Source organism: Actinoplanes sp. NPDC051346 (genome assembly GCF_040682215.1).
Taxonomy (GTDB): Bacteria; Actinomycetota; Actinomycetes; order Mycobacteriales; family Micromonosporaceae; genus Actinoplanes.
This window is the reverse complement of record NZ_JBFBAJ010000003.1, coordinates 342,032-569,079: the sequence shown is the minus strand read 5'-3', so window position 1 is coordinate 569,079 and position 227,048 is coordinate 342,032. Positions and strand designations below refer to the sequence as shown.

General features: G+C 70.8%; 203 protein-coding genes, 3 pseudogenes and 1 riboswitch. Of the genes and pseudogenes, 88 read left to right on the top strand and 118 right to left on the bottom strand.

Going from position 1 to position 227,048, the window contains the following annotated elements:
- Positions 1–114: 114 nt before the first annotated feature.
- The 7 genes and pseudogenes from AB0M36_RS10905 to AB0M36_RS10875 all read right to left on the bottom strand — a co-directional run.
- A pseudogene (locus tag AB0M36_RS10905) lies at positions 115–516 on the bottom strand (DedA family protein); the annotation flags it as partial.
- Between the two features lie 1,468 nt (positions 517–1,984).
- A complete protein-coding gene (locus tag AB0M36_RS10900; protein ID WP_364155259.1) occupies positions 1,985–3,739 on the bottom strand; it encodes a biotin carboxylase N-terminal domain-containing protein in 1,755 nt (584 codons plus the stop codon).
- Between the two features lie 109 nt (positions 3,740–3,848).
- Positions 3,849–4,469 (bottom strand): Maf family protein, encoded by a 621-nt coding sequence (locus AB0M36_RS10895; RefSeq protein ID WP_364155258.1) that lies wholly within the window; start codon positions 4,467–4,469, stop codon positions 3,849–3,851.
- A 32-nt stretch (positions 4,470–4,501) separates the two neighbouring features.
- Entirely contained in the window at positions 4,502–5,620 is a 1,119-nt protein-coding gene (mycP, locus tag AB0M36_RS10890; RefSeq protein WP_364155257.1) for a type VII secretion-associated serine protease mycosin, read from the bottom strand.
- On the bottom strand, positions 5,617–7,029 hold the full coding sequence (locus AB0M36_RS10885) for a hypothetical protein (protein WP_364155255.1): 1,413 nt from the start codon (positions 7,027–7,029) through the stop codon (positions 5,617–5,619). The genes mycP and AB0M36_RS10885 overlap by 4 nt, the downstream gene beginning before the upstream one ends.
- A complete protein-coding gene (locus AB0M36_RS10880; protein WP_364155254.1) occupies positions 7,029–7,433 on the bottom strand; it encodes a hypothetical protein in 405 nt (134 codons plus the stop codon). The genes AB0M36_RS10885 and AB0M36_RS10880 overlap by 1 nt, the downstream gene beginning before the upstream one ends.
- 132 nt (positions 7,434–7,565) lie before the next feature.
- On the bottom strand, positions 7,566–7,763 hold the full coding sequence (locus AB0M36_RS10875) for an acyl-CoA carboxylase subunit epsilon (RefSeq protein ID WP_364155252.1): 198 nt from the start codon (positions 7,761–7,763) through the stop codon (positions 7,566–7,568).
- Positions 7,764–7,865: 102 nt separating this feature from the next.
- Between AB0M36_RS10875 and AB0M36_RS10870 the strand changes: the two are divergent.
- From AB0M36_RS10870 to AB0M36_RS10855, 4 genes and pseudogenes are all read left to right on the top strand, one after another.
- Positions 7,866–8,732, top strand: a pseudogene (locus AB0M36_RS10870) (serine/threonine-protein kinase); the annotation flags it as partial.
- Between the two features lie 3,000 nt (positions 8,733–11,732).
- Complete coding sequence (locus tag AB0M36_RS10865; RefSeq protein WP_364155250.1) at positions 11,733–11,945, top strand: hypothetical protein; 213 nt, start codon at positions 11,733–11,735, stop codon at positions 11,943–11,945.
- 549 nt (positions 11,946–12,494) lie between these two features.
- On the top strand, positions 12,495–13,235 hold the full coding sequence (locus tag AB0M36_RS10860; protein WP_364155248.1) for a M50 family metallopeptidase: 741 nt from the start codon (positions 12,495–12,497) through the stop codon (positions 13,233–13,235).
- A 157-nt stretch (positions 13,236–13,392) separates the two neighbouring features.
- Positions 13,393–14,043, top strand: coding sequence for a M50 family metallopeptidase (locus AB0M36_RS10855; RefSeq protein ID WP_364155246.1), 651 nt, complete (start codon positions 13,393–13,395; stop codon positions 14,041–14,043).
- A gap of 79 nt (positions 14,044–14,122) precedes the next feature.
- On the opposite strand, the gene AB0M36_RS10850 is transcribed toward AB0M36_RS10855, so the two are convergent.
- A complete protein-coding gene (locus AB0M36_RS10850) occupies positions 14,123–15,709 on the bottom strand; it encodes an acyl-CoA carboxylase subunit beta (protein WP_364155244.1) in 1,587 nt (528 codons plus the stop codon).
- Positions 15,710–15,885: 176 nt separating this feature from the next.
- On the opposite strand from AB0M36_RS10850, the gene AB0M36_RS10845 reads away from it, so the two are divergent.
- The 3 genes from AB0M36_RS10845 to AB0M36_RS10835 are packed head-to-tail and all read left to right on the top strand — an operon-like array spanning position 15,886 to position 19,674.
- Positions 15,886–18,141: a hypothetical protein gene (locus AB0M36_RS10845; RefSeq protein WP_364155242.1), complete on the top strand. Its 2,256-nt coding sequence runs from the start codon at positions 15,886–15,888 to the stop codon at positions 18,139–18,141.
- A gap of 29 nt (positions 18,142–18,170) precedes the next feature.
- Positions 18,171–19,040 carry a biotin--[acetyl-CoA-carboxylase] ligase gene (locus AB0M36_RS10840; RefSeq protein ID WP_364155240.1) on the top strand — a complete coding sequence of 290 codons (870 nt, stop codon included), beginning with the start codon at positions 18,171–18,173 and terminating at the stop codon, positions 19,038–19,040.
- A gap of 4 nt (positions 19,041–19,044) precedes the next feature.
- A complete protein-coding gene (locus AB0M36_RS10835; protein ID WP_364155238.1) occupies positions 19,045–19,674 on the top strand; it encodes a PH domain-containing protein in 630 nt (209 codons plus the stop codon).
- Here AB0M36_RS10835 and AB0M36_RS10830 read toward each other — a convergent pair.
- The 3 genes from AB0M36_RS10830 to AB0M36_RS10820 all read right to left on the bottom strand — a co-directional run bounded on the left by AB0M36_RS10830 (position 19,601) and on the right by AB0M36_RS10820 (position 21,630).
- Positions 19,601–20,164, bottom strand: a complete 564-nt coding sequence (locus AB0M36_RS10830) for a GtrA family protein (RefSeq protein ID WP_364155236.1) — start codon at positions 20,162–20,164, stop codon at positions 19,601–19,603. The two genes, AB0M36_RS10835 and AB0M36_RS10830, sit on opposite strands and share 74 nt — an antisense overlap.
- Before the next feature lie 61 nt (positions 20,165–20,225).
- Complete coding sequence (locus AB0M36_RS10825; RefSeq protein WP_364155234.1) at positions 20,226–20,792, bottom strand: GtrA family protein; 567 nt, start codon at positions 20,790–20,792, stop codon at positions 20,226–20,228.
- Positions 20,793–20,865: 73 nt separating this feature from the next.
- Positions 20,866–21,630 carry a sigma-70 family RNA polymerase sigma factor gene (locus AB0M36_RS10820; protein WP_364155232.1) on the bottom strand — a complete coding sequence of 255 codons (765 nt, stop codon included), beginning with the start codon at positions 21,628–21,630 and terminating at the stop codon, positions 20,866–20,868.
- Between the two features lie 319 nt (positions 21,631–21,949).
- Between AB0M36_RS10820 and AB0M36_RS10815 the strand changes: the two genes are divergently transcribed.
- From AB0M36_RS10815 to AB0M36_RS10800, 4 genes are all read left to right on the top strand, one after another.
- Positions 21,950–23,752 carry a phosphoenolpyruvate carboxykinase (GTP) gene (locus AB0M36_RS10815; RefSeq protein ID WP_364155230.1) on the top strand — a complete coding sequence of 601 codons (1,803 nt, stop codon included), beginning with the start codon at positions 21,950–21,952 and terminating at the stop codon, positions 23,750–23,752.
- A gap of 213 nt (positions 23,753–23,965) precedes the next feature.
- Positions 23,966–24,820 (top strand): hypothetical protein, encoded by an 855-nt coding sequence (locus tag AB0M36_RS10810; protein ID WP_364155228.1) that lies wholly within the window; start codon positions 23,966–23,968, stop codon positions 24,818–24,820.
- Entirely contained in the window at positions 24,817–25,935 is a 1,119-nt protein-coding gene (locus AB0M36_RS10805; RefSeq protein WP_364155227.1) for a geranylgeranyl reductase family protein, read from the top strand. The genes AB0M36_RS10810 and AB0M36_RS10805 overlap by 4 nt, the downstream gene beginning before the upstream one ends.
- A 31-nt stretch (positions 25,936–25,966) precedes the next feature.
- On the top strand, positions 25,967–26,737 hold the full coding sequence (locus tag AB0M36_RS10800) for an isoprenyl transferase (RefSeq protein ID WP_364155225.1): 771 nt from the start codon (positions 25,967–25,969) through the stop codon (positions 26,735–26,737).
- A gap of 67 nt (positions 26,738–26,804) precedes the next feature.
- On the opposite strand, the gene otsB is transcribed toward AB0M36_RS10800, so the two are convergent.
- Positions 26,805–27,659, bottom strand: coding sequence for a trehalose-phosphatase (otsB, locus tag AB0M36_RS10795; RefSeq protein ID WP_364155223.1), 855 nt, complete (start codon positions 27,657–27,659; stop codon positions 26,805–26,807).
- Between the two features lie 229 nt (positions 27,660–27,888).
- Between otsB and AB0M36_RS10790 the strand changes: the two genes are divergently transcribed.
- The 4 genes from AB0M36_RS10790 (at position 27,889) to AB0M36_RS10775 (ending at position 31,993) form a co-directional block, all read left to right on the top strand.
- Positions 27,889–29,304: a PhoH family protein gene (locus AB0M36_RS10790; RefSeq protein ID WP_364155222.1), complete on the top strand. Its 1,416-nt coding sequence runs from the start codon at positions 27,889–27,891 to the stop codon at positions 29,302–29,304.
- 383 nt (positions 29,305–29,687) lie between these two features.
- Positions 29,688–30,389 carry a lytic transglycosylase domain-containing protein gene (locus AB0M36_RS10785; protein ID WP_364155220.1) on the top strand — a complete coding sequence of 234 codons (702 nt, stop codon included), beginning with the start codon at positions 29,688–29,690 and terminating at the stop codon, positions 30,387–30,389.
- 74 nt (positions 30,390–30,463) lie between these two features.
- Complete coding sequence (locus tag AB0M36_RS10780) at positions 30,464–31,270, top strand: serine protease (protein WP_364155218.1); 807 nt, start codon at positions 30,464–30,466, stop codon at positions 31,268–31,270.
- Positions 31,271–31,330: 60 nt separating this feature from the next.
- The gene (locus tag AB0M36_RS10775; protein ID WP_364155217.1) at positions 31,331–31,993 is read left to right on the top strand and encodes a rhomboid family intramembrane serine protease; all 663 of its coding nucleotides are present in this window, start codon (positions 31,331–31,333) and stop codon (positions 31,991–31,993) included.
- Positions 31,994–32,011: 18 nt separating this feature from the next.
- On the opposite strand, the gene AB0M36_RS10770 is transcribed toward AB0M36_RS10775, so the two are convergent.
- Positions 32,012–32,989 (bottom strand): DMT family transporter, encoded by a 978-nt coding sequence (locus AB0M36_RS10770; RefSeq protein ID WP_364155215.1) that lies wholly within the window; start codon positions 32,987–32,989, stop codon positions 32,012–32,014.
- Positions 32,986–34,023: a class II fructose-bisphosphatase gene (glpX, locus tag AB0M36_RS10765; RefSeq protein WP_364155214.1), complete on the bottom strand. Its 1,038-nt coding sequence runs from the start codon at positions 34,021–34,023 to the stop codon at positions 32,986–32,988. The genes AB0M36_RS10770 and glpX overlap by 4 nt, the downstream gene beginning before the upstream one ends.
- Before the next feature lie 101 nt (positions 34,024–34,124).
- Here glpX and AB0M36_RS10760 point away from each other — a divergent pair, with 101 nt between their 5' ends.
- Together AB0M36_RS10760 and AB0M36_RS10755 are read left to right on the top strand one after the other, a co-directional pair.
- Positions 34,125–34,661, top strand: a complete 537-nt coding sequence (locus AB0M36_RS10760; RefSeq protein ID WP_364155212.1) for a DUF4245 domain-containing protein — start codon at positions 34,125–34,127, stop codon at positions 34,659–34,661.
- A 75-nt stretch (positions 34,662–34,736) separates the two neighbouring features.
- On the top strand, positions 34,737–35,570 hold the full coding sequence (locus tag AB0M36_RS10755; protein ID WP_364155210.1) for a hypothetical protein: 834 nt from the start codon (positions 34,737–34,739) through the stop codon (positions 35,568–35,570).
- A 3-nt stretch (positions 35,571–35,573) separates the two neighbouring features.
- On the opposite strand, the gene AB0M36_RS10750 is transcribed toward AB0M36_RS10755, so the two are convergent.
- Genes AB0M36_RS10750 through AB0M36_RS10735 form a run of 4 tightly spaced genes read right to left on the bottom strand, consistent with a single transcriptional unit; the run spans position 35,574 to position 38,073 of the window.
- Complete coding sequence (locus AB0M36_RS10750; RefSeq protein WP_364155209.1) at positions 35,574–35,777, bottom strand: exodeoxyribonuclease VII small subunit; 204 nt, start codon at positions 35,775–35,777, stop codon at positions 35,574–35,576.
- Entirely contained in the window at positions 35,774–37,000 is a 1,227-nt protein-coding gene (gene xseA, locus AB0M36_RS10745; protein WP_364155207.1) for an exodeoxyribonuclease VII large subunit, read from the bottom strand. The genes AB0M36_RS10750 and xseA overlap by 4 nt, the downstream gene beginning before the upstream one ends.
- A 17-nt stretch (positions 37,001–37,017) precedes the next feature.
- A complete protein-coding gene (locus AB0M36_RS10740) occupies positions 37,018–37,524 on the bottom strand; it encodes a hypothetical protein (protein ID WP_364155205.1) in 507 nt (168 codons plus the stop codon).
- Positions 37,525–37,551: 27 nt separating this feature from the next.
- Complete coding sequence (locus AB0M36_RS10735) at positions 37,552–38,073, bottom strand: hypothetical protein (RefSeq protein WP_364155204.1); 522 nt, start codon at positions 38,071–38,073, stop codon at positions 37,552–37,554.
- A gap of 137 nt (positions 38,074–38,210) precedes the next feature.
- Between AB0M36_RS10735 and AB0M36_RS10730 the strand changes: the two genes are divergently transcribed.
- Complete coding sequence (locus AB0M36_RS10730) at positions 38,211–39,197, top strand: 4-hydroxy-3-methylbut-2-enyl diphosphate reductase (RefSeq protein WP_364155203.1); 987 nt, start codon at positions 38,211–38,213, stop codon at positions 39,195–39,197.
- Positions 39,198–39,214: 17 nt separating this feature from the next.
- Here the strand turns inward: AB0M36_RS10730 and AB0M36_RS10725 are convergent, their stop codons facing one another.
- Positions 39,215–39,976 (bottom strand): hypothetical protein, encoded by a 762-nt coding sequence (locus AB0M36_RS10725; protein WP_364155201.1) that lies wholly within the window; start codon positions 39,974–39,976, stop codon positions 39,215–39,217.
- Between AB0M36_RS10725 and AB0M36_RS10720 the strand changes: the two genes are divergently transcribed.
- On the top strand, positions 39,975–41,201 hold the full coding sequence (locus tag AB0M36_RS10720; RefSeq protein ID WP_364155199.1) for a DNA recombination protein RmuC: 1,227 nt from the start codon (positions 39,975–39,977) through the stop codon (positions 41,199–41,201). The two genes, AB0M36_RS10725 and AB0M36_RS10720, sit on opposite strands and share 2 nt — an antisense overlap.
- Before the next feature lie 111 nt (positions 41,202–41,312).
- Here the strand turns inward: AB0M36_RS10720 and AB0M36_RS10715 are convergent, their stop codons facing one another.
- The 8 genes from AB0M36_RS10715 to AB0M36_RS10680 all read right to left on the bottom strand — a co-directional run bounded on the left by AB0M36_RS10715 (position 41,313) and on the right by AB0M36_RS10680 (position 52,408).
- Positions 41,313–42,056: a hypothetical protein gene (locus AB0M36_RS10715; RefSeq protein WP_364155197.1), complete on the bottom strand. Its 744-nt coding sequence runs from the start codon at positions 42,054–42,056 to the stop codon at positions 41,313–41,315.
- 244 nt (positions 42,057–42,300) lie between these two features.
- Complete coding sequence (locus AB0M36_RS10710; protein ID WP_364155196.1) at positions 42,301–42,840, bottom strand: hypothetical protein; 540 nt, start codon at positions 42,838–42,840, stop codon at positions 42,301–42,303.
- Positions 42,841–42,921: 81 nt separating this feature from the next.
- Positions 42,922–45,453, bottom strand: a complete 2,532-nt coding sequence (gene valS, locus AB0M36_RS10705) for a valine--tRNA ligase (RefSeq protein ID WP_364155194.1) — start codon at positions 45,451–45,453, stop codon at positions 42,922–42,924.
- 9 nt (positions 45,454–45,462) lie between these two features.
- Positions 45,463–48,393, bottom strand: coding sequence for a caspase family protein (locus tag AB0M36_RS10700; RefSeq protein ID WP_364155192.1), 2,931 nt, complete (start codon positions 48,391–48,393; stop codon positions 45,463–45,465).
- Positions 48,383–48,733, bottom strand: a complete 351-nt coding sequence (locus AB0M36_RS10695; RefSeq protein WP_364155190.1) for a hypothetical protein — start codon at positions 48,731–48,733, stop codon at positions 48,383–48,385. The genes AB0M36_RS10700 and AB0M36_RS10695 overlap by 11 nt, the downstream gene beginning before the upstream one ends.
- Before the next feature lie 10 nt (positions 48,734–48,743).
- Positions 48,744–50,369, bottom strand: a complete 1,626-nt coding sequence (locus AB0M36_RS10690) for a hypothetical protein (RefSeq protein ID WP_364155189.1) — start codon at positions 50,367–50,369, stop codon at positions 48,744–48,746.
- Positions 50,370–50,498: 129 nt separating this feature from the next.
- Positions 50,499–51,008, bottom strand: a complete 510-nt coding sequence (locus AB0M36_RS10685) for a methylated-DNA--[protein]-cysteine S-methyltransferase (RefSeq protein ID WP_364155427.1) — start codon at positions 51,006–51,008, stop codon at positions 50,499–50,501.
- Positions 50,999–52,408 (bottom strand): AlkA N-terminal domain-containing protein, encoded by a 1,410-nt coding sequence (locus tag AB0M36_RS10680; protein ID WP_364155188.1) that lies wholly within the window; start codon positions 52,406–52,408, stop codon positions 50,999–51,001. Before AB0M36_RS10680 ends, AB0M36_RS10685 begins: the two co-directional genes overlap by 10 nt.
- A 112-nt stretch (positions 52,409–52,520) precedes the next feature.
- Here AB0M36_RS10680 and ychF point away from each other — a divergent pair, with 112 nt between their 5' ends.
- Positions 52,521–53,606: a redox-regulated ATPase YchF gene (gene ychF, locus AB0M36_RS10675; protein ID WP_364155187.1), complete on the top strand. Its 1,086-nt coding sequence runs from the start codon at positions 52,521–52,523 to the stop codon at positions 53,604–53,606.
- A 228-nt stretch (positions 53,607–53,834) separates the two neighbouring features.
- Here the strand turns inward: ychF and AB0M36_RS10670 are convergent, their stop codons facing one another.
- Both AB0M36_RS10670 and AB0M36_RS10665 read right to left on the bottom strand, forming a co-directional pair.
- Entirely contained in the window at positions 53,835–54,191 is a 357-nt protein-coding gene (locus tag AB0M36_RS10670) for a nuclear transport factor 2 family protein (protein WP_364155425.1), read from the bottom strand.
- 331 nt (positions 54,192–54,522) lie between these two features.
- Positions 54,523–54,864, bottom strand: coding sequence for a hypothetical protein (locus AB0M36_RS10665; RefSeq protein WP_364155186.1), 342 nt, complete (start codon positions 54,862–54,864; stop codon positions 54,523–54,525).
- A gap of 502 nt (positions 54,865–55,366) precedes the next feature.
- On the opposite strand from AB0M36_RS10665, the gene AB0M36_RS10660 reads away from it, so the two are divergent.
- A complete protein-coding gene (locus tag AB0M36_RS10660) occupies positions 55,367–55,945 on the top strand; it encodes a CPCC family cysteine-rich protein (RefSeq protein ID WP_364155184.1) in 579 nt (192 codons plus the stop codon).
- 42 nt (positions 55,946–55,987) lie between these two features.
- Here AB0M36_RS10660 and AB0M36_RS10655 read toward each other — a convergent pair.
- From AB0M36_RS10655 to AB0M36_RS10630, 6 genes and pseudogenes are all read right to left on the bottom strand, one after another.
- Positions 55,988–56,406 (bottom strand): annotated as a pseudogene (locus AB0M36_RS10655) (SMI1/KNR4 family protein).
- A 14-nt stretch (positions 56,407–56,420) separates the two neighbouring features.
- Complete coding sequence (locus AB0M36_RS10650) at positions 56,421–57,104, bottom strand: polysaccharide deacetylase family protein (RefSeq protein WP_364155183.1); 684 nt, start codon at positions 57,102–57,104, stop codon at positions 56,421–56,423.
- Between the two features lie 133 nt (positions 57,105–57,237).
- The gene (locus tag AB0M36_RS10645) at positions 57,238–58,614 is read right to left on the bottom strand and encodes an MFS transporter (protein WP_364155182.1); all 1,377 of its coding nucleotides are present in this window, start codon (positions 58,612–58,614) and stop codon (positions 57,238–57,240) included.
- 33 nt (positions 58,615–58,647) lie between these two features.
- Positions 58,648–59,130 (bottom strand): hypothetical protein, encoded by a 483-nt coding sequence (locus AB0M36_RS10640; protein ID WP_364155181.1) that lies wholly within the window; start codon positions 59,128–59,130, stop codon positions 58,648–58,650.
- Positions 59,131–59,169: 39 nt separating this feature from the next.
- Positions 59,170–59,754, bottom strand: coding sequence for a phosphoesterase PA-phosphatase (locus AB0M36_RS10635; protein ID WP_364155180.1), 585 nt, complete (start codon positions 59,752–59,754; stop codon positions 59,170–59,172).
- Positions 59,751–60,866, bottom strand: a complete 1,116-nt coding sequence (locus AB0M36_RS10630; protein WP_364155178.1) for an aminotransferase class I/II-fold pyridoxal phosphate-dependent enzyme — start codon at positions 60,864–60,866, stop codon at positions 59,751–59,753. The genes AB0M36_RS10635 and AB0M36_RS10630 overlap by 4 nt, the downstream gene beginning before the upstream one ends.
- Positions 60,867–60,925: 59 nt before the next feature.
- Between AB0M36_RS10630 and AB0M36_RS10625 the strand changes: the two genes are divergently transcribed.
- The gene (locus AB0M36_RS10625; protein WP_364155177.1) at positions 60,926–61,408 is read left to right on the top strand and encodes an Lrp/AsnC family transcriptional regulator; all 483 of its coding nucleotides are present in this window, start codon (positions 60,926–60,928) and stop codon (positions 61,406–61,408) included.
- Here AB0M36_RS10625 and AB0M36_RS10620 read toward each other — a convergent pair.
- The 4 genes from AB0M36_RS10620 to AB0M36_RS10605 are packed head-to-tail and all read right to left on the bottom strand — an operon-like array spanning position 61,397 to position 63,084.
- The gene (locus AB0M36_RS10620) at positions 61,397–61,888 is read right to left on the bottom strand and encodes an SRPBCC family protein (RefSeq protein ID WP_364155176.1); all 492 of its coding nucleotides are present in this window, start codon (positions 61,886–61,888) and stop codon (positions 61,397–61,399) included. The genes AB0M36_RS10625 and AB0M36_RS10620 overlap by 12 nt on opposite strands.
- Positions 61,875–62,300, bottom strand: a complete 426-nt coding sequence (locus AB0M36_RS10615; RefSeq protein WP_364155175.1) for a metalloregulator ArsR/SmtB family transcription factor — start codon at positions 62,298–62,300, stop codon at positions 61,875–61,877. The genes AB0M36_RS10620 and AB0M36_RS10615 overlap by 14 nt, the downstream gene beginning before the upstream one ends.
- Positions 62,301–62,330: 30 nt before the next feature.
- Positions 62,331–62,789 (bottom strand): MarR family transcriptional regulator, encoded by a 459-nt coding sequence (locus AB0M36_RS10610; RefSeq protein ID WP_364155174.1) that lies wholly within the window; start codon positions 62,787–62,789, stop codon positions 62,331–62,333.
- A gap of 40 nt (positions 62,790–62,829) precedes the next feature.
- The gene (locus AB0M36_RS10605) at positions 62,830–63,084 is read right to left on the bottom strand and encodes a lamin tail domain-containing protein (RefSeq protein WP_364155172.1); all 255 of its coding nucleotides are present in this window, start codon (positions 63,082–63,084) and stop codon (positions 62,830–62,832) included.
- A gap of 160 nt (positions 63,085–63,244) precedes the next feature.
- Between AB0M36_RS10605 and AB0M36_RS10600 the strand changes: the two genes are divergently transcribed.
- The 4 genes from AB0M36_RS10600 to AB0M36_RS10585 all read left to right on the top strand — a co-directional run bounded on the left by AB0M36_RS10600 (position 63,245) and on the right by AB0M36_RS10585 (position 66,672).
- Positions 63,245–64,114, top strand: coding sequence for a G5 domain-containing protein (locus tag AB0M36_RS10600; RefSeq protein WP_364155169.1), 870 nt, complete (start codon positions 63,245–63,247; stop codon positions 64,112–64,114).
- A 31-nt stretch (positions 64,115–64,145) separates the two neighbouring features.
- Positions 64,146–64,973: a nucleotidyltransferase domain-containing protein gene (locus AB0M36_RS10595; protein ID WP_364155167.1), complete on the top strand. Its 828-nt coding sequence runs from the start codon at positions 64,146–64,148 to the stop codon at positions 64,971–64,973.
- Positions 64,970–65,707 (top strand): peptidase E, encoded by a 738-nt coding sequence (locus AB0M36_RS10590; protein WP_364155166.1) that lies wholly within the window; start codon positions 64,970–64,972, stop codon positions 65,705–65,707. The genes AB0M36_RS10595 and AB0M36_RS10590 overlap by 4 nt, the downstream gene beginning before the upstream one ends.
- Positions 65,708–65,832: 125 nt before the next feature.
- Positions 65,833–66,672, top strand: a complete 840-nt coding sequence (locus AB0M36_RS10585; protein WP_364155164.1) for a hypothetical protein — start codon at positions 65,833–65,835, stop codon at positions 66,670–66,672.
- 4 nt (positions 66,673–66,676) lie between these two features.
- Here AB0M36_RS10585 and AB0M36_RS10580 read toward each other — a convergent pair whose 3' ends face one another.
- From AB0M36_RS10580 to AB0M36_RS10565, 4 genes are all read right to left on the bottom strand, one after another.
- Positions 66,677–68,347, bottom strand: coding sequence for a ThuA domain-containing protein (locus AB0M36_RS10580; protein WP_364155163.1), 1,671 nt, complete (start codon positions 68,345–68,347; stop codon positions 66,677–66,679).
- A complete protein-coding gene (locus AB0M36_RS10575; RefSeq protein ID WP_364155162.1) occupies positions 68,344–71,148 on the bottom strand; it encodes a PQQ-dependent sugar dehydrogenase in 2,805 nt (934 codons plus the stop codon). Before AB0M36_RS10575 ends, AB0M36_RS10580 begins: the two co-directional genes overlap by 4 nt.
- Before the next feature lie 87 nt (positions 71,149–71,235).
- Positions 71,236–71,598, bottom strand: a complete 363-nt coding sequence (locus AB0M36_RS10570) for a PH domain-containing protein (RefSeq protein WP_364155161.1) — start codon at positions 71,596–71,598, stop codon at positions 71,236–71,238.
- Between the two features lie 24 nt (positions 71,599–71,622).
- Positions 71,623–71,934, bottom strand: coding sequence for a pterin dehydratase (locus tag AB0M36_RS10565; protein WP_364155159.1), 312 nt, complete (start codon positions 71,932–71,934; stop codon positions 71,623–71,625).
- A 180-nt stretch (positions 71,935–72,114) separates the two neighbouring features.
- Between AB0M36_RS10565 and AB0M36_RS10560 the strand changes: the two genes are divergently transcribed.
- Complete coding sequence (locus tag AB0M36_RS10560) at positions 72,115–72,555, top strand: (deoxy)nucleoside triphosphate pyrophosphohydrolase (protein ID WP_364155158.1); 441 nt, start codon at positions 72,115–72,117, stop codon at positions 72,553–72,555.
- Here the strand turns inward: AB0M36_RS10560 and AB0M36_RS10555 are convergent.
- Both AB0M36_RS10555 and AB0M36_RS10550 read right to left on the bottom strand, forming a co-directional pair.
- On the bottom strand, positions 72,526–74,067 hold the full coding sequence (locus AB0M36_RS10555) for a long-chain fatty acid--CoA ligase (protein WP_364155156.1): 1,542 nt from the start codon (positions 74,065–74,067) through the stop codon (positions 72,526–72,528). The two genes, AB0M36_RS10560 and AB0M36_RS10555, sit on opposite strands and share 30 nt — an antisense overlap.
- On the bottom strand, positions 74,064–75,236 hold the full coding sequence (locus AB0M36_RS10550; RefSeq protein WP_364155155.1) for an acyl-CoA dehydrogenase family protein: 1,173 nt from the start codon (positions 75,234–75,236) through the stop codon (positions 74,064–74,066). Before AB0M36_RS10550 ends, AB0M36_RS10555 begins: the two co-directional genes overlap by 4 nt.
- Before the next feature lie 54 nt (positions 75,237–75,290).
- Here AB0M36_RS10550 and AB0M36_RS10545 point away from each other — a divergent pair, with 54 nt between their 5' ends.
- From AB0M36_RS10545 to AB0M36_RS10535, 3 genes are read left to right on the top strand one after another with little or no spacing between them, the layout of a single operon-like run.
- Positions 75,291–75,920, top strand: coding sequence for a TetR/AcrR family transcriptional regulator (locus AB0M36_RS10545; protein WP_364155154.1), 630 nt, complete (start codon positions 75,291–75,293; stop codon positions 75,918–75,920).
- Entirely contained in the window at positions 75,917–77,308 is a 1,392-nt protein-coding gene (locus AB0M36_RS10540) for an aldehyde dehydrogenase family protein (RefSeq protein ID WP_364155153.1), read from the top strand. Before AB0M36_RS10545 ends, AB0M36_RS10540 begins: the two co-directional genes overlap by 4 nt.
- Entirely contained in the window at positions 77,305–78,390 is a 1,086-nt protein-coding gene (locus AB0M36_RS10535; protein WP_364155151.1) for an alcohol dehydrogenase catalytic domain-containing protein, read from the top strand. The genes AB0M36_RS10540 and AB0M36_RS10535 overlap by 4 nt, the downstream gene beginning before the upstream one ends.
- A 7-nt stretch (positions 78,391–78,397) precedes the next feature.
- On the opposite strand, the gene AB0M36_RS10530 is transcribed toward AB0M36_RS10535, so the two are convergent.
- On the bottom strand, positions 78,398–78,772 hold the full coding sequence (locus AB0M36_RS10530; protein WP_364155150.1) for an NlpC/P60 family protein: 375 nt from the start codon (positions 78,770–78,772) through the stop codon (positions 78,398–78,400).
- 463 nt (positions 78,773–79,235) lie between these two features.
- Positions 79,236–80,456, bottom strand: coding sequence for an aminotransferase class V-fold PLP-dependent enzyme (locus AB0M36_RS10525; RefSeq protein WP_364155148.1), 1,221 nt, complete (start codon positions 80,454–80,456; stop codon positions 79,236–79,238).
- 62 nt (positions 80,457–80,518) lie between these two features.
- Between AB0M36_RS10525 and egtA the strand changes: the two genes are divergently transcribed.
- From egtA to egtD, 4 genes are read left to right on the top strand one after another with little or no spacing between them, the layout of a single operon-like run.
- Positions 80,519–81,787 (top strand): ergothioneine biosynthesis glutamate--cysteine ligase EgtA, encoded by a 1,269-nt coding sequence (gene egtA / locus AB0M36_RS10520; protein ID WP_364155146.1) that lies wholly within the window; start codon positions 80,519–80,521, stop codon positions 81,785–81,787.
- Entirely contained in the window at positions 81,784–83,088 is a 1,305-nt protein-coding gene (gene egtB, locus AB0M36_RS10515; RefSeq protein ID WP_364155145.1) for an ergothioneine biosynthesis protein EgtB, read from the top strand. Before egtA ends, egtB begins: the two co-directional genes overlap by 4 nt.
- On the top strand, positions 83,088–83,837 hold the full coding sequence (egtC, locus tag AB0M36_RS10510) for an ergothioneine biosynthesis protein EgtC (RefSeq protein WP_364155144.1): 750 nt from the start codon (positions 83,088–83,090) through the stop codon (positions 83,835–83,837). The genes egtB and egtC overlap by 1 nt, the downstream gene beginning before the upstream one ends.
- Positions 83,838–83,839: 2 nt before the next feature.
- Positions 83,840–84,808 (top strand): L-histidine N(alpha)-methyltransferase, encoded by a 969-nt coding sequence (gene egtD, locus AB0M36_RS10505; protein WP_364155424.1) that lies wholly within the window; start codon positions 83,840–83,842, stop codon positions 84,806–84,808.
- Here the strand turns inward: egtD and AB0M36_RS10500 are convergent.
- From AB0M36_RS10500 to AB0M36_RS10450, 11 genes are all read right to left on the bottom strand, one after another.
- Positions 84,795–85,088, bottom strand: coding sequence for a hypothetical protein (locus AB0M36_RS10500; protein WP_364155142.1), 294 nt, complete (start codon positions 85,086–85,088; stop codon positions 84,795–84,797). The two genes, egtD and AB0M36_RS10500, sit on opposite strands and share 14 nt — an antisense overlap.
- A 70-nt stretch (positions 85,089–85,158) precedes the next feature.
- The gene (locus tag AB0M36_RS10495; protein ID WP_364155141.1) at positions 85,159–85,752 is read right to left on the bottom strand and encodes a TetR/AcrR family transcriptional regulator; all 594 of its coding nucleotides are present in this window, start codon (positions 85,750–85,752) and stop codon (positions 85,159–85,161) included.
- Positions 85,753–85,807: 55 nt separating this feature from the next.
- Positions 85,808–87,010, bottom strand: coding sequence for an acyl-CoA dehydrogenase family protein (locus AB0M36_RS10490; RefSeq protein WP_364155139.1), 1,203 nt, complete (start codon positions 87,008–87,010; stop codon positions 85,808–85,810).
- The gene (locus AB0M36_RS10485; protein ID WP_364155137.1) at positions 87,010–88,020 is read right to left on the bottom strand and encodes a phosphotransferase family protein; all 1,011 of its coding nucleotides are present in this window, start codon (positions 88,018–88,020) and stop codon (positions 87,010–87,012) included. The genes AB0M36_RS10490 and AB0M36_RS10485 overlap by 1 nt, the downstream gene beginning before the upstream one ends.
- Positions 88,017–88,787 (bottom strand): SDR family oxidoreductase, encoded by a 771-nt coding sequence (locus AB0M36_RS10480; protein WP_364155136.1) that lies wholly within the window; start codon positions 88,785–88,787, stop codon positions 88,017–88,019. The genes AB0M36_RS10485 and AB0M36_RS10480 overlap by 4 nt, the downstream gene beginning before the upstream one ends.
- The gene (locus tag AB0M36_RS10475) at positions 88,787–89,536 is read right to left on the bottom strand and encodes an SDR family oxidoreductase (protein ID WP_364155134.1); all 750 of its coding nucleotides are present in this window, start codon (positions 89,534–89,536) and stop codon (positions 88,787–88,789) included. The genes AB0M36_RS10480 and AB0M36_RS10475 overlap by 1 nt, the downstream gene beginning before the upstream one ends.
- A 122-nt stretch (positions 89,537–89,658) precedes the next feature.
- Positions 89,659–90,921 carry an ABC transporter substrate-binding protein gene (locus tag AB0M36_RS10470; protein WP_364155132.1) on the bottom strand — a complete coding sequence of 421 codons (1,263 nt, stop codon included), beginning with the start codon at positions 90,919–90,921 and terminating at the stop codon, positions 89,659–89,661.
- Positions 90,918–91,883: a branched-chain amino acid ABC transporter permease gene (locus AB0M36_RS10465; protein WP_364155130.1), complete on the bottom strand. Its 966-nt coding sequence runs from the start codon at positions 91,881–91,883 to the stop codon at positions 90,918–90,920. The genes AB0M36_RS10470 and AB0M36_RS10465 overlap by 4 nt, the downstream gene beginning before the upstream one ends.
- Positions 91,880–92,758, bottom strand: a complete 879-nt coding sequence (locus AB0M36_RS10460; protein WP_364155129.1) for a branched-chain amino acid ABC transporter permease — start codon at positions 92,756–92,758, stop codon at positions 91,880–91,882. The genes AB0M36_RS10465 and AB0M36_RS10460 overlap by 4 nt, the downstream gene beginning before the upstream one ends.
- Positions 92,759–92,766: 8 nt before the next feature.
- Positions 92,767–93,471, bottom strand: coding sequence for an ABC transporter ATP-binding protein (locus tag AB0M36_RS10455; RefSeq protein ID WP_364155128.1), 705 nt, complete (start codon positions 93,469–93,471; stop codon positions 92,767–92,769).
- Complete coding sequence (locus AB0M36_RS10450; protein WP_364155126.1) at positions 93,468–94,160, bottom strand: ABC transporter ATP-binding protein; 693 nt, start codon at positions 94,158–94,160, stop codon at positions 93,468–93,470. The genes AB0M36_RS10455 and AB0M36_RS10450 overlap by 4 nt, the downstream gene beginning before the upstream one ends.
- 277 nt (positions 94,161–94,437) lie before the next feature.
- Here AB0M36_RS10450 and AB0M36_RS10445 point away from each other — a divergent pair, with 277 nt between their 5' ends.
- The gene (locus AB0M36_RS10445; RefSeq protein ID WP_364155124.1) at positions 94,438–95,568 is read left to right on the top strand and encodes a DUF4328 domain-containing protein; all 1,131 of its coding nucleotides are present in this window, start codon (positions 94,438–94,440) and stop codon (positions 95,566–95,568) included.
- Positions 95,569–95,699: 131 nt separating this feature from the next.
- Here the strand turns inward: AB0M36_RS10445 and AB0M36_RS10440 are convergent, their stop codons facing one another.
- Positions 95,700–96,374, bottom strand: coding sequence for a hypothetical protein (locus AB0M36_RS10440; RefSeq protein ID WP_364155122.1), 675 nt, complete (start codon positions 96,372–96,374; stop codon positions 95,700–95,702).
- Between the two features lie 239 nt (positions 96,375–96,613).
- The gene (locus tag AB0M36_RS10435) at positions 96,614–97,150 is read right to left on the bottom strand and encodes a hypothetical protein (protein WP_364155120.1); all 537 of its coding nucleotides are present in this window, start codon (positions 97,148–97,150) and stop codon (positions 96,614–96,616) included.
- 704 nt (positions 97,151–97,854) lie between these two features.
- On the opposite strand from AB0M36_RS10435, the gene AB0M36_RS10430 reads away from it, so the two are divergent.
- Complete coding sequence (locus tag AB0M36_RS10430) at positions 97,855–98,532, top strand: DNA alkylation repair protein (protein ID WP_364155119.1); 678 nt, start codon at positions 97,855–97,857, stop codon at positions 98,530–98,532.
- 256 nt (positions 98,533–98,788) lie between these two features.
- Here the strand turns inward: AB0M36_RS10430 and AB0M36_RS10425 are convergent, their stop codons facing one another.
- Positions 98,789–99,403, bottom strand: coding sequence for an alpha-ketoglutarate-dependent dioxygenase AlkB (locus AB0M36_RS10425; protein WP_364155423.1), 615 nt, complete (start codon positions 99,401–99,403; stop codon positions 98,789–98,791).
- A gap of 532 nt (positions 99,404–99,935) precedes the next feature.
- Between AB0M36_RS10425 and AB0M36_RS10420 the strand changes: the two genes are divergently transcribed.
- The gene (locus tag AB0M36_RS10420) at positions 99,936–100,511 is read left to right on the top strand and encodes a hypothetical protein (protein WP_364155117.1); all 576 of its coding nucleotides are present in this window, start codon (positions 99,936–99,938) and stop codon (positions 100,509–100,511) included.
- Positions 100,512–100,597: 86 nt separating this feature from the next.
- A complete protein-coding gene (locus AB0M36_RS10415) occupies positions 100,598–101,191 on the top strand; it encodes a hypothetical protein (protein WP_364155116.1) in 594 nt (197 codons plus the stop codon).
- 98 nt (positions 101,192–101,289) lie between these two features.
- Here the strand turns inward: AB0M36_RS10415 and AB0M36_RS10410 are convergent, their stop codons facing one another.
- The 4 genes from AB0M36_RS10410 to AB0M36_RS10395 form a co-directional block, all read right to left on the bottom strand.
- On the bottom strand, positions 101,290–102,315 hold the full coding sequence (locus tag AB0M36_RS10410) for a succinate dehydrogenase/fumarate reductase iron-sulfur subunit (RefSeq protein WP_364155114.1): 1,026 nt from the start codon (positions 102,313–102,315) through the stop codon (positions 101,290–101,292).
- Positions 102,315–104,225, bottom strand: a complete 1,911-nt coding sequence (locus tag AB0M36_RS10405) for a fumarate reductase/succinate dehydrogenase flavoprotein subunit (protein WP_364155113.1) — start codon at positions 104,223–104,225, stop codon at positions 102,315–102,317. The genes AB0M36_RS10410 and AB0M36_RS10405 overlap by 1 nt, the downstream gene beginning before the upstream one ends.
- A gap of 16 nt (positions 104,226–104,241) precedes the next feature.
- Positions 104,242–105,048, bottom strand: coding sequence for a hypothetical protein (locus tag AB0M36_RS10400; RefSeq protein ID WP_364155112.1), 807 nt, complete (start codon positions 105,046–105,048; stop codon positions 104,242–104,244).
- Between the two features lie 151 nt (positions 105,049–105,199).
- On the bottom strand, positions 105,200–106,237 hold the full coding sequence (locus tag AB0M36_RS10395; RefSeq protein ID WP_364155111.1) for a hypothetical protein: 1,038 nt from the start codon (positions 106,235–106,237) through the stop codon (positions 105,200–105,202).
- Between the two features lie 694 nt (positions 106,238–106,931).
- Here AB0M36_RS10395 and AB0M36_RS10390 point away from each other — a divergent pair.
- The gene (locus tag AB0M36_RS10390) at positions 106,932–107,237 is read left to right on the top strand and encodes a MerR family transcriptional regulator (protein ID WP_364155109.1); all 306 of its coding nucleotides are present in this window, start codon (positions 106,932–106,934) and stop codon (positions 107,235–107,237) included.
- Positions 107,238–107,905: 668 nt separating this feature from the next.
- On the opposite strand, the gene AB0M36_RS10385 is transcribed toward AB0M36_RS10390, so the two are convergent.
- From AB0M36_RS10385 to AB0M36_RS10365, 5 genes are read right to left on the bottom strand one after another with little or no spacing between them, the layout of a single operon-like run.
- On the bottom strand, positions 107,906–109,348 hold the full coding sequence (locus AB0M36_RS10385; protein WP_364155107.1) for a metallopeptidase TldD-related protein: 1,443 nt from the start codon (positions 109,346–109,348) through the stop codon (positions 107,906–107,908).
- Positions 109,345–110,781, bottom strand: a complete 1,437-nt coding sequence (locus AB0M36_RS10380; protein ID WP_364155422.1) for a TldD/PmbA family protein — start codon at positions 110,779–110,781, stop codon at positions 109,345–109,347. Before AB0M36_RS10380 ends, AB0M36_RS10385 begins: the two co-directional genes overlap by 4 nt.
- A gap of 48 nt (positions 110,782–110,829) precedes the next feature.
- Entirely contained in the window at positions 110,830–111,384 is a 555-nt protein-coding gene (locus AB0M36_RS10375) for a Uma2 family endonuclease (protein WP_364155421.1), read from the bottom strand.
- Between the two features lie 39 nt (positions 111,385–111,423).
- Positions 111,424–111,942: a Uma2 family endonuclease gene (locus tag AB0M36_RS10370; protein ID WP_364155106.1), complete on the bottom strand. Its 519-nt coding sequence runs from the start codon at positions 111,940–111,942 to the stop codon at positions 111,424–111,426.
- Positions 111,939–113,675, bottom strand: a complete 1,737-nt coding sequence (locus tag AB0M36_RS10365; RefSeq protein ID WP_364155420.1) for a prolyl oligopeptidase family serine peptidase — start codon at positions 113,673–113,675, stop codon at positions 111,939–111,941. Before AB0M36_RS10365 ends, AB0M36_RS10370 begins: the two co-directional genes overlap by 4 nt.
- An 87-nt stretch (positions 113,676–113,762) precedes the next feature.
- On the opposite strand from AB0M36_RS10365, the gene mshB reads away from it, so the two are divergent.
- From mshB to AB0M36_RS10320, 9 genes are all read left to right on the top strand, one after another.
- A complete protein-coding gene (gene mshB / locus AB0M36_RS10360) occupies positions 113,763–114,641 on the top strand; it encodes an N-acetyl-1-D-myo-inositol-2-amino-2-deoxy-alpha-D-glucopyranoside deacetylase (RefSeq protein ID WP_364155105.1) in 879 nt (292 codons plus the stop codon).
- Positions 114,638–115,048, top strand: a complete 411-nt coding sequence (locus AB0M36_RS10355; RefSeq protein WP_364155103.1) for a hypothetical protein — start codon at positions 114,638–114,640, stop codon at positions 115,046–115,048. Before mshB ends, AB0M36_RS10355 begins: the two co-directional genes overlap by 4 nt.
- Before the next feature lie 74 nt (positions 115,049–115,122).
- Positions 115,123–116,868: a VanW family protein gene (locus tag AB0M36_RS10350; RefSeq protein ID WP_364155419.1), complete on the top strand. Its 1,746-nt coding sequence runs from the start codon at positions 115,123–115,125 to the stop codon at positions 116,866–116,868.
- A gap of 22 nt (positions 116,869–116,890) precedes the next feature.
- On the top strand, positions 116,891–117,355 hold the full coding sequence (locus AB0M36_RS10345; protein WP_364155101.1) for a hypothetical protein: 465 nt from the start codon (positions 116,891–116,893) through the stop codon (positions 117,353–117,355).
- Positions 117,356–117,427: 72 nt separating this feature from the next.
- The gene (locus AB0M36_RS10340) at positions 117,428–117,979 is read left to right on the top strand and encodes an RNA polymerase sigma factor (protein ID WP_364155099.1); all 552 of its coding nucleotides are present in this window, start codon (positions 117,428–117,430) and stop codon (positions 117,977–117,979) included.
- Positions 117,976–118,773: a zf-HC2 domain-containing protein gene (locus tag AB0M36_RS10335; RefSeq protein ID WP_364155097.1), complete on the top strand. Its 798-nt coding sequence runs from the start codon at positions 117,976–117,978 to the stop codon at positions 118,771–118,773. Before AB0M36_RS10340 ends, AB0M36_RS10335 begins: the two co-directional genes overlap by 4 nt.
- Before the next feature lie 113 nt (positions 118,774–118,886).
- Positions 118,887–119,687, top strand: a complete 801-nt coding sequence (locus AB0M36_RS10330) for an ABC transporter ATP-binding protein (protein WP_364155417.1) — start codon at positions 118,887–118,889, stop codon at positions 119,685–119,687.
- The gene (locus AB0M36_RS10325) at positions 119,684–121,024 is read left to right on the top strand and encodes a hypothetical protein (protein ID WP_364155095.1); all 1,341 of its coding nucleotides are present in this window, start codon (positions 119,684–119,686) and stop codon (positions 121,022–121,024) included. Before AB0M36_RS10330 ends, AB0M36_RS10325 begins: the two co-directional genes overlap by 4 nt.
- Positions 121,021–121,656 carry a hypothetical protein gene (locus tag AB0M36_RS10320; RefSeq protein ID WP_364155093.1) on the top strand — a complete coding sequence of 212 codons (636 nt, stop codon included), beginning with the start codon at positions 121,021–121,023 and terminating at the stop codon, positions 121,654–121,656. Before AB0M36_RS10325 ends, AB0M36_RS10320 begins: the two co-directional genes overlap by 4 nt.
- 1 nt (position 121,657) lies before the next feature.
- Here the strand turns inward: AB0M36_RS10320 and AB0M36_RS10315 are convergent, their stop codons facing one another.
- On the bottom strand, positions 121,658–122,614 hold the full coding sequence (locus AB0M36_RS10315) for a GNAT family N-acetyltransferase (RefSeq protein WP_364155092.1): 957 nt from the start codon (positions 122,612–122,614) through the stop codon (positions 121,658–121,660).
- Positions 122,615–122,715: 101 nt separating this feature from the next.
- Between AB0M36_RS10315 and fdxA the strand changes: the two genes are divergently transcribed.
- Positions 122,716–123,042 carry a ferredoxin gene (fdxA, locus tag AB0M36_RS10310; RefSeq protein ID WP_071804777.1) on the top strand — a complete coding sequence of 109 codons (327 nt, stop codon included), beginning with the start codon at positions 122,716–122,718 and terminating at the stop codon, positions 123,040–123,042.
- Positions 123,043–123,044: 2 nt separating this feature from the next.
- The gene (dapC, locus tag AB0M36_RS10305; protein ID WP_364155089.1) at positions 123,045–124,133 is read left to right on the top strand and encodes a succinyldiaminopimelate transaminase; all 1,089 of its coding nucleotides are present in this window, start codon (positions 123,045–123,047) and stop codon (positions 124,131–124,133) included.
- A gap of 84 nt (positions 124,134–124,217) precedes the next feature.
- Here dapC and AB0M36_RS10300 read toward each other — a convergent pair whose 3' ends face one another.
- On the bottom strand, positions 124,218–124,808 hold the full coding sequence (locus tag AB0M36_RS10300; RefSeq protein ID WP_364155088.1) for a hypothetical protein: 591 nt from the start codon (positions 124,806–124,808) through the stop codon (positions 124,218–124,220).
- Between the two features lie 181 nt (positions 124,809–124,989).
- Between AB0M36_RS10300 and AB0M36_RS10295 the strand changes: the two genes are divergently transcribed.
- Both AB0M36_RS10295 and AB0M36_RS10290 read left to right on the top strand, forming a co-directional pair.
- Positions 124,990–127,251 carry a catalase gene (locus AB0M36_RS10295; RefSeq protein ID WP_364155086.1) on the top strand — a complete coding sequence of 754 codons (2,262 nt, stop codon included), beginning with the start codon at positions 124,990–124,992 and terminating at the stop codon, positions 127,249–127,251.
- A gap of 177 nt (positions 127,252–127,428) precedes the next feature.
- Positions 127,429–128,235, top strand: coding sequence for a SigB/SigF/SigG family RNA polymerase sigma factor (locus AB0M36_RS10290; protein WP_364155084.1), 807 nt, complete (start codon positions 127,429–127,431; stop codon positions 128,233–128,235).
- A gap of 100 nt (positions 128,236–128,335) precedes the next feature.
- Here the strand turns inward: AB0M36_RS10290 and AB0M36_RS10285 are convergent, their stop codons facing one another.
- From AB0M36_RS10285 to AB0M36_RS10270, 4 genes are all read right to left on the bottom strand, one after another.
- A complete protein-coding gene (locus AB0M36_RS10285) occupies positions 128,336–129,265 on the bottom strand; it encodes a diacylglycerol kinase family protein (protein ID WP_364155082.1) in 930 nt (309 codons plus the stop codon).
- A gap of 64 nt (positions 129,266–129,329) precedes the next feature.
- Positions 129,330–130,235: a hypothetical protein gene (locus AB0M36_RS10280; RefSeq protein WP_364155080.1), complete on the bottom strand. Its 906-nt coding sequence runs from the start codon at positions 130,233–130,235 to the stop codon at positions 129,330–129,332.
- A complete protein-coding gene (locus AB0M36_RS10275) occupies positions 130,232–130,996 on the bottom strand; it encodes a LamG-like jellyroll fold domain-containing protein (protein ID WP_364155078.1) in 765 nt (254 codons plus the stop codon). Before AB0M36_RS10275 ends, AB0M36_RS10280 begins: the two co-directional genes overlap by 4 nt.
- Before the next feature lie 86 nt (positions 130,997–131,082).
- Positions 131,083–131,949, bottom strand: coding sequence for a hypothetical protein (locus AB0M36_RS10270; RefSeq protein ID WP_364155077.1), 867 nt, complete (start codon positions 131,947–131,949; stop codon positions 131,083–131,085).
- Between the two features lie 225 nt (positions 131,950–132,174).
- Here AB0M36_RS10270 and AB0M36_RS10265 point away from each other — a divergent pair, with 225 nt between their 5' ends.
- The 7 genes from AB0M36_RS10265 to AB0M36_RS10235 all read left to right on the top strand — a co-directional run bounded on the left by AB0M36_RS10265 (position 132,175) and on the right by AB0M36_RS10235 (position 139,745).
- Complete coding sequence (locus AB0M36_RS10265; protein ID WP_364155075.1) at positions 132,175–132,732, top strand: DUF4352 domain-containing protein; 558 nt, start codon at positions 132,175–132,177, stop codon at positions 132,730–132,732.
- Between the two features lie 9 nt (positions 132,733–132,741).
- On the top strand, positions 132,742–133,386 hold the full coding sequence (locus AB0M36_RS10260) for an SIMPL domain-containing protein (RefSeq protein WP_364155074.1): 645 nt from the start codon (positions 132,742–132,744) through the stop codon (positions 133,384–133,386).
- 99 nt (positions 133,387–133,485) lie between these two features.
- Positions 133,486–134,802: a hypothetical protein gene (locus AB0M36_RS10255; protein ID WP_364155073.1), complete on the top strand. Its 1,317-nt coding sequence runs from the start codon at positions 133,486–133,488 to the stop codon at positions 134,800–134,802.
- Positions 134,803–134,839: 37 nt separating this feature from the next.
- Complete coding sequence (locus AB0M36_RS10250) at positions 134,840–136,018, top strand: ATP-binding protein (protein WP_364155072.1); 1,179 nt, start codon at positions 134,840–134,842, stop codon at positions 136,016–136,018.
- Positions 136,015–136,452, top strand: coding sequence for a response regulator (locus AB0M36_RS10245; RefSeq protein ID WP_364155071.1), 438 nt, complete (start codon positions 136,015–136,017; stop codon positions 136,450–136,452). The genes AB0M36_RS10250 and AB0M36_RS10245 overlap by 4 nt, the downstream gene beginning before the upstream one ends.
- A 7-nt stretch (positions 136,453–136,459) precedes the next feature.
- Positions 136,460–138,388, top strand: coding sequence for a response regulator (locus AB0M36_RS10240; RefSeq protein WP_364155069.1), 1,929 nt, complete (start codon positions 136,460–136,462; stop codon positions 138,386–138,388).
- Positions 138,389–138,449: 61 nt separating this feature from the next.
- Complete coding sequence (locus AB0M36_RS10235) at positions 138,450–139,745, top strand: DUF4407 domain-containing protein (protein ID WP_364155067.1); 1,296 nt, start codon at positions 138,450–138,452, stop codon at positions 139,743–139,745.
- 171 nt (positions 139,746–139,916) lie between these two features.
- On the opposite strand, the gene AB0M36_RS10230 is transcribed toward AB0M36_RS10235, so the two are convergent.
- The 3 genes from AB0M36_RS10230 to AB0M36_RS10220 all read right to left on the bottom strand — a co-directional run bounded on the left by AB0M36_RS10230 (position 139,917) and on the right by AB0M36_RS10220 (position 141,579).
- Positions 139,917–140,171 carry a hypothetical protein gene (locus AB0M36_RS10230; RefSeq protein ID WP_364155066.1) on the bottom strand — a complete coding sequence of 85 codons (255 nt, stop codon included), beginning with the start codon at positions 140,169–140,171 and terminating at the stop codon, positions 139,917–139,919.
- A 181-nt stretch (positions 140,172–140,352) separates the two neighbouring features.
- Positions 140,353–140,733: a helix-turn-helix transcriptional regulator gene (locus AB0M36_RS10225; RefSeq protein WP_364155064.1), complete on the bottom strand. Its 381-nt coding sequence runs from the start codon at positions 140,731–140,733 to the stop codon at positions 140,353–140,355.
- A gap of 135 nt (positions 140,734–140,868) precedes the next feature.
- Positions 140,869–141,579 (bottom strand): hypothetical protein, encoded by a 711-nt coding sequence (locus AB0M36_RS10220; protein WP_364155062.1) that lies wholly within the window; start codon positions 141,577–141,579, stop codon positions 140,869–140,871.
- Between the two features lie 106 nt (positions 141,580–141,685).
- On the opposite strand from AB0M36_RS10220, the gene AB0M36_RS10215 reads away from it, so the two are divergent.
- The 5 genes from AB0M36_RS10215 to AB0M36_RS10195 all read left to right on the top strand — a co-directional run bounded on the left by AB0M36_RS10215 (position 141,686) and on the right by AB0M36_RS10195 (position 147,019).
- Positions 141,686–143,542, top strand: coding sequence for a S8 family serine peptidase (locus AB0M36_RS10215; RefSeq protein WP_364155061.1), 1,857 nt, complete (start codon positions 141,686–141,688; stop codon positions 143,540–143,542).
- 185 nt (positions 143,543–143,727) lie between these two features.
- Positions 143,728–144,297, top strand: coding sequence for a hypothetical protein (locus AB0M36_RS10210; RefSeq protein ID WP_364155059.1), 570 nt, complete (start codon positions 143,728–143,730; stop codon positions 144,295–144,297).
- A gap of 2 nt (positions 144,298–144,299) precedes the next feature.
- Positions 144,300–144,881, top strand: a complete 582-nt coding sequence (locus AB0M36_RS10205) for a S26 family signal peptidase (protein ID WP_364155058.1) — start codon at positions 144,300–144,302, stop codon at positions 144,879–144,881.
- 164 nt (positions 144,882–145,045) lie between these two features.
- A riboswitch (glycine riboswitch) is annotated at positions 145,046–145,147 on the top strand.
- Positions 145,148–145,171: 24 nt separating this feature from the next.
- Positions 145,172–146,482 carry an L-serine ammonia-lyase gene (locus AB0M36_RS10200; RefSeq protein ID WP_364155056.1) on the top strand — a complete coding sequence of 437 codons (1,311 nt, stop codon included), beginning with the start codon at positions 145,172–145,174 and terminating at the stop codon, positions 146,480–146,482.
- A gap of 174 nt (positions 146,483–146,656) precedes the next feature.
- On the top strand, positions 146,657–147,019 hold the full coding sequence (locus AB0M36_RS10195) for a hypothetical protein (RefSeq protein WP_364155054.1): 363 nt from the start codon (positions 146,657–146,659) through the stop codon (positions 147,017–147,019).
- Between the two features lie 42 nt (positions 147,020–147,061).
- Here the strand turns inward: AB0M36_RS10195 and AB0M36_RS10190 are convergent, their stop codons facing one another.
- The 20 genes from AB0M36_RS10190 to AB0M36_RS10095 all read right to left on the bottom strand — a co-directional run bounded on the left by AB0M36_RS10190 (position 147,062) and on the right by AB0M36_RS10095 (position 167,887).
- Positions 147,062–147,664: a hypothetical protein gene (locus AB0M36_RS10190; RefSeq protein WP_364155052.1), complete on the bottom strand. Its 603-nt coding sequence runs from the start codon at positions 147,662–147,664 to the stop codon at positions 147,062–147,064.
- An 816-nt stretch (positions 147,665–148,480) separates the two neighbouring features.
- Entirely contained in the window at positions 148,481–148,804 is a 324-nt protein-coding gene (locus tag AB0M36_RS10185; protein ID WP_364155051.1) for a hypothetical protein, read from the bottom strand.
- 20 nt (positions 148,805–148,824) lie between these two features.
- Positions 148,825–149,409 carry a hypothetical protein gene (locus AB0M36_RS10180; protein WP_364155050.1) on the bottom strand — a complete coding sequence of 195 codons (585 nt, stop codon included), beginning with the start codon at positions 149,407–149,409 and terminating at the stop codon, positions 148,825–148,827.
- 147 nt (positions 149,410–149,556) lie between these two features.
- Positions 149,557–150,270, bottom strand: coding sequence for a hypothetical protein (locus tag AB0M36_RS10175; RefSeq protein ID WP_364155049.1), 714 nt, complete (start codon positions 150,268–150,270; stop codon positions 149,557–149,559).
- 164 nt (positions 150,271–150,434) lie between these two features.
- A complete protein-coding gene (locus AB0M36_RS10170; RefSeq protein ID WP_364155047.1) occupies positions 150,435–150,596 on the bottom strand; it encodes a hypothetical protein in 162 nt (53 codons plus the stop codon).
- Positions 150,597–150,674: 78 nt separating this feature from the next.
- Complete coding sequence (locus AB0M36_RS10165; protein ID WP_364155046.1) at positions 150,675–151,169, bottom strand: hypothetical protein; 495 nt, start codon at positions 151,167–151,169, stop codon at positions 150,675–150,677.
- Positions 151,170–151,252: 83 nt separating this feature from the next.
- Positions 151,253–151,744 (bottom strand): hypothetical protein, encoded by a 492-nt coding sequence (locus AB0M36_RS10160; protein WP_364155045.1) that lies wholly within the window; start codon positions 151,742–151,744, stop codon positions 151,253–151,255.
- Positions 151,745–152,735: 991 nt separating this feature from the next.
- Positions 152,736–154,094: a hypothetical protein gene (locus AB0M36_RS10155; protein WP_364155044.1), complete on the bottom strand. Its 1,359-nt coding sequence runs from the start codon at positions 154,092–154,094 to the stop codon at positions 152,736–152,738.
- Positions 154,091–155,395, bottom strand: coding sequence for a polysaccharide pyruvyl transferase family protein (locus tag AB0M36_RS10150; protein WP_364155042.1), 1,305 nt, complete (start codon positions 155,393–155,395; stop codon positions 154,091–154,093). Before AB0M36_RS10150 ends, AB0M36_RS10155 begins: the two co-directional genes overlap by 4 nt.
- Positions 155,396–155,434: 39 nt before the next feature.
- On the bottom strand, positions 155,435–156,622 hold the full coding sequence (locus tag AB0M36_RS10145) for a glycosyltransferase family 4 protein (RefSeq protein ID WP_364155041.1): 1,188 nt from the start codon (positions 156,620–156,622) through the stop codon (positions 155,435–155,437).
- Entirely contained in the window at positions 156,623–157,879 is a 1,257-nt protein-coding gene (locus AB0M36_RS10140) for a hypothetical protein (protein ID WP_364155040.1), read from the bottom strand.
- On the bottom strand, positions 157,876–159,672 hold the full coding sequence (locus AB0M36_RS10135; RefSeq protein WP_364155038.1) for a hypothetical protein: 1,797 nt from the start codon (positions 159,670–159,672) through the stop codon (positions 157,876–157,878). The genes AB0M36_RS10140 and AB0M36_RS10135 overlap by 4 nt, the downstream gene beginning before the upstream one ends.
- Positions 159,669–160,061: a hypothetical protein gene (locus tag AB0M36_RS10130; protein WP_364155037.1), complete on the bottom strand. Its 393-nt coding sequence runs from the start codon at positions 160,059–160,061 to the stop codon at positions 159,669–159,671. The genes AB0M36_RS10135 and AB0M36_RS10130 overlap by 4 nt, the downstream gene beginning before the upstream one ends.
- Complete coding sequence (locus AB0M36_RS10125) at positions 160,058–161,317, bottom strand: glycosyltransferase (RefSeq protein ID WP_364155035.1); 1,260 nt, start codon at positions 161,315–161,317, stop codon at positions 160,058–160,060. Before AB0M36_RS10125 ends, AB0M36_RS10130 begins: the two co-directional genes overlap by 4 nt.
- On the bottom strand, positions 161,314–162,612 hold the full coding sequence (locus AB0M36_RS10120) for a hypothetical protein (RefSeq protein ID WP_364155033.1): 1,299 nt from the start codon (positions 162,610–162,612) through the stop codon (positions 161,314–161,316). The genes AB0M36_RS10125 and AB0M36_RS10120 overlap by 4 nt, the downstream gene beginning before the upstream one ends.
- On the bottom strand, positions 162,609–163,559 hold the full coding sequence (locus AB0M36_RS10115) for a glycosyltransferase (RefSeq protein ID WP_364155031.1): 951 nt from the start codon (positions 163,557–163,559) through the stop codon (positions 162,609–162,611). Before AB0M36_RS10115 ends, AB0M36_RS10120 begins: the two co-directional genes overlap by 4 nt.
- Before the next feature lie 39 nt (positions 163,560–163,598).
- Positions 163,599–164,576: a glycosyltransferase family 2 protein gene (locus tag AB0M36_RS10110; RefSeq protein WP_364155030.1), complete on the bottom strand. Its 978-nt coding sequence runs from the start codon at positions 164,574–164,576 to the stop codon at positions 163,599–163,601.
- Between the two features lie 366 nt (positions 164,577–164,942).
- The gene (locus tag AB0M36_RS10105; RefSeq protein ID WP_364155028.1) at positions 164,943–166,403 is read right to left on the bottom strand and encodes a family 16 glycosylhydrolase; all 1,461 of its coding nucleotides are present in this window, start codon (positions 166,401–166,403) and stop codon (positions 164,943–164,945) included.
- Positions 166,404–166,625: 222 nt separating this feature from the next.
- Positions 166,626–167,354 (bottom strand): L-type lectin-domain containing protein, encoded by a 729-nt coding sequence (locus tag AB0M36_RS10100; RefSeq protein WP_364155026.1) that lies wholly within the window; start codon positions 167,352–167,354, stop codon positions 166,626–166,628.
- Positions 167,355–167,467: 113 nt separating this feature from the next.
- On the bottom strand, positions 167,468–167,887 hold the full coding sequence (locus AB0M36_RS10095) for a hypothetical protein (protein WP_364155024.1): 420 nt from the start codon (positions 167,885–167,887) through the stop codon (positions 167,468–167,470).
- A 256-nt stretch (positions 167,888–168,143) separates the two neighbouring features.
- Here AB0M36_RS10095 and AB0M36_RS10090 point away from each other — a divergent pair, with 256 nt between their 5' ends.
- The 6 genes from AB0M36_RS10090 to AB0M36_RS10065 are packed head-to-tail and all read left to right on the top strand — an operon-like array spanning position 168,144 to position 175,291.
- Entirely contained in the window at positions 168,144–168,851 is a 708-nt protein-coding gene (locus AB0M36_RS10090) for a glycosyltransferase (RefSeq protein ID WP_364155022.1), read from the top strand.
- Complete coding sequence (locus tag AB0M36_RS10085; protein WP_364155020.1) at positions 168,848–170,344, top strand: glycosyltransferase family 4 protein; 1,497 nt, start codon at positions 168,848–168,850, stop codon at positions 170,342–170,344. The genes AB0M36_RS10090 and AB0M36_RS10085 overlap by 4 nt, the downstream gene beginning before the upstream one ends.
- A gap of 9 nt (positions 170,345–170,353) precedes the next feature.
- Complete coding sequence (locus tag AB0M36_RS10080; RefSeq protein WP_364155018.1) at positions 170,354–171,094, top strand: SGNH/GDSL hydrolase family protein; 741 nt, start codon at positions 170,354–170,356, stop codon at positions 171,092–171,094.
- Positions 171,095–171,108: 14 nt separating this feature from the next.
- Positions 171,109–172,776 carry a glycosyltransferase family 39 protein gene (locus tag AB0M36_RS10075; RefSeq protein ID WP_364155016.1) on the top strand — a complete coding sequence of 556 codons (1,668 nt, stop codon included), beginning with the start codon at positions 171,109–171,111 and terminating at the stop codon, positions 172,774–172,776.
- Entirely contained in the window at positions 172,773–174,158 is a 1,386-nt protein-coding gene (locus tag AB0M36_RS10070) for an oligosaccharide flippase family protein (RefSeq protein ID WP_364155015.1), read from the top strand. The genes AB0M36_RS10075 and AB0M36_RS10070 overlap by 4 nt, the downstream gene beginning before the upstream one ends.
- Positions 174,155–175,291: a glycosyltransferase family 1 protein gene (locus AB0M36_RS10065; protein ID WP_364155013.1), complete on the top strand. Its 1,137-nt coding sequence runs from the start codon at positions 174,155–174,157 to the stop codon at positions 175,289–175,291. The genes AB0M36_RS10070 and AB0M36_RS10065 overlap by 4 nt, the downstream gene beginning before the upstream one ends.
- On the opposite strand, the gene AB0M36_RS10060 is transcribed toward AB0M36_RS10065, so the two are convergent.
- The 3 genes from AB0M36_RS10060 to AB0M36_RS10050 all read right to left on the bottom strand — a co-directional run bounded on the left by AB0M36_RS10060 (position 175,267) and on the right by AB0M36_RS10050 (position 177,757).
- Positions 175,267–176,421, bottom strand: coding sequence for a hypothetical protein (locus AB0M36_RS10060; RefSeq protein ID WP_364155011.1), 1,155 nt, complete (start codon positions 176,419–176,421; stop codon positions 175,267–175,269). The two genes, AB0M36_RS10065 and AB0M36_RS10060, sit on opposite strands and share 25 nt — an antisense overlap.
- 156 nt (positions 176,422–176,577) lie before the next feature.
- Entirely contained in the window at positions 176,578–176,940 is a 363-nt protein-coding gene (locus AB0M36_RS10055) for an STAS domain-containing protein (RefSeq protein ID WP_364155009.1), read from the bottom strand.
- On the bottom strand, positions 176,933–177,757 hold the full coding sequence (locus tag AB0M36_RS10050; RefSeq protein ID WP_364155008.1) for an ATP-binding protein: 825 nt from the start codon (positions 177,755–177,757) through the stop codon (positions 176,933–176,935). The genes AB0M36_RS10055 and AB0M36_RS10050 overlap by 8 nt, the downstream gene beginning before the upstream one ends.
- 256 nt (positions 177,758–178,013) lie before the next feature.
- Here AB0M36_RS10050 and AB0M36_RS10045 point away from each other — a divergent pair, with 256 nt between their 5' ends.
- Entirely contained in the window at positions 178,014–178,436 is a 423-nt protein-coding gene (locus AB0M36_RS10045) for a response regulator (protein WP_364155416.1), read from the top strand.
- 172 nt (positions 178,437–178,608) lie between these two features.
- Positions 178,609–181,035 (top strand): ATP-binding protein, encoded by a 2,427-nt coding sequence (locus AB0M36_RS10040; RefSeq protein WP_364155006.1) that lies wholly within the window; start codon positions 178,609–178,611, stop codon positions 181,033–181,035.
- Positions 181,036–181,048: 13 nt separating this feature from the next.
- Here the strand turns inward: AB0M36_RS10040 and AB0M36_RS10035 are convergent, their stop codons facing one another.
- The 4 genes from AB0M36_RS10035 to AB0M36_RS10020 all read right to left on the bottom strand — a co-directional run bounded on the left by AB0M36_RS10035 (position 181,049) and on the right by AB0M36_RS10020 (position 185,740).
- Entirely contained in the window at positions 181,049–181,792 is a 744-nt protein-coding gene (locus AB0M36_RS10035) for an EAL domain-containing protein (RefSeq protein ID WP_364155005.1), read from the bottom strand.
- Positions 181,793–181,856: 64 nt separating this feature from the next.
- A complete protein-coding gene (locus AB0M36_RS10030; protein WP_364155004.1) occupies positions 181,857–183,146 on the bottom strand; it encodes an HDOD domain-containing protein in 1,290 nt (429 codons plus the stop codon).
- A gap of 108 nt (positions 183,147–183,254) precedes the next feature.
- Entirely contained in the window at positions 183,255–184,898 is a 1,644-nt protein-coding gene (locus tag AB0M36_RS10025; protein ID WP_364155003.1) for a DUF6345 domain-containing protein, read from the bottom strand.
- Positions 184,899–185,014: 116 nt separating this feature from the next.
- On the bottom strand, positions 185,015–185,740 hold the full coding sequence (locus AB0M36_RS10020; protein ID WP_364155001.1) for a G5 domain-containing protein: 726 nt from the start codon (positions 185,738–185,740) through the stop codon (positions 185,015–185,017).
- A 185-nt stretch (positions 185,741–185,925) separates the two neighbouring features.
- Between AB0M36_RS10020 and AB0M36_RS10015 the strand changes: the two genes are divergently transcribed.
- Both AB0M36_RS10015 and AB0M36_RS10010 read left to right on the top strand, forming a co-directional pair.
- Entirely contained in the window at positions 185,926–186,360 is a 435-nt protein-coding gene (locus tag AB0M36_RS10015; RefSeq protein ID WP_364155000.1) for a glycosyltransferase, read from the top strand.
- Positions 186,361–186,395: 35 nt separating this feature from the next.
- Positions 186,396–186,536, top strand: a complete 141-nt coding sequence (locus tag AB0M36_RS10010) for a hypothetical protein (RefSeq protein WP_364154998.1) — start codon at positions 186,396–186,398, stop codon at positions 186,534–186,536.
- On the opposite strand, the gene AB0M36_RS10005 is transcribed toward AB0M36_RS10010, so the two are convergent.
- On the bottom strand, positions 186,533–187,273 hold the full coding sequence (locus AB0M36_RS10005) for a methyltransferase domain-containing protein (RefSeq protein ID WP_364154996.1): 741 nt from the start codon (positions 187,271–187,273) through the stop codon (positions 186,533–186,535). The two genes, AB0M36_RS10010 and AB0M36_RS10005, sit on opposite strands and share 4 nt — an antisense overlap.
- A 153-nt stretch (positions 187,274–187,426) precedes the next feature.
- Here AB0M36_RS10005 and AB0M36_RS10000 point away from each other — a divergent pair, with 153 nt between their 5' ends.
- The 3 genes from AB0M36_RS10000 to AB0M36_RS09990 all read left to right on the top strand — a co-directional run bounded on the left by AB0M36_RS10000 (position 187,427) and on the right by AB0M36_RS09990 (position 192,581).
- On the top strand, positions 187,427–187,993 hold the full coding sequence (locus AB0M36_RS10000; protein ID WP_364154994.1) for an isochorismatase family protein: 567 nt from the start codon (positions 187,427–187,429) through the stop codon (positions 187,991–187,993).
- A gap of 164 nt (positions 187,994–188,157) precedes the next feature.
- Positions 188,158–188,361, top strand: a complete 204-nt coding sequence (locus AB0M36_RS09995; protein ID WP_364154992.1) for a hypothetical protein — start codon at positions 188,158–188,160, stop codon at positions 188,359–188,361.
- Between the two features lie 98 nt (positions 188,362–188,459).
- Positions 188,460–192,581, top strand: coding sequence for a HEAT repeat domain-containing protein (locus AB0M36_RS09990; protein ID WP_364154991.1), 4,122 nt, complete (start codon positions 188,460–188,462; stop codon positions 192,579–192,581).
- A 59-nt stretch (positions 192,582–192,640) separates the two neighbouring features.
- On the opposite strand, the gene AB0M36_RS09985 is transcribed toward AB0M36_RS09990, so the two are convergent.
- Complete coding sequence (locus AB0M36_RS09985; protein ID WP_364154989.1) at positions 192,641–193,705, bottom strand: beta-eliminating lyase-related protein; 1,065 nt, start codon at positions 193,703–193,705, stop codon at positions 192,641–192,643.
- Between the two features lie 73 nt (positions 193,706–193,778).
- On the opposite strand from AB0M36_RS09985, the gene AB0M36_RS09980 reads away from it, so the two are divergent.
- Complete coding sequence (locus AB0M36_RS09980) at positions 193,779–194,258, top strand: GNAT family N-acetyltransferase (protein ID WP_364154987.1); 480 nt, start codon at positions 193,779–193,781, stop codon at positions 194,256–194,258.
- A 50-nt stretch (positions 194,259–194,308) separates the two neighbouring features.
- On the opposite strand, the gene AB0M36_RS09975 is transcribed toward AB0M36_RS09980, so the two are convergent.
- Positions 194,309–194,965, bottom strand: coding sequence for a DUF4360 domain-containing protein (locus AB0M36_RS09975; protein WP_364154985.1), 657 nt, complete (start codon positions 194,963–194,965; stop codon positions 194,309–194,311).
- A 471-nt stretch (positions 194,966–195,436) separates the two neighbouring features.
- On the opposite strand from AB0M36_RS09975, the gene AB0M36_RS09970 reads away from it, so the two are divergent.
- The gene (locus tag AB0M36_RS09970) at positions 195,437–196,081 is read left to right on the top strand and encodes a DUF4360 domain-containing protein (protein WP_364154983.1); all 645 of its coding nucleotides are present in this window, start codon (positions 195,437–195,439) and stop codon (positions 196,079–196,081) included.
- A 61-nt stretch (positions 196,082–196,142) separates the two neighbouring features.
- Here the strand turns inward: AB0M36_RS09970 and AB0M36_RS09965 are convergent, their stop codons facing one another.
- From AB0M36_RS09965 to AB0M36_RS09955, 3 genes are all read right to left on the bottom strand, one after another.
- Positions 196,143–197,384: a pyridoxal phosphate-dependent aminotransferase family protein gene (locus tag AB0M36_RS09965; protein ID WP_364154981.1), complete on the bottom strand. Its 1,242-nt coding sequence runs from the start codon at positions 197,382–197,384 to the stop codon at positions 196,143–196,145.
- Between the two features lie 64 nt (positions 197,385–197,448).
- Entirely contained in the window at positions 197,449–200,424 is a 2,976-nt protein-coding gene (locus tag AB0M36_RS09960) for an EAL domain-containing protein (protein WP_364154979.1), read from the bottom strand.
- Positions 200,425–200,770: 346 nt separating this feature from the next.
- The gene (locus AB0M36_RS09955) at positions 200,771–203,341 is read right to left on the bottom strand and encodes a GGDEF domain-containing protein (RefSeq protein WP_364154977.1); all 2,571 of its coding nucleotides are present in this window, start codon (positions 203,339–203,341) and stop codon (positions 200,771–200,773) included.
- Between the two features lie 223 nt (positions 203,342–203,564).
- Here AB0M36_RS09955 and AB0M36_RS09950 point away from each other — a divergent pair, with 223 nt between their 5' ends.
- Complete coding sequence (locus tag AB0M36_RS09950) at positions 203,565–205,163, top strand: S8 family serine peptidase (protein ID WP_364154976.1); 1,599 nt, start codon at positions 203,565–203,567, stop codon at positions 205,161–205,163.
- Between the two features lie 65 nt (positions 205,164–205,228).
- On the opposite strand, the gene AB0M36_RS09945 is transcribed toward AB0M36_RS09950, so the two are convergent.
- Positions 205,229–206,266 (bottom strand): MerR family transcriptional regulator, encoded by a 1,038-nt coding sequence (locus tag AB0M36_RS09945; RefSeq protein WP_364155415.1) that lies wholly within the window; start codon positions 206,264–206,266, stop codon positions 205,229–205,231.
- 54 nt (positions 206,267–206,320) lie between these two features.
- A complete protein-coding gene (dapD, locus tag AB0M36_RS09940; protein WP_364154974.1) occupies positions 206,321–207,268 on the bottom strand; it encodes a 2,3,4,5-tetrahydropyridine-2,6-dicarboxylate N-succinyltransferase in 948 nt (315 codons plus the stop codon).
- Between the two features lie 54 nt (positions 207,269–207,322).
- On the opposite strand from dapD, the gene dapE reads away from it, so the two are divergent.
- The gene (gene dapE / locus AB0M36_RS09935) at positions 207,323–208,396 is read left to right on the top strand and encodes a succinyl-diaminopimelate desuccinylase (protein ID WP_364154972.1); all 1,074 of its coding nucleotides are present in this window, start codon (positions 207,323–207,325) and stop codon (positions 208,394–208,396) included.
- 3 nt (positions 208,397–208,399) lie between these two features.
- On the opposite strand, the gene AB0M36_RS09930 is transcribed toward dapE, so the two are convergent.
- Complete coding sequence (locus tag AB0M36_RS09930; protein ID WP_364154971.1) at positions 208,400–208,561, bottom strand: hypothetical protein; 162 nt, start codon at positions 208,559–208,561, stop codon at positions 208,400–208,402.
- 211 nt (positions 208,562–208,772) lie between these two features.
- Between AB0M36_RS09930 and AB0M36_RS09925 the strand changes: the two genes are divergently transcribed.
- Both AB0M36_RS09925 and AB0M36_RS09920 read left to right on the top strand, forming a co-directional pair.
- The gene (locus tag AB0M36_RS09925; RefSeq protein ID WP_364154969.1) at positions 208,773–209,549 is read left to right on the top strand and encodes a TIGR00730 family Rossman fold protein; all 777 of its coding nucleotides are present in this window, start codon (positions 208,773–208,775) and stop codon (positions 209,547–209,549) included.
- Between the two features lies 1 nt (position 209,550).
- Entirely contained in the window at positions 209,551–210,099 is a 549-nt protein-coding gene (locus tag AB0M36_RS09920; RefSeq protein WP_364154967.1) for a TIGR00730 family Rossman fold protein, read from the top strand.
- Here the strand turns inward: AB0M36_RS09920 and AB0M36_RS09915 are convergent, their stop codons facing one another.
- On the bottom strand, positions 210,100–212,022 hold the full coding sequence (locus AB0M36_RS09915) for a hypothetical protein (RefSeq protein WP_364154965.1): 1,923 nt from the start codon (positions 212,020–212,022) through the stop codon (positions 210,100–210,102).
- 116 nt (positions 212,023–212,138) lie between these two features.
- On the opposite strand from AB0M36_RS09915, the gene AB0M36_RS09910 reads away from it, so the two are divergent.
- The gene (locus tag AB0M36_RS09910) at positions 212,139–212,621 is read left to right on the top strand and encodes a hypothetical protein (protein ID WP_364154963.1); all 483 of its coding nucleotides are present in this window, start codon (positions 212,139–212,141) and stop codon (positions 212,619–212,621) included.
- A 67-nt stretch (positions 212,622–212,688) separates the two neighbouring features.
- Here the strand turns inward: AB0M36_RS09910 and AB0M36_RS09905 are convergent, their stop codons facing one another.
- Positions 212,689–214,446, bottom strand: coding sequence for a DUF1996 domain-containing protein (locus tag AB0M36_RS09905; RefSeq protein ID WP_364154961.1), 1,758 nt, complete (start codon positions 214,444–214,446; stop codon positions 212,689–212,691).
- A 164-nt stretch (positions 214,447–214,610) separates the two neighbouring features.
- Here AB0M36_RS09905 and AB0M36_RS09900 point away from each other — a divergent pair, with 164 nt between their 5' ends.
- On the top strand, positions 214,611–217,283 hold the full coding sequence (locus AB0M36_RS09900) for a hypothetical protein (protein ID WP_364154959.1): 2,673 nt from the start codon (positions 214,611–214,613) through the stop codon (positions 217,281–217,283).
- Positions 217,284–217,289: 6 nt separating this feature from the next.
- Here the strand turns inward: AB0M36_RS09900 and AB0M36_RS09895 are convergent, their stop codons facing one another.
- Positions 217,290–217,697, bottom strand: a complete 408-nt coding sequence (locus AB0M36_RS09895) for a VOC family protein (protein WP_364154957.1) — start codon at positions 217,695–217,697, stop codon at positions 217,290–217,292.
- Between the two features lie 434 nt (positions 217,698–218,131).
- Here AB0M36_RS09895 and AB0M36_RS09890 point away from each other — a divergent pair, with 434 nt between their 5' ends.
- From AB0M36_RS09890 to AB0M36_RS09880, 3 genes are all read left to right on the top strand, one after another.
- Positions 218,132–219,145, top strand: a complete 1,014-nt coding sequence (locus tag AB0M36_RS09890; RefSeq protein WP_364154955.1) for a LacI family DNA-binding transcriptional regulator — start codon at positions 218,132–218,134, stop codon at positions 219,143–219,145.
- A 38-nt stretch (positions 219,146–219,183) separates the two neighbouring features.
- Positions 219,184–223,383, top strand: coding sequence for an ATP-dependent DNA helicase (locus tag AB0M36_RS09885; RefSeq protein ID WP_364154953.1), 4,200 nt, complete (start codon positions 219,184–219,186; stop codon positions 223,381–223,383).
- Positions 223,384–223,468: 85 nt separating this feature from the next.
- A complete protein-coding gene (locus tag AB0M36_RS09880; protein ID WP_364154952.1) occupies positions 223,469–227,041 on the top strand; it encodes an ATP-dependent DNA helicase in 3,573 nt (1,190 codons plus the stop codon).
- Positions 227,042–227,048: the final 7 nt, after the last annotated feature.

The window sequence follows — 227,048 nt, the reverse complement described above, 5'->3', positions numbered from 1 at the left end:
AGTTCGCGGGCTGGTTGTTCTGCGGCTTGCTTGCTCTCCGGCTTGCTTGCTTCACGGCCTCTTGCGTTGTGGCTGGCTTGCCTGGCTGGCGTTATTGCTGGCGGCCGAGACTTCCTATCGCGGGTGGACGGGCTGGACCGGGGCGTCATGGACCGGCTCGTCCTCGCCGGCGGCATCCGCGGGAAGGTCGTCGGCGTCCTTGCGCCCGCCGGAGAGCGCCAGGACCCAGCCCGCCGTGCCGAAGATGACCGCGGCGGTCGCGGCGATGGAGAAGAGCCGCCACGCCGACTGGGTCACCGCGGTGCCACCGACATGGCCGACCAGCCCCCCGTAGGTCGCCCAGGCCAGCGCGGCGCCGCCGTCGTAGAGCACGAAGAGCTTGATGGGGTAGCCGGTCCGTCCGGCGTGGTAGCCCGCCGCCATCCGCCCGCCGGGGACGAAGCGGCAGAGCAGGAGCACCAGCGGGCCGGGTTTGCGCAGGCCACGAGTGAAACGCTGGGCGGCTCGGCGGGTGCGGGAGCCGCTCTTGCCCGGACCGCCGTCCCGGCCCAGTCCCCGGCCACCGCCCGGGTCGAGTCCGCCGCCCGTGCCGTGTCTGTTGGCTGGCCCGTGTCCGTTGGCCAGGTCGTGTTTGTTGGCCAGGTCGTGTTTGTTGGCCAGGTCGTGTTTGTTGGCCAGGCCGCCTGCGTTGGCCAGGCCGCCTGCGTTGGCCAGGCCGCCTGCGTTGGCCAGGCCGTGTGCGTTGGCCGGTCCGTGTGCGTTGGCCAGGTCGTGTTTGTTGGCTGGCCTGTGTGCGTTGGACAGGCCGTTTCTGCTGGCTGCGTCGTGGATGTCGCGCGGGTCGTCGTCGTCCGCGCTCTCAGCGCTGGGCGTGAACCGGCTGCGCAGCGCGGCGAGGCGGCCGCCGCCGCCACAGTTCTCGGCGGCATGCCCGGCGGTGCGGCCGAGGAAGAACGCGATGGAGTCGCCGGTGAACATGCCCAGCGCCCCGACGGCGATGACCAGAGCCAGGTTGAGGTTGCCGTATACGGTGAGCGCACCAGACGTGATCATGATCGCCTGGGTCGGCACCACCGGAATCAGCGCGTCCACGGTGAGGAAGCCGAAAAGAGCGAGATAGGCCCAGGCCGGTGTTGCCAAAATGGTCAACAGGTCGGTCATCGGCTCGGCCACCTCACGGTTCCAGGTTCCACGGCATTGTCCGTGGGCGCACCTGAGAATGGGCTGAGTTCAGCATGCGCCCCGATCAGGCCCGGCTAACGGTGATGCCCGACACGGTACGTCCTCCACGGTGCACACACTGCGCGCGACGCGGGAGGTTTCCACCCATCCCTGGCATACCCGCCGCCGAATCGCAATAAGGACACACTCCTGCCGCCGACGAACGGATTTCGCAGCCCGGCCAAAGTCGGCCCGATGAGGATCCGCTGGGGGTGTTCGCTTCGCTGGGGGTGTTCGCTTCGCTGGGGGTGTTCGCTTCGCTGGGGGTGCTCGCTTCGCTGGGGGTGCTCGCTTCGTTGAGTGCTTGCCCGGCTGGGTGCTTGCCCGGCTGGGTGCTTGCCCGGCTGGGTGCTTGCCCGGCTGGGTGCCCGCCCCTGTGCGATTGCCCCCTGAGTGCCCGTGTCGCCGAGTGTCACCTCTGCTCGGTCTGTTTCTCATCGGGCGCCCCTAGTGGGGCGGGTGTCTGCTCTGCTGGGCGCACTCTGGTGGGGCGCTTGCTTCTGCTGGGCGCTTGTTTCGAGTGCGGTGTCTGCTTCTGATGAGGCGCTCGCACGCGTACCTTGGTTAACAGTCCGGACGCCGGGTCTCCCGTTCCCGACGTCCTGGACGAGTTGGCGCCCGCCCGGCCATCGGCGTGGTGGCGCGGCGCCTGGGCCGTCGGTAGGTCCCGTACCGGCGGCCCGACTTCTGCCGCCGGTGTGCGACGGTCCAGGCTGTGCTCGAAGTCCAGGCTGTGCTCGAAGTCCAGGCTGTGCCGCCTGGGTCAGTCGTCGATGGTGCAGATCGTCGAGCCGGCGGTGACCGTGGTGCCGACCTCGGCGGTCAGGCCGTTGACCGTGCCCGCGCGGTGTGCCTGCAGGGGTTGCTCCATCTTCATCGCCTCGACGACCACGATGACGTCACCCTCGGCCACGGTGTCGCCGTCGGCGGCGGCGACCTTGACGATGGTGCCCTGCATGGGGGCGGTGAGTGCGGCGGCGCCGCCTGGGGTTGCGGCCGCTGCTCGGGCGCCCGAACGGCGGGAGGTGGGGCGGGCTGCGGGGGCTGTGCCCGTACCCATCGTGAGGTTGGCGGGGAGGCGCACCTCCAGGCGCTTGCCGCCGACCTCGACCACGACGGTTTCGCGTGCCGGCGCGTCCGGCGTCGGGGTGGCGGTGGGGGTGAAGGCCGGGACGCCGCCGGACCATTCGGTTTCGATCCAGCGGGTGTGCACGGAGAACGGTTCGTCGGTGAACGCCGTGTCGCGCACGACGAGGCGGTGGAACGGCAGGACGGTCGCGATCCCCTCGATGACCGTCTCGTCCAGCGCCCGGCGGGCCCGATCCAGGGCTTCGGCCCGGGTCGCCCCGGTCACGATGATCTTTGCCAGCATGGAATCGAAGTTGCCGCCGATGACGCTGCCCGCCTCGACGCCCGCGTCGACCCGTACGCCGGGGCCGGACGGCCAGGTCAGGCCGGTGACAGTGCCCGGAGCCGGCAGGAAGTTGCGGCCGGCGTCCTCGCCGTTGATCCGGAACTCGATGGAATGCCCGCGTGGCTCCGGATCCTCGGTCAGCGCCAGCGGCTCGCCGTCGGCGATGCGGAACTGCTCGCGGACAAGGTCGATGCCGGCGGTCTCCTCGCTGACCGGGTGCTCCACCTGGAGCCGCGTGTTGACCTCGAGGAACGAGATCGTGCCGTCCTGCCCGACGAGATACTCGACCGTCCCGGCGCCGTGATAGCCGGCCTCCCGGCAGATGGCCTTGGCGCTGCTGTGGATGCGCTCGCGCTGCTCTGCGGTGAGGAACGGCGCCGGCGCCTCCTCGACCAGCTTCTGGTGCCGGCGCTGCAGCGAGCAGTCACGGGTGCCGACCACGACCACGTTGCCGTGCGTGTCGGCCAGGACCTGCGCCTCCACGTGACGAGGCCGGTCGAGGTAGCGCTCGACGAAGCACTCGCCCCGGCCGAACGCCGCCACCGCCTCGCGGGTGGCCGACTCGAACAGGGAGGGAATTTCCTCCAGCGTGCGAGCGACCTTGAGACCGCGACCACCACCACCGAAGGCGGCCTTGATGGCGACGGGAAGGCCGTGCTCGCGCGCGAACGCGACGATCTCGTCCGCACCGGCGACCGGCTCGGCGGTGCCCGGCACGAGCGGCGCGCCGGCCCGCTGCGCGATGTGCCGCGCGGTGACCTTGTCGCCCAGGTCGCGGATCGCCGCCGGCGTCGGACCGATCCAGGTCAGACCTGCATCGAGTACGGCCTGAGCAAACTCGGCGTTCTCACTGAGGAAGCCGTAGCCGGGATGCACCGCGTCAGCACCGCTGCGGGCGGCCACGTCGAGGATCTTGTCAATGCGCAGATAGGTCTCGGCGGCCGTCTCGCCGTCGAGCGCCCACGCCTCGTCGGCGAGCCGCGCGGGAAGCGCGTCCCGGTCACTGTCCGCATAGACAGCGACACTGGTCAGGCCCGCGTCCTTGCAGGCCCGAATGACACGGACGGCGATCTCGCCGCGATTAGCGATCAATACCTTGCGCACGGCCTGAGCCTATCGTCAGGTGTCACCGGTGCGCTCGGACCTGTGGATGGAGCGCGCGGAGGCCGTACAGTATGGCTGGATTGTCCTGTTGCGCCCGCGTCCCTGGCCGTCAGGCGTCGGTCTTTTTCCACAACGCGGGAACGCTGACGCCGAAGGTCTGCAGAAGCCGGCGGAAAAGCGGCAGGGACAAGCCGACGACATTGCTGTGATCGCCCTCGATCCGCTCGACGAAGGCACCACCCAGCCCATCGATGGTGAACGCCCCGGCGACGTGCAAGGGCTCGCCGGTGGCAACGTACGCCTCGATCTCAGCGTCGCTGACATCGGCGAAGTGCACGACGGTCGCGCCCACCGCCTCCACCTGCTTGCCGCCAAGATCGGTCAGATGATGCCCGGTGTGCAGCACCCCGGACCGCCCCCGCATGGCACACCACCGCCGAACAGCCTCCGCGGCGTTGGCGGGCTTGCCCAGGATCTTGCCGTCAAAGGCGAGTACGGAGTCACAGCCGAGCACGAGAACGCCCGGGTCGGGAGAGAGCGTGGCGGCCACGGCCCGAGCCTTCATCCGCGCCAGAGCAAGGCACAGCTCATGCGCCTCGGCGGCCTCGACTACGGACTCGTCGACCCCGCTGACCTGCACCGACGGGTCGAATCCCGCGGCTCGGAGCAGAGCTAGGCGGGCAGGGCTGGCGGAGGCGAGAATGAGCCGGGGACCATGGTCAGTACGCACAGAGCCCTACGCTACAAGCAGTGACGGGAGGGTCAGCGCGCCCCACCGGACGAACGCCGCCGAACCCACAAAACAGCCCCAAGCCCGGCGACGAGCACGGCAATGACAGCCCCGGCGATGAGGGGGGTGTTGTTGCTGGCGGGCTTGGTTTCCGGGGCTGCCTTGGGTGTTGGGGTGGGTGTGGAGGGGGTGCCGGGCGCTGAGCTGCTTTGCGGGCCGGGGGTGGGGGTGTCGCCGGCTTTGAGGGCAGCCACGATGTTGACGATGCCGTGCCCGTACTCGTCATCTACGCCGGGAGCGCCTTTGTCGGTGGCGGTGTCCTCAAGTCGCTGGACTACTTCTTTAGCGGTCATGTCCGGATACTTGCTGCGCAGCAACGCCGCAGCACCGGAGACAATAGCCGCGGCGTCTGATGTGCCGGTCTGTTTGATGGTGTACTGATCGGCGTTCGAGGTCGTCGTGATGTCCTCCCCGGGAGCCGCCAGGTCAATTGCTGGTCCAGTAACCGAGACGTCGGATATTTTCCCACCACGATCGGTTGCTGTAACCGCTACTACGCTCTCGAAAATCGCCGGCGAGATCACCCCCGCGTCACGAGGTCGATTTCCTGCGGCGGCAACTATAACGACATCCGCGTCTGCGGCTGCTCTCACGGCCTTGATGGTTTTCGGCGACGTGCCACCGCCAGCCGAAATGTTTATCACTTTAGCTCCATGTTTTACTGCGAAGTCGATAGCTGGGCCGAGTTCGAGTTCGGCCTCTCGGTTATCCTTAAGGACCCGTATCGGCAGGACCTTAGCTCCCGGAGCGATTCCCAGAACGCCCCTGCTGCCCTTCCCGTGCGCGGCGATGAGGCCGGCCATGGCCGTGCCGTGTCCGTCCAGATCATTCCGGCCGTTGCCGCCTGGGTCGATGAAGTCGGTTCCCGATACTATGCTGCCAGCCAGATCTGAATGCCCGCTGACGCCAGTGTCGACAACTGCGACTGTAACGCCTCGTCCGGTGCTTATTGTGTGAGCCTCAGCCACGCGTAGGTATTGCAAATGCCACTGCATATCGCGGAATTCGTCCGCAAGCGCCGGTACGCCGAAGAGGGCTGAGCCGAGGGTTGCGAGAATTACAGATGAAGTCGAAAAAGCAGTTCGGATCATCTGGCATGACCAATGGCGGGTCCGGGGTCGATGGGGCCTGGATCTGGCGGTGGTAAGAGCACCGGCTCTACCCCCTCCTTTGTAGCCCACGGGTTATCTGGGTCCCAGTGATTCTCATTTATTGCGCTATCGCGGCCAGTGGGATTTCGGCCTAGATGGCCAGCAAGGCTCAACGTGCCCGGACCGGATGGCGCGCGACCGGCTGCGACGCCACCTCGTCCAGCGGGGCCTCCAGGTTGGCCAATAACCCCGCCAACGGGATTCACTCTGGAAACCGTGTTTCCTTCGCGCGGACCAACGGCTCTTGACGGCATTTGCCCAATGATTCCGCTGCCGGGACTGGCTCCCACGACCCCGGACGGCGGCGAAACTCTACCGCCAGGCCCGCTGCCAAGGTTTGATCTGGCGCTCGGCCCCTCAAGGGGCTTTTGCGGTAGCTGGCCGCCTGGAATTATCAAACCAGTGTTCGCAACCGGAGGTGCAAAATTGGAGATCAGCCCCGGCGTGGTTGTTTGAAGCGAGGAGCTCGAAACAGGCGGCGATGGGGTGACATTCAGTCCGCCAGGCGTCACCGTGCCCGGCCCTGCGCTTCCCAGCACGGGGCCACTCCCGACTGTCCCGCCAACCACCGCACTCGAGTGCGAGGGCGCAGCTCCTGATGACGGAGTTGGACCTGCATGGCTGGCTGAGGAGTTTCCAATCGACGTCAGTGGTGTTGCGCCGGTGCTGCCACCACTGCCAGGTGGCGGGATGATCGGAGGAACTGCGAAGGTGTCGGTTTCCGCTCTCCCGGCCTGATCGCCATTCACGGCTTCGCCGGCGCCGGCAGGATTGTACGGCTTTGGCTTTTGCAGGGCCGCCTGTCCGCTGATCACCGTGCTGCTCAAGTCATACATGATGGCTCGCGCCTGGGAATTCAGTCGTTCCTGCTGTGCACTAGACACCGGCGGAACCGAGAACTTTGGCGGCTCTGTCGGATTGGCCGCCTCCGCCTCCCGCTTCGCCTGCCAGGCGAGGTTCGCCTTCTCGTTCGCCTCGTACTGCTCGAGCAGCGGCTGCAGCTTGTTGCGGGCCAAGCTAAGAGTCAAGGTCACCGTCGAGAAGGCGGTGTAGTTGGCGGACGCAGCGTCATGGGTCGCTTGGAGATCAGCGATCAAGCTATCCAGCCGTCCGAGATAAGCGGCCGACGCCGCGCTCTTGGAGGGCGGCCAGACCGATGCGAGGTTGTCGCGATACATCCTGACCTGACCGAGATGGGTCAGGGTCAGTTCGGCCGTCTGCCGCCATCCCGACACCACGTCGAAGTGACTGTCGGTTTCCTGATCCGCGACCGCCGCCCACATGTACCGGACGTCCTTCGAGTTCCAGTCGGTGCCGCCGTAGCCGCCGCCTCCATCGGCTATGAGCATCAGTTCGTCTCCGTCTCTGAGGCCAGCGGCTGCGGGGCGGCGTCGGAGAAGGCCTTTTCGACGTCGGTCACCTTGGCGTGGGCGTACGCGTCAGCGTTGCGGTACTCGTCGCTGATGGACTGCGCGGCGGTGGCGAAGACGTGGGTGCCGTCGCGGAAGTTGAAGGTGTTGGCGAAGGTCTGGTTCTGGACCTCGTTGTGCGCCGTGAGGAAGGTCTGCAGCTCGGGGAAGAGCTGGCTGGCGGCGGGCAGCTCGGTCATCATCGCGGCCGTGACCCGTTGCAGGTTGGGGTCGTATCCGGCCTGGACCTCGTTCGCGAGGGTCTTGGCGAACTCCTCCATCGCTTGGATGTCGGTTTCGATCGAGGCGAAGCTGGTGATGGAGCTGTCCGGCAACTCGTGCATGTGCCTGTGCCCTCCCCCGAGAGTGCGAAATCTCCCGCGACACTAGTCCGCGCCGGGGCTGTCTTTCGACCCCCGGGCCGCGGCTGTGGACACTTCCACGATACCGAGCGCTGTCTATGTCTCGGTCTGGTCTCAGCGGGGGAGGCTGGACTCTCGCCATGAGCCGCGGCCCGCTCCCGGGTGGGCGCTGCGGGTCCAGGCGTTCGTCGATGCTCGGGGCTTCGCGGGATCCGTACCCGTGGATGATCCGATCAAGGCCCCTACCAGGGCGGCCAGCTCTTCTGTGGTCGGCACGCCACGCACCACGCTGACCAGCGGTTCCTCATTCATTGATCAAGCGTACGTTCTGTTACCGCGATGCGCGGTGACACGCGTCCCACACTCGGCTGATCGATTCGCTGCGGGTCGACAGGACCGGGTATTTTCTGCGTGATGTCTACTTCCCCCCCGCTCGTTGTCGCTGACCGCTACCGGCTCGTCGCGCCGCTCGGTCAGGGCGGGATGGGTCGTGTCTGGCGGGCGAACGATGTCGTCCTGCACCGTGATGTTGCCATCAAGGAGCTGGTTCCGCCTCCCGGCCTCACTCCTGACGAGCGTCAGGAGATGCGGGAGCGCTCGTTGCGGGAGGCGCGGGCGATCGCGCGGCTCAACAACATCAACGTGGTGCGTGTCTTCGACGTGCTGCGGACGGACGCCGATCCGTGGATCGTCATGGAGTACGTGCCCTCACGCTCCCTCCAGGACATTCTGGCCAGCGACGGGCCCTTCAACGCGGTCCGCGCCGGCGAGATCGGGCTCGGCGTCCTCGGGGCGCTGCGGGCCGCGCACCGGGCCGGTGTCGTGCACCGCGACGTCAAGCCCGGCAACGTGCTGATCGGCGAGGATGGCCGCGTCGTGCTCACCGACTTCGGCCTCGCCACGGTGCCCGGCGACCCGAACGTGACGCGGACCGGCCTGGTGCTGGGCTCACCCGCGTACATTTCTCCGGAGCGTGCTCGGGACGGCACAGCCGGTCCGGGTGCCGATCTGTGGTCGCTTGGCGCGACGCTCTACGCCGCGGTCGAGGGTGCGTCTCCCTTCGCGCGGCCCTCCGCGATCGCCACCCTGGCCGCTCTCGCGACCGAGAACCCACCGCCGGCCCGCAACGCCGGTCCGCTCAAGCCGGTCCTCAACGGCCTGCTGCGCAAGGATCCCGCCCACCGCATCGACGCGGACGAGGCCGAGCGCCTCCTGCTGCGCGCCACCGGCCGCCGATCGCGGCTGGGCTTCCCGATGAGCTCGACGATGCGTCGACCCGGCGCTGGTCGCGAGCGCCCACCGATCGTTCCCGGGGTCTCGGCCAGCGCGCCCGTCGTTCCCGGACCGCGGCCGCCGGTCACCTCAGGCCGGCCGCCGACGCCGCCGACCGCGTCCGGCCGCACCGGTTCCACCTCGATCCCCCCGGACCGGGGCACCCCGCCGCCTGTCACCCCCGGTCGGGCCACTCCGCCGATCACCTCGGGGCGGGCCGGGATGCCGCCGGTCACTCCGGGCCGCGCCACGCCGCCGGTCACCCACGGTCGTGCCACGCCCCCGACCACCTCGGGCCCGTCGGATCCGCCCCCCACCGGTCGCCCGACGATCTTCACTCCCGGCAAGGCCACGGTCGGCCGCGCGCCGCGTCCCGCGGACGCGCCGACCCGCATCGACCCCAAAACCCCGGCTCTGGACGCCACCCGGGTGGACAAGCCCGCAACCTTTTTAGGTACGGGCACAGCAAAGCCGCCGCCCCCAGGACAAGAAGCAGAACCCGAAACCACCCCCGCCCTGGACGCGACGATGCGCGGCGCGGGCTCCGCCCTGGGGTCCTTCACCGCCGAAGAGGTCGCCGCAGCCCGCCACGGCCATCCGGGCCGGCCCGCACAGTCAACGCCCGCCCCAACACCCCCGCCCCCACACTCAACCCTAAGCGGCGAGGAATCACCGACCCCACCCAGGCCGGAGACGCCGTCCTCCGCCGAGGCTGCCACCGGCTCCGAGGGGGCCGACTCTGTAGATGTTCCGAGCAGCGTCGCTTCAGCCAGCCTGGCCACGGCCGTTCCCGAGACCGCCGCGTCCTTCGCGGCGTCCCTTCCCGAGACTGCCGCGTCCGAAGCGCCGTCTTCCGCCGGCAGCGCACCGTCGGCCGGGTCCGGGACCGCCACGAACGCGAAATCGTCGCGCGAGCCGTTCGGCCCTCGCCGCACGAAGCCCGCCCCCAAGGCAGCGACCACCGACACGGGCACGACCGCCAACAAGATCACCCAGACCGACAGCGCGGCAGCGACCAACGGCCCAGCGGCCGACGGCGCGGCAGCGGTCGATGGCTCAGCGGTCGACGGCGCGGCAGCGGCCGATGGCTCAGCGACCGGCAGCGCCGCAGCCCTTGACGGCGTAGCTGGGCCTGCCGAGGTGGCGTCTCAAGAGGCGACTACCGACGAAGGTGCACAGGCAGACGACGCCGTGAGTGACAAGGCCTCGCTGCTGCAAGACGACGCTGACGAGTCCGAGGGCGGCGATCCCGAGCCCCAACCGGACCAGGCCAAGCCGGAGCCCCCATCGGCCAAGCCCGCGGTAGGAGCTCGGGCCGGAGCGGCCTCGACGACCAAGGCCGTCCGGAAAAAGGGCCGTGGCCGCCAGGCGGCGATGGCTGTTCCGAAGTCCGCCAGGCCCTCGGTCGGCCAGGCAGCCGAGGACGCAGAGCCGAGCGACGCCGAGAACGCAGAGCCCAGCGACGCCGAAAAAGCCCCGCCCGGCACGGCAGAGACCCCTGCTGCCACGGCAGAGACCCCTGCTGCCACGGCAGAGACCCCTGCTGCCACGGCAGAGACCCCTGCTGCCACGGCAGAGAGCCCCGCTGCCACGGCAGAGACTTCCCGTGGCACGGCACAGACCGCCGCAGAGGCGGCGGAGGGCGACACCCCCGGCGAAGCGGTAGAGGCTGAATCCGCCTCCGGCGGCACAGCAGATGCGAAGACGGCGGCAGCGTCCATTCCGGCCCAGGCAGGTAAGGCTCAAGCACGTAGGGCCCAGGCTGAAAAGGCGCAGGAAGAGGCCGCCGAGCCGCTGCGCAAGGGCAGCGGAGCGCAGTCGCGAACCGAGAACGCCCCAACCGACGTCGAAACCGACGTCGAAACCGACCCGGAGGCCGAACCTGAGCCCTCCGACGCCGAAGTGGCAGCCGGCACGAACGCCGCTTCGGATGCGACGATCCCCGGCAACGCGCCGAAGGGTGCAGAGAGCAGCGCCTTCGAGAAAACCGGGTCCGAAAGCGACACGCCCGAGGACAGCACAGCTGAGGACGGCGAGCTCGACGACAGGCAGTCGAAGAGCGGCAAGTCCGAGAGCGGCAAGTCCGAGAGCGGCAAGTCCGAGAGCGGCAAGCCCGACTCGGAGTCGCATGCCAGGGTCATCGCACCCTCCCGGAGTGAGTCGGTTGCGCCGGTCTCCGGGGCGCCGGGGCTGTCGAGTCGGCCGGCCTGGCAGCCGATGAATTTGCGGGAGCCGTCGGCCGGTCGGCGGGGGCTGACGGTTTTCGGGGTCACGCTGACGCGGCGGCAGACGGTGGTCGTGGTTGGTGTTCTAGGCGCCGTACTGTTGCTTTTGGCGGTGATTGTTCCGATTGCCTTCGTGAACGGCGGGGATGGCGGGCAGAAGCAAGCCGGGCCGGCGAAGAGTGCGGGCAAGCCGCAGTCTTCCGCGCCGGGTGGTGCGCCGCCGTCCGCGGGGGCTACGCCGTCGAGCGGTCCGCAGCCGTCTTCGCCGGCGGCCTTGGTCCTGCCGCGCGGTTGGCGGATGTATGGGGACGCCAAGACCGGTTTCCGCGTGCCGCTGCCTCCGAAGGCCGAGGTAAATGACTCGAACCCGGAGGAGATCCGCATTCAGCTCCCGAACCGGCTGCTGATCATCGCGCAGACCGACAGTCCGGCGCCGGATCCCAAGGCCGACTGGGAGCAGCAGGAGGCCGCTCGCGCGGGGACCACGTACCGCGATTACGACCGAATCAGGATGGATCCGGTGAATTACTTCCAGAAGGGTGTCGACTGGGAGTTTTACTACACCACCTCCAACGATTTCCGGCAGCGGGTCCTGAAGCGGAACTTCCTGACCGGTCCCAAGAAGGCCTACAGCATCAACTGGTACGTCTCCCCCGACGACTGGGATGCGTCCTGGAAGGATCTGGAAGTCATCTTCAAGGGGTTCGAGCCGCTGCCGTGATCTCTCTTGCATGAGGTGATCGATGAATGGGTACTCATCGGCCACCGAATCAGGAGGTGCACGATGTTTCGTCGACACGGCAGCAAGCCCGCACTCGCACTGTGGATGCTCGTCGCACTCGCCGACATCGCCATCCTCGTGGCGGCCGCGGGTGTGACGACCGTGCTCCTGGCCGCCGCCGGAGCGATGCTCGTAGCGTGCGCCGCCGCGGGCGCCTGGCAACTGCACCGCCGCACGGCACCGCAGCCATCATCAGCCCTACGCCGCCGCGCCTGAGCCGCCGGCCTGACCGCCATGACGATCGTCCGCGGCAGGCCACGACCAAGCACACGGCGGGCTTCGACTGGAGCCCCCCGACAGGCCACGGCTGAGCGGTTCGGCGGGAGCCGCCAACAAGCCGCGGCTGGAGCGCCAACAAGCCGCGGTTGGAGCGCCAACAAGCCGCGGTTGGAGCGCCAACAAGCCGCGGTTGGAGCGCCAACAAGCCGCGGTTGGAGCGCGGCTGGGCCGCGGTTGGAGCGCCGCCGGGCCGCGGTTGGAGCGCCGCCGGGCCATGGCTGGAGCGGCCGCTGGGCCATGGCTGGAGCCGCCAGCAGGCCACGCCCCAGTGGCCGGCGCCCTCGGCTGGAGCCGTTGACAGGCCACGATCAAATCTGCTGCCGGCCCTCGGCTGGAACTGCCGACTGGCCCCCACCAAAGCTGCCTGCCGCCGCGACAGAAGCTGCCGCGCAGGAGACGCCCTAGGAGCGCCGGGGGCCGCCAGAACGTGATACGGCGCGGCTGGGCTGGGCGGGAGGCTGCGGTGATCCGCTACGCTCCCGGGCTGTGTCGATCGACTCGGTGACAGATCTCTGGGAGACGCTGTTCAGCGCCCAGCCCGACCCGCCCGGAACGCTTGTTCTGGTGACGGCGGTGATAGCGCTCCTTGTGGTCGCTTTCCGCCCGCTGTGGCGGGTCGCCCGCAATGCCGTCACCATCGCGCATGAGGGTGGGCATGCGCTTGTTGCGCTGCTGACCGGGCGGAAGCTTCGGGGGATCCGCCTGGAGTTCGACACGTCCGGCCTGACGCTGTCCGCCGGGCGGCCGACCGGGCCCGGCATGATCTTCACACTGCTAGCCGGGTATATCGCGCCGTCGCTCATCGGGCTGGGCGGAGCCTGGTTGCTCGGTGGGAACCGGATCACTCTGCTGCTCTGGCTCGCGGTCGTGTTGCTGCTGCTCATGCTGATCAACATCAGGAACGTCTTCGGCGCGGTCTCCGTGGTGGTCACGGGTGCGATCGTCTTCGCCGTTTCCTGGTACGCGTCCGCGCAGGTGCAAGCGGCTTTCGCGTACGTGGGGGTGTGGTTCCTGCTGATCGGCGGGGTGCGTCCGGTGTTCGAGCTGCAGAGCCTCCGCGGCCGGGGCCGGATGAGGGACTCGGACGCCGATCAGCTCGCCGGCCTGACCCACATCCCGGCGCTCTTCTGGGTCGGCGTCTTCCTCGCCGTCGACGTGGCGGCGCTGGTCATCGGCGGTTTCATGCTCGCGGGACAGTGGCTTCCCGAGCTCGGCACCACCCCCTGAGCCGGGCTCGGCACCACCCCCTTGAGCCGGGCTCGGCACCACCCCTTGAGCCGGGCTCGGCACCACCCCCTAACCGCAACGTCGGGTAGTCCGACCGTGGCGCATTGAGTACGTGATAACGATGCGGGTCGGGCGCGTCGGCCGTTAGCTTCGGCGTATGGCTGCTGGGCCGGGCATGGCGTGGAGTACCGCGCTGGTGGCGTTCGTGGGTGCCGTGCCGCTGTGGCGCTACACGACCAATGCGATCACCGTTGCCCACGAGGGCGGCCATGCCGTGTTCGGGTGGCTGTTCGGTTCCGCCGTCAAGCACGTCAAGATCTTTCACGGCGGCGCCGGTGAGATGCTGCCGGGCGAGGAGAACTGGGTCTCGAAGTTCGTGTCTCTGGTGGCCGGCTATCTCGGGCCTTCCATTTTCGGCTTCGCCGGCGTGCAGCTGCTTGTCCACGACTTTGATCCGCGGTCGGTGCTGCTGCTCAGCCTGGCTTTCCTGGCCGGCGTACTGATCATGGTGCGTAATCTGTTCGGCGTTTTCGTCATCTTGAGCGTCGGCGCGATCCTCTGGGTGGTCGCGATGCGCTCGACGGAGACGGTTCAGCTCGCTTTCGCGTACGTGTGGGTCTGGTTCCTGCTCATGGGCGGCGCCCGGCAGGTGCCGGAGCTTTTCTGGGCGATGCACACCGACCCGTCGACCGATGCGGGTCTGCTGGAGAAGCACACCCTCATCGGCGACGTGGTCTGGCTGTTCGTGTTCTGGCTGCTGTCTCTCGGCGCCCTCGTCTACGGCGGCGCCCTACTCCTGCGCCACTAGGAGGCGTCTCGCGGGACGTGCCCCTAGAGCAGGCCTCGCGGGACGTGCCCCTAGAGCGGGCCCTCGCGGGACGTGCCTTCTAGAGCGGGATGTTGCCGTGCTTCTTCGGCGGGAGCGTCTCGCGCTTGGTGCGCAGCGTACGCAGGGCGCGGGTCACCTGGATGCGCGTCTGCGACGGTGCGATGACCGCGTCGACGTAACCGCGTTCGGCTGCGATGTACGGGTTGGCGAGCGTGTCCTCGTACTCCTCGATCAGCTCGGCGCGCCGGGCGGCCGGGTCCTCGGCGGCGGCCAGTTCGCCGCGGTAGAGGATGTTGACCGCGCCCTGGGCGCCCATGACCGCGATCTGGGCCGTGGGCCAGGCGAAGTTGAGGTCCGCGCCGAGGTGCTTCGAGCCCATGACGTCGTACGCGCCGCCGTACGCCTTGCGGGTGATGATTGTGACCTTGGGGACGGTCGCTTCGGCGTACGCGTAGATGAGCTTGGCTCCGCGCCGGATGATGCCGTCCCATTCCTGGCCGGTGCCCGGCAGGAAGCCGGGGACGTCGACGAACGTGACCACCGGGATGTTGAAGGCGTCGCAGGTGCGCACGAAGCGGGCGGCCTTCTCGGAGGCCGCGATGTCCAGCGTGCCGGCGAAGTGCATGGGCTGGTTGGCGACCACGCCGACCGGGCGTCCCTCGACCCGGCCGAAGCCGACCACGATGTTCTGCGCGTAGAGCGGCTGCACCTCGAGGAAGTCCTCGACGACGGCCTCCACGACCTTCTTGATGTCGTAGGGCTGGTTCGCCGAGTCGGGGATCAGCGTGTCCAGCGCGAGGTCGGTCTCGCCGGGGCTGAGGTCGGCGGGCAGCTCGAAGACGTGCGGCTCGTCCAGGTTGTTGCTGGGCAGGTAGGACAGCAGGGCGCGCACGTAGTCGATCGCGTCGTCCTCGTCGCTGGCCAGGTAGTGGGCGTTGCCGCTGCGGCTGTTGTGGGTACGCGCCCCGCCGAGCTCCTCCATGCCGACCTCTTCACCGGTGACGGTCTTGATCACGTCGGGGCCGGTGATGAACATGTGCGATGTCTGGTCGACCATGATGGTGAAGTCGGTGATCGCGGGGGAGTACACCGCGCCGCCCGCGCACGGGCCCATGATCAGGGAGATCTGCGGGATGACGCCGCTGGCCCGTACGTTGCGGAAGAAGATGTCGGCGTAGAGGCCGAGCGCGACCACGCCCTCCTGGATGCGGGCGCCGCCGGAGTCGTTGATGCCGATGATCGGGCAGCCGATCTTCATGGCGAGGTCGAGCACCTTGACGATCTTCTCGCCGAAGACCTCGCCGAGGGAGCCGCCGAAGATGGTGAAGTCCTGGGAGAAGACGCAGACCTGCCGGCCGTCGATGGTGCCGTGGCCGGTGACGACGCCGTCGCCGTAGGGGCGGTTCTTCTCCAGGCCGAAGGCCGTCGACCGGTGCCGGGCCAGCTCGTCCAGCTCCACGAAAGAGCCCTCGTCGAGCAGCAGCTCGATGCGCTCACGGGCGGTCTTCTTGCCGCGGGCGTGCTGCTTCTCGACGGCTCGCGCCGAACCGGCGTGCACCGCCTCGTCGGTCCGCCGCGCCAGGTCGGCGAGCTTGCCGGCCGTGGTGTGGATGTCGGACTGCTCCACGTCCTGCTGGGTCGTCACTGTCCCGTGCCTCCACTCGCCCGCACCCGCACGGTTGCTCGCCGTTCGGGGGCGCATTCTCCGCGGTCGCGGTTCGTCGCGCTCGCTCCCTCGTGCGCCGGCTGCCCGCGACGCGTAGCGGCGCCCGGCGCGGTCTTCCGCGTCTTCCGCGCGCGTGAGCGCGGTCGGAGCCTGCCGTGACGTCGTTGCGTGCCTGCCTGCGCGTGGCCGGTGCGCGGTCTGCGCCCGTGCCGTGGGAGATCGTATCCAGCGCGTCGAAGCGGTGGGTCCGGGCGGCGTCGAGCCGGGGTCGTTTCGTTCTTAATGCACCATTCGTTACAACCCGCGTGACGACATGGATGACCCCCGTCGGCGTGGCGTTGATCGTCGGTGGCATCGCGACGCTCATCGTGTTCCGCAAGGCGCTCTTCGGCGGCGGCCGGGAGAACGACGGCGTCCGCGGCGGTGGCAGCGCCGCTGCTTCCGGCAAGGGGACCAAAGCCAAGCACGCACCCGCTTCGGGCGGGGAGCGCGTCGTAGAACCGTCCGGCGCCCGGCGAGTTCGCGCCGTGCGACGGCGTCGTGGCCGTGCGGCGACCGTTGCCCGGTCCGTCGCCCGGTCCGATGCCCGGTCCGATGCCCGGTCCGATGCCGGGAGCCGGGACGACGTGTCGGAGAGCATGGCGGGCACCGGCCGGCGCCATGGCGATGCCGAGTCGGCGACCGGACGTCGCAGCGACCTGTCGGAGCGCGACGCTGTCGCGGGCCGCCATACCGGTGCGGTCGCCGGTAGCGCGGCCGAACGCGTCCCCGCCGGGGAGAAGCCGGCGATGCGCGGGCATGAGACGGTAGCTCCGAGGCGCGGCGTCACGATCGACGATGAGGATTCCTCGGGCTGGCGGTCCCACTCCGGATCCCAACGCCACGATGCCGCGGCGGCTCCGGGTCCGCGGGACTCGCGACGCTTCTGGCCGATCTCGCGGGCTGCCGACCTCACGGACGCGGCCCCGACGGACGGTGCGGCGGTGTCCGCGCATTCCGTCCTGGATGCGATGCGGTCCGACCTGACCGCTGCGTCGGCCGTGCCTGTGGTGCCGGGCAGTGTCGACGCACCTCTCGAGGGCCCGGGCGAGGCCGCGACGAACGACGAGCGCACGGGGACCAGCTCGAGCGCCGAAACCGGTCCGGCAACAGTGTCCGAGCGGCTCGGGTTGCGGCACTTCCGGCCGGCGGAAGAGGCGCCGGAGATCCCGCCGATCATCCCGGCCGCCGGACCGACGGACGTGCGCCTGGTGAGCCTCGGCCCGGCGAGCGCACCCGACATCGACATCGACCCCGGCCTTGACGGGGCGCACGACCTCGACCTCGACCTCGACCACGACCGCTACGCCAACGACGACGTCGAACTCGAACCCGTCACCGACGACGAGTGGCCGCCAGCCGTCGCCGATGTCCCGCTGGGCCGCGAGCGGGACTCCCCTCTCGCTCGGGAGGAAGCCGGCCTCGAGGACCCCGACCTGTCCGGCGACTTCGAAGCCGTGCACGACACCGACGCATCCGGCAGCTTCCCGGCCGCCATCGACCCCTTCGCCGGGGGCGGCTTCGACATCGACCCGTTCGACGGCGATGCCGGCCCCTTTGCCGAGGCGGCATCCCCGGACGATCCGTTCGCCCGCCGCTTCTTCGCCGAGGCGGCGCCGGGATCCGGCGACGACCGCCCGGGCGAACGCCGGCCGTGGTCCGGTCCCGCCGGGCGCCGCTTCGGTGACCGGGTCGAGGGGTGGATCCGTCCGCAGTACCGCGACGAGCCCGTCTCCGGCGACTATTGGACGCCCGTCCCGGACGCCGGTTACGGCTGGCCGGTGCCGGTGGAACGCATCCCGGAGGTCCCGCCGGCACCCGACACCGATCCGGAGCCCGAGGTCGAGTCGGAACCGACCGCCGTCGTTCCGCAGTGGCCGCCGGCCCGGCCCGACGACCGCATCGGCGTTCCGCGCGCGTGGGACCGCGACGACGCGAGTCGGTTCGAGGCGGGACCGTCCGAGTCCCCGATCGACGACTATGGCCGACCGGACCACGAGTGGGAAGCGGAAGCGGAACCAACAGACGATGACGGTGTCGCCGGGCGGCCGGCGAGCGCCGAGGGCCCCATCTGGACGGTCCCGGACCTGCCCGATGCCGCGCTCCCCGAGCTGACCTGGGCCCGTACCACCGCGGACGAGGACGAGTCCGGCCGCTTCCACCGATCGTCGATCAAGGTTCGGCGGCGGCGTGGGGGCGGTGGCGATCCGACCCAGAGCCTGCCGGCCGTCGCACTCGACGCCGGTGACGGCGACCGGGCTTTCCAGCAGCCCGCTCGCCCACGTCCTCGACCGCGTCCTCGACCCGGCGCCGGTCAGTCCGAGGCGCGCAGCACCGTCTATGTGAGCAAGCACGCCGCGGAACCCAGCTGAGCGCCCGGCGCAACGCATAGGGTGGGCCGGTGGCTTCCTCGCCGTACACGGATCTCGACCGCCCACCGCTGGCCGCGCGCTCTCTGCAGCGTGCCCTGATCGTCCCGGGCGCGATGTGGCGACAGGTGGACGTGGTCGCCGAGACCGGGTCCACGAACGCCGATGTCGCGCGGGCCGCCCGGGAGGGCGCCGGCGAGGGCCTGGTCGTCGTCGCCGAGCGGCAGGTCGCCGGGCGTGGGCGGCGCAGCCGCGAGTGGGTGTCTCCGCCCCGGGCGGGCCTCACGCTCAGCGTGTTGCTGCGTCCCGGCGTCGCCGACGCCGAGCGCGGATGGCAGGTCGTTCCCCAACGGTTGTGGGGATGGCTGCCGTTGCTGGCGGGGGTGGCGCTGGCGGAGGCCGTGCAGCGCGTGGCCGAGGTGGACGCCTCGCTGAAGTGGCCCAACGACCTGCTGGTCACCGCGCCGGAGGGGGAAGTGGGCAAGGCCGCCGGGATTCTCGCCGAGGTCGCCGGCGACGCCGTGGTGTTGGGGGTGGGGCTGAATGTCAGCACCCGGGTCGACGAGCTGCCGCCCACCACCGGTTTGCCCGCCACGTCGCTGCGGCTCGCTGGTTCCGGCTCCGCGGATCGCGATCCGCTGCTGCGGGCCCTGCTGCGCGGATTCGCCCAGTGGTACGGCGGGTGGCGCGAAGCCGGCGGCGACGCCGAGTTGTGCGGGCTGCTGGGGGCGTACCGGCGGGAGTGCGCGACGATCGGGCGTGACGTGCGGGTGCTGCTGCCGGACGGCGGTGCGCTCGTCGGGGTCGCGGCCACGGTGGACGGTGACGGGCAGCTCGTGATCCGTACGGCTGACGGTGTCGAGCATCGGGTCTCGGCGGGTGACGTTCTGCACGTACGCTGAGCCCGTGGCTTTTCCGGACGAGGTGCTGACCGACGAGGAGGAGGTCGTCCTCCATCTGCACCCACACGCGAAGGCGGCCGTGGCGCCGATCGTGGTTCTGCTGGTCGCCCTGGCCGCCGTGATCCTGGTGTGGGTGATGCTTCCGCCGAACACCGGTGGCCTCATCGGCGTCTGTGTCGTCGGCGCGGTGGCTCTCTTCGTCGGTGTGACCCGGGGTGTGTGGCCGCTGCTGGTCTGGCGCACGACGCACTATGTCTTCACCGACGAGCGGATTCTGCTCCAGGACGGCGTCGTCGCCCGGGAGCGACGGGATCTGCCGCTCAACCGGGTCAACGATCATGTGACGCACCAGTCGCTGTTCGAGCGGATGCTGGGCTGCGGCACGCTCACCGTCGATTCGATCGGCGAACAGTCCGCCGTCATGGCGTCGGTGCCCAAGGTGCGGCAGGTGCAGACGACGCTGTACGAGCTGATCGAGATCGACCGGGAGCTACGACCGGACGACGAAGAGGATGAGGAGCCTGGGCCGGAGCCTGCGCCTGCGCCTGAGCCGCCGGTGGCTAGACAGCGCGGCGTTGGGCGTCGATCTCCAAGGCGATCTCTTCGTCCAGCCGGCCCTCGGCCTCGGCGCTGAGTTCGGCGAGGCCCGCCGCGACGTCGAGCTCGGCGATCGCCGCCTCGTGGCCGTCGACCGGCGGCTTCAGGAAGACGAACGTCCGGTACGCCCAGAAGCGGAAGAGCGTCGCGACGCCGATGCCGATCGTGGTGACGCCCATGAACAGGATGGCGTCCTTGTCCTCGGTGAGGCCGAAGCCGTACTTGCCGATGGCCACCGCGCCTGACTGGATCACCATGCCGACGAGGTTGAACCCGAAGAACAGCGTGTATTCGCGGCGCAGGGCGGTGCGGGTGTGGTGCCGGTAGGTCCAGAACCGGTTGGCGAAGTACGCCAGGGTGGTGGTGACGACGGTGCCGACCACGCTTGCCTTGACCGCGCCGATGGGCAGAAGTGCCCAGGTGATGGCCATGTAGAGCAGGGTGTTCGCTGCACCGATCACGCCGAACGCCATGGCCTCGGGGGCGAGGTGGCGCAGACGTTGCGTCAGCGGACGGGCTGAGGACATTTGACAACCTTAAGGGGGGAAGGACGAGGACAACGGACCGAGAATGCGTCTAGGTCCTGCGTCACATCCGGGGGATGGCTCGGGGTTCCGTCGGCTCGGCGGAGTCGGGGACTGTCGTGCCGGCCTGCGGGGCGGGGTCCGCCGGGATGACACGCGGCGTGGGATCCGGGACCGCGCTCTCGCCGAAGACGAAGCGGCGGTAAGACCAGAAGCGGAAGAGCGTGCCCATGGCGGTGCCGACCAGCTGGCCGGAGATGTTGTCCGCGAGCGGAGTCTGGAACTCGGGCCAGATGGCGCCGAGGCCGTAGTGGCTGAGCGCCAGGCAGGTCAGACCGATCGCCAGTCCTACGCCGTTGAGCAGGAAGAACATGGTGTATTGCTTCGCCATGTTGGTGTGCTCGCGGTGCCGCCACGTCCAGAACCGGTTGCCGACGAAGGCCACGGTGGTGGCGACGACGGTGGAGCCGGTCTTGGCGAGCAGGGTCTCGGCGCCCGACTGCAACAGAACGTTGAAGATCAACAAGTCGACGGTGAAGGCGGTGGCACCGACGGTGCCGAACTTGCTCAACTCGCGCACGAGTGCTCCGAAGCGTGCCCGCAGAGCGGGCAGGAGAGCGGCAGCAGGCACGGAGCCGAGCGTACCGGCGGCCGTCGGGCGTTGCTGCGTCCCTGAGCGACTCCATACGTTTCGTGAGCGACTCTTAACCTGGCGGGTTCGCACGGTTTCGCTGCCTGTACGGCCGGTGACGGCGCTGATTGATCTCGACGACCTCGGCGAGCTGGGCGCGGCAGTCGGTGCACCACGACAGGTGGCTGTCCAGGCGTGCGGACTCGCGCGGCGCGAGCCGCCCCCGAACCCGGCCGCCGAGCCGTTCCCCGGCCCACCGGCACTCGGGCGGGTCGGCGACGGCGACGTGCTGCTGGAGATAGAGGCGGCGCAGCCCTTCCCGGGCGCGGTGGGCGAGCACGGCGACGGCGTTCGGCGTGAGCCCGAGCTGCGGGGCGACCTCCGCCGGGCTGGCCCCCTCCACCTCGGTGCGCCAGAGCACGTCGCGCCAGCGGTCGGGGAGGGCGCGGAAGGCCTGTGCGGCGTACGTGCGTTCGAGCTTGTCGAGTGCCGGGTCGAGGAAGGGCTCGCCCTCGTCGTAGCGGGTGAGGTCGTCGGTGAACTCGAGCCGGCGGTCGCGGCGGGCGCGGTGGTAACAGACGTGACGCAGCGTGGTGTTGAGGTAGGCGCGGAAGGCGACGAGCGGCCCGCGTCCGGCGCGCAGCGCGGCGAACACCTTGGCGAACGTCTCGGCGACCAGGTCGTCAGCGTCGGCGGGATCGGTGACGAGCGCGTGGGCGAGAGCTCGGGCCGCGGCGCGGTGGCGCTGGTAGAGGATGCCGTAGGCGGCGGTGTCGCCGGCCCGTACGGCGGCGAGCAACTCCGTGTCGGCGTCGGTCTCGCCGGCCGGAATCGACATTCCTGCCTCCTGAAGCCGGGAGTGAGAGGAAAGCCCGAGTCTGGCCAAGCTTAGGGGGTTTTGTCCATTTCACGAAATGGCGGCACGATCGGCCGGGTGCGCCAACCGTGTGTGCACAACGTGACGCTCTCTGCGCATAACTGCGCTGTCAGGCAAAGGATCAATCGTCATCGCGCACAAACGCCGAGGATTGTGCGGTTGTCCACAAGATTCGCCGATGAACTGAACGTTCACTCGGCATACGCTGACGTGACTCCCGTGATGGGGCCGGACCGCCGGCCTGCTTCGTCACAGGTCAGTGCCGACCGAAGGGACTCACATGTCTGTGCCCCCCACCTCCCACGCCCGCCTGCTGAGCTGGGTGGAAGAGGTAGCCGCTCTCACCACGCCCGACCGGGTGGTGTGGTGCGACGGCTCCGACGAGGAATGGACCCGCCTCACCGACTCGTTGGTGGAAGCCGGTTCCCTCGTTCGCCTCAACCCCGAGATCCGCCCCAACTCGTTCTGGGCGCGTACCGACCCCGGGGACGTCGCCCGGGTCGAGGAACGCACCTACATCTGCTCCGCCGACCCCGCCGACGCCGGGCCCACCAACAACTGGATGGCGCCGGCCGAGATGAAGTCGACGATGACGGAGCTGTACCGCGGCTGTATGCGCGGACGCACCATGTACGTCGTCCCGTTCTGCATGGGCCCGCTCGACGCGCCGAACCCGATGTTCGGTGTCGAGCTGACCGACAGCGCGTACGTCGTCGCCTCCATGAAGATCATGACCCGCATGGGCGCCAAGGTGCTCGAGGCGATGGGCACCGACGCCGACTTCGTGCCCGCGCTGCACTCCCTGGGCGCGCCGCTGGAGCCGGGACAGGAGGACGTCGCCTGGCCGTGCAACGAGACCAAGTACATCTCGCACTTCCCGGAGACGCGCGAGATCTGGTCCTTCGGTTCCGGGTACGGCGGCAACTCGCTGCTCGGCAAGAAGTGCTTCTCCCTGCGCATCGCCTCCGCGGCCGCCCGGGACGAGGGCTGGCTCGCCGAGCACATGCTGATCATGAAGCTGACCTCGCCCGAGGGCACGGTCCGCTACATCGCCGGCGCGTTCCCCTCGGCCTGCGGCAAGACCAACCTGGCCATGCTCGAGCCGACCCTGCCCGGCTGGAAGGTCGAAACGGTCGGCGACGACATCGCCTGGATGCGCTTCGGCGAGGACGGCCGCCTCTGGGCGACCAACCCCGAGTACGGCCTGTTCGGCGTCGCGCCCGGCACCGACCAGCACACCAACCCCAACGCCATGCGTACGCTCGCGCAGGGCAACTCGGTCTTCACCAACGTCGCGCTCACCGACGACGGTGACATCTGGTGGGAGGGCATGGGCGAGCCGCCCGCGCACCTCATCGACTGGAAGGGCAACGACTGGACGCCGGAGTCGGAGGCTGTTTCCAGCCACCCGAACAGCCGGTTCTGCACGCCCATCACCCAGTGCCCGATCCTCGCGCCCGAGTACGACGACCCGCGCGGCGTACCGATCGACGCGATCCTCTTCGGCGGCCGCCGCAAGACGACCGTGCCGCTGGTGACCGAGGCCCGCGACTGGGTGCACGGCGTGTACTTCGGCGCGACCCTGTCGTCGGAGACCACCGCCGCGGCGGTCGGTCAGGTCGGCGTCGTGCGTCGCGACCCGATGGCGATGCTGCCGTTCATCGGCTACCACGCCGGTGACTACTTCAACCACTGGATCGAGATGGGCAAGGCCGCGTCGGGCGACGCGAGCAAGCTGCCCAAGGTCTTCTACGTCAACTGGTTCCGCCGCGGCGACGACGGCCGGTTCCTGTGGCCTGGCTTCGGGGAGAACTCCCGGGTGCTCAAGTGGATCGTCGAGCGCCTCGACGGCAAGGCCGAGGCCATCGACACCCCGATCGGACAGGTGCCGACCGCCGACGCCCTGGACCTCACCGGTCTGGACATCGACAAGGCCGACATCGAGGCCGTCCTGACGGTCGACCGCGACGAGTGGCTGGCCGAGATTCCGCAGGTCGAGGAGTGGTTCGCCAAGTTCGGCGACAAGCTGCCGGCCGTGCTGTGGTCCGAGCTGGACGCGCTCAAGTCCCGCCTCAACGCATGACGACCCGCGCCCGCCTCGCGTTCGAGGCGGGCGCGTCCTGGGTACCGTCGCATTCGTGACCATCGACTGTAGGGTCAGCCCTGCTGATCATGACGGCCTGCGACGGGCCCAGCTTCCGCCTCGCGGCGCGGTCCGAACGGCCGAATACAACACCGGTATTCGACCGCCCGTCCCACTTGCGAGGCGAAACCTGGACTCCGTCTCGGCGTCGCCATGATCAGCAGGGCTGACCCTAGCCGGCCGGGCGTGATCCGCGCACTGCGAGGGCTGCTGGTCGCGACGGCGGCGGCCACCGTCGGGGTCGAGCTCCTCAATCTCTGGTACGCGCCTGAGCACGGTTTCGGGCTCGCCGTCCGCACAGGCTGGGCGCTGCTGCGTACCGTCGGATGGTTGGTCCTGATCTGGCACGTGGGCCGTGGCCGCGCCGCGGCCCGGCCGCTGGGTCTGATCCTGGCCGTCACCACCGTGTTCGCCGTCGGGCGGCTCGTCGTCCCCCGGACCGGCGCACCGCCGCTCGCCGGCGTGCTCGGATTCGCGATGCTCACCGCGCTTTGCGTCACCGTGGTGGTGCTGCTCTACCGGCACCCCGTCGTGGGCGACCACCTGACGCGGCATCCGAACAAGCTGACCGTCACCCGGGCGGGGCTCGAGTGGCGCGAGGCGGTGCCGAAGCGCCCGCCGGTGGCCGCGTGGGCCCTCACCGCCCGGATCGCGGCGTTCACCTACAGCCCGCTGATGCTGGTGCCGGCGCTGATCTCCGTGGGCGAACTGGGCAGCCGGCCGGAATGGCTCCTCGCCGTCGGCTTCTGGTTCGTGGCCGGGATCGGCACGAGCTACGCGGTGCTTCTCAGCACCTTCTTCCTGCTGCGCGGCAAGCCCTGGGCGCCGCGGTTGCTGGTGTGGGTCACGCTCGGCGTGCTCGCCGTCGACCTGCCGCTGTGCCGCCTGCTCCTCGGGCTCGACGGCCTGATCCGTGACGGCGTCCCCCTGATAGCGGCCGCCATGTTGGTGCTCTACTCCCTGTGGCGGGTCGCGCGGACGCCCGCTCCGACGGTGGCGCCCGCGTGAGGTATGACGTCGCGGTCGTGGGGGCCGGGCCGGCCGGTTCCGCCGCGGCCCTCGCCGCCCGCCGGGCCGGCGCCTCGGTCCTGCTGCTCGACCGGGCGGAGTTTCCCCGCGACAAACCCTGCGGCGACGGCATCGCCGCGGAGGCCCTGGACGTGCTCGCGAGCCTCGGCGTGACCGGCGCGACCGAGGGCTGCCCGCCCGTCGCCGACCTGCGCCTCGTGTCGCCGGGCGGCATCGAGGTGGCCCGCCCCCTCCCGCGCCCCGCCCACACCGTGCGACGCCGGGTCTTCGACGCGCGCCTGGTCGCGGCGGCCGTCGGCGCCGGGGCCGAACTGCGCCGCCACACGGTCCGCGCGATCCGCTACGGCCCGTCCGGCGTCATCCTCGACGATCGGATCGAGGCGGGCGTGGTCATCGGTGCGGACGGCGCGAGCTCCGTGGTGCGGCGCGCGCTCGGCCACCCGCCCAACCCCGGCGGGCATCTCGCCGTCGCCATCCGGGGGTACGCCCCCGCACGCGGCGAGGAGCAGCTGATCCGGACGACGAGCGCCCGCTGGCCCGCGTACGCGTGGTCGTTTCCGCTCGGCGACGGCACCGCCAACGTCGGGTACGGCGAGGTTCTGCGCGGGACGCCGCTGACCAGGGCGTACCTGCTGGACCGCCTGACCGCTCTCCTGCCCGGCACCGAACCCACCGGCGTGCGCGGCCACCACCTGCCGTTGTCCACCCATCGGCCGCCGCCGGCCCGCGGCCCGGTGCTGCTCGCCGGCGACGCGCTGTCGTTGATCAACCCGTTCACCGGCGAGGGAATCTTCTACGCCGTGCTGTCCGGCGCCCTGGCCGGCACGGCGGCGGCGGGCGGCGCCGAGCGGGCCGCGGCGCGCTACACCCGGGCGTTACGGGTGCGGCTCGGACGCCACCTGCGCCACTCCGGGCTCGCCGCGCTGCTCACCCGGCAGCCGCGGGTCGTCGACGCGGCCGTGCGGGCGGCCCGGCGAGATGGTGCGGTTTTCCACCGGATGGTGGACCTCGGGCTCGCTGACGGGGTTTTCGACCTTCGCACGATCGGACGCATCGCGGCGGAGTTGGCCCGAATCGTCGCCTTGCCCTCTTGAGTGGTGCTCCCGGCTCGATAGGCTGGACGCGATGAGTCTGCGCTCCCTGGTCTACTCCCTGTACGAACGGCGACTCGCCGGCAAGCTTGCCGGCAAGCCGGTGCCGCGGCATGTCGGGGTCATGTGCGACGGCAACCGGCGCTGGGCCCGGGAGATGGGCTTCGTCGACCCCAACGACGGCCACCGCGTCGGCGCGACCCGGGTCAAGGAGCTGCTCACCTGGTGCGACCAGGCCGGCATCAAGCACGTGACGCTCTACCTGCTGGCCACGGACAACCTCCAGCGTCCGGCCGCCGAGCTGGACCCGCTCGTCAAGATCATCGAGGACCTCGCGACCGAGCTGGCCGAGGACGGCAACCCGTGGCGGCTGCGCATCGTCGGCGCGCTCGACCTGCTGCCCGCGCCGACGGCGACCACCCTCAAAGCGGCGCAGGAGAAGACCCGCGAACGTTCCGAGGGCGTCGAGGTGAACCTCGCAGTGGGCTACGGCGGCCGCCGGGAGATCACCGACGCGGTGCGCTCACTGCTGCACGAGCACGCCGCGGCCGGGCGCACCCTCGAGGAGCTCGCCGAGATCCTCGACGTCGAGCACATCGCCGAGCACCTTTACACCCGCGGGCAACCCGACCCCGACCTGGTCATCCGCACCAGCGGCGAGCAGCGGCTGTCGGGGTTCCTGCTGTGGCAGTCGGCGCACTCGGAGTTCTACTTCCACGACGCCAACTGGCCCGACTTCCGCCGAACCGACTTCCTGCGGGCGTTGCGCTCCTATGCGACCCGCCAGCGCCGCTACGGAGCCTGAGGGTTCAGGGCGCTGCCGTCGCAAAACCTGAGGGCAGGGTCAGCGGCAGGGTCAGGGCGCGGCAGGGTCAGGGCGCGAAGGCGGGGAGGGCCTCGGCGAGGAAGCCGGCGACCGCCTCCGGTGACTCGAGCGTGAGGTCGGCGGCGCTGGAGACCTCGGCGCCGGTCTCCGGGTTGGCGACCGCCACGCACATGCCGAAGAACCGCGGGTCGACCGCCTCGCGGGCGCGCAGCGCGTCGAACGCCTTGATGTCCGACATGTCGTCGCCGAAATACCAGGCGCAGCCGGCGTTGAGCACGCCCTCGCTGATCACCATGCCCTTGTCCTGGTCGACCGGGGGCTTGAGCTCCACCACCATGCGACCGCCCTGGATGCGCAGGCCCAGCCGCTCGGCCTGCTCGTGGCCCCACCGCTCCACCTGCGAGGCGAGCTGGGGGGCGGTGCGATAGTGCAGGGCGACCGAGAGTCGCTTGTATTCCACCAGGATCGCGTCGGGCAGCTCGGCCTTGGCGCGCTCGGCCAGGTCGGCCATGGCGGGGACCCAGGGCAGCGCGGCCGGCTCGGTGACGACGTCGCCGTCGTGCCACACCTCGAGGCCGTAGAGCCCGTAGAGGTCCACGTGCTCGAGCGTGGAGAACCGGGAGCGCAGGAAGTTGACCGGCCGGGCCGACACGATCGCGACCCGGGCCACCCGGGCGGCGAGCTGCTCGAGGACGCCGAGCACGGAGGGGACCGGCTGCGAGGCGTCGGGGTCGTCGGTGACGGGCGAGAGCACCCCGTCGAAGTCGAAGAAGAACGTGGTCTCCCGGGCGCGCGCAGCGGTGACCCGCAAGGCCTCGGCGACGCTCAGGGGATGCGAGGGGCGCGCGTTGCTCAGGGGGGACTCGGGCACGCAGTCCAGCGTACCCGCCGTTCGGCTCATCGCACTCCGGCGGAACGGCCCCGAATTGGCGTATGTCGCGGGTACTACCGCAGGTGGCTCTTGGCCGCTAGCGTTTAGTCATGGCACAGGGTTTTCCTGAGCCAGCCGGCCGGCCCGGACCTGCGACGATATGCGCCACGGGGCCAGCATCCCGACCCCGTGCTAGTGACGGGCGCCGGACGTGGCGGACCGCGGGCGGACCGGGTTGCACGCCCGCTGGAGCAGGCCTGTGACATCTCGCCGAACTGACGCCGGGGTCGCCCACACCGACCCGGCCGCCAAAGTCTCCAGCAGTCGCGCTTCCTCGGGACGCCGGGCGTCCCGGGATCGGCACGCCAATGCGGAGCCCGCCCCCGCCGGCCGGGTCTTCGTGCTGGACACCTCGGTCCTGCTGTCCGATCCGGCGGCCTTCCGCCGGTTCACCGACCACGAGGTGGTCATCCCGCTCGTGGTCATCACCGAGCTGGAGGGCAAGCGGCACCATCCCGAGCTCGGCTGGTTCGCCCGCCAGGCGCTGCGCATGCTCGACGAGCTGCGGATCAAGCACGGCCGGCTGGACCATCCGGTTCTCTGCAACGACGAGGGCGGCACGGTGCGCGTGGAGCTCAACCACGCCGATCAGAGCGACCTGCCCCACGGCTTCCGCAACGACTCCAACGACACCCGGATCCTGTCCGTGGCGCTGGGGCTGTCCGCGGAGGGCCGGGAAGTCACGCTGGTCAGCAAGGACATGCCGCTGCGCGTCAAGGCGGCCTCGGTGGGCATCATGGCCGACGAGTACCTGCACGGCCAGGCCAGCGACCCGACGTGGACCGGCATGGCCGACCTCACCCTCGACGAGGAGGACGTCAACCGCCTGTACGCCGGGGACGAGCTCGAGTCGGAGGAGATGGCGCATCTGCCCTGCCACACCGGTCTGGTGATCCACTCGTCGCGGGGGTCGGCGCTCGGCCGGGTCACCCCGGACAAGACCGTGAAGCTGGTCCGGGGCGACCGGGAGGCTTTCGGCCTGCGGGGTCGGTCGGCGGAGCAGCGGGTGGCGCTCGATCTGCTCCTCGACGAGTCGATCGGCATCGTCTCCCTGGGTGGACGGGCCGGCACCGGCAAGTCGGCGCTGGCGCTCTGCGCCGGCCTCGAGGCGACGATGGAGCGCAGCCGCCACAAGAAGGTGGTCGTCTTCCGCCCGCTGTACGCGGTCGGCGGGCAGGAGTTGGGCTATCTGCCGGGCAGTGAGTCCGAGAAGATGTCGCCCTGGGCGCAGGCCGTGTTCGACACCCTGGGTGCCGTGGTCCACGCGAACGTCATGGAGGAGGTCATGGCGCGCGGGATGCTCGAGGTCCTGCCGCTGACCCACATCCGCGGCCGCAGCCTGCACGACGCCTTCGTCATCGTCGACGAGGCTCAGTCGTTGGAACGCAACGTGCTGCTGACCGTGCTCTCCCGGATCGGACAGGGTTCGCGCGTGGTCCTGACGCACGACGTCGCCCAGCGCGACAACCTCCGAGTGGGCCGCCACGACGGTGTGACCGCCGTGATCGAGGCGCTCAAGGGTCATCCGATCTTCGCGCATGTCACTCTGACGAGGTCGGAGCGGTCACCGATCGCAGAGGTCGTCACCGATCTGCTGGAGGAGATTCCCCTCTGACGCAGAGTTATCGTGAGGCGGAAGTCCATTCGGATTTCCGCCTCACGCCTTGTTTAGGGCTGATTACAAAGTGTGACGAACGTCCTATCTTCTGAGTGAATTGAAACGCGCGGTTTTGCCCGGAATGAATACTAAACGTCCTGTGATTCATTTCACAGGTGGGCGTCGTCATTTCACATCGCCTTCACGGTGCGCCATGGTGGCTGACGAGCATTCTTTGCGTGTCCGCATGACGAGAGATCGATATGTGGTCACCCGGGCCGGTGAGCAATAGCTGGTCCAAGCGGCCTTCCGGGGCCGTTGATGCTTGCGGTGCGCAGCGTCGCCGGTGGGGAAGCCGGCGGATCCGCCCCGCGTCATTGCCCCCTACGAAGGGAATCTTCGTGAATCGGCTCTGGAGCCGGGTCGGCATCCGTGCGGCCTCTGTAGGCCTGCTCGTCGCAGGCGTCATCGGCGGGGTCTATATCGGACAGGACCGGGAAGTCCAGGCGCAGAGCGCCCAGGCTCAGCTCGTTGTCCAGGCGAACAACGACGAGATGGCACTCCTCAAGGAGCGGCACAACGAACACGCCGCCGTCCGCGCCTACCAGCGCCGGGCGGAGGGCGAAGCCGCCTCTAAGGCCGCGATCGAGGCCAAGGCGGCCGCCGCCAAGGCGCGCAAGCTCGAGAAGAAGGCGATCGAGAAGGCCGCCGAGAAGAAGGCCGCGGAGAGCAAGAAATCCAGCGGCAATTCCGGCACGACGGTGCCCTTCGACGGCGAGATCCCCGCCTCCTGCGAGGAGTTCAAGGGCAATCGGGCCACCGGCTGCGCGGTGATGCTGGACAAGGGCTTCGAGATCGACCAGTTCCCGTGTCTGGAAAAGCTGTGGGAGAAGGAAAGCGGCTGGAATCACCGCGCCCAGAACCCCAGCTCCGGCGCCTATGGCATCCCGCAGTCCCTGCCCGGCAGCAAGATGGCCTCGGCGGGCGACGACTGGGAGACCAACCCGGCGACCCAGATCAGGTGGGGCCTGGGCTACATCAAGGGCCGCTACAACACGCCGTGCGGTGCCTGGTCGCACTCGCAGAACGTCGGCTGGTACTAAGACCTCACGCAAAAGGGGTGCGCGCTTCGGCGCGTACCCCTTTTGTGCGTCTCCGGCAGTGATCAAATATCCGTATGGTCCGGAAAGCCGCTTCGTTGGTCGTCCTTGGCGTGCTCGCCTCGCTGCTCACCGCGAGCCAGATAGCCGCCCAGGCGGGAGACGCCTCACCCGGGACCGGCGCTACGCCGCCGCTGCGTGAGGTCGTGGGCGGCGACCTGGCCCCCGCGGGGCGGTTCCCCTGGATGGTCCGGCTTTCCATGGGCTGCGGCGGTGCCCTGACGGCGCCGCGCGTCGTGCTCACCGCGGGCCACTGCGTCGACGGGACCGGCAAGGACGACAGCATCGGCGTCGTGGCCGGCGTGACCAACCTCAAGTCCGACGACGCGATCGAGGCCCGGTCGGTGTCGGTGATTCGCGCCGACGGGTTCCGCGGGGAAACGTACGGCGACGACTGGGCGCTCATCGAGCTGGACCGGGCCATCGACCTGCCCGTCCTGGAGCTCGCGCACGGAGGCTCCGACGAGAAGGGCCCGATGACCGTGTTGGGCTGGGGTCAGACCCGCGAGTCCGCCCTGCGCCAGGAGAAGAAGCTGCGCTTCGCGTCGGTGCCGGTGGTGGGCGACGGGGAGTGCGCCAAGGCGTACGACAAGGTCGGCGTCGAGCTGGTGAAGGAAGAGTCGATCTGTGCCGGGAAGCAGGGGACCGACACCTGCCAGGGCGACTCCGGGGGGCCGATGGTGCGTAAGGCCGGCGACAAGTGGATCCAGGTCGGCATCGTCAGCTGGGGACTCGGCTGCGCGCGCAAGGGCTATCCCGGCGTCTACACCCAGGTCTCGGCGTTCCGCGCCGACATTCGCGCGGCCACCCGCAAACTGAGCTGACCGTGCCGGATTCGTCACGCCTTGTTGGCGACACTGGCGGCCATCGGTAACCATCGGGGGATGGGGTACGCGCAAGCACAGGATGACGCTGCGGCGAAGGTCGGCACGGAGGCGTTCTTCGCCGCGATCGGGCGCGCCTTCGTGGCGATGTGTGCGGTCATCCCCGTGCTGTTCCTCATCGAGGCGATCGACCGCGGTCTCGGCGCGGGCTCCCTCGACCTGGCCGGCGGCATCATCCCGCGCCGCCTCGACGGCCTGGACGGCATCATCTTCAGCCCGTTCCTGCACGCCGGATGGGACCACCTCTACGGCAACAGCGTGCCGCTCATCCTGGTCGGCACGTTCGCGCTGGCCGGCGGCACCCGGCGCTTCCTCTGGTCGACCCTGGTCATCGTGCTGGTGAGCGGCTTCGGCGTCTGGCTCGTCGGCGACCCGAGCAGCGTCGTCGTCGGCGCCAGCGGCGTCGTCTTCGGCTACCTCGGGCTGCTCTTCGCCCGCGGCTTCGTCGAGCGCAGCTGGTGGAACCTGGGCGTGGCCGCCTTCATCGGGTTGCTCTACTGGTACCAGCTCTACAACATCCTTCCCACCGACCAGCCGGTGTCCTGGCAGGGGCATCTGCTCGGGCTGCTCGCCGGGGTGATCGCCGCGATCGCGTTCCGGCGCCGCAGGCCGCGGCCGGCGCCGAGCCTCTACGACCCCGACACGACGCTTACCGACATCTGAACGCCGGCGGGTGCGAGGTCAGCCGGAACCGCGTGACCGGCGGGCCGGGACGACGGCCACCGCGACCGCGACGAGCGTCAGAACGGCGCCGAGCACCGTGTTGATCCCCGGCCGGCCCGCGGGCCCGGGAACGACGCCGTCGATGAGTAGCGCGCCGGTGACCTGGCCCGCGATCATGCCGAGGCCCAGCAGCAGCACGCCGGTGTGCCGCACCACCGCGGAGCCCACCGCGATGAACACGATGCCGAGCGTGCCGCCCACGTAGAGCCACCAGGGGCCGGGCGGCAGGTGCGCCGGGACGCCGCGGAGCAGCGCCGACACGGCGAAGGCCAGGGCCAGCACGGCCGTACCCATGACGAAGTTGATCAGGCCCGCGACCAGGGCGCTGCCCGAGACCACCCGGACCCGTCCGTTGACCGCCTGCTGCCAGGCGATGCCGACGCCGGCGAGCAGGGGCAGCACGGCCAGCGCGAGGGCGCTCGGATGACCGATGCGGTCGGCCACCGAGATCAGCACCGCGACCACGGTCAGCGCCGCGCCGGCGAGCCGTGGCGCGGTCACCGGCTGCGGGCCGGCGGGTCCCGCGCCCGCGTGGTCCACCATCAGGCTGCTCGAGGACTGGCCGGCGACCAGCGCCACGATGAAGACCGCCACGCCCACCGTCGGCACCGTCAGGCCCTGGGTGGCGACGAGGAAGCCGCCGCACATGCCGCCCACGCACTGCCACGGGCGGATCCTGCGCTCCCGCAGGCCGTCACGCAGGCGGCGAAGGCCGGCCCGGCCCGCCGGCAGCAGCGGCACGCACACCGCCAACAGCAGCAGGCCGGAGCCGAAGGAGATCAGCGCGGCGCCGATCGCGTCGTCGAGGCGTACGGCGAGCTCGCCGTTGATCCTCGACTGCACGGCCAGCGCGACGCCAGAGAGCACCGCGAGCCCCACGCCGATCGCGCGCCGCCCGGCATGCACCGCGGGCGGCGCGGCGGCGGTCTGGGTCACTCGCGGCCCGGCGACGGCACCATAGGCAGGTGGCCGTCGAAGTCGACCGCCGAGTAGAGCTTGAGCTTCTCCAAGCGGTGGTACGAGTCGATGACCCGGATCGTGCCGCTCTTGGACCGCATGACGATCGACTGGGTGTGCGCCCCGCCGGAGCGGTACCGCACGCCCTTGAGCAGGTCTCCCGAGGTCACGCCGGTGGCCACGAAGAAGCAGTTGTCGCCGGTGACCAGGTCGTTGGTGGTCAGGACCCGGTCGAGGTCGTGGCCGGCCGCGATGGCCCTCTCCCGCTCGGCGTCGTCGTGCGGCCACAGCTTGGCCTGGATCTCGCCGCCGAGGCACTTGAGCGCGCACGCCGCGGTGATGCCCTCCGGGGTGCCGCCGATGCCCATCAGCACGTCGACGTCCGACTCGCTGCGCGCCGCGGAGATGGCGCCGGCGATGTCGCCGTCGGAGATGAACTTGATGTTGGCGCCGGCGGCGCGCACCTCCTCGACCAGCTTCTGGTGCCGGGGGCGGTCGAGGATGCAGACGGTGACGTCGGAGACCGAACCACGCTTGGCCTTGGCGATGCGGCGCAGGTTCTCGGCCGTGCCGGCGTTGATGTCGATCACGTCGGCGCAGTCCGGGCCGACGGCGATCTTCTCCATGTAGAAGACCGAGCTCGGGTCGAACATCGCGCCGCGCTCGGCCACAGCGAGCACGGCGACCGCGCCCGGCATGCCCTTGCTCATCAGGGTCGTGCCGTCGATCGGGTCCACCGCCACGTCGACCTCGGGGCCGGTGCCGTCGCCGACCTGCTCCCCGTTGAAGAGCATGGGCGCCTCGTCCTTCTCACCCTCGCCGATCACCACGACGCCGCGCATCTGGATCGAGTTGATGAGCGTGCGCATGGCGTCCACGGCCGCGCCGTCGCCGCCGTTCTTGTCGCCGCGCCCGACCCAGCGGCCGGCCGCCATCGCGGCGGCTTCGGTGACGCGTACAAGATCGAGGGCGATGTTGCGGTCCAGATCCTGCGGATTGGCGGAAACGGGCATGACAGGGCCTCCTCGCGACGGTGCGGGGTGTGGTCGTTACCCGATCCTCACATGGGACCTGCGCAAAGTCCCGCGCCAGCGACATGGTTAACAATGGTGGGGTGTCCAGCCCCGATACCCCCACCGTCGCCAAGCGTGCGGAGCGCCGGCCACGGGACATGGCGATGTCGCTCGCCGTCCTGCTCATCCCGATCGCGCTCCTGCTGGGCTTCTATCGGCTCGTGCTGGATGGCGACAAACCGATCAGCGTGGACGCCGCGCCCACCCTCCAGCAGGCCCGCGCGGCCCGCGCCTTTCCGGTCAGCGCGCCGAGCCTCGGTGCGGACTGGCACGTGCAGACCGCCACGTTCAAGCGCGAGTCGGGCGGCGCGACCCTGCGCCTCGGCTACGTCGATCCGCGAGGCGAGCCGCTCCAGCTCGTGGAGAGCAGTGTGGCGACCGCCACACTGATCCCCGCGGAGCTGGGCAAAACACCCACCGCGACGGGTACGCACCAGGCCGGCGCGCGCACCTGGCAGCGCTACGACGCCCGCCCGGGCGAGAACGCGTTGGTGCTCCTGGAGAAGGGGCGCACGATCATCGTGATCGGCAAGGCCGAGTCGACGAGTCTGGAGAAGCTCGCCTCGACTCTGCCCTGATCAGGGGCAGCGCGAAACGGCGGTCATCGTCTAGGCTCCCGCAGTCCATCCGAACTGCCTCCGGAGTTACCCCTTATGAACCGACGGTTCGCCGCCGTTCTCGTCCCTCTGCTCGCGCTGTCGCTCGCCGCCTGCACCGACGACGAGCCTGCCGACCCCAAGGCCGCCCTCGCGGCGTCCACCGCCGGGCTCAAGGCGGGCAACTACAGCTTCACGGCCTCGCTCCCGGGCGACACGTCGGCCAAGGGGACCGTGCACACCCCGTCGAAGTCGGCCTCCCTCGACCTCGACACCGTCGACGAGGGCACCAAGGGCAAGATCCAGTTCCGGATCACCGATCCCGACCGGTACGTGAAGATCGCCTTCGACATGGGCGAGGCCACGAAGCAGATGCAGAGCCTGTCGGAGCTCGGCGACGACCCGCAGAGCGCCAAGATCGTCGAGGGCCTCAAGTCGATGATCGAGCTGTTCAGCGGCAAGCAGTGGCTCAAGATGGACATGTCCAAGGTGACGTCCAAGGACTTCAAGATCGGTATCGAGGACCCGGACCTCACCGGAGCCGCCGGCCTGTTCGCCGCTGCCACCACCGCGGAGCGCAAGGGCTCGGCCATCACCGGCACCCTCGACGCCACCCAGGTCAAGGACGACGCCCACCTGCTCGGCACCTCGGTCTTCGCGGGTGCCGACCCCGCCCAGGCCAAGGCGATTCCGTACGAGGCCACGCTCGACGACGACGGCCGGCTGACCAAGCTCGTGCTCGACCTGCCGAAGACCACCGACGCCCCGGCCGGCAAGCTGACCATGGAGGTCAACGGCTACGGCGCCGCGACCAAGCAGGAGGCGCCTCCGGCCGCCGAGACCAAGGACATGCCGGAAGCTTCCTACGACATGATCAACGCCAAGGGCTGAGCCTCACTGGTCACCGCGGGACGCCCGGGCCGCCTCGATGCGGTCCCGGGCCCCGTCCAGCCAGCGCTGGCAGACGTCGGCCAGCTTCTCGCCGCGCTCCCAGAGCGCCAGCGACTCCTCCAGCGAGGCGCCACCCTGTTCCAGCTTCTCCACGACCGTCGCCAGTTCGCCCCGGGCCTGCTCGTAGCTGAGGGTCTCGTCGGTCATGGGGTGCTCTCCTGAACTTCCGTGCGCAGCTCGCCGTCTGCCAGCCGTACGCGTAGAACATCTCCGGTCTTGACCTCGCCCGCCGCTCGGACGACATGGCCGTCGGCGCGCTGCACGATCGCGTAGCCGCGCTCGAGCGTCGCGGCCGGCGACAGCGCCCGCAGCCGCGCGAGGGTGTGACGCAGGTCGTCGTCGGCCCGGCGGATCCGGTGCTCGAGGCTGCGGCCGGCCCGGTCACGCAGGCCGGTCACCTCGGTCGCGCGCTGCTCGACCAGCGTCTCGGGGCGTGCCAGCACGGGACGGGACCGCCAGGCATCGAGGCGGTGGGCCTCGCGGTCGATCAGGGTCAGCACCGCCCGGTCCAGCCGGCGCCGGGCCTGCCCGATCAGCAGACGCTCCTCGGCCAGGTCGGGCACGATCCGCTTGGCGGCGTCGGTCGGCGTGGAGGCGCGCAGGTCGGCGACGTAATCCAGCAGCGGTGCGTCGGTCTCGTGGCCGATGGCGCTGACCACCGGCGTCCGGCAGCCGAAGACCGCCCGGCACAGTGCCTCGTCGGAGAAGGGCAGCAGGTCCTCGACGCTGCCGCCGCCGCGGGCGATGACGATGACGTCGACGGTGTCGTCGTTCTCCAGCACCTTGAGCGCGTCGAGAATCTGCGGCACCGCGGTCGGGCCCTGCACCGGCACGTTGACGACCCGGAAATCGACGCCCGGCCACCGGCGGCGGGTGTTCATCAGCACGTCCCGCTCGGCGGCCGAGGCGCGTCCGGTGATGAGGCCGATCCGCCGCGGCAGGAACGGCAGCCGACGCTTGCGCTCGCGGGCGAACAACCCCTCGGCGGCGAGCAGCTTCTTGAGCCGGTCCAGGCGGGCGAGCAGCTCGCCGAGCCCGACCTGGCGGATTTCGTCGGCGCGCAGGCTGAGTGAGCCGCGGGCCGGATAGAACTCGGGCTTCGCGTGCAGGGTGACCCGGGCGCCCTCGGCCAACTCCGGTGCGCCGGCGTCCAGAACGTCGCGGTGGGCGGTCACCGTCAGGCTCAGATCGGCCGACGGGTCACGCAGGGTCAGGAAGACCACGGCGGCACCCGGACGGCGGCTGATCTGGGCGACCTGGCCGTCGACCCACACCCAGCCGAGCTTGGCCACCCAGGCGCCGAGCTTCTGGCTGACGACGCGGACCGGCCACGGCTCGTCGGCGGTCGACTTCGGCTCCGGCTGCGTCACCCGGACTACCCTACGGCTCAGCCGCAGCCGGTTCCCTCGTGCGGGCGACCGAGGCGTCGCGCCAGGCAGGGCAGCATCAGGGCGATCAGGCCCGCGTATCCCCAGAAGAGCAGGTCGGCGCCGAGATGGAGGCTGTCGACGTGCCACTCGCCGCCCGGGTCGCGGGCCAGGATGGCGAACGGGTAGCCGTGCCGCTGAGCGAAGCTGTCCAGGCAGCACGCCGCGGTGTCGGCGGGCACCGCGCTGCCCAGCAGGCCGGCGGCGAGGATGAGGCCGCCGACGATCGTGAGGGCGGGACTCGGCCGCATGGCGATCGAGGCCAGGGAGATCAGCAGCGCGCCGCCGACCACCAGCACGCCGTGGAAGAGCAGGTAGGCGCCGTCCGGCGTACCCGGCTGGCGGTCCAGTTCGACGCCGAGATCGAGCAGCCCGATCAGGACCGAAACCCAGCCGACGAGCAGGCGCAGCGCGGTACCGACGGACTCCCACAGGCCGGGTACGCCCACGGTGCCGGTGGCACTCATGGCCCGAGTATCCCGCCGGGCGGTCCGTCAGGGTGCGGAAACGCGTCGGGTCCTGACCTTTGTGACCGCCGCGGCCACCAGCAGGCCGAGGAAACCCCAGAACACGGCGGTCGCGGCCAGGTTCACGGCGTCCACCTGCCAGCTCGCCCGCTCGGCCAGGGCCTGGGCGGTCCGGGGGTCGTCGGCGACCGCGCCCCGGTTCAGCCACTCGTACGGCCAGCCCCGCCGGGCGACGTACGCCCACATGCCGCCCACCCTGGTGGTCTCCGCCAGTAGGCCGGCGAGAGCGCCCACGGCCGCCGTCACGGCGGCGGCGCTCGCCGTCAGCAGCGCCGGAAGCGGCACCCGGTGCGGCATCAGCAGCACCAGCCCGCCCACGGCGAGGACGCCGCCCACCACCAGGTCCGCCAGTCGGCCCGGGGACTGAAGGTTGAGCAGAATCCAGGTCAGCGCCCCGACCAGCGTGACGGCGCCGGCCAAACCCCTGATCAAGGCCCCGATCCGGGGTCCTGTGCCGGTCTCGCCGGCGGCCACGTCAGTGTCGCTCACCGGCCGAGTATGCCGCGCTCCGCGCGAAACGTCCCTGGGCCAGGCCGCCGCCCTCGACCGCGGCGTCGCGGTGCTGAGCTGTTGTGGTGCGTATCGCAGGCCGCGAGATCAGGGCGCGGGGCACGTACCATTGGCCGGTGACCTCCGAAGCCAGCACCCCAGTCCGCAAGCGTGTGCTCCTCGCCAAGCCGCGGGGCTACTGCGCCGGTGTCGACCGCGCGGTGCAGACGGTGGAGGAGGCGCTCAAGCTCTACGGCGCCCCGGTCTACGTGCGCAAACAGATCGTGCACAACAAGCACGTGGTGAGCACGCTCGAGGCCCGCGGCGCGATCTTCGTGGAGGAGAACGAGGAGGTGCCCGAGGGCGCAACCGTCGTCTTCTCGGCGCACGGCGTCGCGCCCGAGGTCCACGAGCAGGCCCGCGAGCGCAACCTCAAGGCCATCGACGCCACCTGCCCGCTGGTCACGAAGGTGCACCACGAGGCCAGGCGGTTCGCCGCGGAGGACTACGACATCCTGCTCATCGGCCACGAGGGCCACGAGGAGGTCATCGGCACGGCGGGCGAGGCGCCGGCGCACATCCAGCTGGTCGACGGCCCCGAGGACGTCGACAACGTGGTGGTCCGCGACCCCGCCAAGGTGGTCTGGCTGTCCCAGACGACGCTGTCGGTCGACGAGACCATGGAGACCGTCGCCCGGCTCAAGACCCGGCTGCCGCTGCTGCAGTCGCCGCCGAGCGACGACATCTGCTACGCCACCTCCAACCGCCAGCACGTGGTCAAGGAGATCGCGCCGGACTGCGACGTGGTCATCGTGGTGGGTTCGGCCAACTCCTCCAATTCCGTACGCCTGGTCGAGGTGGCCCTCGGTGCCGGCGCGAAGGCCGGACACCTGGTCGACTACGCCACCGAGATCCAGGACGAGTGGCTGGAGGGCGCCGTCACCGTCGGCGTCAGCTCGGGCGCCAGCGTTCCGGAGGACCTGGTCATGGAGGTGCTCGCCCACCTCGCGGAGCGGGGCTTCGGTGAGGTCACCGAGTACACCACGGCCGAGGAGCGGCTCACGTTTTCGCTGCCGCAGGAGCTGCGCCGCGACATGAAGGCCGCGGCGGCCGCGCGCTCGTAGCCGACGGCGGCTCGGCGTCAGAAGTCTCCGCCGAAGTCACCGCCACCGAAGTCTCCGCCGACATCTCCGGCGCCGAAATCGTTGCCGCCGGAGCCGATGTCGCCGCTCTGGTCGCCGCCGAAGTCACCGGCGGCCTCCTGGAAGCCTTCCTCGTAGCCCTCGCTGTAGCCCAGGTCGCCGAAGCCCGGCGAGAAGAGTGCGTCGAAGATCAGCATGCCGCCGAGGGCGCCGACGCCCGCGCCGAGGGCCGTCTTCCAGACCGGCGTCGAATACCAACCGGCCGGGACCGGGCGGCCCTGGACGCGGCCGCCGGGGTAGTAGTACGGGGTCTGCGTGCCGGGCTGAGGCCCCGCCCGATAGTGCTGGCCCTGCACGGTGACCTCGCGCTCGCGGGTCAGCTGTCCGGCACCCTGCGCACCGTGCAGCGGCGGCAGCTCGGGTCCCGGGTCGATGCCCATCGCGGTGCGGGCCGCGCGCACGTATGCCAGCCCCTCGAGCGCCGACTCCCGGGCCAGCTCGCACTGCTTGACGGTCTTCGCCTGCTGGAGCTGGCCGCCGGCCGCGTTGTAGCGCTCGCCGGCGTCGGCCAGCGCCTGGCGTGTCGCGGGGTCGTCGCCGTGCAGGTTCAGCACCTGCCCGCCGAGCCGCTCGTACCAGCGCTGTGCCTCGGCGCGGGCGTCGTCGAACTGCCGCTGCTCGCGGGCCGCGCCGCCGTGGCGCCAGGCCACGAAGACCGCCACCACGATCAGGAGAAGGATCAGCAGCAGAAACACCTTCATGTCCTCGACGGTACCCTCGCGCACAACGTCGTACCCCTCTGGCAAGCTCGCGAGGGTGAGCTTCTCGACGCTGGCCGTGGTGGTCATCTGCCTGGCGGCCGGGGCCGCGCTCGGCTGGCTGGTCGCCCGGCTGCGGGCCGCGACCGACATCGCCCGGCTGGAGGCGACGGTCCAGGCCCGCCGCGACGGCGAGGAGCGGCTCGAGCAGTCGCTCCGGGCGCTGTCCTATGAGTCCACCGCACAGTCGCAGGAGGCCGTCGCGCGCGCCGTGGCGCCGCTGCACGAGACGCTGCGCCGCTATGAGCAGCGGGTCGTCGAGCTCGAGCGCGACCGGGTCGACGCCTACTCCGAGCTCCGCGAGCAGGTGCGGGCCATGGGCCTGGTGTCCGGCGAGCTGCGCACCGAGACCAAGCAGCTCGTCGCCGCGCTGCGGGCGCCGCAGGTCCGAGGCCGCTGGGGCGAGCACCAGTTGCGGCGCATCGTCGAGGCCGCCGGCCTGCTCGAGCACTGCGACTTCTCCGAGCAGGTCACCTCCCGCACCGACCACCAGGGCGTGCGCCCCGATCTGGTGGTGCGCCTGCACGGCGGACGGTCCGTCGTGGTGGACGCCAAGGCGCCCTTCGAGGCGTACCTGTCGGCTATGGAGGCCCGCGACGAGCGCACCCGCGACGCCCACCTGGACCAGCACGCGAGGGTGTTGCGGGGGCATGTGGACGCGCTGGCCGGCAAGGCCTATTGGACGGCGTTCGACCAGAGCCCGGATTTCGTGGTCCTCTTCGTGCCGGCCGATCCGTTCCTCGACGCCGCCCTCCAACGGGACGCGACGCTGATGGAGCACGCGTTCACCCGCAACGTCGTGCTGGCCACGCCGGCGACGCTGGTGGCGCTGCTGCGCACGGTGGCCTATTCGTGGCGGCAGGAGGCGCTGGCCCGCAACGCGCTCGCGGTGCACAGCCTGGCCCGTGAGCTCTACGGCCGCCTCGCCACGCTCGGCGACCACGTGGGCAAGCTCGGCGCCTCGCTCGGCGGGGCGGTCACCGCATACAACCGCGCGGTCGGCTCACTGGAATCCCGGGTGCTGGTCAGCGCCCGCAAGCTCGCCGAGATGGGGGTGTCCGACGAGGAACTGACCGTTCCGGCCCAGGTCGAGCTGACGCCGCGCCAGCCACAGGCCCCCGAACTGGTCGATGAGCCCCTGGTCAGACACGGCGACCAAATTCTGTAGGCGCGAGGTCAGCCTGTTCGCGCCGGACTCAGTGGCCGGATGTTGTCGAGGGCGCCGCCGGCCGCTCAGGTGCGGGGTCCTGGGCGGCCGGCGGTCAGGTGACGGGCTGGATCAGCGAGGCGTCAGCGTGGTGGTGAGGTTGGAGTAGTAGAGCCGGGTCAGGCCCTCGTAGCCGGAGTCAGTGCCGGCGTTGAGCCAGAGGTAGCCCTGGGCGTCGGCCTTGACCGTGAGCGGGGTGGCGACGGGGCTCTTGCGGGTGAGCTTGACCCACTTCTTCGTGCCGTTGCACGGCTGGCCGTTCGAGATGTCGCCGAGGTAGGCGGATTCCGGGCCGCCGTTCTTCTGGTGTCCCTTGTCCAGGGTGACCTGGTAGTGGTTCGCCTCGTCGAGGTAGACGCGCGGTTCCGCGGTGGAGGCGCCCGCCTTGACGTGCAGCGAGCCGCCCGGGGATCCGCCGATGCCGGGGCAGCCGGTGGGGGCTTGCGACCAGAAGGTGACCGAGGACCGCACCGAGTAGGTCTGGCCGGGGACGATGCCGTCCTCCGGGCCGAGGCGCTTCTTGAAGAACATGAAGAGGTCGTCGCTGCGGTTGTGGCCCTGGATGTAGAAGCCGTTGCCGCTCTTGGTGCCTTCGGGCAGCGGGGCGATCCGCGCCTCGAGCTCCATGGCCTCTTCGGTCTGCTCCGGCGAGTAGTCGGCGAAGCCCGCCTCCCAGCCCTGGGCGTTGTCGGCGAAGTCGTACGAGTAGGTCTTCGGCGCCCGGGTGGCGGCGTCCGCCTGGGCGGCGGTCGGTGCGACGAGTGCCGTCACGGCGACGGCGGCGAGGGCGGACATGGCGATTCTGATTGCGCGCAAGGATCTCTCCCGAGCATCGTGGGGAAGGTCGAGGGCTTGTGGCCTCGTGGAGTCGATCCAAGCACGTGCCTTTGAATCAAAGGCAGTCAGCCACGTATGCCTTGTTTCTCAAGGTCAGCGGGCATCAGGAGTAATGAATCATCGGCATCTACTCAGGCCTGACCAGCGCCGTCGCGGAGCGCGACGGCTTCGTCGCAGAACCTGAGGTGATCGTCACAGATTTTGTTCTTGCTCTTCGCCGTCATCAGCGCAAGTGGCGTGCGAGCTCCCGGCGTACCGCCCGCGGGCCGGGCCACACCTCGGTCAGATCGGCGGTGAAAGCCGGGGCGCCGTCCGGCTCGTCGTGCAGGGCGGGCCAGCCGTCGTCGCCGTCCGCCACCGGGTGGACCCGGTCGAGGTCGATCGGGGTCACGTCCAGCACGGTGCGCAGTCCGCGGCGGTGCACGACCGCCCGGTCGATGTCAGGCCAGGCCAGCAGCACCGGGTCGCTCCCCTCGGCGGCTAGCTCCAGGCCCGCGGAGGAGGCACGCACCCAGGTGCGCAGCGAGGATCGGGACGACAGCGCGTAGCCGCCACCCACCAGCGCTCCGATCACCGCGCCCTGCGCGACGGTCGTCCACCAGGGGTCGCGCGGGGCGCCCAGCAGGAACGCGACCAGCGGCGACACGGCCACGTAGGCGACCAGCAGCACCGCGGTCATGACCGCGAACGTCCGCCACGGTGAGGATCGGAAGAGCACGGCGTCGGCGGCGGGCGGTTCGACCTCCTCGGGCGGTAGGGACATGCCCACCATGCTGCCGTGTTCCGGCCGCCCGCAGGTCCGGGTTCGACGAAGTCCCCTACCCCGCGGGCGACCGGGCGCCGGTCAGAAGGCGCAGGCGATGACGAGTTCGGGCGTACGGTCGGGGAGCATGTCGAGCTTGCCGATCCGGCCCGCCGCCCTCAGGTCCGGCTCGACCAGGGCCAACCGGTCGAGCAGCGCCGCCGGTCCGAGCGCCTCGGCGAGCGGCACCTCCGCCTTCATCGACAGCTTGCGGTCCGACTTGGCCCGCCGGACCTGCCGCAGGGCGTCGCCGGCGAGATCGAGCAGGCCCGCGTCGCCGTCGGGGGCGACCCGCAGCAGTTCATAGCGGGTCGGCCAGGTCGCACGGTGCACCGAGCCGTAGCGCCACCACGACCAGATCTCCTCGGTCGCGTACGGCAGGAACGGCGCGAACAGCCGCACCAGCACCGACAGCCCGGCTGCCAGGGCGGCACGGGCCGAGTCGCCAGCCGGACCGGAGGCGTACGCCCGGTCCTTCACCAGCTCGATGTAGTCGTCGCAGAACGTCCAGAAGAACGCCTCGGTGGTGGTGAGCGCGGTCGTGTGGTCGTAGGCGTCGAGGGCCGTGGTCGCCTGGTCGACGACCGTGGCGAGCCGGGCGAGCACGGCCCGGTCCAGATCGGCCGTGACCGGCTGCCGCAGGGCGTCGGCGGCGCCCAGTCCCAGCGCGAAGCGCGAGGCGTTGAGCAGTTTCGTCGCCAGCCTGCGCCCCACCTTGATCTGCGCCGGATCGAACGCCAGGTCGGCGCCGGGCCGCCCGTTCGCCGCCCAGTAGCGGACCGCGTCGGAACCGTGCTGCTCGAGCAGGTCCAACGGCGTGACCACGTTGCCCTTGGACTTCGACATCTTCTTGCGGTCCGGGTCGAGGATCCAGCCCGACTGCACCGTCGTCGTCCACGGCAGGGTGCCGTGTGCGAACTGCGCGCGGACCACCGAGTAGAACAGCCAGGTGCGGATGATCTCCTGGCCCTGCGGACGCAGGTCCATGGGGTAGACCCTGCGGAAGAGATCCTCGTCGCTGCCCTGACCGGCGGCGATCTGCGGGGTCAGCGAGGAGGTGGCCCAGGTGTCCATGACGTCCGGGTCGGCCTGAAAGCCTCCCGGGACGCCGCGGCGGGACTCGTCGAAACCGGGCGGACAATCCGAAGAAGGGTCGACCGGCAACGCCGAAACGTCCGGTATGAGAGGCTGGCTGTAGTCCGGCTCGCCAGCGTCGTCGAGCCGGTACCACACCGGGATGGGCACGCCGAAGAAGCGCTGCCGGCTGATCAGCCAGTCGCCGGTGAGTCCGCCGACCCAGTGCTCGTAGCGGTGCCGCATGTGCTCCGGCGTCCAGCGCAACTCGCGACCCCGGGCCAGCAACACCTCGCGCAGGTCCTGGTCGCGTCCGCCGTTGCGGATGAACCATTGCCGGCTGGTGACGATCTCCAGCGGCGAGTCGCCCCGCTCGTAGAACTTGACCGGGTGCGTGACCGGACGGGGCTCGCCCAGCAGATCACCGGTTTCGCCGAGGATCCGGACGATCTCGCGCCGGGCGGCGTTGACCGTCAGGCCGGCGAACGGCGCGTACGCCGCCTCGGCGACTCCGTCCGGACGGTCCGGCAGGTAGCGCCCGTCGCGGCCGAGCACGACGCGGGTCGGCAGGTTCAGGTCGCGCCACCAGATGACGTCGGTCAGGTCGCCGAAGGTGCAGACCATCGCGACGCCGGTGCCCTTGTCCTTTTCGGCGAGCGCGTGTCCGTACACGGGAACCTCGACGTCGAAGAACGGCGTGCGGACGGTCGTGCCCACCAGCGGGTGGTCCGGTGGGCAGACGAGCGCGACGCAGGCCGGCAGCAGCTCGGGCCGGGTCGTGTCGACCTCGACCGGCCCGTCCGGGCCGTGGAAACGCAGCCGGTGGAACGCACCCGACCGCTCCCGGTCCTCGATCTCCGCCTGCGCGACCGCCGTGCGGAACCCGACGTCCCACAGGGTCGGCGCCTCCGACGAGTACGCCTCTCCGCGCGCGAGGTTGTCCAGGAACGCCCGCTGCGAGACCGCCTGCGCCTTCGGGCCGATGGTCGTGTAGGTCATCGCCCAGTCGACGGACAGCCCCAGCCGCCGCCACAACGCCTCGAACGCTTTCTCGTCCTCGACGGTCAGCCGGCCGCACAGCTCGACGAAGTTGCGCCGCGACACCGCGACTGCCGGCTTGGGCGGCGTCGCGGGTGGCTGCCACTGCGGGTCATAGGGCAGCGAGGGGTCGCAGTAGACGCCGTAGACGTTCTGGACGCGGCGCTCGGTCGGTAGCCCGTTGTCGTCCCATCCCATCGGGTAGAAGACGGTCTTGCCGCGCATCCGCTGGAACCGCGCGACGACGTCGGTGTGCGTGTACGAGAAGACGTGCCCCATGTGCAGCTCGCCCGATACGGTCGGCGGAGGGGTGTCGATCGCGTATACGTCGGCGCGCTCCTTCGAGCGGTCGAACGCATACGTGCCCTCCTCCTGCCAGCGGCGCGCCCACTTGTCCTCGAGCCCGTCCAGCGACGGCCGCTCGGGCAGACCGGCGCGCGCGGTCATTGCCGTATCAGTCATGCGGTCAGGCTACGGCCCGGCCCGCGTTCCGGCAGCCATGTTTCGGCCCGGGATCAAGGCGGCCCGCAGCCGGGCGCGCAACGCGTCGAACTCGGCGACCGCCTGCTGGACCCGCACCAGGAGAGCGTGCAGAGCTGCGTCGCGGATCTCGATGCTCTGCTCCCGGCCGCCGGCGCGAAGCCGGATGGTGGAGCGGTGGTCCAGCACGATCGTCACCCCGCCGAAGTGCCGGTAGGCGATGGCGACGACATGACCGCTGCGCAGGCGGCACGCGAGCTTGCTGTCGGTGAAGACGACGGTGGTGCCGCGGCCGAGGCCGCGGCCGGTCACCACGTGACGGATGACCGTTTGCGGGTCCAGCCCGACCCGGCCGCGGATCTGTTCCGCGTTCCACGTGGGCGTACGGTCGCCGGTGACCCTCGCGAGGAGCTCGTCCACGATGAGGTCGGCCGGTTCGACGCAGGCGTGCGAAGCCAATCCCAGCAGCGCGTTCGCCCGCGGGTGCAGGGCCGCCTCGCCGAGGACCGCCGCCAGGGCGCACACGTGAGGCAGGGGCAGCCCCGCCCGCAGTGCCCGGGTCAGCCGGTCGGCTTCCCGCTGGCGCCCGGTGGTCTCGAGCACCTTCAGCAGCTCCAGCTGGGTGGTGGCCGCGCCGGTGGCGGCGATCGCCGTCGTCAGGTCCGGGGTGACATTGACGCGCGCGATGTCCTGCGCTGTCCGCCTGGCGAGCGCGTTGTGCAGTCCCTCCCGTGCCGCGGGCTCGGCGAGCTCCACCAGGCTCTCGACGCACGCGGCGGCGTCTCCGAACGCCCCGGAGAAGGCGGCGTCGAGAAGCGAGGGCGGAATCGGCAGCGAGCCGCGCAACCGCCGCAGGACGTCTTCCCGAGCCGGCTCCCGCAGCCTTCGCAGGCACAAGGCGATCGCGGGATCCCGCAGCGCCTCCGGGTCCACATCGTCCGGCAGCGCGCTCAGCGCCCAGGTCATCTTCTCGGGCGGCAGCCGAGCGGCGAACTCCACGATCTGGGCGGTGGGGCGCTGCACGAGGATCGAGCGGGCAAGGCGGCGAAAGTCGTCGGGGAGCGACGCGAGGACGTCCACGGACAGTCCCGCCTCGAGCACGAGGCGGGCGTAGGCCTCGTTTCCCGTGCGGACGAACTCCCCGACGACGGCGACCACGTCTGCCGGTGGCCGGGCGGCCGCGTGTTCGAGCAGGCTGTGTGCCTCCATCGGCAGGCCGGCGTCGTGCAGGGCGACCACGGTGCCTACGGTGCTGCCCGGTGGCCGCCACTCGAGTGACATGAGCATGAGCCGGCGGACCGCGGCCTGGTGCGGCAGGGTGTAGAGCCGCAGTGTCGCCTCGAGCAGGTCCTCGTCGTCGAGATGCTCGAGATGCTCGGCGTCGCCGACCGGTGCCTGCGCCGTCCACAGCGCGTCGAGCAGGTCGACCCGCCGGCGGCGGGTCCGGTGCCGGGCCGCCATCAGGTCGACGAGGTCGCGGGCCTGGCGCTCGCGTCCGGCCCGGTGCATCGTGGCGGCCAGCCGTGCCGCCACAGCCACGGGTCGCGCCGCGACGAGCTCGGCGACGCCCTCATAGAGCATGAACGCCGCCTGCTCCTGGCCCGCGTCCCGCAGGGCGTCGGCGAATTCCACCGTCCGCGTCCCCGGAAGGCGGGTGACGAGCCGGGCGAGCATCGCCTCCACCCCTTTCAGGCCGGCGGTGAGGAGCGCGACGAGCAGGGCGATCAGCGGCCGGGGCCGGTCCATCCGGGCCTCGACCGCCGCGTCCAGCAACAGGTCGATCGCGTCGGCGTGGTCGCTTTCGAGCAGCTGCGCGGCGAGGGTCGTGACGCGGTCCGCCGGTTGCTCCGCGCACGCCGTCAGCAGCTGGCCGACCTGCTCGCCTTGACCGGTCTTGCGGAACACGTCGATGAGCTCCATCAGCGACGCGGGCCGCCGCTGCGCCGCCGCGACCAGGATGGCCCGGGCCTGCGCGGTGGCACCCGCCCTCGTGGCCTCGTCAACGATGGCGGCCACGCCCTGCTCGGCGCGCGTCGAGCCGACCGCCCGCAGCAGGCGCTCGGCGGCGGGGGCGTCCCGGGTGCTCAGCTCGGCGAGCAACTCCCGCAGCCGGGCCGGCGGCAGGTGCAGCGCCCGTTGCTCGTGATCGCTCAGCGGGGGCTGCTCGACGGTCCCCGTGTTGCCTCGGTCATCGAGGCCGACGTTGCGCACCAGCGCGATCCGCCCACCACCGTTGCTGGACCGCTGCTGCGGTGCCGGCCGCCCCGCCGCCTCCAGCGCGTTTCTGATCCGGGGATAGAGCGTGTGGAAGTCGAGGACGTCCGGTCCGTCGGGCACTCCGTCGCGGACGGCGGCCACGAAGGCGCCGGTGAAAGCGGTGAGCGGCTCGGTGGGCGGTGCGAGCGCCACCGACGTCTCCGCCGCGGCGGTCATCAGATAGGTGCCTTCGATGCGGACCCGGTCGCCGATCTCGGCTCCGGCGCCCATGCCGGGCATCATCGCCATGCCGGCGTAGCAGCAGTCGAGGAGCACGACCTTCGCCGTGGGTCCCGGGTGGTCCATCATGATGCGGCGAATGTCGTCGTAGCGCACCGCGTGCCACCAGCGCTCCAGAGCGCCGTGCTTCAGCGCCAGATAGAGGTCGTAGGCATCCGGGCGCAGGATGCCGTGGCCCGCGAAGTAGAACACCAGCGCGTCCGATGCCTCGTCGGCGGCCCGGGCGAGCGCGTCGAGCACCGCGCCGGGATGTTCCGGGTCGACGAGCCGTACGCAATGCTTCTCGGGCAGGCCCCAGAACCGCTCGTCGGTGAAGAGCTTCGCGACCTCCTCGACGTTCGCCGCGACCGTGGGCAGCGCGGCCAGGTCCCGGTAACGCGAGGCGCCCACGATGACCGCGCGGGATTTGGCGGCCTCAGGCAGCATGCCCGTGGTCGGACAACGCCTTCGCCAGCTTCTCCCGCGCCTCGGGGTCCTCGATGGCGACGGTGAGGGATCCCAGCGTGACGGTCACGGAGGGTGCCTTGGGGCGGGTACGCCGCCAGTTCGCGTACGCGATGAGGACGTTGGCGATGCCGGTGGCGCCGCTGACCACGACCCCTATCGTCTCCACCGCGTTCATCGAGGAGCCGTCGCGGGCCGGCAACGCCCGGATCCGGCCGTGCCGCGCCACCTCGGGGCTCCGCCGCAGCCAGGCGCAGAGCGAGAGCAGGGCCGTTGCGTCGGAGCCCGCCGAGATGGTGAGCAGATTGCCGGTGTCGTCCATCGGAGGGTCCTTACGTGCCGTTGGGAATGAGAGGTGTCGTCCAGGAGGAGCCGGCCGGCCAGGACTGCGCCGCCGAGCCGATGCGGATCACCGGTACGGGCTTGCCGACGGGCCAGAGGTCGTTGCCCGGCTGCTCCTGGAAATACATCGCGCCCGACGCGGCGGGTATCCGGTCGCTGCTCGAGCTGAACAGGGCGTTGCGGACGTCCTCCGCCGTCGGCGTCTCCGACACCGCGGGAGCGCTGCCCCGGACGGCGTTGCGTTGCGCCTTCGCCGCGGCGTCACGCCGGGCCGCCCACACGGCCGCCACCACCGCGTCCCGGTGCATGATCGCGTAGCCGCTGGCGAGATCCGCCTCGGTGAAGCCGAGGCCGGCCGGTTCCGCCGAGGTGAACAACCGCTGGAAGGCGGCATAGTGGTCCGGCGTCCCGGCGGCGCCCTTTCCCCACGCGAGGGAGTCGGTCGACGAGGCGTCCAGCACGCCGACGCGTGCGCTGTCCAGTTGTTCCCTGGCGATCGTGAGGCCCGTCGCCCCGGTGGCGATCAGCAGAGGGCGTACCTTCTTCTGGCACTGGCCTCTCGTGCCCAGCGCCTCGACGAAGGCGGGCAGATCGCGGTCCCGTCCGCTGTAGAAGACGAGGTCGGGGTCCACCGCGCAGATGCTTCGGATGATGTCCGAGAACAGCCGAGGCGTGCCGAACGACGGCGGTTTACTGCCGTTGAACGCATGGTTGTGGTCGTTGAGCTGATAGGCGGCACCGAAGGCCGCGACGAAGTTCGTCTTGAGTTTCCGCACATAGCTGTCGTCGGAATTGCGATCCCAGACCAGGTATCCGGTGCGGGTCTGGGGCCGAGCGCTCAGATAGGCGGCCAGCGCCGCGGTGTACTGCTGATTCGGCGGCGAGATCTTGAACAGCCACGGCGCGACCATGTCGTCGGCGGTGATGACCGCGCCGATGCTCGGGATCCGCAGGGCGCTGAGCCGCTCGGCCGCCAGCTTCGTCTGCGGCACGCTGATGCTCATGCCGGTCACCGCGACCAGCGGATGCGGGCCCTCCTTGAGCTTGCCGAGATCCTCCACCACCGTTGCCCAGGCGCTCTGATCGGAGCCCTCGTTCGCCAGCACCAGCTGGAACAGCGGCGTGGGATCGCCCAGTTCCGAGGCCTTGCCGGCGTTCGCCTGACGCAGGGCGGCGTACGCGCCCTGCAACGAGTGCAGGATCTCGGGGTCCGACATCGCGCCGCCGGGCGCCGACGTCATCGGCATGAACACCGCGATCCGCACGTACGGCTTGCCGCCCGGGAGGCCGGCCTGGTCGCGTACCCGGAGGTTCTCCCTGACGATCTTCGAGATGACGTCGTCGACCGCCGCGTCGCGGGAACGGAAACCTGGCGCCTCTTCGAGGATCCATCCGACGCACTCGGTGCCGGTCGAGGTCACCGCGGTCGTGATGAACCCCGCCGACTTCCGCTTTTCCGGGCAGGACGCGGCGGCGGCCGGGCGGCCGGTGTCCCGGTGCAGGATCGCGTAGCCGCCCGCCGCCACGGCGACGACCAGCAGGGCGATCGCGACGCAGATGAGAACTCGTCGCCGGTTTCCGGTGGAAGGCGGAGCCTTCACGGTGATGACATCCACTGCCGCTCCTCGACAACCGATCGGCCCAGAGTCAAGCAGTGATGTGCGCCGCTGCGACGGACAGGTCGTCTTGATGACACCGCAAGGCTGAACCTGTCCGTCGCTCGCGTCGTCTTCCGCCCGGATTCGTTAACGGGCGACCGGCTGTTCGTGCTCCAGCAGCCACGTCTTGACCGCGAGACCCCAGCGGTATCCGCGCAGCGTCCCGTCCGTGCCCAGGACCCGATGGCAGGGTACGAACAGCGCCGCCGCGTTGCGGGCGCAGGCCGTGGCCGCCGCGCGGATCGCGGCGGGCCGGCCGGCCAGCTCCGCGAAACCGGTGTAGGTCAGCGGCGCGCCCGGCTTGATCTCCCGCATGACCCGCCAAGCGTGGGCGAGGAACGGCCCGCCGGTGTGCTGCTCGACAACGACCCCGTCGATCGCCGAGAGATCGCCGTCGAGATAGGACCGGACCGCGTCACCCACCGCACCCGGGGACGCCGCGGGCCGCAATTCCTCCCTCAACCTTTCGTGTACGAGAGGAAGCAACTCCCCGATCTCCGCGGTGAAACCGGACGCCCGCACCGCCCCCGCGTCGCTGACGACGTAGGTGAACGGACCGGCCGGGGTGTCGAGGGTCGTGTACTCCATCATGCTGATCTCCAGAGTCGCATCAGGGCGTAGGAGCGCCAGGGCCGCCAGCGTTCGGCGTGCGCTTCGAGCGCCTTGGGGGTGTGCGGCAGGCCGAGCGCCTTCGCGCCCCGCTGCGCCGCCACGTCGGTGGGCAGGAAGACGTCGGGGTCGCCGATCGCGCGCATCGCCACGTATCCGGCGGTCCACGCGCCGACGCCGGGGAGTTCGCGCAGCCGGGCGACGGCCTCCTCGCGGTCGGCGCCGGGATCCAGGTCGAGCTTGCCGTCGGCGACCGCCTCGGCCAGCGCCCGGATGCTCTGCCGGCGCGCGACCGGCATCCGGAACGCCTCGTCGGGCAGGCCGGCCACGGCCTCGGCGGTGGGGAAGCCGCGCAACTCGGTGGCGGGACCGACCAGGCGGCTGAGGGTGGTGCGGGCGCCCGCGACCGAGACCTGCTGGCCGACGATCGCCCGTACGGTCATCTCGAAGCCGTCGACCGCGCGCGGCACCCGTACGCCCGGCTCGGCTTTGACCAGCGCGGTGAGCGCGGGATCGGCAGCCAGCGTGCCGTCGACGGCGACCGGATCCGCGTCGAGGTCGAACAGCCGGCGGCAGCGGGCCACCGCGGGCGCCAGATCACGCACGTCCGCCAGCCGCAGCGTCGCGGAGATGAAGCGGTTGGCCGGGGTCAGCGCGACCGTCGCGCTTCCGTGCGGCAAATTCAGACCACGCCGGTACGTCGCACCGTCGAGTTCCTCGACCCCGGGCAGCGTCCGGGCGCCCAGGAACTCGAGCAGCGCCATGGCGTGCAGCGGGGCCCGGTACGCCAGCCGCAGAGAGATCGTCCCCGGCTCACCCCGCCGTGTCGTCCGGCGTTCCCGCAGGCCGCTCGGCGAACGGGCGTACACCTCGAGGATGGTGTCGTTGAATTGCCGGACGCTGCCGAACCCGGAGGCGAACGCGATCTCGGCGAGCCCGAGGTCGGTTGTCTCGATCAGGATGCGCGCGGTCTGCGCCCGCTGGGCGCGGGCGAGGGCGAGCGGCCCGGCGCCCAGCTCGGCGGTGAGCATGCGGTGCAGGTGACGCTCGGTGTATCCGAGCCGTCCGGCGAGGCCGGGCACCCCCTCGCGGTCGACGACGCCGTCGCCGATGAGCCGCATCGCCCGGCCCACGACGTCCGCGCGGACGTCCCATTCCGGCGAACCCGGCGCGGCATCCGGTCGGCAGCGGCGGCAGGCCCGAAAGCCGCCACGTTGGGCGGCCGCGGCGCTGGGCAGAAAGGTGACGTTCTCCCGCTTAGGGGTGACGGCCGGGCACGACGGACGGCAATAGATGCCGGTGCTGCGCACGGCCGTGTAGAACCAGCCGTCGAAGCGCTGGTCACGGCTGTCGACGGCCCGGTAACACCGCTCGAAGTCCAGTTCCATGCCGACGAGTCTGCCCGCTGCGGCGCCTGCCTGGCTGGCGGGATTCGGACATGAGCGTGCCGGCGGCACGGCCCGATTCCGTCGTTCCGCGCGCACCGTAGACTGGCCTGTCGTGAGCCTTACCATCGGGATCGTCGGCCTGCCCAACGTCGGCAAGAGCACCCTCTTCAACGCCCTGACCAAGAACGACGTGCTCGCCGCGAACTACCCGTTCGCGACGATCGAGCCGAATGTGGGCGTCGTGGGGCTCCCCGACGAGCGGCTCACCAAGCTGGCCGAGGTGTTCAGCAGCGAGAAGATCATCCCGGCACCCGTCTCGTTCGTCGACATCGCGGGCCTCGTCCGCGGCGCGTCGAAGGGCCAGGGCCGCGGCAACGCGTTCCTCGCCAACATCCGCGACGCCTCGGCCATCTGCCAGGTCGTCCGCGCCTTCTCGGACCCCAACGTCCTGCACGTCGACGGCAAGGTGTCGCCCGCCGACGACATCGAGACGATCAACACCGAGCTGATCCTCGCCGACCTGCAGACGGTGGAGAAGGCCCTGCCGCGCCTGCAGAAGGAAGCCAAGCTCAAGAAGGACCGCGCCCCCGCCGTCGCCGCCGCCGAGGCGGCCTTCAAGCTGCTCAACGACGGCACCACCCTGTACGCCGGAGCCAAGGCCGCCGGCATCGACCTCGACCAGCTCGCCGAGCTGCACCTCCTGACGATCAAGCCCTTCCTGTACGTCTTCAACGTCGACGAGGCCGAACTCGGCAACGCCGCCTTCCTCGACGAACTCCGCGCCCTGGTGGCGCCGGCCGAGGCCATCTTCATGGACGCGAAGATCGAGTCTGAGCTGATCGACCTCCCCGAGGACGAGGCGATGGAGCTCCTCGAATCCACCGGACAGACCGAGCCGGGCCTCAACCAGCTCATCCGGGTGGGCTTCCAGACGCTCGGCCTCCAGACGTACCTGACGGCGGGCCCGAAGGAAGCCCGAGCCTGGGTGATCCCGACCGGCGCGACGGCCCCCGAGGCGGCCGGAGTCATCCACTCCGACTTCCAGCGCGGCTTCATCAAGGCCGAAATCGTCAGCTACGACGATCTGACGGAGGCGGGCTCGATGTCCGCGGCCAAGGCGGCGGGCAAGGTCCGCATGGAAGGCAAGGACTACATCATGAAGGACGGCGACGTGGTGGAGTTCCGCTTCAACGTGTAGTTGCTGATCGCTCCTGCAGACCTTGGCGCTTTTCCTACTCGGGCATCGGGGAGGGGCCGGCGACGAGGGTGAGCCTGTCGCTGCCGGAGGGGACCGCCGAGGCGATCCGGGCGCGGGTGCTTGTGGCGGTATGAGGCTTGCCGGTGGCACTACGACGACCTGACGGAGGCGGGCTCGATGCCCGCGGCCAAGGTCCGCATGGAAGGCAAGGACTATCGGCTTCGACGGCTAGTCGCGGCCGATGGTGATCTTTCCGTGCACATCCTTGGCAACGATCTTGCCGTCGCGTACCTGGTAGAGGTCTAGCCCTCGCAGGATCGTGCCGTCCTCGGCCGGCGCCCACTGCCACTCGCAGACCACCCGGTCGCCCGCCGCGAAGACAGCGCCGAGGACCGGACCGGGGCCAGGACCGATCTGATCAGCAAAGACCTTGCCCACCTCGGCTCGACCACGAACGATGGCGGCCGGGCCGTCCCAGGCGGTCGGGCAATACACCACGTCATCGGCGAGACAGGCCGACACCGCGGTCAGGTCGCCGGCCTCCCACGCCGCGTTGAAACGCTCGATCAGCTCCTGTGCATCCATCACGCCAGACACCATAGACGGTCGCCGCAGTCACGTTTGTCCCTCTCGCATCGGACGCCCGCCCGCCTCCCACGACCGGCAGAATCGTCACGGGCCAGCGATCTAGCTCCGCCTCAACGTCTGACTAGGAGGCATCCTTGCGATGACGCTCTTTCCCCAGCGCCGACAGGTGGGGTGCATCAGGGTCGGCTGACGGGACCCGTACGGCTCGGATGACGGACTTGGCGAATGCGTCGCGACCCGCGGCGCGTGCGGCCTCTCCGGTGGTGCGACTTCGGTGCACCCTGCCGGTGGTGGCGTTGGAAGAGTCCTCAGTCATGGTGGCTCCTGCTCACGGATTGAGGCTTGCGGGGTAGTGGTGCTTGCGCTTGACCCACTTGAAGCCTTCGTGCCTGGTGAGCACCGCGATCTCGATGGGACCACCGACGACAGCATGCCCAGGACTGAACCTGACGAACTTGATGGTCGCATCGACAAGGAAGTCTGCCAAGTCGATGACCTCGCCGACCGGCATTCCCGCGAAGACCATCGGCTGCTGCACCTGGTCGATGATGTCATCGACCGCTTGAGTGGCGTGTGCGGGAGCCATCCCCAGATTGATCAACGCTTGGCCGAGGGAACCGCTGACACCGGTGATGATGCGATTGATCGCCTCGGGCTGACCGAACGCCACGCTGCCGGCTTCACCCCGCGGCAGGACTTCTGATGGTCCGTGGCACCCTGAGCTGTCAATGTGCAGTGAATACCACTCGGCAAGCGGCGAGCCGGACGAATAGCCGCCCACAAGGAAGCCAAGCGCGCCCTCTGGCTTCGGGTCGGGCCGGTCGTCGTAGAAAACTGCCGGACACGAGTTGCCACGTTCCCAACCTCGAGATTGGCTGCGTCGATTCTCCAGTCATTACGATCGGGATCGTTGCCAGAGAATCGACACCGCAGCTCCTTGATCAGCGTAGCGATCGTTCTGCCGTCGATGTTTGCCTGACCCCAGGTCATGGCCCCTATCGGAATGCTCTTGCGGAGATTGAAGATCTTGCTGGCGCTGTTCCAGACGTTGGTCGTTTCGACGCGGCCTCCGGGTAGCGCCATGGTCTGGGTGGTTGCGCTGTCACTGGCGAGCACAAGCGAGTCAACAACGTTGATAGCGAGGGTAACCGTCACTACTTAGTATCCTCTCTATGTATCTATCATACGATCCTTTCACGATGGTAAGAGGGTGTGAAGGTCGCCGACGTGCCAGATGTCCGACCGCTCCAATCTGCGAGCGCGTGCGGTTTCTGAGGCTCCATCTGGCGTGGGAAGGCGCAGGTCAAAGTGCGACCGGGTCACCGTCGGCGAGATCTGCGACGATGTCGCAGGTGGAGTCGCAGGTGGAGTCGCAGGTGGAGGAGACCTATCCCTGCCCCTGTTGTGGGCATCTCACCTTTCCAAGGCCTCCCGGCGCGGCGTGCGACATCTGCCCGGTCTGCCGATGGGAGGACGACGAACTCCAGCTTCGCTGGCCAGATTGGGGCGGCGCCGCCAACAAGCCGTCTTTGCGAGACTGTCAGCTGAATTTCGCGCGGTTCGGAGCGACGGAGGAGCGCTTCATCAAGAGCGTGCGGAGCCCCACGTCCGCAGAGCGCATCGAAGCCGGCTGGCGTCCGGTCGACCTGGAACGGGACAACTTCGAACCGCAAGGCGTTCAGGACCTTCCCTGGCCGGACGACCGTACGGTCCTCTACTGGTGGCGCCCAACGTTCTGGAGACTTCGGTAAGGCGCCAGCACCATGGCCAGCGAGTGGTATCTTGCCGGCCCTCTAGGCTGCGTCCGTGCCATCCTCGGGCTCGTCGACGAGGCCTGTCACGAAGCTCTCGAAGTCCGGAGCCAGGACTGTGATCCGGTAATCCCACTCCTGGTCGACGTGGACAACTGTTGGTTCGCCGGGGGACCGGTAGTCGAGGGCGATCATGTCGTGGCCCGCCGACGGGCAATCGGCGAGGTAGACGCCGATGTCGGGGTAGCCCCATTCCGCGACCCATCCTCGGCCCAGGTGGTCCGGTTGGGCGCGGGGTGAGCGTCGCGGCGGAACGAGCCGCCGTTGTGCAGGCGCGCAAGGGCGATGTAGGCGGCCGGCAGCCGGTGTCCCAGCTGGTTCTCGACGCTCCGGAGCACGTCGTCGGTGAGCGGGTCCTCCAGCGGCCCCGAGTCGTCGAAGATGCTCCCGGGAAGTAGCACGGGTTGACGATAGATCAGCAGTTGCGCAGGACCTTGAAGGTGTAGCCCTTGCTCTTCAGCTTCGGGAGGATGCGCTTGAGGGCCGCCAGGGAGTCGCGCTGGGAGTCTCCGCCGTCGTGCATCAGGACGACCGATCCGTTGTGGACCTTGTCGATGACCCGGCGGTAGATGCCGCTCGAGGTTTGGGAGTTCTCCCAGTCGCGGGAGTCGATGTCCCACATCACCGTCTTGAGGCCGACTTCCTTCGTCCAGCGGCGTACCGACTTGTTGGTGGCGCCGTAGGGCGGGCGCATGCAAGCGCTCTGGTAGCGGCCGAGGGCGCTCTGGGTGCGGGTGAGCTGGCTCTTCACCTTGGACTTGCCGAGCTGGGTCAGGTTGCTGTGACTCCAGCTGTGGTTGGCGAGCAGATGTCCCTCGCGGTGGATGCGAGCGACGATCCCGGGGTGTGCCTTGGCGTTCTGTCCGGTGGTGAAGAACGTCGCCTTGGCGTCGTACTTCTTGAGCACCTCGAGGTATCGCGGCGTCCACCTGCCGGACGGTCCGTCGTCGAAGGTGAGGTAGACCGTACGTGGGGCGGCGGCCGCCCGCGCGGACGGCGTCGCGGTGGACGGCGCGGGCGCAGCCTGTGCGGGCGAAGCGACGAACATGAGTCCGCAGGCAAGTGCCGTCGTGCTCAATATGGCGGCCGTGCGGCGCATTCTTGCTCCTCGTTCTTCGGGCGGATCGACTTCGAGCGGATCGACCGTCGGGCGGATCGACCGTCGGGCGGATTGCCCCCTGCCGTCGAAACGCTACGTAGTGGTGGATGCGTGCTTGGTGATGGGTCTGGTGCTATACCGGAGCGGTGCTGCGGCCTTCCCTGCGGGCGGGCACCACCGGGCTTCCTTCTCGGGGAGCCACTCGGCTCGCGACTATCACGGTCAGCACGCCCAGCATTGTGGCGAACGTGAATGGGCCGACGAACGGCGCGACCCCGAACAGCAGGCCCGCCACCGCCAGCGAGGCGCTCGCGCCGACCGCGTCCGCGATGCTTTTCGCCGCGGTGTTGAATCCGGCCTCGTCCGGCGCGGAGCGGGCCAGGACCAGCTCGCTGATCCGCGGATACAGCGTGCCCATCCCCGCGCCCGCCGCGAACCAGCCCAGCGCCGCGACAACCGGGTGCAGCTGGAACAGCGCCGTCGCCAGTTCGACCGCCGCGCCGCCCGTCAGCAGCAGGGCGCCCGTCCGCATCGCCGTGGCGGGGTCGGTGCGTTCGCCGCGGCGGCCCTGGATCGCGGAGGCCAGCGCCCAGGCCACGGCTCCGCTGGTCAGGGTGATGCCGGAGAGCCATGAGGGCAGGCCGTAGCGGTCGTGGAGCAGCAACGGCAGGTAGACCTCCGTACCGAAGAAGACGCCCGCCGCGGTTGCGCAAAGGGTGACCGCCGCGGGGAGGCCTGGGCGGACGCGGTAGGTGCCCGTAGGCACCAGGCGGCGCAGCGCCGGCACGATGATCGCGAGGGCCGCCGGGACGATCAGCCAGGCGACGTGCCGGTCCAGCCCGGCGAGCGAGCTGAGGGCCACCACGCCGACGGCGACCACCGTGGCCTGGGCGATGCGGCGGATGTCCGCCGGCGTGGCAGGGGTCCGGTCGGCTGGTGCGCGGTCGCGGCCGCGTAGGGCCGGCAGCATCAGGGCGGTTGCCGCCGCGACCAGCAGAACCACGCCGAGGAAGACCCAGTGCCAGCTCAGTGCGTCGGCTACGAGGCCGGCCGCGAAGGGTCCGATCATCGACGGTACGACCCAGGCCGACGCGAACGCACCGAAGATCTTGATGTGGAGGGCGGGCGGGTAGACCTGGGCGACCAGTACGTAGAGGGCGACCGTCTCGCCGCCGGCGCCGAGGCCTTGGAGGAAGCGGCCCGCCGCGAAGGTCGGCATGGTGGTGGCCGTGCCCGCCAGCAGCAGGCCCGCCGCGAAGAGTGAGATCGCGGCGAGCAGGGGTACGGCGGGTCCGCGCCGGTCCGCCCACGAGCCGAACGCGACCACGCCGATCACCCCGGCGGCCAGGGTGGCGGAGAAGGCGAGCGCGTAGAGGCCGCGGCCGTTCAGGTCGGCGGTGACCGCCGGCATGATCGTCGTGACGGCCAGGGACTCGAAGGCGGCCAGGAAGACGGAACTCCAGGCGCCGATGGTGGTCAGGACGTATGGCCGTCGCAGAAGTTCGATCACCGTGGCAACCTAGAACCTCAAGTTGGCTTGAGGTCAATGTGGTCGGCGGGCCTCGTGGGCGCGGATCAGGCGGCTGGGCAGGGTGCCGGCGAACGAGATCAATCCCATGCGTACGGCCAGAGCGCGATAGGGGTGCGCGTGTCCGTCGCGGGCCAGGGCCGCGAGCCACCGCTTCTCGAGCCGCCGCCCGGCCACCATTGTCGCGACGGAGACGGCGACACCCACGCCGACGCCGATCAAGCGGGCCTTGCTGATCACCTGCGGGGAAGTGTCCACAGCATCCTCGGACGAGGACGAGGACGAGGACGAGGACGAGGACGAGGACGCGTCAGCGGCGTCGGCGTCGGCGTCGGGACGGTTCCGGTCCTGGATCGAGACGAGGCCGGACAGCACGGCCACCGTGCCGGCCCGCGTCAGGCGTCGTTTCGCCGGTGGCAGCTCGCCGGCGGCCACCCACGCCACGGTCATCAGTCCTTGCAGCGCCGCCTCACCGGTGGCTTTTCCGTAGGTATACATGCGTCGACGGTACGCACCTAGATCCACCCCGGGCCGGGCTCAGACGCGGAGAGCCGGAAAGACCGTGGCGGCGATGGTGGCGCCGACTATCGCTCCGGCTATCACCTGGGGGGTGGTGTGTGCCGCGAGGCGGACGCGGGCCCAGCACGCGAGCAGGGCGAGCGGCGCGGTGAGCAGTGCCACGGGTCCGTACACCGCGGTCAGGGTCGCCGTCGCGCCCGCGGCCACGCCGGCGTGGATGGACATCTTCCACCAGTGGGTCACCGCGGTGAACACGAGCAGGCCGGTGCCGCCCGCCCCCATCAGGGCGATCACGTCTCGGGGCGCGCCGAGCAGGACGAGGGCCACCAGCCCGACCGCCACCGAGGCGATGCCGAACAGCAGGGGGACGCGGCGGTGCTCCCGTTCCGGGATGTGGTGGTTGGTCAGGCGCCCGGTGCGGACGCCGCGCAGGACGTACGCCAGGGGGATGCCCGCCGCGAACAGCGCGCCGGGCAGGCCCCACCAGTGGGAGACGCCGGCGGTGTCGCCGGCGTGCCAGCCGACGACCAGCAGGAGGCCGGCCACCAGGACCGCCGGTGCGAAGACCTCGGAGGCGATCCTGGCGGCGCGGTCGGCGGTCACACGTTGATCATCGCAAGCGCCTTCGAGAGGTCCGTCCACAGGTCGTCCACATCCTCGAGGCCCACGGACATGCGCAGCAGCTGGTCGCTGATGCCGCCGTCGGCCCGCGACTCCGGGTCGACCACCTGGTGGGTGAGCGAGGCCGGGTGCTGGATGAGGCTGTCCACGCTGCCGAGGCTGACCGCCGGGGTGATCAGCCGGACCGCTCCCACCACCTCGTGCGGGTCGCCGGTGATCTCGAAGGAGACCAGCGCGCCGAAGCCGGGGTAGTGCACCTTCGTCACGGCCGGGTGGTCGGCGAGCCGTTCGGCTAGGGCGGCGGCCGTGCGGGACGACGCATGCATCCGTACGGGAAGGGTCGACAGCCCGCGCAGCAGCAGGTAGCCGGCCAGCGGATGCAGGATGCCCCCGGTCGCGAAGCGGATCTGGCGCAGCCGGCACGCGAAGTCCTCGGAGGTCGCGATCACGCCGCCGAGGACGTCGCCGTGGCCGCCGAGGAACTTGGTCGCGCTGTGCAGCACGATGCTGGCACCCGACTCGGCCGGTCGTTGCAGCACCGGTGTCGCGAACGTGTTGTCGACGAGCAGGGGAACGTCGCCGCACGCGTCGGCAAGGCGGCGCAGGTCCACCGTGGCGAGCGTCGGGTTCGCCGGGGTCTCGACGATGACCAGGCCGGTGTCCTCGCGCAGCGACTCGCGCACCGTCTCGGGCGTCGCCCAGGTGACGGACGTGCCGAGCAGGCCGGAGGTGAGCACGTGGTCCGAGCCGCCGTACAGCGGCCGGACCGCCACCACGTGCGGGGTGCCCGCCGCGGCGACGGCGAGCAGGCACGCGGAGAGCGCGGCCATGCCGCTGGCGAAGGCGACGCCGGCCGCGCAGCCCTCGAGCTCGGCCAGGGCCTGCTCGAAGCGGGCCACGGTCGGGTTGCCGATCCGGCCGTAGACCGGCAGGCCGGGGATGTCGGCGCCGGTGCCGAGCAGGCTGAGGCGCTCCGCCTCGGCGCGGGTGTCGCGGGCCGGGTAGGTCGTGGACAGGTCCAGGGGTACGGCGTGCAACCCCTGCGCGACCAGGTCGTCGCGCCCGGCGTGCACCGCGCGGGTGGTGAGCTCCATGCGCTGAGTGTCGAGCCGAGTGCGAGACAACGGTCAAAGTACCGAATTATCTTCGGGAGATGAGCACCGATCTGCAGTTCGATCCGGTTGACGTCGCGATTTTGCGCCTGCTGCAGAACGACGGACGGATCGCCAACAAGGACCTCGCCGCGGCCGTCGGCGTGGCGCCGTCCACCTGCCTGGACCGGGTGGCGCGGCTGCGGCGGGCCGGGGTGATCACCGGATACGCGGCCCAGGTCGATCCGGCCGCGGTCGGCCGGGACCTGGAGGCGTTGCTGATGGTCCAGGTGCAGCCGCACGCGCGCGGCGTGGTGGACCCGTTCGTCGCGCACGTGCTGTCGCTGCCGGAGACCCGGGCCCTGCACCACGTGACCGGTGCCGACGACTTCATCGTGCACGTCGCCTGTGGCAGCACCGCCGACCTGCAGCGGCTGGTGCTCGACGAGTTCACCGCGCGGCGGGAGGTCGGGCGGGTCCAGACGCATCTGATCTTCTCGACGTGGTCCGGCCCGCCTGTCCTCCCGTACGCGTCAGGTCAGTGACATCGCGATCCGCTCGAGGGCGTCCATGCCCTCTTGCATGCCGCCCTCCATGCCGGAGTCGATGACGGCGTCCCGGCCGGCCTTGTCGCGGTGCTCGCTGAGCATCTCCATGTACGTGCGGCCGTCCTTCTCGGTGAAGGTGGTGGTGACCAGCGCCGCGTTCGCGTCCGGGTCCGGGATGCCCTCGTACGCCTCGGTGTTCATCAGGCGCACCGGCTCCTGGATCTCGCGGTACTCACCATGGAAGGCGACCTCGAACCCGCCGCCCGCCTCCATCACGTAGCGCCACCTGCCGCCGACCCGCAGGTCGACCTCGGCGCTGAGCACCGTGCCGCGTTCGCCGCTCCACCAGCGTTTGATCAGCTCCGGTGTGGTGTACGCCTTCCACACCAGCCGCGCCGGGGCGTCGAACTCGCGGGTGATGAGGATCTGGTTGTCGGCGGGGAGGGTGACCTTCGCCGTGCCCTTAGTGCTCGTCATCGTGTGCCTCCGCTTCCTTGAGCTCGCCGTCCTTGAGCTCGCTTTCTTTGAGCTCGCTTTCTTTGAGCTCGGTTTCCTTGAGCTCGCTTTCCTTGAGCTCGTCGAGGACGTCGTCCATGAGGTCGAACCGCGTGTTCCAGGCCTGCTCGTACTTGCGCAGCCAGTCGTGGATGGATTTCAGCGGGGCGGCGTTGATCCGGTACATCCGCTGGCGCCCCTCGTCGCGGACGTGCACCAGGTCGACCTCGCGCAGGACGCGCAGGTGCTTGGAAACCTGGGGCTGGGCGAGGCCGAGCAGCTCGGCAAGGTCGTTGACGGGCCGTTCGCCCGCCGCCAGGAGGTCGAGGATCTGCCGTCGGCGGGGCTCGGCCACCGCGTTGAACGCGTCCGTCGTCGTTGCCGCGCGTGCCATGCGGCAATCATATGCCTGTAAGGGAATATGTCAATCGTCGCTGGTCATGCTCTCGAGTGCGGTGGCGAGCGCGGTCAGGTCGAGGTCGCCCAGGTGCGCGAAGACGCGCCGCCGGACGCTGGCCAGGTGGCTCGGCCAGGCCTCGCGCAGGCGGGCGAACCCGGCGTCGGTGAGCACGGCGTTCTGGCCGCGGCCGTCGCTCTCGCACCGGATCCGGCGGAGGTAGCCCAGTGACTCCAGCTTGGCGGCGAGGCGGGTCATCCCGCTCAACGACATGTCGCAGGCGGCGGCGAGCTCGCTCATCCGCATGACGCGGTGCTGCGCCTCGGACAGGTGGCGCAGCACCGCGTATTCGCTCAGGGACATGCGCTGCTCGCGCTCGAGGTCCGCGTCGAGCATCCGGGGCAACACCAGAATGAGTCGCCCCAGCGCGCGCATGACCGCCTCCTCCTCGCCGGTCAGGGGCGCGGGTGGCGGCGTTTCGGGCATGACCTTGATCGTACGGCCGGAAACGGAAGCAAAGGCGCCCTCAGCAGGCGACCCAGGCGCGGCCCTTCTTGGACTTCCACGTGCAGGTGTCGAGCTGCTTGCCGGAGGCGTTGCGCAGGTACGCGGTGTCGCCCGTGTTGTTCCAGACGTAGTTCCCGCTGCCCCAGTACCGGGTCCGCGCCTTGTCGGTGCCCTTGCCGGTGCGCAGCCAGAGCCGGCCGCCGTTGCCCGCGATGGAGGTGTTGCCGAACGTGTAGACGTGATTCGACGTGATGTCCTTGCAGTGTCCGGACATTCTGGGCGGTCCGAGGGGAAGCGCGGTGTCGCATACCCGTCGGTCCGGCGGCGGTCATCCTTTCGAGTGCGGCGGTGACGCTGGCGCCGAGCGCCCTCGGCCGCACAATGCTGGGGTGCTAAACCAGACATCTAGTGATTCCTGGCAGCATCTACTCGAAATGCCGCGAAAGTCATTTTGGGCGCGCCTGCCGTTCGGCGTCCGGATGACCACGGCCGGCCTGGGCGTCCTCGCCCTGGTCGCCGGCACGGCAGGCGGAGTGGCCGCCATGAGCGGCGGTGAGCAGGCTAGCGCGGTCACCGCCGTCAAGCAGGAAGCCGTGGTCGCCGTGCCGCGGGAGGTGCAGTCCGAGCCACCGGCCGCACCGGTGGAGGACCTCGCCGGACAGGCCGATGACGCCGCGGTCGGCGACGACCGGTCGGCGCCGGGCGAGGCCGACCGTACGGCCACGCGCGGCCCGCGCCCACCCGAAGCCGCGGACAAGCCTGCCGCGAAGGCCCCGGCGAAGCCCGCCGCGCCCGCCGCGGCGCCGGGGCCGGTGGTCCGCACCGAGCGGGTCTCGGAGACGCACACCATTCCGTTCCAGACCATGCTGGTCCGGGACCCGTCGCTGCCGCGCGGCAGCAAGCGGGTGCAGACCCGAGGCGTGCCCGGGGAGCGGGTGCTGCACTACGAGGTGACCTACACCGGCACGAAGGAGACCTCGCGGCGGTTGGTCGACTCGACGGTGACCCGCGAGCCCCAGCACCGGGTGATCGCCTTCGGCAACCGGCGGACCTCGGACGGCGGCCACGGCGGCCGTGACGACCACGACCGCGACCGGGACCGCTGGTGCGGCGGCGACCGGGGCGAGTGCACGCCGGCCGGACGCATCGCCGTCTGCAGCGACGAGACGAAGCCGGAGGAGGAGAACCTCCTCGATCAACACCTGGGCCTGCTGAGCAACGAGGACCTGGACGCCCTGGACCTGACGCTGCCCTGCGAAGACGAGCCCGCCGCCGAGAAGCCCGAGCCCGAGCAGAGCCCCTGAGAGCCGGCCGCGAGAGGATGGCGGCGTGGAAATGAGTGATGCGCGACTGCGGGAGTTGGCGGCGCGCCTGGTGGCGGTGCCCGGAGTCGTCGGCGTGCTGCTGGGTGGCAGCCGCGCGCGGGGTACCCACACTCCCGACTCCGACACGGATCTCGGGCTCTACTACCGTCCGCCGCTCGACGTCGACGCGCTCAACGCGCTCGCGCGCCAGGTGGCCGGGCCGAGTGCCCGGGTCACCGCACCCGGTGAGTGGGGACCGTGGGTCGACGGCGGTGGATGGCTCACCGTGGACGGCGCCGCCGTGGACTGGATCTACCGCGATCTCGACCGGGTGACCCGGTCGGTGGAGGCCGCCGAGGAGGGTCGATACCGCTTCCACGCCCAGGTCGGGCACCCACTCGGCGTACCGGATTTCGGGTACGCCGGGGAAGTGGCCCTCGGGGTGATCCTGGCCGACCCGTCCGGGGAACTGGCCGCGCTGCGGACGCGCACCCGGACCCTCCCGCCGGCACTGGGTGAGGCCCTGGTCGCGGGCCTCTGGGAGGCCGACTTCCTGATCGGGGTGGCGCGCAAGGCGGTGTCCCGCGGCGACTCCTCCTACATCGCCGGCTGTCTCTTCCGGATCGTCGGCATCTGCGCCCACGCCCTGCACGGCGCGGCCGGGCAGTGGCTCGTCAACGAGAAGGGCGCGGTGGCGGCGGCGTCGGCGCTGACCGGGGCCCCCGAGCGGTTCCGGGAGCGGGTCGACGCGCTCTTCGCCGCTGTGGACGGCGATCCCGCGCACCTCTCGACCGCCCTCGACACTGCCGCGGACCTCGTTCTGGAGACCGCGGACGCGTGCGCCATGATGGCGCGATGACCGCCGACGAACCCACCATCCTCGCTACCAGCGCCGGTTTCGAGCGAGGCGTGCACGGCCTCTATGACCTCACCCCCGGCCCGATCCATCACTTCGCCGCCGAGCTGGCGAACGCCGGGCCGAACGCCAAGTTCTGCTTCCTGCACCAGGCGACCGGTGACCCGGAGAACTGGATCGGTGCTACGTACGCCGCCTTCGCGAGAACCGGCTACCGGGCGTCGCACCTGCAGCTGTTTCCGATGCCCAACCACGAGGACATCCGCGCACACCTGCTCGAGCAGGACGTCATCTGGGTCAACGGCGGCAGCGTCGCCAACCTCTGCGCGGTCTGGCGGGTGCACGGCCTCGAGGAGATCCTGCACGAGGCGTGGCAGGCCGGCGTGGTGCTCGGCGGCGTCTCGGCGGGTTCGATCTGCTGGCACGTCGGCGGCAGCACGGACAGCTACGGGCTGAAGCTGCGCGGGTTCAAAGACGGGCTGGGCTGGCTGCCGTACAGCAACGGGGTGCACTACGACGCCGAGGACCAGCGCCGGCCGATGATGCACCAGCTGATCGGCGACGGCACGCTGCCCGACGGGTACGCGACCGACGACGGCGCCGGCCTCGTCTACCGCGGCACCCGGCTCGCCGAGGTGGTGGCGGACAAGGACGGCCCCCGCGGCTACGAGCTGAAGCGGGCAGCGGACGGCTCGGTCACCGAGACGCCGCTGCCCACCCGCGTGCTGAAGTACTAGCTATAGCTAGCCAATTCCCAGCCACGGACCACGCCGTACGCCAGGGCGAAACTACTTGGCCGGAGGTGGACCGCGGCGGCTAGCGTCGGGGTCACGGGAGGCGGGGCCCAAACAGGAGGTTCTCGATGCGCGACTATCTTTCCGACGAACAGCTGCTGCGTCTGGTCCGCCGTTCACACGGCAGGATCCCGGAGGCGATCGCGGCGCAGCTCGTCGCGCTGGCCGAGCGCGGGGTGCTCGCCGTTGACGTGGAGATGGGGTCCGGGCCGTGGCCGGAGCCGGCGGCGGTCACGATCGTGGACCGGTCGGCGGGTGGGCCGGACCTGTCCAGTACCGACCACGCGCTGCTGGACGAGCTGTGCGGCCCGGAGCGGCGAGAGGTGCGGCTCACCAAGCAGAGCCACCTCGGCGTCGCGGCGGCATTGGAGGCGCGGGCCCGCGAGAGGCTGGTGGGCAGCGGCCACCTCACGCGCGCAAGCGTATGGGGCCCGCTGCTGATCGCCGGGGCGGCTGCGGTACCGGCGCTGCTCTGCGGGGTGCAGCTCGCTCAGGCGACGCGGGCCGAACCGGGCTACTGGTGGGTCCTGCCGCTGCTCGTGTTCTTCTTCTATGTAGCCGGCGTGTACATCCTGTTCGACGAGACGGCCAAGCGGCGGGTGCTCACCCCGGCCGGTCGGGCGGCCGCCGCCGAGCTGGCGGCGGGCATCGCCGCCCCCAACGCGGCAACGCCGACGCGGGCCAGCGCGCAGACGCTGGCCGAGGTCGTCGGGCACCAGCGGGACCTGGCGGGCTGGCCCGGCCTGGCGGAACCCGGGCCGCCGGCCTGGGTGACCGGCCTGCCCTGGCCGGAGCCGGCGCACCGCCCGGCCGAGGTCAAGGCCCTCCTCAAGGCGCTGACCAGCGCCTTCACCGCGCCGTATAGCCCCGCGTGGGGCGGCGGCGGTGGCGGTGGCGGTGGCTCCTGACGGGCTAGGGGAGCACCCACTTCTGGTTGGCCGCGCCGTGGCAGTCCCAGATGTGGATCTGCTGGCCGTCGGCGGGGTTGTTGCCGGACACGTCGAGGCAGCGCCCCGACCGCGGGTTGCGGATCGTGCCGTCCGGCTGCGCCGACCAGGTCTGCGCGCCGGTGCCGTTGCACGTCCACAGCTGTGTCTTGGTGCCGTTGGCGGTGCCGCCGCCGGCGACGTCGAGGCACTTGCCGAGGGCTTTGATGGTGGCGTTCGGTGTGACGGTCCAGCTCTGTGCGCCGGTGCCGTTGCACGTGTAGAGCTGCACCTTCGTGCCGTCCGCCGTACCGGAGCCGGCGACGTCGAGACACTTGCCGGCCAGGCCGACGACGGGCCCGGTGCGGGGTGGGTTCGGGCCGCCGAGCTGCTTGACGCGTACGTTCCGGAAGGACACCTCGTCGCCCGCGCCGTGGTTCTGCAGGCCGATGTGCCCGGCCAGGGAGCGCGCCGGATCGGTGTTGGTGAAGTCGTTGATCTTCCGGCCGTTCAGGAAGATCTGCAGCCGCTCGCCCTCGACCAGCAGCTCGAAGGTGTTCCACTCGCCGGGCGGATTCAGCGCGGCGTTGCGAGCCGCGATGTCGGCCGACTTGAACGTGTAGACCGCGCCTGTCGTGCGGTCGGGGGCGTCCGTGGCGTCGATCTGCACCTCGTATCCGTTGTTCACCGCCGACCAGGGGTCGTTCGACGGCGGGAAGCCGAGGAAGACGCCGGAGTTGTCATCGCCGGCCATCTTCCAGTCGAGCTTGAGCGAGTAGTCGGTGAACTGCGCGGCGCTGTACCAGAACAGGCCCATGCCGCCGGTGGAGGTCAGGGTCGCGTCCGTGTTGGTGAAGCCGCCCGGCCCGGCCTGGGACCAGCCGGTCGTCGCGCCGTCGTAGAGCTTGGTGTAGCCCGTCTCGGTGCGGCAGTCGGCGTGGGTTCGCCCCGCGGCGTAGCGGATGCCGCCGAGCAGGTGGGCGCGGAAGGCGTAGTCGGCGTACGACTCGCGGGTGTGGCCGCCGCCGGTGTAGAACGAGCGGCCGGCGTCGAGCGTCTTGCACCACGCGTGCGGGTGGTCGGCGCCCATGCGGCCGCCGGAGTACGTGCTCTCGTCGAGGGTGGCCAGGATGTGCGCGGTCGCGCGGGGGTTGGTGCGGTAGTCGTACCACTCGTCGGTGCGGTTCCAACGCTGCGGCAGGTGCGCGGTCGCCGCGTGCGCCCGGTCCTCCAGCACCACGGTGGCGCTCTGGATCGCCGGGTGGGAGGCGAACCAGGCGCCGACGAGTTCGCCGTAGAAGGGCCAGTCGTATTCCGTGTCGGCGGCGGAGTGCACGCCCACAAATCCGCCTCCGCCGCGGATGTAGCCCTCGAAGGCGGCCTGCTGTCCGGCGTCGAGGACGTCGCCGGTGGTGTTGAGGAAGACGACCGCCTCGTAGCCCGCGAGGCCCGCGGCGGTGAAGACGGCCGGGTCCTCGGTCGCGGTGACCGAGAAGCTGTTCTGGGCGCCCAGCTCGCGGACGGCCTGGGTGCCGGCCGCGATGGAGTCGTGCCGGAAGCCGGTCGTCCGCGAGAAGACCAGCACGTCATAGGGGTCGTCGGCGGCGATCGCCGGAGCGGGGATCATCAGCAGGGCAGCGAGCAGTTTGCCGATCATGGCAGTACCCACTTCTGGTTGGCCGCGCCGTGGCAGTCCCAGATGTGGATCTGCTGGCCGTCGGCGGGGTTGTTGCCGGACACGTCGAGGCAGCGCCCCGACCGCGGGTTGCGGATCGTGCCGTCCGGCTGCGCCGACCAGGTCTGCGCGCCGGTGCCGTTGCACGTCCACAGCTGTGTCTTGGTGCCGTTGGCGGTGCCGCCGCCGGCGACGTCGAGGCACTTGCCGAGGGCTTTGATGGTGGCGTTCGGTGTGACGGTCCAGCTCTGTGCGCCGGTGCCGTTGCACGTGTAGAGCTGCACCTTCGTGCCGTCCGCCGTGCCGGAGTTGGCGACGTCGAGACACTTGCCGGCCAGGCCCCGGATCGGCCCGGTCCGCGTGGTGCTGGCACCGTTCAGGGTGAAGGCGTCCACGTCGAACAGTGCGCCGGCGCCGCCGGAGAAGGTGAGATAGAGCGTGCCGGCGGCGGCCGGGGCGCCGGAGACAGCACCGGTCACCTCGGTGAAGGTCTCCCAGCCGCCGGTCACCGGGACGGTCGCCGCGCCGAGCACGGTGCCGGTCGGCGAGCCCATCCGCAGTTGCAGGGTGCCGCCGGCGCCGCCGGAGGAGACCCGGGCGGTGAAGGAGGCGGCCTTGTCCAGCCGGTACGGCTCAAACGACACCCAGTCCCCGTTGTCGATGTTGCCGACCGTCTTGCCGCCCTCGGCCTGTGTCTTGATGATCGGGGTGACGCCGGAGGAGGCCTTGAAGTGCTCGGCCTGGCGATGGCGCGGCTGGAGGATGTGCTGGGTGTGCGTGGTCAGGCCGCCGGCGTCGGTGTACTCGGCGTCGAAGACCGCGAAGATGTTCGCCGCCGAGTCGTGCTCACCGTCGACCGGGATGGGAATCGCCCCGGTGCAGCCGTTCCGCGAGGTGATCTGGTGGCCGTGGCTGTCGTGGCCCAGCACGTAGGTCATCGTGACCTTCGCGCAGTCGATCGACGGGTCCTCCGGGTCGGTGACCGTGACGGAGAACGGGATCGAGTCGCCGTACGCGAACAGGGAACCGACGGGCGGTTCGTTGATCCGTACCGTCGGGGCGGTGTTGCCGACCGTGACCGAGACGCTCGCGGTGCCGGTGAGGCCCTCGGTGTCGCGCACGGTCAGCGTCGCGGTGTAGGTGCCGTTGGTGGTGTACGTCTTCGTGGGGTTCGCCGCGGTCGAGGTGGTGCCGTCGCCGAAGTTCCACGCGTAAGTCAGCGTGCCGCCCTCCGGGTCCGACGAACCCGACGAGGAGAACCTGACGGCGAGCGGCGCCTGTCCGGACGTACGGTCGGCGCTGGCAACGGCGGTCGGGGCCCGGTTGGCGCCAGCCAGGTAGTCGAATCGGTAGAGAGCCGAGTTCTCGTCGCCGTTGAAGTAGCCGGTGCCGTAGTCGAGGACGTACAGCGCGCCCTCCGGGCCGAAGGCCATGTCCATGACCTGCTTGCCCACCCAGGGGAACGCGGCGATCTCGCCCACCGAGCCGTCCGCGCCCACGTGGATCGGCTTGATCCAGCCTCGGCCCAGCTCGCCGGCGAAGAAGTGCCCGTCGAGGCTGGCCGGGAACTTCGTCGGCGAGGCGAGGTTCGGGTTGAAGCGGTAGACCGGGCCGCCCATGGGCGACTCGGAGCCGCTGCCGAACTCGGGCGGGGAGCCGGCGTCGCCGCCGTACCGGATCCAGGCCGGCCGGGCCGGCGGCAGCTTCGTCTGCCCGGTATTGCGGAACGAGTTGTTCGTCGGACCGCCGGCGCAGTCGTATTTCGGCCCGGTGCTGTTGGTCGCGAAGTTCCACTCGTTGTAGGTCTCGGTCGCGGTGTTGGTGCCGGTGCAGTACGGCCAGCCGTAATTGCCCGGGCTGGTGATCCGGTTGAACTCGACCTGGCCACCCGGACCGCGCAGCGGGTTGGTGGCGCCCGCGTCCGGGCCGTAATCGCCGACGTAGACGATGCCGGTGGCCCGGTCGACGCTCATCCGGAATGGGTTGCGGAAGCCCATCGCGTAGATCTCGGGGCGGGTGCCCGGCGTGCCCGGCGCGAACAGGTTGCCGGCCGGGACCGAGTACGACCCGTTGCCGTTCACCTTGATGCGCAGCACCTTGCCGCGCAGGTCGTTGGTGTTGCCGGCGCTGCGCTGCGCGTCGTACCCGGGATTGCGGTTGGTGCGCTCGTCCAGTGGCGAGTAGCCGGCGGAGTCGAACGGGTTGGCGTCGTCGCCGGTGGACAGGTAGAGGTTGCCCGCCGCGTCGAAGTCGATGTCACCGCCGACGTGGCAGCAGAGGCCGCGGTCGGCCGGCACGTCGAGGACGTCCACTTTGCTGGCGGTGTTGAGGCTGAAGTCGGCGTTGAGCGTGTAGCGCGACAGCCGGTTGACGCCCTGCCAGGCGCTCCAGGTGGTGCCGGTGGCCGGGGCGTCGCCGGCGGGCGTGGCGAGCGGCGGCGCGTAGTAGAGGTAAATGTGCCGGTTGGTGCCGAAGCCCGGATCGACGCCGACGCCTTGCAGGCCTTCCTCGTCGTGGCTGTAGACGGGAATCGTGCCGACGACGGTGGTGGTGCCGTTCGCGTCCGTCCGCCGCAGCGTCCCGTTGCGGGCGGTGTGCAGCACGGACCGGTCGGGCAGGACGGCGATCGCCATCGGCTCACCGACCTCGGCGACGCCCTTGGCGAGGGTCACCTGCTGGTAGTCCTCGGGATCGATGTCATGGGCCCGCGCGGGGGCGGACACGGCGGTGAGCAGGGCGGCCGCCGTCACGGCCACCACGGCAGCCGATCGAAGTCTTGACATGTTTGAATGTCTAGCGACTTCTGACGGCGGTGTCCATGCTTTAGGTCGCCATGGACGAACTTTCGTTCATGGCGACAAAAGTAGCCGTCAGGCGGCGTAGTGCAGGATCACGTTGTGGACGTGGTGGGTCTTCTCCGAGCCGCGGAACTCGACCTCGTAGACATGCTGGCCGACCGTGATCGCGATGGTACCGGTGGAGAAGTACTGCCCCGCCCAGCTCTTGTTGCTGACCACGCTCACGCTGCTGACCTTCGAATACGGGATGCTCGTGATCGCGAAACGCTTGCCCACGAAGGACTTGTCCTGGATGATCACGCGACGATCGGTCAGGCCGATGAAGCCCGTGCCCACGCCGACCGCGTCGTAGACCGCGATGATCTGCTCACCCTCGAGGAGGCCGGACGCGACCTGCTGGTACTGACCCTTGCTGTCGTAGACCGGTGCCGTCATGGCGCCGAGGTTACCGATCCGGCGCTACCGTGGCCCGACGACCGTGCGGTAGGCATCCTCGATCCGGGCGGCCAGAGTGACCTCACCATCGGTGATGGCACCGCCATCCGACGCGCCCAGCAGAATCTGGGTGTGACCGTCCGCGCGCTGGATGCGCGGCCGCAGGCGCAGGGTGTCGGCGGCGACCTTGATCCGCTCGGTCAGCGCGGCGTGCTGGCTGTCGTCACAGGTCAGGACGCGCTTGAGCTGGACGCCGTCCCGGGTCCAGCCGCCCAGCACCGCGAGGGCGTCACTGAGGTAATCGGGGCGGGCGCCCCGTGTCTTCCTGCCCCGCATGGCCCACCTCCCAGGCGTCGTTGCCGGCTTGTGGCCAAACTGTCGCCATGTCGTCACGTCAATGCCCACAGTGTGGTACGCGGTGTCAACGATGTCCACGCCCACATATCCGTGTTCTCGTGACGATCGGGACGCATCGTTCAACCTGTTCGGCCAAGATTTATGGCACGCTCTAGGCTCATGCCCCTTGGACAACACGTCAGCGGTCCTGCGTCACGCAGAGTGATCGTTGCGGCCGCGATCGTCAAGGACGGCCGGGTGCTCGCCTGCGAACGGTCCGCGCCCGCCGAGGTCGCCGGACGCTGGGAGTTTCCGGGCGGCAAGGTCGAGCCCGGGGAGAGCGACGCCCAGGCCCTCGCCCGCGAATGCGTGGAGGAACTGGGCGTCCGCGTCGAGGTCGGCGCCCGGGTCGGTCCGGACGTGTCGCTGGCGCACGGCCGCGCCGTGCTGCGCGTCTTCGCGGTCACGCTCCGGGACGGCGACGTGCCGCGCGCCCTGGAACACACGGCGATGCGGTGGCTCGCGGTCGACGAGCTCGGCAGCGTGCCGTGGCTGCCGGCCGACAAGCCGATCGTGGCGGAACTGCCCGCACTACTGGCCACCGCCGAACGTCTTGCGTAGCTCCCGCTTGAGCACCTTGAAGCTGGGCCCCATCGGCAACGTCTCCAGGAAGCGGACCTGACGCGGGTACTTGTGCCGGCCCAGCCGCTCCTTCGACCACTCGATGAGCTCCTCGGCGGTCACGCCGCCGGGGTCCGGCACGACGACCGCGCAGACCTCCTCGCCGAGCACCTCGTCGGGCACGCCGATCACCGCGACCTGCACGACCGCGGGATGCTGGGCCAGCACCTCCTCGATCTCGCGCGGGTAGACGTTGAAACCGCCGCGGATGACCAGGTCCTTCTTGCGGTCGACGACGGTGATGAAGCCGTCGGCGCCCTTGGTGCCCAGGTCGCCGCTGCGGAACCAGCCGTCGACCAGCGCCTGGGCGGTCTCCTGAGGCCGGTTGAGATATCCGGCGAAGACGTTGTGACCGCGGATCACGATCTCGCCGAGCTCACCGGCGGGCAGCAGCTCGACGCGGTCGTCGACGTCGGCCCGGGCGATCTCCACCTCGACGCCCCAGATCGGATGTCCGATCGTGCCGGCCCGGGCGCCGAACGCCGGCTGGTTGGCGGTCGCGGTCGGGGAGGTCTCGGACAGCCCGTACCCCTCGTAGATCGAGGTTTGGAACGTGTCGTTGAACCTCTCCAGGACGGCCACGGGCAGCGTCGCCCCGCCGGAGACGCAGAGGCGTAGGTCCGGCAGGCGGTCGGCCTTGGCGGCCGCCTCGAGCAGGGCGATATACATCGTCGGTACGCCGTGGAAGCTGTTCACGTCCTCGCGGACCATCAGCTCGATCGCCGCCTCGCCGGTGAACCGGGCCAGCAGCACGAGCGTCATGCCGAGGCGGAAGGCACCGTTCATGCTCACCGTCTGGCCGAACGTGTGGAACAGCGGCAGGCAGCCCAGGACCACGTCGTCGTGGCGCACGTCGTTGAGGTCGAAGACGTTCACTGTCGCGTTCATCACCAGGTTGAGGTGGGTCAGCAGGGCGCCCTTCGGTTTCCCGGTCGTGCCGCTCGTGTAGAACACCACCGCGACGTCCTCGGCTTCGCGGGACACGTAGCTCGGCAGTCTGGGGACCGCCACGACGGCCTTCTCCAGGCGGGTCGGGGCCTCCGGCAGATCGGGCGGCAGCGGCCCCACGGAGACGAGCCGCACGCCGGCCTTCAGCGCGGCGGCGGTCGCCGTCCGAAGCTGGCTGGAGTGCGCCACCAGGATGCTCGCGCCGCTGTCGCGAAGGACGTAAGCCATCTCCTCGGGGGTCAGCAGCAGGTGCACCGGCACGACGCGCGCGCCGGCGGCCAACGCGCCGTAGTAGACCCGGGGGAAGTCGGTGATGTTGGGGATCAGCACGGCCACGGCGTCGTCGGGCCGTACGCCCAGCTCTTGCAGGCCCGCCGCGTAGGAGAGGGATTCCGCCCAGAGATCCCGGTAGGTGGTGCGGGAATCACCGTCGATCACCGCGACCTTGTCGGGATATCTGCGCGCCGACTCGGCGAGGATGGTGGCCAACGACAGAGCGGTCATTGGAGGTGCCCTCCGATCTTGGTGTATCCCCGCAGGAGATCTCTGGAGATGATCAGGCGTTGCATCTCGTCGGTGCCTTCGTAGATGCGCATCAGGCGGACCTGGCGGTACCAGCGCTCGATGGGCAGCTCGCGGGTGTAGCCCATGCCGCCGTGGATCTGCAGGACCCGGTCCACCACGTTGTTGACCATGTTCGCGCCGTACAGCTTCGCCATCGAGGACGAATGCCTCGGGTCCTCGCCCTGGTCGACCGTCCAGGCCGCGCGCAGGGTCAGCCAGCGGGCCGCCTCCAGCTCGACCTCGGAGTCCGCGATCATCCACTGGATGGCCTGGTTCTCGCCGATCCGGCGGCCGAAGGTCTCGCGGGTATTGGCGTACTCGATCGCCATGCCGAGCGCCCGCTCCGCGATGCCCAGCGCGTGCGACGGGATCACATAGCGACCCTTGCCGATCCACTTCATGCCGAGCTCGAAGCCCTGCCCGATCTCGCCGAGGATGTTGCGCGACGGCACCCGGACGTCGTCGAAGACCAGCGCGGCCGGTCCGCCCTCGCCCATGGTCTGAATGAACTCCGAGCGCCATCCCATGTCGCGGTCGACGAGGAACGCGGTCGTGCCGCCGCCGCGGACCCCCTTCGCGGGGTCGGTCACCGCGACCACGATGACGAAGTCGGCGTCGTTGCCGTTGGTGATGAACGTCTTCTCGCCGTTGAGGATCCAGTCGTCGCCGTCGCGCCGAGCGCTGAACTTGATGTTCGCCGCGTCCGAGCCGGCGCCGGGCTCGGTGATCGCGAAGCAGGAGATCCGGTCGCCCTCGATCGTGGGGAGCAGGTATTCCCGCTGCTGCTCCGCGTTGGCGTGGTAGAGGATGTTGTCCGCCTCGCCGCCGAACGAGAACTGGACGAAGCTGCGGCCCGTCTCGGTCACGATCAGCGACTGCATGACGGCGGGCAGGTTCATGCCGCCGTACTCCTCCGGAGTGGACAGTCCCCAGAAGCCGAACTTCTTCGCCTTCTGCCTCAGCTCGTGCAGCTCGCTGCGGTCCAGGCCGGGCCGATGCTCCCGCTCGCGGCGCAGCGCCTCCTGCTCGAGCGGCATGACTTCGCGGGTGATGAACTGGCGGGCGGTGTCGCGGATCGCCCGCTCTTCGTCGCTCAGGGAAAAGTCCACGTGCTAAAACTAGCGGCGTAAGTTTTCCGGAGTCCAGAGTCGCAGGAGCATTCAATGGCCCGCCCCCGCCAGACGGTGCTCACCCGGCAGCGGATCGTCGAGGTGGCGGCCGCCCTCGTGGACGCCGAAGGGCTCGAGGCCGTCTCCGTGCGGCGCCTCGCCACCGAGTTGGGGGTGGCCGGGCCGTCGCTCTACCACCACTTCGCCACCAAGAACGACATTCTGGACGCGGTCGCCGACGCGGTGGTCGCCCGGGTGGACGTCTCGGCCTTCGCCACCCACGGCTGGGCGGACGCGCTGCGGCTCTGGGCGAACTCCTACCACGCGGTGCTCTGCGCGCACCCGAACATCGTCCCGGTGCTGGCCCAGGGCCCCGGCCGCCGCCCGGCCGCGCTCGCCATGGCCGACACCGTCTACGGCGGGCTCATCGAGGCCGGATGGCCGCCCGCGCGGGCCACCCACATCGGCGCGCTGATGCGCTACCTCGTCCAGGGTTCGGCCCTCGGCTCGTTCGCCGGCGGCTTCGACGAGAATCCTGAGGTGTACGCCGAGCGCTACCCCCACCTGCGCGACGCACACCTGCTTGCCGAGCACCGTCGCAGCGTCGACGAGGGTGCGTTCGTGCTCGGCCTGGAAACCGTGATCACCGGCCTCGAGGCCATGAGGAACGGAGTGCTGCCATGAACCGGGACAGCCTGTACATCGGCGGCCGTTGGGTCGCGCCGTCGTCGACCGAGACGATCGCGGTGGAGAACCCGGCGACCGAGGAGATCCTCGGCCACGTTCCCGCCGGCACCGCCGAGGACGTGGACCGGGCCGTCGCCGCCGCGCACGCCGCCTTCGACGGCTGGGCGGCCACCCCGATGGCGGAGCGCGGGGCCCACCTCGGCAAGCTGCACGAGGCGCTCGCCGCCCGGACGGCCGACATCGCCCGCACCATCGGGCTCGAGCTCGGCACGCCGCTCAAGATCGCGAAGGCGGTCCAGGCCGGACTCCCGCTCACCGTCCTGAGGGGGTACGCGGACCTGGCCGCCCGGCCCGCCGAGGAGACGATCGGCAACTCGCTGGTGGTCCGCGAACCCGTGGGCGTGGTCGGGGCGATCACGCCGTGGAACTACCCGCTGCACCAGGTGGTCGCCAAGGTCGCCGCCGCGCTCGCCGCCGGCTGCACCGTGGTGCTCAAGCCCAGCGAGCTGACGCCGCTGGTCGCGTACCTGCTCGTCGACGCCGCCGACGAGGCCGGCCTGCCCGCCGGGGTGTTGAATCTCGTGCCGGGCACCGGCCCCGTCGTCGGCGCCGCGATCGCCGGGCACGCGCGAGTGGACATGGTGTCCTTCACCGGCTCCACCGCCACCGGCCGGGCCGTCTCGCACGCGGCCGCCGACCGGATCGCCCGGGTCGCGCTGGAGCTGGGCGGCAAGTCGGCCAACGTGATCCTCGAGGACGCGGACGTGACGAAGGCGGTGAAGGTCGGCGTCGCCAACGCGTTCCTCAACTCCGGCCAGACCTGCGCGGCCTGGACCCGCATGCTGGTCCACCGCCGTCACTACGAAACGGCGGTGGAGCTGGCCGCGTCCGCCGCGGCGGGCTACCGCACCGGCGACCCGTTCGACGAGGGCACCCGCCTCGGCCCGCTGGTGTCGGCGGCGCAGCGCGACCGGGTGCGCGGCTTCATCGAGCGCGCGGACGCACGGCTCGTCGTGGGTGGCGCGCCCGTACCGGAGAAGGGGTATTTCGTGGCGCCCACCGTCTTCGCGGACGTGGACCCGGACAGCGAACTGGCCCAGGAGGAGATCTTCGGGCCGGTCCTGTCGGTCATACCCTTCGACGACGACGACCACGCGGTGCGGATCGCGAACAACTCCCGCTACGGCCTCGCCGGCGGCGTCTGGGGCGAGCCCGGCCGGGCCCTGGCGGTGGCCCGCCGGCTGCGCACCGGGTCGGTCGACGTCAACGGCGGCGCGTTCAACCCGCTCGCGCCGTTCGGCGGCTACAAGCAGTCAGGCATCGGCCGTGAGCTGGGCGTTCACGGTCTCATCGAGTTCCAGCAGACGAAGGCGATCCAGCAGTGACGGCACACATCCGCGCCCTCGTGGCGCGCGACCAGGGCGCGCCGCCCACGGTCGAGGAAATCCACCTTCCCGAGATCGGCCCCGGTCAGGTCCGCGTCCGAGTCCGCGCCGCCGGCGTGTGCCACTCCGATCTGTCGATGGTGGACGGCACGTTGCGGCCGCCGCACCCGCTGATCCTCGGCCACGAGGCGGCCGGCGAGGTGGTCGAGGTGGGCGCGGGCGTCACCCGCGTCACCCCGGGTACGCACGTCGCCCTCAACTGGTCGCCGCCGTGCCGCGACTGCTGGTTCTGCACCCACGGCGAGCCGTGGCTCTGCGCGGCGGCGAACGTGGCGGCGCTCGAGAACGGCAGCACCCTCGACGGTGCGCCCGTGCACGTGACGCTGGGGCTGGGCGCTTTCGCCGAGCAGGTCGTGGTTCCGGAACGCGCCGTGATTGAAGTACCCGAGGAATTGGGGTGGGAAAGCGCGGCCCTGCTCGGCTGCGCCGTGCTGACCGGCACGGGAGCGGTCCGCAACACTGCCAAGGTCGGTGCGGGGGACGCGGTGGTGGTGCTCGGCCTGGGCGGCGTCGGGCTGTCGGTTGTCTCGGCCGCGCGCGCCGCTGGAGCGGCCACGGTGATCGCCGTGGACGTGGCGGAAGGCAAGAAGGCCCTGGCCGAGGCGGCCGGTGCGACGGAGTTCCTGCTTTCCAGCGAGTCGCTGTCGAAGGAGGTCCGGGCGCGCACGCAGGGTCGGGGCGCGGACCACGCGTTCGAGTGCGTCGGGCGGGCGGCGACGATCCGCGCGGCGTGGCGTGCCACCCGCCGTGGCGGCCAGGTGACGGTGGTCGGCATGGGCCGGGCCGACGACCTGGTCGAGCTGAGCGCGCTCGACATCTTCACGTCCGCGCGGACCCTGCGCGCGTCGGTGTACGGATCCGCCGACCCGGACGTGGAGGTGCCGCTGCTCGCCCAGCAGGTGCTGGCGGGGGAGCTGAAGCTGGACCATCTGGTGACGGACCGCATCGCGCTGGCGGACGTGCCGGCGGCGTTCGAGCGGATGGCACGCGGCGAGGGCGCTCGCTCGGTGGTCACCTTCTGACGCGTCCTCAGCCGATCAGGCGCCGGAACTGCAGTGTCGACGTCCGGTAGATGAAGCGTTCCGTCACCCGACGGCCCGCGCCGGGCGCGTCCACCATGCGCCACCGGCCGACCAGGATGCCGACGTGTCCGCGCATGGCGACCAGGTCGCCGACCCGGGCCGACCGGGGTGTGACCCGCTTGCCGCGCCGGGCCTGGGCCCTTGACGAGTGCGGCAGCCGGATGCCCACCACCCGGTAGGTCCGGGCGGTCAGCCCCGAACAGTCCCAGCGGTGCGGGCCGCTGGCGCCGTACGCGTACCGGTCGCCGCGCTGGGCCCGGGCGAACGCGACGACCCGGACCCGCGCGCGGGCGTGCCGCTGGGCCAGTTGCCGTTGCGTCAACCGGGGTACCTTGCGCGACGTAGCGCGGAGCGCCTTGCGGGATGCCTTCGACGCCGGCCGGGCTTGGCGGAGCTCCGCCGCGACGACAGGCGCCTCGAAAGGCTTGGCGGACCGCGTCTTTGTGGGCGCGGGCAGCAGCAGAAGGCTGAGCGCTCCGGCGCAGGCGGCCAGGCGCAGCGGGCTCGTGGACAGGGACGGCTCCTCGGTCGGCCCGGGACACGCTGAAACTCCCCGGCCCCGCGCGATGCTGCGCAAAGCCGGACCCGGGCGGGATGTGACTCGCGGACCGTAACGCGGGGCTGTCTTCGCAGGTCAATCCGCATAGCCGGGGGCCGGCGTCAAGGTGGCGCGCCCGCGGGAAACCCCGCGGGCACGCCACTCGTTGATCATGTCCACGGTGGTCGGTCCGCCGCGTCGGCGCTCGGGAACAGGCCTTTCCCGCGATCACCGCTAAGGGTGATCTTCAGCGCGGCCGGGGAAGCTCTCGGCAGAGCTGGTCGAGCTCGTCCTCGGTGTTGTAGTAGTGCGCCGAGGCCCGGACCACATCCGGCAGGCCACGTCCCTTGAGATGCCATTGGGCGTAGTCCGCGGAGCTCGTGCTGGTGTTGATCCCGGCCGCGCCGAGGGTGCGCTTCACCTCCGCCGCGTCGACGCCGGTGACCGTGAACGTCACGATCGCGCTGAGCCGCGCGCCGCGGTCGTGCACCGAGACGCCCGGCAGCTCGCGCAGGCGCTCCCGCAGGGATTCCGCCAGCGTGGCGATGCGGCCGGTGACCGCGTCGATGTCCCACGACAGGGCGTAGTCGGCCGCCGCGCCCAGGCCGAGCTTCGTCGCGTAGTTGGTCTCCCAGGTCTCGAAGCGGCGGGCGTCCGGCCGGATCTCGTAGCGGTCCGGCGCCGGCCAGCTCGCCGCGTGCAGATCGAGCAGGGGCGGTTCGAGGCGCTGCGCGAGCTCGCGCCGGGCGTAGAGGAAGCCGGTGCCGCGCGGGCCGCGTAGGAACTTGCGTCCGGTCGCCGAGAGCAGGTCGCAGCCGATCTCCCGCACGTCGATCCGCAGCTGACCGACGGACTGGCAGGCGTCGAGCAGGAACGGCACGCCGGCGGCGCGGGTCAGCTTGCCGACCTCGGCCGCCGGGTTCACCAGGCCACCCGAGGACGGTACGTGGGTCAGCGCGACCAGCTTCACCGTGTCGTCCAGGCGCCGGGCGAGGTCCGCCACGTCGACCTGGCCGTGCTCGTCGTCGTCGACCAGCTCGACGACAGCGCCGGTGCGGCGAGCCACCTGGAGCAGGGCGATGACGTTGCTCGCATACTCGGCCCGGGTGGTGAGGATGCGGTCGCCGGCCGAGAAACCGAAGCCGTAGAACGCCATGCCCCAGGCCCGGGTCGCGTTCTCCACCACGGCGATCTCGTCGGGCTCGCCGCCGATCAACCGGGCGAGCGAGCGGTACACGTCCTCGACCCGCTCGGCGGCCTCCACGGCGGCCTCGTAGCCGCCGATCAGGCTCTCCCGCCGCAGGTACGCGATGACGGTATCGGTGACCACGGCCGGGGGCAGCGCGGCGCCGGCGTTGTTGAGATGGGTGACCGTGGCGCAGCCTGGGGTTTCCCGGCGGGCCCGATCGACGTCGACGGTGGCGATGGCAACTCCCCTGGTCGGCGGTACGCACAAACCTACCGTCATGCAGTGCGGGTAATCGAAGCATGTGTGTATCGTTCGAAAAGATGGCGACTCAAAGGAGAGCTGTGACTACCGAAAGTAGTGACGACGATCCGGCCGGGAAGGTTTTGCGGCGTCTCTCCGACGCCGCCGACCACGTCTCCGGCATCTGTTTCAAGACCGGCCCACCACGCCGCGTCGGCGTCGAACTGGAATGGACCACCCACCGCGCCGACCTTCCCGCGGCGCCCCTGCGGACCACCGACCTGAGTCGGGCGCTCGGTCCACACGCACCCGCGGCCCTTGGCAACACCGAGCCCCTGCCGCTTCCCGGCGGCGGCACCGTCACCTGCGAACCCGGCGGCCAGCTCGAGATCTCCTCCGCACCGGCCGGCTCCCTCGCCGCTCTGCACGCCGAGGTGACCGCCGACCAGGACCGGGTTGTCGACCTCCTCGCCGCCTGCGGCATCGTCCTCGGCGAGCGGGGTCTCGACCCCCACCGACCGCCGGTACGCATCCTCGACACCCCCCGCTACGCGGCCATGCAGCACGCCTTCGACCGCACCGGCACACCGTCCGGACGCACGATGATGTGCAGCACCGCCGGACTCCAGGTCTGCCTCGACGCGGGGACCGAGGCCCGGCTGCCGGCCCGGTGGGGTGCCGTGCACGATCTCGGACCACCCCTGCTGGCCACCTTCGCCACGTCCCGGATGCACGCCGGCCGTGACACCGGCTGGGTCAGCGGCCGCATGGCGACCTGGTTGGGCATCGACCGCCGCCGCAGCGGCCCGGTGCCACCATCCGCGCCGCGGTCCGCCGACCCCACCGACGGCTGGATCCGATATGTGCTCGCCGCGCCGGTGCTGTGCGTGCGGCGCGGCCACGGATGCTGGGACACCCCGGACGGGGTCACGTTCGCCGACTGGATCGGCGGGGCGCTGCACCGGCCGCCCACGGTGGACGATCTCGACTACCACCTGAGCACCCTCTTTCCCCCGGTACGCCCGCGCGGCTACCTCGAAGTCCGCTACCTCGACGCCCAACCCGGGCGCGAGTGGATCGCTCCGGTGGCCGTGCTGTGCGCGCTGCTCGCCGACGACGCCGTCGCCGACCAGGCCCGCGACCTCGCCGGTCCCGCCGCCGGCCGGTGGCGGGAAGCGGCCCGTGACGGCCTCGCCGACCCCGTGACCGGGGCGTGCGCGGCCAACCTCCTCGACCTCGCCTGCCGCGGACTCGACCGGACCGGCCTGCCCGGCCCGGTGCGCGACCTGGTGGCCGACATCGTCGACCGGCGCCTGCACGGCGGTGACGCCGTCCACGCCGGTTCGCAACGGAAGGACCAGTTCCGATGACCCAGGACCTGCGGCTGAAGGTGGCCGCCGAGCTGGAGCGCGCGCGGGCGCGGACCACGCTGCTCACCGAGGCCGTCGACGACACCGATCTCGTCCGCCAGCATTCGCCCCTGATGTCTCCGCTCGTCTGGGACCTCGCCCACGTCGGCAACCAGGAGGAGCTGTGGCTGGTGCGCGACGTCGGCGGGCGCGAGCCCCTGCGCCGCGACATCGACGAGCTCTACGACGCCTTCAAACACCCCCGGCCGAATCGTCCGGCGCTGCCGCTGCTCGATCCGGCCGAGGCCCGCGCGTACGTCGGCCAGGTGCGGGACAAGGCCCTGGACGTCCTCGACCGGGTACGGCTGACCGACCGGCCCCTGGTCGCCGACGGGTTCGCCTTCGGGATGATCGTCCAGCACGAGCAGCAGCACGACGAGACCATGCTCGCCACCCACCAGCTGCGCGAGGGAGCCCCGGTGCTGCGGGCGCCGGCACCGCCGCCGGCCCGCGCGGCCGTCTCGGGGGAGGTGCTGATCCCCGGCGGGCCGTTCACGATGGGCACCGACACCGAGCCGTGGGCGCTGGACAACGAGCGTCCCGCGCACCCGGTCGACGTCGCGGCCTTCTTCATCGACGCCGCCCCGGTCACCAACGCCGCGTACGCGGCCTTCATCGCCGACGGCGGCTACGACGATTCACGCTGGTGGAGCGAGCGAGGCTGGGCGTACCGACAGAAGGCCGGGCTGGTCGCGCCGATGCACTGGCAGCGGGACGGCGACGGGTGGGCGTACACCCGGTTCGGGCGTACCGAGCGGGTCGTGGCCGAGGAGCCGGTGGTGCACGTCTGCTTCTTCGAGGCCGAGGCGTACGCGTCCTGGGCCGGGCGGCGGCTCCCGACCGAGGCCGAATGGGAGAAGGCCGCCCGGCACGATCCCGCGACCGGCCGCTCGCGCCGCTATCCGTGGGGAGACGACCCGCCCGGGCCCGAGCACGCCAACCTCGGTCAGCGGCATCTGGCGCCCGCGCCGGCCGGGGCCTATCCGCTGGGCGCCTCGCCGCTGGGCGTGCACCAGCTCATCGGCGACGTCTGGGAGTGGACCGATTCCGGCTTCCACGGCTATCCCGGCTTCCAGGTGTTCCCGTACGCGGAGTATTCGCAGGTGTTCTTCGGCGGCGACTACAAGGTGTTGCGCGGCGGCTCCTTCGGCACCGACTCGGCGGCCTGCCGGGGCACCTTCCGCAACTGGGACCATCCGATCCGACGGCAGATCTTCAGCGGCTTCCGCTGCGCCCGCGACGCGGGCCCGGAGCCGGTCTGATGTGCCGTCACCTGGCATATCTCGGCCCGCCGGCGCCGCTGTCACACCCGTTGTTCGACGCGCCGCACGCGCTGGTCCGGCAGGCCTGGGCGCCGCGTGACATGCGCGGCGGCGGCACCATCAACGCCGACGGCTTCGGCGTCGCGTGGTACCCAAGTGACGGCGGCGAACCCGTGCGCTATCGCCGCGCGCATCCCCTGTGGTCGGACGCGGCGCTACCCGCGCTCGCCGCCACCACGGTGACCACCGGATTCCTCGCCGCGGTGCGATCCGCGACCGAGGGGATGGCGGTCGTGGAGACCGCGGCCGCCCCGTTCACCGAGGGGCCGTGGGCGTTCAGCCACAACGGTGTCGTGCGGGGCTGGCCGCACTCGGTCGCGGGCCTGGCCGGCTCGCTGCCCGTGGCGGACCTGCTCACGCTTGACGCCCCGACCGACGCCGCGCTGCTGTGGGCGCTGGTCCGCCATCGGCTTCGGGCCGGGAAGCCGGCGGCGGAGGCTCTCGCGGACGTGGTGGGGGAGGTCTCGCTGGCCGCCCCCGGGTCCCGGCTCAACCTGCTGCTCACCGACGGCCGGCGGATCGTCGCCACCACCGCCGGACACGCGCTGTCCGTGCGGGCGGCCGCGGGCGCCGTCCTCGTCAGCTCCGAACCCGTCGATCCCGGCCCGGCGTGGGAGGCCGTGCCCGATGGCCGGCTGCTCATCGCCACCCCTTCCACCGTGAACCTCACTCCGCTAGGGAGATCGTGACCATGCTCGAGATCCACCTGGACGATCGCGACATCGACCGCGAGCTGCGCGCCGACGTGACCACCGGGCTGACCGCCGACGCGAAGTGGTTGCCACCCAAGTGGTTCTACGACGCCCGTGGCAGCGAGCTCTTCGAGCGGATCACCGAGCTCCCGGAGTACTACCCGACGCGGACCGAGAGGTCCATCCTGGCGGCCCGGGCACCCGAGTTCGCCCGCCTCACCGAGGCGAAGACGCTGGTCGAGCTCGGGTCGGGCTCCTCGGAGAAGACCCGGCTGCTGCTGGACGCGCTGCTGCGGCGCGGCACGCTGGGTGCCTTCGTGCCGCTGGACGTCTCGGGCTCCGCCCTCGAGGAGGCGGTCGCGCGGTTGTCGGCGGACTACCCCGGTCTGGCCGTACGCGGGGTGGTCGGCGACATGACCCGCCACCTGCACCACATCCCGGACGGCGACAACCGGGTCGTGGCGTTCCTCGGCGGCACGATCGGCAACCTGGCCCCGGAGGAGCGGGCGACGTTCCTCACCGGGCTGCGCGGGACGCTGCACGAGGGCGAGTGGCTGCTGCTCGGCACCGACCTGGTCAAGGACCCGGCGGTGGTGGTGCCGGCGTACGACGACGCGGCCGGCGTGACGGCCGAGTTCAACCGCAACGTGCTGCACGTGATCAACCGCCGGCTGGGCGCTGACTTCGACGTGGAGGCCTTCGCCCACGTCGCGCTCTGGGACGCCGAGCAGGAGTGGATCGAGATGCGGCTGCGGGCCACGTCGGCGCAGCGGGTGCGGATCGCCGAGCTCGACCTGACGGTCGACTTCGCCGAGGGCGAGGAGATGCGTACGGAGATCTCGGCGAAGTTCCGGCGTGCCGGCCTGGAGTCGGAGCTGGCGCGGACGGGGTTCGCAATGCGGCATTGGTGGACGGACCCGGAAGGCCTCTTCGGCGTCTCCCTCGCCCAGGCTGTCACCGCCGCTTGAGGTCGCGTGGTCCGCCCGGGCCGGTCATCGGGCCGGGCGGGGCCGCGGGCACGGACTCCCCCAGCATGCGGCGCAGGCGGCCGAGATGGATCTCGATCTGGTCGAGCTGCCGCAGCAGGACTCCGGCCGGCAGATCCACGGTCGGCCGCTCGATGCCCAGCTCCCGCAGCGTCGTGAACTGGGTATGCACCAGCTTCTCGCTGGCGGCGATCAGGCGTGCCAGGTCCGCGGGATCGGGTTCACCGATGCCGCCTACCGGGGTCCGCTTGTCGTCACGCATCGCCCTGCTATCGGCGGCTGCGCGGGGCTCTTCAGGAAAGACGCCGCGCCGACGTCCAGTGATCTGGACCTCACCGGCTCAGCGTCGACCGCACGATCCGGGCCAGCGCGGTGCGGGCCGCGGCCGGGTCGAGGCCCATCGCGTCGCGAAGGGTGCCCCAGGTCGGCCACATGGCGGCGGCCGTCAGGGCGTTCAGCAGCTCCTCGTCGCCGGCGATCTCAGCGGCGAAGAGCGTCCTCAGCTCGTCGCGGACGCGCTGGATGTGGATGCGGCGGTAACTCTGCAGGGCCGGGGAGAACGGCTCCTTGAGCGACGACGCCTTGGCGACCGGGGCGATCTGCTCCAGTTGGCGCGCCCGCTGGTGGCAGTACAGGTCGATCCGGCGCTCGAGCGGGAGGTCGGTCGGGATCGGCTCATGGAGGTCGTCACGCTGGTCGAGGGTGAGCTGACCGCTGGCGGCGAACAAGGCCTCCATGTCGGCGAAGTGGCTCCACAGGGCGCGCAGGGAGACGCCCGCCCGCTTGGCGATGCGGTCGGCCGTCGGGCGCAGGTCGCCCTCGCGGAGCAGCGTCACGTGGGCCTCGACGATGGCGGCGCGCGTGCGCTCCGAGCGGGCGGTGCGTCCGTCGACGCGCTGGGGTGGTTGGGGTGAGGGGGCCGGCATCAGGCGCTCCGGTGGTGGTCTGGCGGACGAGGCAGGGGGTGGGTGGCGGTCGGCACTACTGTCGGTAGGCGTTCAGCTCCCGCCGGGCGAGTGAGCGCTTGTGCACCTCGTCCGGGCCGTCGGCCAGGCGCAGGGTGCGGGTGGCGGCCCAGAGGCGGGCCAGTGGGGTGTCCTGTCCGACGCCGGCCGCGCCGTACGTCTGGATCGCCTTGTCCAGGACCCACTCGGTGGTGGCCGGTACGGCGATCTTGATGGCCTGGATCTCGGTGTGCGCGCCCTTGTTGCCGACGGTGTCCATCAGCCAGGCCGCCTTGAGCACCAGCAGGCGGGCCTGCTCGATCCGGACCCGGGACTCGGCGATCCACTCCTGCACCACGCCCTGATCGGCCAGCGGCCTTCCGAACGGGGTGCGGGCCAGCGCCCGGGTGCACATCAGCTCGAGCGCCCGCTCGGCCATGCCGATGAGCCGCATGCAGTGGTGAATCCGGCCGGGGCCGAGGCGGGCCTGCGAGATCGCGAAGCCCGAGCCCTCCTCGCCGATGAGGTTGCCCACGGGTACGCGCACCCCGTCGAAGATCATCTCGGCATGGCCGCCGTGGTCGCCGTCGTCGTAACCGAAGACCTCCATGCCGCGCTCGATCGTCAGGCCGGGGGTGTCCCGGGGCACGAGGATCATGCTCTGCTGCACGTGCCGGGCGGCCTCGGGATCGGTCTTGCCCATCACGATGAAGATCTGGCAGTTCGGGTTCATCGCGCCGGAGATGTAGAACTTGCGCCCGGTGATCACGTAGTCGTCGCCGTCACGGGCGATGCGGGTGCCGATGTTGGTGGCGTCCGAGGACGCGACCTGCGGCTCGGTCATCGCGAACGCCGAGCGGATGGTGCCGTCGAGCAGCGGCCGCAGCCAGCGCTCCCGCTGCTCCAGGCTGCCAAACTGGGCGAGGACCTCCATGTTGCCGGTGTCCGGCGCCGCGCAGTTCAGCGCGGGCGGGGCGATCCAGGGGCTGCGGCCGGTCAGCTCGGCCAGCGGCGCGTACTGCAGGTTGGTCAGTCCGGCGCCGTGCTCGCCGGGCAGGAACAGGTTCCACAGGCCGGCGGACTTGGCCCGCTCCTTCAGCCGCTCGATGGCCGGTGGCGGGGACCAGTCTCCCGCGTACGAGTCGTGGAAGCCCTCCTCGGCGGGGTAGACCCACTCCTCCATGAAGGCGAGCAGCCGCTTGCGGTAGTCCTCGGTCTTCTCGTCGAACGCGAAGTCCATCAGTTTGCCTCCAGCGTTCCATCCAGCGACTCGTGTCCCTGCGCGACCAGTGGTGCGACCATGACGCCGACAGTGTCGAAGCCCTCACCGACAGTCTTCCCTTGAACGTATCGGTAGTGGACGCCCTCGAGGATGACGGCGAGCTTGAATGCGGCGAACGCCACGTACCAATGAAGGTCCGAGACGTCGCGCCCGCAACGCCCGGCATAGTGGCCGGCGATCTCCGCCAGGCCGGGATGACCCGGCACCGAGAGCGGGGTGCGGGGCTCGCCGTCGCGGACGAGCAGCGGCCGGCCGGCGTAGACCAGCATGAGCGCCACGTCGCTGAGCGGGTCGCCCAGAGTGGACATCTCCCAGTCCAGGACGGCGTTGACCTGCAGTTTCTCGCCGATCAGCACGTTGTCGAGGCGATAGTCGCCGTGCACGACCGCGCCCGGGCCGCCCGCCGGAATGTCCGCGGCGAGCCGGGCGTGCAGCTCCTCGATCCCCGGCACCTCGCGGCTGCGGGAGGCGTCGAGCTGCTTCTTCCAGCGCCGGACCTGCCGCTCGTTGAAGCCCTCGGGTCGGCCGAAGTCGCCGAGCCCGATGGCCGCCGGGTCCAGGGCGTGCAGGTCGGCGAGGGTGTCCACGAGCGACAGGACGAGCCGTCGCACCGCATCCGGGCCCATGGCCTCCAGGGTGGCGGCGTCCCGGTAGATCGCACCGTCGACGTGTTCCATGAGATAGAAGGGCGCGCCGATGACCTCGGTGTCGGTGCAGAGCCGCACCGGCCTCGGTGCGGGGAACCCGGCCCGGGACAGCGCGTCCAGCACCCGGTGCTCGCGGGACATGTCGTGGGCGGTCGGCAGCACGTGCCCGAGCGGCGGCCGGCGCAGCACCCAGCGGTGGGTGCCGTCGGTGACCGCGTAGGTGAGGTTGGAGCGACCGCCTTCGAACATCGTCGCGCTCAGCTGCGGGGAACCGAGGTAGTCCCGCAGGCGCTCCAGGTCCAGCCCGCGCGGCCCGCTCACGAGCGCGCCGCCGCGTCGAAGCCGCGCTGGATCTTGTTCATGCTGCCCAGCCAGTGGTCGGTGTCGGTGGCCCGGCCCCGGTAGAAGTCGGCCACCTCCGCGTGCGGCAGTACCAGGAAGCTGTCGCCGCGCACCGCCTCGGCCACCACGGCCGCCACGTCCTCGGGCTCCAGTGCGCTGGCGGCGAGGATCGTCCGGCTGGCGCTCTCCCCGCCGTCGGTCATCATGGCGGTGTTGACGCCCTGGGGGCAGAGGGCCTGCACGGTGATGCCGCGGTGGGCATACGTCGCGCGGAGCCATTCCGCGAAGCCCAGGGCGGCGTGCTTGGTCACCGAGTACGGCGCCGAACCGAGCAGGGTGAGCAGCCCGGCGGCGGAGACGGTGAAGAGCAGCCGCCCGCCGCCCGAGTCCAGCCAGCGGGGGAGCAGCGCTCGGGCCACGTACACGTGGGACATGACGTTGACCTGCCATGCCTTCTGCCACTGGTCGTCGGGTGCGTCGGCCGAGCCGCCGGTGAGGATGCCGGCGTTGGCGCAGAAGAGGTCGCAGCCGCCGAGCTCCGCCCAGGCGGAGTCGACGAGCCGGCGCACGTCCGCCTCGTTTCCGGCGTCACCACCGACGGCGATGCCGCCGATCTCGGCCGCGACGGCCGCCGCGGCCGCCTCGTCGAGGTCGTTGACGACGACCCGGGCGCCGTCTGCCGCGAACCGCCGGGCCATCGCCGCGCCGATGCCGCCGCCGGCACCGGTGACCACCACGCGCCGCATCACTCGACCGCCCCGGTCAGCGTGAGGCCGCCGTCGACCACCAGGGTCTGGCCGGTGATCCAGGCGGCGTCCGGCGAGCAGAGGAAGGCCACCGCACCGGCGATGTCCTCCGGCACGCCGAGACGCTTGAGCGGATAGGTGGCGGCGACCTTCTCCTCGCGACCCTCGTACAGCGCGGTGGCGAACCTGGTCTTGACCACCGCCGGCGCGACCGCATTGACCCGGATGGTCGGGGCCAGTTCGACGGCCAGTTCCTCGGTGAGGTGGATGAGCGCGGCCTTGGTGACGCCGTAGAAGGCGATGCCGGGCGCCGGGCGTACGCCGGAGACCGACGAGATGTTCACGATCGAGCCGCCGCTCATGCCGCCGCGCAGGGCCTCCTGCACCCACCCCAGCGTGCCGAGCACGTTGACGTCGACCATCTTGCGCGCGGCGCTCAGGTCGAGCTTGCCGAGCGGCCCGTACGCGGGATTGATGCCCACGTTGTTGACCAGGATCGAGACCGGCCCGAAGGCCTCCTGGACGGCGTCGACGACGGCGGCGCGGTGGTCGGCGTCATCGCCCTTGCCGGGCACTCCGAGGGCGACGTCGGCCCCGCCCAGCTCCTTGACCGCGGTCTCCAGGGCCTCCGCGTCGCGCCCGGTGACGCACACCCGGGCGCCCTCGGCGACGAAGCGCTGCGCTATCGCGAACCCGATTCCCCGGCTGGCGCCCGTCACGATCGCGACGGCGCCCGAGAGCTTCGACATGCGGCCCGAACCCCCAATAATCTTGCACTAAGAGTGCTGAATACTAGTGAGTAACCTTCCCGCCGCCAACCCTGCATCGGCCGGCGCCGCGCCGCAACCGTTTCACTTTCCTTACCGTTGTGCTACGGCGCCGTGGGGATGCCGTTCTGCGGCGGGGCCGCCGGGGCCGCCGCGTACGCCCGCACGGGACCGTCGCCGTCGTCGGTTTCCCAGATCGTGCCGAAGTAGGCCTGCCTGCCGCCCTCGATGCGGCTCAGCCGCTGACCGCCGTACCCGGAATGGTCGTCGGCGGAGAACCGCAGCGGTGCGAATCCCGGTCCCTGGAAGCCGCCCTTCTCGACCGCGGCGACGAGCCCGTCCCGGGTCAGGTCCTTGCCGGCGGCCTGCAACGTCTGCACGAACAGATAGCCAACGGACATGCCGTAGACGATGTTGTTGTCGAACTCCGCGTTGTTGTTGTGCTGCGCGTTGACCCGCTTGAAGAGCTGGATCCACGGGTCGGCGTCATCGGTGCTCAACGGCAGGTAGTTGGCCGAGATCAGGCCCTCGGTCAGCCGGGCGGCCGGGCCGAGCTGCTTCGACAGGGTGGTCAGGTCCGCACCGACCTGCGAGACCACGAACTGCGGCTTGAAGCCGATCTTCGCGGCGGTACCGAGGGTCAGCGCGGTGAAGCCCGGCACGGTCGCGAGCATGACGACCTGGCAGCCGGCTTGCTTCAGCGCGCCCAACTGCGGGCCGACGTTGGGGTTGCTGGTGACGTACGACTGCTTCGCCGCGACCGGACCGAGGATCTTCTCGACGCCGGCGAGGCTGTCACGGCCGAAATCGTCGTCCTGGCCGAGGAAACAGACCTTCTTGCCGGCCTGGGTTTCCTTGACGTGGGTGGCGAGGATCTTGCCCTCGACCGTGTAGTCCACGTTGAACCCGAAGGTGCCGGGATACTTGTCCGGCTGGTCCCAGCTGCGGCTGCCCGAGGCCACGAAGAGATCGGGAACCCGGTTGGTCTTCAGGAAGTCCAGGACGCCGGTGTGGGTGGGCGTACCCAGTCCGTTGAGGATCGCGAAGACCCTGTCCTGCAACACCAGCTCGCGCACGACCTGCTGGGTGGTCGCCGGGTTGTAGGTGTCGTCCATGATCTTGTAGGTGAGGGAGCGGCCGTGCACGCCGCCGTTCGCGTTGACGAAATCGAAGTACGCCTTGGTCGCCGGCGCGATCTTCGAATAGCCGGCGGCCGCGGGGCCGGTTAGCGGCATGTGCGTGCCGACGAGGATCTCGGTGTCGGTCACGCCGGGAGTGTTCCCGCTGGTCCCCCCGCCGCCGCCGTCGCAGGCGGTCGTCGCGGCGGCCAGCGCCAGCACAGTGAGAGTCGTCCAGAAGCGCCTCATGTCTTTCTCCTTAAGGGCCACAGGGATGCGATGCCGCCGGGAGCGGCGAGCATGACGACGACGAGGGTGATGCCGAACAGGGCCAGCGGCAGATTGCCTTCGAGCTGCCGCACGTCGATGCCCTCGGTGACCGTGTGCGCCAGGGCCGGCAGCGCGACGAGCAGGACCGCGCCCCAGACCGCGCCGGCCAGGCTGCCCAGGCCGCCGATGACGATCGCCATGAGAAGAAACAGCGACAACGACAGCGGAAACGCTCCCGGGGAAACGCTCTGGGCCAGCACGGCGAACAGCGCGCCGCCGAGGCCCGCGCAGGCCGCGCTCACCACAAAAGCCAACACTTGGGTACGGGCGACGCTCACGCCGGCGAGCCGCGCGGCGGTCTCGTCGTCGCGGACCGCCCGCATCTCCAGGCCGAACCGGCCCCGGACGAGCACCGCCAGCGACAGCATCGTGACCAGGGCGCCGGCCCAGGCCAGCCACGCCTGCCACCGCTCGACGGCGACCGTGCCCGGCGGCGGGTCGAGGACCACGGACAGGCCCTGGTCACTGTTGAACGTCCCGGCGAAGGTGCTGGTGATCGCGGGCACCACGACCGCGACGGCGAGCGTCAGCCCGGCCAGATAGGGCCCCCGCAACCGCGCCGCGGCCAGGCCGACGACGGCGCCGACGACGGTGGTCAGCGCGATCGCGGCGAGGACCGACACCAGCAGCGTCCACGGCCCGCGCCCGGCCAACGCCTCCTGGAGCAGAGCGACCGTGTAGGCACCGGTCGCCATCAGCGCGCCATGCCCCAGCGACAGCTGGCCATTGAGTCCGGTGAGGACCGTCAGACCCGCGGTGACGCACAGGTACGCCCCCACCGTCGCAAGCTGGTAGGTGCGAAACGGCGGCAGCAGAAGGGTCAGGACGACGATCAGCACCGCGGCGCCCGCCGTCCAGGCGGCGGGAACACGCACCCTCATGCCGCCCTCGCCTCCGTGCGGGAGAACAGCCCGCCCGGGCGGCCCAGCAACACCACGACGAGCAGCGCGAGGACCGCGATCGGCGCCACCGTGGCGCCGAGATAGCCGCTCACGTACGACAGCAGCAGCCCCACGATCAGGCCGCCGAGCACCGAGCCGATCGCGCTGTCCAGGCCCCCGACCACCGCCGCGGTGAACGACGAGACGAACACTATGTCCATCGCGTTCGGGTGCAGACCCAGCTCGGTGGGGATGACCAGCATGCCGGCGAGCGAGCCCACCGCCGCGGCCAACGCCCAGCCCAGCGTCAGCATCCCGCCGACGTGCACGCCGAGCAGGCGGGAGACGTCCGGCGCGAAGGCCGAGGCGCGCATCCGCAGGCCGGTCGCCGTACGCGTGAACAACAGCGCGAGCAACCCCACCACAGCGGCCACCGCCGCGAAGACGAACAGATCGAAGCGGGACAACAGGGCGACCCCGCCCACCGTGAAAGCCTCACGGCCGAAGGGGGTGCCGGCCGGGCGGAACTCGCTGCCGTAGACCATGCCGAGCACGCCCTGGATCACGAGCACCAGGCCGAGCGCGACCACCACCCCGTTCAGCGGCGACGCGTGATCGACGAAGCGCATCACGACCCGCTCGGTCACCGCGCCCAGCACCAGGCCGCCCAGGATCGCCGTGGCGAAGCCCAGCCAGTAGGACCCGGTCGCCGCCGCGACGGAATAGCCGGCGTACGCCGTGGCCACCGCCATCGCGCCCTGGGCGAAGTTGACGATCCTCGTCGCCCGCCAGATCAGCACCAGCGAGAGGGCGAACGCGGCGTACACCGCGCCCCGGCTCAGGCCGTCGAACGTCAGGAACACGAACCGGTCCAACGGTCCTCCTAGAAGCCGAGATAGGCGTGCCGCAGCTCGTCATCGATGGACGTGCCGCGGCTCACGACGCGGCCCAACGCCAACACGACGGCCTCGTCGGCGACGGCCAGCGCGCCACGCACGTTCTGCTCCACCAACAGCACGGTCAGGCCGCTGCCGTCCCGCAGCGTGCGCAACAGCCGCAGAATCTGGGCGGTAACCTTCGGCGCCAGGCCCAGCGACGGCTCATCCAGCAACAGCAGCCGGGGCCGTCCCACCAGCGCGCGGCCCAGGGCGAGCAGCTGCCGCTCGCCGCCGGAGAGCTGATGCCCGGCAGACCCGCGGCGGCGGGCCAGCGGCTCGAAAAGCTCGTACACCTCGTCGAGGGCACGCTTGGCGTCCGCGCGATCCTTGCGCCACAGCCCGCCCAGCCTCAGGTTCTCGTCCACGGTCAGCTCGGTGACCACGCCACGGCCCTCCGGCACGTGCGCCACTCCGCGGCGCACCATCTCCTCGACCCGAACCCCGCGCAGGTCACGGCCGTCGAGAAGAATCCGCCCCCGCGCGGCCGGCAACAACCCCGAGAGGGTACGCAGCAGCGTCGTCTTCCCGGCCCCGTTAGCCCCGAGCACGGCGGTGATCGAACCGGCCGCCACGGTCAGGTCGACGTCGTGCAGGACCGGGGCGGCGCCGTACCCGGCGGTGAGCCGCTCGATCCGCAGCAGCGCGCTCACGCGGCCGCACCCAGATAGGCGTCCGCGACGGCCTCGTCGGTCCGGATCTCGGCCGGCGTGCCATGCGCGACCGGTCGGCCGAAATCCAGCACGAGAATCTCGTCGCACACGGCCATGACCAGATCCATGTGATGCTCGACGAGCAGCACCGAGCAGGACAGCCCCCCGATCAGCTCACGCAACTCGTCGATCTCCCCGGCGCCGAGACCACCCGCCGGCTCGTCCAGCAGGAGCAGCCTCGGCTCGCTGACCAGGGCCCGGGCCAGGGCGACCCGCTTGCGCACGGCATAGGGCAGCCGCCCGGGAAGGTCACCGGCGTACCGGTCCACCCCGCTGCGCGTCAGCGCCGCCATCGCCCGCTCGCGCCCACCCCGCGCGGCGACCAGCACGTTCTCCAGCACCGTCAGGCCGCTGAAGAGGCCGACGCCCTGCAACGTCCGGGAGATGCCGAGCCGGGCCAGCCGATGGGGCCGCGGCCGCAACGGGCGTCCGTCCAGCGCGAGAGAGCCGCTCGTCGGCGTCACGAAACCGCAGACGACATTGAAAAGGGTGGTCTTCCCGGCGCCGTTGGGGCCGATCACCCCGACGGTACGGCCGGGAGCGACGTGCAGCGAGACGCCTTCGAGGGCGACGAGTCCACCGAAGCGGACGCTGATTCGGTCGAGGGTGAGGCCGGCGCTGTCGGTCATCGTCACCTCGGCAGCAGGGGAGTGGGTCCTGAATGGAGGTAGCTCGGAGATCAACTAAATACACTTGGAGTGTAATTTCCCAGTGCCGGGTGTCAATGTGCCAAAACATCGCCGACCATGAATTCCGGCACGTTGCTGCCCTCCTCCTCGCGTGCTTCTTGCAACCTCGTCTCTCCTTGCGGTCTTGGCGATGAAAAGGGGGCAGCAGCCGGACCGGGGGAGCCGCTATTCTTCGGCGCCGCCGATATGTCATCGGTCGGCGTGAAGAAAGAGAGCCATGACCGAGTTCGCGCCCTACACCCATCCGCCGCGGGCGTTCGTCCCGTACAGCACCGCCCGTCCGCTGCGTACCCGATCGATCGTCGCGATCTGCGGGCTGGTGTTCGCCGTCATCTCGACGCTCATCACCGCCGGGTTGACCCTGTTCGCCCTGGATATCACCCGTGACGCCATCACGGCCGACGAGGATCTGGGCCAGGCGACCGACTTGGCGCTAGTGGCCCTGATCGTCGCGGGGGCGGTCACGCTCATCGCCCTGCTCTTCACGGGGATCGCGTTCATCTGCTGGCTGCATCGGGCCCGCAAGAACCTCGACGAGTTCGGTGGTTCCCTGCCCCTGAAATGGTCGCCCGGCTGGGCGATCGGCGGCTGGTTCGTACCCGTGGCCAACCTGGTGATTCCGCTGCTGGTGGTCAACGAGGTCGACCGCGTGACGGAGAGCCGGCTGATGGACGCCAAGGGCTGGCCCTCCGGTGGACCCCGGCGCGGGAGATTCGCAGCGTGGGCGACCCTGTGGACGACCTTCCTGATCTTTGACCGCGTGGCGGGGCTCCTGGACTTCGACCCGGAGGGTCAGGCGACGATAGTGCTGATGCTGCTGACCGCGGCGGCGGAGATCGGTGCGGCGGTCAGCGCCATCCTCCTCATTCGTCGGATCACGGCATTCCAGCAGGAGATCCTGGGGAATCCCGGCCTGTCCTCCTTTGCCGACCCGCCTTATGCATCCGCGTTCGGCGCTCCCGCCTGGCCTGCCACGCCTGGTGGTGCTTCCTGGCCAGCCGCCGCGTCCGGCGCTGCGTGGCCTGGTGGACCCGGCGCTGGTGTGGCTCCTCCTGGCGGGCCCGGCGCCGCTCCCTCGGCTGGCGCGCCCGGCCCGTCGGTTCGGCCCAGCGCGCCTAGCGTTTCGGTTCGGCCTGGTGGGCGCGCTGCTCTCGGCGGTCCCGGTGCGGCTGAGGGCAACGGCGGCCCGGCGCCGACCTGGGATCCGGGCGCGGATCCGACTATCGCCCCGGCCTCTGTCCCGTGGGCTGCCCCTGTCGCCCGGCCGGCTCCGGACGCGGCGCCTCAGGGCCAAGACTCCGACGCGTCCCTCCAAGATCCGAAGACGGGTCCTGGACAGGTCGGCTAGTACGACAGCCGCCGTTCGTGATCTGAGCCGGAAAGGCCGCGTTCCGCTAAGCGGCGGTACTGACGGCGATGATCACGTCGGCAGGCGGCGCTCGACTGTGGGATTGGTGATCATCGGTTCAGCCGGCGTGTTCACGCACGCCGGTTCGACTGAATCTCAGTAACGTGGCGGACGATCCGAATTCCCAGTGCGGCCGTGTACCACACGGCCGCCACGCTGGCAGCCCCGAGCAGGAAGGCAAATACGCGCGTATCGCGCATCTGTTGCCCGCCGAACTCGTAGCCCACGATCGCAGCGCGCCAGAAGACTCCCGCTGCCACGAGCGGGATCGTGACGAGCAGCGCCACCCGCCAGCGGCCGACCGGAGCAGATGCAGCCTCGTTCCACGTCCGCATCACCCGGAACGGGACCAAGACGTCGGCGACCAGCACCAGCTGACTACCAACTGACCAACTGGGCGCCCTGCGCGACCCTCCACTCAATCGGTCCGCATGACGTTCGGCCCTGATGAGCCAGCGGATGAGAGCGACAGCGGTCATGAGAACGGTGAGAGCCCAGGCCCCACCGCTCACCAGAAGAACCGTGTCCATCGGTACCGCCAGTTCGACCAGAGCCGCCAGAAATCCCAGCACAACCACGTCGCTGTCGTGTGTCACCACACTGACACGGTCCTCGTACTTCGCACCCACCAGCAGCACATCAATCACGGTGACGACGATGCAGGCTCGCATGCCGGCGATGGCGAGCCGGGCCGCCGGCCGCAGGGGCACAGGCTGGGCAGCGGAGATTCGCGGTGATGCGGCCATGTCCTCATGGATATCATCCCGGTGAAAGCTGCCCGGCCCACCTGGGCGGCTGCGCCCGCAGGCCAGACGCGAGCGGCGACCGCAAGGTCTGAAACCTGTGTCCGCAACGCACAGATGATCATCTGGTGGCTGAACCTGTCTCGCGGGTTTCCGGCTCAGATCACGAACGGCGGCTGTCGTACCAGCGCCTACACAGTTCGCACGGTTGCCGTGTCTCTGGCTCTGCGGATCAGGTCGCGCTAATCGTCGAGGCCGCCGCGCATCGGGGTGATGAGCGCATATGCGGAGGTCACGTCGGTATGGTCGCCCTCAAGGTCGACCATGATCGGCTCCGCCGGCAGCGTGCCGATGCCGTTGGCGGTCACCGTCCCATCGCAGGGAACGGTACCGCTCACCAACGGCGTATCCGGCGCGCCGACCTTCGCGCTGACCACCTTGAAGGCGAGCGTCTTTCCCGGCGTGGGCGACGTGCACGCAGCCCGCAACCAGTACTCCTGCCCTGCCCGCGGATCCGCGCGTACGGTCGACTCCTGCCGCGACGTGCCGCTCTTGTCGGAGAAGACGGTCCGGACTATCTCACCGGCGAGGACGGCGGGTGGGGTGACGCGCACAGTCGGCGTTCGGCTGACAGTGACCGTCGCAGAGGCCTTGCCCGCCGGATCGCTGCTTGCCGTCGCGGTCGGCTGGGAACCAGGCGTAGAGCCCTTCGTGCAGCCCGCGCTGACGGTGGACAGCACCGCAACGATGATCACGGCCGCCCGGCGCTTTCCTGACACGCTGTGATCATTTCAGATCCAGACCCGCCACCCCCCATCCTCACGTGAAACGCCTTCAGGGTTCCTATGACCGTCTGGACTTCCAAGATCAGATCGCTCGGTTTACCCGCCCCTCCTCTTAGGCTGAATCGGACACGCGGCGGCGCAGGAGGCCGCGTTGGGCAGTGGCAGGCACGGCGTTGGCTGCGGCAGGCACGGCGTTGGCTGCGGCAGGCACGGCGTTGGCTGCGCCAGCGGTGACGACCACGGAGTCGGTGACTGTGGTGGCGGAGTCGGCGCACGGCGGTGATGGGCGCGGCGGTGATGGGCGCGGCGGTGATGGGCGCGGCGGTGATGGGCGCGGCGGTGGCGGCATGGCGCCGGCGGGCACGGCGGACTTGGCGACGGTGACCGTGGTGGGCCCGGCGGTGGTGGCATGGCGCTGGCGGCGTCAGCAGTGGCGAACACGGCGGAGTTGGCGACGGTGACCGTGGTGGGCCCGGCGGTGGTGGCATGGCGCTGGCGGCGTCAGCGGTGGCGAACACGGCGGAGTTGGCGACGGTGACCGTGGTGGGCCCGGCGGTGGTGGCATGGCGGTGGCGGCGTCAGCGGTGGCGAACACGGCGGAGTCGGTAATGGTGAGGTGGTGGGCACGGCGTTGGCGGGCACGGCGGAGTCGGTGACGGGAAATGGCAGTGGCGGGAACGGAGACGAGGGCGGCGGAGATGGCAGTGGTGGAAACGACGGTGGCCGAGGTGATGGCCGAGCTGGCCGCGCTTGAGGACCCGAAGGTGCGCGCCGTGAACGAGAAGCACGGCGACGATCACGGTGTGAATCTCGGCAAGTTGCGCGCGCTCGCGACCCGGCTGAAGACTCAGCAGGAGCTTGCACGCCAGCTGTGGAAGACGGCCGACTCCGCGGCGCGACTGGTGGCGATCCTGGTTAGCCGCCCGAAGGCGTTCGAGCGTGACGAGCTGGACGTCATGTTGCGCGAGGCGCGCACGCCCAAGGTGCACGACTGGCTCGTGAACTACGTGGTGAAGAAGAGCCCGCATTCCGAAGAGCTGCGCGTTGCCTGGTTCGCCGCGGCGGATCCCGTGGTCGCGAGCGCCGGCTGGGCGCTGACCACTGAGCGTGTGGCTAAGAGGCCCGAGGGGCTTAACCTTGCGGGGTTGCTCGACGTCATCGAGGCGGAGATGAAAGACGCCCCGGATCGCCTTCAGTGGGCGATGAACCACTGCCTGGCTCAGATCGGAATCGAGCACGCGGAGCACCGCGCCCGGGCCATCGAGATCGGTGAACGGCTGGAGGTGCTCAAGGACTATCCGACTCCCGCGAACTGCACGTCTCCGTTCGCACCCATCTGGATCACCGAGATGGTGCGCCGACAGCGCGACAAGTAGGAAGGCCCGCAGCGCGGTAGGTGGGATCGCCGACAGCGCGACAAGTAGGAAGGCCCGCAGCGCGGTAGGTGGGATCGCCGACGGCGCGGTAGGTGGGATCGCCGACGGCGCGGTAGGTGGGATCGCCGACGGCGCGCCAAGTGGGAAGGCCGACGGCGCGACGACGGGCGGCGCAGTGACTATCTCGGGGCTGAGGAGTGCGCGCGGATGCGGCAGCACGTTCTGGGGTGTTGACGTTGATGATTGGCGGGCCGAACTAGGCCACGTTGATGGGGCGGAATTGGACGCTGACTCGGGGGCCTACTGGCTTTGCTGTTTTAAGGATGGCGTGCTCCCAGGTGCGTTGGCATGAGCCGCCCATCACGATGAGGTCGCCGTGGCCTTGGGGGAGGCGTAGCGTCTGCGCGCCGCCGGCTCGGGGGCGGAGTAGGAGGGTGCGGGGGGAGCCGAAGGAGACGATCGCGACCATGGTGTCTTCTCGGGCGGCGCGGCCCAGGGTGTCGCCGTGCCAGGCGACGCTGTCGCGGCCGTCGCGGTAGAGGCACATGCCGGCGGTTGCGAACGGCTCGCCTAGCTCGGGTCGGTAGTGCGCTGAGAGGCGGTCGCGGGCCTCGGTCAGCGCCGGGTGGGGGAGACGGTCGTCGCGGCCATACCAGCGGAGGAGGCGGGGGATGTCGACCACGCCGTCATACATCGGGCGGCGTTCGGCGCGCCAGTCGACGTCGGTGAGGAGGGTTTCGAAGATCTCGTCGGAGCCGCTCACCCAGCCGGGCAGCACGTCGACCCATGCACCCGCGGTGAGGCTGTGGCGGACCAGGCGACCGGGTAGGGGCGTGATAGTGGCCGCGGCGCCGTCCATCAGGTCGAGCATCGAGGGTTGGTAGGTACTCACCGGGATATCGTACGCCTGTTCGAAGAGTGGGATTCTGACAAGTTCCACACATCGGCCAGCGAGGCTGGGGCGGCGCGGCGTCGATGCCGCTGGCGTACCCCTCCTCGCCAGCGACGACGACGCCGCGCGGCCACGGCCTTCATGGACACGGCGACGCCGCGCCGATGGGCCTTCGCGTTTGGTGGCGGTGCGGAGCCAAGCCGGGCTCTTACGGTCCGTGGCGGCCCGGCGTCAGCGAGGTCCTCACGGACGGCGGCGGCACCGGGCCGACGGGGGTTTCCGATCGGCGGCAACCTCCGCCAACGCGTCCGGGAGGGCCAACGCGTCCGGGAGGGCCAACGCGTCCGGGAGGGCCAACGCGTCCGGGAGAGCCGTGGCAAATCGGCGAATCGGCAGATCAGCAAGCTGGCGGAAAGGCGGAACGATGGTGTGGATAAGCGATGTCACGGACGGCGGATGGCGCGACGGACCAAGCGCCCAGAACCGGTCGACAGCACGACGCTCGCCTGGCGTGAGACGAGCACTGGCAGCGATAGGGCTGGCCGCAGTGATGGCCGGCGGGTCGGCGTGTTCCTCCAGCGAGCCGGAGGGTGGTGCGGCCGATGGCAAGGCGCAGGTGGCGACGCTGACCAGCCCCGGGAGCACCCCGGCCGCGTCGGCCAAGCCGGCGGCGGACACCCGGCCCCGCGAGCGCCTCGACACGACCGAGGAGGAATTCGAGGCGATGCTGGCGCCCTATCGCAAATGCATGGCGGAGCAGGGCGCTCCGAGCGTGAAGGAACGCACGAAGAACGGGCTGAGGCCGCCCACCAAGGCGCAGAGCGAGCGGGATGAGAAGGCTGACAAGGTGTGCGGTCCGAAGTTCTATCCCCTGCCGCCGTGGGAGCGGGATCCGGCGAATCCGGAGGCTAAGGACTTCGCCCGGGATGTGGTCAAGTGCCTCAAGGGCAAGGGCGTCAAGTACGTCGAAGTCGCCGAGGAAGGGGGGTACAGCCTCGGGGGGCCGAACAACCACAGTGAGTCGATCAGCAAGGGCATGGAGTTGGCGCCCGAATGCGAGCGCGAAGTGGCCGCCAGCCGGAAGTGAGGGGCCGGTACCTCGGACCCTGACAGGTTCCACACATCGTCGCGCGATGCTGCCCCAGCTAGCGAATCCACGGAGAGGTGAGAGCGATGGTCTGGGAGCGGGGAAGGAAGCGGGCGCTGGTCGTCCTGGCGGTGGCCGCGGCGATGGCCGGCGGGTCGGCGTGTTCCTCCAGCGAGCCGGAGGGTGGCGCGGCCGATGGCAAGGCGCAGGTGGCGACGCTGACCAGCGCGGGGAGTACGCCTGCCGCATCGGCTAAGCCGGCGGCGGATGCCCGGCCCCGCGAGCGCCTCGACTCCACTGAGGAGGAGCTGGAAGTGATGCGCGAGCCCTATTACAAGTGCGTTCGGGAGCAGGGTGCGACGCCCAAGCACGAGATGGGCGACAAATTCGCGGGGCAGGCGCCGTCGGGGGAGCTCGAAAAGTTCCTGAAGGCCGACAAGCTGTGCAGGCCGAAGTTCTATCCCCTGCCGCCGTGGGAGCAGGATCCGGCGAATCCGGAGGCCAAGGACTTCGCCCGGGATGTGGTCAAGTGCCTCAAGGGCAAGGGCGTGAAATACGTCGAGGTCGCCCCGGAAGGCGGGTACAGCCTCGGGGGGCCGAACAACCACAGCGAGTCCATCAGCAAGGGCATGGAGTTGGCCCCCAAGTGCGAGCGCGAAGTGGCCGCCAAGCGGAAGTGACGCATGCCGCCGTTAGCCGGGGAGGCGGTGTTGCGGTTGGGTGCGGCTGGACCCGTACGGTGAAAGGGAAGGACCCGCCCGAGAGCGGGTCCTTGCCGTCAGTCCTTGTTGGGCTCGGGGTGGTTGTAGGCGATTTTCGGGAGCGGGAATTGCTGGTCGTCGCCGAAGGGTGACGGGCCGCCCGCGTTCTGCGAGAGCAGTTCGGCGACGTCCATCTTGCCGTCCGGGCCGACCGGCGGGCCCTGCGGCGTGCGGCTTCCGGCCCCGCCCAGGCCCGCCGCCGCGCCGGTGACGCCCGCGGATGAGCTTGGTGCCATGGTTTCGCCGGTGCGGCTGCGGGTGGGGATGCCGCCGTGACCGACCGAGGTGCCGTCGAGTTCGTCGCGGCGGAAGATCTTGCGGCCGAGCCAGACCAGCGGGTCGTAGCGGCGGTCCACCACCCGTTCCTTCATCGGGATGATGGCGTTGTCGGTGATTTTGATGTGTTCGGGGCAGACCTCGGTGCAGCACTTGGTGATGTTGCAGTAGCCGAGGCCCTGGCTCGCCTGCGCGTATTCCTTGCGGTCCGTGCGGTCGTCGAGCGGGTGCATGTCCAGCTCGGCCGCCCGGATGAAATAGCGCGGCCCGCTGAACGCCTTCTTGTTCTCCTCGTGGTCGCGCACCACGTGGCAGGTGTTCTGGCAGAGGAAGCATTCGATGCACTTGCGGAATTCCTGCGAGCGTTCGACGTCGATCTGCTTCATCCGGTAGTCGCCCGGGGCGACCCCGGGCGGCGGCGCGAACGCGGGCGTCTCGCGGGCCTTCTCGTAGTTGAAGGACACGTCCGTCACCAGGTCGCGGATCACCGGGAAGGCGCGCAGCGGGGTGATTGTGACGGTCTCGGTTTCCTCGAAGGTGGACATCCGCGTCATGCAACCCAGTCGCGGCTTGCCGTTGATTTCCATCGAGCAGGAGCCGCACTTGCCCGCCTTGCAGTTCCAGCGGCAGGCGAGGTCGGGCGTCTCGGTCGCCTGGAGGCGGTGGATGATGTCGAGGACGACCTCGCCGTCGTTGACTTCGACCTGGAAGTCCTGGATCTCGCCGCCGGACTCGTCGCCCCGCCAGACCCGGAAATGACGCTTCATCAGTTGGCCTCCGTCGAGATCGCGTCGAATTCGGCGAGCTCCTGGTCGGTCAGGTACTTGCTGAGCTCGGTGCGCTTGAACAGCCGCATCAGTTCCTCGCGCATCTTCGGCAGCGGCTTGCGCTCCAGGTGCACGTCGCCGGCGTCGTCGACCGAGCAGACCAGGTTGACCTTGCGCCATTCCGGGCTCATCTTCGGGAAGTCCTCCCGGGTGTGCCCGCCGCGCGACTCCTCCCGTTCCAGCGCCGCCTTCGCGGTGCATTCCGAGACGACCAGCATGTTGCGCAGGTCCAAGGCCAGGTGCCAGCCCGGGTTGTAGCGGCGTCCGCCGGTCGCGCCGACGTTCGCCACCCGCTGCTTCAGCTCCTGCAGCCGCTTCAGCGCGTCGCTCAGCTCACCCTCGCGCCGGATGATGCCGACCAGGTCGCCCATGACGGCCTGAAGATCCTGCTGCAATGTGTACGGGTTCTCGCCGCCGGCCCGGTTCAGCGGGGCGAGCGCGATGTCCACCGCCCGCTCCACGTCCGCCGTCGCCACCTTCGGCCGCTTGCCCAGCGCGTCCGTGTACGCGGCCGCGTGCTCACCCGCCCGCTTGCCGAACACCAGCAGGTCGGACAGCGAGTTGCCGCCGAGCCGGTTGGAGCCGTGCATGCCGCCGGAGACCTCGCCCGCCGCGAACAGCCCCTCGACGTGGCCGTGCGCCGCGCCCGAGTCGGGGTCGACCTCGACGCCGCCCATCACGTAGTGGCAGGTCGGGCCGACTTCCATCGGCTCCTTGGTGATGTCGACGTCGGCCAGCTCCTTGAACTGGTGGTGCATCGACGGCAGGCGCCGGATGATGGTCTCCGCCGGCATCCGGGTGGAGACATCGAGGTAGACGCCGCCGGACTTGGTGCCGCGTCCGGCCTTGACCTCACTGTTGATGGCCCGGGCCACCTCGTCGCGGGGCAGCAGCTCCGGCGGGCGCCGGTTGTTGTCCGGGTCGGTGTACCAGCGGTCGGCCTCCTCCTCGGTGTCCGCGTACTGGTGGCGGAACACGTCGGGGACGTAGTCGAACATGAACCGCTTGCCGTCGGAGTTGCGCAGCACGCCGCCGTCGCCGCGGACCGACTCGGTGACCAGGATGCCCTTGACGCTGGGCGGCCAGACCATGCCGGTCGGGTGGAACTGCAGGAACTCCATGTTGATCAGCGTCGCGCCGGCCCGCAGTGCGAGCGCGTGGCCGTCGCCGGTGTACTCCCAGGAGTTCGAGGTCACCTTGTAGGAGCGGCCGACGCCACCCGTGGCCAGCACGACCGCGGGCGCCTCCAGCAGGATGAACTCGCCGGATTCGCGGTAGTAGCCGAAGGCCCCGGCGACCCGGTCGCCGTCGAGCAGCAGCTCGGTGATGGTCGTCTCGGCGAAGACCCGGATCTTGGCGTCGTAGTTGCCGGTCTCCGCGAAGTCCTCCTGCTGCAGAGAAACGATCTTCTGCTGCAGCGTACGGATCAGCTCCAGGCCGGTGCGGTCACCGACGTGGGCCAGGCGGGGGTACTCGTGACCGCCGAAGTTGCGCTGGGAGATCTTCCCATCCTTCGTACGGTCGAACAGCGCACCGTACGTCTCCAGCTCCCAGATCCGCTCCGGGGCCTCCTTGGCGTGCAGTTCGGCCATGCGGAAGTTGTTGAGGAACTTGCCGCCGCGCATGGTGTCGCCGAAGTGCACCATCCAGTTGTCGCGGCTGTTCGCGTTACCCATCGCCGCCGCGGCGCCGCCCTCGGCCATGACCGTGTGGGCCTTGCCGAACAGCGACTTCGAGATGATGGCGGTCTTCTTGCCCGCGAGCCGGGCCTCGATGGCGGCGCGCAGACCGGCCCCGCCCGCGCCGATCACGACGACGTCGTAGTGGTGTCGTTCGATTCGCGTAGTCATTGTGTGTGGGGGCCCTCTAGTTGATGAAGCGCAGGTCGGGCCACCAGCCGGCCGCGAGCGCCATGATGTAGAAGTCGGTCAGCGCGAGGGTGCCGAGGGTGACCCAGGCGAGCATCATGTGCCGCGCGTTGAGCTTCGACACGAAAGTCCAGAAGCGGTACCGCACCGGGTGCTTCGAGAAGTGCTTCAGCCGCCCGCCCGCGATGTGCCGGCACGAATGGCACGACAGCGTGTACGCCCACAGCATCACCACGTTGACGACCAGGATGACGTTCCCCAGCCCGAACCCGAACTCGTCACCGGACCGGAAGGCGACGACCGCGTCCCAGGTGTTGATGAGCGAGATGACGAACGCGGCGTAGAACGCGTACCGGTGCAGGTTCTGGAAGACCAACGGGAAGCGGGTTTCACCGGTGTACTTCTCGTGCGCGTCCGGAACGGCGCAGGCCGGCGGCGACAGCCAGAAGGCCCGGTAGTAGGCCTTGCGGTAGTAGTAACAGGTCAGCCGGAACAGCAGAAGGAACGGCAATGTGAGCGAGGCTTCCGGGATCAGCCAGAAGCTGGGCAACGGCGTGCCGAACATTGCCGACCCATCGACGCACCGGTCGGTGAGACACGGCGAGTAGAACGGCGTCAGATAGTGGTACTCCTCGATGAAGAACCACTTGTGCATGAATACTCGGACAGTGGCGTAGATCACCCACGCGCTGAGCCCCACGAAGGTGACCAGCGGCGGAAGCCACCACCGGTCCGTACGCAACGTCTTCGCCGCGATAGCGGCGCGTGAACGCCCCGCATCCGACCTCGTTGCCGTCGTCGTCATTGACGTCTCTCCCTGACAGTGCTGCGATGACGTGCTCTGCCGGCGGGCGCGCCTGAACCTGTCTGCCAGACGGGGGTGTGCGTCCGCAATGTGTGGCACACGTTACAACGAAGGTCAGCGGAATGCTGCGTAAGGGAGGGCTTACTGCACGCTACAGCTCCGGAGCGGCAAGTCTGCGGATAAGTCCGGAACACGCCGCCGGCGAAAGCCGCACCAGCTCGTCGGCCACGGCATCGCCGTCGCCGGTCCGGGGAGCGACGAAAAACGCCGGGGTACGGGACTTGGCCTGATCGTCGAGCGCCTCGGCGAACGAGGTGCGGGCATCGAGAAGCTGACGCCAGCCGTCCTGGCTCCGCTCGCCCTCCAGCTGAGCGACATAGACCCGTACGGCGGCGTTCTCGTCGCGGACCGCCACGGCCCGGGCCTCGAGCGTCGTGGTCGCGCCCGGGGGGATCAGGCGGTTGAGGCGCTGTTCGAGCTCGAGGCAGGCGGTGTCCCGGACGTGGCGCGCCTCCCGCACCTCGTCGGCGCCATCCCGGAAGTCGGTGACAGCGGAGACGACGGCGAGCCCACCGGCGCACAGGGCCACGACGATCAGTGCGGCGCCGGCGGCGATGCCGGCCATGAACCAGCGGCGTCGGCGGCGCTTGCGGGGGTCGTTCTCGGGGCCGGCGGGTGCGAGGCGGGCGGCTCTGGTGCGCCCGGCTGCCTTGTCCGTGCTGTTCTGGCTTGTGAGGTCTGGGTGGGCGGTGGTCGAGCTGGCGTCTGCCGGTTCTTCCGGTGGGGTGGCTTCTGTGGTGGCGGAACTGGCCGTGTGGGCGCTGGCCGAGTCGGCGGCTTCTGCGCCTGCCCCGCCGGCGCCAGTCGTGTTTGCGCCGGGTGCCTCGGCTGTGCCGGGTGCCTCGGCTGTGCCGGGTGCCTCGGCTGTGCCGGGTGCCTCGGCTGTGCCGGCTGCCTTGGCGGTGCCGGCTGGCTCGGCTGTGCCGGGTGCCTTGGCCGTTCCGGGTGCCTTGGTAGTGCCGGCTGGCTCGGCTGTGCCGGGTGCCTTGGGCGTGCCGGCTGGCTCGGCTGTGCTGGCCGTGGGGGCTGTGCTGGCGTCGGTCGCGTCCGCGGCTTCGGCGGCGTTAATGCCGGATGCCGGGGTCGCTCGTAGCGGATCGGGGTCCCGGTCACGCGGGCTGTCGCTCACCGCCTCAGTGAAGCACGCCGGTCAATGCGGCTCCCGGTATGACGTGGTGAGCCGGCACGCCGACGTCTGCGATGCGCTCCGGCCGCTCGGAGGACGTACAGAAAATCTACGGGTTAGATACTAGGTTTTCTCGCCGCGATCGGATAACCTTGCTCTCGTTGACAGCACAGATCCGTCCAAGACGTAGACGAGAGGTCGAGCGTCAAGCAGGGCCCGGACACATTCCGTGGCTCGCTCGGCCCGGCGGTGGAAGTAGGAATCGCCGCCCGTGGGAAGTGGAAGGTAAGTCCCTGACGTAATTCCAGGTCAGGGCGACAGGGCGGGCCCGACGCTGATCGGGCCTGGCCTGGCAGGACAGTTCGCCGCACGTGTGTGGGGCCACGAAGTCGAGTGGGGCTCCGGCACCGGTGGACAGCAAACAGCACCGCAGATGTCAGAAGCAGAGGAAAGGGAGGGCTGAACACCGTTTGGATCGCCCGCCACCAGGACGTCGGTCCTGCACGGGGGGTGTACACCGCAGTTTCCCTCGACGAGAGGTGGTCTCCGGTCACGCATATGCGATCCTCGCGCCCGAACCCGCCCACGGCGGCAGGCGCGGATACGAAAATCCGACGAACCTGTCGGTAGATGGTGTTTGTAACCCGTAACCCTGGGCCCCGGCGCTTCTGCCGGGGCCCTCGTCATGGAGGTATGTATGGCCCAACCCGACGACATGTTCGGCGACGACGACTACCCCGCCTACACGATGGGCCGCGCCGCGGACATAGTCGGCACCTCGCAGGACTTCCTGCGTCGACTCGACGAGGCGAAACTGATCACCCCGTTCCGCTCTGCCGGCGGGCACCGCCGCTACTCCCGCTACCAGCTGCGCCTTGCCGCGCGGGCCCGGGAGATGGTCGACGAGGGCACCGCCCTGGAAGCAGCCTGCCGAATCATCATCCTCGAGGACCAGCTCGAGGAAGCCCTCCGCCAGAACGAAAACATCCAGCGCTCGCAGTAGGACCCGCGCGCGTCGGAATCCCTCCCCTACGGTCCTTTCCCGACGAGGAAGGCGGGCCCGAGCGGTCCGCTCCACCGCCCGGTCCGCCCGCCCGATCGGTTTCGCCCACCTGCCACGCCCGGCCTGGCTCGCTGGCCGGGCTGGCCTGGGCGCCGCGTGTTGCCTGGCCCGGCTGGCCCAGCCGCCGTGCCGGCTTGGTGCGTCCGCCGGGCTCGCCTGTCTGCCTGGGTCGGTTTGAGCCCGCTTGGCCCGTCGGTGTGGCGGACTTGCTGCGCGCTGGGCGTTCGCCTGGCCCGCTTGCCTGCCTGCAGTATTGCGCTGGCCCGCCTGCCGCTGGCCCGCCTGCGGCCGGGACTCCCTGCCCGTCTGCCGCCTGCGGCCCGCCCGGCCCGTCTGCGGCCCGCCCGGCCCGTCTGCGGCCCGCCCGGCCCGTCTGCGGCCCGCCCGGCCCACCTGCGGCCGGCCCGCCTGCGGCCGGCCCGCCTGCGGCCGGCTTGCCTGCGGCCGGCCCGCCTGCGGCCGGCCCGCCTGCGCCCGGCCCGCCTGCGGCCGGGGGCGCCAGGCCGCCTGCTGCCGGGCCGCGATGAGAGCGCTGCCGGCACGCCATGGCCGGCCCCTCTGTCTGCGGTAGGAGCCGGTCAGCCAGAGGGGGCGCCGAGGGGCTTCCGTCAGCCGGAGGCGTTGCCGGTGAAGTTCCAGGAGGCGAGGTGGAGGGCGGGGGCTGTGTAGCGCACGCCCGACCAGCGGTCCGGGAGGGCGACCGTTTCCGTGCCGATTCCCAGGACCGCGCCCGGTCCCAGCGCCTGGGGGTAGGACTGGGTGAAGCGTAGGTTGCCGACCGCCGCCGTTACCTCGCCGTCCTCGATCAGCCATACGCCGTTGCGGGTGAGGCCGGTGACTACGAGGCTCTTCTGGTCGAGGACCCGGGTGTACCAGAGGTCCGTGACCAGCAGCCCGCGGCGCATTCCCGTCACCAGGGGCCGCGCCGTCTCCTCCACGGGCTCCGACTGGCCCGGTTGCCCCGAGACCGATGTGTTGGCGGGGTGGGGACCGCCAGTGAGCGCCGGATCGGAGGCGTGGCTTGGGCCGCTTGCGGGCTTGGTGGCGGGGGCGAGGCGGAGGTCGGCGGCGATCGGGCCCCAGGAGCGGGATGATGGCGAGGCGTGGCCCGTGGATGTCGTGCCGGCTTCGGCCGCCGAGGTGCGGTCGTGGCTCACCGCGCGGGTCACGCCGGACTCGACCAGGGTCAAGGTGTCGCGGGGGGTGCCTTCCGCGTCGAACGGGAGGGTGGCGCCCAGCGGTGTGTCGGCGATGGTGATGCTTTCGTCGAATTGCTGGGCGCCGAGTTCGGCGAACGACTGGTGCTGGGCGAAGGCCTTGCCGTTGAAGCCGAAGCCGGCGAGGTTTTCGAGCAGGTCGGCGACGGCGGTGGGTTCGAGAACGATCTCGTAGCGGCCGGGCGGCAGTTCGATCGGGCGCGCGCCGGCTCGGGCCTTGGCCGCGGCTCGGGCGCCGAGCGCGGCGCCGTCGAGGTCGGTGAGGCGGCCGCTGGCGCGGCGGGCCACGCCGTCGGCGCCGTCGAGGCGGGCGATTCCGTCCATTGCGGCGTCGGCCGACCGGCCGTGGACCGCCTGGCCGAGCGTGTTGGCGAAGCCGCCCGAGGCGTACGCGGTGCGGCAGAATCCGGCCGTCTCCAGTCCGCCCGCGGCCCGGACGAAGTCGCGGACCAGGGCGGCGCGTTCCTGGGGGCCGGCGGCCGCGGTCGCCTCGTCGTGGCCCGGGGCCGGACGCAACGCGGTGGGCGGGGTGAGCCCGGGCCAGGTGGCGTCGGGCGGGGACAGCCGGGCGGCGGCGATCGTGCGTTCGACGAGCGAGCGCAGTCCGTCGGCGTCCGTCACCGTGGTGGACCCGCCGGCCGTACGTCCGTCGAGGTGCAGGCGGAGCCGTACGGTCGTGGTGGCGTCGGCGACGTTCTGGTGGATCGCCGAGTTGGCGAAGCGGGTCAGCGCCTCCGCCGAGTGGGCGACGACGACTTCCGCCTCGGCGCCGGTCCCGGCGAGCTGCCGGGTCAGCTCGATCACGCGTGCCGCGAGGTTCAGTTCGGCGCTCATCCGTGGACTCCCACCCGTACGTTGGAAAAGCGGGCCGGTGCGGAGGGGTGGCCGGTGTGGCCGATCTGGCCGGGCTGGCCCTTGCCGCAGTTGGGGGTGCCCCACGCCACGGACTCGGAGGACAGCATGTCCATCGACTGCCAGAACTTCGGCCCGATGCCCGTGTAGGTGGGGTTGCGCAGCATCCGGCCGCGCTTGCCGTTCTTGATCTCGTAACCGATCTCGCAGCCGAACTGGAAGTTGAGCCGGCGGTCGTCGATCGACCAGGAGCGGTTGATGTCCATGAAGACGCCGTTGTCGGTCGCCGCGATCATCTCGTCGAGCGTGTGCGGGCCCGGCTCCAGGCCGACGTTGGTCATGCGGACCATCGGCAGCCGGGACCAGCCGTCGGAGCGGACGCTGCCGGCGTAGTCGAGCCCGGCCACCGCCGCCGAATCGCGCCCGGCGAGGACGCCGACCCAGATGCCGTCGCGGACGGCGTCGCGCTTGGTGGCCGGGGACCCCTCGTCGTCGTAGCCGAAGCTGCCGAGCGCGCCGGGGATGGTCGGGTCGATCGTGATGTTCATCAGCTCGGAGCCGTAGCGCAGGCTGCCGAGCCGGGAGAGGTCGAGCCACGACGTGCCGGCGAACGCGGCCTCCCAGCCGAGGATGCGGTCGAGCTCGATGGCGTGCCCGACGGACTCGTGGATCTGCAGGGCCATCTGCTCGCCGCCGAGGATGAGCGTGGTCTCCTCGGAGGGACACAGCGGCGCCGTGAGCAGCGCCCGGGCCTCGTCGGCCATCCGGGCCGCGTTGTCGGTCAGGGCCAGCTCGTCGACGAGCTCCCAGCCGCGCGAGCCGTATTGCCCGCGGTGCGAGGGCCAGGACCGGCGTTGGATCTCGCCGTCACCGTAGGCGCTGGCGGTGACGCCCGCGCCGCACTCGCGGATGTGCTGGTCGATGCGGTGGCCCTCGCTGGAGACGAACCACTTGCGGGTGTCCCAGATCTGGTAGATGCCCTCGGCCAGGTCGGCACCGGCGTCGCGGGCCGCGGCCGTGGCGGCGACCAGCAGATCGCCCTTGGTGGACAGTGGCACGGAGAGCGGGTCGATCTCGCACGGGCTCGCCCAGCTGGCGGTCTGCGCGCGGGCCGGCACCAGGTCGGCGGCGGGCCCGGGCACCAGGGCGCTGGCGGTGGCGATCTCGGCGGCCCGACGGCCGGCGGCCCTTGCCGCGGCGTCGGAGAGGTCCGGCACGGCGTAGAAGCCCCAGCCGGAGCCGACCAGTGCCCGCACCCCGATGCCGGCGCTCTCGTCGGAGCTGAGGTCCTCGATCTCGCCGTCGCGGGCGCTCATGGTCTCGGTGCGGCGCAGCATGACCCGGGCGTCGGCATACCGCGCCCCGGCGTCGAGCGCCGCCTGGACCGCCGCGGCGGCCTCATCAAAGTGATCCACACTCATGTCCCGACCCTATGGGACCGGTGCGACAAAAACCGGCCGACCTCAGCGCGGCGGCAGCAGATCCTCCGGCGAAATGGCGGCCTCGACGGGATCCGTCAGGTGCAGCACCTCGCCGACTCGGGTGACGGACCGCTCGATGTAGTGGCCGCCGGTCAGCTCATGAAGATGCAGCGCCCCGGTCTCCTGCTCCACGATCAGATACCAGGGGATCCCGGCTGCCGCGTAGTAGTGCATCTTGAGAATCTTGTCCGCCGAAGCGTTGGACGGCGACACGATCTCACACACCAGCAGGACCGCCGCGGCGTCGATGACCGGTGCGTCGAAGTCGATCGCCTCGGTGACCACGACGTCGGGAATCGGGATACGACCCGGCTGAAGCCGGACGTTGATTGCCTCTGTGACAAAAAGCCCTTGCCGCGTCGCTCCGACATCCAAGGCGTTCGCCAGCCGCCGAGAGATGGTCTGGTGGCGGGGGGTTGGGGCAGGGGTCACGTACAGGCTCCCGTCGAAGAGCTCGACGCGCTCAGGTGTCTCCCCGAGCGCGAAGTAGTCCTCCTCTGTGATGGGCGATCCCATGCCGAAGATTGCGGACGTCATGGGCGCCATTGTCTCATGACAAGAGCTGGCTTGGACAGGTCAGAGGTTGAGGCCGGTTACTCGGACGAGCTGCATCACAGACTGTTCGACGTAGCCCTGAGCCGTCAGCATGTTGCTGTGCAGCAGGCCGCGCTCCGGTTCCGCCACCAGGTAGCAGGGGATGCGGGCCTGGGCGTACGCGTGCATCTTCAGCGTCCAGTCCACCGTGGCGCTCGCCGCCGAGGTGATCTCGCAGACCAGGCGGACCGAGGCCGCCTCCACCAGCGGGATGTCCGGGTCGAGCGCGCCCGTGATGATCAGGTCGGGTACGGCGATGCGCCCCGGGCCGAGGCGTACCGGCACGCCGGTGACGACGTTCAGGTCGGTGCGGCCCGCGCGCAGCGCGTTGGCCAGGGCGTTGAGGATCATCTGGTGCCGGGGGGTGTCTCTGGGGCAGGTCAGGACGTTGCCGTCCCAGAGTTCCGAGATCGCCGAGGTCTCGCCGATCTGGAGGTAGTCGACCTCGGTCGTCGGCAGGGCTTCCATGGGCAGGCTGCGGCCGATCAGGGCTGACGTCATGCACACTCCCGGATGACGAACTCACGTTCTTCGGACAGGTCCCCGGTGGGGGAGATCAACAGCGGCGCCCGGCCGGGTGCGGCGAGCGCGTGGTGGTCGTAGATCTCGGGGTTGTCGGCTCGCCGGCCGAGGTAGCGCTCGGCGTACGCGGGGGAAAGCTTGCTCCAGTCGGTGACCGGGTCGATCGCCACGCCGCAGCGGAAGACGTCGGGGCGGCGCTGCACCGCGCACGCCGCGAGCCAGCCGCCCAGGCCGGTGCCGCGTACGGCGACGCGGCCCAGGTCGAGGTCGGGGTGTTTGCCGGTGAGCGCGTGCAGGGCGTCGATCTGGTCGGTGAGGGCCACGTCGGCCAGGCGCCGGTGGACCACCTTCTCGTAGCTGGGCGCCACTCCGGGCGTACCCCGGGAATCGACGCTGACCACGACGAAGCCGGCGTCGGCCCACCATTGCCGGTCCTGCCACCGGGCCGGGTCGGCGACGACCTGCTGGTGGCCGGGGCCGGCGCCGAGGTCGACGAGCACCGGCAGGCGGGTCCCGGTGACGTGCCCGGCCGGGTAGAGCACTCCGGTGGGCAGGCGGCGGTCGGTGACCCTGGTGAAGATGGGCCGCGGCCGGTACGGCAGCGGATGCGCGTCCGAGGGCAGCGGCAGCTCGGCCGAGCCGCGCCGCACGGTGTCGTCGACCACCATGACATCCCCGCCGAGGTGGGCACGGTGCCAGCCGGGTTCCGTGGTGAGGCGGCGGACCTTGGTGCCTCCTCCGCCCAGGGCGGTACGCACGGAGAACACGTGCTGCTCGGCCGGTTCGCCCTCGGTGGCCTCGACGATCAGCTCGTTCGTGCCGGCGAGCAGTCCGACGACGCGGCGTACGTAGAGGTCGGGCGGGGTGAGCAGGCTGCCGTCGGCGAACAGGCAGCGGGCGTCGAAGCCGTCGTGGGCGAGTTCGCCGCCGACGAGGACGCGGCCGTCGCTGAGCAGGAGCGGGGTTCCGGGTACGGGTTCGACCCAGCGCGCGTCGGCGAGTTCGGCGTGGACCTGCGTCTCGCCGGTGCGCGGGTCGACGCTGAGCACCAGCCCGTGCTGCTGGCTGCGGCGCAGCACCGTGATCAGCGGGTTTCCGGCGGTCCAGCGGACGTCGACCAGGTAGGGGTAGGTTTCCCGGTCCCAGTGCACGTCGACCCAGCCGCCGTGCAGGTCGAGCAGGTGGAGGCTGACCGCGGCGGCGCTGCGGACGGCCAGGATCCGGGCGCCGTCGGGGGACCACCACCAGCCGCGGGTGCGTCCGAACTCGGTGGCCTCGGCCTCGGCGATCCCCCAGGACACGCCGCTGCCGGGCTCGCCGGCCAGGAGTTGGTCGTCGCCGTCGGGGCCGATGACCCGCAACGTGGCGTCGGGGGTGGTGTATCCGATGGCCTGCCCGGTCGGATCCGGGCGGGGCTCGACGACGTGGGCGGCGCCGGAGGAGGCCCGGCCGCCGGAGTGGAACAGCCGCCCGTCCCGGGCCCACGCGAGCACGGACAGGTCGGCCGATCCGGCGTAGGAGTCGATCGGCCCGTCGGCGACGCGGGTGAACGCGCCGGTGGCGACGGTGAGGACCCACAGCGCCGCCGCGGGGTCGTAGGGCCCCGCGGAGCGCAGGAACGCCACCCGGGCGCCATCATCGCCGACCGTCACGGCGTGGGGTGCGCCGAAGCGGAACCGGCCGGTGCGCTCGGCGAGTTCGGGATACTCCACGACGACCAGCATCGCTGATCGGACACCCCTCGTGGGGCGCAAACAGCAGACGCGGCGGTGGGGCGAGGCGCGCGTAAAGTGGCGCGGGTGACCGACACCCTGCCCGCCCGCCGCCTCATGCTGGTGCACGCCCACCCGGACGACGAGGTCACCGGCACCGGCGCCACCATGGCCCGCTACGTCGCCGAGGGCGCCCAGGTGACCCTGGTGACCTGCACCCTGGGCGAGGAGGGCGAGATCCACGTGCCGGAGCTGGCCGGACTCGAGGCGCGGCAGGCCGACCAGCTCGGCGGCTGGCGGATCGGCGAGCTGCGCCGCGCCTGTGCCGCGCTCGGCGTCACCGACCAGCGCTTCCTCGGCGGCGCGGGCCGCTACCGCGACTCCGGGATGATGGGTCTGGAGACCAACAACCATCCGCGGGCCTTCTGGCGGGCCGATCTCGACGAGGCGGCGGCCCACTGCCTTCAGATCATGCGGGAGGTACGCCCCCAGGTGCTGATCACGTACGACGAGAACGGCTTCTACGGCCACCCGGACCACATCCAGGCGCACCGGGTCGCGATGCGCGCCGCGGAGCTCGCCGAGGCGGAGGGCTTCGGCCCCGAGAAGATCTACTTCACGGCGATGCCGCGCAGCGTGCTCGAGGGCGGCATGGAGGCGTTCAAGGCACTGGACGACAACCCGTTCGCCGAGGTGGAGAACGTCGACGACCTGCCGTTCGGCCATCCCGACGACGAGATCGCCGCCCGCATCGACGGCACCGACTTCTACGAGCGCAAGGTCGCCGCGATGCGCGCGCACGCGACCCAGATCCCGGACAACTCCTGGCTGTACGGCATCGCCGGCGACTTCGGCGGGGAGTTCATGGGCGTGGAGTACTTCACCCTGGTCAAGGGCGAGCGTGGCGAGGTCTCCGGCCCGCACAAGTGGGAGAGCGACCTGTTCAGCAACGTGGTGGGGCGATGACGCCGGAGGCTCCGGCACGTCCCGGTCCGGCCCTGCTGACCAAGGCCGGCGGGATGCTGATCGCCCTGCTCGCCACGGTGGCGACGGCGGTGCTGGAGCTGTTCCTGACTCCGCTGCACGTCGGCCGGGTGCCGGTCTGCGTGGCCGTCCTGCTCGCCCTGGTCGCCAACTACGGCATCTCCTGGTTCGCCGTGGAGACGGTCGGGCGTCGCTGGGCCGTCGCGCCGCCCTGGGCGCTGTGGACAGCGATCATGTTCTTCGCCGCGGGTGTCCGCACGACCGAGGGGGACTACCTGGTCTTCGGCGAGGACCTGGTGGCCCTCGTGATGATCCTGGTGGGGAGCCTGGCCTTCGCGATTTTCGCGTACCGGGTCATCCTGAGGGGACCAACCGTCACAAAGCTATGACATCCGGTCGTGGCGTGGCGCCGGCCGCGATCGCCGGCGGCACACTGACGCGAAGTTCGCCGCCGCCGCTGAAAGTGACATCGTTGACCTCCGTAATCGAAGACACCGCACCACCGGCAGCCTCCGCCCCGGAGCCCGCCGGCCGGGAGCCCGCGCCCGGCCCGGTCAGCCGCAAGCGGATCGTCGTGGTGGGCACGGTCGCCACCGTCCTGATCGCCGGCGCGGGCGTGGTCGCGTGGGCCTACGGCGGTGACGTTCCGCGCGGCACCCGGATGCTCGGAGTGGACCTCGGCGGCAAGTCGCGCTCCGAGGCAGAGCGGGCGCTGACCGAGGCCGTGGGATCGCGCACCGGGGACCCGGTCCGGGTCGACCTCGAGGGCGAGCTCATCACCATCAAACCCGGCGACATCGCGCTGACCCTGCACGTCGACCTCAGCGTCGGCAGGGCCATCAAGGGAAATCCGGTGCCGTTCGGCGAGCGGGTCGTCGCACCCGTCATCACGCTGGACAAGGAAAAGCTCGAGGCGGTCCTGCGCGGGGAGCTCGACCCGAAGCGGGTCACACTCAAGAAACCCGCCATCGTGTACGCGGGACTCACCCCGCGGCCGACGTACCCCGCCCCGGGCCGCAACCTGGACCCGGCGCTCGCCGTGGCCGAGGTTCGCAAGGCCTGGCTGGTGGGCGGGACGGCCCGGGTGCCGCTGGTCGACCGCGAACCGGCGACCTCCCGGGAGCAGGTCGACGCGCTGGTCCGCGACCTGGCCGTGCCCGCGGTGGCCGCGCCGGTGACCGTCCGGGTCGGTGCGAGATCGTTCATCCTGTCGCGGGCCGCGATCGCCAAGGGGCTGGTCTTCCGCTCGGATGACGACGGCCGACTGACCCCCGTGATCGACGGCGAGAGGCTGCACTCAGCCGCGGCCAAGGGTTTCGCCGAGGTGGAGACGGAGCCTCGGGACGCGTCCGTCGCCCTGTCCAAGGGCAAGCCGCGGATCGTCGCGGGCACCCCAGGGGACATGGTGGATCTCGCCGCGCTGGGCACCGCCCTGCTCGACGTCCTGCGCGACCCGGCGCCGCGGGCGGTCGAGGCCGTTCTCATCGAGCGCGAGCCCGACCTGACCGCGGCCGACGTGACCGGGCTCGGCATCAAGGAGAAGGTCTCGACCTTCACCACCTACTTCACCGGCGGCGCGAGCTCGTCCCGCAGTCGGAACATCATGACCATCGCCCGCGCGGTCGACGGCGCGATCGTCACACCCGGCGAGACCTTCTCGCTCAACGGGCACACCGGCGAGCGCGACTACGCCGCCGGCTACGCCGACGCCCCGGTCATCGTCGGCGGAAAACTCGAGCTCGGGGTCGGCGGCGGGGCGTCGCAGTTCACCACGACGCTGTTCAACGCCGCCTACTACGCGGGCCTGGAGGACGTCGAGCACAAGCCGCACTCGTTCTACTTCTCCCGCTATCCCGCGGTGATCGAGTCGACGATCTTCTACCCGACCCTCGACCTCAAGTTCCGGAACACGACGCCGTACGGGATCTTCATCGACACCTCGTACACCGACCGGTCGGTGACGGTCTCGATGTGGAGCACGAAGGTCTACGACAGCGTGAAGACCGTTCGCGGCCCGCGCCGCAACGTCACGTCCCCGCGTACGGTCCACCGCGAGCCCGGCCCGCGGTGCGTCGCCTCCAGCGGATTGCCAGGTTTCACCCAGGATGCTTGGCGCGTCATTCGCAAGGATGGCGACGAGATCGCGCGCGAGAAGTTCACCTGGCGCTACGATCCCGAGCCACGATTCGTCTGCGGCGAGGAGCCGTAGGCCAAGGTTTGCGGAGGATGGCATGAAGCAGCGTGGGAAGTCGATCGCGGTGCTGGCCGCGGCGCTGTTCGCGATCAACGTGGTGGCGCGGCTGGTGACGCGTCTGAGCTTCTCCGGCGACGCGACCGCCGAGAACCGCATCTCCCTCGGCATGTTCACGGTCATCGGCCTGGTGCTGGCGGCGGTGACGTTCGTGCGGGCGCAGCGGGTTCCGCCCGGCACGTGGCTGCCCGACCTGGCCGCCGCGGCGATCGGCGGCATGCTGCTCACCATTCTCGTGGGCCCGTTCGTCAGCGGCGCCTACCCGTTCTCCGGCGGCGCCGGCAACTTCTTCTCCCAGGTGTGGCTCTACGGCGGCTTCGCGATCGTCGGCACCCTGCTCGGCTACTGGATCGCCACGATGCTCGGTCGCGACTACCGCTCGAAGTCGCTGAAGGCTTTCTCCGAGGCGAAGACGGCCAAGCCCCGGCGCGTCGTGCGGCGCTGACCGATGATCGGTTGTGATGCAGACCACATGCCTGGGAGAACCGCCGCCGCCGCGCCCGTCGTCTAGCCGGGTGTGAGACGAACCTTGCAGGAGCTCGACGAGGGGGAGTTGCTGCGCCTGACCGCGCGCGGCGACCGCGGGGCCTTCGACGAGCTCTACCGGCGGACCGCGCCGTGGCTGGCGGTGCGGTTGCGCCGGCGCTGCGCCGACGAGGACGTCGTCGCCGACGTGCTCCAGGAGACCTACCTGGCGGTCTGGCGCTCCGCCGGCAGCCAGGCGCACGCCTCGGCACAGGGCAGTGCCCTCGGCTGGCTCTGGACCATCGCGGCGCACCGGCTGGTCGACGCGTTCCGCAGCCGGGCCCGCCGATCCCGCGTACCGACGGTGGCGACGGTCGAGACCGTGGCGCCCGCCGCCGAGGACGAGGCGATGGCCGGCCGGATCGACGCCGATCTCGAGCGCGCCCTGCTGGCCCTGCCGCCGGAGCTGCGCCAGGTGCTGCGGGCGATGGTGCTCGACGGCCTGACCGTCCGGGAGACCTCGCTGCTGCTCGGCATGCCGGAAGGAACCGTGAAGACCCGCGCTCGCCGGGCCCGTATCGCGCTGCGGGAGGCGCTGTCATGACCCCTCACCCGTCCACCGAGCTGATCTCCCGCTACGCCGAGGGCGCCACCGACGTCGACGACGCGACCGTCTGGGCGGTGGAGGCCCATCTGGAGTCCTGCGCGACCTGCCGGGGACTGCTGACCGACGTCGTGGATCCCGGCACGCGTGACCTGCTGGAGCGGGTGTCCGAGGGCATTTCCTCGGGCATCGCCGCCGGACCCCCGCCGGTGCTTCGCCGGCGCCGGTTGCGGCGCACCGGCGTGACCGCCCGGGTGTTGCCGTGGCTGGCCACCGCGGTCGCCCTGATGCTGGCCGCGGTCCTCTTCGAGGAGCTCTACCCCGACGTGCCGTCGCTGGTGCTGCTGCTCGCGCCGGTGGCGCCGCTGCTGCCGATCGCCGCCTCCTGGAGCCGGCGTACCGATCCGGCCTGGGAACTGGTGGCCACCATGCCCCGCACCGGGCTGGTGCTGCTGCTGCGCCGCACGCTGGCCGTGCTGGCGGCGGTCATCCCGGTTCTGGCGGTGGCGGCCTGGGGCACTGGCCATTCCCCGGCCGTATGGCTGCTGCCGTGCCTGGCCTTCACCGCCGGAAGCCTGGCCCTCGGCGGGCTGGTCGGCCTCGAGCGGGCCGCCCTCGCGCTGACCGTCGTCTGGTCCGCCGGTGTGGTGCTGCCGAGCCTGGTCTCGGACCGGCTGTCGGCCCTGCTCAGCGGCGGCAGTTGGCCGGTCTGGGCGGTGATCACCGTGGTTCTCGTGGGCCTGGTGATCATCCGGGCCGGCGACCATCGCCGGTTCGGCGCCGGCGGCAACTGATCCGGGCCGTCGCACCCCTGTCTCGCTCGACCCCCAACGACGAACGTCTGGCACGACACCTCGCACGACGAACGTCTCGCAACGACACTCGCACGACGAACGGAGAGACGATGATGCGCGTCATCAGCGCGGCCGAAACGGCACCGACCACGTATGCCTGGGCGGTGCACGCCTCGGGCCTGCAGGTCCGCGCCGGACGGCACCTCGCCGTCGACGGGCTCGACCTGGCCATCGGCACCGGCGTGCACGGCCTGCTCGGCCCCAACGGCGCGGGCAAGACCACGCTCATGCGCGCCCTGGCCACGGTGATCAACCCCTCCGGCGGGGCGCTGGCCCTGCTCGGCCAGGATGTCTCCGGGCGGGCCGACCTGCGCCAGATCCGCCGCAATCTGGGCTATCTGCCGCAGCATTTCGGCTTCTACCCGCGCTTCACCGTGCGCGAGTTCGTGGAATACATGGCCTGGCTCAAGGAGATGCCGAAGGCGAACATCGCCGCGGCGGTGCAGCGGGCCATCGACCGGGTGGGTCTGACCGACCGCGCCGACTCGAAGCTCAAGACCCTCTCCGGCGGCATGCTGCGGCGTGCGGGCATCGCCCAGGCGATCGTCAACGACCCGGAGATCCTGCTGCTCGACGAGCCGACCGTGGGTCTGGACCCGGAACAGCGCCTCGACTTCCGCGAGCTGCTGCGGGAGATCGGCGTGGACAGCTGCGTGCTGGTCTCCACCCACCTGGTGGAGGACGTCGTCGCGGCCTGTTCCGACGTCGTGCTCGTCGACGCGGGACGCCTGGTCTATCAGGGGACGCCGGCGGACCTCGCCTCGCGGGGCGACGCGGGCGACGCCGGTGACAGTCCCGCCGAGCGCGGGTACTCGGCGCTGCTGCGGGCGTACCGGAAGGCGAATGGTCGATGATCCGGGTGCTTCGGATCAATGCGCGGCGTTCCGCCGCGCCGTTGACCCTCCTGTTGTTACTGGTCGCCGGCCTGATCTGCATGTTCGTCTCCCCCGGGATGTGGGCGGAGGGGTGGCTCTACCTGGGCACCGCCCAGCGGACCTATCTCATCCTGCTGTGGCCGCTCGCTCTGGCGCTGGGCGCCTGGCAGATGCGCCAGGAGCACCGGGCCCAGGTGGACGAGCTTCTCCACACCGTGGCCCGGCCCCGGTGGCAGCGGCTGGCCGTCACCGCGGCCGTCCAGGCCCTCGCCGTTACGGTGGCCTACCTGGTGGCGTTCGCCGCGGCCGCGGCGTGGATCGCCGACACCGCGACCTACCTGCCCGGCTCGGTGCCCGCGATGGTGGCCAACGGCGTCCTGTCGCTGGTGGCGGCGGTGTGGATCGGGATGGGCGTCGGCTACCTGCTGCCGTTCCTGGTGACCGCTCCGGCGCTGGCCGTGGTCGGCTTCGGGGTGCAGATCTCGCTGAGTGTGGTCTTCCGGGGCAGCGAATGGCTCGGCAATCTGCTGTCGCCGTACATGTCGCGGCCCTGGGACCCCTATTACACGCTGCCCGCCGGATTCAACGGGGGTCAGGCGATCTGGCTGGCCGGCCTGGCCGTGGCCGGACTGGTCCTCGTCGCCGCCGCCACCCGGCGGTCCCGCCTGACGGCGATCGCGCCGCTGGTGCTCGGCGTCGGCCTGGCCGTGGCGATCGCCCCGCGGCAGGACACCGACAGCACCCCCTGGGTGCGCGACCTTGTCGGCGCTCAGATGGTCTGCGCCGACGGAACCCCGCGGGTCTGCGTCACGAAGGTGCGCACGGCCCAACTGCCGAAGATGACACCGCTGGCCCGGGAGGCGCTGGCCAAGGTCGCCGAGCTGCCCGGCGCGCCGACATCGGCGATGGAGGACTGGACTCTGAGCTACGGGGACGGCAGGGACGCGCCGGGGGTGTCCCCCGATCCGAACAGCCTCGAATTCCTGGTCGAAGCCGGGGGCGAGATCAGGCCGCGAGCCGGCGAGGACTTCGTGCCGCGAACCCTGAGGGACTTCCTCGCCCGATCCTGTCCCGACACTACCCAGAAGCAGTACGACGAGGATCAGGCGGCAGCCGAGGCCGGCGGATACTGGCTGGCCGGGCGCCCTACGGATCCCGCGCAGGTCCTCTCCGAGCCGAACCGCGTTCGCCAGCTCTGGGACGGACTGCAGGCGCTGCCGCGCAAGCAGGCGTTGCAGCGGATCGCCGCCGTACGGGCCGCGCGGGAGCAGTGCGGCACCAGCCTGACCGACATCCTGACCGGGCGGTCGAAATGAGGTGGCTGTCGCTGTACCTGCGCTCCCGCGGCGTCCCGCCGATCGCCGGCGCCGGCTTGGGTCTCGTTGCCCTGGCGTGGACGCCCTGGACGATGTTCTCGAAAACGCGGGACGTGGACTTTCCCTACGTGCTGCTCATCGTCGTCCTGCTGGTCAGCGCGGTCTCCGTGACCCTGGCCGGGCCCGATGACGCGCTGGACCGCACCGCGGCGAAGCCCTGGCGGCCGCGCCGGCTGGCACACCTCCTGGTGACGTACGCGCTCATCACGGCGGTCCTGCTGGCGACCCTGGCGACGCCGGCCAGATTCGGGCCCGCCGCCGAGGTCTCCCGCGACGTCGCCGGGCTGCTCGGGCTGACCGCCCTGGGCGCGGCGCTGCTGGGCGCTCACCGCTCGTGGTTCCTGCCGCTGCTGTGGACTCTTCCCGCGCTCTACATCTCCGCCATCGCCGGGGAAGGCGGCGCCGCCGAGGGGCCCCCTTCATGGACGAGGCAGGCCCTCACCTGGATGATGCAGCCGATCGACAGCAGGCCCGCCGCCATCGTGGCGGCGGCGCTGGCGATCGCCGGGTTGCTCGCCTTCTCCCTGCGCGGCACCCCGCCCCGGCCCGCCTCCGATCCGGCCCCGGCCTGAGTCAGACCGGCGCCTCGCGGGTCAGATAGGTGTGGTGGGTGCGGAAGCCCAGCTTCCGGTAGAGCGCGACGGCGGAAGCGTTGCGCTCCTCCACCTGCAGGTAGGCCCGCGCCGATCCCCGCTGCCGCGCCCACCCCGCCACGGCACGCATGACGTGGGCGGCCAGTCCCCGCCGCCGCGCCGCCGGAGCGGTCTGCACCAGCGACACCCCCAGCCAGCGGTCCGGCCCGCTGACCGCGCCGCGGGCGACGGCGAGCAGGTCGCCGCCCGCGTCGCGAACATGGGCGAAGACCGCTTCGGGTACGCCGGTGAGCACCTGTTTCGCCGTCGCGGGCAGGGTGCCCTTGTGCTCGGCGACCATCGCGTACCAGTCGTCGGTGGGGGCGTCGGCGAGCTCGACCGTGGGCAGGTCGTCCCCCGGGAACTCCAGCAGGCCGGACACGTGGGCGGTCTGCACCAGGGTCAGCGGGCGGGCCGTCCAGCCGCGTTCGTCGAGGGCCGCGTTGACCGGCGCCGCCAGGGGCATCGGGGCGTTGACCAGGGGTCGCTGGCCGCGGGCCGCGTACCACCGCTCGACCGCGTCGATCGCGGCGTCGAGGGTGCGGTCCGGGTCGCCGACGGCCAGCGCCGAGTTGGCCCGGCCCGTCCAGTCGCCGGCCGACCGCAGCACCCAGGCGCCGAGCCGAGCCTGGACCGGCGCCGGCCAGCCGTCGTTGGCCGCCAGTTCCAGGGCGATGACCTCCGCGGCCGGTGGCCTACGTGCGGCGGGCACCCGCTTCGCCCGGTGGACGTCCTTGAGCGGCACCCGTAACGTCCCCTTGGCCGTCGCGAGAGTGAGATCCGTCTCCGTCAGCTCGACAAGTTCCCCGAGCGCATCCGTGAAAAGTGGGCGATTCTGGGAAACACCTACAATTCGACGCACGACAACCCGGTGTCCCACATCCTGCCGTCGGAGCACGTCCCACCTCCCTCCCGGCGAGATACTAGGCTCTGCCCGTACCGTCGCGCTTTTCGAGCGGCTCGGGCTATCGAGAAGCAAGGCTCTTGAAGGGAAAGACCGTGACCTACATCATCGCTGAGCCCTGCGTCGATGTGCTGGACAAGGCATGCATCGAGGAGTGCCCGGTCGACTGCATCTACGAGGGAAACCGGATGCTCTACATCCACCCCGATGAGTGCGTCGACTGTGGGGCCTGCGAGCCGGTCTGCCCGGTCGAGGCGATCTTCTACGAAGACGACGTCCCGGAGCAGTGGAAGGACTACACGAACGCCAACTACGAGTTCTTCGAGGATCTCGGCTCCCCCGGCGGCGCGTCGAAGGTGGGCAAGATCGAGAAGGACGCGACGTTCGTGGCGGCGCAGGCGCCGCGTGGGGACGCGCACTGACCGTGCTTTCGGCGTCGCTGCCCGATTTTCCCTGGGATCTGCTGGCCCCGGCCAAAGCAGTCGCCGCCGCGCATCCGGACGGCATCGTCGACCTGTCGGTCGGCACGCCGGTCGATCCGGTGCCGGCGTCGGTCCAGGCTGCTTTGGCGGCCGCCGCCGACGCGCCGGGCTATCCGCAGACCGCGGGGACCCCGGCGCTGCGTGCGGCGATCTCGGCCTGGCTGGCCCAGGCCTGCGGCGCCTCGGGTACGCCCGCGGTGCTGCCCACCATCGGCTCCAAGGAGCTGGTGGCGTGGCTGCCCACCCTGCTCGGCGTGGGCGCTGGTGACCTCGTCGTCATTCCGCGGGTGTGCTACCCGACCTATGAGGTGGGAGTGCGGCTCGCCGGCGCCGAGGCGGTCCGCAGCGACTCGCTGACCGCGCTGGGCCCCGACCGGCGGATCAAGTTGATCTGGGTCAACTCGCCGTCGAACCCGACCGGCAAGGTTCTGCCGGCGGCGCACCTGCGCAAGGTCGTCGAGTGGGCCCGCGAGCGCGGCGTGATCGTGGCCGCCGACGAGTGCTACCTCTCGTTGGGCTGGGAAGAGACGCCGGTGTCGGTGCTGTCCGACGAGGTCTGCGACGGCGACTACACGGGCCTGCTGGCCGTCCACTCGCTGTCCAAGCGATCCAACCTGGCGGGCTTCCGGGCGGGATTCGTCGCCGGTGACCCGGCCGTGGTGGCGGAGTTGCTGGCGGTTCGCAAGCACGCGGGCATGATCGTCCCGGCGCCGGTGCAGGCGGCGATGATCGCGGCCCTCGGCGACGAGTCCCACGTCGCCGCCCAGCGGGAGCGATACGCGGCCCGTCGCACCGCACTGCACAGCGCGCTGACCGGCGCGGGCTTCTCGATCGAGCACAGCGGCGCGGGTCTCTACCTGTGGTCGACCCGCGGCGAGGAGTGCTGGAAGACGGTCGACTGGCTCGCCGAGCGTGGCATCCTCGCGGCGCCCGGCGCCTTCTATGGCCGGGCGGCGGCGCAGCATGTGCGCGTCGCCCTGACGGCCACGGACGAGCGGGTCGCGGCCGCGGTCGCCCGCCTCTCCGCCTGACCTCCGCCTCCTCGCGCACGCGCACGTTAAGGCGGGCGGGAGCCGAAGCCCCCGCCCGCGGCGGTGAGGAGAAGCGGTGATCGGTCAGATCAGCACCTTCAGCGCCTCCAGGCGCAGGCTCTGACCGGTGGTGCCGGCTTCGGCCCAGTTCCAGTGCTTGGCGCAGTCCCAGCCCTGCCAGCCGATGTTCTGGACGTGTCCCGAGACGCAGATGCGCTTGGGGGTGCTGAGCCGGATGGCCTCCATGCGCAGTGCCTGCCCGGTGGTGCCGACCGTGACGATCCGGTACTGGCCCGCGCAGCGGGTGCGCATCCAACCGATGTTCTGCACGTGCGCCTTCGCGCAGATGCCACCCGGCTTCGTGGTCAGGATGGAGAGCGCCTCGAGGCGCAGCGACTGACCGGTCGTGCCGACCATCACCGGGTGTCCGGCCTTGTTGCAGCGCCAGCCCTGCCAGCCGATGTTCTCCACGTGCCCGTTGACGCAGACAGCTCCCTTCCACTTGTGCGTGAACGCCTTGGCGGCGCTGCTCAGCGCCGGCGCCTGGACCGCCGCGGGGGCCGACGGCTTCGCCGGGGCCGCCGACGCGGTGCCGCCATTGATGGGCAGGATGACGGTTGCGGCGACAATGCCCGCGACGGCCGCGTTGCGGAGGAAGTGTGTGATCCTGATCATGGTCGGAAAGGTACCGCCCAAAAGGGAGCGAAAACCTCAGTACGCCATGAAGATCGCGAGTTACACCATTCGGATGATCCGTAACGGGTGACCGATTCGTCGCCTCCTCCTGTTTGTCCGGGAAATGGTCGGGTACGCGCTGATGGCCCCCCCACCGGCCGTCCTGGAGGTAGTCGTACCGATGAATTCCCGTAAGCCGACCGAGGTGGTCAAGGACGTTGTCGAGGCCGCCGCCGCGAAGGTGACCGACGCGCTGACGCCCGACGTGCCCGGTACGCCAGGCAGCGCCCCGGCGCCCCTCGAGGAACCGACCACGCCGCACGGGCCGCTGCCGCCGAAGGGCGAGCAGGGCTCCCCGGAGACCCGTACGCCGACCGGAGCCGAAACCGGCGCGCCGAGCATCTCGAACGGCCAGCAGGGTGATTACCTCACCACGGCGCAGGGTGCCAGGCTCACCGACACCGACCACTCGCTGAAGGCCGGGCCTCGGGGCCCGATCCTGATGCAGGACCACCACTTCAGAGAGAAGATCACGCACTTCGACCACGAGCGGATCCCGGAACGGGTCGTGCACGCCCGCGGCGCCGGAGCGCACGGCGTGTTCACCGGTTACGGCACCGCCGATGGCGTCACTCGGGCCGGCTTCCTCGCGAAGGACAAAGAGACCCCGGTCTTCGTCCGGTTCTCCACCGTCCTCGGTTCCCGGGGATCCGCGGACACCGTGCGCGACACCCGCGGCTTCGCCACGAAGTTCTACACCAACGAGGGCACGTTCGACCTCGTGGGCAACAACATCCCGGTGTTCTTCATCCAGGACGCCATCAAGTTCCCGGACATCATCCACGCGGCTAAGCCGCACCCCGACCGCGAGATCCCGCAGGCGCAGAGCGCGCACGACACGTTCTGGGACTTCGTCTCCCTGCACACGGAGGCGCAGCACCACACCATCTGGAACATGTCCGACCGGGGCATTCCGCGCTCTTACCGCACCATGGAGGGCTTCGGCGTTCACACGTTCCGGCTGGTCAACGCGGTCGGCGAGACGGCGCTGGCCAAGTTCCACTGGAAGCCCAAGCTGGGCGTGCACTCGTTGGACTGGGAGGAGGCGCAGCTCGCGAGCGGCGTGGACCCCGACTTCCACCGCCGCGATCTGTACGACGCGATCGAGGCCGGCGCCTTCCCCGAGTGGGAGCTGGGCATCCAGGTCTTCCCGGACATCGGTGAGGAGACCTTCGCGGGAATCGACCTGCTCGACCCGACGAAGATCGTGCCGGAGGAACTCGCGCCGGTGCAGCCGATCGGCAAGCTGATCCTCAACCGCACGCCCACGAACTTCTTCGCCGAGACCGAACAGGTCGCCTTCCACCTGGGCCATCTGCCGCCGGGCATCGACGTGACGAACGATCCGCTGTTGCAGGGCCGGCTCTTCTCGTACGTCGACACGCAACTCACCCGGCTGGGCGGCCCGAACTACTCCCAGATCCCGATCAACCGCCCGCACGCCCCGGTCAACGACATGCTGCGCGACGGGTTCCACCAGCACGCCGTGCACGCGGGGGTCGCGCCGTACCGGCCGAACTCGCTCGACGGTGGCAACCCGTTCCCGGCGGGGGTCAAGGAGAACGCGTTCGTCGACGTGCCCGTCCGGGTGGCGGAGGCGCCGAAGGTGCGGGCGAACCCGACCTCCTTCGACGACCACTACAGCCAGGTCCGCCTGTTCTGGCTGAGCATGTCGCCGGTCGAGAAGGAGCACATCATCCGCGCCTACACCTTCGAGCTGGGCAAGTGCTACGAGCAGGCGATCAAGGAACGGCAGCTGCGCTGCCTGGCGAACATCGACCCGGTGCTGTGTGAGCAGGTCGCCGTCGGCTTGGGGCTGCCCGTACCCGAGCCGACCGTGCCCCTGGCGGAGGTTACCGCGAGCCCGGCGCTGTCGCAGGTCGGCGAGGAATGGCCGGCCGACGGCCGGATCGTCGGCATCGTCGTCGACGACGACGGCGATCTGGACGGCGTCGACGCGGTGCGGCAGGCGGTGTTCGGCGCCGGCATGGTGCCCCTGCTGATCGCCGCGCACGGCGGCATGGTGGGTCACCTGAGCGTGCAGCGCACCTTCGCCACCGCCCGGTCGATCGAGTTCGACGCGATCCTGCTCGCCACGGCGCCGCCACCCGCGCCGGACGCGTTGCCGGCCCGCGACGCCAAGGCCGGCGCCGCGGCACCGGTCACCGTGGACCCACGCGTGGCTCTGCTGGTCGAGGAGGCCTGGCGGCATGCCAAGGCGATCGGGGCGTGGGGCGCCGGCGTCGCCGTGCTGGACCAGGTCGGCGTCGCCGGTACGCCCGGGGTCGTCACGGCCGACTCGGGCCCGGAGGCGCTCGCCGCAGTGCAGGCGTTGCTCGCCGCCCACCGGGTGTGGGAGCGGTTCCCCGCCACGGTCGTCTGACGGCTCAACATCAACCTTTCGGTGTAGTCCTCTGACTGTTCGTATGAGTTTGAGACTCCCTTGTCATTGGGCAAACAATGGGCGGCCCGCGACGGAGTCCGGCATTTCCGGCCCGTCGCTGGTCGCTACAGGGAACAGGGCCGCCGACGCTCGGTGGCCGGATCCGAAGGAGCCTCCATGACCGTTATCGCCGCCCCTGTCGACAGCGCCGACCTCGCTGCTGATGCATCGGCGACAACGGACCGCGCGAGCGAGCTGATCGCCGCGGTCGCCGCCCTGCCCGCCGGACACCCGTCCCGGGCCGCGGTGCGGGACCGTGCGATCGAGGCGTGGATGCCCCTCGCGCGGCACCTGGCCAACCGGTACGCCGGTCGCGGCGAGCCGATCGACGACCTCTTCCAGGTCGCCGTGATGGGTCTGATCAAGGCGGTCGACCGGTTCGAGGCCGACCGCGGCGTCGAGTTCGCCGGCTTCGCGATCCCCACCATCGTCGGCGAGTTGAAGCGCCACTTCCGTGACCGCACCTGGTCCATCCGGGTGCCGCGGCGGCTGCAGGAGCTCCGCCTGGCGATCACGGCGGCGAACAACACGCTCAGCCACACGCTGGGCCGCTCGCCGACGGTCGCGGACGTGGCCGACCACCTCGGTGTCACCGAGGAGGAGGTGCTCGAGGGCCTGGAGGGCGCCCGCGCCTACAACGCCACCAGCCTGTCCACCCCGGTCAACGCCGACGGCAGCACCGAGCTCGGCGACACTCTCGGCGGCGAGGACCTGGGCTTCGAACTCACCGAGACGCGCCTCGCGCTCGGCCCGGCGCTGGCGAAGCTGGACGAGCGTGAGCAGAAGATCATCGCTCTGCGCTTCTACGGCAACCTGACCCAGTCGCAGATCGCCGAGCAGGTCGGCATCTCGCAGATGCACGTCTCCCGGCTGCTCACCAAGGCCCTCGCCAAGCTGCGCGGCCACCTCGAGCTCGCCGTCTGAGCCGCACTTCCGCTGCCCCACAGCAAGCCTCGCGCGCCGCGCGGGGCTTGCTGTCCGGGTGGGGCTTGCTGTCCGTGGCCGGGTGGCCGTGCCGCCCGGGTCAGCGGTCCACGGTGCCGACCGGTGCCATGACCCGCAGCGCGTTGGGATCGACGCTGATCCGGATGGGCGTCTGCCCGGACGGCTCGCCGTCGACCTCCACCCGGGCCGGCCGGTCGGTCTCCAGCCACAGCTCACCGACCGCGAGGAAGGGTTCGTCGCGCAGGGTGCGGCGGTGTCCGGTGGCAGCGTTGCGGGCCGTGTCCCGCAGTAGATCCCGCCGGCTCGCACCGCCCACCGGGTAGGCCACCAGCAGCCGGTCGTCGGCGTCCGCGTCCTCGGCGATCGGCCGTCCGGCGTGGAAGCCGCCGTTGGCCACGTACAGCTGATGGGTGAGAAATTCGTGCTGCCGGCCACCGGCGCGCACCACGGTCCGCAATGGCCGGTGCCGGGCCAGCAGGGCCAGGGCCGTCATCGGGTACGCGAGCCGCCCGGCGACCCGCTTCAACCGCCGCGGCGCCTTGATCATCACGTCCGCGCTGAGGCCGACGCCGACGTGGTTGGTGAACCGCAGATCCCCGGCGAGCCCCAGATCCACGTCGACCACCGTGCCGTTTGCCAGCGTCGCGACCGCCTCGCCGAGGTCGAGCGGCACACCCACCGTACGGGCGAAGTTGTTGGTCGTGCCCAGCGGCAACAACCCGAGCGCGATATCGCGGTGGGCGAGCACCCGCGCCGCCGTGCTGATCGTCCCGTCGCCACCGCCCACGGCCAGCAGGTCCGGGCCCAGCGCGGCGGCGGCCGACAGGCTCGCCTCCAGCTCCGCGGGACGGTCGACCGGGAAGTCTCCCAGCAGCGTGAAGCCGGCGCCGAGCAGCCGGGCCCGAGCGTCGTGATAGAGCCTTCCGCCGCGCCGGGAATGGGCGTTGACCACCAGGGCCGCCCGACGCTCGCCGTGAATGTCCGCACTGAGCTGCTGCTTTGTTCGCATCGGCGCTGACCCTACCGGCTCGGGGTCCAGCAACTATGGGGCTGTTGTTCCTCGCATTGTTCGGTCAGGCGGTGAAGCGGGTGCGTCGGCGCGTGATGCGGGCGGCGAGTCCCAGGAGCAGGAGGATGCCGCCCGCCGCCGCCACGGGGACGATCGGCGCGCCGGTGATGGGAAGGCCCTCGCCGCCCGTCGGAGCCGCTCCGCCGGTCGCCGATGACAGCGAGGGGGACGCGGAAGGGGAAGCGGACGGGGAACCCACGGATGGCGTGGCGGAAGGAGAGGCGGAAGGCGTCGCGGACGGGGATGCGGATAAGGAAGCGTTCGGGATGAGCGGCGGCTCGTTTGTCACGGTGAGACTGATGAAGTTGCCGTTGGTGCGGATGTCCGCGACCGGCAGCTCCGACTTGCTGAGGGTCAGCATGCCCTGGTCTCCCCGCACGACCGGCTCGCCCGGCCCGGCGAAGAACGCGGTGACCGGGCGCAGGCCACCGCGGGCATCGGACCAGCCCTTGCTCTGCCAGCGGAAGCCGACGCCCGCGACCGTTCCCGGCTCGGTGTCGGTCCTGACCGCGGCGACCGGCGTCGTGATGGCCAGCCCGCCGTGCGCCGGCAGCAACGCCGTCGTGAACTCGCACCAGGCGATTTCCTCATCGCCGTCGACGGTGTACCAGCAGTTGCGGTAGCGATGGGTGAACCGCAGGTCCGGGCCGATCTGAACCTTCGCGACCAGGCCGCGGATCGGGTTCTTGTCCGCGCTGAGCACGCCGAGCGGGGCACGCACGACGTCGCCGCGGCGTACCCGGTATTCGACCTTGATGGGCCACTCGTCGGTGATCTCGGTGACCGCCTCCAGCAAGGCGGGATCGGCCGGCGCCACGGCATTCGGGAGGGCGGCCGTCGCGGCAGTAGCGGGCACGGCGAGGGCGCTCGCGGCGGCAAGAGCGAGGGCGGTTGCCTTGGGTCGCGTCATCCGAGGGCGACCCAGACGTCGTCGAGGGCGCCCTGGAACTGGTCGTTGTCGCGGTACGCGCCCTTGCCGCCGATGCTGAGCGGGACGGTGTTGGAGATCGTCAGATCGGCCGGAACGGTGGTGCTGCCTCGGCGCCGGCCGTCGACCCGGATGGACAGCCACGTGCCCTTGCGACGGCACTCCAGCGTGTGCCAGGAGTCGTCCGCGACCGTGACGCTGCTGCGGGCGATGTGGACGCGGCCCTCGGCGTCCACCATGGCGCAACTCGGCTTTCCCGCCGTACCGTCGATCTGCAGTTTGTATTGGCTGCCGCGGGCCGAATAGCCCTTCTGGACGATGTTTTCGCCCTTGGTGGTCTGCTGCCGGGAGAGCAGGACGGACGCGCCGAAGCGGATCGGTCCGCGGCCCGGGTTGAGGCTCGCCGAGTTCTTGGCCCGCAGCGCGACCCGGGGGCACGGTTCGTGGCGGCACGGCGGCGGGAACTGGATGGCTGTGCCGTTGCCGTGCGCGATCGAGGTGAGCGCGCCGCCCTTGCTGCTGACCGTCTTGAGCGGTTGCGGGCCGCCGGTGACGTCGGGGAAGAGCGTGCCGGCGGTGTCGTCGAAGGTGTAACGGACCACTTCGGTCGGTGCGGTGCCCGCGTCGGCGCGTATCCAGAACGAGCCGCCGATCGTGACCGCCACGGCGGTGGCGGCCACGATCGCTCCCGTCCTCCAGCGCCCGCGACGCGACCGTACCTGCGGCTGATGATCGTCAATCATGCCCGAATTATCCCATTGTGGGGGATATGGAGGCCGCTTGGCGGCGCGGTCGAACGGGCAGGAGGTGATAGCCGAACGGAGGGCGGTTACTCGTTTCCCTCGGATCCGTCCTGGTCGTCACCCTCCACCTCGGACCCGGCGGCCTCGGATCCGGCGCCTTCGGGCGCGACGGCCTCGGGCGCGACGGCCTCGGGCGCGGCGGCCTCGGGTTCCGCGGCTTGGGCCCGCGGGCCGGCTTCGTCCAGCTCGTCGCCGACGGCCGGAACGTCGACCCAGAGGGCGCGAAGCTGGTTCTGCATGAACGACGTCAGCCGCGCCCGGTAGTCGCGGTCGAAGTGTTCCAGCGACTCGATCTGCCGCTGCAATGCCTCCCGCTTGGCGCCGAGGCTGCCGACGGTGTCCTCGTATCGCTGGTGTGCCTGCAGCTTGAGCTGATCCGCCTGCTCCTCCGCCTTTCTGGCGACGGCCTGGGCCTGCGTCCGGGCGTCCGAGACGATCTGGTCCGCGCTGCGCCGGGCCTCCTCGGCCCGGGCACGTGTCTCGTGGGCCGCCCGCTCCGCGGTCGCGCGCGCGTCGGCCAGGACCTTGTCGGCCTCCCGGCGGATGTTCTGCGAGTGGGCCGCCGCGTCCGCGGCGATCTTGTCGGCCGCCGCCTGGGCGTCCGTACGGATCTTGTCGGCCTGGCGGTTGGCAATGGCGATGTGCTCCTCGGCCGTCCGCTGGGCGAGCGTGAGCACCTGGAGTGCCTGGTTCGGGTGCATGGTGCCCGACACGATCAACGGATGCTCCGAGGTCGCGCTGTCCGGAGAGGTTCCGGCGAGGACGGCCTTGATGCGGTCCTTGATCTGGTGTTCGGTCACGGTCACGGCGAACTCCCCTGGGTCGTGGGCGGACTTCTCGTCGCGGGACGAGTCGGGCGCGGGCGGCGGTGCCCGGCCGTCGGGGCCCGCCATCGGTTCATAACGGGCGAAGACCGTCATTCGGCGCGGGAGTGAGACATGGTTCGCTGCGACGGGTGTCAGCGGCCGGGACCGCCCAGCGGAGCCGACCGGGTGGCGGAGGATGGCTGTTCGGGCCACTTCCGGCAGGTGCGGCCGCCGGTTTGTCAGGGAGCGTGGCCGGGTCCTCGGGTGGTTGATCCGGCCACGCTGCACGTCCGGACCGGCGATGGGGAGCCCATGTCTTTTCACGGGACCCGGCGCCGCGGCGCCCGGATGCTGTGGCCGTGGATCGCCGGCGGCCTTGCCGTACTGATGGTCGCCTCCTTGGTCGCCCTGTTCGCGGTGATCGCGGTGATCGCGAATTCGTTGTCGGCCAGCCTCGGCCTGGACGCCGGACAGTCCACGCGCCAGGAGGCGGCCGGCGGCTTTCAGTTCTCGGTCACCGGGATACGCTGCGGCGCCCGGCGGCTGGGCAGCGACAACTTCGGTCAGCGGGCGCGGGGGGAGTTCTGCCTGGTGGCGGTGTCGGTGCGGAACATCGGCACGCATGCCGCGGTCCTCGATGGCGCGGCGCAGACCGCGTACGCCGCCGACGGTTCCGCCTTTGTCAGCGAGGCCGGCGCCGCCATGTACGTGGGGGGCGGGCGCCCCGGCATCCTCGAGCGCATCGACGTCGGAGTGCGCGTCCGCGGCACGCTGGTGTTCGATGTTCCGCGCGGCACCCGGTTGACGTCGATCGTGTTGCGGGACTCCGTCCGTACCCGGGGAATGCGCTTTCCGCTCGTGCGGGCGTAGGTTTCTCGGATGGTGGATCAACCCATGATCGTTGTCCGTGGCGAGGCCGTCCGCGAGGTGCCGCCGGAGATCGCGCAGTTTTCCGTCACCGTGTCCGCGCGGGACAAGGATCGGCAGGCGGCCCTTTCTCGGCTGGCCGAGCGGGCGGCCGCGCTGCGCGCCGCGCTCGACGACTACACCGACGCCATCGAGCGGCGGGACACCGGCGGGATCCAGGTGCGACCCGAGCTCAAGCGCGGCGGCGAGCGGGTCTCGGCGTACGTCGGCAGCGTCAGCACCACGGTCACCGTGACCGACTTCGGCGCGCTCGGCGAGATGCTGCTGCGGTTGGCCGACGCCGACCAGACCACGGTCTCCGGTCCGTGGTGGCAGCTGCGTGCCGGCAGCCGGGCGGGCGCCGACGTGCGGCGGGAGGCGATCGCCGACGCGTTGGGCCGGGCTCGGGAGTATGCGGAGGCGGTCGGCGCGCAGGTGGACCGCCTCGTCGAGATCTCCGACGAGGGCGCCGGCGGTGGCGGTGGCGGCGGCATGATGCGCGCGGCGGCCTACGGCATGGAGTCCGCCGACCTCGAGCTCGAGGTCGATCCGCAGCCGCAGACGGTGCACGCCGCGGTGGCGGTACGCGTGACGATCACCTCGCCGACCTTGCTGTAATAGGGCGAAAATGTGTGACAGATCCCGTTAAAGGGAACTCTTCAGACCGGGCTCTCCATGCCGATGGGTTCAATCCCAGGTCTGAAGGGTGTGAGTGCGATGGTGTTGCCGCAGCTCGGGGCATGGGTTTTGGATGAGCTGCCGCGGCTCAACCAGGCGATTCTGCACAATGATCTGGCTCCTCCGGCGCTGAACGAGGCGCTGCGCGAGGTGATCCTGCCCGACCTACCCCTGCCCGACCGGCTGTCCGTGGCGCAGGCGCAGCAACTGGTGGTCAATCTCGGCTTCGTTGGCGCCTCGGTGGCGCGGCACTACCAGGAACGCACGCCCGGCGGTAAGGAAACGCCGGAGCGGGCCTTCGACGCTCTAGAAGCCGGCACGCAGCAGATCCCGTTCCAGCGCTACTTCGCCGCGCTCGCCGACCACACGGGTACGGGCCACGACCACCGCGACAGCTACGCCTCGCTGGTGCGGTGGAATGTGGGAACGGTCGAGGTCCGCATGGGCGAGCGAACCGTGGCGGTGCTCCCGGGAGTGTTCGACGACGGCCGCACCCGCACCTACACCGGCACGAGCGGTGAGGAGCATTTCTTCGCGCTGGTCAAGAAGGGCGAGGCGGTCGAGCGCGCGATCAACGACCTGCTCGAGCCGCTGGCCACCCCGGAAACCCGCTGGGACAGCCCGGAAGCGCTGTCCCGGGTGCGGACCGCGACCGTCCTGCTGGGCGCGCTTCGGCAACTGTTCCTGGAGTTCGCGGCGTTGCCGCCGGAGCACAGCATGCCCCCCGAGCAATTCATGGACGTGTTCCGCCAGTTCGCCGTCCACTGGACGCCTGGCGACATCCCGCCCAGCGGCGCCCTGGACATCGAGGGACTCAAGCGCGACTTTCTGCTGGGCATCGCGATTCCCGATTACGCCACGCACGTACGCCGGTTGTTTCCGGGCCTGCTCACCGAGGAGCGGGAGGCGCTGGAGCGCCTGATGGCGCAGCCGACCCTGCCGCAGCGGGTGGCCGCCGCCCTCGACATCGACCTGGATTGGCTGTCCGGCGCGGAGGTCGCGGATCTGCGTCGCCTGGTCGCCCGCCATCCCGTGCTGGTGGACTGGTACGACGTGCTGACCGCGCACGCCCGGGCGGCCGGCTCGCACCTCATGCTGAGCAAGAAGTTCCTGTTCAAACCGCAGCGTCAGCGCGACGCCGCCGGCATCGGCGACAAAGCCGTCGTGTCCAACCGGACCGGCACGACGGGCATGACCGAGACCTACCTGGAGCGGCTGACCCGGGCTCGGCGCGACCACGTGCTGGCGGCGCTGCACCCGGCCCTCGATGCGGAAGTCGGAGAAGGCGCCCCAAGGCATGCGGTACGGTCGGATTTGATGGGAATTGAACCGGTAGAGGTGTTGCTGGTGTCCTGACGGCCGCGCCCACCGTGGGCCAGCCCGGGAGCGGATGGTGGACACGAAGGTGAACGTCAACCCGACGGGGGTGCGGCCACCGGCGCAGGTGGGCCACGAACAGCTGATGGCGCTGATCGACCACACCTCCGCCGTCATCTACATGCGCGACGCCGACGGCCGCTACATGCTGGTCAACCGCGAGTACGAGCGGCTGTTCAGCCTGCACCGCGAGAACATCGTGGGCCTGACCGACCATGACCTGTTCCCCCGGGACACGGCCGACGCCTTCCGCGCCAACGACCTGGAGGCCTTCGCGCGGGGCGTACCCGTGCAGATGGAGGAGGAAGTCTTCGGCGACGGCGAGGTACGCACGTACATCACGGTCAAGTTCCCTCTCATCGACGCGAGCGGCCACCCCTACGCCGTGTGCGGCATCTCGACCGACATCACCGCCCGCAAGCGGGCCGAGGAGCAGGTACGCCAGCTCAACGCGAACCTGGAGCTCCGCGTGCGTGAACGCACCGCCGAGCTCGAAGCCTCCACGCGCGAGCTCGACGCGTTCGCCTACTCGGTCTCCCACGACCTGCGCGCGCCGCTGCGCAGCCTGGAAGGCTTCAGCCAGGTTCTGCAGGAGGACTACGCCGAGGTCCTCGACGAGCAGGGCCAGCAGTACCTGCGGCGCATCCAGGCCAATGTCGCCCGCATGGCGCAGATGATCGACGACCTGCTGGGCCTGTCCCGCGCGACCCGCACCGAGCTGCACCGCGAGCACACCGACCTCTCGGCGCTGGCTCGCGAGGTGGTCGCGGAGCTGCGCAACGCCGATCCTGCGCGCTCGGTGGACGTCGCCGTCGCCGACGGGCTGGTAGCGCAGGCGGACCCGCATCTCATCCGGCTGGTGCTGCAGAACCTGCTCGGCAACGCCTGGAAGTTCACCGCCAACCGGGCCGACGCCACCATCACGATGGACTCCACGTCGTGGCAGGACGTCGAGGTGTTCGCGGTGACCGACAACGGAGCGGGTTTCGACATGCGCTACTCGCACAAGCTCTTCGACCCGTTCCAGCGGCTGCACACGGCCGCCGAATACGAGGGCACCGGCATCGGCCTGGCGATCGTGCAGCGGATCATCACCCGGCACGGCGGTCAGATCGTCGCCGACAGCTCGCCGGGCAACGGAGCGACGTTCCGGTTCAGTCTCACCCCCGCACCCGGCGACTGGGAGATCCGATGAGCGACGGCCCCATCCTGCTGGTCGAGGACAATCCCGACGACGTGATGTTCACCGTGCGCGCGTTCGCCAAGAACCACATCAAGAACGAGGTCATCGTGGCGAGCGACGGCGAGGAGGCGCTGCGGTTGCTGCTTCCCGAGGACGACAGCCCGCCGTTGAAGCCGGCCCTGATCCTGCTCGACGTCAACCTGCCCAAGGTGAACGGGTTGGAGGTGCTGCGCACCATCCGCGGCGACGAACGCACCATGGGCCTGCCCGTCGTGGTGCTGACCACCTCGAACGAGGAGCGCGACATCGTCGCGAGCTATCGGCTCGGCGCCAACAGCTACGTCCGCAAGCCGGTGGTCTTCGACGAGTTCCTCGCCGCCGCCAAGGTGCTCGGCGTGTACTGGCTGCTCGTCAACGAGCCGCTCCCGCCCGGGTTGGGCCGGTGAGGACGGCGTGGATCCCTGCCATCTGCTCGTCATCGACGACAGCGACGACGACGCTTTCCTGATCGCCCGGCATCTCGTCCGTGCCGGGTTGACGGTCGAACACACCCGAGTCGACACGGCCGCGGACGTGGCCGCCGCCCTGCGCGAGCGGCCACCCGACGTGGTGATCTGCGACTACAACATGCCGGCGCTGCGGGCCGAGGACGCGCTCGACCAGATCCGCCGGCAGGACCCGGACATTCCCTTCATTCTCGTTTCCGGCGAGGTCGGCGAGGAGGTCGCGGCGGCGGTGATGCGCGCCGGCGCACAGGACTTCGTCCTCAAGAGCAAGCTGGCCCGCCTGGCACCCGCCGTGCAGCGCGAACTCCGCGAGGCCGCGGAGCGCCGGCAGCGCCGCCGGGCCGAGGCGGCGCTGCGTGACAGCGAGGAACGGTTCCGGCTGCTCGCCGAGCATGCCCAGGACATCATCTTCCGTTACCGGCTGGTTCCGGAGCCCGCCGTCGAGTATCTGAGCCCCGCGATCGCCTCGATCATCGGACGGCCGCCCGACGACTTCTACGGCGATCCGGACCTCATCTTCCGCCTCGTCGAGCCGGAGGACCGGCCGGCGCTGGAGCAGTCCTGGCGGTCGCCGCGGCCCGGCACGGTCACCGTCCGGTGGGTGGGACCGACCGGCGAGACCGTCTGGACCGAGCAGCGCGCGGTCGCGATCACCGACAACGACGGCCGGGTCGTCGCGGTGGAGGGCATTCTGCGGGACACCACCGAACAGGTGCTCGCCGAGCAGCAACGCGCCGAGCTGGAACGGCAGTTGCGCCAGGCCGAGCGCCTCGACTCCCTCGGCCAGCTCGCCGGCGGGGTCGCACACGACTTCAACAACCTGCTGGCGGTGATCTCGGGCTACGCGGCCATGCTCGCCGAGGATCTTCCGCCGGACGATCCCGTCCAGTCCGACGTCGGCGGCATCCAGCAGGCCGCGGCGCGGGGTACGGCCCTGATCCGCCAGCTACTCATCTTCAGCCGCCTGGAGCCGTCCCAGCCGGAGGTCCTCGACCTCAACGCCGTCGTGCAGGAGATGCAGAAGCTGTTCGGCCGTACGCTCGGCGAGGACATCGAGATGAGCACGATGCTGCAGCCTGGGCTGCCACCGGTGACGATGGACCGCAGCAAGCTCGAACAGGTGCTGATGAACGCCGTCGTCAACGCGCGCGCCGCGATGCCCACCGGCGGCCGGCTGACCATCGCCACCGGCGATACCGGCGACACGCAGGTCGGCGACGGGTCCGCCGTCACGCTGACCATCACCGACACCGGCTGTGGGATGTCCGCCGAGGTCGCCGCGCGCGCCTTCGAGCCGTTCTTCACCACCAAGGGGCGCGGCCAGGGCACCGGGCTGGGCCTGGCCACCGCGTACGGGGCGGTCACCGAGGCGGCCGGCACGATCGAGCTGGAGTCCCGGCCCGGCCAGGGCACCACCCTGCGGGTCTGCCTGCCCGCGACCGCCGCCCCGGCCTCCGGCGCCGACGACCACGCACCGCCACCGCCCACCGGCGACACCGGGCAGATCGTGCTGGTCGTCGAGGACGAGGACGCCGTCCGCGACATCGTCTGCCGCATCCTGACCAAGGCCGGCTACCGGATCCACCGGACCGCGACGCCGCACGAGGCCCTCAAGCTGTGCCTCGAGGATCAGGTGCAGATCGACGTCCTGCTGACCGACGTCATCATGCCCGGCATGTCGGGCACCCAGCTCGCGGCGGAACTGCGGCGCAACCGGCCGGACCTGCCCGTGCTGTTCATGTCCGGCTACACCAACGGCATCGCGCCCGGCGGGCAGGAGCTTCCGCCCGACGCCCCGCTGCTGCGCAAGCCCTTCGGCAAGGACACGTTGCTCACCGAGTTGCACCGGCTTCTGCGCCATGGCACAGGCTCGTAGCGGTCCGGCCGATCCACCCGTTTCGGCCGCGCGGGCCGCTGGGATCGGCGAGACTCGCACCATGCGTCGATTGTTGCTCCGGATCGCCAACGTGAACCCGGAGAGCGTGACCACGCACTCGGACCGGGTCCTCTACTGCTCCATCGGCGTCTTCATCGTGCTCTATTTCGGGTACGCGACGGTGGGCGGCGCGGCTTTCGTCGACGCCAGCGCCAACTACACGGATCCGTGGTTTCAGTGGCTGGTCGGCCCGCTCGTGGCGACGGGCGTGGTCGCCTACGACCGGGCGGTGGTCGGCCGGGTGGCGATCAACTTCGAGAACCTGGACTCGCCCGATCCGAACCAGCTGCTGCGCAAGCCCACCCTGGGCCTCTACTTCGGCCGGGTCTGCCTCGCCCTGCTCTTCGCGGTGATCATCACCGAGCCGCTCATGCTCGAGCGCTACAAGGGCGAGATCGACGCCCACCTCAACGACGTGCACAACGCGGAGATCAGCGAGATCGAGAAGGGCGGGGCGATCGCCGCGTACGATGCCCGGCTCGCCGAACTCAAGAAGCAGACCGTGGCCGAGAACAAGGCGGTGCAGGCGCTGAACACGCGGGCGGCCGAGAAGCGCCGCGACGCGCGTCAGCTCTACACGCAGGCGGTCGACGACTCCGAGGGCGAGGGAGCGTCGCGCAAGGCCGGCTGCCCTCCGGGAGGCTTCTGCGACACCCTGGTCAAGCGGTCGCGCGGTCTCGACGACGAGGCGGCCCAGTTGGACGCGCAGGCCGCGCGGCTTCAGGAGAGCCAGAAGGCGGCCCGGCAGTCGCGCGCCGTCGAGGAGACGGACCTGACCCAGAAGATCAGTGCGCAGCGTACGAAGAACGCCGAGGCGATCGCCGCCGACGCCGGTTTCGGCGCGCGCACCAAGGCCATGTGGTACCTGATCAGCAGCGACTTCTGGGGCATCGGCGTCTTCTATGTGGGCATCGCGCTGCTGCTCGTCGCCCTGGACTGCGCCGCCGTCGGGCTCAAGATCGTCTCGCACGGCAACGCGTACGAGCGCACCGAGGCGCGGGCGGCCCGGGGCCGGGAGCACGAGGCGGCGATCGGCTACGAGCAGGGTTTGAAGGACGCCCGCCGCTATGCCGAGGCGGCCTCCCGGGTCATGGCGGAGAGCATCGGCAAAGCCTCGCACGACGAGGAGTTGGCCGACATGGCGATGGAACGGGCCCGGGCACACCTGTACGACAGCGTGGCGGGCTTGCCGATTTCGCCGGTGTCGTCCATACCGTTGATCGACCACCACCCGGCGCCGAGCCCGCCGCACGGTCCGCCTCCCACCCTTCACGATGTGGACAGCATCAGGGCGTAGTGCAATTTGCAGGAGAGGGCTACCATTTCACTCCGACGCACCGCCAGCCCACGCTCTGTTTTCGGCGGTCGCGTCGGGTTCGAGGAGCGGCGGAGGCGGCGAGCGATCGCCGTCGCCGCCGTGGCCTAACCCTTCCTTGTCGGGACGAGTTCGATCCCCGGCGGCGTTGGTCTAGGGTCGAGGGTCGCAGTCCACGACGCGGACCGACCGCTGCGGGACCACTCGGTCCGCGGGCGTCGAGAACCGCGCGGCGTACCGGGCTCGGGTCGCCGTGGTGCCCAGCGCGAGCCGCAGCTGTTCGAACTCGTCGCTGGACAGGATGACGCTCGCCATGTCCAGCACCTGCTGCCGGGATCTGCTCCGTGGCAGAGCGACGACGACTCCCTGCGGCGTCTTCACGCGGACCGCGATCGGCAGTTCGGTCATGCAGACGCGCATGGTACCTCCCGAGATTCGCTGATTTGCCTCGTCGCGGTCGACGCGCGGCGGCGGCCACGACTACTGAACGCGTATCCGGCCCCACTCTATGAAGCATTCGGCATGATCGATGCCTGGGCCGCAGATTTCTCCCGATACGAAAACGCCGACGCGGGCGGGTGTCGGCGGATCAGGCCGATCGGTCGGCGCTCAGCAGGGACTGGATCAGGGCGAGAACGTGGCGCCGGTCGTCGGGGCTGAGCCGCGACAGCGCCGCGACGAGGACGGAGATCTCGGGATCGGTGACGGGCTCCTGCCAGGTGGTGAGCCCGGCGGCCGACGCGGCCGCGGCGCGGATGGCGTCGATGGGCACGCCGAGTCCCTCGGCCAGTCCCTCCAGGGTCGCCGGATGCGGCGGCCGGCGCAGGTGCTCGGCCGTGGCGAGGTGGTGGACGGTGGAGCGCGGGACGTCGCCGCGGCGGGCGACGTCGGCATACGACCAGCCCTGCTCCGCCATCCGGTCCCGGATGAGCTGCTGGAGAGGGTTCATCGGCATCCCGGTCGTCGTCATCGTCAGAGAAGTTCATAATTTACCGCGCAAATATATCGAACGGGGTCGACCCCTTGTCCGGCACCATCGTCGAGCGTAGCGTCCGATGTCGATGGACAACTTGTCCATCTAGGTTGGACGTTGGGAGGCACCATGTCAGCCATGACGTACGCACCCACCATGACGACGCAAGGCCAGGGTCAGATGTTCGGCGGCTGGGGCGAAACGAGCGCGTACGGTCCGCAACAGAGCGGCCAGACGATGGGCCAGCAGCCGCTGCAGCAGGCCGCGCAGCAGCAGCTCGCGCACCGCATCGCCCAGCAGCTGATCCGTCAGCAGGTCACCCAGGTACTGGCTCAGCAGCCCGGAATCACCCAGCAGCTCGAGCAGATGCAGCTCATCCAGGTGCAGACGCAGTCGCACCCGCTGGTGCAATTGCTCGCCCAGCAGCCGTTCCTGCAGCAGGTCGCGCAGCAGGTCATCCAGCAGATCACGCAGTCCGGCGTGCTGCAGCTCGCGCACCAGGTCGCCCAGCACCTCGTGCAGCAGCAGCTGTCCCAGCAGCAGGGCTGGGGACAGCAGGGCATCGGCCAGCAGTACGGCCAGCAGAGCTTCGGCCAGCAGCAGCCGCAATTCGGCCAGCAGCAGTACGGCCAGCAGCAGCCGCAGTTCGGCCAGCAGCAGCCGCAGTACGGCCAGCAGCAGTTCGGCCAGCAGCAGCCGCAGTTCGGCCAGCAGCAGAGCCCGTTCGGCCGCTAGCGGTTCCCCAGCCGGACACCGCGATCGCCTACCTGCGCCGCCGATGGCCACCGCCGTCGTGACGGGATGGCAGGCCTCCCGATCGATGCACGGCCGGCGCGTCAGCAACGGCACCTCGGCGGTGGCCGGACCGTGAGTCCGGCCGCCGCCGACGCACTCCGATCCCGCGCCGGCCCCTATCCGGGCGGCGCCACGTCAGCGGAAGGAGCACGCCATGGCCGAACAGGGCCAGGCACCCGGCACCGGCCGGCCGAAGGGACGGCCCGACAAACCTACGGATCGACCGGCCGAGCCCCGTGCCGCCACGGCCGGCGGCAACCGGCCGGGCGAAACCGGTGACACGCAGCCCGAGAACAGGCCGCGCGGCATCGGTGACGACAAGCAAGCCCGCCCCGAATCCGTGGGGCGGCGTCCCGAACGGTATCTCGTCGCACCGACCGGCTGGGCGTCGACGGGACTGCCCACCGACCCGGCCACGGCCGGGCAACAGCTCATCGAAGCGATGCAACGCAACCCCGACCTGCACGTACTGCGGGTCATCCGCAGCGCCGCGAGCGAGTCGAGCGAGGCTCCCACCCAGCGCAGCCCGTACCCGGCGGTCGCGGTAGTGGAGACCACCCACGAGCAGGCAGCGATCCTCGCGGCGCGACCCGAATTCCACGTCGACATCGACCACCCGCTCCGGCACGGTGAGCAACTGCCGGTGCCGCCCATGATCCCGGGCACCGGCACGCTGGACCAGTCGGTCACCGTGCGCTTGCGGGTACGCGACGAGCGCGACGAACCGCTGCGCGACGCGGCGGTCTACGTCTACGGCGGCCTCTACCCGGTCGTGGGCCGCACCGACGGCAACGGCGGCGTGGAGCTGGCGGTGCCGGCCGACTCCCTCGAAGCCGTACGCGGCGTCTATGTGCGCCCGCGGGCCGACTGCTGGAGCGTCATGCTGGACTCGCCGTTCCTGTCGGCGACAGAGGTGAACCCGGTGGTCTGCAGGCGGCTCGACAGCGCACCACGCGAAGTCGCCGGCGACGGCTGGGCTCGCCGCGTGATGAACTTCGACCGGATTCCCCCGACCTACCGCGGCCATGGCGTACGGATCGCCGTCATCGGCTCGGGCGTCGACGCCGGACGCCTCGGCGCCGCCGAGGGCGTCATGTCCGGCATCAACGTGGTCGGCCAGGACGAGAAGGCCTGGGACTCCGACACGATCGGCCGCTCCACCCACACCGTCGCGCTGATCACCGGCGTCGACGGCGATCAGGCCGGTGGCCTGGCCCCCGAGGCCGAGGTGCACGTCTGCCGGGCCCTGCCCGGGCGGCTCAGCGACCTGATCGAGGCGATCGACTACTGCATCGCCCAGGAGGTCGACGTCATCGACCTCGGCGTCTACGCGGACGGTGTGGCCGGGCTGGTGGCCTACAAGCTGGAGGAGGCCCGGCAGGCCGGCATCCTCTGCGTGGCGGCGGCCGGCGACACGGGCGGACCGGTCACGTTCCCCGGCACGCTCGCGCCCATCTTCACCGTGGGTGCCATCGGTCAGGTGGGCACGTACCCGCCGGAGAGCCACCACGCGGCCCAACAGGCCGGGATGCCGACCCGGGAGGGGTTCTACGTCGCCCGGTCCAGCTGCGCGGGCCCCGAGGTGGACGTGTGCGCACCCGGTGTCGCGGTGATCTCCGCCGTCGGCACTGAGGGCCGGGCGGCCCTGGACGGCACCCCGGTAGCCGCGACCCACATCGCCGCGCTGGCCGGCCTGGTCCTCGCCCACCACCCGGACTTCCGCTACGGCTTCGGCATGCGCGGCCCGGCCCGGGTGCAACGCCTGGCCGAGCTGATCAAGGCGAGCTGTCGGCCGATGCCGGGCACCGACCCGTACCGCTGTGGCGCCGGAGTCCCGGACGCGGCCGTCGCGGTCGGCCTGGTCCCGCAGTGGGCGTCGTACGGCGCTCCCCAGGCCGCGGGTGTCCCGTTCGCCCCACCCGCCCCGGCAGCCCCGGCGCAACCGCCGGCGGCGACGCTGGCGGCGGCGATCCGGGCGGCCGGATACCTGCTGCCTGACCCGGACGAGTGACAACAGGGATCACCGGGCCGCTGGGTGGACGCGAGTCCACCCAGCGGCTTTTTCCGGTCCGGAGATTTCTTTTCAGCCTTGCCGTGGTTTTGACAGCGGCTTGAGACGCGGTTGAGGAATCCCGCCGAACTATCCCTCCGACAGCGAGAGATGGCCGGTGCGCCGGTCGGTGAGAGGAACACAGGATGCAGCTCGGCGGAACGAAGATGCTGGCGGTGGCGCTGACGGTGACCGGCGGAATCGTGATCAGCTCCGGCGTCATGTGGCAGGCCTCAAGCGCGGCTTTCACGGCGAACACCGGCAACGCGGCCAACAGCTGGAACGCGGGTACGGTCACGCTCAGCGACGACGACAACGATACGGTGATGTTCTCGCCCACCAACCTGCGGCCCGGCTCGACCGGCGACAAGTGCATCAACGTCTCGTACACCGGCAGCCTCTCGGCCACGGTGAAGATGTACGGCACCGCCGTTTCCGGCGACCTTGCCCCATACGTCGACCTGGTGATCGAAGAGGGCACCGGCGGCGGCTTCGGCAGCTGCACCGGCTTCAGTGCCACGGGCACCGCCTACACCGGCACGCTGTCCAACTTCGGCAGCGCCAAGAACAACTTCAACAACGGTGTCGGCACGTTCGCCCCGGCGTCGGCCAGCAACAAGACCTACCACATCACGTACACCGTGAACGCGAGCACGCCGGACAGCGCGCAGGGCAAATCCGCCGCGGCGACCTTCAAGTGGGAAGCAGCGAGCTGATCATGACCACCATGTCCGCTCCGGCCGGGTGGGCCGGAACCCAGCCGCCGGCCGGACGCCGCCGCACCCCGTGGGGTCGGCACATCCCGCAGGGCCTGCCATCGCTGCTGCTGCGGCTCGTGGCCCTCGCCGTCCTGGCGGGCGTCGGCGCCCTCATCGCGTGGAGCTCGGTCCCGGCGATCTGGGGCTGGACCCCGGTCGCGGTGGTCAGCGAGTCGATGAGCCCGTCACTGCACCGCGGTGACGTCGCCGTCACCTCCGCACCGCCGGAGAACTGGACCCCGCTCGTCGGCCAGGTCGTGGTCATCCCCGACCCGCAACACCCGGGGCAGACCCGCATCCACCGCATCGCCGGCCTCGACGAGAACGGACTGCTGATCACGCGCGGCGACGCCAACGGCAGCGACGACAGCTTCCGTACGGCCCCCGACCAGGTCAAGGGCATTGGTCGCCTGCTGATCCCCGGGGTCGCGCTGGCGACGCTCGACCTGAAAGAGGGCGACCCGGCGATGTTCGTGGCCCAGACGGTCGCCGTGCTCGGCGCGGTCGCCCTGGCCCTGCGCCCCGCACGCCAGCCGGAGTGACCCGACGCGCCCGACTTGACGGCTCGCGGTAAGGCTTCTACGGTCGGCCCACAACTGAAGATTGCGCTGCTCGAGCCCTGGCGGGAGAGCATCCGACCCCGGTCGGGACGCCGAAGGAGCAACTCCTCCCCGAGAATCTCTCAGGCACAAGTTACCGCCAACGGCGAGGCGACTCTGGAAAGCCGGGACCAACCAGGACCCGCACCCACGGTGCAAACCGCCTCGCGGCGGTGAAGCTCTCAGGTATAGATGACAGAGCGGGGAGGGTCATCTGCGACCAGGGAGCCTTCATGGCGGTCAGCGCCTTCGACCTTTATTCGATCGGGATCGGTCCGTCGTCCTCGCACACCGTCGGCCCGATGCGGGCCGCACGGCTCTTCGCGGCGGCGCATCCCGATGCCACCCAGATCCGCGTCGAACTGTTCGGCTCGCTCACCGCGACCGGCCGCGGCCACGGCACCGACGGTGCCATCCTGCTGGGGCTGGAGGGTGAGGATCCCGCCACCATCGACCCCGACCGCGCCGGCGTGCGCGTCGAGGAGATCGGCACCGACGGCAAACTGTTGCTCAACGGCACCCGGCCGATCTCCGTGGAGTTCGTCCGGCATCGACGCAGCCTGCCCTTCCACCCGAACGCCCTGCGGTTCAGCGCCGACGGCGGCCCCGAGCAGACCTACTACTCGGTCGGCGGCGGCTTCGTGGTCGAGGAGGGCGCGGGCCCGGACCCAGACGCGACCGTGCTGCCGCATCCCTTCAGCACCGGCGACGAGCTCCTGAGGATCTGCCGCCAGGAGGGAACGTCCGTCTCGGGCGTGATGCTCGCCAACGAGCGCGCCTGGCGCACGACCGAAGAGATCCACTCCGGCCTGCTGCACATCTGGGAGGTCATGCGCGGGTGCGTCGCGCGCGGTCTGCGTACGGACGGCATCCTGCCGGGTGGCTTGCGGGTACGACGGCGCGCACCGGCGCTGCACGCTGAGCTCGCCCGGGGGTTGGACGCCGACCCGCTGCACGTGATGGATTGGGTGAACCTCTTCGCCCTCGCGGTCAACGAGGAGAACGCGGCCGGCGGCCGGGTGGTGACCGCCCCGACCAACGGCGCGGCCGGCATCGTCCCGGCGGTGCTGCACTACTACATGAAGTTCGTTCCCGGCGCCAACGACGACGGCGTGGTCCGCTTCCTGCTCACTTCCGCCGCGATCGGCATCCTCATCAAGGGCAACGCGTCCTTCTCCGGAGCCGAGGTCGGCTGCCAGGGCGAGGTCGGCTCGGCCGCGGCGATGGCGGCCGGCGCGCTGTGCGAGGTGCTCGGCGGCACCCCGGAGCAGGTGGAGAACGCGGCGGAGATCGCCCTGGAGCACAACCTCGGCCTCACCTGCGACCCGGTCGGCGGACTGGTGCAGATCCCGTGCATCGAGCGCAACGCGATCGCCAGCGTCAAGGCGATCAACGCGGCCCGGCTCGCGCTCAACGGTGACGGTGACCATCGGGTCAGCCTCGACACGGCGATCCGCACGATGCGCGACACCGGGCGCGACATGTCGAGCAAGTACAAGGAGACGTCCCGCGGCGGGCTCGCCGTCACCGTCGTCGAATGCTGAGCTGACGGACGCTCGCGGTCCGGTCTCGGCCGGCGGCCTGGTCTTGGCTCGCGGTTCGGCTCTAGGTCGGGCCGCGCACTTGGTGGTGGCGGGGGAGGCGGTGCGGTCGCTGGTCGGACGGCGGGGCCGGATAATGTGCATTCCGGACACTCGCCGACGTGGGAGCGGAAACCGGTGAAGGTAAAGCTGAACAAGCGCCAGCTCGCCATCGGCGTCGCGGTGGTCGCGGTGGTCCTTGTCGGCCTCGTGATCAGCCGGTCCGCCCAGGAGGCGGGTCCGGGCCGCCTCGACGACGCCGCCGACCGGGCCTGCACCACGTTCGCCGAGGGTTTTGACGACGCCGCCACCAGGACGGCCCGCCTCTCGCTCGCCGACGAGGTCAACAAGTGGTCGACCGGCAGTGAGAACGAGCGGATCGCGGACCGTGCCGTGGCGATGGGCCGCAGCGCGAACGAGAGCGATGCCGAGTGGAAGTCCGGCGCGACCGCCCTCACCCAGGCATGCCGCGACGCCGGTTGGGACGCCTCGCCGCGCTGACCACATGCCCGGCTTCCTCGGCGGGTCTCTCCGCGGTGTCCGTCAGGGGCGGCGGGACTCGCCGGTGACGCGGACGGGGACGGTGAAGACCGCGCCCAGGCAGGTCGGGTCCGCGTCGGCCGCCATTCGTAGGCCGCCGGGCACGGTGAAGACCGCCACGTCGTTGCGGGCGACCTCCCACCGCACCGCCAGCTCCGGCCGCGCGAAGGTGACGCCGTGCCGGTCGCAGCCGTTCTCGCGGTGCTCGTCGTCGGCGATGACGTTTCCGGTGCCGGCCGCGACCGAGGTGACGCGGATGGCGAAGTCGTTGTCGTTCGAGACCGTGACGGTCAGGTCGCCGGTGCCACCCGGTGTCAGCGGAACGTCGAGGCTGGAGCGTCCCCGCAGTCCCATCTCCACATAAGCGCCCGCCCCGGCCGAGGCGCTTCCCGAGCCCGTGATCTTCCAGTACGCCCACATGGCGCTGGCATTGACGATGGCGGCCGCCACCGCGGCGGCCACGAGGATGCCCCGGGTTCGCTGGTCGAGTCCTCGCCGGCGGGGCGGCGGCAGGGTGACGGGGTCGTCGAGATCAGGCTCGCTGGCGGGCGGGGGTCCGGTGGAGGCCCGCGCCCGGACGTTCCCGGGTCTCTCGCTGCTCAGCACGGCCCGCCTCACGATTCCGCACCGGCCTCAGCGGCGGTGCTCGCGGTGCGGGGCGTCGCGGTAGGGGCGAGCCGTCTGCGGAACGTACGCATACGGGGCTTCCTTCTGCGGGGTTGCGGGTGGTTCAGCCGGTTACCGCGCCGGCATGTCGAGATGCGGCGTGGTGACACCACAGTGCCCGATGCACACGCATGCCGAGATCGGCGTTCCGTCTCGCGTTGCCGGCGCATGACTCAGTCAGGACGGCCGGTACGGGCTAATTCCTCCGGGGGAGCGGAGACCACGCGGTGATCTTCGCGAGGCCCGCCGGTGCCCCCGAGCCACGGCGGTTGACCTGCGGTTACATCACGATTAACAGTAAGAACTCGAGCACGCAAACCCGAGCATCTGTGACGAATGTGGCTCATCTCGCGCGGGAGCCGGCGATCGTGGCCGCATACCTGAATGGTCGTCTCCGGAGCGTCGTTGCGCAACGGCGCGCGGTGCACAGCGGACTGTCCCGAGCGGTGGTTCGCCCGTGCCGTTCGGCCTAATCCGCAACGGTGTCCCTCCGCTCCGTGCGGGATCTTTCCGCTCAGCGCAGCGTCCCTCCGGACAGTGCAAGATCCCTCTGCTCAGCGCAGGGGGCCTTCTGCTCAGCGTTCTGCTCAGCGCAGGGGCTCAGCGTTCTGCTCAGCGCAGGGGCTCAGCGTTCTGCTCAGCGCAGGGGCCTTCTGCTCAGCGCAGGATTCGTCAGCTCAGCGCAGGATCGGTTTGCTCGGGGCGGAATCTCTCTACTCAGGGCAGGTCCTCTTTGCTCCGGGCAGGATCCTTCGCTCAGCGCAGGCCGAAGCGCCGTCGGCGGCGCCCGCCCGAACTGGGTTCCGGCTCGGCCTGGATGCGCCGGCGGGCGTGGCCGACGAGATGGTGCCGCTCCTTCGCCGCGATGCCTCGGCCGCCCTCTGCCGGGTTCTGCTGCCGCCTGCGGATGGCCAGGTCGAACATGGAGTGCGAGGCCTGGTCGTAACCGGTGCGGTAGGCCTCGTCCCGGTCCAGTCCCTGCTTGTACCACTGGTGAATGCGTCCACCCGCGTACCCGCTGGCGACGACGAAGGCGAGCGCGAACAGCGCTTGGATGATGCTGTTGCCGGGCACTGTCATGACTCTGATCCCTTCTGTGGTCAGACCCGGTGGTGAAGGAGGCGGGCGGACTCGCGGCGTTCGGCGTGGCCGTCGGCGGCGGTGCGCTCCGGCAGCTGGTGCAGAGCAACGACGGCGCGGACCTGGGCGGGGGCCGGGTTCGGCGCGGTGGGGAACGGGGCTGCCGAGGGCGCGGCTGTGGAGAGCGGGCCTGAGGAGAGCGAGGCCGAGGAGAACGGTCCTGAGGAGGGCGGGGCGGAGAGCGGGGCTGCAGAGAGCGGGGCTGCAGAGAGCGGGGCTGTAGAGACCGGGGCCGTGGAGAACTGGGCTGTAGAGAACTGGGCCGTGCGTGGCGGGGCTGTAGAGAACTGGGCCGTGCGGGGTGGGGCCGTGCGGGGCGGGGCCGTGAGGTGTCCGCCCGCGCCGGGCGCGGTTCCGACCGGGTGGTTGCGGACGGCGAGCTGGAAGAGCGTGTGCGACGCCTGGTTGTAGCCCTCCCGGTAGGCCACGTCGCGGTCGAAGCCGTGCCGGTACCACTGATGCACCCGCCCGGCCACGTACGCGGTGAAGATGACCATGGCGACGGAGAGGACGAGCTGGAGTGCGACAGAACCGGCTGGTGTCATGTTTCAAATATTATTAGTTGCTGTAGGGAAAGTAAGCCGGCTGTAACGGCATACCGGACATACTCCCGGACGCCGCGAATTGACTGTTTGTTCATGGTGTTTCGGCGTGACACGACGGCGCTTTTATGAACTTCGACGGGTGCCGAGTCAGCCCGCCGGGAAAAGCGTTTCTTCCTCGGTTTCCGACACCTCCGAGGGGTCCGTCGCGCCCTCTCCGGGCTTCACTGCGACCTCTCCGGCCTTCGCCGGTGGCTCGACCGGCTCTGTCGTCGTGCCCTGCTCGGGCTCCGGCGGCCGCGGCGGAATCACGGGCACCGGTGGGGTCGATAGACCCGGCGCCGAATCCCCCGGCACGGCCCCGGGGGCGGCCCCGGGGACGTCCCCCGGAACGTTCCCAGGGACGGTCCCAGCCGTGGCCCCTGGGCCGGTGCCGGGCGGAACGGCACCCGCGGACGCCGCCGCGCCGGAACCGGACGCAGGCACCACCGTGCCGCCGCCGGCACCGGGCAGCAGAACCACCACGCCGTCGATCACTACCGGCGCGGCTTCGCCCGGAAGCGGCACTGGCCGGCTGGGCCGGCTCGCCGTGCCCGTCCAGAAAGCACCGTGCGTGGCTACCACGGTGTAGGTCACGAGATAGCCGGCCGGCGGATGCTCGTCGACACAGCCGTCGCGGCTGGCCGGTACGTCACAGACAAGCTGCGCGATCGGGCCGAGATGGCGGGTCACAAGATAGCGCCGCACCGGTGTGCGCGGGGCGATCTCCACCCGGTTCCAGTGGATCCGGGGACCGCGCGCGATCAAACCGTCCGCGGTGATTCTCGGCTCGCCCGCGGGCAGCTCCACGTCCGGCGCGTCCATGCGAGGAATGCTCGCGGCGTGGACGGTGAACGTCGCCGCGTCGGCGCTTACGTCCCAGTCGCCGTACGCGGCGACCCCACTGCCGATCGCCACCACGGTCGCGACACCGACGATGGACAGCGGCGACCTCAGGAATCGAAACGACGATCCGGCACGGCGACGCGTCACCGCGCGGCCAAGCCGGCCGCGCGCACGATGGCCGCGCGCACGATGGCCGCGCGCACGATGGCCGTGCCCGCGATGGCCGTGCCCGCGATGGCCGTGCCCGCGATGGCCGTGCCCGCGATGGCCGCTGCGGCGGCGACGGATTTGTGCCAGCGAAGCACAGCCTGACTCCTGACATGCTCGCGCCGACGTGAGGCAGGGCCGCGGGCGCACGTCGGCGGGGCGTCCGCGGGGGTGGGTCAGGATGCGCTGCTCAGACCCTTCGCCGTCACCGGGATGGTGAAGGTGGCGCCCTGGCAGGCGCTGTCGGAGCTGTTGGTCATTCGGAGGCCGCCGGGCACGGTGAAGACGCCGATGGTGTTCTTCGGCACCTCCCAGGACACGGCCAGCACATCAGCGCTAACGACCACGCCCGTCTCGAGGCAACCGGCTTCGCGGTGCGCCGGGTCCGCCGTCACCCTGCCGTCGCCCGCGCTGATGGAGGTGATCCGCACCGGGAAGCCGTTGCGGTTGGTCACCGTCACGGTCAGCCCGGCCGACGAGCCGGGATAGAGCGGCTCGCTCTCGTCGGACCGGCCGTGCAGCTCGAGCTCCACGGCGGAGCCAGCGACGGCGACGCCGGTGCCCGCTCCGCCGAGCCTCCAGTACGCCCAGGCGGCACCGGCGTTGACGATCACAGCGGCGACGGCGGCGACACTGAGGATCGCCTTGCCGCGATGGTCGAGCTTGCGCATGGCAGTCCTTTTCGGTCTTGAACCTTCTTCGGGTCGCGGCGACGGAGCGAGGGCGGCGCTCGCGCCCCGCGCCATCGCCGGCGTCACGCCGCCGCGCTGACGGCGTCGAGGCGGACGTCGAAGGTGAACGGGGCTCCCTGGCAGGCGTCCGCCGGGTCCGCCATCATCCGCAACGGGCCGCTCCAGGCGATCTGTGCCGTGGCCGGCTCGTCCTCGCTGCCCGCCGGCACGGTCGCCTTGCCGGGCAGGGGCGCGTCGTTGACGACCTCGACGTTGGCTCCGGCATCGCACCCCGCCCGCGAGGAGGCCAGCTTCGTCAGGTCGATGTTCGTGACGCGTACGGGAAAAGCATTGCGATTGGAAACGGTGAGCAGCACCGTGGTCGTGTTGCCCGGAGTGAGCCCGCCCCCGACCAGGCCCGCGCTGGTGACGGTGAGGGTGACCACCGAACCGGCTTTGGCCTCGGCGGTGCCGGAGCCGGTGAGGCTCCATGCGGCCCAGGCGGCTCCGGCCGCACCGAGCGCGACGACGGTGGTGACGACAACGGTGGTGGACCGCCTGCTCAACTTGCGCATGCGCGCTTTTCCTCCTGCGAACGTGAAAATGTGGCTCCGGCCGCCGGGACACGGCCGGAGCCACGGGGAATGAACTGCCATGCGCCCGGCCGGTGGAGGCGAAACGGACGCGGCACAACATTCCCGGACCAAGGGCAGAAACGGATCGGATATCCGTGCTTCATTCCCACCGAATGAAATGCCGCTTCTGCGCTCACCGGTTTAACCCGTTGGGGGTACGGCGCCGCGCACGCGGCACCGACCGTCGATGTCTACGCGCCGGCGGTCCACTCTGCACAAAGTCGCCACCAGCGACAACATGCGGCTACCACCTTTCGTGTACGGGCTTCAAATCGGTGTCGATCACGCTGTGGCGCGGGACCCCCGGAACCGCCGGACACCAGCGCGGCGGCTCCGCACCGCCCCGGCCGTCGTGGGGGGCATTCGACGACGGCCGGAAAACGGTGAGGCTCTTCACTGGACTAGGGTTTTCAGGCGCGGGCCCTCGGCGTTCTCTGGCCGCCGAGGACCCGCGTCGATCCACGTACGCGCCACGACACGCTCCGCGGATCTTCTCCCTCACCTGCCGGGTTCGTAGGACCGCAGGCGTACGGGTGCCGGCTGGCCGGCGGTATTTCGTCGGTGCATGGTGTCTCCTGTGCCCGGCATAGGTTTCCGTTTAGGGAGACGCCGTCACTTCGCAGGTAGGACGGCGTCTCTTAGTGGAAAACGCTACGGGCCCGCCCGCGGAGATCGGGCCTTCGTTCGGCGAATCCAGGTTTTGATCATTACGCCGCGGCCGGTCGGATGAGCCCGGGAGAGTGACGTGAGCGCCGGTGCCCGTCGCGGCAGCGACCGCGAAGAAGGGCGAGGTCAATCTGTGGCCGGAGCGGAAACCTGCCACAGGGTGCTGTCGAGTTCGCCCTGGGGAGAACGGCCAGAGTTCGACAGTTCGGCTTTCGATTTGCGGCACCCTCAGCGTTCAATTTGCGGGCCTGCTCGTGCTTCAGCCCTACGACAGGACCCAGCGGCGGAGCTGGCGCCGGATCGGGTAGGGCACCTTGCGGGCCTGGCGCACCGCCAGGTAGCGCCAGGCGGGCATGTCACCCACCGCGGCCGCCGTCTGGGTGTGACCGGCGGCGAGGGAGGCGAGGTCGAAGTCTTTCAGCCAGGCCAGGTACGCGGCGCTGCCGTGCGCCTCGAACAGCTGCTCTCCACCGCGGAGAGCACGCTGGATGCCTTGCCACATGAACAGCTCGTTCGGGCCGAAACGCGTGTCGCCTTCTTCCAGCCGGGACCGCCACGATGCCAGGGATTCGGCGTCGAAGGGCAGGCCGCCGTCGTGGGGGTCGACGTGGGCGGCGAGGAGGCCGGAGATCGTACGCATGCATTTCTCACACCGGCCGCAGTTCACGCCCGCCCCGTCGCGGTCGAGCTGGTAGCAGACCGCAAGGGTCAGCTTGTGGCCCTGCGCGAGCCACGGTGCGACGACGCGCGACACCTTGTCCTGGCGGTCCAGCTCGAAGCCGTCGTGTTCGACCCGGCCGCCCGACCATCGCACCAGGCTGTCCAGTTCCGGGTTGCTGCCCCACGGCACGCGGAAACCCACGGAGTGGCTGCTGGAGACCAGGACCCGGCCGAGGCCGAGGCGTACGGCGACCGGCGCCACCAGGCTGGTGAGGGCCAGGCCGTGCTGTACCGCTCCCCACCAGTTCGTGCTGGCGAAACCGCGGTCGAAGTCGCGGTTGAGGCGGAGCTCGTCCAGGGCTTCGCGAAGGTTCGAGCGGGCCACCACGTGGCGGGTCCGCGGGCGCGCCGGTGCCGCCGTCACGATGGACGACAGGTGGTCCCAGAGGGCGGTGTTTCCCAGCTCGACGTCGGCTCCCCACACCGTGACGATGCAGTCAACCTCTTCCCGGTGCCGCAGCAGTGTGGTGATGGAGTCGACGCCGCCGGAGTACAGCATCGCCGCCCGGTTCTCGGCGGGGGCGCTCGTGGTCGGTCGCCGTACTCCGGTGAGCTGGAAGGGGCGATCCGAGAGGTGGGGATACATCGTCCTGAGCGTCCGCGCGATCGCCTCGGCTCCGTCGGCGAAGACCTCGTCGACCTCCGGGACGTGCACCGTGCCGCCGCAGGCGAGGGCTATCGGGATCACCACGCCGAGGGCGGGGATGACCGCCACGGCGGGGTCGACCTCGCCGAGGTCGACGTCGCGGTATTCGACCCAGATCTCCCGCTCGCGGAAGTAGCGGGCGGCTGCCCGGCCGGGGCGCAACGGCACCGAGATGCGGTTGCCGGCGATCGTCGGTGGGCCGATGACGATGTCCCGGTCTCCGGTGTGTCGGCGCTGGTGTGGTGTCGCGGCGCTCATGCGTCCACCGTGGCGGAAGGGCGGCTCGGGCGGGAGGACCATCGCTGGGAGATCTCCGTCAGGTCTCCCTGCCAGCGGTGGGAGCGCCGGGTCAGGTCGTGCCGGGTGTCCGGGTGCAGGAGTCGTTCGACCACCGGCGCCGCGCTCTTGGCGGAGAAGGAGCCGTACTCGCACCAGGCGTCGGGAAGGCCGGCGCCGGCCATGACCCCTTCGGTTTTGCGGGTGAGGTAGGCGATGGCGTACGCCGGGGTGCCCTGGGCGAGGGCCAGGATGGCGGCGTGCAGGCGTACCGCGATCACGAGGCTGCACGATCCGTAGAGGGCGGCCAGTTCCTGAGGGGACAGGTCCTCTTCCATCAGCACCACCGGCACGCTGCGTTCCAGGCGTGCGGCGAGCCGCTCCGCGATGGGCCGGTCGTCCTCGACGGGGGTGGGCCCCTGGCATTGGGCAACCACGACGAATCCGTCGGCCTTGCCGTCGGCGTACGCGTCGCGCGCCAGGGTGACGAGTTCGTCGATGACGCGATCGTCGGCGGCCGCGCCGGCGTGCGGATGGGTGCGCGGTGCCAGCGCGATCACGTGGGGGCCGGGCAGGGATCCGAGCGCGTCCTGGACCCGGCGGGTGCGCTGGGCCGGGGTGGCGAAGGCCATGTCGGGGGCGACGTCGGCGGCCCTCAGCCCGAGCTGTTCGCTCAGTTGCACCGAGGTCTGCTCGCGGAGTGTGACGTCGCCGGCGCCGCTCAGCAGGCGTCGGGCGATCCAGCGTCCGGTGGCGCGGGGGAAGGGGCCGAGGGTGTGTCCGGCCAGGACGACCGGGATGTCCAGGCGCGTCGCCGCCCAGGCGGGGAACAGGATGCAGAACAGGCGGGCCCAGCTCAGCAGCGGGGTGACGCTGGGGTTGTCGTAGATGTTGCTGCCGCCGACCAGCACGACGAGGTCGACGCCGGACAGCCGGTGCCGGGTCTCGCGGTCGACCCGGCCTATCGCGACGTTCGCCACCTTGGGGAGCAGGCGCAGCAGCCAGCGCGCGGCGGCCGGCACGGTGCCGACGCGCCGCCCGCCCGCCGATCCGATCTCGGTGGCGATCCAGGTGCAGTCGGTGTCGATGTCGTCATTCTGGGAGAGGTGCCGGAACTGGGTGCGGGACTCCGCCGTACCCGCCTCGTGCAGGCTGGTGACCCGGATCCGGGCCGCGGGCCACCGATCGCGCAGCAGCCGCAGGATGCCGCCGGTGATGGCGCTGTCGCCTTTGTTGTCGTCATGCCAGTGGTTGAAGCAGACGATGAGGGGATTGCCGCGCACGTGTCCCTTTCCTGTTCTCGAACAAAGGTGAGCCGGTCTTCAGCGCGGTCGTCCCGCGAGGGGCCGGGCCACCATGTGATGGAGCAGCCGCACATAGGAAACGATCTGCCCGTCCAACGTGTGGCGCCGCCGGACGTGGGCGATTCCCTCGGCGCCCAGACGGGTACGCAGCTCGCAGTCCGCCAGCAGGGCGCTGACGTGCCGGCGGAGCGCTCCGACGTCCCCGGCGGGGGCGAGCAGGCCCGTCTCGCCGTCGACGACGGCCTCGGGCACCCCGGCGACCCGGTATCCGATCACCGGTACGCCGCAGGCCTGCGCCTCGAGCATGCCCAGCGGCATGCCCTCGACCATCCCGGCGTGCACGAGCACGTCCGCGGCCCGGAAGATGTCCGCCACGTCGGCTCGCCGGCCGGTGAAGGTGACCTGGGCGCCCAGTTCCTCCCGGGCGAGATCCCGCATCCGGTCGGCGTACTCGGGATAGCTCGACGTGACCCCGACGATGGCCAGATGCCAGCCGGGCCGTCCGCGGTGCGGCCGGAGCGCGGTGATGATGTCCTCGATGCGTTTGTCGGGGTCGAGGCGGGTCACCGCGACGAAGAGGACGTCGTCCGGTGCGGCGCCCAGACCGCGGCGGATGCCGGGGTCGGCGGGACCGGGACGGAAGATCTCCGTGTCGACGCCGTTGGCGATGACCGTCACCCTCGACCGGGTCCGCGGCGCCAGTCCGGAGGCGACGGCCTCGCTCACCGCGACACTCGTGTCGGCGGCGCGGACGGCCGAGGCGCGCACCGCCGCCCCGAAGCGGTGGGGCATCTCCTCGTGCAGATGCAGCACGGCGGGTCTGCCGGCCGCGCGGGCGGCCAGGGCGGCGTCGAGATGGATCGCGTGCCCGTTGGCGTGCACGGCGTCGCAGCCCGACGAGGTGATCGCGGCCCGGATCAGGGCACGGGTACGCCACAGCTGCGTACCCTCGCGCATCAACGCCCGCAGGCTGAGCCGGCCCCGGTGGCCGTCGCTGCGTACCGACCGGACGATGGGCAGCGGCAGGGCGATGTGCGGGTGGCCGGCCGCCTTCCAGGCCGTCGCCAGGTCCAGTTCGGGCGGCCCGGCGAGGGTCATCTCGACACCGTGTCTCGCCAGTCCGGGTGCCATTCTCAGCAGATAGGCCTGGGCGCCCCACACGCCCACCGCCTGGTCGAGCACCAACAGTCGAACAGGCGCCGTCATTCACACTCCAAAGTTCGTGCTCGTACGGTCGGTCAACACGGAGATGGGATCCGCGGTCATGAGCGTCATCGCGTGCTCTATCCGTTCGGCGTCCAGCACGTTCGCGTGGAAGCTCGCGGACAGATGGACGGCACGGCCGGTCTCGGTCACCGCGAACGTCAGCCCCTGGGGGCCGGCGGGTTGCACGCTCCCGCTCCAGACCGGGACGCTCCCGGAGCGCCAGGGGAGGCGTTCGATGGGCAGCGGACGACCCAGATAGGTGAAGGCGAGTTCGGCTCGGGGACGGGCCGGGGCCGTGACGGGGGAGGCGCCGGGGTGCCGGCTGAACACCAGCCCGGCGCCGAGCGCGGTCAAGGGCCGGCCGACCGCACCGGTTCTGGCGATCATCTCCGAGAGCCGCGCGGCCGGCATCGCCGCGGACATCGCCATCAGCAGGCCCACCGAGAAGTTGCCGTGCAGCTCGGGGTAGCGCGCCGGCAGGTAGCGCCGGACGTCGTACAGGACCCGGACCTCCGGGGCGAGCGGTACGCCGCTGAGGGCGAGGGCTCGCATGATCAGGGAGAGGTCGACGGCCGCGCTGGTCGCTCCGGAGGCACTCGTCTTGCGCCAGCGGCGGATCTCGGTGGCGAGCTCGCCGGGAATCCGGTGATAGAGGGTGACCCGCTGGGGGGACCAGGGCAGCGTGGCTACCTCTGCCACGGGCGGTGCGTGCCGGATCGCCCTGGCCGCGGCGAGGGCGCGTTTCGGCGAGCGACCGAAGAAGTTTCCCAGTGCGGAGACGAAAGGAGGCATGGCCGGCCGCGGTGGGAAGGGCACCGGTTCGCCGGTGACCGCCGTCTCCAGCAGCCGGGAGAGCAACACGACGAGTGCCCGGCCGTCGCCGATGGCATGCGACATCCGCAGGGCCACGTGGTCGTGGCCCACGGAGAACGCCAGCGGCCACCGCTGGCGCTCGTCGTGCACCAGGTCGGTCAGGAAGCGGCCGTAGTCGACGCTCGGGTCGGCCGTCAGGTCGGCGACCATGCCGTCGGCGAGGTCGTCTAGCCGGGCCGGTGGGGGCCGGTGCCAGCGGCGGTCGCGGATCGACCAGTCCAGCCGGCTCTCCGGCCAGGCGGCCGCGGTGCGGGCGACGGCCTCGACGAGGGCCTGCCGGGTCGGCGCGTGCATCGGGCCGATCACGGTGGCCGTGGAGGCGGAGGTCCAGGGCCGGTCGAACCGGTTGATGGCCCGGGTGGGGGTCTGTATCGGGGGGGTCATGGCCAACGCACCAGATTCCGTCGCGGGGTGAATTCCTGCGCGCGGAAGACGATGACCTTCTCGTCCTGGTGCACGACGGTCCACCGCGGGTCGCGGCGCATCCGCTTCTCCAGGTTGTCCAGGGCGCGCGGGGGGAGGATGCCGAAGTACCAGTCGTAGACGCGCATCTGCTCGCTGATGATCAGGTAGTTCCGGCCGCCGGTCCGGCCGGCGATCAACTTCATGAAGGTCGCGTACGAGGCCTCGGTGTCGAAGTTCGAGCCGACGAGGTTCGCCGAGTAGATCATCGGGGAGTCGTAGTCGCGCTTGAACCGGGCGAACTCGGCGTAGCGGCCGTTCACCCGTTCGGGCCACACCGGCGCCGCCACCGTCACATAGGACGGGAAGGGCACCTTGTTGAGCAGCTCGTCGGCGAAGTCCACCTGCTGCCGGGTCATCAGGTTCGCCGACCAGCCACCGAAGTAGCCCTGCGCGGAGGCGCCCACCAGCCAGGCCAGGATGACCATGATCGCGCCGGCGCGGACGAGGCGGGCCTGCAGCATCGCGGTGAGGGGAGCGGCCACCAGCAGTGCGCAGCCGAGCAGCGAGTAGAGGAAGACCCGGAAGATCGCCTCGCCGCCGTAGTTCTGGCCGCCGAGGATGAGGATCGGGCTGAAGGCCAGGATGCACGGCGCCAGGATCGGCGCGTGGTTCCTGCGCCCGATGACGGCGCACACCGCCGCGAGCATGAGGTAGGAGACCGACAGCGACCGCATCACCAGGCTGGTGACCTGCTGTCCCAGCACGCCGAGGGTCGGGATGTTGGACTTCGCGTTGCTGATCGGGTCCGCGGAGAAGAAGAGGAAGTGGCTGGCCATCTCCCAGTTGAGGAGCAGCCAGATCCCGGCGAGTGCCGCCATGGGCGCGAGGATCCACCATGGCCGCAGCCGGCGCGTCACGACCAGCAGGCCGGTGGCGAGCATGACCCAGTACGGGGTCAGCTGGTGCGTGACCACGATCGCGGCGAACAGGATGAGGGCGACCACGACACTCAGCGCCGACGGGTGGTTGCGGAAGCGCCCGACGACGGCGAAGAAAGCGAGCATCAGGATGAAGGCGACGGCCTGCGGCGCGAAGTAGTCCTGTGCGACCCAGTTGGTGGCCTCCACGAGGAAGGCGGCGGTGAGGGCCGGCAGCCGTTCCAGCCCCCAGGACCGGGCGGCCACGACAACCAGGCCGGCGATCGCCAGGTGAACGCCCGTGGTGAACCAGTGCGCGATGGTGATCGGCGAGAGCCCGGTGACCTCGCTGAAGCTCGCCGTCACGGCGAACAGGCCGGGCCAGCCGCTGTAGATGTCGACGCCGCGGGCGAGGCTGCCGTGGTCCTGGATGTAGTCGGCGACCCCGATGTGCTTGTACGTCCACGAGTACGGCGCGACCTCGGTGATCAGCGAGGTCGTCAGCCGCTCCACGGCGATCAGCCCGACGATGGCCGCGCCGGCGGCGACCGGATTGCGGAACCGCACCGCCAGCACGAAGGCGACCAGGACGGCCAGCAGGGCGGCCGGGTAGGTGCCCGGGCCCGCCGCGATCAGGCCGTACTGCGAGACCGGGGCGTCGCGCAGGCCGGGCAGGGAGACGAGCCACAGGATCAGCGCGACGGCGAGGGCCGCCCAGGGCGCCGCCAGCCGTACGGGGGAGATGTGGTGTCGCCCCCGGCGATGGGGACGGGGGGCGGGCCGATCGGGCGCGCCGGTAACGGCGGCCGAGCGCGCGGCATAGATGGTGCCCGTCCGGACGAGGGTGTCGATCACGAGAGTCCCCCCGGGGTCGGCACCCGGGTCCACGCGGCCAGCTGCGCCGTCGAGATGGTCAGGAAGGCGACGATCAGCATCAGCAGCCGGGGCTCCCACCACGGGACCGACACCGACGCCGTCACCACGACGATCCACAGGGCCACGCCCGTGACGGGGACGATGGTGAGCAGGAACGACGGCCGCATCGGGCGCCGGCTCCAGGCCAGCACCGCCGATCCGGGTCCGCCGACGATGAACAGCAGCATGAGAAGGGCTCGCAGCCCCGACGGCAGGGCTTCGACGGCGGCGAGGAAGCCGGAGATGCCGGCGATCCAGGCCATGACGAGCAACGGGTACGCCGACACGAAGTCGAATACCCGTACCGCGCGGGAGTGCCGCGGGGTCATGAGGCGTGCCGGGCGGCTTGGGCGAGGGGACGGCGGCGGGCGCCGTGCAGCCGGGCCTTCAGAAGGGCGAGCGGGCCGCGCAGGACGGCGAGCCGCTCGGCGCGTCCGAGGTCGCCGATCTCGGGATCGTGGTCGCGCTCGATCCGGGTGATCTTGCCGAGGTGCGCCAGTGCGGGCACCGACCGCCGGGTGATCATCATCGCCGTCCGCGGCTGGAGCGCGAGCTGGGTGATCCAGGCGCCGAGGCCGGTGCCGTAGTCACGGATCTGCTTCGTCAGGCTGGCCAGGTCGGGCCGGTGGCGGTGCCAGATGATGGCGGACGGTTCGTACACCAGGGTGTGGCCGTTCAGCAGCACCCGGACGAACATGTCGATGTCCTCGCCGCCGCCCGTCGGCGACCCGACCCCGAATCCCTCGTCGAATCCGCCCAGCGCGATGACGGTCTGCCGGCGGATGGCGAAGTTGGCGCCGGTGCCGAACCTGCCCACCTCGAAGGGGAACATCGGCTCGGCTGGCCGTGGGCGCCGCAGGGAGAAGGACTCCCGGACGCAGTTGCGTGCCCAGGTCACCCGCTTGTCGAAATAGGCCTGGCAGGGCGACGTCAGTTCGACCGAGGGCACCATTCCGGAGACACAGCTGACGTCGGGCTCCGAGCGGAAACCGGCGGCGATCCCCGCCAACCAGCCCGGGTCGACCACCACGTCGTCGTCGGTGAACGCGACGAGGTCATGCCGGGCGTGCCGGAGGCCGACGTTGCGGGCGCGCGACAGGCCGGCGACGGGGGCGTCCACGGATCGGACGCGGGCGTCGTCGAGGTCCGCGACGATCCGGTGTGTCGCGTCCGTGTCCGACCCGTTGTCGACGACCACCACCTCGAAGTTCGCGTACTCGAGGCGTTGCAGCGAGGCGAGGGCCGTGCGGAGATGCTCGGGGCGGTTCCGGGTGCAGAGCACGACGCTGATGCTGAGGCTGTCGTCCGGCGGGGCGTCCGCCGCGGCCGGAAGGGCCGTGATGAGGCGCCGCAACTCGACGCCGTCCAGGCGACCCGCCTCGATTCCCAGCTCGACGAACCCCCGGGGCGCCCGGCCGTGGCGGACCAGGAGGCGGGCCCGGCCGAAGCCGGCGGCGCCGGCCAGGGTCAGGGCGGTGGCGGTCACCGCTTCGTCGGAAATCTCGCCCACCCAGACGGATTCGGGCCAGAGGGGTGTCGCTCCTGGCAACACCGGTTCCAGCCGGTCGATGTACGCCGTTTTCATGCGGTCCCCCTGCGAGACGAACTGGTGGTCCAACGCCGATGTGTCCAGACGAGGTGAAGTGCGGCGCAGGAGCTCATCCACACCTGCGCGATCAAGAGGCCACCCGCGGCGCCGACGCCTCCGAAGCGACTCGCCAGCAGCCCGACGGAGACGTACAGGACGATCACGGTCATCGCGTTGACCCGCAGCAACGGACGGACCGTGCGGCGGGCCCGCTGGAGAGCCGCCCAGATGATGAACAGCGTCCGGGGCACGGCCGCGCCGGACAGGATCACGATGATCTCGACGCCGTTCATGCCGGCATACGTGTCGCCCAGCAGCGGCAGGGCGTGGGGCGCGATGAGGCTGAGCACCACGGCGCCCGCGGCCACCAGCAGAGCCGTGCGAAGAAGGATGGCCCTGGCCAGCCGGGGAAAGGGTGTGTCGTCGAGTCCGGCCTGGTGGACGACAAGCGACACCCCGAGCGCGGCGGAGACGAAGTCGAGCCCCTGGACGACGGTGAGGCAGAGCGCGAAGATCGCACCCTCGGCCGGACCGGCCACGATGGTCACCACGAAGGGCAGCAACGTCATCGCGCCGATCGTCATGGCGCCGGCGGTCATGAGGCGCCAGGCGAGCGATTTCGCCTCGGCGGCCAGCTCGGGAGCAGGCCGGGCATCGTCGCCGGCGGCCGCCAGCCGGAAGACGCGCGGCGTCATGACGAGCACCGCTAGCAGCGCGGGCAGGAGCGTCGCGGTCACCACGACGGGGCCGAAGGCGGTCGACAGCGCGAGCAGCGGCAGAAAGCCGATCTTGCAGACGCTGACGAGGCCGTTCTCGATCGGAAGCCAGCGGGCTCGGCCCATCGCCGTGAGCGCGCAGTCCTGGACGACGAAGAAGCTCCACAGCGTGGTCCCGGCGAGAACCAGGAGCACCGTGGTCACCGATCCGCGCAGGCCGGGCAGGAAGGTGACCGAGGCCAGGCCGGAGACGAGACCGATCGCCGCCGCCGTCAGGCCGAGCTGCCGGTAGCCGGCGCGCAGGATCTTCCGACGCGAGGCTCCGGCGCGGGGCAGCAGGCTCACGAAGGCGTCGCCCACGCCGGTGCCGATGACGATCGCGGGTGCGGTGATCGCGGAGAGCAGTGCCGTCTGGATTCCCATGCTGGACGGGTCGACGGCACGGGCGGCGAGGAGCCAGAACAGGATGCCGAGCCCGGCCGTCAGCGACGAGGAGCCGGCGAGCGCTACGGCGTCGCCGTACACGCGACGGTTGCCGGTCTTGGTCTCGGTCGTCGCGGTCACCGTCTCGATCATGCGGATCCACTCATCCGGGTACGCGGCCTTGGCGCGCCCGTCCGCTTCGTCGCCCAGGAGGCCGAGGCCGCGCCGGCGGCGGCGCACGCGATCCCGAGCGCCATGGTGGCGGCGCGGTCGAGGCGGCCCGTCGCGATGTTGCGGGCCAGAGCGAGCGGGATGGTCCGCGTGACATAGGTCCGCTCGTCGCCGAGGGCGTCACCGTCGCCCAGTGCGGCACGCATCTCGATCTTGCCGACGCCCTCGGCGTAGCACCTGCCGGCGAAATAGCGCAGGGTGGCCCGGGAGGGTGGCACTTCGTGGTCCACGATCGACTGCGGCACGAAGAGCCAGTGCCCCCGCCCCGCGGCGGCCATGCGGATGCACAGGTCGGTGTCCTCCGGACGGCTGACATCACCGACCTTTCCGAAGTCGGTCCGAAAGCCGCCGACCGAGCGGAAGACGTCGTGACGCACCGCCATGCTTCCGGCCCAGACATTGCGTACCCGGGCGGCGGTGGTCGGCATTCCCCGGTGATGGGCGCCGACGACCCAGCCGAACTCGTCCGGGAACCAGAAGGGGCGGCGCCGATTCCAGACCGGGCGGTAACGGCCGCCGGTGCCCACCACGCTCGGGTCGTGGAACGGGGCGACGAGTCGTTCGAGCCACGTCGGAGCGGCGATTTCATCGTCGTCGAGAAATGCGATCAGCGGCGTACGGGCCCGCGCGGCGGCGACATTTCGCGTGCCCGATGCCCCACGGTTCGCGCCGTCGTTGTCGACCACGACGACCGAGCGGAACTCCGCCCTGAGAACGGCGCTGAGGGCGGCGTTGTGGTCGACCGCCACCACGATGTCCGCCGGACGGTGGCTCTGCCGATGGACCGAATCGATCGCGGCCCGGATGCTCGGCAGACGGTCCGCGTTATGACAGGCCAGCGCCACGGTGACCGCGGGGGAATCAGGCATCTCGGGTGCACGTCCCGGACGTGAGAGGCGACGTCAGGGTCACCGGGCACCGCCGACGCGGGTGGTGAAGGTGCTGGACTCGGTCGGCTCGGCGGCGGGCCGCCGGGGCGGGACCGGCGGCTGCCGCATCGCGGGCAGCGGCAGGGTGGGAGCCGGCGCGGGCCGTTTGACGGGCGCCCGGTCCGCCCGCGCCGCCGTCGACCGTCCGGCGCGCGCCGCCGTCGACCGTCCGGCCGCTGACCGGACGGCCCGTGCCGCCGGTGTGCCGTACTCCTTGGCGATGACCCGCAGCACGCGCAGGCCGTCCCGCACGGCGTGGAGATTCGACACGCCGTGCAGCCGATCGGATTCGTAGCTCGCGACCTCTCGCACGACGAGAGGGGCGATCGCGGCCCTGATGTTCATCATCGTCTCGACCTCGAAGCCGTCGCCGGTCTGCGGCTCCCGCCCGGCGGGCGTCGGCAGTTCGAGGTGCTTGACCGCGTGTGCCCAGAAGGCGTTGTAGCCGTAGCAGAGGTCGGTGAACGATGCCTTGTAGAGCCCGTTGACCAGGCCGTTAAGGGCGGCGTTGCCGACCCGGCGGATCCTGGTGATGTCGGACGAGCCGCCGCCCAGCGAGAAGCGCGTGCCCTTGACGTAGTCCGCACCGGCCAGCAGTTCGCCGACGAACGACACGATCTCGGCGGGGTCCATGGAACCGTCGGCGTCGATCATGACGATGATGTCGCCCCGGGCGGCGGCGAAGCCGCAGGCGAGGGCGTTGCCCTTGCCGGTGCGCGTCTGGTCGACGATGACGATGTCGTCGCGCAGGCCGCGGGCGACCTCGACGGTGCCGTCGACGGATCTGCCGTCGACGACGATTACCTCGAAGACGCCGAGGGGAAGACGCTCGAGCACCCAACCGATGTTCTTCGCTTCGTTCTTGGTCGGAATAACCACCGAAACCCGGGGGCAGTCGGCCGGCAGAACGGTGACCGATGCCGACGAGGCAACGTCCCTCTTGCTGGGCTTGGGCATGCGATTATCTCCCGGAATAGGGCGAGGTGTCGTGGGGATGTGTTGCAGTCAAGGGCGGGTTGAATTTCACACCTGAATCAATGTCAGTTTTGCCCGATTCCTTGCTGCTGGAAGCTTCACGCATGCCCTCGGACCGCGTCAAGCCACCGCCGACGGTTTCGGATTATCGCCGGATCCCGGCACACATCCGTCAGTTTCCGCCCGCCCGATCAGACGACCCTGTTAGATGCGTGCCCACCGCTATTCGCGAATAGCCATTCAATGCCGCTTCACATTTCTCGCCGCACCGGCAGAATCGCATTCATGTCCATATACGAAAACTGCCCGCGTCCACCAGGACGCGGGCAGTCGGAATGCTCGATGGGCTTAGAAGGGCACTCCGGTGTTCCAGATCGAGATCGGACCCACGGTCATGTCCTTGGGGAAGGCGGTCGCGGATGTGTCGACCTCCCCGGAGACGGCCACGTTGAGGATCAGGTACTGCGAACCGCCGAACGGCCACGTCCGGCCGGTCGCGAGCGCGTCGGCGGCCCACAGGGTCATCGTCGGCTTGCGGTCGATGTAGAAGCGCACCGTCTTGGAGTCGAAGTAGACGCCGTAGGTGTGACTGCGCGCGTCGACGGGCTCGCCGAGGTCGGTGGTTCCTCCCGCCTCGCCCCAGCCGTACGGGAGGTCGATCTTGAGGTTGGCGGCCGTGGCCATGTGCGCCGCGGAGTGGGCCATGGTCGGCCTGCCGCCGATCCCCTCGAAGATGTCGAGTTCGCCCGAGGCCGGCCAGCCCACCGTGTCGATGGTGGTGCCGAGCATCCAGAAGGCGGGCCAGAGGCCGGGCCCGGTCGGCGCGGTGAGGGAAGCTTCCACGTAGGAGCCCGGCGCGACGGCGAGCTTGCCCTTGGAGGTGATCCGGGCGCTGGTGAACTTGCGCGTGATGCCGTCCGGGCCGGTGAGCGTCTCGCGGCGGGCCGTGATCTTCAGCCGGCCGGTCCCGTCCAACTGGACGTTCGACGTCCGCGAGGTGTACGTCTGCGCCTCCCCGTTGCCCCAGCCGTGTCCGCCGATCTCGTAGTTCCAGGTGCCGGCGTCCGGGGCCGTCCCGGCCGCTCCGGCGAACGAGACCACGCGCGACGGCGGCGCCACCGTGCGGGCCGGAGCGGGCATGGGCGCGGGCCGCACGCTGAGGTCGGTGAGCTGGAAATCGAACGAGCCGCTGGCGGGTAGGCCGAGGTAGAGGGCGGTGTCCGCGAAGCCGGGTGCCGTGGCGATGAAGGTACGGCTGACGTAGTGCCAGTTCGTGTCGGTGAACTTGGTGTACTCCGCGGTGGTGGTGGGCCGGTGCTGGTAGTTCGCGTTGCCCAGGAGCAGCCCGATCGTCCTGCCGGAGCCGGTCAGGTCCCGGATCCATCCGCTCATGGTGTAGGTCGTGCCGACAGTGAAGGCGGTCTCGGGGCTCTTCAGCGTGGCGAGGGCGTAGGCCCAGGTGCCCGTGCCGCCCGACCGGCTGATCCGCACGCCGGTCGTGCCCGGGAATGATCCCGCGAGGCCGGTCACGCGCTGGATGCCGACGCCGCCCGAGTGGGACCGGGAAGTCCAGCCGGTCAGAGAGGTCGCCGCCGAGCCGTTCGCGACGATCTCCATGAGGTCGACGGTGGTCGCCCGCACGCTTCTGACCGAGTGGGCCACCGCCTTCGAGGCCGCGATCGCGCGTGTGCCGTCCGGCATGGTGAGGGCCGCGGTGGCGCCGATGACCAGAACGTTCGCGAGCGCGGTGAGCCGGGCCGTACGGGTCTTGGTCGCGCCAGTCGTTCCGGCACGCTTGTTTCGGGCCAAGGCTCCTCCAGGTGTGCGTGACCTCCTCTGGTCGAGGACGTGAGCAACCACAGGGTCGGACCGATCGTGGGATGACTTAGCGCCCCACCGCCGCACCGGGTAACAGCAACTTCTTCGCTACCGAGACCCCGGCCCGTGTTGTCTCACCGAGAAGACAACGATCAAGCGGCCGGTTGGTGGGACCGTCGCGTCTCGCGTCGGCCCCACTGTGAACCGTTCTGGTCAGGGCATGACCTTCAGCGTCCAGTTGGTGATTTTCTGCACCGACACGTCTTCACCCGTGCCGCCGGTGAAGCCCACGAACGCCTTCTTGTAGCCCAGCGCCTTCCGCAGGTCGATCCTCTCCTCCAGGATCTTCATTCCCGGACCGCCCAGGGCCCTGACCCGCACCTTGAGCGTCTTGGTCTTCGCGAGCCAGGTGATCCGAACCCGCACGGTCTGGCCGAACATCTGGATCGGCGAGGGCGCCACCATCGACTGCGCCTGGTCCGAGGCGCCTCCCGTGACCACGGCGACGTGGTTGTTGTCCACGTCGTTCGGGTTGCGGAAGGTGTCGAACTCGACGGCGACGGAGTGCGTCATGCCGCCGTATCCGAGGCTTCCGCCGTGTCCGCCGATGGCCCTCGGTCCGTCGTTCTGCAGGACGAACGCGACGCCGTCGGCGTGGCCGACCGCGCCGGTCATCGAGACGTCGAACGTCGTGTCGAAGGACATCTTGGGGTTGATCTTCATCCGGGACCAGGCGGCACCGGCCTGGCGCTTGGTGTCGCTGGTCAGGCGAAGTGCGGTGCCGTCGACGGCGGCACTGCCCACCAGGCGCAGACCCGGGTCGACGCCGAAGTCGGTATAGCTGATCCCGGTCGGTACGGCCACCGCGGCCGTCGACGTGGCCGTGCCGGCCAGTGCGGCGGCCAGGGTGATGGCCGCGCACGTTGCCAAGCGCTTTCGCATTGCGTGTTCCCCTCGTGCGGGTTAGAACGGTCGAAACCACCTTGAACCGCACGAAAAAGCGAAACGCCGGTAACGGTAATGCCTCATACTTTCGGCCGAATAGTCCCGCCCGTTTAGTTCTGGTCGGGAATCCTGGCGCGCGCGATCCGCTCCGGGCTCAGTCGGTACGTCGGCATGCGCAGCAATTCCGGCGGCAGATGGTGGCGCCCGGTGTCGGACAGGTTCTCCCGGTTGCTCTTGCCCGCCAGGCCGTCGAGCCAGAGGCGGTGCGCGTGCTCGAGGGCCGCCGAATCGGGGCGTTCCCGGCGCGGAGACAGTCGCACCGGCGGTGCCACCCGGCGCGGACGCCCTCGCCACGACAGCGTGACCCGGTGGGTGCGGGCGCGCCAGTAGGCCGCCAGCCGGTGGAGGCGGCCGACGTCGGCCGTCGGCCGCCGGGGGCGGCCGTGCCAGTAGAGCGCCGCCGCCACGACGGCCATCGTGGCGAAAGACGACCAGAGGACGATGAGGATTGTCGCCAGGGGGAGGTCCACGACTTCGACGGTAACCACCATGTCGAGCGGTGCCATCGGTGCTTAACCGCTGGGGGTTAATCACGTCGGCCAGGTTTTCGCAGCCGTTCTCCCGAAGAGCACCCCCGGGGGGTAGGTCGTTCGACGACCGCAATCGGACCTTTTCGGACCAGAACTATCCAGATAGGTGGTTATCTGCCTGTTTCTGGGGTTTTTGCCCCCGCCGATGCGGGCAGAATGGGGCGACAAACCAGGCAACGGGGGCGGAGCCGACGAGATGCGACATGCTCTCACCAGGGACTCGATCGACGAGGGCCGGAGCAGGACGACCAGCACCACCGCTGCGAGAACGACGCCGACCCGGCCCCTGCTCCTGGACCGCACGGCACGACCACCGGGCCGGCCCCAGCGGCACACCGACCTGGAACTGATCTTCCCGGTGGTCAACCGCGAGGACGACCTGCCGTCCCGGCTCTCGGACGCCGCCTTCGCGCTGCTCGCCCTCGAACTCACCGTGTCGATCGCCGTGGTCGACGGCGGCTCCAGCGACCGGACCGTCGAGGCCATCGACGAGGTCGCCGCCGGCTCGCTGATTCCGATCCGGGTGCTCGGCTGTTCCATTCCCGGCTGGGGAGCCGGCGCGCTCCGCGGCGCCCGCACCAGCCGGGCCCGGTGGGTCGGCTTCGGAGAGCCGGACTCGTTCGGGCGCGGCACGGTCGACGCACTGCGCCGTGCCGCGCATCTGCTTCGTGACGGCACGCACATCGTCTGCCTGGCGGCCGAGGGGCAGCGGCTCACCGTGATGGACAAGCCGGTCGCCGAGCTGCTGTTCGACGACGAACTGCCCGATGGTCCGGGTTTCGTTCCCACGCTGAGCGACACCCCGCGGCATGCCGGCCTGCGGATGGCCGCGCACGGTCGTATCGCGACCGGCGCCCCGGACGACTGGGACCGCACGCTGATCCTGCCCCGGGTGACGACGTGAGTGGACGGCGCTTTCGCGGCGAGCCCGGCGAGCACGTCGTGTGGTTGAACTTCAAGGACGGTCAGCACCCGCTCGGCGGCGGCGCCGAGGAATACATGCACCAGGTCACCGCGCGGATGGCGGCGGCCGGCCAGCGGGTCACCGTCGTCACCTCCCGACCGCGGGGTGCGGCACGGACCGTCCAGCTCGGCGGCGTGACCGTACGCCGGATGGGCAACGCCTACACCGTCTATCTCCGAGCGCTGCTCTGGCTGCTGCGTCACCGCAACGACATCGACGGGATCGTCGACACCTGCAACGGCATCCCGTTCTTCTCGCCGCTGGCCGTCGGGCGGCGGGTGCCCGTCGTCGTCCTCATCCACCACGTGCACCAGACGATGTTCGCCCAGCATTTCCGCTTCCCGTTGGCCCAGATCGGACGGTGGATCGAGAGGGTCGGCAACCGCGTCGTGTACGGCGAACGCACCATCGCCGTCGTCTCGCCCTCCTCGCGTACCGAGGTGCGCAGGGTGCTCGGCCTGCGCGGCCCGGTCTTCGTCTCCGCCAACGGCCAGGCGCCCCTGACCGTGCCGGGCGCCCGGCGTGCCGAGGCGCCGCGCATCGTGTGCGTGGGCCGGCTCGCCCCGCACAAGCGCTGGGACCTGCTGCTGCGCGCGATGCCGCGGGTCGCCGAACTGATCCCGGACGTCGAACTGCACCTGCTCGGCGACGGCCCGTGCCGCGCCGAGCTCACCGCCCTCATCGACGAACTGGGCCTTCGGGAGCGGGTGACCCTGCACGGCAGGGTCGGCGACGAGCAGCGGAACCGGCTGCTGGCTTCCGGCTGGCTGACCGTCTGCACCTCCGAGGTCGAGGGCTGGGGGCTGGCGGTGACCGAGGCGATGAGCCTGGGCGTTCCGGCGGTCGTGCTGGCCTCACCCGGCCTGCGCGACTCCGTGCGCAACCGCCTCACCGGCTGGGTCGTCGCCCGGCCCGCCCACCTGGCCGGGCAGCTGACCTCGGCGCTGATCGAGCTGGAGGACCCGGCGGCGGCCGCGCTCTGGGCCCGCCGCTGCCGGGCCTGGGCCGGCCGCTTCACCTGGAACGCCACCGCCGACCGGATCACCGCGTTGCTCGCCGCCGAGGACGCCCGGCGGGTCGACGCCGACCGGCGCGCCGTCTGCGATCTGTCCACCGTCGTGGACCTGCCCGTGCGCCTCGCCGCCCGGATCGACTTCACCCGGCTGCGCGGCGTGGACCAGGTCGACTGGGAGGCCGGCGACCCGGCGGACCCCGCGTCCGGGCGGGTCCGCATCCTGCTGGCCGGCTTCGACGAGAGCGACGCGACCGCGCTGCTGCAGCGGATCGGCGTCGACACCGACCCGGCCGTCACCTGGGTGTGGCTGGCCCGCCCGGCCGACCTGCTCGGCTGGAAGCGCGCCGCCGGGCCCCGCGCGGGCGATCTGCGGCCGTTCTTCGCAGACCACTGCGCCGCGCCGGCGCACAGCGGATAGGGGGATGACATGACGATCAAGGTCGTATTTCTGGGCGGGAGCAGCACGCTGGGACTCGGCGTGCAGGGGCGCTCCTACGCCGTGCGCTACGCGGAGCTACTCGGCCCCGACGTGGAGACGTTGCAGCTCTCCCGCTCGGCGCAGACCGTGGCCGACGTGACGCCGGAGACGCTCGAGCGGATCCGCGCCTTCCGGCCGGACGTGGTGCTCCTCTCCTTCGGCGCCGCCGAGGGGCACGTGCACCCCAGCCGGTTCCTGCAGGCGCTGCTCGACCGGTTCGCGCCGCGGAGCTGGCGGGGTCCGGCCGGGATGGAGCCGCGGCCCTACTTCAGCCGTACGCGCGCCAAGCGGGCCCGGCAGATCCTGGTCTCCCGGACGAAGGTCCTGGTGAAGAGGGTGATCATCGGGACCACCGGCGGCTACCACCGGTTGCCGTCGGACGTCTTCGCCGCGCGGCTGCGCGAGATCCTCGACGAGTTGGGGCCGGCCACGAAGGTGCTGGTCGGGCTCTGGCGGGTCGACCCCTACAAGTTCCCCCGCACCAACCCGGTGCTGCGGCACAACGACGGCCTGCTGCGGGCCGTCGCCGCCGAGCGCGCCGACGTGCGGTTCGTCGACACCGCCGACGCCGTTCGTTACTGGGACGACTTCCTTGACGACCACGCCCACCTGAACGACGCGGGACACGACCGGGTCGCCGAGCTGATCCTGCGTGCCACCAGCCGGACCCCAGCCGCTGCCGCGAGGTAGCAGAGAGAAGAGAAGTGAGCGCCGTACTGGAACTGGAAGTGTCGCCACGGAAAGGGCGGCGGCCACGGCCAGCCCCGTGGTGGCTCTTCGCCGGTGTGCTGGCGGTGGCCGCCGCCGCGTACCTGGTCAACCTGCGCGGTGCGCTCGACTTCGACCTCGACGAGGTCATGTACACGATCGCCGGGCAGAACGTGGCCGCCGCCGACTCGGTCTCCTGGGGCGAGCGGCCGACGAGCGTCCACCCACCGGTGCACTTCCTGCTGGTCGGCGCCTGGACGCTGATCACCGGCACCGCGCACGGCAGCGTCGTGGACGCGCTGTTCAGCGCCCGCTATCTGGGCGCGCTGTGCAGCGTTCTCGTCGTCGCCCTCGTGGGGCTGCTCGCCCGCCGCTACACGCGCAACGGCTGGCTGGTCGTCGCGGCGATGCTCCTGGCCGTCGGCAACGGGTTTCTGGTGCGCTTCGGGCGTACGGCGCTGATCGAGCCGACGGCGATCCTGGCCGGGCTGAGCGTGGTCCTGCTCGCGCTGCGGCTGCGACGCGCGCCCGCCCCCGTCTATGTCGGCGTCGTCGGGCTGGTGTCGGGACTGGCATTACTGATCAAGGAACCGCTGATCTTCACGGTTCTGGTGCCGGTGCTCGCCGCCGCGCTGGAGCGGGACGGGGCATACCTGCGGCGTACGGCGACGGCGGTGCTCGTGGCGATGGCCGTCTGGGGCACCTTTCCACTGTGGGCCGTCCTCCAGGGCGCCGGGGCGTGGTGGTGGTCGGAGCACGACACCAGCCTGCAGCGGATCAGCGGCCTGCTCCAGGTCAGCGGGCTCAACCGGCCCGGGGTCTCGTCGACCGGCGTGTTCGGCGACACCTTCACCACCTACGTGAGCGGCTATCTGACCTTCGGGCTCGGTGCCGTCGGGCTGTGCGTGCTCGCGTACCGGGGAGGGTTGTTCCACCGGCGGCGGCTGCGGGTCCGCGCCGCGAGCCTGGTCGCGTTCGGGGTGCTCAGCTACGGGTTCCTGGCGTACTGCGTGCTTCTCGGACAGGCCAACGAACAGCTGACGGCGTACTCGGCCGTACCCGCGGTGCTCCTGAGCGTCCTCGCCTGGGGCGACCGGTTGCCGAAGGTGATCGTCGCGGCCGTGGCGGCGGTCGCGCTGGTCGGCGCGGCCGCCTGGGCGATGAACGTGGCGGTGACCCGCGACGACGCGACCACGCGGATGGGGGACTACCTCACCGCCAACTACGCCTGCGCGCCGGTCAACGTGACCGGCAACGCGCTGCGCTGGGCGCCGGTTCTGTCGCGCAACCACGTCGAGTCCTTCCGCGACGGAGGCAAGGCGGTGGATGCCGGCGTGCGTCTCTTCCTGCTCTCACCCAAGGACAGCCGGATGCGATACGGCAACAGCTCTCCGGAGCTGGACACCTTCGTGCGGTCGTACGGGACGCTCGTGCGGCAGTACCCGAGCCGCCGTTACGAGCGGATCGAGCTGTGGTCGGTGCCCGGCGCGCAACTCGCCGGCCGGGAATGCGGCAACGCCCGCCCGCCGGTCGCCGGGAATGCGTCGGCTGTGCGCTTCCTGCTCCTGCTCGCCGCGGCGGCGGTGGGGATCGGCATGATCGCGTACGGATGGCACGCCGTCGCCCGCCGCCGCGAGTGGGCCAGAGAGTGGGCGAAGCGATGACCGCCATGCTGGAGAAGCCCGCGGCGCGGCACAGCGCCAGCGCGGGCTGGCTGATGATCGCGACCACCTCCGCGGGCGTCATCAACTACGGGTACGCGCTCGTGCTCACCCATGGCCTCACGCCGGCCGAATACGCCGCCTTCGCCGCCGCCCAGGCGCTGCTCATGGTCCGCGCGGCGATCTCCGCGGCCGGCATCCCCTGGATCCTCGCCCGCGAGATCGGCAAGGCCCCCGACGACCCGCGGCGGCACGCGGTCGTCACCACCTTCGCCTTCTGGACGAACCTCGCCATCGGCCTCGCCCTCACCGTGGTCGTGGCCGGCGGCGTGCTGCTCTTCGGCAGCGTGCGGGACGCCGCCGTGGTCGCCTGCGCGTCGCTGTGCATGTCCGTCGGCTCCACCGGCATGGGATACCTGCAGGGCGTCGGCCGGATGGACGCGATCGCGGTGCTGTTCACCACCGAGGTCGTGGTGAAGGCCGGCGTCGGCATCGGGCTGGTCTTCTGGACCGACCTCGGCTCCACCGGCGCGCTGGCCGGGTTCGTCGCGGGCAGCCTGGTCCTGCTGGTGCCGCTGCCGAGGTTCCGGCGCCTGCTCGGCCCGCCGGTGTGGCGTGCGGGCGAGTCCGCGCTGCTGCGTGCCGCCATCCGGCAGACGCGCATGCAGGCCAACGTCGCGGTCGCCGCCGCCGGGGACACCGTGCTGGTCGCCGCGCTGGGGCTGGGCGGCGCCGGTGGCGGGCCCTACCAGGCGGCGTCCGCGCTGGGCCGGGTGCCGCTCTTCGCCTCGAACGCCGTCTCCACGGCCGTGTTTCCGCAGCTCAGCAGGGACTCCTCGGCCGAGCGCAAGGCCGGGGCGCTGCGCTCGTACCTGTTGGTCGCGCTGCTCATGACCGCGGTGCTGGTCACCCTGCCCGACGAGATCCGCTCGGCGCTGTTCCCCGAGGAGTTCGCGACCATCGGGCAATGGCTTCCGTACGCGGCGACGCTGGGCCTCGCGATCGGGGCGGTCAACCTGAGCGTCACGTTCCTTCAGGCCGACCACGCGCGGGGCACCGGAGCCCACCTCACCCTGGTCACCGGCGGCTACCTCGCGCTGGTCGCGGTCGCCGGGTTCGGCTTCGGCGTGGCGGGTCTGGCCATCGGGGCGGCGGTCGCGGGGGTGCTCGCCGTGGCGGCGCTCGCGCTGCTTGCTCCCGTACGGCCGGGGTGGAAGGCCCTCTGGTCGCGTCGCAGTGTGCACGACCTCGCCGGCGTCGTCGTGGTCTTCGGCGCGCTCGCCGTCGCGGGCAACCCGCTGCTGTGGATGGCGATCGCCGCCGTGGCCGGATTGTTCGTGCTGGCGGCCAGTTTCCCCGAGCTCATGCCCCGGAGGCGCACATGACGGTACGCATCGGCATCGACGGACGGGTGCTCACCGACCGCTATCACGGGATCGGACGGGTCACCCACGAGCTGGTCCGGGCGATGGCGGGGACGCCCGGCGTGGAGCTGGTCGTCTTCACCGGCGAGCAGAGCGCCTCCCGGCGGTTCGACCTGAACCTGATGGCGATGCTGCCGGGCGTCGAGGTCGTGCCCGTCGCGCTGAACGCGGTGGACGTGCGGCAGCTGTGGCGTTGGCGCCCGCTGCTGCGCGGCGCGATGGTCGACGTGATGGTCTTCCCCTACCACCTGGGTGCCGCGCCGCTGCTGGGCCGGCCGGCGGTCGCGCTGGTGCACGACTGCATTCTCGAGACCGACCCGAGGTTCGCGCCCTCGCCGCAAGTCGGGTTCGCCTACCGGATCATGACCGCGCTCGTCGCCCGCACCGCGACGATCGCGACGGTCAGCCGTGCCTCGGCGCGCGAGGTGGAGCGGTTCTACGGCCGCCGGGTCCACCCCGATCACGTCATCGGCAACGGCGTCGACCGCCTGCGCGACGACCCGGCCGCGGCCCGGCGCCTGGAGAGCGAATACGGCCTGGAGCCCGGCTATGTGCTGCACGTCGGTGCCCAGCGGCCGCACAAGAACGTCGCGGTGCTCGTCGAGGCGATCGCCGAGGTCCCGGACGCGCGGCTCGTGCTGGTCGGATCCGCCGACGAGCGCTTCCCCGACGAGGTCGCTCCGGCGATCGAACGGTACGGGGTCGCCGACCGCGTCACCCGGCTGCCGTTCGTGCCGGAGGAGCTGCTCGGGACGCTGTACGCGCGGGCGGCGCTGCTCGCGTACCCGTCGCTGGTCGAGGGTTTCGGGTTGCCCGTGCTGGAGGCCATGGTGAGCCGCACTCCGGTGATCGCGAGCGACGTGCCGGTGCTGCGCGAGGTCGGCGGCTCGGCGGCGCTGTACGTCGCGCCGAGATGCGCGCGGGCGTGGGCGGCCGCGATCACCCGGCTGCTCGCCGACGATGATCTGCGCGACGGCCTGGTGGCCGCCGGTGCCGCCCACGCCTCGCACTTCACGTGGGGTGCCGCTGCCGCGCGGCTGGTCTCAGCGTGTCACTCCCTGGCGGGAACCTACCTGGCCGAAGCCGCCAGGTAGGTCGCGCTGACGATGTCGGTCGGCTTCTGCCGGACGATGTAGAGGGCGGAGAGGCCGGCCTGCTGGGCCTGCGCCATCACGAGCGGCATCTGGGTGGCGGTCATGACGTGGCTGGTCTCCGCCATGGCGGGCAGGCCCTTCGCCCTGGCCAGTCCGGCCAGGTAGTTCACCGTGTTGAAGTTCTCGGCCCAGGTGCCGTAGACGACCACCTTCCGGTCCGTGAGCGCCGCGACCTGGCGGGTCGCGTCGTAGCCGCGCTGCACCTCGCCGTTGATCTCCGGGCTCGACGTGCCGGCGAGGTTGGTGGCCACGGCCTTCTCGTAGTCGCCGGCCCGCATGCCGTACGACGGGTAGAGCACGGCGGCGTTGCCCTGGTATCCGGCCTTGCGCAGCGCGACGATCTGCCAGTTCTGGTACTCCGCGAGGGAGTTGAGGTACCACCGCAGGAACTTGCCGGCCTGGCCGGTGGTGCTCGGCTGGCCCGGCTTCCAGGTCGGCACGGGGTTCAGCCTCTGGGCGTTGGCGTCGAACGCGTAGTAGAGGTTGCGGAGCTTGCCCGTGGTCGGGTTGACCTTGGACGGGTAGGTGAGCTCGCCCCAGTGTCCGCCGCCGACGCGCACGATCGAGAAGTTGCCGCCGAGGCGGGTGAACACCTTCGTGAGGTAGCGCTCGGCCAGGTAGCGGTTCCGGGTGCCGAAGATGAGGTTGGGCTCGGGCGAGTCGGTGTAGGTGGCGCCGTTCTGGTCGACGAATCGGCCGCCCGGGAGGTTGAGCATCCAGGCCGGGGCCTCGTGGACGCCGGCGTTGAACGAGATGGTGTAACCGAGGGCCTTCAGCGTGGAGATGCGCTTGGCGACGCCGGTCAGGTACTGCTCGTTGTAGACGCCCTTGGTCGGCTCGGCCTGTGCCCACGACATCTCGACGAGGACGTCGGTCGCCCCACCGGTGTTGTAGAGGCTGGTCATGTCGGCGTCGGAGTAGTTGCCGATGATGCCGAGCACCGGTGCGGCGGCGGTGGTCACGACATTCGCGGTGCGGGCTGCACTGGCCTGGGCCTCGGCGGGGGTCAGGGTGAACAGGGCAATGGCGGCAGCGGCCGCAGCGGCGATTTTAGTCGAGTTGAGCTTCACGTCGTGCAAGTCGGCCCGGCCGACGGTGACCGCTGGACTCGCAACCGAGCGCTCCGACGTGGCACCCGAGCTGCAATTCGGCGGGCGGTGCGCGGGTGCGGCAACCAGAACGCACCCCGGCGGGCACCCGGTCGAACCCCCGCGGTGCGAAAGGGATCAGTCGTCGAGGCCCAGCAGGTTGGCGGCATGGGTCAGGCGCAGCAGCCAGGCGACCGCCGGCTGCGCCCGGCGGGCCCGGCACTCGGCGCCCCGGGTGGTGGCGAGGTGGTGCGCGGCGGTCAGCACCCGGGCGCCGGAGGCGTCGCAGAAGGGAACGCCGGTGAGGTCGAGAACGACCTGGTCGACAGTGTCGACGGTCAGCAACTCGTAGAGGCAGGCGTGTAGTGCCGTCGCAGCCCGTGCGTCGAGGTCGCCCGACAGGAAGACGGTGAGCAGCCCGCCGTTGCGGCTCCACGCGAGGGTGGTGCCTCGCGGCAGATTCCCGTCGCAGTAGTCAGACCTGTCGGCGGTGTCATGCATCGGCCAGCCACCGGCACCCGCGTGATCTGACCGTCGCCCAGACGATCTTCCCCGTGCGGGTCGGCAGCGCTCCCCAGGCGGTGGCGACGGCGTGCACGATCTCCAGACCGAGGCCGGGATCCTCGAGGTGGGTCTCGTTGTCCCGCCGGCGGATCCGCGGTAGGCGCGGATCGCCGTCGCCGACGGTCAGGTGCACGCCGTTGCGTTGCCGGGTGACGGCGACATCGAGGTCGGTGCCGGCGTGCCGCACCGCGTTGACCACGAGCTCGGTGACCACCTGCCGGGCGGCGTGCAGGACGCCGTCGGTCAGCTTCCAGGCCGTGCACGCATCGGTGACCAGCTCTCGTGCCGTCGCCGCCGACGCCAGGTCGGGCCTCAGGCGGACCTTGATTCGGTCGGTCAGCGGTCGGCGGCTGAGCAGCGCCGCCCGCGCCTCCGGGAGCGAGGCGTACATCGGCTGGGAGAATCTCGCACCGCGGCGACGCAGGATCGCGGCCAGCGGCGCCTGGGTCGGCAGGCACACCACCACCGGCACCGGCGGTTGCATCGCCGCACCCCATCGGCCGGCGGTCGGCCACAGCTGGGCGCTCGCGCCGGTCGGGTCGCCCACGTCGTGCAGATCGACGATCAAGCCACTGGGTTGCTCGGCCAGGGTCTTGCGTAGCGCCGTCGCGACCGCCAGATGCAGGTCGCAGTCCCAGCGGCCTCGCACGGTCATTTCGGTGATCGAGGAGTCCAGGTCGGCGAGCGCGGCCACCGCTTCTTTGCCGGGTGGGGCGGGCTGGCCTAGCAGGAAGGGAAGCTCGTCATGTTCCATCGCAGGGCCTCACGTTCCGTGCCGGTCTAGTCACTCTCCCCATAATGGCCTAGATCTATGTAAAGCACCACACCCCGCCATGTTGTGGGACGGAAGGCGGGCCCCGACGGCCGGAAAAACGCATGACTTTTCCGTCGTCACATCACCCGACCGGACGATTTACGGGAGCGAAACACGGCGAACGTCCCTGATTCTTTGTCCCGGGGCAATAATGACGTCCGGCGGTTCTCACCTTCTTCCATACGCCGGAGCCCATATGAGCGTGTTGCTCATCGCCGAAGATGTCGATGACATCGCGATGATTCTCGTCCGTTTGTTCCGGCGCGACGGAATGACGGTACTGCATGGTGCGGACGGGGCGGAGGCGTTTGACCTTGCCGTCGAGCACCGTCCGGACGTCATTCTCACCGACCTCGGCATGCCGCGCATGGACGGCTGGGACCTGCTCAAGGCCGTCCGTAACCACAGCGACCTGCGCGACACCCCGGTCGCCATCCTGACCGGCCAGCTCCAGCCCGGCGACGCCCGGGTGTCGGAATCCGGGGCCTGCTGCCTGCTGTTGAAGCCGTGCCCGAACGACGAACTCCGCGCCACCGTCCGGCAACTCGTGGAAAACGGGCCGCACGGCCACACGTTCTCTTCCGCGGGATGCCTCAGCCACGCAACGACGAGTCTTTGACAATGAAAGCGAACCCGCGCCGTCGTCATCGGTCCGATTATTTTCGCTTTCTGGATCGGTCGGTGACCGCGTGAAGGGCACTGCCATGGTGAGCGTTGATCGGGCGGTACTAGCGGACCCCGCCCGGCTGAAGGCAGTCGAGTTGTCAAAACGGATGTTGCCGGTGTTGCCAATGCCGGTGAACGAGATCGCCCGGCTGGCGGCCCGCCTGACCGGGGCACAGATGGCCGTCGTGACCCTCGTCGGCAGCGACGAGGAGTTCTTCGCGGGCACCTTCGCCCTGCCCGAGAAGCTGGGCGGCCAGGGCAAACGTCTGCCGCTGGAGTATTCGCTGTGCAAGTACGTCGTCTCCGCCGACCATCTGATCGGCGTCGAGGACATGCTCGCCACCGAAGATCCCGAGCTGTGCGAACACCTGCTGACCACCGAGTACGGCGTACGGGCCTTCCTCAGCGTGCCGGTGCGTGACGCGGAGGATCGGCCGCTGGGCTCGCTGACGGTGCTCGACACCGAGGTGCGCGAGTGGACCGACGAGCACAGCGCCGCGTTGCTGGAGATCGAAAACCTGCTGCGCCCGCCGGTCGACTCGGCGCCACCGCCGGAAGCGGTCGCGGGCCTGGACAGCGCGGCCCTGCTCGACAGCGTTCCCCAGGCCCTGCTGGCCGTCGACGTGCGAGGAACCATCGTCGGATTCAACCGCGCCGCGGAGGACCTGCTGGGTTACACCTCGGCCGAGGTCCACGGCCGTTCGCTCGACGAATGCCTGCGGCCCGACTACGACCACCAGCCGATCGGTGCCGCGCTGGACCGGTTGTTCGCCGCCGCCCCCACGCGTCCGGTGCGCCGGCAGGTCGGCCTGCGGCACCGCGACGGGCATTACCTACTCACCGAGGTCGCGCTCACCGTGGTGCGCGGCGCCACCGGCGCGCTGGCTTGCGTCCTCATCACCGACCTGACCGGTCACAAGGCCGCCGCGGAGCGCGCCGACCACAACGCCAGCTTCCTCGCCACGTTGCTGGAAAGTCTCTCGGTCGGGGTGATCGCCTGTGACGCCTCCGGCCAACTCGTGGTGATGAACCGCGCGCTGCGGGAGGTCTACGGTCTGCCGGCCACCAGCGACCTGCCACCCGACTACGCGACCGCGGTCGGCAGCGTCCTCTACGACAGCGATCACCAGCCGCTGCCGTGGGAGCGCGCCCCGCTGATGCGCGCCTACGCCGGCGAGTACGTGCGGGACACCGACGTGATCATCGCCGTGCCCGGCCACCGGACCCGGACGTTCGCCGTCACCGCCCAGCCGATCGTCGCGCCCGACGGCCGGCGTACGGGTGCCGTCGCGGTGGCTCACGAGGTCACCGCCGTGCGCAAGGTCGAAGTCTTCCGGGAGTGTCACCACCTGGTCGAGCAAGCGCTCAAGTCGGCCGCGTCGGTGGCCGAGGCCACTCCGACGGTTCTGCAGGCGGTGGTGAGCACCCTGGGCTGGTCGGCGGCGGAGCTCTACCTCGTCGACGAGACCACCCGCCAGCTTCACGCGGTCGGGCACTGGAACGTCCCGGGGATGGACACCGCGAACTTCTTCGGCCACACCCCGGTCAAGGGCGCGGGTGCGACCGGCCGGGTGTGGCGGACCGGGCAGCCGTTCTGGATCCGGGACATCGGCGAGGCCACCATGCTGCGCTCGCCGTTCGAGCGGGAACGCGTGGAGATCTGCCTGCGGCACGGCATCCACACCGTCCTCGCCGTCCCCGTCAGCGACGGTCGCTCCCTGCTGGGCGTGCTGACCTGCTACGCCGGCGCGGCCGAACACCACGAGGACATGCTGACCGTGCTGCTCGACGGCGTCGCCGCGCAGATCGGCACCTTCGTCGCGCTCCGGCGCGCCGAGGAGCTGAGCCGGCAGCTGGGCCGGGTCCAGGACGACTTCATCTCGCTGGTGGGCCACGAGCTGCGGACGCCGTTGACCGCGATCACCGCGTACGCCGGCATGCTCGCCGACGACATCGCCGAGGAAGACGACGGCCGTGCGATGGTGCAGAGCATCGAGCGCAACGCCGCCGAGTTGCAGGCGATCGTCGCCACCCTGCTCGACCTGGCCGGCCTGGACTCCGGGCATCTGCCCCTGGACATCCAGGCCATCGACCTTGCCGAGATCGTCGACGAGGTAGAGGCCGCCTCCCACCACCACGACGTGCGGTTCCTCACCGACATGCCGCTTCCCGTCCGCATCGACGGCGACGCCGTACGCCTGCGGCAGGTGATCCAGGACCTCCTGGACAACGCCGTGAAATACAGCCCTGCCGGCAGCGACGTGCACATCAGCCTCAAGACCGACGGCCCGATGGTGGAACTGTGCGTCAGTGACGAGGGGATCGGCACCCCGAGCGAGGAACGCGAGCGCGTCTTCGACCGCTTCTACCGCGGCAGCAACGTCCGCCACCACGGGACGACCGGCAGCGGGCTCGGGTTGAGCCGCGCCCGCACGATCATCAACCTGCACGGCGGCACCATCGCGCTGCTCGACAACGAGCCCACCGGCACCACCGTGTGTGTTCGGCTGCCGCTCGAGAACGACGCGGCTCGCACCGTACGCAGCCTCTGAGGAGGGGAGTCGCCTACAGCAGGGGCTCGATGTGGCGGCTCGGCAGCGGGCCCGGCTTGGCGATGTAGTAGCCCTGGCCGTGGCGTACGCCCAGGTCCAGCAGCTGGGCGTGCTCCGCGTAGGTCTCGATGCCCTCGGCGACCAGCACGGCGCCGATGCTCTCGGAGAACGTGAACAGCGCACGGGCCAGCGCGATCCGGACCGGGTCCTGGTCGATGCCGCGGGTCAGCGAGATGTCGAGCTTGATGATGTCCGGCTGGATCTGCAGGATCTGGCTGAGGTTGGCGAAGCCGGCGCCGGCGTCGTCGACCGCGATCTGGATTCCGGCGGCGCGGAGCAGGTCCATGACCTCGCGCAGCGCGGTGTAGTCGGTGACCTGGGTGTGCTCGGTCAGCTCCACCGCGAGGTTGTGGTGGGCGTGCGCCAGCAGCACCGTGATGGTGCGCGGCGTCAGCAGCGCCTCGACCGAGGCGTTGAGGCTCAGCCACACCCCGTCGGGCAGGTCGCCGAGCCGCAGCAAAGCCCGCTCGATCGCCAGAATCTCCAGCTCCACCCCGAGGCCGGCCGCGTCCGCGGCGGCGAAAGCCTCCGCCGGGTTCGCGAAGTGCCGGCGGTCGAACCGCGCCAGCGCCTCGTAACCGTTCACCACGCCGTCCTCGAGCTGCACGATCGGCTGGAACGCGGTTTCCACCGCGCTGCGGTAGAGCACTTCGCGAACGGCCCGGGTGGCGGGCGAGGGGAGCTGCGCGACGGTCATGTCACCTCAGTCGGCCGCGAACCTCAAGGCGACCTCCAGCCCGCGTCAGCGCGAGGGCAAACCTTCACCAGGCGACGAGGGCCTTTTCGCGGGACCAGGAGACTTCTTCGTGACCGGCGGGGGCGTGCGTGGCCGCCACGGTCTGAGCCGACCAGCGCATCGCGTCCATGACGGCGCCGGTGAGGTCGTCGCCGCCGCGGTTGAAGCCCATCATGGCCATGTCGCCGCGCTCGTACGCGTCGACCACGCGCAGCATCCGGCCGAGCGGGCCGGTGCCCCGGGTCAGCGCCGCGCCGATGTCCGCGGTCAGCGGCAGGTGGCCCACCAGCGATGAGGGGCTGATGCCGAGCAGTTGGGCGACCGCGGTGATGAGCCCGGCGACGAACGCCGCGTCCGGGTCGGAATCGAACCTCGGCGCCAGGTTGTGACACAGCCGCGCCCGGGTCAGGGCGTTGGTCAGCTGCACCTCGGTCGCCTCGGCCACGTCGTCGACGTTCATGAGCATCGTCCAACGCCGGATGTGACCCAGCCCCAGCAGCATCACCGCCTGCCGGATCGACGACACCCGGCGGATCGAGCCCACCGCGGCGCTGTTGCTGGCCCGCAGCACCCGCATGGTCAGCGCCGGGTCGCTGGAGATGATCTCCACGATCCGGTCGATGTCGACGTGTGCCGCGTCCAACGCCGCGAGCAGTTCCAGCCGGTGCGACTTGAACGGGGGGATGCAGGCGGCGGTCATCACCTGGGGGCGGCTGAGCACGTATCCCTGGCGCAGCTCGATGCCGTACCGGTCGCACAGGGCCAGGTGTTCGAGCGTCTCCAGGCCCTCGGCGACGATCTCGATGCCCGGGAAGCTGCGGAAGAACGCCAACTGCTCGTCCAGGCGCTCCGGGTCGCAGCTCGGCAGGTCCAGCTTCACGTACGAGGCCAGTGGCAGCAGCCGCTCGTGCCCCGATCCCCAGACGAAGTCGTCCAGCGCGATGGGGTAACCGGCGGCGACGAGGTTCGACACCCCCGCCACGACGGCGTCGTCGACCTCGATCGTCTCGAGCACCTCGAGGACGACGCTTTCGGGGCCGAACGGGAGGATGAGCTCGCCGGTGAGGAACTCGCGCGTCATGTTGATGAAGCACATGCGGTCGCCGACGATCTCGTCGAGCCCGAACTCGGTGAACGCGTTGACGAGGACCTGGCTCGTCGCGTACGCGTCCCGGCGGTCGGCCTCGACGGCGCTGGTGTTGCCCCGGAACAGCAGCTCGTAGCCGGCGATGTCGCCGTGCGTATCGAAGATCGGCTGCCGCCCGATGTGCACCTGGCGGGTACCCGGCTGAGTGAACTGCTGCCGCTTGTCCATGGCGTGACGATCGGCCGCCTTGACATTCTCTTGAGCCTTCTCTGCGGGAAACTTGACCCGCCTCGGGGCCGGACCGATCGGCCCGGCCCCGAGGGCGTGTCCCGCGGCTCAGGAGGCGCCGGAGATGTACCAGTAGCCGGTCACCGACGCGGCGGGCACGTCCGCGCTGACCGTGCCCTTGCCCCAGAAGTAGTCGTTCATGCTGACCGCGCCGCCGGGCCCGATCGGGCCCATGCTGGCCCAGATCACCGAGGCCGGCTGGTCGTCGATCGACGCCTGCGCCCACGCGCTGCGCACCGGCATCGGCTTGTTCCACCACAGGAACGGTGTTCGCAGCAGGTAGTTCGCGTACGTGCCGCCGTGCGAGGCGCTGTGGTACGACACCGTGTGGAAGCTGTTGAGCTGGTGCAGGCCCGCGAACGCGGGGCCCCAACGCTGCCACCACCGCTGGCCGCCCGAGTCACTGGCGAGGACCAGGCAGGTGAACAGGCTCATCCACTCCACGTCGCCGTTGCCCCAGCGCGCGTCGGTGTTCGCCAGGAACGTGTCGTCGTTGCTGCTGCACCCGGAGAAGCTGAAGCCCGTGGGCGACCCGTGGCCCTGCCAGTAGGTCATGTCGACGTGGTCGGTCCAGTCGCTGTCGTCACCGCCGAACGCCGGGTCCTTGAAGTCCTGCTCCCAGGCGTTCTGGTCGTTCCAGCTGAACTCGACCGGGATGCCGCGGGAGGAGAACTGGCCGTTGAACGAGGCGAGGTTGGCGCCGGTGTGCGGCAGCCCGGAGCAGGGCCCGGTGCCCTCGCTGCCGACGTCGGCCCGGCCGAACGCGCGCGCGGTCGCCTGGTCGGGACCGGGGCGCGGTGCGGGCGGCGGCGGCATCTCCGGAAGCTTCGCGTCCACCGCGGCCGGCACGATCACGATCTGCGCCCGGCTGCCGTCGGGGTTGACGCCGGAGCAGCGCAGGCTGGGCTCGATGGTCTTCGTCGCCGCGGACAGCGCCGGCGCCCAGTAGACCGGGGTGGCGGCGGCCACGCGGACCCGGCCGGCCATCGCCTCGGTGCAGCGGGAGAGGGCCCCGGCGGCGTCGACGACCGCGACAGAGCCCGACTGCGCCAGCGTGCGGGTGCTGTAGGACAGGCCCGTGGCCGTGCCCTTGCCGTCGTACGCGATCCGGATCTTGGCTCCGGGACCTTCGTACGGCAGCCCGGCGAGCGTGAAGGAGTAGGAGACGCTGGTGTCCAGCGCGGCCGACGCGGTCGTCTGTCCCTCGCGGTCGACCGCCGTGATCGTGGTGAACCGCGCACTCGCCTTCGCGCCCCGCGGTGTGAGCTTCGCCGTCGCCAGGGCCCGTGCCGCCCGCCGCAGCGCGTCGGTCGAGGGGATCGCGCGCAGGCGCTTGAGCGCGGCCATGTCCAGCACGGTGGTGGTGGTCGGTTGCCCGTCCTCGTCCTTGCCCGGCCGGCCCGACGCCTTCGTCGGCACAGCCAGGAACGACTGCTCGGCGGCGTACCGGACGCTACCGTCCTCGCCGCGCGCGAGCCGCTTGATGCCCAGTGCCCTGGCCAGGCCGTTGGCCTGCGCGGCCGTCAGGCCGTTCGACCGGACGGCGAAGACCGGCAAGGTCGCCGGGGCCACGGCCGCCCGCGCCGGGGCGGCGATCGCGTTCACGCCCAGCGGCGCGGCGACCGCCGCCACGGTGAGCAGGGCGGCCGTCGTCCGGCGCCGTCGTCTCGGTGTTTCCGTCTCGCACCACATCACTGACCCCCGTGTCCGTGCTCCGGCACCGGTCGGTGCCGCGCCCAGTATGGGAGCGAGAAATCTGGAGAAATGTGGTTATCGAGGCGGAGACGGATAGGCGACAGGCGCGCCGCTCACTGCTCGGTCTGTCCCGCTCCGACCGCGGTCACCTGGTCGACGGGCTTGCGGGTCACCTCGGACTTGAGCTCCTTGCGGGACTTCTCTTTCCCGTCCACGTACGTGACCTCGTACGTCTTGGTGCGGACGCCGTCGATGCCCTCGGTGCGCAGTTCCTTCTCGCCCTTGGCCAGCCAGTTGTCCTTGACCGTGCGGGTCTTGAACTTGATCGGCTCGGTCTCGGTGACCGTGCGCTTGTCCGTCCCGGACGACAGCGGCGGCGGGGTGCTCGGGGCCGCTGAGGCGGCCACCTGATCGGCGTTGCGCCAGGCGGGATTCGCGTCGTCGTCGGAGAACGCGCTGACGATCGCGAAGGCGCCGCCGATCGGCAGGGCCAGCGCGGCCACGATCAGGCCGCCTTTCTGCAGGGGCCTCAAACGCGACCAGGCGCTCGTCGGGTTCATCACCCGCACAGTCTGGACGTCCTCTTCCGGCACCAGATCCTCCGTTCGGGTGATCCTCAAGTTGCGCGGAGAATCTACCGGCACCGCTATGTCGGAGGACGAGGCGGGTGCCGGTCTGGATCGTTCGTGGGCCTCGCGCGACACGCCGAAGATGAGCAGACCCAGCAGTCCGGTCAGGAGTACGGCGGCGATGGCAAACTCGAGCCTGTCCCGTCGGCGGACGCGCCACAGGCCGCGGGACGGGATCTCGTCGTACCACCGGGGTTCGTTGTCGGGCACGGCGTAAGTCTTCGCCCCCGACCTGGCCCGGCGTGATCGGGGAAAGAAGCAAAAAGATTTAGCCTCTTTCCGGACGACGTCCTGGCCCGTTGGCTCGTTGTCCATGACCGCAAACTTTTTGGGTTTGCGCGGGTGCTGAGCAACGCCTGAGGTTGCATTGAGGTTGCCGGCCGAACTATCGGGGCATGAGCTACTCGAACCTCCTCGCCCTCCCGCCCGTCGTCGTCGCCGGACCCGCCCGTGACCTCTCCCCGATGCCGTGGCCCTACCGCGTGGCCGCCGTCGAGCTCAGCGTCGTCGTCCCCTTCCACAACGCGAACATCCGCCTCCAGGTCGCTCTGCAGCAGATCAGCGACGCCCTCGTCTCCCAGGGAATCTCCTTCGAGGTGATCGCGCTGTCCGCCCGCACCGGTGCCGGATCGTCGGCCGAGCTGGACAGCCTGCCGCACACCCGCGTCGTCACGTCGGCCGGGATCCAGGACAAGGGCGCCGCCCTGCACCTCGGCTTCGCCATGGCCCGCGGTGCCTGGATCTGCTTCGTCGACATCGACGAGGACGCCGAGATCGACGCGTACGAGCTGATCGAGCAGTACCACCGGTCCCGTGAGAAGAACCTCTGAGCCGGCGTACCACCGTTCACGAAAGGCTGAGCCCCGTGCCGGCAGGATATGACGTAGTCAGCCTCCCGCTCGCGTTCCTGGCGGCGTTCCTCTATCTGAACGCCAGCCTGCGGCGCGACAGCGACAACGTCGCCGACGGCCCTCGGCGGAGGCGGACCGACGGGCGAAACGTCTAGAGACGCGAGGCCTGGACGAAGAAGCGGTGGGCGGTCACCGTGAAGTGCCCGTCCGTACGGATCCGCGCGTCGATCCGACGCAGCGCTCGGTCGTACCGCTCCGGGGTGAAGTCCCGGACCTGCCACGGCACCGAGCGCAGATGCCAGACGACCGCGCCGACGTCGTGGAAGGTCAGCGGCGGACGCTCCTCGTGGACGTCGGTCACCACCAGCCTCGCCGCCTCGAGGGCCGCGACCGCCGTCGCCGCCGTCCAGGTCTGCAGGTACGGCGGGGCCGCGCCGAGCTCGGCGTTCAGGTCGGCCAGGTCATCGCTGCCCACCTGCTGCGTCAGCACCGTTCCACCCGGTTTCAGCAGCCGGGCGATGTCCTCGGCCGGCAGCCGCCCGTGCCGGCTCAGCACGACGTCGAACTCCTCCTCGCCGCCCGGCAGTTCGGTGACCACCGACACGCCGAACGGCGCGAGCCGATCGCGGGCCACCGGGACGTTCGGCGCCCAGCCCTCCACCGCGACGGTGTGCGCCGGCAGCGGCGCGAGCTCCGCGAGCAACTCCCCGCCGCCGGTGTCGAGGTCCAGCACGCTGCCGGCGTCACGCAGCGACGTCCGCGCCAGCGTGGGGAACGACCAGGACGGGTCGGAGCCGACCGCGCGGCCGTCGAGCCAGGCGAACTCCCAGCCGGTGCCGCTCACGCTGGCGGCCTCGTCCACGAGCTGGTCATAGAGCCGTCCGGAACGCATGCCGGCACCGTAACCACGGTTCTCCTCCGACGCGATTCGCGTTCACCGCCTACCGCGTGACGCTGTCAGCAGGATCACGCCGACCGCGCCGAAGTTGTCGTACCCGGGGCATAGTCTCGCGGGGTCAGCGATCGACCCGCGCAGGGAGGCCCCATGACCACGCTCTCCGACCGTCCGCACAGCGCCCTCGTCGTCATCGACGTGCAGAGGGGTGTCGTCGGGCAGGCCCATGACCGCGACAAGGTCGTCGCCAACATCGCCGACCTCGTGGAAAAGGCCCGCGCCGCCGGCACCGAGGTCGTCTGGGTCCAGCACAGCAGCGAACAGCTCCCCCGAGAGAGCGACAACTGGCAGTGGGTGCCGGAGCTGGTGCGCCAAGACCCCGAGCCGCTGGTGCACAAGACCTACGCCGACTCGTTCGAGGCCACCGACCTGGAGTCGGTGCTCGCCGAGCGCGGCATCGGCCGGCTGATCGTGGCGGGCGCACAGACCGACGAGTGCATCCGATCGACGCTGCACGGCGCGTTCACCCGCGGTTACGACGTGACGCTGGTCGGCGACGCCCACACGACCGAGGACATGTCCGAATACGGCGCCCCCACGCCCGACAAGGTCATCGCCCACACCAACCTCTACTGGAAGTACCACACGGCCCCCGGCCGGACGGCGGGCACGGTCGACACCGCGGAGGTGGACTTCACCGCGAAGACCCCGGCCTGACCGCCTCTATCTCTTCGGGCGGGTGGGCCGGCCCGGCACTACGACTTTCGTCCGATCGAGGGGGCCTGGCAAACCCCGCTCGCTGGCGATGCGGCCCGGCCCGACCGGACGGGATAGTCGTCTTATCGCGGGGAGCGGTCGCCGCCGAGACGAGGAGAGAGTCGATGAGGAACAACGTGGGTGTCCTGGACACCACCGACGGCTTCACCGGTGCGGCCCTGCTCGCCGGCCGGGCCGCGCCCGCGCGGGCAACCTCCGCCGGAACCGGTCAGGTGGTGGCCATCCTGACCGATCCGGCGGTCCTCCGGATCGGCTGGCTCGCCGCCGGCGTCTCGACAGTCGTCCTCGCCGCCGCTGCCCTTCTCTAACCCGCCGGGGCCTGTCCTGGGCGAGAACCCGCTGGGGCCTGTCCTGGGCGAGATTCGCCGCGCCGGGCCGGTGGGCGGGTGGCGGATACCATGGCGGGATGCCCGGCCTCGCCGAAAACACCCCGGATGACAACGGGCAGGGCGCGGCGGCTGACCTGTGGGTGGACACCGAGTTCCGCCGCCAACTTCTCAAGGCCGTGCCCCGCAACTATTGCCGGCCGCATTTCCTGCACAGCGGCGACGACGAAGGGTCCAGCACCCTTCCCGCCGACCTCGACGTCCTGGTCGACGAGCTCGCACGACACCGACCCCGGACCTGGGTCATCACCGGCGGCCCGGGCAGCGGGAAGACGTCTGCCGCCGCGGCGGTGGCGGCGGACCTGCTCGATCGCGACACCGTGCCGATCGTCCTCGACGAGCGCGTATGGCCCACCGTGGACGAGGGTTGCGAGCTGAAGGACGTGCTGCTGGCGCTGCGTCCGGACGAGATCGCGGCGCCGTTGTGGAAGTCGCGGATCAAGCACAGGCGGTGTGTCGTCATCATCGACGGCCTCAACGAGATCGCCCGGCAGTTCGGCGGCACGCCGGTGTGGCGCTTCGTGAAGTCCACGGTCGAGGGTGGTCATCGCTTCCCGGTCCTCGCCACGATGCGGCGCTTCACGGACGAGCCGCGGGAATCGTTGAGCCGGCCGATGAACGTCCTGGACCTGGCCCCGCTCACCGACGCGGAGGTCACCCGCTATCTCGCCGCCGTGGGGCTGGACGCCGACGACGTGTTGCGGCTGCGCGACCAGGACGACTTCGAGGACCTGTACTCCAATCCGCTGCTGCTCTCCCTGCTGGCCGGTCTCCTCGGTCCGCAGTCGACCGACAGCTCGGCGACGGGAACGCCGCCGTCCCGCGGCAGGCTGCTGCTGCAGACCGTCCAGCGGGCACGGCGGCACCGGCGTCTCACGGCCGACGAGGTCGAGATCGAGCGCGACGGCCTGCGACTCGAAGCGGTCATGGTCGCCGCGGCGTCCTGCGCCCTGGGCAAATCCGGCCGACACCAGGATTTCTCCCGGGGTGACGTGGAGCGGCTGCTGGCACAGAGCCGGCCCGACGAGAGGCTGACCGCCATCGTCGACGCCTTCCTGGACACGCAGATGGTGATCCGGGTCGAGGATTCCGGATCCATCGACCGGTTTCGCTTCGCCCATCCCTCCTTCGTCGACTTCGGTATAGCGCTGGCCTACCGGGACGGGGAGCTGCCGTCCGCGCTCGTGGCCTCCGAGGAGCTGGTGCACTGCCTCGGCGACTGGGTGGGCCTGACTGCTGACCCGGACGAGAGCGCGCGCCAGGTGTTGCAGCGGATCGCGGAGGACGAGTACGAGTACGACCGCTCCTGCCTCGTCGACGTGGTGTTCGCCAATCGGGGAGTGCTGACGACCGAGACGCTGGTCCTGCTGTGGCGCTCGATCGGCAGTGCCCTGGGATCCGCGCTGCGGGGCCGGCGCTGGCAGCAGCAGTCGCTGATCCAGGCGCTCAACCAGCTGCCCGAGTGGACCATCGCCGAGGGAATCCGGCTCGGCGTGCTCGACAAGTTCTCCGGCCCCCTGCACACCGAGATCGTGGAGCAACTGGCGCGTCGTACGCTCGACGTCCGCAAGCTCCGCCAGGCCCAGCGGCGCACGCGCGACGAGCGGTTCGAGAGCAACGACCTCGAGCGCCGGGAGGCGCTGGCCCTCGCCCAGGAGCTCGGCGCGACCGGCACGGACCGTGCCACCCCGGTCGGGGTCCTCAAGGCGCGGCTGCCCACGGCGGACGGCGAACTCGCGGCGAGGATCGTGCGGGGCATCATGCGCCTGGGCGGGCTGGACGAGCTGCCCGTCCTGGTGGCGACGCTCACGTCGAACACCTCGGAGCACACACGTGCCGCCGCGGCCGCCGCGCTCGCCTCCGTCGGGCACCGCGACGCCATCGAGCAGCTCATGGACGCCCTGGTCAAGGACGATTCCGCGGTCGTACGGCTCGCGTGTGCCAGCACGCTGGGCCGGCTGCGCGCCCGGCAGGCGGTCGGTGTGCTCGCCGGGGCCCTGTCCGATCCCGCGGGCCCGGTCCGGGTCGGCGCGGCGCGCGCCCTCGGTGCGCTGGCCGACACCCGGACGGTGGCGCCGTTGATCCGGGCGCTGGAGGCAGAGCACGACTATCAGGCGCTGGCCGCCATCGCCTGGGCGTTGGGTCGGCTCAGGAACGCCGACGCGGTGCCGGGCCTGATCATGGCGCTGACGGAGACGTCCCAGACCGTACGGATGGAGGCGTGCCGCGCACTCGGCGAGATCCGGGATCCGGCCGCCGTCCCGGGCCTGGCGCGCCGGCTGCGGGACCACTCCGGTGCCATCCGGGGCGAGGCGCTGAAGGCACTCGGCGAGATCGGCGACCCCAGCGGCATGCCGCATCTGATCGAGGCTCTCTCCCACGAGGAGGCGCAGACCCGGGCCGTGGCGTCGACCGCCATCGGAAGAATCGGTGATCCCCGGGGCGTGGATCCGCTGATGAGGGCCCTGGACGACGAGAATCCCTTCGTCCGCGGTGCCGCGGCCGCCGCGCTGGGGCGGTTTCCGGATCGGCGGATCGCCGCCCGGCTGGGCGAGGTCGCGAGGAACGATCCGGACTCCGCGGTGCGCTCCTCGGCGATCAGTTCGCTGGGCCGGGTCGGGGGTCCCCGCGACCTGCCCCTGCTCGAGCGGGTCATCCGCGACCCGGGAGAGTTCGCGTGGGCGCGGGCGGTCGCCGTCATGGCGTACGGCGCGCTGACGTCGGAGACGCCGAGCTGGTTCGCGGCGACTGCCGACGACCTGAACCCGGCCATCGCCGATGGAGACGCGGAGGCCCGGAAACTTCGCGGCGCGATCGTCTACTGCGTCGGCCGGCACGCCAATTTCGAGCTGATCAGCTGGCTTGAGTCGGTGGCGCGATCCGATCCGGAGTTCATGAACCGGACCTCCGCGACCTCGGCGCTGGTCCGCAACGGACAGGCGTCGGAGCGCTTCCTCGGCGCGTTGCTGACCGACGCCGAGCAAGCCGTGGCGGCGGGCCGGAAGCCGGGCGTGGCGATTCTCCGGATCGCCGCCACCGAGATCCTGCGGTCCTCCGCGGAGTCGCGAACGCGGGACCCGGCGATGCTGACCCGCCTGCTCGACATCGTGCTGGCCAACGGCAAGGAATCGGAGGAGATCATCTCCGGTGCCGTCAAGAGCAACCGGGGTTCCGACTCGCGGGCCATGCTGCGGGTGCTCGAGTACATCAGCGAGCGGCTCGCGGCGGCGTCCCGGGACGACCTGAGCCGGGCGACCGTCGCGAGCGCCATCGAGTTCCACCGCCGGCAGATCGAGTTCGCGGACACCCTGGCCGGCCTGCGCGCCGACGCCGGGCTCCTCACGGCGAAGTTCCAGGCGAGCACCGAGAGGTCCCGGCACGACGGCGAGCGGGTGAACGACCGACGGTGCGACCTGCTCGTCATCACGGTGAACACCACCGAGACCGAGGCCGTGAAGAAGGCGCTGAGCGCGATCTGCGGGCCGCCGGCGCTCCACCACGCGAAGATCAACAGCTATTGGCGGTACGACGCCGAGAACCTGGGTGTCGCCCACCTTCGGTGCGGCATGGGCGGAAGCGGCGTCCGCGGCTCCTACGTCCAGGTCGGCGACGCGGTGCGCGATCTCCGGCCGGCGTCGGTCGTGGCGGTCGGCGTCGCCTGGGGCGCGGATCCGACGGCGACGCCGCTGGGCACGGTGCTGCTCAGCACCCAGATCATCGACTTCGAACGGCAGCGGATCGGCGTCGAACGGCAAGGCGACGGCGCCGAGCGCGTGGTCATCTCCCGGGGCGCGAAGTCGGAGGCGAGCCCGCGCCTGATGAACCGCTTCCTCGTCACCGACTACGACGGGACGGGCGTGACCATCGTGGAGGGCCCCCTGCTCTCCGGCGAGAAGCTCGTCGACGACCCGACCTTCAAGCGCCAGCTGATCGACCTGTTCCCGGACGCGGTCGGCGGTGAGATGGAGGGTGTCGGCATCCAGTCCGTCTGCGGCCGCGAGGGGGTGGACTGGATCGTGGTCAAGGGGGTCTGTGACTTCGCCGAGAACAAGGCCGAGGACAAGGCCCGGCGGCAGGCCGTCGCCGCCGCCCGCTCGGCGGAGGCGTTGTGCGCTGTACTCCGCCAGGGCGGCTTCTCCTAGCGGTTCCCGCCCGGCTCCTACGGGCTCCTACATGCAGAGCCCGGCGAGGATCTCGGCGATTACATGCAGAGCCCGGCGAGGATCTCGGCGATCGCCTCGGGCTTGTGGCGCAGGGTGGCCCGCCCGACCGAGAGCTCGGTGCGCACCACGGCGGGATCGCCGGTGGCGAACCCGCTGGGCCACACCCACAACCCCGTCTCCTCGGCGAGCCGCCGCGCGTTCTCCCGGAACGTCTCGGGGGACGCCGCGAACAGCAGATGCATCATCGGCGTCTGGGGCGGGTCCGGCACGACCCGAACCTCGGGCACGCCGCCGAGCGCGTCCCAGATCGCCCGGGCGTGCCGCATCCGGGCCGGCATCTCGGCCAGCCCCTCGTCCAGCAGCCGCAACGCCGACGCGGCGCCGGGCCACAGAGCGAACAACGTGCCGCCCAGCCGGGAACGCCACTCGCGGACTGCGGCGACGTCGCCGTCCGAACCGGCGACGCAGCAGCCCGGAAGCGCCCCGATGCCCTTGTAGAACGAGACGTAGACGGTGTCGAAGAGGCCGGCGATCGCGGCGGGAGAGCGCTCGTACCCGGCGCTCGCCTCCCAGAGCCGGGCGCCGTCCAGGTGGACCGCCGCGCCCCGGTCGCGCGCCCACCGTGTCTGGGCCACCAGATCCTCCCAGGCGGGCAGCGCGCCACCGAGATCGCGCTGGGGCAGTTCGAGCAGCAGCGCGGCGATCGGCTCGGCCACCTCCTCGAGATCGTGGAGCCCGATCAACCGCTCCGAATCCCCGACGCGGCGCCCGACGAGCTGGTGCAAGCGCTGATGAGCCTGCCCCTCATGCTGTTCGAGGTGGCAGTAGGGATGCCAGACGACGGTCCGCGACTGGCGCCGGTCGGCGTGCACCCGCAGGGTCGCCGCCTGCGCCATGGTGCCGCTGGGCAGGAACACGGCCGCGGGCTTGTCGAGCAGCGCCGCGAGGTGCCGCTCGAGCTCGGTGACCACGCCGCCGTCGCCGTACGTGTCGGGTTCGGTCTCCGGGTCGATCGACGCGAGCAGTTCGCGGGGTGGGACCAGGCCGTTGCCGAGGAACGTGTCGGTGCAGGCGGCCCGCCGGGCCCGGATCTCCTCGTCCACCGTGCCAGTCTTGCGTGTCCGGCGGCCCGTGTCAGGCCGGATAGGGATGCGGGGCCCTGCTATGCAGGTGTCCATGCGCCTTCGCCCGTACGCCGAAGAGGACCTCCGTCTCACCCGGCGGCTGGAGTCCGACCCCCGGGTCGTCGGGCACCTGGGGGGTGTCGGCGACGAGCGGCATGTTGCCCAGGTGCACCAGCGGCGGATGGCCGCGGTGGCCGACGGCGACCTGTTCTTCACGATCCTGCTCGATGAGGAGCCGGTGGGGATCATCGCCGTGTGGACTGGGGAGTTCGCCGGGGAGAAGGTTTACGAGCTCGGGGCGATGCTGCTTCCGGATCATCAGGCGCGCGGTGTCGCCGGGCGGGCGTTCGAGTTGCTGTTGCCGCACGTCCTCGACAGCGGGGTGCGGGTGTTGCATGCCTTCCCGGCCGTCACGAACGGGCCGTCCAACGCGATTCTGCAAAAACTCGGCTTCACCCGTGGCGAGGACTGCGACCTGGACTACGAGGGCCGTCCGCTGCGCTGCGCGCACTGGGTCCGCGAGCTTGCCTGAAACGAAAGGAAGGGCTCCGGAGAGCCCTTCCTGATCGACAACGTCCTGGCTCAGCAGCGGATCCAGGCGAAGTTGAACAGGGTGTCGACGTCACCCTCGCTGGACCTCATCGACATGGAGCTCTTGCCGGACGACGTGCCCGCGTCCACCCGGAGCTCGGTGTTGATGTTCAGGACCTTCTGGTCCTGGCAGGGGAGGTAGACCAGCCCGGCCGACACGTCCTCGGTGTCCCAGTACCCGTTGAGCGGACCGTGGAAGTACTCCTCGGTGCGGTTGTTCTCCGAGGAACCCTGCCAGTAGTAGTTCGTCTTCTGCAGGCCGGTGGCGCCCGAGTTGAGCTTCGCGCGGCCCTTGTATTCCGCTTGCGCTACCGCGAACGTCCAGCCCGCGGGTACGGTCACCAGCACGCCGACCTGGCAGTTCTTCCGGCGGTCGGTGGGGTAGGCGTCGCCGCCCGCCGCGGCCTCGAAGTCGTAGTACCTGATCCGGAATCCGGTCTTGTCGTGGTTGCCGTACACGGCGGCCGTGCCCGGCGCGCAGCCGGAGCCGTTGGCGGCGATCACCTCGACGGTGACGGTTCCGTCCGGTACGCCCGTGACAGCCTGGCCCGTGGCGCCGGCGGGTGTTGGGGTGGACAGGGACAGCGCGAGAACCGTGCCGACTACGGCGAGAACCGCACGCCTCCCGCCGACGAGTCTTTCCTTCATTGCATTCCTCTCGGATTGCGTACTCAATATCGACTTTTGCAGCGCGCGTGCGTCATCGCCGGATGGTCGCCGGGCTCTTCGCCTCGCCAACGTTTCCGTGAATATCCTCTGACTAATGCGCTGGGACTCTCCTGGTAGTCCCGCGAGGGAATGTTAGCCATGCGAGGACGGCCGCACAAGCATCGATCCCGATCAATCGGCACCGTGACTCCAAGGTCCGGCGAACCACTGCCCACCACGATGTTTATTCCGGCAGCGGCCCGAATCGGGGGGATAATTCGGGCTTTCCCGTCGCTGGTCTCGCCCGTTATAGCCCGAAGGCGCCGAGTGCTGCTTTTCACGGCTGGCTGCGAAGATCGGTGAAATGCATTTTCCGGAGCGGAAGCCGCACAAGATTTCATTGACCCCGATCTATGCAAACCTTAACATTGGCCCGCGTGTGCCTCGTCGTATCAGCTCGAAGGGAGTCCAATGCGTAATTTGTTGGTGCGTGGGGGTGTGGTACTCGCATTACTCGCCTCATCAATGTTGTCTAGCCCGGCCGCCCACGCCGGAAGTATTCTTGACGACCCACCGGACGACCACATCGTCATCGACCTCGTCGCCATGGCCGGCTCGGGCTGCCCGCCCCACTCGGCCGACGTTGCGGTCTCGCCGGACAACAAGGCCTTCACCGCCATCTACAGCGAGTACCTCGCTCAGGCCGGTCCGGGCATCTCCACCACCGAGGGCCGCAAGAACTGCCAGCTCAACGTGCTGGTGCACGTGCCGCAAGGGTTCACCTTCGCCATCGCCAAGGTGGACTACCGCGGTTTTGGATACCTGCTCAACGGCTCTACCGCCTCGCAGCGGGCCAACTACTACTTCCAGGGCATGAGCCAGAGCGCGTACAGCAACCACCCGATCGCCGCGCCGCTGGACGACAACTGGATGGCCATCGACGAGGTCGCGGTGGCTGCCATGGTCTGGCACCCGTGCGGTGAGATGCGCAATCTCAACATCAACACCGAGCTGCGGGTGAGCAAGGGAACGTCGACGGGCACGAGCTATCTGACGATGGACTCCATCGACGGCAGCATCGAGACCACCTACCACTTCGCCTGGAGGCGCTGCTGACCTCTCGCGACACGTGACGAGGGTCGCCGGCTCGCCGGCGGCCCTCGTTCGCCGTCATCCCTCAGCAGCGGCGCAGAAGCGGCGTACCCAGGGCGGTCAGCGTCTTGAGCAGGTCGTCGATCTGCTCATCCGTGTGTGCCGAGGTCATCTGGATCCGGAAACCCACCTCATCCTTGGGCACCCCCGGATACGGCGCCAGCGTCACGTACGCGCCGTGGTCGAGCAGCGTGTGCGCCACCTCGGTCAGGTCCTCCGCGTTCGTCAGCGGAACCTGGATCAGCGGATAGCCCGAGGCGTTCGGCGTCTGCACGTCGAGGCTGGCGAGATGGTCGAGCACCCGCTGCGTCTTGCGGTACAGGTCGTCGCGGAGGTCGTCGCCGCGGACGTCGTTGACCTCGAGGCCCGCCAGCGCGGTCGCCAGGGCCGCCGTCGGCACCGGGCCGGAGTAGAGGTAGGGCGGCGCGGTGATCTTCAGGTGTTCCTTGACAGCGGTCGGGCAGGCGACGAAGGCGAGCAGCGACGAGTACGCCTTGGAGAACCCGCCGACGAGGACGATGTTGTCGTAGCCGAGCCCGTAGTGGCGGACCACGGCGTTGCCGCGGCGACCGTACGCGGTGGGATCGCCGGGTCCGCGCTCGCCGATGATGCCGAAGCCGTGGGCGTCGTCGACATAGAGGGTGGCGCCGAACTCGCGGCAGACGGCCGCGAAGCGGGGCAGGTCCGGGGTGTTGCCCGTCATGCTGTTGACGCCGTCCATGCAGACCAGGGTGGTGACCCCGGCCGGCACCTCGCGGAGCAGCTCAGCGAGGTGATCGGCATCCTCGGTGCGGAACCGGCGCATGGTGGCGCCGAGCCCGCGAGCGTGGACGCAGCCGTCGTAGACGGTGCGGTGGGCGCGGGAGTCGAGCAGGATGTGACCGGTGCCCGCGAGCGCCGGGATGACCGACAGGTGGATCTGGCTGATCGTGGGCAGCAGGAGGGTGTCCTCGGCGCCGAGCAGGGCGGCGAGCCGCTCCTCGATCATCGGGTAGAGGCGCGGGCTGCCGAGCATGCGGGACCAGCTCGGGTGGGTGCCCCAGCGCCGGACCTGGACGTCGATGGCGTCGATGATCTCGGGATCGAGGTCCAGGCCGAGGTAGTTGCACGATGCCCAGTCGACGTGCCAGCGGTCGCCGATGCGGATGCGGCGTCCGTCCACCTCGTCGATGACCTGATCCCAGAGACCCGCCCGGGTGAGCTCGGAGACACTGCGATAGGCGGCGTCGGCGGCGGGGGACGACGCGGGCGGCGAGATGGGCACCATGCGGCGATGCTAGGCGGATAGATCCACTCCTCGTTCGGCAACGGTCGCATCTGTGATCAGATGCTCACCGACGGCGGTCGATCAGCCGGCCAGCGTCCTCCTCGGTCATCGGACGGGCGAAAAGGAATCCCTGGCCGAGGCGGCATCCGGCGTCGATCAGCAGGCGGTGCTCGTCCTGCGTCTCGATGCCCTCGGCGACGACGTCCAGGTTGAGTGTCGCGGCGAGCTGGATGATGCCCCGCACCAGGTCGAGCTGCTGTGGCGAGCCGGTGATGGTGTCGACGAAGGACTTGTCGAGCTTGAGGGTGTCGACGGGGACGCGGTGCAGGTAGCTCAGCGACGAATACCCCGTACCGAAGTCGTCGATCGACATCTTGATCCCGGCGGCCCGCAGCCGGGCGATGTCGGCGTGGATCTGGTCGTGCTCGCCCAGCAGCAGGCTCTCGGTGATCTCCAGGGTGAGCAGGTGCGCGGGCAGTCCCGACCGGCTCAGCTCGGCGAACACCTGGTCCACGAAGTCCGGCGAACGGAACTGGCGCACGGAGACGTTCACGCTGACGTACGGGGTGTCGTCCGGGTGCCGGCGATGCCAGTCCGCGGCGGTCGCGACCGCGGTCCGCAGCACCCAGGCGCCCAGCTCCACGATCAGCCCGGACTCCTCGGCCAGCGGGATGAAGACCGCCGGTGACACCATGCCGCGCTCCGGGTGCGGCCACCGCAGGAGCGCCTCGAAGCCGACCGTACGCGCCTCGCCGAGCTCGACGATGGGCTGGTAGTTGAGCGCGAAAGCGTCCTCGGCGAACGCCCTGTCCAGATCCGTGCGCAGCTGCATCCGGTCGAGAACCTCGGCATGCAGCGACGCCTCGTAGCGTCGCCAGCGGCGGCCGCCGCTCGACGGCACGGTGTCCAGCGCGACGTCGGCCTGGGTCAGCAGATCCTTCGCGGTGCCGGCGTCGGCGGTGGTGGCGACCCCAGCCCGCAGGTGCGCGGCGACGAGGCTGCCGCCGACGTGGAACGTCTCGGCGGACAGGCTCGCGACCTGCTCGGCGAGCCGCTCGATGTCGGCCACGTCGGGCGCGTCCTCGATGAGCACGCCGAACTCGTCGGCGCCCAGCCGGGCCACCGTGCCCCGGCCGGCGAACACCGCGGAGAGCTGTTTCGCCACGGCGATCAGCAGCTCGTCGCCGACCTCGGGGCCCATCGTGTCGTTGACGACCCGGAACCGGTCCAGGTTGATGATCATGACACCGCAGGCGCCGTCGCGCCGGTCGCCGACGGCCGCCGCCACGTCGTCGGCGAACCGCAGCCGGTTACCCAGGCCGGTGAGCGGATCCACGTACGCGCGGGCGATCAGCTCCTGCTCCAGCCGCTGCCGCTCGGTGACGTCGCGCAGGGTCACGACGAGCCCGTTGACCCCCGGCTCCTCGCGCATGTCGCCGATGACCGCCTCGGTGCAGATCAGGGTGCCGTCGGTACGGCGTACCTGCCATTGGTTGAGGCCCTCGCCCGCCTTCCCGCGCCGGGTGGCGTCGAGCAGGTCGCGGACCCCGTCGCGGTCCTCCTCGTCGATGATCTCGAGGAGGTCGCTGCCCACCAGGTCCGCCGTCCCGACGACCTGCTCCGCCGCCGGACTCACGTACGTGACGCGGTTGTCCTCGTCGACGATCGCGATGACCTCGGTGGCGTTGAGGACCAACGTCCGGAAGTAGGCCTGGCTGTCGCGGCGGCTGATCTCCCGGTTCAGCCGCATTCGGTCGATCATGGTGGCGGCCTGTCCGGCCAGTACCGGCACGGCCTCCTGCAACCCGATCAGCGCCGGCTCGTCGGCGCCGACGAACAGGTCGCCGATCCGCGCGTCGCCGACCGCCAGGCGGCAGTGCAGCGCCAGCTCGAAGCGGGCCAGGGGCTCCGCGACCTGGGGAGGAAGCGTCACGACGTACCGAAGCTCCAGCCCGCCGGTGAGGTTCTGGGCGGCGGCGACCACCGGCTCGCGGTGCAGTTCGAGGACGACGCGGTGCTCCGTACCCGGAGGAAGCATCCGGCCGACCGACCGGCGCAGGACGGCGTCGGTCTCCTCGACGCAGGTGGAGACGAGCAGAGCCTCACAGGCCTCGCGCAGCTCCCGCTCGCGGGCAAGGGTCTGGCGCAAGTTGCCCGCGACGGCCGACATGCGCGCCAGGGAGAGCAGGATGAGCGCCCCCGACACGACCGCGATGAGGATGCCGTCGAGGACCGGCCCGCGCAGCGCCTGCACCAGCAGCGCGGCCGGCGCCAGTAGGGAGGCGACGGTCAGGACGCCGCGGCGCAGGGAGATCTGGGTACGGGTCAGCACGTGCGGCTCGGTCAGCCGGATCATCGACGGGTGCAGCGCGGCCGCGCCACCGGCGATGTAGAAGACCAGCCAGCCCAGGTCGATCGGGCCGCCCAGCTGCCAGATGCCTTCGAGGCGCATCAGCCCGTACAGGACGTCCGCGGTGAGCAGGCCCGCGCCCGAGGCGAGCAGGAAGACCATGCTGGTGTTGCGCGCCGCGGCCAGGCCGAGCCGGGCCAGGATGGCCAGCGTGAGCACGTCGCTGAGCGGATAGGCGATCGAGACCGCCTTCTCCAGCAGGCTGAGGGTGGGGTCCTGCAGGAACGGGTTGATCAGGAACGTCCAGGCCAGGAAGCCCGCACCGGTGGTGAGGATGACCGCGTCGAGCATGCCGGCCCGATCCGGGAAGCGCGCACCCGATCGGGTCAGTCCGATCAGGCCGCCCAGCAGCAGCGGCAGCGAGCCGCCGAGGAAGACGGGATCGGCCAGCGACGGGAACTGGCCGGGCGGCACCAGCACCAGCGCGACCACGGTGCCGGCGGCGAGGGTCAGATAGCCGGCCGCCAGCAGCAGCCAGGGCTGCCGCCGCCGCGGCTTGTTGCGGGCGATGCCGACGGCGAAGGCGGTCAGCGACGACAGGACGATCAAGGCCCAGGCGACGACGAACAGCGCCGGGACGAACAGGTAGACGGCTGCCAGGCACAGCGTCGCGGTGAGGTAGACGGGCATCGCCCGGCGCAGCGGTGACCGTCCCCGATCGGCGGACGTGGTGGCGGCACGGATCGCGACGGCTTTCCGCTCGGGAAACCGTGGTGGTTCGGTAACCGGATCGACGAAAGTGCCCGAAGGGGCCAAATGTCCGTTCGGTTCGTGCTGAGCGACGACGCGTGTCGCGGATGTCTCACCCGCGCCGCTTCCGCTGGGGAAGCGTTCGTCTGTACTCAAGGCAACCTGCCCGGGGCCGCGTCTGCGCCTGCCGGTGGGCTGGCGTCACTAACTCTTGATCGGCATCTGGGCTTCAGGACTGAGAGCCGGCTCTATCGGGGGGAACGATGAAGATCAGTGCAGCATCCTACTACGCGTCGGCGGTTCGGACCTCCAGCTCCGGCAGGTGCGCTGTGGGCCGCCCGGACAGCCAGTCGGCGAACTCCGCGGCCGGCAGCGGGCGGGAGATGTAATAGCCCTGGATGACGCCGCAGCCGTGTCGCCTCAGGTACTCGAGCTCGGTTTCGTCCTCGACACCCTCGGCGACCACGATCAGCCCGAGCGTACGGCCGAGCTGCAGCGCGGCGTCGGTCACGGCACGCCGGGTCTGATCGGTGGTAAGGCCGCGTACGAAGCTCTTGTCGATCTTCATCTCGTGAATGGGCAGCTCGGCCAGGCGGCCCAGCGACGAGTGCCCGGTGCCGAAGTCGTCGATGGAGAGCTTGACGCCGAGAGCGTTCAGCGCGTCGAGGGTGCGCATGCTGCGCGCCGGATCCTCCATGACGCCGTTCTCGGTGATCTCGAGGGTCAGCGCGATGGGTGGCAGCCGGTGGCGCCGCAGCGCCCGCGACACGTCGTCCGCGAGGTTGGGATCGGTCAGGATCTGCGGCGACAGGTTGACGGCCACGGAGAGATCCCGCCCGCCGCCGCGCCACTGCGCGCACGCCGCCAGCGCGGTGTCGAGGATGAACCGGGTCAATGCGGGGATCAGCCCCGCGTGCTCGGCCAGCGGGATGAACTCGTCCGGCGGCACCGGTCCGTCGGGTCGATGCCAGCGCGCGAGCGCCTCGGCGCCGAGCACCCGACCGTCCTCCGGATCGACCTTGGGCTGGTAGGCGATGCTCAGGCCGCCGGCCTCGATGGCCGAGCGCAGTTCGGCCATCAGGGTCAGCCGGCGAGGCGTGTTGAGGTCGTCCTCGGCCTGGTACGCCCGGACACCCGCCCGCGCGTGCTTGGCGGCGTACATGGCGACGTCCGCGCGCTGCAACAGGCGGTCCGGATCGAGGCCGTGGTCGGGGGCGAAGCTGACGCCGACGCTGGCCTGGGTGGTGAGGGTGAGATCGCCGACGGGCACCGGCCGCTCCACGATGCGCCGCAGTTCCTCCGCGGCGTCGAGCACGTCCCGCGCGGACTGGCAGTTCTCGACGATGACGGCGAACTCGTCGCCGCCGAGGCGCGCGACCGTGCCCCGGTCCGCGAACGACGTCTGCATCCGCTGGCCGATCTGACGCAGCAGGTCGTCGCCGACGTCATGGCCGAGGGCGTCGTTGATCTCCTTGAAGCGGTCGATGTCGAGGAGCAGCACGCCGACGGTGCCGAAGGTCGAGACGCCGGACTCGATGGCGTCCCGCAGATCGGTGAGCAGCATGCGACGGTTCGGCAGGCCGGTGAGCGCGTCGTGCAGGCTGCTGTGGCGCAGCCGGTCCACCAGGGCGATGTTGGTCAGCGCCACCCCGGCGTGTGCGGCGAACGCCTGCAACATCCGCAGGTGCTCGGCGGTGAACGTCGCGATGTCGGCGAGGCTGTCGTAGACCATGAGGACGGCCGCGCCGCGGTCCATCGCCACCGGGACGGCCATGCCGTCGACCGGCCGGCCGTCGTCACCGCCCTGCGTGCGCGACGGAGCCAGGAGCACCGGCTCACCGTCCATCGCCGGGTACCACCACGTCGACGGATCGGACCCGTTGCCCTGCCTCGTCAGGACCGGCTGCTGGGCGGAGAGGCGGAAACGCAGGGGTGGCGCCGCGCCGGTCGTGACGACGAGTTCCGCGGTGTCCGCCCGGGTCACGTCGCGCACCCGGGACAGCACGGTGTCGATCACCGTGTGCAGGTCGCGCGAACCGTCGAGGGAGCGGGTGAAGGCGTAGAGCTGCTCGACCTGCGCGTGGCCCTGGGTCTGCTGGGCGTACCGGCGGAAGACCTGGTAGATCGCGTACGACAGGATCGCCAGCAGGATCGAGGCGAGAATCTGGTTCCTGATGACGATGGCCGCGATCAGGGCCAGCGTCGTGGTGACGGTCACCATCGGGACCTGGACGAGGCTCTTGATGTCGGCGGTCACGAGGCGCCGCCACTCCTGGCTGTCGTCGTGCAGGGCGATGACCATGGTGACCAGCACGATCGAGATCACGTCCACGACCATCATCGCGGCGTAGGCCGCCACCCAGCCGCGCGGTGCCAACTCCTGAGCCGGGCCGGCGATGAGCCGGAACACAGCCGTGGCCACCGTGGCCTCTGTGGCGAACAGGGTGAGATTGAACAGCAGCTTGACCCCGCGCTGGCGGCGGAAGCCGAGCAGGCCGATCGCGCCGCCCAGGATGCGGGCCAGCACGATCGCCGCCGGAGCGCACCAGATCAGGCCCAGGACGAGCGGAATCTCGCTCAGGCTGATGGTGTGCGCGCCCCGGCGGACCGGGAACACGACCACGAACCGCTCGGCGCAGGCGAACAGCGCGGCCAGGACAAGCAGGATCAACGCCGCTCTCGCGGACAGCGGCGGCTGGTCGCGCGCCCACAGCACCTGCACCCCGGTGACGACCAGGGCCAGCACGACGGCGATCGCCAGTACGCGACCGTCCGGGGCTCGCCAGGAGAGCCGCTGCCGCGGTGTGGCAGCGCTGGTCGAGCCGGGACGGGTGTTGTCGACGGGCGCAGGCGTCACCCCGGCACGCTCCTTCCCGTCCGTCACAACGTGGCTTCTCGTACTACTCGTCGGCCGTTGGAGCGTTTTGTGAAGCATTGCCGGAAAGAACGGTGTCCGATCTCTGGTCGGGTAGGTCCGGCTGACCGAACGGATGCCACGGAAACCCGAAAGTCGGCTCGCACGGCGGCGGAAACAACCGATCAATGCAACCAGTTGATCCGGTTACTTTTCGGGAGCGTAGATGGTAAGCAGTCGTGGGCCGCGTCGCTGGCTGGTCGGAATCCTGTCGGGGGCGCTCGGTGCCACCGTCGTGGGAGCCGCGCCGGCATCGGCGGTATCGGCCACACCCCCGCAGCCGGTGAGGTCGAGCTTCCTCAGCGAAGAGTGGCTGGCGGACCAGGACGCGCACTCGCTCTACAGCATCAACAAGTGGGCCGGCGTCCACGACGTATGGAGCAGGACCGACGCGCTGGGCCGCAAGATCACCGGCGAGGGTGTCGGTGTCGCGTTGATCGACAGCGGCGTCACCCCGGTGAAGGGCCTGGCGGGCGCCGACAAGGTGATCAACGGTCCGGACCTGTCGCTGGAGTCGCAGACGGACGATCTGCGATACCTGGACACCTATGGCCACGGCACCCACATGGCCGGCATCATCGCCGGGCGTGACCCCGAGGTGGCCGAGGGAAGCGAGAAGGACTCGCGGTACTTCGTCGGCGTCGCCCCCGGCGCCCACCTGGTCAACCTGAAGGTCGCCGCCGCCGACGGAGCGGTCGACGTCTCCCAGGTCATCGCGGCGATCGACTGGGCGGTCGCGCACCGCGACGACCCGGGCCTCAACATCCGGGTGATCAACCTGTCCTACGGCACCGACTCGCTGCAGGACCCCCGCTACGACCCCCTGTCGCACGCGGTCGAGGCGGCATGGCGCAAGGGCATCGTCGTGGTGGTGGCCGCCGGCAACGATGGCGAGTCCGCCTCCCGCCTGGCCATGCCGGCGATGAACCCGACGGTGATCGCGGTCGGCGGCGCTGACCAGAACGGCACGGACTCCCGCACCGACGACATCGTCGGTGAGTTCAGCAGCCGCGGCAGCGAGGGCCGCGCGCCCGACTTCGTCGCCCCCGGCAAGTCGGTGGTCTCACTGCGCGACCCCGGCTCGTACATCGACACCGAGTTCCCCGAGGGTCAGCTCCCCACCGACTCGGCCAAGCGCTTCTTCCGCGGCAGCGGCACCTCGCAGGCCGCGGCCGTGACCTCCGGCGCCGCCGCCCTGCTGCTGCAGCAGCGGCCGGACCTCACGCCGGACCAGGTCAAGGAGCTCCTGGTCAGCACCGCGCAGGACATGCCGGAGGCCGACCCCGTCGGCCGCGGCGCCGGTCAGCTCGACGTCAAGGCGGCCGCGGACGCGGCGACCCCGCAGGCGAGTCAGACCCACGAGGCGTCCCTCGGCACCGGCTCCCTCGAGCAGTCCCGCGGCACCGCCCACCTGACCGACCCGATCACCGGAAACGACCTGACCGGCGAGCAGGACATCATGGGCCAGCCGTGGAACCCGGCAGTCTGGAGCCAGACGGCGCTCGACGGCACCTCGTGGAACGGCGGCACCTGGAACGGCAGCGTCTGGACCGGTACGGCCTTCGACGGCACGTCCTGGGCCTCCACGACCTGGACGGGCTCCGCCTGGTCCGGCGTCGACTGGACGGCGCACCAGGCCGCGTTCACCGGCCGGAGCTGGACCGGACGCAGCTGGACGGGCCGCAGCTGGACCGGGCGCAGCTGGACCGGGCGCTCCTGGACCGGCGGCGTCTGGGCCGCCAACAACTGGCCGACCACCAACTGACCCACCGACCCCGCCCCGGTACGCCACCCAACGGCGCACCGGGGCGGTGTCATGTCCGGTGATGGTCAGTGGCGAACCGGCATCAGGATCGAGTAGGTGCCCGCGGCGCGGATCGCCAGGGGGGCGATCGGGCCGTCGAGTTCCAAGACCAACTGTCCGGCTCCGCCCGCGTCCAGCGCTTCGAGCAGGAAGTCCCGGTTGACCGCCACGTGGGCCTCCTCGTCGGCGGCCCAGGCATCCTCGTCCGCCAGCCCGACGCCGCCGGACGGGTCAACGGTCAGGACCGCCACGTCGTACCCGACTCCCTTGTGCTCGCGGGTGACCGTGGCGGCACGGCCGAGGCTGACCCGCAGTGCCGGGACGTCGACGGTGATCCGCCGGGAGCCCGGCGCGGCCGGCCCGGCGAGGCGCCGGTGGTCGGGGAAGTCCACGTCCAGCGGCGCGGCCGTCAGCGTGCGTGTGGGCGTCTCGGCGGTGAGGGCGGACGGGCTCAAGTCGAGCGTGACCGTGCCGGTCAGCGTTGCCCGCAGTTCGTCGACGAACGGCAGTGGGGCGACGACCCGGACCGGCGGACCCGACACGGCGCCGGCGGCCTCGGCGACGGCGAGCCGGTAACGGTCGGTGGCCACGACGGTCAGGCCGTCGGGACCGGCCTCGAACAGAACGCCGTTGATCATGGGAAGGTCCGGGTCGGCGCAGGCGGCGAAGCGCACCGCGTCGAGCGCGGCCACCAGAGCGGCGGCGGGCAGGGTGATGCGGGTCAAGGTGCTCTCCTCAAGGTCCAGCAGGCGATGGAGCCGGGAGAGCTCACGGCGGGCATCGGCAAGACCGTCTTCCAGCCGGCGCAGGTGCTCGTCGAGCAACTCGCGCACGGCGGGACCCCGGTGCGGCTCCGCGACGGCCCGGGCGATGTCAGCGACCGGCATGCCCACCCGGCGTAGCCCGGCCACCAGGCGCGCGGCGAGGATCTGTTCCCCGCTGTAGCGCCGGTAGCCGGTGGCCGGATCGACCTCCGCCGGGGTCAGCACCCCGGCCCGGTCGTAGAAGCGCAGGGCGCTGACGCCCAGGCCGCTGGCCCGCGCGACCTCGCCGATGCCGTACATCTCGCTCTCCACAGCTCGAGACTCTGCGGCCTCGACAAGGTCGAGGGTCAAGCGTCAGTCGTTGGCGTGCAGCGCCGCGTTGAGCTCGATGCCGGTGCCCTTGCGAGGCCGTGCCTCCAGCGCCCCGGTCACCGAGTTGCGCCAGAACAGCAGGCCGTCGACGCCGGACAGTTCGCGGGCCTTGACCACGCGTCCGTCGGGCAGGGTCAGCTTGGAGCCTGCCGTGATGTAGCAGCCGGCCTCGACCACGCAGTCGTCGCCGAGCGAGATGCCGATGCCGGCGTTCGCGCCGAGGAGGCTGCGTTCGCCGATGGAGACCTTGTCCTTGCCGCCGCCGGAGAGCGTACCCATGATCGACGAGCCGGCGCCCACGTCGGAGCTGTCACCGACGACGACGCCCTGCACGATGCGGCCCTCGACCATGGACGCGCCGAGCGTGCCGGCGTTGAAGTTGCAGAAGCCCTCGTGCATGACGGTCGTGCCCGCGGCCAGGTGGGCGCCGAGCCGGACCCGGTCGGCGTCGGCGATGCGGACCCCGGAGGGCACCACGTAGTCGGTCATCCGCGGGAACTTGTCGACGCCGTACACGCTCAGGTGGCGGCCGGCGGCACGCTCGATGAGGCGGAGCTCGTCGACCCGGTCCGGCGGGCACGGGCCGGCGGAGGTCCACGCGACGTTGGCGAGCATGCCGAAGATGCCGTCGAGGTTCTGCTCGTTCGGCCTGACCAGCCGGTGCGACAGCAGGTGGAGCCGCAGGTAGGCGTCCGAGGCGTCCTTGATCGGGTCGGCGAGCGAGGACACCTCGACGCGCACCTCGGCGGTCGAGAGCCCGGCCAGCGCCTTCGGGCCGACGAGGCCGGCCGGCAGGGTGGGCGGCTCGGCGGGCAGCTCTCCGAGGCCGAGGTGTCCGGCCGGATACCAGGTGTCGAGGACGGTCCCGTCGGAGGCGACGGTGGCGAGGCCGATGCCCCAGGCGGCCGAGGTCGAGATCGCGCTACTCACACCGCGAACCCTACTAGGGGAGGTGCTTCACGTTCGGACGGTACTGTGCGGCTCATGGCCAATCCGCTCACCTCCGACGTGCTCGTCGACCCGGTGGTGCTCACCCGCGCCCTGGTCGACATCGAGTCCGTCTCGCTTGACGAGAAGGTCATCGCGGACTGTGTCGAGGAGGTTCTGCGGCAGGCTCCGCACCTGAGCGTCGATCGTCACCAGAACACCGTGATGGCGCGTACGGGCCTGGGCCGCGAGCAGCGGGTCGTGCTCGCCGGGCATCTCGACACCGTCCCGCTCAACGACAACTTCCCGTCGACCGTCGTCGACGATCTGATCTACGGCTGCGGTACGGCGGACATGAAGTCGGGCGTGGCCCTGGCCCTGCACCTCGCCGCCACCCTGCCCGACCCCCGCTACGACCTGACGTTTCTGTTCTACGAGGCGGAAGAGATCGAGAGCCGGTTCAACGGGCTGAACCTGGTGGCGAAGCACCGTCCGGAGTGGCTCGCCGCCGACTTCGCGGTGCTCCTCGAGCCCACGTACGGCGTGGTCGAGGCCGGCTGTCAGGGCACGATGCGAGCCGTCGTTCGTACGCGGGGGCGCCGCGCGCACACCGCACGGGCCTGGCGCGGGGTGAACGCCATTCACGCCGCCGGTGCCGTATTGCGGCGGCTCGAGGACTATCGAGCGCGGACAGTAACCATCGATGGGTGCACATACCGTGAGGGTCTCAGCGCGGTGCGCATCTCCGGGGGCGTCGCCGGCAATGTGGTGCCCGACGTTTGCTCGGTCGAGGTCAATTTGCGGTTCGCTCCCGATCGGACGCCGGAACAGGCTCTCGCCCACCTGCACGAGGTCTTCGACGGCCTCGACCTGGAGGTGACCGACTCGGCGCCCGGCGCGCTCCCCGGGCTCGACGCGGCGCCGGCGCGGGACTTCCTCGCGGCGGTGGGCGCGGAGCCGGCCGCGAAGCTCGGGTGGACGGACGTGTCCCGCTTCGCGGCGCTGGGCATTCCGGCGTTGAACTACGGTCCCGGCGATCCCCAGCTCGCCCACGCGCCGGACGAGCATGTCGAGATCGGCAAGATCAGGGACGGTGCCGCCACGCTGCATCGCTGGCTGGCGGCGTACTGATGGTCAGGGTTGGGTAGCGCGCGGAATTTCCACGGTGGTCTCGGGGTCGAGGGTCGGATCCGCCGCCGGAGGCGGCAGGGCGAGTGCGATGCGGCGCTCCTCGACCACCAGGCGGATGCGCCTCTGCATGCGACGCTGCATCTTCATTCGCTCGTAACGGGTCATCACGGTGGCTCCTTCGCCGAGATGCCCGGCCGGAGCCGGACGCCGTGCCTGCCGTGCGGGTCGATAGCGTGCGGGTCTGTCACTGTACAGAGGTCGCAGAGCTACCGTCCGTGGCTTCAATCTGGCAAAAAGGCCGCGACGCCGCAATCCTCTTGGCGAAACCCAACCGGATATTCACCGGTTACGGACCGTCCGCACTACCGTGGGTGCCATGACGGACAGCTCACCCGGTCGAAGCCGCTTACCCCAGGAGCGTCATCGCGGCGCCGTCACGCTGCGGCGTGAATCCATTCCGCCGAGCACGGCCGACGAGAAGCTGCTCGATTCCCACCACCGTGGCGAGTGGAAGACCAAGGACGCCTGGCGGGCCCTGCGCATCCTCTCCGAGTTCGTGGAGGGCTTCGACACCCTCGCCGATCTGCCGCCGGCGGTGAGCGTCTTCGGCTCCGCGCGCAGCGCCCCGGACAGCCCGGAGTGTGTGCTGGCCGCGGATCTGGGCGCGGCTCTCGCCGAGGCCGGCCTCGCGGTGATCACCGGCGGCGGCCCGGGCGTGATGGAGGCGGCCAACCGGGGCGCGACCGAGGCCGGCGGCATGTCGGTCGGGCTCGGCATCGAACTCCCCTTCGAGCAGGGCTTGAACGACTGGGTCGACATCGGCATCGACTTCCGCTACTTCTTCGTCCGCAAGACCATGTTCGTCAAGTACGCGCAGGCTTTCGTCGTCCTGCCCGGCGGCTTCGGCACCCTCGACGAGCTCTTCGAGGCGATCACCCTCGTCCAGACCCGCAAGGTCACCCGCTTCCCGGTGATCCTCATGGGAGTGGAGTACTGGAGCGGGCTGCTCGACTGGATCAAGCACCGGCTGCTCGTGGACGGCAAGGTGAGCCAGCAGGACCTGGACCTGATCCTGGTGACCGACGACGTGGCGGAGGCCGTAGCGATGATCGTGAAGGCGGAGGCGGCGGCGTCCGCGGCCGGAAAGCGGTGACGTGGCGGCGATCTGCGTCTTCTGCGCCTCCTCCAGCAGCCTCGACCCCAGGCACCTCGATCTCGCCACCTCCCTCGGCAAGGCCCTCGGGCCCCGCGGTCACTCGTTGGTCTCGGGTGGTGGCCGCGTCGGCATGATGGGCGCGGTCGCCGAGGGCGCCCGAGCCGCGGGGGCGCACACGCTGGGCGTGATCCCGCAGTCTCTCGTGGACCTCGAGGTCGCGGACACCTCGGCGGACGAGTTGATCGTCACCACCGACATGGGCGAGCGCAAGAACATCATGATCGAGCGCTCGGACGCGTTCGTGACCCTGCCCGGCGGACTCGGCACCCTCGACGAGCTGTTCGAGGTGTGGACCACGGCGACCCTCGGTCTGCACCGCAAGCCGATCGTGATCCTGGACCCGGACGGCTTCTACGCCGGCCTGTGGACCTGGCTCGGCGAGATCACCGAGACGGCGTTCGTCCGCCGCCCGGCGCTGGCCCAGGTCACGCTGGTGACCTCGATCGACGCCGCGTTCGACACGATCGAGCGGGCGTCGGGGCTCTGATCAGGGTCCCGCCGCGGACTCCCATTGCCAGAGGATCTCGGTCAACCGGTCCACTCCCGCGGCCAGGTGGCGACGGTAGGTGCTCATCGGCAGGCGCAACAGATCGGCCGCCGCCTGCTGCGTCCCCGCCGGTCGGAGATAGGTGTGATGCAGCGCGCGGTAGGCGGCCCGGTCCCTGGGTGAATCGGCCAGCGTCGCCGCGGCCTGTTCGAAGACGGCCCGCAGCGCCTCGGCCGTCCGTCCGTGGTCGGAGCGTGCGAGGAATCGGCTGGTCAGCAGCGGGCTGGTCGCCAGCCGGTCGACCCGGCCCCATTCCCGCAGGGCCGTACGCACCGCGGCCGTGAAGGCGGCCCGGTCCAGCGGGCCGGACGCGGTCGACGGCTCGGCTTCCACCGGCTCGCCCGAGGTCTCCCGCGAGGCGAGCATGCTCAGCCAGGCGAGTCGCGGCATGCGGCGCCAGTCGTGGCCGAATCCGGCGTACCGGCGGCCGTCGACGGTGAAGTCCGCGTCGTCGGCGCGGGTGAAGCCGACGTACTCGCACATCTGCGCCCAGAGCTCCGGATCGGCGTGGTAGATCAGCGAGTACCCGAGGCCCGGGGTGATCAGGTAGTGGCGTACCGCGTGCAGCGAGATGAGCGCCTGCGTCGGGGAAGGCTGCTGATAGGCCTCGGCGTCGAGCCAGAACCGCAGCAGCGAGACGGCTTCACCGGGTGCCGGCGCGGCGCGTCTGAACGCCGAGGCGGTCGCCGGATCGGCCGGGTTTGCCGCGTGCAGGGTCAGCAACACCGCCACACCCACGGCCGTATCGTCGGCGTCGACCACCGCGTGCACGGCCTCCGGCTGGTGCCGGCACCAGTGGTCGAACAGCGCCGCCGAAGGGGCGCCCTCGTGGCGTCGCACCATCGCGCTCAGTGCCGGCCACCGATGCGGCCCCGCGGTCACCATCCGCAGGTCGCCGCCCGGGCACTGTTGCAGGAACGCGCCGATCACCGGGTTGTCGCGGTGCAGGAACGCGAAGTCCAGCAGGATCCGGCGCTGGTCGTCCGGGGTGGCGCCGGCGAACCGGCGGCGGTAGTAGGCGCCGGCCCGCTGGTGGATCGTCGTGTGCAGCTCCGGGTGTCGCCAGCGTAGATCCCGGGCGAGCACCTCGCGGGCGAGGTCGTGCAGGACCAGGCCGTGCGCGCTCGCCGACATCACCGACAGGCCGCGGAGCCACTCGAACAGTTGGTGCGCGTCCGGCAGTTGCAGCAACTCGGCCAGCAACGGCTCGGTCGTCACGGCGACCTGCGACACCGCGTCGAGGGCCAGGCGGTGCTCCGGGCTCGGTACCGCGTCGACGAGCGCGGCGAGCAGGGTGGCGACCACTTCCGGCCCGCCGGCCGGTGCGGCCGGCGCGCGGTCCTGGGCGCGTACGTCGGCGATCAGCGCCAGCGCCAGGGGATGGCCGTGGGTGAACGCCATCGCGTCGGCGTGCGCCGAGGCGGGTACGCCGCGCCGGGCGAGCAGCATCCCGCTCTCCACCGGATCGAGATTGACCAGGGGCATCGGGTGCAACACGCGCGACCAGCCCGGATCGGTGCGGTATTGCAGCGGCGGCCCGGACCGGCTCGCCACGGCCACCACGGCGTCGGCCGGCAGCTCACCCAGGAGCTCCGTCTCGACCGCCTCATCGGCCAGCACCACGAGTCGATCGCCGTCCGGCATCGCGTCGTCCAGCCACACGACCCGCCGGCCCGCCCGCTCGCCGAGGTCCGCGAACTGATGCAGCAGCGAGGTCTTGCCCACCCCGCCGGGGCCCGAGACCCAGACCAGCGCGCCGCCGTCGCCGGCCAGCAGCTGCGCGAAACCGGTGAGTTCGACTGTACGGCCGACGAAGTCTTGGCGGCGGGCCGTGGCCACCCGGTCGGCGAACCGCGTGCTCATGACCCGAGTCTCGTCCCTTCCCGGCCCGGCGTCTGTCGAAATCCCGACCCGCGAGGGGGTGGGCGCAGTGAGCGGAAAGTGGGCGTGGGTCGGGCGCGGAACGGTCTTTTTTGTGGATGTTCGCCGCCCCTAGCGTCATCGGCGTCAAGGACACACCACCACCCAAGGAGTACGCCATGATCCGCAACCTGAACCGCAGCGCCCTCAGCCGTCACGCCGGGCGTGCGGCGTTCGCCGCCGGCATCGCCGCAGTGGCCCTGGCCGTCGTTCCCCAGGCGGCCTTCGCCTCCGCCGAGGGCTGGGGCGGCACGCTCCGCCCCGGGGAACAGCGGTGCCTGACCGCCAGGGACACCGCCACCTATCAGGTCCGTGCCGACGGGCAGGCAACCGGCGCCGGCGCCAGGTTCAAGGTGACCCGCAACGGCTGGCTCGTCTACGGCACGCCGTCCGGCACCATCTCCGGGTTCGCCTACGAGGGCCGCACCTCGCTCGGCACCTTCGCCGGTCAGGGCAGCTACACCGTCTGCGCGACCAACAACAACGCCACCAACACGCTGGTGAACATCCACATCTACACCGACGGCGACCTTCCGTACTGACAAAGAACCGGTCGTGTACCGCCCGAGGCCCGGGCGGTACACGACCGTATGTCCGCAGTGCCCCGTCCTAGCGGCAGCTACGCCCGTAGTTGACGCAGGCGACGATCTTGTTCATCTGCCTCGTCGAGTTGACGTTGACGAAGTCGTCGTGGTCCGAGAACGGGTTGTGGTCCTCCTCGGGGAACGAGTCGAGCGCGAACTGCCCGCGCACCTGGACGTCCCGCGGAATGTCGTAGGAGATGGTGATCCGCAGCTGCGGGATGGCACGGAAGCCCCGCGGGCAGACCCCGGTGGCCGCGTCGGCGAACGCCACGTGCTTGCGGTGGTTGTCGCTGTCGACGTTCTTGCCGTCCCAGCAGCCGGGGAAGTCGTGCACGCGCTGCACCTGGGACCCCGAGGGGCAGATCGGGTACTTGTCGGAGAGTCGGTCGGTGACACCGGAGCAGGTCCAGGCCGGGCGCGCGTTGGCCGGGCCGCGGCTGGTGGGCTTCGCGTCACCGGTCAGCGCCCGCAGGAACCTCGGCATGGCGACGACCTTGCCGGCGGCGTTGCCGCGGTATTCGATCAGCACGGAGCGGGGCCGCTGAATGGGTCCGGTGTTGTTCGGCAGCTCCAGGTTCCTGCCCTGGGGCTCGGGCAGGGCGGAAGAGCTCGGCTGCGGAGCGGGAGTCGACCCGTTCTGGGCGACAGGCTTGGTGAGCGTGCACTCGGCCATTGCTTCCAGGCCTCGCGGCCGGGCGGCCGCGCGGTCGATGGCGTTCGCGATCCGGTCGAGAACCGCGGTGCGCTGAGCCTTCAGCGGCCCGAGGATGGCGTTGTCCACGAACGCGGCGCCACCCTGCCCACGGGTGGCGAGCAGGCGTTGGTCGGCCGCCGAGATCTGCCGATCCAGGTCGGCCAGGGCCCGGTTGACCTCGTCGAGAGCGGACGCCGGCACGCCGGGCAGCCGGCCGCGCACGGCGGGGCACTGGATCTGAGGCGTCGCGGCGGCCGCGGCGCTCACGGACTTCGCGTGGCTGCCGCCCATGAAGGCGTGCATGGAGTCGTAGCTGACGTCGCAGTCGACGAGCGACACCAACCGCGCCGATCCTGAGCCGCCGGTGATGCTGTTGCTGATCGCCGTGATGAGCTGGGCGCGCCGGCTCCGCAGGGGGTCGATGACCGAGGCGTTGAAAGCGGCGTCGACGCGGCCACGGCTGGCGCTCATCTTCTCGTTCGCGGCGGCGGTCAGCCGGTCCAGTTCGGTCGTCCAGCGGTCCACGGCCGCCTTCGTGCCGGCGGGCACGGCGGCCAGCCGGTCGCGGACACTGGGGCAGGAGACCGTCGGGGTGGCCTTGGCCAGCGCCTGCCCGGTGTCGCCGCTACCCGGGCGGACCGCCGGATCGATCCGCAGCACCGGCCAGAAGTACGACGACTTGTCGCCGTTGCGGCACGTGGTGCCGGAGGCGGCCAGGTCGGCGTCCGACGAGTTCGCGGTGATGGCGAGGTTGCCGACGAAGTCGTGGACGTGCTCGGCGCCGTTGGAGATTCCCGGCTGGGCGACCGGGTTGTCCGGGCTGAACTTGCCGTTGCCGTTGGTGCCGCAGTTGACGACGAACCGGCCGGTGGAGGCGCCCCGGCGGGGTGCCGGCGGACGGACGCCCGGGGTCACCTTCTCGATCGGCACGTACTGGCTCAGCTCCGTGGCCGCGTCGGCGGTGCCCTTGCCGCCGCTGGAAACGAACGTCGCGGTGAGGACGCCGGTCGCGGCGAGCACCGCCACCGCCATCGCGATGCGCGCGGTTCTCCCCGACGCTGTGCCGGCCCCTCTGCTCCTGCCTGTCATCCCTGTCTCCTTGCCTCGCGTCCCGCGTTGTGCGCGGCTCGACGGTCAGCTGTACGGGACCGACGGAAGCAACGGACGGGCATCCAGCCATTGGTCAGCAGACGGTAAGAATCTCGGGTAGCTGGTCATCGACTGATTTGCACGTATCGACTAGGCATGGGCGTATGCGCAGAATTTTCATCGCGGCCGCGCTCGCCACGGCCCTGGTAGCGGGAGCCGGCGCACCAGCCTGGGCCGCGCCCCCATCCCAGCCCGCCGCCCCGCGCGACGGCTGGTCCGTAGCCGGCGGCAAGCTGACCTGGCGCTCGGACAAGCGGGTGCCGATGGGCGACGCCGCCATCGAGTTCTTCTCCGGCGACCGGCTGCTCGGCCGCCCGAATCCCCAGCCTGACCAGCGGACCTTCACCCTGGACCTCGACCGGGTCGGCAGCCTCGACGGACTGTCCGTCCGCGCCGGCGGCAAGCGCCTGGACGCCCCGGCGCCGCAGGCCCTCCGCCGGGCCCTGGCGGAGGTCAAGGTTCCGGCCGCCCAGGCCGCCAACCCGGTCGACCCAGGCGTCAAGGGCCCGTACCGGACGGTTCGCGGCGAGTATGCGCTCGACGGCGTCAAGCTTCCCGACTTCCCCGCGAAGGTCGAGATGCAGGCCGTCGTGGTCGCACCGCGGAACGCCCAAGGCAAGCGCCCACTCGCGCTCTTCCTGCATGGACGCCACTCGGTCTGCTTCAAGGGCGCCGACGAGGACGCGCCGCAGGACTGGCCGTGCCCGGCCGGCACCGCGCCGATCCCGAGCCACCGCGGTTACCTCCAGGCCCAGGAGTTGCTGGCCTCCCAGGGCTACATCACCGTCTCGATCTCGGCCAACGGCATCAACGGCCAGGACTACGCCGCCGAGGACGGCGGCGCCCAGGCCCGCTCGTCCCTGGTGCGCCAGCACCTCGCGAGGTGGGCCGATTGGGCCGGCACCGCCCGGGCCGGCGCACCGGCGATCGTGCGCTCCGCGCCCCGCGCCGACCTGTCCAAGGTGTTCCTCATGGGCCACTCCCGTGGCGGTGAGGGCGTGAGCCGGGCCGCGATGGACACGCTCACCCCGCCGCCGTCAGCCCAGGACGGATATCGCGGCAAGGCGCGCTGGACCATCCGCGGCCTGCTGCTCATCGGCCCGACGATCTTCGGGCAGAACCCGGTGCCGGACGTGCCGTCCGCGACGATCCTGCCCGGCTGCGACGGCGACGTCTCCGACCTCCAGGGCCAGATCTTCGTCGACGAGACCCGCGGCGTCAGCCGCGGCGCCGCCCTGCACAGTTCGCTGTACATGGTCGGCGCCAACCACAACTTCTTCAACACCGAGTGGACGCCGGGGCAGTCGGCGGCGCCGTCGTGGGACGACTTCTTCGGCGAGAACGACCCGGTCTGCTCGCCGGGAACGCCGACGCGGCTCACCGCGCGGCAGGAGCAGACCGCCGGTGCCACGTACATCGCGGCCGCGGCGCGACTGTTCGTCGCGGGTGACGACCGGGTGCGCCCGCTGCTCGACGGCGGCGGCGTCCGCGCGCCCTCGGCCGACCCGGCCCGGGTGCTCAGCCACGCCCTCGGCGCGCAGCGCACCCCGACGCTGATCCCGGACGAGTCCGTGACGACCGGCGGCGGCGCCCGCATCTGCACCCAGGTCAGCGACGACGCCAACAACGCCTGCGTCGCCCCGGACGGTGGCGCGCGCTCGGCGCACTTCGTGCCCTTCACCGCCACGCCCGAGCCGGGCCGCTACGCCGCGAGGCTCGACTGGACCGCGGCGGGCACCCCGCTGACCCTGGCACCCCGCCGGCCGGTCTCCGTCGCCGGCGCCCGCGACCTGGCGCTGCGCCTGATGGTCCCGCCGAACACCACCGGCACTCGCTTCGGCGTCGCCGTCGTCGGGCCGGACGGGCGGCGTACGGCCCTGGGCGAGGTGGCGGTCGACGGCCTGCCGGGCAGCGACAACACCACCTCCTACTGGGCCCGCGAGGTGCGCGTGCCGCTCAAGGGTCTGCGCGGCAAGATCGCGAAACTCGTACTCGTCCCGCGCGGCCCCGCCGGCCAGGCCTGGCTGATCGACGCGTGGGGCTGGCGGCCGGGAACGCCCGCGCCGCGGCAGACCTCCTTGCCCCGAGTCGACCTCGGCACCCTCACCGTCGACGAGGGCGACTCCGGCACCCGCACCTACAGCGTCCCGGTCAAGGTCACCGGGCGTGGCCACGGCCAGGTCCGGCTCTTCCTCACCCACTCGGAGACGTTCGAGACGACGTCGCGGCTGGTCACCGTACGCCCCGGCGACCGGGCGATCCGCGTCCCGGTCAAGGTGCGCGGCGACAAGCTCCACGGCCAGGGCGAGGACACGATGCTGGCCGCCAAGGCGGAACGCGGCCTGGTGGTCGGCGCCTACTCCGGCGGCGTCCGGGTCCTCGACGACGACCCCGCGCCGACCCTCTCGATCGCGCCAGTGACCGAGCGGGTGGCCGAGGGCGGCAAGCTCGCCTGGCGAGTCACGCTGTCGGCTCCGGCCGAGACGTCCATCGCCGTCTGGGCCGGCCCGAAGACGCCGGCCACCGGCACGGAGCTGTCGAGCACCGACGTCGAACCCGGATGGTTCCAGGAGTTCGGGTTCGAGGATCCGGAGCCGTCGCGCCCGCTGTCGCAGACCCCGCTCGGCGTGTACGCGATGGTCGAGGCCGGCGAGACCGCCAAGGAGCTCACCGTGCCGACGATCACCGACGGCGCGGCCGAGCCCGACGAACTCGTCGAGCTGCACTTCGAGGAGAGCACCGGGCTCAAGCCGGTCACCGGCACCGTCACCGACTGAGCCCACTCACCCTTGGGAGAACCGCACCATGTTTCCGGACGGGTCGCGGAAGGCGCAGTCCCGCACACCGTACGGTTGGTCGATGGGCTCCTGGAGCACATCGGCCCCGGAGGCGCGTACCTTCTCGAAGGTCTTGTCGCAATCATCGGTGCGGAAGATGATCCCCGGCAGCAGTCCCTTGGCCAGCAGGTCGGCGGTGGTGCGCCGATCCGCCTCCGAGGTGTGCGGAAAGTACCCGGGGATCTCCAGGCCGATCTCGACCTCCGGTCGGCCCGGGGCGCCCAGTGTCAGCCAGCGGTTGTCCTCGAACTCGACGTCGTTGCGGACCTCGAGCCCCACCACATCCCGATAGAAGGCGAGGGCGGCGTCGTAGTCGTGGACGATGAGAAAGCAGTGTGACAGCGAAATCGTCATGTGGTTCACGCTAGGACCCGCTCCCGCCGGGAGCTTCTCGAAAGCTGACCGATCGGGTGTCACGCCGGGGACGGGAGTCCGCCCGCCCCCGGCGTGACCGGGACCTCGGCATCCCGCCCGCCCCCGGCGTGACCAGGGACCTCGACGGCCCGCCGGGCGACGCGGGGGCGCGCCGAGGCACGCTCTGACCCCGACGAACGCGACGGGTGTCGGGGGTGTCGTTCGTGCTCGTCGTCGCGGGCCCACGGCGACCCGCGACGACGAGGCCTCTGCCGGCGGGGAGGCCCGGCACCTGGCGCTAGATGGGTTTAGCTAGACCCTGCTCCGGCCGTGGACGGACGTCAAGGCCTATCGATCTCGGCCGCGCTAGGACGATTCGCGAAAGGTGCGTATCGCCGTCGGGCGCTTCGACCGCACGTGGAAGACTCAGGGGCATGCCCCCGCAACGGGCGACCCTGTTACAGGTCGCACAGCGGGCCGGCGTGTCTCGCAGCACGGCGTCTTTCGTCCTCGCCGGACGCCACCTGGACATGCGGATCTCCGAAGACGCCCGGCAGCGGGTCCTCCGGGCGGCCCAGGAGCTGGACTACCGGCCCAACCTCATGGCCCGAAGCCTGCGGACGAAAGTCACCAGGACCGTCGCGCTGGTCTCCGACACGCTCGCGTCCGATCCGTACGCCGGACGCGCGATCCACGGCAGCCTCGCCGCGGCGGTCGCGCACGACCACCTGCTCTTCATCGGTGAGACCGAGGGCGACTCGGTCGTCGAGGAGAAGCTCATCGCGGACTTCCTGGACCGGCAGGTCGACGCCTTCGTGTACGCCAGCATGTTCACCCGCCACGTCCGGGTGCCCAAACAGCTCAAGGGTCGGGCCGTCGTCCTGCTCAACTGCCTGACCCGGGCGGCGCGGCCGGCGTACCACTCGGTCATACCGGACGAGTCCGCGGCCGGATGCGCCGCCGCCCGGACCCTCGTCGAGGCCGGCCACCGCGAGGGCATCTACCTGGTCGGCAAGCCGGCCCACCACGTCTTCGCCGGCCGCGAGCGCGTCGCCGGAATCCGGGAAGGCTTCGGCGCCGTCGGCATCCGGCTCGCCGGAAACATCGACTGCGACTGGTGGCCTGAACCGGCGTACGACGCGGTGCGGCGGGCCCTGGCCGACGGACTCGCCCCGAAGGCGCTGATCTGCCTCAACGACCGGGTCGCCCTCGGTGCCTACCAGGCGCTGCGCGAGGCGGGCCGGACCATCCCCGACGACGTGTCGGTGCTGTCCTTCGACGACTCCGACCTCGCCGCCTGGCTGCGCCCGCAGCTGACCAGCATCGCGCTGCCGCACTACGAGCTCGGCTGGAAGGCCGTGGAACTGCTCCTCGGCGAGCCTCGGGATCCGGCGGTGCACCGGGTGCCCATGCCCGTACGCCTACGAGCCTCGGTCGGCAAACCCTGACGGGTTTTCTGTCATAGCTGCGTGGTCTCATTGGTGCCGTGACCTCGACTCCCGCGGCAGTGCGCCGGCCGGCCTACCGGCTGGTGCGTCGCCGGTCACCCGTCGTGGCCGCACTGCTCGCGGACCCCCTGCAGGAGCACGTCGTGGCGCACACCGACGGTCCCCTGCTGGTCGTCGGCGGCCCCGGCACGGGCAAGACCACGGTGCTCGTCGAGGCGGTCGCCGAGCGCATCGCGGCGGGAATCGACCCGGAGAAGATTCTGGTGCTGACGTTCGGCCGCCGGGGCGCCATGGCCCTGCGGGACCGCATCGAGGCGCGGATCGCCGGCCCGACATTCCACGAGCCGCTGGTGCGCACCTTCCATGCGTACGCGTTCGGCCTGCTGCGGCGCGTCGCCACCGAGCGCGGTGAGCCGTCGCCCCGGCTGCTGACCGGCCCGGAGCAGGACCTCATCATCCGCGAGCTGCTCGAAGCGGTCGGCGACGACACGGTGCCCGACGCCGTGCACTGGCCCGAGGCGCTACGCCCGGCCCTGCCGACCCGCGCGTTCGCCCAACAGCTGCGCGACCTTATGCAGCGTGCCGCCGAGCGGGGAATCGGCCCGGTCGAGCTCGCCCGGCTCGGCGAAAGAGTCGGCCGCGACGACTGGCCGGCCGCCGCACGCTTCCTGAGGGAATACGTCGCGGTGCTCGCGCTGCGCGACGTGACCACCCGGGGATCGACGGCGTATGACCCGGCGGAGCTGGTCCGGGCCGCCGCCGGCCTGCTCCGCGACGACCCCGCGCTGCTGGAGGCGGAACGCCGCCGGCTCGCACACATCTACGTCGACGAGCTGGCCGACACCGACCCCGCCCAGATGGAGCTGCTGTCGCTGATCGCCGGGGGCGGCAAGCCCCTCGTGGCATTCGGCGACCCGGATTCCTCGATCTACGGCTTCCGCGGCGCCGACCCGGAGGCGGTCAGCGCGTTTCCGACCCGCTTCCGCACGCCGTCCGGGGCGCTCGCCGAGACCGTCACGCTGCATACGAGCTATCGCGCCGGATCCGCGCTGCTCACTTCGACGAGCCGGGTCGCGCGCCGGATGCGCGGCCGACCCGGCCACCGGTGGCTCCAGCCTCCCTCCGCGACTTCCGCCGCCTCTCCTCCTCTCGCCGCCGGGCCTTCCACTGCGGCGTCCTCTGTCTCCCCGGCACCCGCCGCGTCCTCCGCGACTTCCGCCGCCGGGTCTTCCGCCGCCGGGTCTTCCGCCGCCGGGCCTTCGGCCGCCGGGTCTTCCGCCGCCGGGCCTTCCGCCCCCGCGCCTTCCGCTGCGTCCTCCGCTTCCCCGGTCGGCTTTCGGGCTGACTCCCTTGGTTCGGGGGGCTCTGACGGCCCGGCCAACATTGGTGGTCTGGCCGGATCGGGGATCACGCCGGGCGCGGTGGTGCGGACATTTCGGTCGGCGACCAGCGAGACCGCCTTCGTCGCCCACGCGTTGCGGGAGGCGCACCTGCTGCACGGGGTGCCGTGGTCGCGGATGGCCGTGTTGCTGCGCTCGACCAGCCTGCAACTGCCCTCCCTGCAGCGGGGGCTCTCCGCCGCGGGCGTGCCCACCGTGACCCACGCCGAGGATCTGCCGCTGCACCTGCAGCCGGCCGTCGCGCCGTTCCTCCTGCTGCTGCGTTGCGCTCTCGACCCGAAGGCCCTCGACGAGGAGGCCGCGGTCGCCCTGCTGCACTCCCCGCTCGGCGGCGCCGATCCGCTGGCCGAGCGGCGGCTGCGGCAGGGGCTCCGCGCCCTCGCCCTGGCGGCCGGTGACCGGCGGCCCTCCGGCGAACTGCTCGTCGACGCCATCCGCGACCCGGCCGGCCTCGACATGGTCGAGCGACGCTGGGCGATGCCCGCGCAGAACGTGGCCCGGCTCATCGCCATCGCCCGCGAGTCCGCCGCCGAAGCGGGCGCGACCGCCGAGCAGGTGCTCTGGGCCGTCTGGCACGCCAGCGGCCTCGCCGACCGCTGGTATGCGCTGAGCACCCGCGGCGCCCCCGTCGAGCCCGGCGGTGAGGGCGGCCGTGCGCGCCAGTGGCGGGCCGAGGCCGCCGACCGCGACCTCGACGCGATGGTGGTCCTCTTCGACGCGGCGGCCCGGTTCGTCGACCGGCTGCCGGGGGCCCGCACGGAGGTCTTCCTGGACCACGTCCTCGGTCAGGACCTCCCGGCCGACTCCATCGCCCCCTCGGCCGACCGGGGCGAGGCCGTGCGCCTGCTCACCGCGCACGCCGCCAAAGGCCTGGAGTGGGACGTGGTGGTGCTGGCCGGCGTGCAGGAGGGCATCTGGCCCGACCTGCGGCTGCGCGGCAGCCTCCTCGGCTCCGAACGCCTGGTCGACATCATCGCCGGCCGTGCCGCCTCGGGAGCGGCAGCGGTCGTCGGACAGACCTCGGCCCTGCTGGACGAGGAACGCCGGCTGTTCTACGTGGCGGCCACCCGGGCCCGGCAGCGCCTCGTCGTGACGGCGGTCGCCTCGGCGAGCGTCGGCGGCTCCGACGGCGAGGAACAACCGAGCCGATTCCTCGCCGAACTGGCCCTACCCGACCAGCGCGGCGACGGCGACCCACCGGCACCGCGAAACCCACCCGACCCCAGCCCACCCGACCCCAGCCCACCCGACCCCAGCCCACCCGACCCCAGCCCACCCGACCCCAGCCCTGACCCGGCCAGCCCCGACCCGGCCCACGCCGGCTCCGGCCCGGCCCACGCCGGCTCTGGCACGGCCAACGCCGGCTCCGGCCCGGCCAACGCCGGCTCCGGCACGGCCAACGCCGGCTCCGACCCGGGTCAGGCCGGCCCCGGCCCGGCCGGTCCTGCTTCCGGCTTGCTGGATTCCGGTCCCGGGCCGGCGGGTTCCGGTCCTGGCCCGGCCGGTCCAGGTAGCGGTCCGATCGACCTGCGCCACCCCGATGCGGGCCCGGCTGATTCGGGCGCGGCCGAGACCGGCTCGACTGTGTCCTCGGTTGCGGGTGCCGAGTCGGTGGGTGCCAAGTCGGCGGGCATTGAGTCGGTGGGTGCCGAGTTGGTGGGTGCCGAGTCCGCGGGCGTTGAGTTGGTGGGTGCCGAGTCCGCGGGCGTTGAGTTGGTGGGTGCCGAGTCCGCGGGCGTTGAGTTGGTGGGTGCCGAGTCCGCGGGCGTCGAGTTGGTGGGTGCCGAGTCTGCGGGTGCCGAGCCGGCCGGCGTCGAGGTCGAGGTGCCGGTGGGGCGGCCACCGCGGGCGCTTACCCTGGCCGCGCTGGTGGCCGAGCTGCGTACCGTCGTCATCGCCGCGGATGCGGCGCCCGGCCGGCGGCATGCCGCGGCGGCCGAACTGGCGCGGCTCGCCAAGGCCGGCGTTCCGGGCGCCCACCCCGACGAGTGGTGGGGACTCAAGCCGCTCTCCGACGACCGCCCGCTGGCCGACGAGGGCGAGCCGGTCAAGGTGACCCCGTCCGCCATGGAGAGCGCGCTGCGGTGCAGCCTGCGCTGGCTGCTCGAACGCCATGGCGGCGCGGCGCCCGCGGGGCCCGCTCAGGGTGTGGGCAACCTGGTGCATGCCGCCGCCATGCTGGCCGAGGATGCGAACGCCGACCGCGAGCGGCTCGTCGAGTACGTCTCGGCCCGGTTCGACGCTATCGAGCTGGCCGCGCGGTGGCTGGCCGGTCCGGAGCAGGAACGTGCCCAGGGCATGGTCGACAAGCTGCTGCGCTGGCTTGCCCGCAATCCGCGCCGGCTGTTGGCCATCGAACATGAGTTCACCGTGCGGCTCGGGGACGAGTCGCGGCCCATTCAGCTCACGGGCCGGGTCGACCGCCTGGAGATCGACGAACAGGGCCGCCTGGTGGTCATCGACCTCAAGACCGGCAAGAGCACCGCCGTCTCCGCCGGGGAGGTCGAGGACCACGCCCAGCTCGCCGGCTACCAGGCCGCCGTGGACGCGGGGGCGTTCGACGCCCTGAGCGAGGGCGCCGAGAGTGGGGGCGCGGCGCTGGTGCAGCTCGGCCCGAGCAAGGAGGCGCGCGAGCAGTTGCAGGTGCCGCTCGCCGAGGCCGAGGACCCCAACTGGGCGTATGCGATGGTTCGCCGCACCGCCGACACCATGGCCGCCGCCACCTTCTCCGCGGTCGCCAACGCGAAGTGCCGGGTCTGCCCGGTCCGGACGAGCTGCCCGATCAGCGGCCACGGTCGCCAGGTCGTCGAGCCCGGCCCCGAGGCGGCCGGCCGATGAGATCGCGCGGGTGGACCCGCAGGTGGCTGCCAAGCCTCGCGCTGCGTCGACCGCCGGCGACAGCGCCGAACCCCGTGGACATCCGATGACCCAGCCGAGCCTTTTCACCGACGCGACGCCTCGGCCGCGCCGGCGTGCCGACGCCGGTCCCCGGTACACGCCGGTCGAGCTCGCGAAGCTGCTGCGGCTGCACGCGCCCACGCCGGAACAGGCCGCGATCATCGCGGCGCCGGTCGAACCGTTGCTGGTCGTCGCGGGTGCCGGCTCCGGAAAGACCGAGACCATGGCGTCGCGGGTGGTCTGGCTCGTCGCCAACGGGTACGCCCATCCCGACCAGATTCTCGGCCTCACGTTCACCCGCAAGGCCGCCGGCGAACTGGCCCACCGCGTCCGTACCCGGCTCGGCCAGCTCGTGCGCCGCCTCGGACAGCAGGATGCGCTGGCCGGGGAGCCGACGGTCGCCACCTACCATTCGTACGCGGCCCGCATCGTCACCGAGCACGGACTGCGCGCCGGATACGAGCCGTCCGCTCGGCTGCTCACCGAGGCCGCCAGATGGCAGATCGTGGACTCGCTCGTACGCTCGTACACGGGAGAAATGACCGGCCTCAACCGCGCGCCCGGGACGGTGACCGACGATGTGCTCGCGCTCGCCGGCGAGCTCGCCGAGCATCTCGTGGCGCCGGACGAACTGGCCGCCTGGACCGGCCGCTTCTTCGCCGAGGTGCAGTCGCTGCCCGGCCGGGTCTACAAGGACGTCACCGACGCACTGCACCGCCAGCAGCAGCGCCTGACCCTGCTGCCTCTGGTCCGCCTCTACGACCAGCGCAAACTCGACATCGAGGCGATGGACTTCGGGGACCAGCTGGCCCGCGCCGCGCGGGTCGCCCGGGATCATCCCGAGGTCGGCGAGATCGAACGCGGGCGCTACAAGATCGTGCTGCTCGACGAGTACCAGGACACCAGCCACGCCCAGGTGGTGCTGCTCAACGCGCTCTTCGGCGGCGGGCACCCGGTCACCGCGGTCGGCGACCCGTGCCAGTCCATCTATGGCTGGCGGGGGGCGTCGGCGGGCACCCTCGACCGCTTCCCGGCCGAGTTCACCGGGCCCGGCGGGCGCGAGGCGTGGGTGCTCAACCTGACCCGGAGCTGGCGAAACCGCCCGGAGATCCTCCAGGTCGCCAACGCCCTGTCGCGGCCGCTGCGCGCCGCCGGCGCCCGCGTCGCCGAGCTCATCCCGGCCCAGCGGGTGGCCGATCGCGTCGGCGGGCGGACGGTCGCGTGCGCGCTGCTTAATACGTACGCGGAAGAAGCGCAGTGGATCGCCGACTCGATGCTGGCCGCGTGGCGGGCGGCTGCCCGGCTGCCGGAGGCGGCGCCCGCCGAGATCCCGCTGGAGCGGCGGCCGACCAGCGCGGTCCTGGTCCGGGTCCGCAGCCAGATCCCGGCGATCGAGGAGGCGCTGCGCTCGGCGGGCCTGCCGGTCGAGGTGGTCGGCCTCGGCGGCCTGCTCGACACCCCGGAGGTACGCGACGTCGTCTGCACGCTGCGGGTGCTGGCCGACCCGACCGACGGCGCGGCGCTGCTGCGACTGCTCACCGGCGCCCGCTGGCGCATCGGTCCCCGTGACCTCGTGGCGCTGCACCGTCGGGCGCGGGCCATCGCCGCGGCCCGCGTCGCCGGCACCACCGGGGACGACCCCCAGCAGGTGGTCGGGGACCGGCTTGACGACGCCACGCTGGTCGAGGCGATGGCCGATCTCGGTGCGCCTCAGCAGTTCTCGCAGGAGGGTTATCCGCGGCTGCGGGCGTACAGCAGGGAATTGGCCGAGCTGAGGCACCGCCTGGACCAACCGCTGCCCGACCTCGTCGCCGACATCGAACGCACCATCGGCCTGGACGTGGAGGTGGCCGTCCGCGGCTGGGGCGCGGGCGACGCGGGCCTGGCCCGCGGCCACCTCGACGCCCTCGGCGACGTCGCGGCCCGGTACGCGGGTGACACCGACGGCGGCACCATCGCGGGCTTCCTCGCCTTCCTGACCGCGGCCGAAGAGGAGGAACGAGGCCTCGCCCCCGGTCAGGTCGACGTGATCGAGGGCGCCGTGCAGATCCTCACCGCGCACGCGGCCAAGGGCCTGGAATGGGACGTCGTCTCGGTGGCGGGCCTCACCAAGAACGTGTGGCCCGGCATCACCCGCGGTTCCGACAACTACCTGGGCGGCATCGGCGTGCTGCCGTTCCCCCTGCGCGGCGACGCGTCGGGCCTGCCGGCGCTCGACCTGTCCTCCGCGGCGGATCAGAAGGACGCGGCCGCGGCCCTGGCGGCGTTCGGCCGGGCCTGGCGGGAGCACGACGAACGGGAGGAACGGCGGCTGGCGTACGTGGCGGTGACCCGTCCCCGGAGGCTGCTGCTCGCGTCGGGCTATTGGTGGGGAGACGCGGTGAAGCGCCCCCGCGGCCCGTCGGTGTTCCTGGAGGAGGTCCGGGCTACTTGTCTCGAGGGAGCCGGCACGGTCGAACACTGGACCCCGGAGCCACCGGGCGACGCGGCCAACCCCTCGGCCGAGCTCGTGGCCACGGCGGAGTGGCCCTCGGACCCGTTGGGGCCGCGCCGCCCGGCTATGGCGGCCGCGGCGGACCTGATCCGGCGCATGATCGCGGCGCCTACGCCGGAGGCCGCCGCGGCGTTCGTCGAGCTGGCGGAGGGGGCTGCGGAGGTTGGCGCGCGGGCGGGCTTCGCCGCTGACCTCGTCGGACTCGCCGAGCAAGGCGATCCGTCAGCGGCGGCCGGCGGCGTTTCGTCAGCGGCTGGTGTGGTGCCGGCTGCGGCTGGTGTGGTGCCGGCTGGGGATGGCGTGGCTGGTGTGGCGCCGGCTGCGGGTGGTGCAGTGCCGGCTGGGGACGGCTCGGGGGAGGATCCGGACATTTCTCGCTGGCGGCGGGAGGCGACGCTCTTGTTGGCCGAGCGCGAGGAACGGGCCCGGCGCGATGGCCCGCTCGAGGTTGCCCTGCCGCCGCATCTGTCGGTCTCGCAGCTGGTCGTGCTGCGCCGCGACTCGCAGCTGCTGGCCCGCTCCCTGCGCCGCCCGCTGCCTCATCGCCCCGCGCCTTACGCCCGGCGCGGCACGGCGTTCCACGCCTGGCTGGAGCGGCGCTTCGGCTCGGTCCGGCTGCTCGACCTCGACGAACTACCCGGCGCCGCCGACGACGATGCGGCGGCCGACGAGGAGCTGGCCGCCCTGCAAGAGGCCTTCCTGGCCGGCGAATGGTCCGGACGGACGCCGGTGGAGGTCGAAGTGCCGTTCGCCACCACGGTGGCCGGAGTCGTGATCCGGGGGCGGATGGACGCGGTCTTCGCCGAGCCCGGCGGCCGCTACGACGTGATCGACTGGAAGACCGGCCGGCGCCCCGCAGCCGCCGATGCCGCCGCGGCGACGGTGCAGCTCGCGGCGTATCGGATTGCTTGGGCGGCGCTGGCCGGGGTGCCGGTGTCGCGGGTGCGGGCCGGCTTCCACTACGTCCGCGACGGGGTGACCGTGCGCCCGGCCGACCTGTTGGATGCCGACGGCCTCGCCGCGCTGATTACCGACATTCCGGAATCAAGTCTCTCGTCCGCCACTGGCGAGCGGCCCGGCGGCGAGCAGACTCGCGACGAGTAGGCTCACG

What these genes read in the sequence shown, in the direction of transcription:
- mycP (WP_364155257.1), bottom strand. Translation starts at nt 5,620, where the DNA reads ATGATCCGAACTGCTTTTTCGACTTCATCTGTAATTCTCGCAACCCTC.
- AB0M36_RS10885 (WP_364155255.1), bottom strand. Translation starts at nt 7,029, where the DNA reads ATGCTCATAGCCGATGGAGGCGGCGGCTACGGCGGCACCGACTGGAAC.
- AB0M36_RS10880 (WP_364155254.1), bottom strand. Translation starts at nt 7,433, where the DNA reads ATGCACGAGTTGCCGGACAGCTCCATCACCAGCTTCGCCTCGATCGAA.
- AB0M36_RS10875 (WP_364155252.1), bottom strand. Translation starts at nt 7,763, where the DNA reads ATGAATGAGGAACCGCTGGTCAGCGTGGTGCGTGGCGTGCCGACCACA.
- AB0M36_RS10865 (WP_364155250.1), top strand. Translation starts at nt 11,733, where the DNA reads ATGTTTCGTCGACACGGCAGCAAGCCCGCACTCGCACTGTGGATGCTC.
- AB0M36_RS10855 (WP_364155246.1), top strand. Translation starts at nt 13,393, where the DNA reads ATGGCTGCTGGGCCGGGCATGGCGTGGAGTACCGCGCTGGTGGCGTTC.
- AB0M36_RS10830 (WP_364155236.1), bottom strand. Translation starts at nt 20,164, where the DNA reads ATGTCCTCAGCCCGTCCGCTGACGCAACGTCTGCGCCACCTCGCCCCC.
- AB0M36_RS10820 (WP_364155232.1), bottom strand. Translation starts at nt 21,630, where the DNA reads ATGTCGATTCCGGCCGGCGAGACCGACGCCGACACGGAGTTGCTCGCC.
- AB0M36_RS10815 (WP_364155230.1), top strand. Translation starts at nt 21,950, where the DNA reads ATGTCTGTGCCCCCCACCTCCCACGCCCGCCTGCTGAGCTGGGTGGAA.
- AB0M36_RS10810 (WP_364155228.1), top strand. Translation starts at nt 23,966, where the DNA reads ATGATCAGCAGGGCTGACCCTAGCCGGCCGGGCGTGATCCGCGCACTG.
- AB0M36_RS10800 (WP_364155225.1), top strand. Translation starts at nt 25,967, where the DNA reads ATGAGTCTGCGCTCCCTGGTCTACTCCCTGTACGAACGGCGACTCGCC.
- otsB (WP_364155223.1), bottom strand. Translation starts at nt 27,659, where the DNA reads ATGAGCCGAACGGCGGGTACGCTGGACTGCGTGCCCGAGTCCCCCCTG.
- AB0M36_RS10780 (WP_364155218.1), top strand. Translation starts at nt 30,464, where the DNA reads ATGGTCCGGAAAGCCGCTTCGTTGGTCGTCCTTGGCGTGCTCGCCTCG.
- AB0M36_RS10775 (WP_364155217.1), top strand. Translation starts at nt 31,331, where the DNA reads ATGGGGTACGCGCAAGCACAGGATGACGCTGCGGCGAAGGTCGGCACG.
- glpX (WP_364155214.1), bottom strand. Translation starts at nt 34,023, where the DNA reads ATGCCCGTTTCCGCCAATCCGCAGGATCTGGACCGCAACATCGCCCTC.
- AB0M36_RS10755 (WP_364155210.1), top strand. Translation starts at nt 34,737, where the DNA reads ATGAACCGACGGTTCGCCGCCGTTCTCGTCCCTCTGCTCGCGCTGTCG.
- AB0M36_RS10750 (WP_364155209.1), bottom strand. Translation starts at nt 35,777, where the DNA reads ATGACCGACGAGACCCTCAGCTACGAGCAGGCCCGGGGCGAACTGGCG.
- AB0M36_RS10740 (WP_364155205.1), bottom strand. Translation starts at nt 37,524, where the DNA reads ATGAGTGCCACCGGCACCGTGGGCGTACCCGGCCTGTGGGAGTCCGTC.
- AB0M36_RS10720 (WP_364155199.1), top strand. Translation starts at nt 39,975, where the DNA reads ATGTCCTCGACGGTACCCTCGCGCACAACGTCGTACCCCTCTGGCAAG.
- AB0M36_RS10725 (WP_364155201.1), bottom strand. Translation starts at nt 39,976, where the DNA reads ATGAAGGTGTTTCTGCTGCTGATCCTTCTCCTGATCGTGGTGGCGGTC.
- AB0M36_RS10710 (WP_364155196.1), bottom strand. Translation starts at nt 42,840, where the DNA reads ATGTCCCTACCGCCCGAGGAGGTCGAACCGCCCGCCGCCGACGCCGTG.
- valS (WP_364155194.1), bottom strand. Translation starts at nt 45,453, where the DNA reads ATGACTGATACGGCAATGACCGCGCGCGCCGGTCTGCCCGAGCGGCCG.
- AB0M36_RS10700 (WP_364155192.1), bottom strand. Translation starts at nt 48,393, where the DNA reads ATGCTGCCTGAGGCCGCCAAATCCCGCGCGGTCATCGTGGGCGCCTCG.
- AB0M36_RS10695 (WP_364155190.1), bottom strand. Translation starts at nt 48,733, where the DNA reads ATGGACGACACCGGCAATCTGCTCACCATCTCGGCGGGCTCCGACGCA.
- AB0M36_RS10680 (WP_364155188.1), bottom strand. Translation starts at nt 52,408, where the DNA reads ATGGAACTGGACTTCGAGCGGTGTTACCGGGCCGTCGACAGCCGTGAC.
- AB0M36_RS10670 (WP_364155425.1), bottom strand. Translation starts at nt 54,191, where the DNA reads ATGGATGCACAGGAGCTGATCGAGCGTTTCAACGCGGCGTGGGAGGCC.
- AB0M36_RS10660 (WP_364155184.1), top strand. Translation starts at nt 55,367, where the DNA reads ATGTATCTATCATACGATCCTTTCACGATGGTAAGAGGGTGTGAAGGT.
- AB0M36_RS10650 (WP_364155183.1), bottom strand. Translation starts at nt 57,104, where the DNA reads ATGCGCCGCACGGCCGCCATATTGAGCACGACGGCACTTGCCTGCGGA.
- AB0M36_RS10640 (WP_364155181.1), bottom strand. Translation starts at nt 59,130, where the DNA reads ATGTATACCTACGGAAAAGCCACCGGTGAGGCGGCGCTGCAAGGACTG.
- AB0M36_RS10630 (WP_364155178.1), bottom strand. Translation starts at nt 60,866, where the DNA reads ATGGAGCTCACCACCCGCGCGGTGCACGCCGGGCGCGACGACCTGGTC.
- AB0M36_RS10625 (WP_364155177.1), top strand. Translation starts at nt 60,926, where the DNA reads ATGAGCACCGATCTGCAGTTCGATCCGGTTGACGTCGCGATTTTGCGC.
- AB0M36_RS10620 (WP_364155176.1), bottom strand. Translation starts at nt 61,888, where the DNA reads ATGACGAGCACTAAGGGCACGGCGAAGGTCACCCTCCCCGCCGACAAC.
- AB0M36_RS10615 (WP_364155175.1), bottom strand. Translation starts at nt 62,300, where the DNA reads ATGGCACGCGCGGCAACGACGACGGACGCGTTCAACGCGGTGGCCGAG.
- AB0M36_RS10610 (WP_364155174.1), bottom strand. Translation starts at nt 62,789, where the DNA reads ATGCCCGAAACGCCGCCACCCGCGCCCCTGACCGGCGAGGAGGAGGCG.
- AB0M36_RS10605 (WP_364155172.1), bottom strand. Translation starts at nt 63,084, where the DNA reads ATGTCCGGACACTGCAAGGACATCACGTCGAATCACGTCTACACGTTC.
- AB0M36_RS10600 (WP_364155169.1), top strand. Translation starts at nt 63,245, where the DNA reads ATGCCGCGAAAGTCATTTTGGGCGCGCCTGCCGTTCGGCGTCCGGATG.
- AB0M36_RS10595 (WP_364155167.1), top strand. Translation starts at nt 64,146, where the DNA reads ATGAGTGATGCGCGACTGCGGGAGTTGGCGGCGCGCCTGGTGGCGGTG.
- AB0M36_RS10590 (WP_364155166.1), top strand. Translation starts at nt 64,970, where the DNA reads ATGACCGCCGACGAACCCACCATCCTCGCTACCAGCGCCGGTTTCGAG.
- AB0M36_RS10585 (WP_364155164.1), top strand. Translation starts at nt 65,833, where the DNA reads ATGCGCGACTATCTTTCCGACGAACAGCTGCTGCGTCTGGTCCGCCGT.
- AB0M36_RS10580 (WP_364155163.1), bottom strand. Translation starts at nt 68,347, where the DNA reads ATGATCGGCAAACTGCTCGCTGCCCTGCTGATGATCCCCGCTCCGGCG.
- AB0M36_RS10575 (WP_364155162.1), bottom strand. Translation starts at nt 71,148, where the DNA reads ATGTCAAGACTTCGATCGGCTGCCGTGGTGGCCGTGACGGCGGCCGCC.
- AB0M36_RS10570 (WP_364155161.1), bottom strand. Translation starts at nt 71,598, where the DNA reads ATGACGGCACCGGTCTACGACAGCAAGGGTCAGTACCAGCAGGTCGCG.
- AB0M36_RS10565 (WP_364155159.1), bottom strand. Translation starts at nt 71,934, where the DNA reads ATGCGGGGCAGGAAGACACGGGGCGCCCGCCCCGATTACCTCAGTGAC.
- AB0M36_RS10560 (WP_364155158.1), top strand. Translation starts at nt 72,115, where the DNA reads ATGCCCCTTGGACAACACGTCAGCGGTCCTGCGTCACGCAGAGTGATC.
- AB0M36_RS10555 (WP_364155156.1), bottom strand. Translation starts at nt 74,067, where the DNA reads ATGACCGCTCTGTCGTTGGCCACCATCCTCGCCGAGTCGGCGCGCAGA.
- AB0M36_RS10545 (WP_364155154.1), top strand. Translation starts at nt 75,291, where the DNA reads ATGGCCCGCCCCCGCCAGACGGTGCTCACCCGGCAGCGGATCGTCGAG.
- AB0M36_RS10540 (WP_364155153.1), top strand. Translation starts at nt 75,917, where the DNA reads ATGAACCGGGACAGCCTGTACATCGGCGGCCGTTGGGTCGCGCCGTCG.
- AB0M36_RS10525 (WP_364155148.1), bottom strand. Translation starts at nt 80,456, where the DNA reads ATGACGGTAGGTTTGTGCGTACCGCCGACCAGGGGAGTTGCCATCGCC.
- egtB (WP_364155145.1), top strand. Translation starts at nt 81,784, where the DNA reads ATGACCCAGGACCTGCGGCTGAAGGTGGCCGCCGAGCTGGAGCGCGCG.
- egtC (WP_364155144.1), top strand. Translation starts at nt 83,088, where the DNA reads ATGTGCCGTCACCTGGCATATCTCGGCCCGCCGGCGCCGCTGTCACAC.
- egtD (WP_364155424.1), top strand. Translation starts at nt 83,840, where the DNA reads ATGCTCGAGATCCACCTGGACGATCGCGACATCGACCGCGAGCTGCGC.
- AB0M36_RS10500 (WP_364155142.1), bottom strand. Translation starts at nt 85,088, where the DNA reads ATGCGTGACGACAAGCGGACCCCGGTAGGCGGCATCGGTGAACCCGAT.
- AB0M36_RS10495 (WP_364155141.1), bottom strand. Translation starts at nt 85,752, where the DNA reads ATGCCGGCCCCCTCACCCCAACCACCCCAGCGCGTCGACGGACGCACC.
- AB0M36_RS10490 (WP_364155139.1), bottom strand. Translation starts at nt 87,010, where the DNA reads ATGGACTTCGCGTTCGACGAGAAGACCGAGGACTACCGCAAGCGGCTG.
- AB0M36_RS10480 (WP_364155136.1), bottom strand. Translation starts at nt 88,787, where the DNA reads ATGCGGCGCGTGGTGGTCACCGGTGCCGGCGGCGGCATCGGCGCGGCG.
- AB0M36_RS10475 (WP_364155134.1), bottom strand. Translation starts at nt 89,536, where the DNA reads ATGTCGAAGCTCTCGGGCGCCGTCGCGATCGTGACGGGCGCCAGCCGG.
- AB0M36_RS10470 (WP_364155132.1), bottom strand. Translation starts at nt 90,921, where the DNA reads ATGAGGCGCTTCTGGACGACTCTCACTGTGCTGGCGCTGGCCGCCGCG.
- AB0M36_RS10465 (WP_364155130.1), bottom strand. Translation starts at nt 91,883, where the DNA reads ATGAGGGTGCGTGTTCCCGCCGCCTGGACGGCGGGCGCCGCGGTGCTG.
- AB0M36_RS10450 (WP_364155126.1), bottom strand. Translation starts at nt 94,160, where the DNA reads ATGACCGACAGCGCCGGCCTCACCCTCGACCGAATCAGCGTCCGCTTC.
- AB0M36_RS10445 (WP_364155124.1), top strand. Translation starts at nt 94,438, where the DNA reads ATGACCGAGTTCGCGCCCTACACCCATCCGCCGCGGGCGTTCGTCCCG.
- AB0M36_RS10440 (WP_364155122.1), bottom strand. Translation starts at nt 96,374, where the DNA reads ATGGCCGCATCACCGCGAATCTCCGCTGCCCAGCCTGTGCCCCTGCGG.
- AB0M36_RS10430 (WP_364155119.1), top strand. Translation starts at nt 97,855, where the DNA reads ATGGCAGTGGTGGAAACGACGGTGGCCGAGGTGATGGCCGAGCTGGCC.
- AB0M36_RS10425 (WP_364155423.1), bottom strand. Translation starts at nt 99,403, where the DNA reads ATGCTCGACCTGATGGACGGCGCCGCGGCCACTATCACGCCCCTACCC.
- AB0M36_RS10415 (WP_364155116.1), top strand. Translation starts at nt 100,598, where the DNA reads ATGGTCTGGGAGCGGGGAAGGAAGCGGGCGCTGGTCGTCCTGGCGGTG.
- AB0M36_RS10410 (WP_364155114.1), bottom strand. Translation starts at nt 102,315, where the DNA reads ATGAAGCGTCATTTCCGGGTCTGGCGGGGCGACGAGTCCGGCGGCGAG.
- AB0M36_RS10405 (WP_364155113.1), bottom strand. Translation starts at nt 104,225, where the DNA reads ATGACTACGCGAATCGAACGACACCACTACGACGTCGTCGTGATCGGC.
- AB0M36_RS10400 (WP_364155112.1), bottom strand. Translation starts at nt 105,048, where the DNA reads ATGACGACGACGGCAACGAGGTCGGATGCGGGGCGTTCACGCGCCGCT.
- AB0M36_RS10390 (WP_364155109.1), top strand. Translation starts at nt 106,932, where the DNA reads ATGGCCCAACCCGACGACATGTTCGGCGACGACGACTACCCCGCCTAC.
- AB0M36_RS10385 (WP_364155107.1), bottom strand. Translation starts at nt 109,348, where the DNA reads ATGAGCGCCGAACTGAACCTCGCGGCACGCGTGATCGAGCTGACCCGG.
- AB0M36_RS10375 (WP_364155421.1), bottom strand. Translation starts at nt 111,384, where the DNA reads ATGACGTCCGCAATCTTCGGCATGGGATCGCCCATCACAGAGGAGGAC.
- AB0M36_RS10370 (WP_364155106.1), bottom strand. Translation starts at nt 111,942, where the DNA reads ATGACGTCAGCCCTGATCGGCCGCAGCCTGCCCATGGAAGCCCTGCCG.
- AB0M36_RS10355 (WP_364155103.1), top strand. Translation starts at nt 114,638, where the DNA reads ATGACGCCGGAGGCTCCGGCACGTCCCGGTCCGGCCCTGCTGACCAAG.
- AB0M36_RS10345 (WP_364155101.1), top strand. Translation starts at nt 116,891, where the DNA reads ATGAAGCAGCGTGGGAAGTCGATCGCGGTGCTGGCCGCGGCGCTGTTC.
- AB0M36_RS10335 (WP_364155097.1), top strand. Translation starts at nt 117,976, where the DNA reads ATGACCCCTCACCCGTCCACCGAGCTGATCTCCCGCTACGCCGAGGGC.
- AB0M36_RS10330 (WP_364155417.1), top strand. Translation starts at nt 118,887, where the DNA reads ATGCGCGTCATCAGCGCGGCCGAAACGGCACCGACCACGTATGCCTGG.
- AB0M36_RS10325 (WP_364155095.1), top strand. Translation starts at nt 119,684, where the DNA reads ATGATCCGGGTGCTTCGGATCAATGCGCGGCGTTCCGCCGCGCCGTTG.
- AB0M36_RS10320 (WP_364155093.1), top strand. Translation starts at nt 121,021, where the DNA reads ATGAGGTGGCTGTCGCTGTACCTGCGCTCCCGCGGCGTCCCGCCGATC.
- AB0M36_RS10300 (WP_364155088.1), bottom strand. Translation starts at nt 124,808, where the DNA reads ATGATCAGGATCACACACTTCCTCCGCAACGCGGCCGTCGCGGGCATT.
- AB0M36_RS10295 (WP_364155086.1), top strand. Translation starts at nt 124,990, where the DNA reads ATGAATTCCCGTAAGCCGACCGAGGTGGTCAAGGACGTTGTCGAGGCC.
- AB0M36_RS10290 (WP_364155084.1), top strand. Translation starts at nt 127,429, where the DNA reads ATGACCGTTATCGCCGCCCCTGTCGACAGCGCCGACCTCGCTGCTGAT.
- AB0M36_RS10285 (WP_364155082.1), bottom strand. Translation starts at nt 129,265, where the DNA reads ATGCGAACAAAGCAGCAGCTCAGTGCGGACATTCACGGCGAGCGTCGG.
- AB0M36_RS10280 (WP_364155080.1), bottom strand. Translation starts at nt 130,235, where the DNA reads ATGACGCGACCCAAGGCAACCGCCCTCGCTCTTGCCGCCGCGAGCGCC.
- AB0M36_RS10275 (WP_364155078.1), bottom strand. Translation starts at nt 130,996, where the DNA reads ATGATTGACGATCATCAGCCGCAGGTACGGTCGCGTCGCGGGCGCTGG.
- AB0M36_RS10270 (WP_364155077.1), bottom strand. Translation starts at nt 131,949, where the DNA reads ATGGCGGGCCCCGACGGCCGGGCACCGCCGCCCGCGCCCGACTCGTCC.
- AB0M36_RS10265 (WP_364155075.1), top strand. Translation starts at nt 132,175, where the DNA reads ATGTCTTTTCACGGGACCCGGCGCCGCGGCGCCCGGATGCTGTGGCCG.
- AB0M36_RS10260 (WP_364155074.1), top strand. Translation starts at nt 132,742, where the DNA reads ATGGTGGATCAACCCATGATCGTTGTCCGTGGCGAGGCCGTCCGCGAG.
- AB0M36_RS10255 (WP_364155073.1), top strand. Translation starts at nt 133,486, where the DNA reads ATGGTGTTGCCGCAGCTCGGGGCATGGGTTTTGGATGAGCTGCCGCGG.
- AB0M36_RS10245 (WP_364155071.1), top strand. Translation starts at nt 136,015, where the DNA reads ATGAGCGACGGCCCCATCCTGCTGGTCGAGGACAATCCCGACGACGTG.
- AB0M36_RS10235 (WP_364155067.1), top strand. Translation starts at nt 138,450, where the DNA reads ATGCGTCGATTGTTGCTCCGGATCGCCAACGTGAACCCGGAGAGCGTG.
- AB0M36_RS10230 (WP_364155066.1), bottom strand. Translation starts at nt 140,171, where the DNA reads ATGACCGAACTGCCGATCGCGGTCCGCGTGAAGACGCCGCAGGGAGTC.
- AB0M36_RS10225 (WP_364155064.1), bottom strand. Translation starts at nt 140,733, where the DNA reads ATGACGACGACCGGGATGCCGATGAACCCTCTCCAGCAGCTCATCCGG.
- AB0M36_RS10215 (WP_364155061.1), top strand. Translation starts at nt 141,686, where the DNA reads ATGGCCGAACAGGGCCAGGCACCCGGCACCGGCCGGCCGAAGGGACGG.
- AB0M36_RS10210 (WP_364155059.1), top strand. Translation starts at nt 143,728, where the DNA reads ATGCAGCTCGGCGGAACGAAGATGCTGGCGGTGGCGCTGACGGTGACC.
- AB0M36_RS10205 (WP_364155058.1), top strand. Translation starts at nt 144,300, where the DNA reads ATGACCACCATGTCCGCTCCGGCCGGGTGGGCCGGAACCCAGCCGCCG.
- AB0M36_RS10200 (WP_364155056.1), top strand. Translation starts at nt 145,172, where the DNA reads ATGGCGGTCAGCGCCTTCGACCTTTATTCGATCGGGATCGGTCCGTCG.
- AB0M36_RS10185 (WP_364155051.1), bottom strand. Translation starts at nt 148,804, where the DNA reads ATGACAGTGCCCGGCAACAGCATCATCCAAGCGCTGTTCGCGCTCGCC.
- AB0M36_RS10180 (WP_364155050.1), bottom strand. Translation starts at nt 149,409, where the DNA reads ATGACACCAGCCGGTTCTGTCGCACTCCAGCTCGTCCTCTCCGTCGCC.
- AB0M36_RS10175 (WP_364155049.1), bottom strand. Translation starts at nt 150,270, where the DNA reads ATGGACGCGCCGGACGTGGAGCTGCCCGCGGGCGAGCCGAGAATCACC.
- AB0M36_RS10165 (WP_364155046.1), bottom strand. Translation starts at nt 151,169, where the DNA reads ATGCGCAAGCTCGACCATCGCGGCAAGGCGATCCTCAGTGTCGCCGCC.
- AB0M36_RS10160 (WP_364155045.1), bottom strand. Translation starts at nt 151,744, where the DNA reads ATGCGCAAGTTGAGCAGGCGGTCCACCACCGTTGTCGTCACCACCGTC.
- AB0M36_RS10155 (WP_364155044.1), bottom strand. Translation starts at nt 154,094, where the DNA reads ATGAGCGCCGCGACACCACACCAGCGCCGACACACCGGAGACCGGGAC.
- AB0M36_RS10145 (WP_364155041.1), bottom strand. Translation starts at nt 156,622, where the DNA reads ATGACGGCGCCTGTTCGACTGTTGGTGCTCGACCAGGCGGTGGGCGTG.
- AB0M36_RS10140 (WP_364155040.1), bottom strand. Translation starts at nt 157,879, where the DNA reads ATGACCCCCCCGATACAGACCCCCACCCGGGCCATCAACCGGTTCGAC.
- AB0M36_RS10130 (WP_364155037.1), bottom strand. Translation starts at nt 160,061, where the DNA reads ATGACCCCGCGGCACTCCCGCGCGGTACGGGTATTCGACTTCGTGTCG.
- AB0M36_RS10125 (WP_364155035.1), bottom strand. Translation starts at nt 161,317, where the DNA reads ATGAAAACGGCGTACATCGACCGGCTGGAACCGGTGTTGCCAGGAGCG.
- AB0M36_RS10120 (WP_364155033.1), bottom strand. Translation starts at nt 162,612, where the DNA reads ATGATCGAGACGGTGACCGCGACGACCGAGACCAAGACCGGCAACCGT.
- AB0M36_RS10115 (WP_364155031.1), bottom strand. Translation starts at nt 163,559, where the DNA reads ATGCCTGATTCCCCCGCGGTCACCGTGGCGCTGGCCTGTCATAACGCG.
- AB0M36_RS10110 (WP_364155030.1), bottom strand. Translation starts at nt 164,576, where the DNA reads ATGCCCAAGCCCAGCAAGAGGGACGTTGCCTCGTCGGCATCGGTCACC.
- AB0M36_RS10100 (WP_364155026.1), bottom strand. Translation starts at nt 167,354, where the DNA reads ATGCGAAAGCGCTTGGCAACGTGCGCGGCCATCACCCTGGCCGCCGCA.
- AB0M36_RS10090 (WP_364155022.1), top strand. Translation starts at nt 168,144, where the DNA reads ATGCGACATGCTCTCACCAGGGACTCGATCGACGAGGGCCGGAGCAGG.
- AB0M36_RS10080 (WP_364155018.1), top strand. Translation starts at nt 170,354, where the DNA reads ATGACGATCAAGGTCGTATTTCTGGGCGGGAGCAGCACGCTGGGACTC.
- AB0M36_RS10070 (WP_364155015.1), top strand. Translation starts at nt 172,773, where the DNA reads ATGACCGCCATGCTGGAGAAGCCCGCGGCGCGGCACAGCGCCAGCGCG.
- AB0M36_RS10065 (WP_364155013.1), top strand. Translation starts at nt 174,155, where the DNA reads ATGACGGTACGCATCGGCATCGACGGACGGGTGCTCACCGACCGCTAT.
- AB0M36_RS10055 (WP_364155009.1), bottom strand. Translation starts at nt 176,940, where the DNA reads ATGCATGACACCGCCGACAGGTCTGACTACTGCGACGGGAATCTGCCG.
- AB0M36_RS10050 (WP_364155008.1), bottom strand. Translation starts at nt 177,757, where the DNA reads ATGGAACATGACGAGCTTCCCTTCCTGCTAGGCCAGCCCGCCCCACCC.
- AB0M36_RS10045 (WP_364155416.1), top strand. Translation starts at nt 178,014, where the DNA reads ATGAGCGTGTTGCTCATCGCCGAAGATGTCGATGACATCGCGATGATT.
- AB0M36_RS10040 (WP_364155006.1), top strand. Translation starts at nt 178,609, where the DNA reads ATGCCGGTGAACGAGATCGCCCGGCTGGCGGCCCGCCTGACCGGGGCA.
- AB0M36_RS10035 (WP_364155005.1), bottom strand. Translation starts at nt 181,792, where the DNA reads ATGACCGTCGCGCAGCTCCCCTCGCCCGCCACCCGGGCCGTTCGCGAA.
- AB0M36_RS10030 (WP_364155004.1), bottom strand. Translation starts at nt 183,146, where the DNA reads ATGGACAAGCGGCAGCAGTTCACTCAGCCGGGTACCCGCCAGGTGCAC.
- AB0M36_RS10025 (WP_364155003.1), bottom strand. Translation starts at nt 184,898, where the DNA reads ATGTGGTGCGAGACGGAAACACCGAGACGACGGCGCCGGACGACGGCC.
- AB0M36_RS10015 (WP_364155000.1), top strand. Translation starts at nt 185,926, where the DNA reads ATGAGCTACTCGAACCTCCTCGCCCTCCCGCCCGTCGTCGTCGCCGGA.
- AB0M36_RS10005 (WP_364154996.1), bottom strand. Translation starts at nt 187,273, where the DNA reads ATGCGTTCCGGACGGCTCTATGACCAGCTCGTGGACGAGGCCGCCAGC.
- AB0M36_RS10000 (WP_364154994.1), top strand. Translation starts at nt 187,427, where the DNA reads ATGACCACGCTCTCCGACCGTCCGCACAGCGCCCTCGTCGTCATCGAC.
- AB0M36_RS09995 (WP_364154992.1), top strand. Translation starts at nt 188,158, where the DNA reads ATGAGGAACAACGTGGGTGTCCTGGACACCACCGACGGCTTCACCGGT.
- AB0M36_RS09990 (WP_364154991.1), top strand. Translation starts at nt 188,460, where the DNA reads ATGCCCGGCCTCGCCGAAAACACCCCGGATGACAACGGGCAGGGCGCG.
- AB0M36_RS09980 (WP_364154987.1), top strand. Translation starts at nt 193,779, where the DNA reads ATGCGCCTTCGCCCGTACGCCGAAGAGGACCTCCGTCTCACCCGGCGG.
- AB0M36_RS09975 (WP_364154985.1), bottom strand. Translation starts at nt 194,965, where the DNA reads ATGAAGGAAAGACTCGTCGGCGGGAGGCGTGCGGTTCTCGCCGTAGTC.
- AB0M36_RS09970 (WP_364154983.1), top strand. Translation starts at nt 195,437, where the DNA reads ATGCGTAATTTGTTGGTGCGTGGGGGTGTGGTACTCGCATTACTCGCC.
- AB0M36_RS09965 (WP_364154981.1), bottom strand. Translation starts at nt 197,384, where the DNA reads ATGGTGCCCATCTCGCCGCCCGCGTCGTCCCCCGCCGCCGACGCCGCC.
- AB0M36_RS09960 (WP_364154979.1), bottom strand. Translation starts at nt 200,424, where the DNA reads ATGCCCGTCTACCTCACCGCGACGCTGTGCCTGGCAGCCGTCTACCTG.
- AB0M36_RS09950 (WP_364154976.1), top strand. Translation starts at nt 203,565, where the DNA reads ATGGTAAGCAGTCGTGGGCCGCGTCGCTGGCTGGTCGGAATCCTGTCG.
- AB0M36_RS09945 (WP_364155415.1), bottom strand. Translation starts at nt 206,266, where the DNA reads ATGTACGGCATCGGCGAGGTCGCGCGGGCCAGCGGCCTGGGCGTCAGC.
- dapE (WP_364154972.1), top strand. Translation starts at nt 207,323, where the DNA reads ATGGCCAATCCGCTCACCTCCGACGTGCTCGTCGACCCGGTGGTGCTC.
- AB0M36_RS09930 (WP_364154971.1), bottom strand. Translation starts at nt 208,561, where the DNA reads ATGACCCGTTACGAGCGAATGAAGATGCAGCGTCGCATGCAGAGGCGC.
- AB0M36_RS09925 (WP_364154969.1), top strand. Translation starts at nt 208,773, where the DNA reads ATGACGGACAGCTCACCCGGTCGAAGCCGCTTACCCCAGGAGCGTCAT.
- AB0M36_RS09915 (WP_364154965.1), bottom strand. Translation starts at nt 212,022, where the DNA reads ATGAGCACGCGGTTCGCCGACCGGGTGGCCACGGCCCGCCGCCAAGAC.
- AB0M36_RS09910 (WP_364154963.1), top strand. Translation starts at nt 212,139, where the DNA reads ATGTTCGCCGCCCCTAGCGTCATCGGCGTCAAGGACACACCACCACCC.
- AB0M36_RS09905 (WP_364154961.1), bottom strand. Translation starts at nt 214,446, where the DNA reads ATGACAGGCAGGAGCAGAGGGGCCGGCACAGCGTCGGGGAGAACCGCG.
- AB0M36_RS09900 (WP_364154959.1), top strand. Translation starts at nt 214,611, where the DNA reads ATGCGCAGAATTTTCATCGCGGCCGCGCTCGCCACGGCCCTGGTAGCG.
- AB0M36_RS09895 (WP_364154957.1), bottom strand. Translation starts at nt 217,697, where the DNA reads ATGACGATTTCGCTGTCACACTGCTTTCTCATCGTCCACGACTACGAC.
- AB0M36_RS09890 (WP_364154955.1), top strand. Translation starts at nt 218,132, where the DNA reads ATGCCCCCGCAACGGGCGACCCTGTTACAGGTCGCACAGCGGGCCGGC.
- AB0M36_RS09880 (WP_364154952.1), top strand. Translation starts at nt 223,469, where the DNA reads ATGACCCAGCCGAGCCTTTTCACCGACGCGACGCCTCGGCCGCGCCGG.